This window comes from Parabacteroides leei (assembly GCF_023369805.1).
Classification (GTDB): domain Bacteria; phylum Bacteroidota; class Bacteroidia; order Bacteroidales; family Tannerellaceae; genus Parabacteroides; species Parabacteroides leei.
The window spans coordinates 1-230,686 of record NZ_JAMBQG010000010.1 but is presented as its reverse complement, the minus strand read 5'-3'; the positions used below and the strand labels follow the sequence as shown (position 1 = coordinate 230,686).

General features: G+C 43.3%; 149 protein-coding genes, 3 tRNA genes and 3 pseudogenes (1 of these 155 cut by a window edge). 51 read left to right on the top strand and 104 right to left on the bottom strand.

Annotated features, from left to right (window positions below):
* Positions 1-69, top strand: partial view of a 3'-5' exonuclease gene (locus M1P97_RS15605; protein WP_028726123.1) — the end only. 516 nt of this gene lie to the left of the window's left edge; the window shows 69 of its 585 coding nt (coding positions 517-585); the start codon falls outside the window, past its left edge; the stop codon is at positions 67-69.
* A gap of 2 nt (positions 70-71) precedes the next feature.
* The gene (locus M1P97_RS15600; protein WP_195371839.1) at positions 72-1,256 is read left to right on the top strand and encodes a class I SAM-dependent rRNA methyltransferase; all 1,185 of its coding nucleotides are present in this window, start codon (positions 72-74) and stop codon (positions 1,254-1,256) included.
* A 115-nt stretch (positions 1,257-1,371) separates the two neighbouring features.
* Here the strand turns inward: M1P97_RS15600 and M1P97_RS15595 are convergent, their stop codons facing one another.
* The 17 genes and pseudogenes from M1P97_RS15595 to M1P97_RS15515 form a co-directional block, all read right to left on the bottom strand.
* Positions 1,372-2,703: an NADP-specific glutamate dehydrogenase gene (locus M1P97_RS15595; RefSeq protein WP_195371838.1), complete on the bottom strand. Its 1,332-nt coding sequence runs from the start codon at positions 2,701-2,703 to the stop codon at positions 1,372-1,374.
* A 161-nt stretch (positions 2,704-2,864) separates the two neighbouring features.
* Positions 2,865-3,047 (bottom strand): hypothetical protein, encoded by a 183-nt coding sequence (locus tag M1P97_RS15590; protein ID WP_046148455.1) that lies wholly within the window; start codon positions 3,045-3,047, stop codon positions 2,865-2,867.
* A 13-nt stretch (positions 3,048-3,060) separates the two neighbouring features.
* Positions 3,061-3,459: a putative signal transducing protein gene (locus M1P97_RS15585; protein WP_195371837.1), complete on the bottom strand. Its 399-nt coding sequence runs from the start codon at positions 3,457-3,459 to the stop codon at positions 3,061-3,063.
* A 35-nt stretch (positions 3,460-3,494) separates the two neighbouring features.
* Entirely contained in the window at positions 3,495-4,868 is a 1,374-nt protein-coding gene (gene hemG, locus M1P97_RS15580) for a protoporphyrinogen oxidase (protein WP_249389557.1), read from the bottom strand.
* 1 nt (position 4,869) lies between these two features.
* Positions 4,870-6,237, bottom strand: a complete 1,368-nt coding sequence (gene hemN / locus M1P97_RS15575; protein WP_249389556.1) for an oxygen-independent coproporphyrinogen III oxidase — start codon at positions 6,235-6,237, stop codon at positions 4,870-4,872.
* A 2-nt stretch (positions 6,238-6,239) separates the two neighbouring features.
* Positions 6,240-7,445: an MFS transporter gene (locus tag M1P97_RS15570; protein WP_249389555.1), complete on the bottom strand. Its 1,206-nt coding sequence runs from the start codon at positions 7,443-7,445 to the stop codon at positions 6,240-6,242.
* Between the two features lie 60 nt (positions 7,446-7,505).
* Positions 7,506-9,581, bottom strand: coding sequence for a TonB-dependent receptor (locus M1P97_RS15565; protein ID WP_195371832.1), 2,076 nt, complete (start codon positions 9,579-9,581; stop codon positions 7,506-7,508).
* A 236-nt stretch (positions 9,582-9,817) separates the two neighbouring features.
* Positions 9,818-12,160, bottom strand: coding sequence for a TonB-dependent receptor (locus tag M1P97_RS15560; RefSeq protein ID WP_249389554.1), 2,343 nt, complete (start codon positions 12,158-12,160; stop codon positions 9,818-9,820).
* A 93-nt stretch (positions 12,161-12,253) separates the two neighbouring features.
* Positions 12,254-12,838, bottom strand: coding sequence for a helix-turn-helix transcriptional regulator (locus tag M1P97_RS15555; protein WP_195371830.1), 585 nt, complete (start codon positions 12,836-12,838; stop codon positions 12,254-12,256).
* Positions 12,839-12,847: 9 nt separating this feature from the next.
* On the bottom strand, positions 12,848-13,537 hold the full coding sequence (locus tag M1P97_RS15550) for a helix-turn-helix transcriptional regulator (protein WP_195371949.1): 690 nt from the start codon (positions 13,535-13,537) through the stop codon (positions 12,848-12,850).
* Between the two features lie 24 nt (positions 13,538-13,561).
* Entirely contained in the window at positions 13,562-14,503 is a 942-nt protein-coding gene (locus tag M1P97_RS15545; protein WP_195371829.1) for a sugar phosphate isomerase/epimerase family protein, read from the bottom strand.
* 3 nt (positions 14,504-14,506) lie between these two features.
* On the bottom strand, positions 14,507-15,892 hold the full coding sequence (locus M1P97_RS15540) for a Gfo/Idh/MocA family oxidoreductase (RefSeq protein WP_195371828.1): 1,386 nt from the start codon (positions 15,890-15,892) through the stop codon (positions 14,507-14,509).
* Between the two features lie 45 nt (positions 15,893-15,937).
* Positions 15,938-17,521, bottom strand: coding sequence for an SUMF1/EgtB/PvdO family nonheme iron enzyme (locus tag M1P97_RS15535; RefSeq protein WP_249389553.1), 1,584 nt, complete (start codon positions 17,519-17,521; stop codon positions 15,938-15,940).
* Positions 17,522-17,675: 154 nt separating this feature from the next.
* Entirely contained in the window at positions 17,676-20,774 is a 3,099-nt protein-coding gene (locus M1P97_RS15530) for a glycoside hydrolase family 2 TIM barrel-domain containing protein (protein WP_249389552.1), read from the bottom strand.
* Positions 20,775-20,805: 31 nt separating this feature from the next.
* The gene (locus M1P97_RS15525) at positions 20,806-21,972 is read right to left on the bottom strand and encodes a Gfo/Idh/MocA family protein (protein ID WP_249389551.1); all 1,167 of its coding nucleotides are present in this window, start codon (positions 21,970-21,972) and stop codon (positions 20,806-20,808) included.
* 221 nt (positions 21,973-22,193) lie between these two features.
* Complete coding sequence (locus M1P97_RS15520) at positions 22,194-24,128, bottom strand: RagB/SusD family nutrient uptake outer membrane protein (protein WP_249389550.1); 1,935 nt, start codon at positions 24,126-24,128, stop codon at positions 22,194-22,196.
* A 12-nt stretch (positions 24,129-24,140) separates the two neighbouring features.
* Positions 24,141-27,188, bottom strand: a pseudogene (locus tag M1P97_RS15515) (SusC/RagA family TonB-linked outer membrane protein).
* A gap of 557 nt (positions 27,189-27,745) precedes the next feature.
* On the opposite strand from M1P97_RS15515, the gene M1P97_RS15510 reads away from it, so the two are divergent.
* Positions 27,746-28,081, top strand: a complete 336-nt coding sequence (locus tag M1P97_RS15510; protein WP_249389549.1) for a helix-turn-helix domain-containing protein — start codon at positions 27,746-27,748, stop codon at positions 28,079-28,081.
* 130 nt (positions 28,082-28,211) lie between these two features.
* On the opposite strand, the gene M1P97_RS15505 is transcribed toward M1P97_RS15510, so the two are convergent.
* On the bottom strand, positions 28,212-29,642 hold the full coding sequence (locus M1P97_RS15505) for a CCA tRNA nucleotidyltransferase (RefSeq protein WP_195371823.1): 1,431 nt from the start codon (positions 29,640-29,642) through the stop codon (positions 28,212-28,214).
* Between the two features lie 79 nt (positions 29,643-29,721).
* Here M1P97_RS15505 and M1P97_RS15500 point away from each other — a divergent pair, with 79 nt between their 5' ends.
* A complete protein-coding gene (locus M1P97_RS15500; protein WP_249389548.1) occupies positions 29,722-30,558 on the top strand; it encodes a hypothetical protein in 837 nt (278 codons plus the stop codon).
* Positions 30,559-30,665: 107 nt separating this feature from the next.
* Here the strand turns inward: M1P97_RS15500 and M1P97_RS15495 are convergent, their stop codons facing one another.
* From M1P97_RS15495 to M1P97_RS15485, 3 genes are all read right to left on the bottom strand, one after another.
* Complete coding sequence (locus M1P97_RS15495; RefSeq protein ID WP_195371821.1) at positions 30,666-32,234, bottom strand: sulfatase family protein; 1,569 nt, start codon at positions 32,232-32,234, stop codon at positions 30,666-30,668.
* 113 nt (positions 32,235-32,347) lie between these two features.
* A complete protein-coding gene (locus M1P97_RS15490; protein WP_249389547.1) occupies positions 32,348-34,135 on the bottom strand; it encodes a RagB/SusD family nutrient uptake outer membrane protein in 1,788 nt (595 codons plus the stop codon).
* Between the two features lie 20 nt (positions 34,136-34,155).
* Positions 34,156-37,380: a SusC/RagA family TonB-linked outer membrane protein gene (locus M1P97_RS15485; protein WP_195371819.1), complete on the bottom strand. Its 3,225-nt coding sequence runs from the start codon at positions 37,378-37,380 to the stop codon at positions 34,156-34,158.
* Between the two features lie 328 nt (positions 37,381-37,708).
* Between M1P97_RS15485 and M1P97_RS15480 the strand changes: the two genes are divergently transcribed.
* Positions 37,709-41,656 (top strand): hybrid sensor histidine kinase/response regulator transcription factor, encoded by a 3,948-nt coding sequence (locus M1P97_RS15480; RefSeq protein ID WP_249389546.1) that lies wholly within the window; start codon positions 37,709-37,711, stop codon positions 41,654-41,656.
* Between the two features lie 56 nt (positions 41,657-41,712).
* Here M1P97_RS15480 and M1P97_RS15475 read toward each other — a convergent pair whose 3' ends face one another.
* Positions 41,713-44,277, bottom strand: coding sequence for a DUF6383 domain-containing protein (locus M1P97_RS15475; protein ID WP_249389545.1), 2,565 nt, complete (start codon positions 44,275-44,277; stop codon positions 41,713-41,715).
* 888 nt (positions 44,278-45,165) lie between these two features.
* On the opposite strand from M1P97_RS15475, the gene M1P97_RS15470 reads away from it, so the two are divergent.
* A complete protein-coding gene (locus tag M1P97_RS15470) occupies positions 45,166-46,596 on the top strand; it encodes a RapZ C-terminal domain-containing protein (RefSeq protein WP_249389544.1) in 1,431 nt (476 codons plus the stop codon).
* Positions 46,593-47,327, top strand: a complete 735-nt coding sequence (locus M1P97_RS15465; protein WP_195371815.1) for a nucleotidyltransferase family protein — start codon at positions 46,593-46,595, stop codon at positions 47,325-47,327. The genes M1P97_RS15470 and M1P97_RS15465 overlap by 4 nt, the downstream gene beginning before the upstream one ends.
* 30 nt (positions 47,328-47,357) lie before the next feature.
* Here the strand turns inward: M1P97_RS15465 and M1P97_RS15460 are convergent, their stop codons facing one another.
* A complete protein-coding gene (locus tag M1P97_RS15460; RefSeq protein WP_195371814.1) occupies positions 47,358-47,942 on the bottom strand; it encodes an RNA polymerase sigma-70 factor in 585 nt (194 codons plus the stop codon).
* Positions 47,943-48,202: 260 nt separating this feature from the next.
* Between M1P97_RS15460 and M1P97_RS15455 the strand changes: the two genes are divergently transcribed.
* The 7 genes from M1P97_RS15455 (at position 48,203) to M1P97_RS15425 (ending at position 59,638) form a co-directional block, all read left to right on the top strand.
* The gene (locus M1P97_RS15455) at positions 48,203-49,225 is read left to right on the top strand and encodes a FecR family protein (RefSeq protein ID WP_249389543.1); all 1,023 of its coding nucleotides are present in this window, start codon (positions 48,203-48,205) and stop codon (positions 49,223-49,225) included.
* 246 nt (positions 49,226-49,471) lie between these two features.
* Positions 49,472-52,789 (top strand): SusC/RagA family TonB-linked outer membrane protein, encoded by a 3,318-nt coding sequence (locus tag M1P97_RS15450; RefSeq protein ID WP_195371812.1) that lies wholly within the window; start codon positions 49,472-49,474, stop codon positions 52,787-52,789.
* Positions 52,790-52,802: 13 nt separating this feature from the next.
* Positions 52,803-54,329 (top strand): SusD/RagB family nutrient-binding outer membrane lipoprotein, encoded by a 1,527-nt coding sequence (locus M1P97_RS15445; RefSeq protein ID WP_195371811.1) that lies wholly within the window; start codon positions 52,803-52,805, stop codon positions 54,327-54,329.
* 185 nt (positions 54,330-54,514) lie between these two features.
* Positions 54,515-56,560, top strand: coding sequence for a BNR-repeat neuraminidase N-terminal domain-containing protein (locus M1P97_RS15440; RefSeq protein ID WP_249389542.1), 2,046 nt, complete (start codon positions 54,515-54,517; stop codon positions 56,558-56,560).
* Positions 56,561-56,579: 19 nt separating this feature from the next.
* Positions 56,580-57,650 carry a metallophosphoesterase gene (locus M1P97_RS15435; RefSeq protein ID WP_249389541.1) on the top strand — a complete coding sequence of 357 codons (1,071 nt, stop codon included), beginning with the start codon at positions 56,580-56,582 and terminating at the stop codon, positions 57,648-57,650.
* An 82-nt stretch (positions 57,651-57,732) separates the two neighbouring features.
* Positions 57,733-58,635, top strand: coding sequence for an alkaline phosphatase (locus M1P97_RS15430; protein ID WP_195371808.1), 903 nt, complete (start codon positions 57,733-57,735; stop codon positions 58,633-58,635).
* A gap of 7 nt (positions 58,636-58,642) precedes the next feature.
* Positions 58,643-59,638, top strand: a complete 996-nt coding sequence (locus M1P97_RS15425) for a metallophosphoesterase family protein (protein WP_195371807.1) — start codon at positions 58,643-58,645, stop codon at positions 59,636-59,638.
* 59 nt (positions 59,639-59,697) lie between these two features.
* Here the strand turns inward: M1P97_RS15425 and M1P97_RS15420 are convergent, their stop codons facing one another.
* Together M1P97_RS15420 and M1P97_RS15415 are read right to left on the bottom strand one after the other, a co-directional pair.
* Entirely contained in the window at positions 59,698-62,022 is a 2,325-nt protein-coding gene (locus tag M1P97_RS15420; protein ID WP_249389540.1) for an ATP-binding protein, read from the bottom strand.
* A gap of 140 nt (positions 62,023-62,162) precedes the next feature.
* Positions 62,163-65,129, bottom strand: coding sequence for a PEP/pyruvate-binding domain-containing protein (locus M1P97_RS15415; protein ID WP_249389539.1), 2,967 nt, complete (start codon positions 65,127-65,129; stop codon positions 62,163-62,165).
* A 265-nt stretch (positions 65,130-65,394) separates the two neighbouring features.
* On the opposite strand from M1P97_RS15415, the gene gdhA reads away from it, so the two are divergent.
* Both gdhA and M1P97_RS15405 read left to right on the top strand, forming a co-directional pair.
* Positions 65,395-66,729, top strand: coding sequence for an NADP-specific glutamate dehydrogenase (gdhA, locus tag M1P97_RS15410; protein WP_195371804.1), 1,335 nt, complete (start codon positions 65,395-65,397; stop codon positions 66,727-66,729).
* 63 nt (positions 66,730-66,792) lie between these two features.
* Positions 66,793-67,275 carry a ferritin gene (locus M1P97_RS15405; protein WP_195371803.1) on the top strand — a complete coding sequence of 161 codons (483 nt, stop codon included), beginning with the start codon at positions 66,793-66,795 and terminating at the stop codon, positions 67,273-67,275.
* A gap of 56 nt (positions 67,276-67,331) precedes the next feature.
* Here M1P97_RS15405 and ruvC read toward each other — a convergent pair whose 3' ends face one another.
* Positions 67,332-67,892, bottom strand: coding sequence for a crossover junction endodeoxyribonuclease RuvC (gene ruvC, locus M1P97_RS15400; protein ID WP_195371802.1), 561 nt, complete (start codon positions 67,890-67,892; stop codon positions 67,332-67,334).
* Positions 67,885-68,202: a DUF4286 family protein gene (locus M1P97_RS15395; RefSeq protein WP_195371801.1), complete on the bottom strand. Its 318-nt coding sequence runs from the start codon at positions 68,200-68,202 to the stop codon at positions 67,885-67,887. The genes ruvC and M1P97_RS15395 overlap by 8 nt, the downstream gene beginning before the upstream one ends.
* 81 nt (positions 68,203-68,283) lie before the next feature.
* Between M1P97_RS15395 and M1P97_RS15390 the strand changes: the two genes are divergently transcribed.
* A tRNA-Ala gene (locus M1P97_RS15390) sits at positions 68,284-68,357 on the top strand.
* A 134-nt stretch (positions 68,358-68,491) separates the two neighbouring features.
* Here the strand turns inward: M1P97_RS15390 and M1P97_RS15385 are convergent.
* From M1P97_RS15385 to M1P97_RS15375, 3 genes are read right to left on the bottom strand one after another with little or no spacing between them, the layout of a single operon-like run.
* The gene (locus M1P97_RS15385) at positions 68,492-70,075 is read right to left on the bottom strand and encodes a sulfatase family protein (protein ID WP_195371800.1); all 1,584 of its coding nucleotides are present in this window, start codon (positions 70,073-70,075) and stop codon (positions 68,492-68,494) included.
* Positions 70,076-70,098: 23 nt separating this feature from the next.
* Positions 70,099-71,931, bottom strand: a complete 1,833-nt coding sequence (locus M1P97_RS15380; RefSeq protein ID WP_195371799.1) for a RagB/SusD family nutrient uptake outer membrane protein — start codon at positions 71,929-71,931, stop codon at positions 70,099-70,101.
* A 12-nt stretch (positions 71,932-71,943) separates the two neighbouring features.
* Entirely contained in the window at positions 71,944-75,141 is a 3,198-nt protein-coding gene (locus tag M1P97_RS15375; RefSeq protein WP_249389538.1) for a SusC/RagA family TonB-linked outer membrane protein, read from the bottom strand.
* 269 nt (positions 75,142-75,410) lie between these two features.
* Here M1P97_RS15375 and M1P97_RS15370 point away from each other — a divergent pair, with 269 nt between their 5' ends.
* Positions 75,411-79,358 (top strand): hybrid sensor histidine kinase/response regulator transcription factor, encoded by a 3,948-nt coding sequence (locus tag M1P97_RS15370; protein ID WP_249389537.1) that lies wholly within the window; start codon positions 75,411-75,413, stop codon positions 79,356-79,358.
* A gap of 465 nt (positions 79,359-79,823) precedes the next feature.
* Here the strand turns inward: M1P97_RS15370 and M1P97_RS15365 are convergent, their stop codons facing one another.
* Both M1P97_RS15365 and M1P97_RS15360 read right to left on the bottom strand, forming a co-directional pair.
* Positions 79,824-80,609: a porin family protein gene (locus tag M1P97_RS15365; protein ID WP_195371246.1), complete on the bottom strand. Its 786-nt coding sequence runs from the start codon at positions 80,607-80,609 to the stop codon at positions 79,824-79,826.
* 15 nt (positions 80,610-80,624) lie between these two features.
* A complete protein-coding gene (locus M1P97_RS15360) occupies positions 80,625-81,716 on the bottom strand; it encodes a PCMD domain-containing protein (RefSeq protein ID WP_195371244.1) in 1,092 nt (363 codons plus the stop codon).
* 193 nt (positions 81,717-81,909) lie between these two features.
* Between M1P97_RS15360 and M1P97_RS15355 the strand changes: the two genes are divergently transcribed.
* Complete coding sequence (locus tag M1P97_RS15355; protein WP_249389536.1) at positions 81,910-83,223, top strand: Gfo/Idh/MocA family protein; 1,314 nt, start codon at positions 81,910-81,912, stop codon at positions 83,221-83,223.
* Between the two features lie 72 nt (positions 83,224-83,295).
* Here the strand turns inward: M1P97_RS15355 and M1P97_RS15350 are convergent, their stop codons facing one another.
* A complete protein-coding gene (locus M1P97_RS15350; RefSeq protein ID WP_195371234.1) occupies positions 83,296-84,816 on the bottom strand; it encodes a DUF4301 family protein in 1,521 nt (506 codons plus the stop codon).
* Positions 84,817-84,990: 174 nt separating this feature from the next.
* On the opposite strand from M1P97_RS15350, the gene M1P97_RS15345 reads away from it, so the two are divergent.
* Positions 84,991-87,204 carry a RelA/SpoT family protein gene (locus M1P97_RS15345; protein WP_195371232.1) on the top strand — a complete coding sequence of 738 codons (2,214 nt, stop codon included), beginning with the start codon at positions 84,991-84,993 and terminating at the stop codon, positions 87,202-87,204.
* Between the two features lie 227 nt (positions 87,205-87,431).
* On the opposite strand, the gene M1P97_RS15340 is transcribed toward M1P97_RS15345, so the two are convergent.
* Positions 87,432-88,274, bottom strand: a complete 843-nt coding sequence (locus M1P97_RS15340; RefSeq protein WP_195371230.1) for a mechanosensitive ion channel family protein — start codon at positions 88,272-88,274, stop codon at positions 87,432-87,434.
* 357 nt (positions 88,275-88,631) lie between these two features.
* Between M1P97_RS15340 and M1P97_RS15335 the strand changes: the two genes are divergently transcribed.
* Positions 88,632-89,453: a tetratricopeptide repeat protein gene (locus tag M1P97_RS15335; protein ID WP_195371227.1), complete on the top strand. Its 822-nt coding sequence runs from the start codon at positions 88,632-88,634 to the stop codon at positions 89,451-89,453.
* A gap of 62 nt (positions 89,454-89,515) precedes the next feature.
* Here the strand turns inward: M1P97_RS15335 and leuB are convergent, their stop codons facing one another.
* The 21 genes from leuB to M1P97_RS15230 form a co-directional block, all read right to left on the bottom strand.
* Positions 89,516-90,586, bottom strand: coding sequence for a 3-isopropylmalate dehydrogenase (leuB, locus tag M1P97_RS15330; RefSeq protein ID WP_195371224.1), 1,071 nt, complete (start codon positions 90,584-90,586; stop codon positions 89,516-89,518).
* A gap of 16 nt (positions 90,587-90,602) precedes the next feature.
* Positions 90,603-91,049, bottom strand: coding sequence for a methylglyoxal synthase (locus M1P97_RS15325; protein WP_122357072.1), 447 nt, complete (start codon positions 91,047-91,049; stop codon positions 90,603-90,605).
* Positions 91,050-91,067: 18 nt separating this feature from the next.
* Entirely contained in the window at positions 91,068-92,579 is a 1,512-nt protein-coding gene (locus M1P97_RS15320; protein ID WP_195371222.1) for an alpha-isopropylmalate synthase regulatory domain-containing protein, read from the bottom strand.
* A 1-nt stretch (position 92,580) separates the two neighbouring features.
* Positions 92,581-93,171, bottom strand: coding sequence for a 3-isopropylmalate dehydratase small subunit (gene leuD, locus M1P97_RS15315; RefSeq protein ID WP_195371221.1), 591 nt, complete (start codon positions 93,169-93,171; stop codon positions 92,581-92,583).
* Between the two features lie 33 nt (positions 93,172-93,204).
* Entirely contained in the window at positions 93,205-94,602 is a 1,398-nt protein-coding gene (gene leuC / locus M1P97_RS15310; protein WP_249389535.1) for a 3-isopropylmalate dehydratase large subunit, read from the bottom strand.
* A gap of 18 nt (positions 94,603-94,620) precedes the next feature.
* Positions 94,621-96,117 carry a 2-isopropylmalate synthase gene (locus tag M1P97_RS15305; protein WP_195371217.1) on the bottom strand — a complete coding sequence of 499 codons (1,497 nt, stop codon included), beginning with the start codon at positions 96,115-96,117 and terminating at the stop codon, positions 94,621-94,623.
* Positions 96,118-96,461: 344 nt separating this feature from the next.
* Positions 96,462-97,625 carry a purple acid phosphatase family protein gene (locus M1P97_RS15300; protein WP_195371215.1) on the bottom strand — a complete coding sequence of 388 codons (1,164 nt, stop codon included), beginning with the start codon at positions 97,623-97,625 and terminating at the stop codon, positions 96,462-96,464.
* Positions 97,626-97,766: 141 nt separating this feature from the next.
* The gene (locus M1P97_RS15295) at positions 97,767-99,425 is read right to left on the bottom strand and encodes a RagB/SusD family nutrient uptake outer membrane protein (RefSeq protein WP_249389534.1); all 1,659 of its coding nucleotides are present in this window, start codon (positions 99,423-99,425) and stop codon (positions 97,767-97,769) included.
* Between the two features lie 12 nt (positions 99,426-99,437).
* On the bottom strand, positions 99,438-102,764 hold the full coding sequence (locus M1P97_RS15290) for a SusC/RagA family TonB-linked outer membrane protein (RefSeq protein WP_249389533.1): 3,327 nt from the start codon (positions 102,762-102,764) through the stop codon (positions 99,438-99,440).
* Positions 102,765-103,280: 516 nt separating this feature from the next.
* Positions 103,281-104,873: a RagB/SusD family nutrient uptake outer membrane protein gene (locus M1P97_RS15285; protein ID WP_195371208.1), complete on the bottom strand. Its 1,593-nt coding sequence runs from the start codon at positions 104,871-104,873 to the stop codon at positions 103,281-103,283.
* Positions 104,874-104,890: 17 nt separating this feature from the next.
* Entirely contained in the window at positions 104,891-108,175 is a 3,285-nt protein-coding gene (locus tag M1P97_RS15280) for a SusC/RagA family TonB-linked outer membrane protein (protein ID WP_249389532.1), read from the bottom strand.
* 907 nt (positions 108,176-109,082) lie between these two features.
* A complete protein-coding gene (gene ilvC / locus M1P97_RS15275; protein ID WP_122357104.1) occupies positions 109,083-110,129 on the bottom strand; it encodes a ketol-acid reductoisomerase in 1,047 nt (348 codons plus the stop codon).
* Positions 110,130-110,181: 52 nt separating this feature from the next.
* Complete coding sequence (locus tag M1P97_RS15270; RefSeq protein WP_249389531.1) at positions 110,182-110,913, bottom strand: acyl-[acyl-carrier-protein] thioesterase; 732 nt, start codon at positions 110,911-110,913, stop codon at positions 110,182-110,184.
* Positions 110,914-110,952: 39 nt separating this feature from the next.
* Positions 110,953-111,504 (bottom strand): acetolactate synthase small subunit, encoded by a 552-nt coding sequence (gene ilvN / locus M1P97_RS15265; protein WP_195371202.1) that lies wholly within the window; start codon positions 111,502-111,504, stop codon positions 110,953-110,955.
* 12 nt (positions 111,505-111,516) lie between these two features.
* Positions 111,517-113,217 carry a biosynthetic-type acetolactate synthase large subunit gene (gene ilvB / locus M1P97_RS15260; RefSeq protein WP_195371200.1) on the bottom strand — a complete coding sequence of 567 codons (1,701 nt, stop codon included), beginning with the start codon at positions 113,215-113,217 and terminating at the stop codon, positions 111,517-111,519.
* Between the two features lie 27 nt (positions 113,218-113,244).
* Positions 113,245-115,077: a dihydroxy-acid dehydratase gene (gene ilvD, locus M1P97_RS15255; protein WP_195371275.1), complete on the bottom strand. Its 1,833-nt coding sequence runs from the start codon at positions 115,075-115,077 to the stop codon at positions 113,245-113,247.
* A gap of 358 nt (positions 115,078-115,435) precedes the next feature.
* Positions 115,436-116,653: an enolase C-terminal domain-like protein gene (locus M1P97_RS15250; protein ID WP_249389530.1), complete on the bottom strand. Its 1,218-nt coding sequence runs from the start codon at positions 116,651-116,653 to the stop codon at positions 115,436-115,438.
* Positions 116,654-116,677: 24 nt separating this feature from the next.
* Positions 116,678-118,477, bottom strand: coding sequence for a RagB/SusD family nutrient uptake outer membrane protein (locus M1P97_RS15245; RefSeq protein ID WP_249389529.1), 1,800 nt, complete (start codon positions 118,475-118,477; stop codon positions 116,678-116,680).
* A gap of 18 nt (positions 118,478-118,495) precedes the next feature.
* The gene (locus tag M1P97_RS15240; RefSeq protein WP_249389528.1) at positions 118,496-121,798 is read right to left on the bottom strand and encodes a SusC/RagA family TonB-linked outer membrane protein; all 3,303 of its coding nucleotides are present in this window, start codon (positions 121,796-121,798) and stop codon (positions 118,496-118,498) included.
* A gap of 155 nt (positions 121,799-121,953) precedes the next feature.
* Positions 121,954-122,952, bottom strand: coding sequence for a FecR family protein (locus tag M1P97_RS15235; RefSeq protein WP_249389527.1), 999 nt, complete (start codon positions 122,950-122,952; stop codon positions 121,954-121,956).
* A gap of 185 nt (positions 122,953-123,137) precedes the next feature.
* On the bottom strand, positions 123,138-123,695 hold the full coding sequence (locus M1P97_RS15230) for an RNA polymerase sigma-70 factor (protein ID WP_249389526.1): 558 nt from the start codon (positions 123,693-123,695) through the stop codon (positions 123,138-123,140).
* 122 nt (positions 123,696-123,817) lie between these two features.
* On the opposite strand from M1P97_RS15230, the gene M1P97_RS15225 reads away from it, so the two are divergent.
* Complete coding sequence (locus tag M1P97_RS15225; RefSeq protein ID WP_249389525.1) at positions 123,818-124,993, top strand: MalY/PatB family protein; 1,176 nt, start codon at positions 123,818-123,820, stop codon at positions 124,991-124,993.
* A 37-nt stretch (positions 124,994-125,030) separates the two neighbouring features.
* Here M1P97_RS15225 and M1P97_RS15220 read toward each other — a convergent pair whose 3' ends face one another.
* Positions 125,031-126,776: an LTA synthase family protein gene (locus tag M1P97_RS15220; protein ID WP_249389524.1), complete on the bottom strand. Its 1,746-nt coding sequence runs from the start codon at positions 126,774-126,776 to the stop codon at positions 125,031-125,033.
* Positions 126,777-127,104: 328 nt separating this feature from the next.
* Here M1P97_RS15220 and M1P97_RS15215 point away from each other — a divergent pair, with 328 nt between their 5' ends.
* Positions 127,105-127,683, top strand: coding sequence for an FKBP-type peptidyl-prolyl cis-trans isomerase (locus M1P97_RS15215; protein WP_195371173.1), 579 nt, complete (start codon positions 127,105-127,107; stop codon positions 127,681-127,683).
* 109 nt (positions 127,684-127,792) lie between these two features.
* Positions 127,793-128,863, top strand: a complete 1,071-nt coding sequence (gene aroC, locus M1P97_RS15210) for a chorismate synthase (protein ID WP_195371171.1) — start codon at positions 127,793-127,795, stop codon at positions 128,861-128,863.
* A gap of 72 nt (positions 128,864-128,935) precedes the next feature.
* On the opposite strand, the gene rlmH is transcribed toward aroC, so the two are convergent.
* Complete coding sequence (gene rlmH / locus M1P97_RS15205; RefSeq protein WP_195371161.1) at positions 128,936-129,409, bottom strand: 23S rRNA (pseudouridine(1915)-N(3))-methyltransferase RlmH; 474 nt, start codon at positions 129,407-129,409, stop codon at positions 128,936-128,938.
* A gap of 89 nt (positions 129,410-129,498) precedes the next feature.
* On the opposite strand from rlmH, the gene M1P97_RS15200 reads away from it, so the two are divergent.
* Positions 129,499-129,870, top strand: a complete 372-nt coding sequence (locus tag M1P97_RS15200; protein WP_087880576.1) for a DUF4783 domain-containing protein — start codon at positions 129,499-129,501, stop codon at positions 129,868-129,870.
* Positions 129,871-129,873: 3 nt separating this feature from the next.
* A complete protein-coding gene (gene nadC, locus M1P97_RS15195; protein WP_010802146.1) occupies positions 129,874-130,713 on the top strand; it encodes a carboxylating nicotinate-nucleotide diphosphorylase in 840 nt (279 codons plus the stop codon).
* 39 nt (positions 130,714-130,752) lie between these two features.
* On the opposite strand, the gene M1P97_RS15190 is transcribed toward nadC, so the two are convergent.
* Complete coding sequence (locus M1P97_RS15190) at positions 130,753-131,328, bottom strand: acyltransferase (RefSeq protein ID WP_249389523.1); 576 nt, start codon at positions 131,326-131,328, stop codon at positions 130,753-130,755.
* A gap of 6 nt (positions 131,329-131,334) precedes the next feature.
* Complete coding sequence (locus M1P97_RS15185) at positions 131,335-132,039, bottom strand: SAM-dependent methyltransferase (RefSeq protein WP_249389522.1); 705 nt, start codon at positions 132,037-132,039, stop codon at positions 131,335-131,337.
* Between the two features lie 52 nt (positions 132,040-132,091).
* Here M1P97_RS15185 and M1P97_RS15180 point away from each other — a divergent pair, with 52 nt between their 5' ends.
* A complete protein-coding gene (locus tag M1P97_RS15180) occupies positions 132,092-133,480 on the top strand; it encodes a methyltransferase RsmF C-terminal domain-like protein (RefSeq protein WP_249389521.1) in 1,389 nt (462 codons plus the stop codon).
* A 41-nt stretch (positions 133,481-133,521) separates the two neighbouring features.
* On the opposite strand, the gene M1P97_RS15175 is transcribed toward M1P97_RS15180, so the two are convergent.
* From M1P97_RS15175 to M1P97_RS15165, 3 genes are all read right to left on the bottom strand, one after another.
* Positions 133,522-134,529 (bottom strand): DUF4837 family protein, encoded by a 1,008-nt coding sequence (locus M1P97_RS15175; RefSeq protein ID WP_195371155.1) that lies wholly within the window; start codon positions 134,527-134,529, stop codon positions 133,522-133,524.
* Between the two features lie 190 nt (positions 134,530-134,719).
* A complete protein-coding gene (locus M1P97_RS15170; protein WP_195371153.1) occupies positions 134,720-135,397 on the bottom strand; it encodes a hypothetical protein in 678 nt (225 codons plus the stop codon).
* 10 nt (positions 135,398-135,407) lie between these two features.
* Positions 135,408-137,477: an RNA degradosome polyphosphate kinase gene (locus M1P97_RS15165; RefSeq protein WP_249389520.1), complete on the bottom strand. Its 2,070-nt coding sequence runs from the start codon at positions 137,475-137,477 to the stop codon at positions 135,408-135,410.
* A 58-nt stretch (positions 137,478-137,535) separates the two neighbouring features.
* Here M1P97_RS15165 and M1P97_RS15160 point away from each other — a divergent pair, with 58 nt between their 5' ends.
* A complete protein-coding gene (locus M1P97_RS15160; RefSeq protein ID WP_195371149.1) occupies positions 137,536-138,030 on the top strand; it encodes a metallophosphoesterase family protein in 495 nt (164 codons plus the stop codon).
* Positions 138,031-138,038: 8 nt separating this feature from the next.
* Here M1P97_RS15160 and M1P97_RS15155 read toward each other — a convergent pair whose 3' ends face one another.
* The 3 genes from M1P97_RS15155 to M1P97_RS15145 form a co-directional block, all read right to left on the bottom strand.
* Positions 138,039-139,157 carry an NUDIX hydrolase gene (locus M1P97_RS15155; RefSeq protein WP_075556262.1) on the bottom strand — a complete coding sequence of 373 codons (1,119 nt, stop codon included), beginning with the start codon at positions 139,155-139,157 and terminating at the stop codon, positions 138,039-138,041.
* Positions 139,158-139,221: 64 nt separating this feature from the next.
* Positions 139,222-140,067: a lipoyl synthase gene (lipA, locus tag M1P97_RS15150; RefSeq protein WP_195371147.1), complete on the bottom strand. Its 846-nt coding sequence runs from the start codon at positions 140,065-140,067 to the stop codon at positions 139,222-139,224.
* On the bottom strand, positions 140,067-142,241 hold the full coding sequence (locus M1P97_RS15145; protein ID WP_249389519.1) for a S9 family peptidase: 2,175 nt from the start codon (positions 142,239-142,241) through the stop codon (positions 140,067-140,069). Before M1P97_RS15145 ends, lipA begins: the two co-directional genes overlap by 1 nt.
* A 168-nt stretch (positions 142,242-142,409) precedes the next feature.
* Between M1P97_RS15145 and M1P97_RS15140 the strand changes: the two genes are divergently transcribed.
* Positions 142,410-143,342 (top strand): TIGR01212 family radical SAM protein, encoded by a 933-nt coding sequence (locus M1P97_RS15140; protein WP_195371141.1) that lies wholly within the window; start codon positions 142,410-142,412, stop codon positions 143,340-143,342.
* Here M1P97_RS15140 and M1P97_RS15135 read toward each other — a convergent pair.
* Positions 143,326-143,823, bottom strand: a complete 498-nt coding sequence (locus M1P97_RS15135) for a DUF4251 domain-containing protein (protein ID WP_249389518.1) — start codon at positions 143,821-143,823, stop codon at positions 143,326-143,328. The two genes, M1P97_RS15140 and M1P97_RS15135, sit on opposite strands and share 17 nt — an antisense overlap.
* 317 nt (positions 143,824-144,140) lie before the next feature.
* Here M1P97_RS15135 and M1P97_RS15130 point away from each other — a divergent pair, with 317 nt between their 5' ends.
* From M1P97_RS15130 to M1P97_RS15105, 6 genes are all read left to right on the top strand, one after another.
* Positions 144,141-146,825, top strand: coding sequence for a calcium-translocating P-type ATPase, PMCA-type (locus M1P97_RS15130; RefSeq protein WP_249389517.1), 2,685 nt, complete (start codon positions 144,141-144,143; stop codon positions 146,823-146,825).
* Between the two features lie 82 nt (positions 146,826-146,907).
* Complete coding sequence (locus M1P97_RS15125) at positions 146,908-147,207, top strand: STAS domain-containing protein (RefSeq protein WP_249389516.1); 300 nt, start codon at positions 146,908-146,910, stop codon at positions 147,205-147,207.
* Between the two features lie 21 nt (positions 147,208-147,228).
* The gene (locus M1P97_RS15120) at positions 147,229-147,636 is read left to right on the top strand and encodes an ATP-binding protein (RefSeq protein WP_195371126.1); all 408 of its coding nucleotides are present in this window, start codon (positions 147,229-147,231) and stop codon (positions 147,634-147,636) included.
* A gap of 1 nt (position 147,637) precedes the next feature.
* On the top strand, positions 147,638-148,759 hold the full coding sequence (locus tag M1P97_RS15115) for a sensor histidine kinase (RefSeq protein WP_195371123.1): 1,122 nt from the start codon (positions 147,638-147,640) through the stop codon (positions 148,757-148,759).
* Entirely contained in the window at positions 148,752-149,588 is an 837-nt protein-coding gene (locus M1P97_RS15110; protein WP_195371121.1) for a sensor histidine kinase, read from the top strand. Before M1P97_RS15115 ends, M1P97_RS15110 begins: the two co-directional genes overlap by 8 nt.
* 14 nt (positions 149,589-149,602) lie before the next feature.
* Positions 149,603-150,766, top strand: coding sequence for a PP2C family protein-serine/threonine phosphatase (locus tag M1P97_RS15105; protein WP_249389515.1), 1,164 nt, complete (start codon positions 149,603-149,605; stop codon positions 150,764-150,766).
* Between the two features lie 78 nt (positions 150,767-150,844).
* On the opposite strand, the gene M1P97_RS15100 is transcribed toward M1P97_RS15105, so the two are convergent.
* Positions 150,845-151,672 carry a hypothetical protein gene (locus tag M1P97_RS15100; RefSeq protein WP_195371117.1) on the bottom strand — a complete coding sequence of 276 codons (828 nt, stop codon included), beginning with the start codon at positions 151,670-151,672 and terminating at the stop codon, positions 150,845-150,847.
* Positions 151,673-151,706: 34 nt separating this feature from the next.
* Positions 151,707-154,613, bottom strand: coding sequence for an ATP-binding cassette domain-containing protein (locus M1P97_RS15095; RefSeq protein ID WP_249389514.1), 2,907 nt, complete (start codon positions 154,611-154,613; stop codon positions 151,707-151,709).
* A gap of 693 nt (positions 154,614-155,306) precedes the next feature.
* Between M1P97_RS15095 and M1P97_RS15090 the strand changes: the two genes are divergently transcribed.
* Entirely contained in the window at positions 155,307-155,816 is a 510-nt protein-coding gene (locus M1P97_RS15090) for an RNA polymerase sigma factor (RefSeq protein ID WP_195371107.1), read from the top strand.
* An 83-nt stretch (positions 155,817-155,899) separates the two neighbouring features.
* A pseudogene (locus tag M1P97_RS15085) lies at positions 155,900-156,179 on the top strand (NAD(P)/FAD-dependent oxidoreductase); the annotation flags it as partial.
* Here the strand turns inward: M1P97_RS15085 and M1P97_RS15080 are convergent.
* On the bottom strand, positions 156,179-160,120 hold the full coding sequence (locus M1P97_RS15080; protein ID WP_317242996.1) for a hybrid sensor histidine kinase/response regulator transcription factor: 3,942 nt from the start codon (positions 160,118-160,120) through the stop codon (positions 156,179-156,181). The pseudogene M1P97_RS15085 and the gene M1P97_RS15080 overlap by 1 nt on opposite strands.
* A gap of 181 nt (positions 160,121-160,301) precedes the next feature.
* On the opposite strand from M1P97_RS15080, the gene M1P97_RS15075 reads away from it, so the two are divergent.
* Positions 160,302-161,135 carry a glycoside hydrolase family 20 zincin-like fold domain-containing protein gene (locus tag M1P97_RS15075; RefSeq protein ID WP_195371103.1) on the top strand — a complete coding sequence of 278 codons (834 nt, stop codon included), beginning with the start codon at positions 160,302-160,304 and terminating at the stop codon, positions 161,133-161,135.
* A gap of 74 nt (positions 161,136-161,209) precedes the next feature.
* Here M1P97_RS15075 and M1P97_RS15070 read toward each other — a convergent pair whose 3' ends face one another.
* The 13 genes from M1P97_RS15070 to M1P97_RS15010 all read right to left on the bottom strand — a co-directional run bounded on the left by M1P97_RS15070 (position 161,210) and on the right by M1P97_RS15010 (position 184,745).
* The gene (locus tag M1P97_RS15070; RefSeq protein WP_249389512.1) at positions 161,210-163,234 is read right to left on the bottom strand and encodes a RagB/SusD family nutrient uptake outer membrane protein; all 2,025 of its coding nucleotides are present in this window, start codon (positions 163,232-163,234) and stop codon (positions 161,210-161,212) included.
* A 12-nt stretch (positions 163,235-163,246) separates the two neighbouring features.
* The gene (locus tag M1P97_RS15065; protein WP_249389511.1) at positions 163,247-166,447 is read right to left on the bottom strand and encodes a SusC/RagA family TonB-linked outer membrane protein; all 3,201 of its coding nucleotides are present in this window, start codon (positions 166,445-166,447) and stop codon (positions 163,247-163,249) included.
* A 569-nt stretch (positions 166,448-167,016) separates the two neighbouring features.
* A tRNA-Thr gene (locus tag M1P97_RS15060) sits at positions 167,017-167,089 on the bottom strand.
* A 56-nt stretch (positions 167,090-167,145) separates the two neighbouring features.
* Positions 167,146-167,607 carry a hypothetical protein gene (locus M1P97_RS15055; protein ID WP_195371097.1) on the bottom strand — a complete coding sequence of 154 codons (462 nt, stop codon included), beginning with the start codon at positions 167,605-167,607 and terminating at the stop codon, positions 167,146-167,148.
* Between the two features lie 65 nt (positions 167,608-167,672).
* Positions 167,673-168,704, bottom strand: coding sequence for a DUF6340 family protein (locus M1P97_RS15050; RefSeq protein ID WP_195371095.1), 1,032 nt, complete (start codon positions 168,702-168,704; stop codon positions 167,673-167,675).
* A gap of 44 nt (positions 168,705-168,748) precedes the next feature.
* The gene (locus M1P97_RS15045) at positions 168,749-169,600 is read right to left on the bottom strand and encodes a sugar phosphate isomerase/epimerase family protein (RefSeq protein ID WP_075556245.1); all 852 of its coding nucleotides are present in this window, start codon (positions 169,598-169,600) and stop codon (positions 168,749-168,751) included.
* Positions 169,601-169,622: 22 nt separating this feature from the next.
* The gene (locus M1P97_RS15040) at positions 169,623-171,590 is read right to left on the bottom strand and encodes a tetratricopeptide repeat-containing sensor histidine kinase (RefSeq protein ID WP_249389510.1); all 1,968 of its coding nucleotides are present in this window, start codon (positions 171,588-171,590) and stop codon (positions 169,623-169,625) included.
* Between the two features lie 714 nt (positions 171,591-172,304).
* Entirely contained in the window at positions 172,305-174,920 is a 2,616-nt protein-coding gene (locus M1P97_RS15035; protein WP_249389509.1) for a valine--tRNA ligase, read from the bottom strand.
* A 119-nt stretch (positions 174,921-175,039) separates the two neighbouring features.
* Positions 175,040-177,697 (bottom strand): sugar-binding domain-containing protein, encoded by a 2,658-nt coding sequence (locus M1P97_RS15030; protein ID WP_249389508.1) that lies wholly within the window; start codon positions 177,695-177,697, stop codon positions 175,040-175,042.
* A gap of 107 nt (positions 177,698-177,804) precedes the next feature.
* Positions 177,805-179,412, bottom strand: a complete 1,608-nt coding sequence (locus M1P97_RS15025) for a RagB/SusD family nutrient uptake outer membrane protein (RefSeq protein ID WP_249389507.1) — start codon at positions 179,410-179,412, stop codon at positions 177,805-177,807.
* 12 nt (positions 179,413-179,424) lie between these two features.
* Positions 179,425-182,715 (bottom strand): TonB-dependent receptor, encoded by a 3,291-nt coding sequence (locus M1P97_RS15020; RefSeq protein WP_249389506.1) that lies wholly within the window; start codon positions 182,713-182,715, stop codon positions 179,425-179,427.
* A 450-nt stretch (positions 182,716-183,165) separates the two neighbouring features.
* Positions 183,166-184,131: a FecR family protein gene (locus tag M1P97_RS15015; RefSeq protein WP_249389505.1), complete on the bottom strand. Its 966-nt coding sequence runs from the start codon at positions 184,129-184,131 to the stop codon at positions 183,166-183,168.
* Between the two features lie 71 nt (positions 184,132-184,202).
* A complete protein-coding gene (locus tag M1P97_RS15010; protein WP_195371075.1) occupies positions 184,203-184,745 on the bottom strand; it encodes an RNA polymerase sigma-70 factor in 543 nt (180 codons plus the stop codon).
* A gap of 290 nt (positions 184,746-185,035) precedes the next feature.
* Between M1P97_RS15010 and M1P97_RS15005 the strand changes: the two genes are divergently transcribed.
* The 3 genes from M1P97_RS15005 (at position 185,036) to mazG (ending at position 188,942) form a co-directional block, all read left to right on the top strand.
* On the top strand, positions 185,036-185,947 hold the full coding sequence (locus M1P97_RS15005) for an RluA family pseudouridine synthase (protein WP_195371073.1): 912 nt from the start codon (positions 185,036-185,038) through the stop codon (positions 185,945-185,947).
* Positions 185,948-185,972: 25 nt separating this feature from the next.
* Positions 185,973-188,048, top strand: a complete 2,076-nt coding sequence (locus M1P97_RS15000) for a protein-disulfide reductase DsbD family protein (protein ID WP_195371071.1) — start codon at positions 185,973-185,975, stop codon at positions 188,046-188,048.
* Between the two features lie 108 nt (positions 188,049-188,156).
* Positions 188,157-188,942 carry a nucleoside triphosphate pyrophosphohydrolase gene (gene mazG / locus M1P97_RS14995; RefSeq protein ID WP_195371069.1) on the top strand — a complete coding sequence of 262 codons (786 nt, stop codon included), beginning with the start codon at positions 188,157-188,159 and terminating at the stop codon, positions 188,940-188,942.
* A gap of 95 nt (positions 188,943-189,037) precedes the next feature.
* On the opposite strand, the gene M1P97_RS14990 is transcribed toward mazG, so the two are convergent.
* The 19 genes and pseudogenes from M1P97_RS14990 to M1P97_RS14900 all read right to left on the bottom strand — a co-directional run bounded on the left by M1P97_RS14990 (position 189,038) and on the right by M1P97_RS14900 (position 215,589).
* Positions 189,038-189,508 carry a hypothetical protein gene (locus tag M1P97_RS14990; RefSeq protein ID WP_195371067.1) on the bottom strand — a complete coding sequence of 157 codons (471 nt, stop codon included), beginning with the start codon at positions 189,506-189,508 and terminating at the stop codon, positions 189,038-189,040.
* A gap of 48 nt (positions 189,509-189,556) precedes the next feature.
* Positions 189,557-189,943, bottom strand: coding sequence for a hypothetical protein (locus M1P97_RS14985; protein ID WP_249389504.1), 387 nt, complete (start codon positions 189,941-189,943; stop codon positions 189,557-189,559).
* 46 nt (positions 189,944-189,989) lie between these two features.
* Positions 189,990-190,541, bottom strand: a complete 552-nt coding sequence (locus tag M1P97_RS14980; RefSeq protein WP_195371063.1) for an RNA polymerase sigma factor — start codon at positions 190,539-190,541, stop codon at positions 189,990-189,992.
* Positions 190,542-190,621: 80 nt separating this feature from the next.
* A tRNA-Leu gene (locus M1P97_RS14975) sits at positions 190,622-190,703 on the bottom strand.
* 193 nt (positions 190,704-190,896) lie between these two features.
* Complete coding sequence (locus M1P97_RS14970) at positions 190,897-191,823, bottom strand: LamG domain-containing protein (RefSeq protein ID WP_195371061.1); 927 nt, start codon at positions 191,821-191,823, stop codon at positions 190,897-190,899.
* 11 nt (positions 191,824-191,834) lie between these two features.
* Positions 191,835-193,469, bottom strand: a complete 1,635-nt coding sequence (locus M1P97_RS14965; protein ID WP_249389503.1) for a RagB/SusD family nutrient uptake outer membrane protein — start codon at positions 193,467-193,469, stop codon at positions 191,835-191,837.
* 16 nt (positions 193,470-193,485) lie between these two features.
* Positions 193,486-196,326 (bottom strand): annotated as a pseudogene (locus M1P97_RS14960) (SusC/RagA family TonB-linked outer membrane protein); the annotation flags it as partial.
* A gap of 477 nt (positions 196,327-196,803) precedes the next feature.
* Entirely contained in the window at positions 196,804-199,950 is a 3,147-nt protein-coding gene (locus M1P97_RS14955) for a GH92 family glycosyl hydrolase (protein ID WP_249389501.1), read from the bottom strand.
* Positions 199,951-200,136: 186 nt separating this feature from the next.
* Complete coding sequence (locus M1P97_RS14950) at positions 200,137-203,595, bottom strand: DUF6383 domain-containing protein (protein WP_195371055.1); 3,459 nt, start codon at positions 203,593-203,595, stop codon at positions 200,137-200,139.
* 250 nt (positions 203,596-203,845) lie between these two features.
* Entirely contained in the window at positions 203,846-204,754 is a 909-nt protein-coding gene (locus M1P97_RS14945) for an AraC family transcriptional regulator (protein WP_195371053.1), read from the bottom strand.
* Positions 204,755-204,853: 99 nt separating this feature from the next.
* The gene (groL, locus tag M1P97_RS14940; protein WP_195371051.1) at positions 204,854-206,494 is read right to left on the bottom strand and encodes a chaperonin GroEL; all 1,641 of its coding nucleotides are present in this window, start codon (positions 206,492-206,494) and stop codon (positions 204,854-204,856) included.
* Between the two features lie 32 nt (positions 206,495-206,526).
* Positions 206,527-206,796 (bottom strand): co-chaperone GroES, encoded by a 270-nt coding sequence (locus M1P97_RS14935; protein ID WP_195371049.1) that lies wholly within the window; start codon positions 206,794-206,796, stop codon positions 206,527-206,529.
* 272 nt (positions 206,797-207,068) lie between these two features.
* Entirely contained in the window at positions 207,069-208,499 is a 1,431-nt protein-coding gene (locus M1P97_RS14930; RefSeq protein ID WP_249389500.1) for a glycoside hydrolase family 30 protein, read from the bottom strand.
* A 76-nt stretch (positions 208,500-208,575) separates the two neighbouring features.
* The gene (gene hisS / locus M1P97_RS14925) at positions 208,576-209,931 is read right to left on the bottom strand and encodes a histidine--tRNA ligase (protein ID WP_249389564.1); all 1,356 of its coding nucleotides are present in this window, start codon (positions 209,929-209,931) and stop codon (positions 208,576-208,578) included.
* A gap of 279 nt (positions 209,932-210,210) precedes the next feature.
* Entirely contained in the window at positions 210,211-210,897 is a 687-nt protein-coding gene (locus M1P97_RS14920; protein WP_195371045.1) for a zinc metallopeptidase, read from the bottom strand.
* A 124-nt stretch (positions 210,898-211,021) separates the two neighbouring features.
* The gene (locus M1P97_RS14915; protein ID WP_195371043.1) at positions 211,022-212,293 is read right to left on the bottom strand and encodes an adenylosuccinate synthase; all 1,272 of its coding nucleotides are present in this window, start codon (positions 212,291-212,293) and stop codon (positions 211,022-211,024) included.
* Positions 212,294-212,322: 29 nt separating this feature from the next.
* Positions 212,323-212,787 (bottom strand): Fur family transcriptional regulator, encoded by a 465-nt coding sequence (locus M1P97_RS14910; protein WP_249389499.1) that lies wholly within the window; start codon positions 212,785-212,787, stop codon positions 212,323-212,325.
* Between the two features lie 57 nt (positions 212,788-212,844).
* Positions 212,845-213,528, bottom strand: coding sequence for a DNA alkylation repair protein (locus tag M1P97_RS14905; RefSeq protein ID WP_249389498.1), 684 nt, complete (start codon positions 213,526-213,528; stop codon positions 212,845-212,847).
* 3 nt (positions 213,529-213,531) lie between these two features.
* Positions 213,532-215,589, bottom strand: coding sequence for a dipeptidyl peptidase 3 (locus M1P97_RS14900; protein ID WP_249389497.1), 2,058 nt, complete (start codon positions 215,587-215,589; stop codon positions 213,532-213,534).
* Positions 215,590-216,043: 454 nt separating this feature from the next.
* Here M1P97_RS14900 and mnmA point away from each other — a divergent pair, with 454 nt between their 5' ends.
* The 8 genes from mnmA to M1P97_RS14860 all read left to right on the top strand — a co-directional run bounded on the left by mnmA (position 216,044) and on the right by M1P97_RS14860 (position 221,971).
* Positions 216,044-217,120 (top strand): tRNA 2-thiouridine(34) synthase MnmA, encoded by a 1,077-nt coding sequence (mnmA, locus tag M1P97_RS14895; RefSeq protein WP_195371035.1) that lies wholly within the window; start codon positions 216,044-216,046, stop codon positions 217,118-217,120.
* A 53-nt stretch (positions 217,121-217,173) separates the two neighbouring features.
* Positions 217,174-217,383, top strand: coding sequence for a hypothetical protein (locus M1P97_RS14890; protein WP_195371033.1), 210 nt, complete (start codon positions 217,174-217,176; stop codon positions 217,381-217,383).
* Entirely contained in the window at positions 217,380-217,655 is a 276-nt protein-coding gene (locus tag M1P97_RS14885) for a type II toxin-antitoxin system RelE/ParE family toxin (RefSeq protein WP_195371031.1), read from the top strand. Before M1P97_RS14890 ends, M1P97_RS14885 begins: the two co-directional genes overlap by 4 nt.
* Before the next feature lie 363 nt (positions 217,656-218,018).
* Positions 218,019-218,243, top strand: a complete 225-nt coding sequence (locus M1P97_RS14880) for a 2TM domain-containing protein (RefSeq protein WP_195371029.1) — start codon at positions 218,019-218,021, stop codon at positions 218,241-218,243.
* Positions 218,240-218,614, top strand: coding sequence for a DUF2141 domain-containing protein (locus M1P97_RS14875; RefSeq protein ID WP_195371027.1), 375 nt, complete (start codon positions 218,240-218,242; stop codon positions 218,612-218,614). The genes M1P97_RS14880 and M1P97_RS14875 overlap by 4 nt, the downstream gene beginning before the upstream one ends.
* A gap of 4 nt (positions 218,615-218,618) precedes the next feature.
* The gene (locus M1P97_RS14870) at positions 218,619-220,991 is read left to right on the top strand and encodes an outer membrane beta-barrel family protein (RefSeq protein ID WP_249389496.1); all 2,373 of its coding nucleotides are present in this window, start codon (positions 218,619-218,621) and stop codon (positions 220,989-220,991) included.
* An 81-nt stretch (positions 220,992-221,072) separates the two neighbouring features.
* Complete coding sequence (locus M1P97_RS14865; RefSeq protein ID WP_249389495.1) at positions 221,073-221,702, top strand: hypothetical protein; 630 nt, start codon at positions 221,073-221,075, stop codon at positions 221,700-221,702.
* Positions 221,687-221,971 carry a winged helix-turn-helix domain-containing protein gene (locus M1P97_RS14860; RefSeq protein ID WP_075556209.1) on the top strand — a complete coding sequence of 95 codons (285 nt, stop codon included), beginning with the start codon at positions 221,687-221,689 and terminating at the stop codon, positions 221,969-221,971. The genes M1P97_RS14865 and M1P97_RS14860 overlap by 16 nt, the downstream gene beginning before the upstream one ends.
* A gap of 69 nt (positions 221,972-222,040) precedes the next feature.
* On the opposite strand, the gene M1P97_RS14855 is transcribed toward M1P97_RS14860, so the two are convergent.
* From M1P97_RS14855 to M1P97_RS14845, 3 genes are all read right to left on the bottom strand, one after another.
* The gene (locus tag M1P97_RS14855) at positions 222,041-222,982 is read right to left on the bottom strand and encodes a ribose-phosphate pyrophosphokinase (protein WP_195371023.1); all 942 of its coding nucleotides are present in this window, start codon (positions 222,980-222,982) and stop codon (positions 222,041-222,043) included.
* A 151-nt stretch (positions 222,983-223,133) separates the two neighbouring features.
* On the bottom strand, positions 223,134-224,831 hold the full coding sequence (locus tag M1P97_RS14850) for an alpha-amylase family glycosyl hydrolase (protein WP_195371021.1): 1,698 nt from the start codon (positions 224,829-224,831) through the stop codon (positions 223,134-223,136).
* Between the two features lie 58 nt (positions 224,832-224,889).
* Complete coding sequence (locus tag M1P97_RS14845; RefSeq protein WP_075556206.1) at positions 224,890-225,732, bottom strand: patatin-like phospholipase family protein; 843 nt, start codon at positions 225,730-225,732, stop codon at positions 224,890-224,892.
* A 166-nt stretch (positions 225,733-225,898) separates the two neighbouring features.
* Between M1P97_RS14845 and M1P97_RS14840 the strand changes: the two genes are divergently transcribed.
* Positions 225,899-228,103, top strand: a complete 2,205-nt coding sequence (locus M1P97_RS14840; protein ID WP_195371019.1) for a sodium-translocating pyrophosphatase — start codon at positions 225,899-225,901, stop codon at positions 228,101-228,103.
* Between the two features lie 239 nt (positions 228,104-228,342).
* Positions 228,343-230,532 (top strand): glutamine synthetase III family protein, encoded by a 2,190-nt coding sequence (locus M1P97_RS14835; RefSeq protein WP_249389494.1) that lies wholly within the window; start codon positions 228,343-228,345, stop codon positions 230,530-230,532.
* Positions 230,533-230,686: the final 154 nt, after the last annotated feature.

Sequence of the window (230,686 nt, the reverse complement as noted above, 5' to 3'; positions counted from 1 at the left end):
AAGAAATATGCAGCCCTCGACGCCTGGGCCTGCCTGAAGATATACAACCAATTGAATCAAGATAAATAATAATGAACTATTGTAAAGTCTTTCTCAAACCTAAAAAGGAAGAATCGTTGCTGCGCTTCCATCCGTGGGTGTTCTCCGGAGCTATCCAAAGCATTGAAGGTAACCCGGAAGAGGGCGACCTGGTAGAAGTGTACGGAACAAACCAGCGTTTCCTGGCTATCGGCCACTATCAGATCGGTAGTATTGCCGTACGCATTTTATCGTTCAAGCCGGTCACTATCGACGCAAAATTCTGGGAAGAACGTATACGCGTTGCTTACACTCTCCGCAAGGAGCTGGATCTGGCAGAAGTAGAAAACAATGATACATATCGTCTGATTCATGGTGAAGGGGATAATCTTCCCGGTCTGGTGATCGATATCTATTCTCATACGGCTGTTATGCAGGCTCACTCGGTTGGTATGCATTATGCCCGTCATGATGTAGCCGAAGCATTAAAGACTGTCTTGGGAGACACTTTACAGAATATTTATTACAAATCGGAAGCAACTCTTCCCTACAAAGCCAACCTCGGGAGTGAAGATGGCTATTTATATGGTGGAGAGGTAGAAGATATTGCCACAGAGAACGGCTTGAAATTCTGCGTAGACTGGCAAAAAGGACAAAAGACAGGTTTCTTTGTAGACCAGCGTGAGAATCGTTCGTTACTGGAAAAGTATGCGAAAGGTCATTCGGTATTAAATATGTTTTGCTATACGGGTGGTTTTTCTTTCTATGCCATGCGTGGCGGTGCCGAAGTGGTTCACTCGGTAGATAGTTCAGCCAAAGCGATTTCGCTGACGAATAAAAATGTGGAACTGAATTTCCCAGGAGATTCGCGTCATAAAGCATTTGCTGAAGATGCCTTCAAATACCTGGAAAAGATGGGAAGCAATTACGACCTTATCATTCTCGATCCTCCTGCATTTGCCAAGCATAAGAATGTATTACGCAACGCTTTGCAAGGATATCGCAAACTGAATGCGATCGCTTTTGAAAAGATCAAACCGGGAGGTATCCTGTTTACCTTCTCTTGCTCACAGGTGGTCAGCAAAGAGAATTTCCGCCTGGCAGTGTTCAGTGCTGCCGCACAATCAGGACGTAGCGTACGTATCCTGCATCAATTGACGCAGCCGGCCGATCATCCGGTTAACATTTACCATCCGGAAGGGGAATATCTGAAAGGATTAGTTTTATACGTAGAATAAAAAAATCACTCTCGTTTACAACCGATAACTAAAAAAGGGAACCTTCCGGTTCCCTTTTTTACATGACCAAATAACTACAGAATGTTTATTTGGCAAACAACTCCTTATTTATAATTTACAGGATACCCTGTGCCATCATTCCTTTTGCAACTTTCATGAAACCTGCTACGTTTGCACCTTTCACGTAGTTGATATAACCATCCTCAGAACCGTATTTTACACATTGTTCGTGGATAGATTTCATGATACCTTTCAGCTTTTCGTCTACTTCTTCTCTTGTCCAGCTCAGTTTCATTGCATTCTGAGTCATTTCCAGACCTGATACAGAAACACCACCGGCGTTAGCGGCTTTACCCGGAGCATACAGTATCTTAGCTTCCAGGAAGGCATCGATAGCATCCGGAGTAGAAGGCATGTTTGCTCCTTCAGAAACGGCGAAGCAACCGTTAGCTAACAATGTCTTGGCATCGTCTCCCGTTAATTCATTCTGGGTTGCACTCGGCATAGCGATATCGCATTTTTCACCCCAGGGACGAGCACCCTGTACATATTTGCAGCCATATTTTTCTGCATATTCACGAATACGTCCGCGGTACAGATTCTTCAGCTCCATGATATAATCCAGTTTTTCACGGTCGATACCTTCCGGATCATAGATGTAACCGTCAGAGTCTGACATTGTAACCGGCTTAGCTCCCAGTTCGATCAGTTTTTCAACTGTATACTGAGCTACATTACCTGAACCGGACACAGCTACCACTTTACCTTTGATGTCGATATTACGAGTCTTCAGCATTTCCAGCAGGAAGTAAACGTTACCGTAACCGGTTGCTTCCGGACGGATCAACGAACCACCGAACTCGATACCTTTACCTGTCAGTGTGCCTGTATTCTCACGAGCCAGCTTCTTATACATACCGTACATATAAGCGACTTCACGACCACCCACACCGATATCACCGGCAGGCACATCAGTGTCAGGACCGATATGACGCCACAATTCCATCATGAATGCCTGGCAGAAACGCATGATTTCAGCATTTGACTTACCACGCGGGCTGAAGTCGGCACCACCTTTACCACCACCCATCGGAAGTGTCGTCAGTGAGTTCTTGAAAGTTTGTTCGAAAGCTAAGAACTTAAGGATAGATTGATTTACCGAAGCATGGAAACGGATACCGCCTTTGTACGGACCGATCGTGTTATTATGCTGGATACGATAACCCATATTTGTCTGTACCTGTCCTTTATCGTCTGTCCATGTTACACGGAAAGAGAAAATACGATCGGGGATACAAAGACGTTCGATCAGGTTGCTTTTTTCGAATTCAGGATGTTCGTTATAAGCTTCTTCGATAGTGCCTAAAACTTCGGCAACTGCTTGATGATACTCGGGTTCGTTAGGAAATCTTCTTTTTAAGTTGTCTAAAACTTCATTTGCCTTCATAGAACTGTTTATTTAGAATGTTATACCACTTTGCTATTTTACGCTGTTCTTTTAACAACGTCGCAAAGGTAAGCCATTTTTTCATACCAGCAAATATTTGAAAGAAAAAATGATAAAAAAATATCATTTCGATATTTTAAGAAGACAAATGTGACTAAATGCTATTCATTCCTACGCTTTATGTTCTTATAGACAGGAACGAACACAATGATAGCTGATGCAACCAGGGCAAATATCACATCAAAGGTTATCTTTTCACTGTATGTAAGCAGCATGTAGGCCAAAACGCCCCATAATAAAGTAAGACATACCGCCTGACTATTTGTTATCTTTCTACGCGCCATTTATTACATTTGTTTAGTTGGAAGAGTATTCTGATCCAAAAAAGATTAATAATGCCAAAAACACAGCTATAATCAGAAATAAGATGACAATTTGCTTTTCAAACGCAAGGTTTCGCAAAAAAGGGATATGACGAGTCCAGCCTACAACCACACGGATCTGCTCGGGCTGCTCTTCTTCGGCCGGGATATCATAACCTCCTTCTTTCATTATTTCCAAGGCCTGAGGGACATCGCTCTCCAGTATCTCCACACGGGCACCACCGACGTCTACGTAGCCAGCCATTACCTGACTGCTATATTCATTACGAAGATAACACCCGACACCTTCCGACTTGAGTAATGCCATCAATGTCTGAGCCTCTGCCGGATATTGAAACCGGGCTATTTCTACCATCTTATCCTTATTATCCATAAGCTTGTCTTTTCTGCAAAGGAAGTGATTTTGACTTACATGAGCAAGTTTTCTGCGATACCTGTTGCCTGCCGGATACGATCGGCCATACCGATGCCGCCTTTTATATTGCCGGCCAGGATCAATCCCGGATATCGCGCTTCGAGCCTGTCGATCGTAGCAAAACGTTCGCCGCTACTCAACTCATACTGAGGGATGGCACGGGGATGGCGGAAAATACGGATCATATCCGGTTGCACATCGGCCGGGAATTTCAGCATAGCATGAAATTCGTGAGTGATCAATGCCTTCAATTCGTCATCCTCCAGACGGGTCAGTTCCACATGCTTCACTCCTCCGATAAAGAAAGAAAAGAGAGCGCCTCCTTTCGGGGCACGGTTATCGAAGCAGGCAGCCGGGAAAAGGATACCCAAAACATCTTTTTTCTCGCAGGAAGGAACCAGTCCTCCAAAAGCATTGAAACGAAGTTTTCCGGTATTACGCACACCGACACTGGCCTGTACCACCGGTGCGTATTTCAAATTACTTATCTTACTCATTTCTTCTTCCGGAATAAAAGGAAGAAGCTCCGGCAACGCATAGGCACCGGTGGTCGTTACGACCTTATCAGCCAGGATGGTTTGCTTACCTTCCTGAGTCGTATAGCTGGCCAGCCAGCCCTTTTCTGCCGGGCAGATGGTTATGCCGGAAGCCGACAGGGTGATATTCTTTTCACCGATAGCTACGGCCATCGTCCGGGTCAGGTTATCCAACCCTCCGGCAGCGGAAAAGACTTTCTTGGAGGCCAGGCGGTCACGGTCCGTCTTCGGTTGACGGGCTTTCGCGATAGTTCCTTTAATGAAACCGCCGTATTGCTGCTCCAGGTTATAGAGCTTGGGCAAGGCATAACGGGTGATCAGGGTCATCGGATTACCGGCATACACTCCGGAGAGGAACGGGTCGACGGCATAATTCAAGAATGACTTGCCTAACCGCCGGGCGGCCAACTCTCCTACCGATTCGTCAGGGTTCGTACCTTTTGCGCGAAAAGGTTCTCCCAGGATACGGAACTTATCGCCGAGGGTAAACAAAGGAGTGGTAACCGCACTGAATAGACCCGAAGGGAGTTCACGGAATGAGTTTCCTTTCCAGATCAGACGGCGCTTCGCCTCTTCGTGAGCAGTTTCCAGCTTGCAGTCGGGAGATAAAGCCATGAACAGTTCCGCTACTTCGGGATAAGAAACTACACCGGTATTCGGTCCGCTCTCAAAGATAAAACCCTCTTCACGAAAGGTATGGATCTGCCCTCCAACACGGTCGCTACATTCCAGTATATGCACTTGTTTTCCTCCACGTACCAGATGAAAAGCGGTAGTCAGACCGGTTAGCCCGGCTCCGATTATCAGAATATCCGTAGTATGCTGTTCCATATCAGACTGGTTTAGAAAATGATTTATTAGAATGAAGCATCAGCTTATCCAGCGATGCAGCCACGTTACGAACAAAAAGAGCACCTTCGGAAGTCATGCGGATATGGTCATCGTCGTATTCGACCAGGCCGTCTGCGGCAAAGTCCCGCATACGTTTTTCATCATAAGCAGTTGCTGCTTTTACCTCATCTACGGGGCAAGACAGGCGGGTAGCCACATCCTGCCAGTTCAAGGTATAGTTACACATCAGCGTTTCGATCACTTCACGGGTGATCTGTTCGTCGCGGCTTAATGTATATCCTTTGGCTATGGCAAACGCCCCCCCCTCGATCTGTTCGATATATTGGTGAATATCTTTACTGTTCTGTGTATAAGCGGAACTCAGCTGGCTTATGCCCGTCACACCGAAAGCATACACCTGTCCTGTGGTACGACGGGTACAATAGCCTTGGAAGTTACGGTGCAGCTGTCCGTTTTGCCGGGCGGTATAGAGTTCGTCGTCTTTTAAAACGAAATGATCCAGACCGATGGTTTTATAACCGGCATCGCCCAATATTTCTTTCGCAGCTTCAAACATACGACTCTTTTCCTCACTGGCGGGAAGGCCGGCTTTTTCCAGGATCAACTGTTGCCGGTTGACCCAGGGGACATGCGCATAAGAAAAAGTAACCAAACGGTCCGGTCGTAAAACGGCTGCCCGGGTAATGGTCTCGGAAAAGCTCTCGGCTGTCTGGAAAGGCAATCCGTAAATAAAATCCATATTGATACGTGCTCCTTTGCTGCGAAGGATCCGGAAGATCATTTCGACCGGCAGTAAGGAGGGACGACGGTTTACCGTCTTCAATACCTTTTCATTGAAATCCTGAACACCCAGGCTAAAGCGGTTAAAACCGGCTTCGGTCAGGTACTGCCAATATTCTTCATCCAGGTATCCGGGATGGCATTCCACGGCTATTTCCGGCTGATCGATCGTTTCAAAACCGGCTAACAGATGTTCGTTCAGTTCTTTTAAAATATATACCGGCATGGCTGTAGGGCTTCCTCCGCCATAATGTATCTGGGATATTTTTCGTCCCGGAGCCAGCTGCTCTTTCACTCTATCGATCTCCACATGTACGGCTTCTATATAACGTTCCACCACATTCCGGTTCATCATCGCAAACGAATTACATCCGCAATAATGACAAAGATGACGGCAGAAAGGAATATGTACATAGAAAGAGATATGTCCGGGACCTGCGGCATTAGAGGCTTCTATGGCAGTTTCATAATCTGCATTTGTAAATGTATCCGTAAAATAATTGGCCGGCGGATAACTGGTATACCTCGGAACCGGCACATTGTATTTCTGTAATAAGTTTTGTATCATAACTATGCTGTTTCTTTCTCTTTTCCGAACACGATCAATATATACACAAGCGACAAGAGGGCGAGGCCGGCCTCAAAGAAAAACAATCCGTGATAGCCGGTATAATCGGCTATCTTCCCGCTCAGTATGGCCATCAGCATTCCGCTCAAATGCGTAATCACAGTCTGTATCGTAAAATCCGTTCCTTCCCGTCCGGGGCGTACGCAATCCATAGCGGTAGTATATACCACAATGGTAGCCATCCCATAGCTTCCCCAAAGCAGGGCTATACCGGCATACAAGAGTTCGGTTGTCGGTGTCGTATAAGAGAGAGCCAGAAAATAGAGCGTCGCTAGCAAGACAAAGAGGGAGAACAACAGCCGTCCGCGATGCCGTCCGATGCGGCGGACGATAAAGCCTCCGGCAAAGGAAGACAGGAAGCCGCAGGCAGTCCCCACCACCCCACTCATTACGCCAATCTCTTTCATCGAATAGCCCAGGTCGACCAGGTAAGGCTTCAACATTGCCAGTGTCCCGATCAATCCCGAATAATAGAGGAACAGGAAACCGATCTGTTTCCATATTTTCTTTTGAGTGAAAAAGTAGAAGACATCGGCTTTCTTTGCCCGTTCGTGGGTATCTTTCGGCTGAATAACAATTCCTTTATTAAAAAACAAGGGGAGCAGAGCCACTATAACAAACAAAGCCACGCAAGGCAGGAGACTGTTCCATCCCAACTGTTTAAACAACAACAGCAGCACCCCGCCACCGATCAGCGAACCACCGAAGCTGCCCATCGACTGCATACTGTTCGCCAGGCTTTTATCTTTCCGGCTGAACGAGAGAACGGCCAGGGCATCGGTCGCTATATCCTGCGTGGCAGAAGCAATGAACGAGACGATGATTAAGCCTATGATGGTATAAAAATCTGTTTTGAAATCAAGGAAAGCAACCGCAAAGATCAGTACGGCATAAATAAGTTCGGAAGAGAATATCCAACGCTTATAGTCGCCCGTCGTCCGGGCATGACGGTCTACCATCGGCGACCAGAGGAATTTCAGTATCCAGGGCAGCTTGATCAGTTGCAGTAATCCTATGGCTGATAAAGAGAAGTTCTCCTGCCGCATCATGACCGGGATGACGGTGGAAAAAAAGCTCATCGGTATCGTCTGTGCGATGTACAGACAAAAAAAGGTTCCGAGATTGAATATTTTGTTTTCTTGTTTCATGTTTTTCTTTATATATCATTGTCGGCTACCACCGAGAGCGATACTTTTCTGTCAGGCAAGCTAAAGGGAAATCGCCACACTTCCTCCGATCGTGAATGGCCGGCCCCGTTGTGCCAGGCCTTTCCCTCCCGATTCAAAATAGAAAGCGTTATATTGGGTATCCGTTATGTTTTTAGCCCAGATTGCAAAGGTAGCAAATCCTTTGGTTGCAGAAACTTTTCCGTTCAATTGTCCGTAATAAGACTGAGAAACTTTATTGTCTTCCTTCCAATAGATCCGGCCCGTCCCGGTATAGTTCAGACTGACGAGGAAACGGTCGATATGGGAGCATGGATTCGATATCGTGTAGTCGGCTCCGACGGCAAAGGTATGCGAAGGAACCATCGGCAGCCGATTGCCGGAGTAATCGATATTTTTCTTTTCATCGACATATTCCTTAAATGTGGCATGAGTAAAGCCATAATTCACCTGCACCATCAGGCCGTTCACCGGGTTTCCCTGTAAAGTGACTTCCACGCCTTTACTAACGCTGCGTCCGGCATTCGTCAACATCGATCCCCTGCCGGAAGGAAGCGTCTGGCTGATCTGCTGATTCTTCCAGTCGATCCAGAAAAGGGCGATCTCGGCACGCAACCGGTTATCGAGAAAAGGGTGTTTCCCTCCCAACTCATAGTTCCAGCTACTTTCGGGATTGAAAGAGCGGTCTTCCTCACGTTCGAAAGAGGTATTAAAGCCACCAGTCTTGTACCCCTTCGTCACGGTAGCATACAACAGACCGGTAGAGGGAAACATATATTGCAAAGCAATCTTGGGCGTCACCTGGCTAAATTTCAGTTTACTGTAAAAATCATCTGTCCGGCTACTGCTACCGCCGGCATCTTTAAAAGCCAGATAATCGGTAGAAGCCCGTTCGTAATCGTATCGGACCCCGAGGGTCAGGGACAGACCGTCCACCAGCAGGCTATCCAACGTAGACTGGTGATAAAGGGCAAAACCGTAAGTGGGAGTATCATATAATTTCCGCGTACTGTATTGGGCAGACAGATAATCCAGCGTCACCGTATTATCGATCCCCTGCCAGAAACCGAAAGCACCGAACAGCCACTTATAACGGCCGGCCGTTGTCGATTTGATATTAAATTCTTCCGACAGCATCTTCTGTTTCTGATCCTGCCTGGCAAAATAGATGCTCTGTACAGAAAAATCCTGGTCGATCCCCTGGTGATCCGAGAGATATTGGAAAGCGGTTTTACTGCTCAGGCTGTAACCCGTTCCCCGATACTCGACCGTCAGCCCGGTAGTAGACATGGCCCGTTTATAAAAACTATAATCGTTATAATCGACATCGCCCGGCCGATGCGTCAGGGAGTCGCAAACGGCGTAAGGATAGCCACCCTGTTTGGAATAATCATACGAACTCATCAGGCCCAGCGACAATCGGTCTGTCGGTTTCCATTCGAGACGGATACGTCCTGAACCGGTTTTCTGATCGTCAGCTTTCTTATCGGTATACAGGTTGGTGAAATATCCGTCACTCCGGTTATAATTGGCGGAAAGGGCATAACCGAAAGTTTCCCCGATCTTTGCATACCTGGAAAGGGCATAATCGCGATTACCATAGGTACCGTTAGAGATAAAGGCGTTCGTTCCCTGATATTTCAATGGCGATTTAGTATATACGTTAATGATACCTCCCATCGTGTTACGTCCGTACAGGGTCCCCTGCGGGCCACGCAATACTTCCATCCGGTCTATCTCGGTGAAGTTGAAATCGAAAGCCGACTTTTCAAAGTAAGGTATGCCGTCTACGTAAAGCCCGACCGAAGGGGCATTGATCTTCGAACCGATCCCACGGATATAAACGGGTGAAGTCAGCTTCGAACCGTAATCCGGCATAAACAGGTTCGGGATAAAGGAACTGAATTCCTTGATATCGGTGATATTTTTATTTTGTATCGCTGTCCCTGTTACGGACGAAGCCGATAATGGCTCCAACCGCAGATCCCTGTTCTGCTTGAATGATTGTACGACCACCTCGTTCAGATCGACCTGACGAACTTTTACGGTATCCCGGTCTTCCGCCTTAACAGATAATACGGAGAGGAAGAAACAACAAGATAAGAGTACTATTTTCATATAATTTATTTATAAAAAAAGGTGAACCAAAATGACAGGTTTTGTAGGGGTGGGGTTTGCCCACCCTTTGCGACAATAATATAACAACCGGTGAAGAAGGGCGGGCAGACCCCGCCCCTACGGCCGAACCTGCCTGTTCCATTGTGACGGCGCCTGTAAGGGCGGTTCGCGAACCGCCCCTACCAACGCACTACATTCAAATCTGTCAAATAATGAAACATTCAAAACTGATAAATTTAAAATGTTACAGCAACCTCCGCTCCTATCTGGAACGGTTTGCCTTTTTGTATGAATGAGTTATTGAATGATTCGAAATAGAAAGCCTGATAATCCGTATTCGTGATGTTACGACTCCAGACGTTGAGGTTAACGGCACCTTTGCGAACACCTGCTTTGCCGTTTAACACACCATAAAAGCTCTGGCTGATATCATTCTCTTCCGTCCAGAAAATCTTACCGGCTCCGGTGTACTGGGCGGAGACAGTGAACTGGTCGAGCCAGCAATTACGTAGCAACTTGGTGTATTGCAATCCCAGACTGACGGTATGACGCGGGGTATACGGGATAAAATTATTTTTATAGTTCGTCTCCTCCTCGTTCTTATCCAAGGTAGCATAATCACGGAAAGTGGCACGGGTAAAGCCATAATTCAAGTCGGCGGTCAGACCTGTTGTGATAAGGCTGCGGAGACTGACCTCCACACCATAACTATCGGCTTTGCCTCCGTTTGTTATCATACGACCGCTACCATTCGTGGCAAATGTAGTCAACTGCAGATCGCTAATATCCATATAAAATAACGTCAGTTCCATATTCAAACGATCTTTAAGCAATTCACTACGAACACCGATCTCATAATTCCAGCTATGCTCCGGTTTGTAAGAAGCAACATCGGATACAGGCGGCAATTCCGGATTTTCAAACATCCCTCCCATTCCCGACGGCATTATCTGTTTTATTTCTTCCTTCAAGTCGTACTGTGCCTGAGCCTGCACCAAATCACCAAACATCTGCACATTATATCCTCCCGTTTTATATCCTTTGGCAACAGAGATATAAGTAAATGTTCCCGGTGAACACTGATAACGCAGGGATGCTTTAGGTAGTAGTTGCAAAAAATCCTGTGACTCTTCTCCCGTCAGGCGGGAAGTTACAGGAAAGTCCTGATTAATGGTCGGCATACCCGGAGCCATACTGGGTAAAAACATATTAATCGTCATGCCTTCCACCGATGAATCATAATTCATCTTCGCCTTTTCATAATCCAGACGCAGACCGGCCGTCAGGGATAGTCCGGGAATAAACAAATCATTATATGTCGATTGGTGAAACAGGGCCAAACCATAAGTAGGCGTTTCAAAATAGCCGGGAAAATATATCTGATCATTTTCTCCTTTAACGGTAAACTTTGGAAAAGGAATCTTGTCGAAAGCTGCCTGTAGAACCTCTTTTATACCATCCTTCTTAAACATCACCGGCCCATCCGTCTTCAGGCTATTGTAAAAGCCGTAAGCCCCGAAACTCCACTGGTAATTCTTCTTATCGTTCGAACGGATCGCCACTTCTTCGCTCCAGGCATATTGTTTCTGTTTCTGGTTGAGGGTGAAGATAGACTTTTCGGTATAGTCCTGGTCCATTTTCATGTCATCCTTCAGATACTGGTAAGCAGTGGTCGAAGAAAGCAGGAACTTATCGGTTTTCCATTCCAGGTAAAGGCTATTGTTCAACATATTACGTTCATAAGAACTAGGGTCGTTGATACGGATCGGTTCTACGACTCCCGTCTCCTTATTGTAAAGTCCGTACGGGAAAGCCCGTTGATTAACATAATCGTAGTTGAATGTATATTGCGCCTTCAGGTTCGGAGTGATCAGCCAGTCCAGTTTGAAACGTCCGCCTGCCGACTCTTCCTTATCCGCCCGTGTGTTCTTCAGTTCATTGACGAAAAATCCGTCGTTCCGATCGTAATAGCCACTAAGGGAAATACCTACATTATCGCTCAACTTCCGGTAATGTGCTCCCTTTGCCTTGAACGCACCATAATTTCCACCGGATAAGGACAGTTTCGTTCCCTGGTAATTGAAAGGTGACAGGGTATAAATATTCACGATACCTCCCATCGCATTACGGCCGTACAACGTTCCCTGCGGACCACGTAACACTTCGATACGCTGGATATCATTCAGTTCGAAATCAAATGTGCTCTTATCGAGATACGGTACATTATCTACATATAGCCCGATCGACTGCCCGCTGCTTCGTGCACCGATACCACGAATATAAATGGCCGAAGTCATCTTGGAACCATAGTCCGGCATATACAGGTTAGGGACAAAGGAACTGATATCTTTCAACGCATCGATCTGGCGTCCGGAAATTGCTTGCGGGGAGAGGATAGACACGGAACCGGGCAACAAACGCAAGTCATTCGTCTCCTTTGTCGAAGAAGTTATGATAACTTCATCGATGTTATATGTCTTAATAGTATCATTTTTGTTTACATTCACCTCATCGGCTTTCAACGATTGCAAACCGAATAAAGAGCTTGCAGCCAGGACATACAGGTAGCATTGTTTCATCGTATTCGAACTATTAGTATTTTCTGATTGCAAAGGAACAGGAAAGATACAAGGCCATCAATCACTACATGTAGTGATTTTAACATGCTATTTCTACAATTCTATATCATCACCCGAAATAATCCCGTTCATGATAGCGTAGAAGGTAAGGCCGGAGACGGTTTTAATGCCTAGTTTGGCGGTAATATTTTTGCGGTGGGTCAGAACAGTGTTCAGACTGATGCTCAGTTTATCGGCAATCTCTTTGTTGGTGATACCTTTTACGATCAATTGAAGGACATCGGTTTCACGGGTGGAAAGGTCTTTGTTCGTATCCCCGGATAAATTACCGGAATTATCGTTGGCCAACAATTGCTGCAACTGCTCGATGATAATCTCCTGGGAAGCTTTTATCGTGATATGATTCGTTGTAGAGATACCACCGTCGCCTTCTCCCCCATTGATTAACACCACCGTCTTACTACGGCGGGGAAGGAAAAAATCACCGTTCATGACCTGTGTCTCAGGTGAGGTAAAATAATAATCGAACGTATCGTTACAACCGTCAACATTGAAAGCATCGAACGTAGGAAACCAACACACTTCCACAGGAGGGAAATAGTCGGTAAGCAAGCTCTGAAGGCCAATGCTCTGCAAAGTATCGGATAAAATGATCGCTATTTGCCTGGTTCTATGCATCAACAAGGGTTATTTACAAAGTTTCTCCATCGCGGAAACCATCGGAGTAAGAATACGGTAACGGATGCGGTTGTGCTGCTTGATATCTTTCGCGAGACTGCTGATCCCGAAGATCACGGCATAACATAAATTCTCGTTATAATCGCCCGAAAGATGTTTAACCATGATACCTTTCAGGTCGGAAAGCAGGGCTTCAATAGGATCTTCCAACCGTTGCTCGCCACCGAGCTGAAGCACTTCGGCTCCGTCCGAGGCCTGGCAGCCGTTAATCTTTTCACTTAAAGACAGGCAATAGGGAAACCATAGCTGATCGTCTTTCTCTATGCGTGATGTCAACTCCTCCTTAAAAGAAGAGAAGAACTTGCCGATCAGGTTCAACGTATTGTTGCCCGGTGTACTCATAGAGATAAAAGAGGTAAGATGCCGCTCTATATTCGGCAGTTGATAACGTAAATAATACTGGTTGGTCTTGGTCAGGTAATCGATGATCTGCGAAGTATGGAATGTTTGCAGTTTCCTTTCCGGAAAGTACTCTTCATTCAGGAACGTGTTGATCACTATCAGTAGAAAGTCGGTATCCAACTGATATTCGTCACAGATCTCTTTCACCGATTTGTCGCCTAATCCAAGACGGATACCAAACCGGTTGATTACAGGAATGAGCGAGGGATGTTCCTCCACCACCTCGCTCATTTGCATATTAGGATATACTAAAGGCATAATTTATGCTTCTTCCCATTGTTTGCGTAATAATTCCACTGCGGCAGGAAGAACCGTGTTACGATCACCCTGACATCCGCATTCGAAACTTACATATTTATCATAACCCAACATCTTCAGGCCTTTGAAGCCATTCACATAGTTATCTGCATCACCATCCTCACCCGGCATGCTGCGTCGTTTACGGCTTGCCACGTGTACGTGTTGCAGATAGTCGCCCGCCGAGAGGAACGCTCCCATATCGGAAGTTTCTTCCCAGGTCATATGCCAGAAGTCGCCCATGCAACGAACGCCCGGATTGTTGATATCCCTGCATACGGAAGCCGCATCGGCTACCTGACGCATATAGAAACATTCTTTGCGGTTCAATGGTTCAAAAATAACGGTGGTTCCGTTCTGAGCCGCATGGTTACCCATTTCGTTGAACTGTTCGCAAAGGAAGTCGCGGGTTTCCTGGTTATGAGGAAGTGCCGGCACCTGTCCGTTGAACGCCGGAACGATGATAACACCCGTCGAACCCAGCTCACCGGCTGCCGTGATGATCTCTTTCATCGTATCCATACATTGCTTACGGATAGCCGGATCGGTAGAGAGGATAAAACCTTCGAAGCCTGCACAGATGGCACTGACTTTGATGTTACGTCCGTTCAGGGCTTGTTTGATCTCACCCACACGGTCTTTCAACCCGCGTCCGCCCGGCTCAAAACCGACGATACCCATCTTCTCCATGTAATCGAACTTCTCGTTCAGGCTTTCACCCGGAGGAGTCCCTTCCTGGAAAGAAAGGTTCAACTTCGCCTTACTGTTGCAGCAGGATTTAGTTTCCGGACATGTTTCCGGAGAAGAAGCCTTGCCGGCACAGGAGGCCAATGCACCGGTGCTTACAGCAGCAACTGCGGCACCGGACAATGTTGTTCTTAAAAAGTTTCTTCTATTCAGAGTCATATCTTATTTCTTTTGTTCAAGAGGTTTACCCGGAACCGGAACAGTAAACGTACTCATATCCATCTTACCCAGATTCAGGTCTTTCGGAGTATAATCCAGCGGAGAAGCAGTCATTGCATCCCAGGTTGTTTCAGCACCGGTATAAGCCGATTCGCGTCCCATGATGGCAGCCATATTGGCAACGGCTGTTTCGGATGCCTGCTGAAGCGGTTTGTTACCACGGATACTGTTGATCCAGTTCACATGTTCCAATGTATACGGGTCAGTCTGTTTGAAGTTCGCTTTCTCTGCTTCATAATCGTATTTCCATACTACATTACCGGCAAGATCTTTGATCTCCATAGTAGAGCTATCCCATGAACCTTTTGTTCCCTGGATAAATTCACTTACATTGCTTACGCAACCGTCAATCTGACGACACATACTATGCATATGGATACCGTTCTCCATAGTGAAGTCGATACTGAAGTTATCATATTGGTCACCTGTAACACGACGATGACGAGAACCGAAACCTACTGCTTTTACCGGTTTCAGACCACTGAACCAAGTGAATACGTCGATATTATGTACATGCTGTTCAACGATATGGTCACCGGATAACCATTTCCAGTTCACCCAGTCCTTGATCATATATTCGCAATCGTTCCATTCTTTCTGACGTTCACGGAACCACAACATACTCTGGTTCCAGTAAACAGTACCGCCTGTAATCTCACCGATCATGCCTTCCATAATCTTCTTATAAGATTCTACATAAGGACGCTGGTGATGACGTTGTGTACCTGTGATCACGCGTAAATTCTTAGCATCAGCCTGTTTAGCTGTAGCCATTATCGTACGATAACCTACCGGGTCTACACAAATCGGTTTTTCAAGGAATGAATGTTTTCCTTTTTCTGTTGCATATTGGAAATGTACCGGACGGAATACAGGAGGAGTTGCAATAATAACTACATCTACTCCACTGTCTATTACTTGCTTATAAGCATCCAGACCTACGAAGCGCTTGTCGGCCGGTATGTCGATATTCTTATCTTTTTTCAGCTTTCCAGCCAGATCATCTACTCTTTCCTGGAAAGTGTCACCCAATGCAACGATTGTTACACCATTAGCGGCATTCAGGAAGTTGAAAGCTGCACCGGAACCGCGTCCGCCACAACCGATAACACCGGCTTTCAGTTCCTGTCCATCTGTTGCCAGGTCAGGCAATTCGGGTATGTAATATGTTCCGGGTTCTTTCAACGGCTTCAAAGCATTCGCTTTGCTTCCACCGTCACAAGATGTTAAAACACTAGCCGCACTACCTGTACCGATTGCACCCAGTGCACCAGCCATAGCCGAGCTTTTTAAAAACGATCTTCTACTGATACAGTTTTCCTTTTTCATGATATAGCAAATTTAAAGAATTGATATAATTTTTACACTAGTCTACTACTTAATTGAGGCATCCGGCTCACATACTACACGGAAACCAATACCGCGTATATCTGAGTACCACCAGATACTCTTAGGTTGCTGCGGGTCTGTCTTCAACCACGCATCATGTTTGGTATAGTCGCGGGCTGCCGAACGAACATCTGCAGCGTCCGAAGTATAATTACCTCCGCGTACTACCCATTCTGTTCCTTCAGTCACCAACGGATTTGTTACAGCATTACCTCCCTTGCTGTAAGCTTCGGGATCGTACTTGTCTGCACAATATTCCATGACATTACCCAACATATTCTTTAATCCGAACGGATTGGCTTTCACCAGATCCGGTTCTTGTGTCTTATTCTTACTGTTCTTACCGTAAATAACGAACGAACTGATGCTGTCGGTCTTTGCATCGAAGAACTTACGCCAGAAACCCTGATCCGAGAAATCTTTCGGGCTACCGGAGAAGAAGTAAGGAGTTTCCGTACCGCCACGGGCTGCATATTCCCATTCGGCTTCGGTCGGCAGGCGGTATTTCTTGCCTGTCTTCTTTGACAACCACTGGCAGAATGTTTCAGCTGCATAATGTGTCATCGTGATAGCCGGACGATCGCCGCCACCCCATCCCTGATCCGGGAAACCGAACGGAGGAGTCGGACCGGAAATAGCATCTACATCCGGGTTACTGTTGTTTGCATATACAGTTTCGGGAGGTGTACGCCCTTCACTCATCGTGCTACCGTAGAATGCCCAGTACTGATCCCAGGTTACTTCCAGTTCAGCCATAAAGAACGGGCTGACAGTTACCTCACGTACAGGAGCTTCATCCGGTTTGTGGAACGGTTCTTTCGGAGTACTACCCATCTTGAATGTTCCGCCGGGGACAGCCACCATATTAAACGACACCGGAGTGCCGGGGATCTGTTCCTTGAAATCGGCAAAGGCTGTTACCGCTGCCGGTTCTTTAAAATAGAGACTTGTATCGATTGCACCGGCACCGGAAGCCATACCCGGTACACCCGCCATCTTCGAATGGTTATAGTTCGGGTTATAGTGTCCCGCATCCAGGTGGCAACTGATACATTGCAAGTCCAGTTTCTTTTCATTCTCATCATAATAAAGATGCGCTGTGATACCATCGTTCGTAATCCCTTCGGGGAATAGATTCTGGTGACACTCTTTACATGATTCGTTAGGGATATATTTTACGGCATGCTCCAGTTCAGACTTTGCATTCCAGTCGAAATCGGCACTGTCTTTCGTCATGAAAGACCAGACATCTTTCAAGCCCAGTTTCGCTTTTGCCGTATAATGGTTCCATGTATCGTTTTTAGGCGGGAGGTGACAGTCCACACAATGTACTTTCACTCCACTTCCGTTATTTACGTGTTTGGATAGTTTCCAGCTATTCTCCACATGCGGGTGCACATGGCACATCATACAAGATTCGTCGGAAGAAAAATAGACTGAAGTATTGTAGGCCAGGATCATAACCCCGGCACCGAAGACTACTCCAAGAAGGAGCATAAAAGTCTTTCCTCTAAAGAAAGACTTCTTTGGATCTGATGAATATCGGTTAGAATTTTTGTTAGTAGCCATCTGTTTTTATGGTATTCAATATTTTACACTTAGTCTGAGAATTAGATTTAAAAATCGGCAATAAAAGTAGTATTTTCCTTAATATAAAGAAAGCACAACCGGCCTATTTAACGTTAATCGTAAGCCGATTATGCTTTTTTTAATAATTTTCAGTTTATAAATTCGACTGAACCGGAGTCATAATAAAAGTAAACTCATAATCTCCATAAGGCAGGCGATATTTTTTCAGAGGAAGTGCTCCCCAGCTATTCACACAGCCTAATCCCATCTGCGCCTTATCGATACACAAATTAGTATAGTCTACCTTCTGAACCAGTTCCGAATGTCTCTGGTCTTTCTGTACACCGTCGTCAAGCGATTCGATCGAATAATTCAATGCAGAAGCAGAGAACGGAGCCTCAGCTACAAACATCAAACCATTGCCACCCTTGTTCGTTTGTTTCCACCAACGAATATCAGTCTTTGTCCCGGTTTCCTGCGGACGGATATAAGAATAGAACTGCTCGTCCACTGTCTGACAGAACTGACCCAGGTCGGTTACATTATTACGATCCGAATAATTTTCCCACGGGCCGCGTCCGTAGTATTTAATGCGCGCCATCTCTTCCGGCATCTGCATCTGCATACCGAAACGGAACATATCCGATACTTTTGCCGACTTATCGGCAACCATCTTCTGCGAAACCTTCACAGCACCTTCGTTGTTGATCGTATAGGTGATATACAGTTTGGCAGAAACTGCCTCCATTGTATATTCCGCATTTACGACAGCCTGACCATTTTCAATCTTATTGGTCATAGAAGTCAGTTTCAAACCGGGTTGTTTCCAGGCTGCATATTTATTCTGCAGACCGGCACCCATGTCGTTGTCGGTCGGAGCACGCCAGAAATTCGGTGTCAATTTACCGCCTTCATCGATCATAGCTTGTCCTTTCACATCATATTTACAAAGGAAACCGTCGTGTTTATTGAATTCGATACGGAAGTTTTCGCCTGAAACGATCAGGTAATTATAATCGTTTTCTTTGATAACAGGAATAACTGTTGCGATATTTACCTTTTCAACATTAGCCAGCTTCAATTCCTGAGCTTCATACGGACGGATCACCAATTGATTCTTAGCTACTGTATACCCGGCGGGAAGCATTGTTTCAGCCTTTTTCAGTTTGAACGCTACATTCAACAGCAGTTCCTTGCATTTACAAATACCTTCTGTATTGTAATTCAATTTGACTGACTTGGTTTGTTGCGGAGCAACTTCCAGGTCTTTGATCATTCCGGTCTGGACAACTTCACCGTTTGCCAGCAATTCCCATTCTGCATAGTAACCGCTCAAATCACGGAAGAAGTTTTCATTATACACATTCACTACGCCGTTGGCCAGATCAGAAGGTGTAACCCAGATTGACTGATAGATATGGCCTACTTCATGCATATGTGGATTCGGTTTACGATCAGGGCTGATCAAACCATTATCAAGGAAGTTGTTGTCTGTTGCATCATAACGGTTGAAGTCACCGCCATAACCATAAAACTCTACGCCATCCTTATTCTTCATACGCAATGACTGATCTACGAAGTCCCAGATGAAACCACCCTGGTATTTCGGATACTTGCGTACAAGATCCCAATACTCTTTAAATCCGCCTTGCGAGTTACCCATCGCATGTGCATATTCACATTGGATAAGCGGCTTGTCGATATTACCTTTGCAATATTCTTCGCATCTGTCATATCCCAGGTACATCGGGCAATAGATATCTGTAAACTCATTCGTACGGGCTTGTTCGTACTGAACGGCACGGCTCTTGTCTTCGTTCTTGATCCAGGTATAACAAGCTTCGAAGTTCGGTCCGAAACCGGCTTCATTACCCAACGACCAGAAGATGATAGCCGGATGGTTGAACCCACGCTGTACATTACGCTGGTTACGCTCCATATGTGCTTTGGCATACAGCGGATTCTTAGCCAGTGTTTCTTCACCATATCCCATACCGTGAGATTCCACATTGGCTTCAGCCACTACATAGATACCGTATTCATCACACAAGTCATACCACAGGTTTGCATCCGGATAGTGACAAGTACGAACGGCATTCAGATTATATTCTTTCATTATTTTGATATCCTGCAACATGCGTTCGCGTGATACCACATAACCGCCGTCCGGATCCATTTCGTGACGGTCTGCTCCCTTAAACAAGACAGGTTGTCCGTTTACCAGGATCTGACCACCTTTCAGTTCGATTTTACGGAAACCGACTTTTACAGGTATTGTTTCCAGTTCTTTACTACCATCTTTTAATGTAGCAACCAAAGTGTACAGGTTCGGTGTCTCAGCCGTCCACTTCAACGGATTGGCAACAGCCATATCGGCAGAAACTTTACCAGATCCTTTCAGTGTAGTTGTTGCAACCGAATTACCTTGTTTATCCAACAGTTTCACATCGACAACGCCGCTACCTTTCAGATTCAATGCAATATTCAATGTAGCATCTTTATACTGTGCATCCAGATCCGGAGTTACACGGATATCCTGGATATACTTCGGATTACGGGTATATAGATAACAATCGCGTCCTACTCCCGACAGACGCAGGAAGTCCTGGTCTTCCAGGTAAGTCCCGTCGCACCAGCGAAAAACCTGAAATGCGATCAGGTTCTTTCCGGGTTTCAAGTATTTGGTCAGATCGAATTCGGCTTCCAGTTTGCTGTCTTCACTATATCCTACATATTGTCCGTTCACCCACAGATACATATTGGAGGTCACAGAACCGAAGTGAGCGAAGATTTCTTTTCCTTTCCAGTCTGCCGGAATAATTATTTCCTTCCGGTATGAACCGACATGGTTATTTTCTACAGGAACTTCGGGAGGGTTGTTCTTAAACTGGTTTCTCCATGGATATCCTACATTTACATAGATCGGATCACCGAAACCGTTCAGTTCCCATACCCCCGGAACGGGCATATTCGCCCAACCTTTGTCGTTAAAGTTCACCTGGTAGAAATCAGTCGGACGGGCATCCGCATTCTGTACCCAGTTAAATTTCCAGGTTCCGTTCAAGGTCATAAAATTCCCTGATGATTCTTTGCATCCCTTCAACGCGGCATCCTCTGTCTCATACGCAAAATAATTGGTATGCATCGGAACACGGTTTACCTCATTAACGTTTGGATCCTTCCACTCATTCTTCTGAGCGAATGCTGTCATTCCGATTAAGGAACAACAGCAAGCTAGCATTTTTAATTTCATTTGATATTAGGTTTTCAATATATGTGTCTGATCAATCGACCCACTTCTGCCATTTTTGATTGTCATTGTAACCGGCTTCTACCATTGTTTCAATGAATTGCATACCTCTTACGCCATCGTATACAGTCGGGAAATCCAGGCATTCTTCACAAGGCTGTTCTCCTTTCTTAATACTCATTACAGTATGGGCGAAGTTTCTGTATATATTGGCAAATGCTTCGATGAAACCTTCCGGATGACCGCCCGGTGTACGGGTATTCATCTTGGCCGTATCGCTTATAAATCCGTTGTTTCCCATTCGGATCACTTCGGTCGGCTTGTCGGTCCATTTGGCAAACAAGGTGTTCGGTTCCTGTTGCTGCCACTCCAGACCACCTTTGTCTCCATAGATACGGATACGGATATTATTTTCTTCTCCGGCTGCAACCTGTGAAGCGGTCAGCGTACCTACTACCCCGTTCTCATAGCGCATGAAAGCGGCACCATCATCATCGATCGGACGTCCGGGCACAAAAGCATTCAGGTCGGCACAGACTTCCTGTACCTTAAGACCGGTTATATATTCACTCAAATGCCAGGCATGTGTACCGATATCCCCGATACAGCCGGCTTTGCCCGAGCGTTTAGGGTCCGTACGCCATCCGGCATTGTTCCCCCCCTGCAGTTCGATCCGGTCGGAAAGCCATCCTTGCAGGTATTCCACATACACACGGCGTAGTTTACCCAGGTCACCTCTGGCGATACGGGCTTTCGCTTCTTTCACGGCAGGATAAGCGGAATACACATGGGTAAGAGCCAGCACCAGCCCGGTTTCTTCTACTTTTTTCTGTAGTTGCTTCGCTTCTTCCAATGAGAAGGTCATCGGCTTGTCCACCACAACATGGAAGCCTCTTTCCAGAGCCATCATAGCCGGTTCGAAATGCCAGCGGTTAGGCGTTACGATCGTAACAAAATCCATCCGTTCGCCTTCCGGCAAAGTCATTTCGTGTTCGAACATTTCCTGATAAGTACTGTAAATACGATCTTCCGGGAGGAAATAAGAGAGTCCGGAACTTTTAGAAATTTCAGGGTCTACGCTGAAACATCCGCAAACTAATTCAATCTGATTGTCCATAAAGGCCGCACGACGATGGATAGCTCCAATAAAAGCATCGCTTCCACCACCTACCATACCCATTCTTAGCTTTCTGTTTTTCATGATAATACTATTTTACAAATTACGAATTGAGAGATTGCCCAAAGTTACAAAATGCTGTAATATGTACAATAAATTTCGTAATATTAATATTTGATATTGATCTATAAACAGCTATACCCCCACATCCTTTACCTATTCAATTGTATAATACATGGCACGCTGATACCACAGAGAACCTGCGCGATCAACGTGCCATAATAATTCAATACACCTCTATACCCTTATTTGAAACCCGGATTCTGCTCCAATGCCGGATTTCGTAATGTCTCCTCCAATTTGATAGGAGCAAAATACATTTTGTTATCCCATTTACGTTTCTCGATGTAGTTCAGATTGAGAACAGTCCAGGTATAGTTATAAACGTCTTCATCGTGTACATAAGGTAACGTTGCAGTCTTGCCTGGTTTCAGACGGCCTACAATAGTGACACCTGTCAATTTTTTACTGCCTGCTTCCGGAGCGATCATCCAACGACGCACATCATAATAACGGGATTCTTCATAAGCCAGTTCAACACGACGTTCCCGACGTAAAAACTCACGTAAGTCGTTCTGATTGAAAGTCTGTCCACGAACGGATAAAGTAGCCTTTGTATCCGGACGTCCGATACGTCCACGGAGTGCATCCAGATAAGTAGACGCTTCATCCAGCTTATTCAGTTCAATGCAGGCTTCAGCTGCAACCAAGTACATTTCGGCCAAACGAATATACGGCATCGGATTGGTCTGGAAATTATGTTCAGTCGCAGAAACAGTACCATCAATCAATTTCTTTTCCAAATAGCCCGTATACGTACCGTTCCAGTTTTCTATCTGCGACATACGGGTATCTACACCAACCATTCCGTTAAATGACTGTGTTTTGATCGGACTATTCTCGTCATCCACAGATTGTATGGCATCGATTTTTGAACCACCGCTACTTAATTCATAATAACCGAACTGCAAATTACCCAGCGGAGTGGCATCAAACACAGCACCATCGGCAGCTCTGGGACGCCCCCATTCTGCTCCGTCATAACCGATTGTCGCATAAAAACGAGGTTCACGGTTTGTATACGGATTTACAGTCGTTTCATCTCCTTCTTTTAGCAAAGTGTTTGGAAACGTTCCGTCTTCTGTTTCAAACGCCATGACCAAATCATGTGTAGGAGCAGTTCCAGCCCAGTTGTGGTAACCGTTCGGACCATGTAATAAGGCAACACGGTTGCGAACCCAGTTGTCAGCATTCTGATCTTTATTTACATACTGTTTTGCCCAGATCGTTTCATCATTGTTTGTGATAATGATTTTGTGGAAATTGTCTGCAATTTCCTTGATTGTACCTGCATTACAGTCAATCAACGAATAAGTGCCATGATTGATCACTTCTTTTGCCGCATCCAGAGCCTGTTGATACAAAGCTTGGCGATCGCCTTTATACTGGTTGCATTCCAACGTATTGACAGAGCGGTCCGCAAACAACGGGCTGGCGACGTGCAACAATACACGAGCCTTTAAAGCTTTGGCAGCCCCCTTCGTTGCACGCCCCAAGTTTGCACCGGTTTGTTCTTCCGGAAGCAAACTAACAGCCAGCTCTATATCCTTTAGGATAAAATCCATAACCTCAGCGACATTCGCACGCGACAAGCTCAGATCGGCAGCTTCTTCGATAGAGTACACCTTATCTACAATAGGTACCCCACCGAAGCCACGGAGAAGCTCCGTATAAATATATGCCCGGAGAAAATAAGTTTCCCCTTTCAAAACATTTAGGTCTACACCTGTTTTTTCAGGCACATTGTCGATATTCTCCAGTACCAGATTGGCCCGATAGATACCTTTGTATTGTTTACTCCATTTGAATGGACAGTCATCACGATCATAAGCAGCCAGATTACTGGGGGAAACGGTAGCTTCGTTTATATCACGACATCCATATACATGCGTAAAGAAAGCATCATCCGACCAGGCAGAAGTATTCACTTCTTGTGCGATGTCACATACATACGAGTAGACATCATTCACAACGCTTTTAGTCAAATCCGCATCCGCCCAAACGGCTGTTTCGTCATATTGGTCTTCCGGTGTCAGTTCCATAAAGTCCGAACATGAAGTGAGTGAAAATGTCAGTCCGGCTACTGCCGAAAGACAAATATATTTTAGTTTCGTCTTCATAATAATTACGTTTTAAAATGTTGCTTGAACTCCGAAGTTGATAATTTTTCTTAAGGGATAGCCACCGATACTACCATCACGTTGTTCCGGGTCGGCGTCCTTTACACCATCAATAGTAAACAAGTTACTACCATTCGCATAGAGGCGTAAATTTGAAATACCCGCTTTCTTCAATCCCTCGAAACGGAAAGTATAACCGAGTTCAGCATTTTTCAGGCGCAAATAATCAGCGTTTCTCAGGAAATATGTATTATCATTGTTAATCCAGTATTGGTTTTCACGATCCCATGCACGCGGACCTTCCGAGTTCGGATTCTCCGGTGTCCAACGCTTTTCGTAATCACTCTTTAGATAGTTTCCGACCAGACCAGACCAGGTTTCGATATAAACCTGAGCACCTGTTGCCCCTTGGAACAACAACATCACATCCCAACCTTTCCATTTAGCCGTCAGCGTCAGACCGGCTACGAATCGCGGCTCCTGGTTCTTGTCCGGACGAACACGATCCAAACCGTCGATTTTACCATCCCCGTTCATATCTTTAAAACGAATATCACCCGGAACTGTATTATCAGAGTATAATAGTCCCTTAGCCCTCGCCTCATCTATTTCAGCCTGGTTGCGGAAAATGCCATCCGCTACATAGTACAGCAAATTACGACTACCTACGGGTCTACCCGTCGAGAACTGATATTCAGGCACGTTCTGTACTTCATCCCAGAAAGTGATCTTGTTTTTTGCATAAGTCATATTCAAAGCAACCCCATATTCTACCTGACCGATCTTATCCTGCCAGCTGACTAAAGATTCGAAACCACGATTCTTCATTTCACCCAAGTTTTCACGAGGTAGAGTAATACCTGTGATTTCCGACAGGGATGCATTACGTGATATCAACATATTCGTACGTTTGTGATAGAAGATATCCGTTTCCCAACTTAAACGATTCTGCAAGAATTTAAGATCCAGCCCAACGTTGTAAGTTGTTCCTACCTCCCATGTGATATTCGGGTTTGGAGTACGGCTTGGATATAGACGTTTATTCTCAATTCCCCCAAATGTCGTACCGGCATTATTGAACGCATATGTCGTCAAATATTGAATAGAATGATCATAATTACCATCTGAGTCCACAAGAGCGTCATTACCGGTCTGCGAAACAGAACCACGTAACTTGAAGTAGTCTATGAAACGAATATTCTCCTTCCACCATCCCTCTTCAGAAGCACGCCATGCCAACGATACTCCAGGAAAGAAACCGTAACGTTCATCTTTAGGGAAACGGTAAGAACCGTCGACACGCCAAACGAACTCAAATAAATAACGTTCCAAATAGTTGTAAGACACACGACCGAAATAGTTCAAACGAGTTTCTTTCCAGGAGTAACCGTTTGCCATTTGTCCTTCTTCACCGCCAAGATTCAGTTCAGGTTTACTATCAGAGATAAAACCCTGGCGATAAGCTAAAGTCTCCTCATATTGTTTTTTTTACCCTTCCATACCGAACGTTACACCGAGAGTATGCTGTCCAAATGTGCGATTGTAGTCGATCAAACCGTTTAGCATCCAACCCAGTTGCTCGGTATGCTTACGCTCTAATGTCGGTGCATCGATCCACTGCTTGGAGGCATTCAATCCTTCACTGCTTTCGTTCACTCCGTCCCAAGAATACAAGTAAACCGGTTTTTGCATTTTTCTACGATTCATAAAATGGATATCATAAGAAGCATTACCACGTAACGTCAAGCCTTCAACCCAGGGTATTTTGACATTTACAGCCAAGTTGTTCTGGATATACTGGTTTTTATAATGGTCGAAACCTGCCAGATCCGTACTTGTTACGGCAGGATTATCACCACGTTCGATAGCCGGGCCGGGCTCGCCTGTCGGCCACCAGGCCGGTTGATCCGGACGGGTACGACGTGCACTACCGAAGATATCACCAGCTCCCTTGGCCGGATATTTGGTATCTTCCAAACGGGCAGTAGCTCCAATCTGGAAATCAACATACTGACTGGTTTTAACATCCAGGTTTGTACGCAAGCTATACTGGTCATAACGGTTAGCGGAGTTTTTATACAGACCGTCTTCGCCATTGGCTCCAAAGTTGACATAATACTTAACTTTATCCGTACCTCCGGATACACCTATATCAGCCCGATACAGAGGAGAAGCAGGTTTAACAATTTCACCAAACCAATCTGTATCCGGATATTTCCATGGATCAGCGTGTGTACGGAAGCCTTCGATTTGTTCATCAGAGAAAGAACCCGGAAGCACTTCGTTCAGCATTGTAGCATATTCATAGGAGTTCGTCATCTTTGGTAAGCGAGTCGGTTTCGAGAAACCGGCACTTGCATTGAATGAAACAACCGGCTTACCTTCCTTTCCACGCTTTGTCGTAATCAAAACGACCCCATTAGCAGCACGAGCACCATAAATAGCGGCAGCGGCATCTTTCAAAACTGAAATAGATTCGATTTCAGTCGGATTCAAACGGTTCATACCTCCATCACGATCAGGCACACCATCGATTACAACTAACGGATCATTACTACCAAGAGAGTTAGTACCACGTATACGGATTGTTGTTCCACCACCGCCCGGTTCATCTGCTGTTTGAAAGCCGATGACCCCAGGCATACGACCGACCATACCGTTTGACAAGTTGGTCGTCGGAGACGCTTTCAGCTCCTCCCCCGATACACTGGCGACAGCACCTGTAACCGTTACCTTTTTCTGTACTCCATAACCTACTACTACAACCTCGTCCAGTTTCTGAGTGTCCTCTTTTAATGTTACATTGATCGATGATTGAGTACCTACCGCAATCTCCTGCGTCTGGTAGCCGATATAAGAAAAGACAAGTGTAGCATTAGCCGGTACTTCCAGTTGATATTTACCATCCATATCGGTTATAATACCGATCGTAGTTCCTTTTACAGAAACATTTACACCAATAAGGGGATCACCTGAGGCGTCGATAACAGTTCCCCTGATATTTTTCTGTTGAGCAAATACAGTCGTCGTACATAATGCAAAAAGCAATAAGGTTAACATTCTGAGTAAATTGCTTTTAGCACGACATTTTTCTAAATGTACATCTAAAATAGATTCTTTCATTTTTGTCTGTTATTAAATGAATATAAGGTTAAAAAACACAATGGATACTATTACATATCCGATTCTAAACATTGGATTTAAAAATTCATAATCATAGGCAATCAATATTAAAATGAATAGTAGTGAATTATAAAAACTTAGATTTTGTCTTCCCCATAACTTAACAAAGTGCAATCTTTATTACGGAGATACCACAAGAACAATTTTAACAAGCTATACAATCAAAGATAATTGGCCCGTTCATTCCAATATCGGAAAATCTATTTTTCCGATAATCACAACACATTATATATCAATATCATATTCAAATAAATTTGGTTAACAATTAGACTTAATAGCGAAATGTTTCAAAAAGGGAACAAACAGTCTATTAAGAGAATTAAGAATATCACAACGGCAAAGATATTGCATTTTGTTATATTAGCAAATAAAAGTGCAATTTTTTATTACAGAGATCGCTTATTTATTCAAACCACAAATGTTAAATTGCCCACATGAACGATATATTAAGAAATATAGACGCAATTCGCAGGAATAAAGGGTATTCCCAAGAATATCTAGCCAGTCAGATTGGAATAAAACAGGCTGGCTTCAGTCTTATCATGTCCGGTGAACGGGAGTTAAAGTATAATACATTATTACAAATTGCAAATGCTTTGCAAGAATCAGTAATAGATATTATTGCATATCATGAAAAATACGTCTTGAGTAGAGACAATAATATATCAGCAAAAACTGTCTTACAAATCAAGTTAGACAACGACAAAAAAGAGCAAGTATTAAAAATCGTCTTCGGAGATCAAGCGACAGAGTTATTAAAAGGAAAGTAGTCTTTATTCTTCCGGAAAATAAAAATAGTCAGAATCGACCTCTCGAATAAGAAAGCCGACTCTGACTATTTATAGATCACATTTCGTAATCCTTTATATAAAAGTAGAACAATTAAGTTACGGATATTAATTATTTTACCGGAGTTAATCCCATCTTTGCCGCCCGTTCCAACATAAACTGTTTGGCTGCCTCGTATTCATTGGGTATTACACCATCCAGGATTGCATTTTTGATGGCTTCTTTTAACACTCCTACAGGTTGAGAAGGAGGAAGGGCAAATGTTTCCATAATCTCCTCACCGGAAACAGGAGGCTGAAAATTCCGCACCCGGTCTTTTTCTTCTATTTCAGCCAGCTTTTCACGAACCAAACGGAAGTTATTGAGAAAACGACGCACTTTCTCCGGGTTCTTACTGGTTATATCTGCTTCGCATAGCTTCATCAAATCGTCTATGTCGTCTCCGGCATCGAAAAGAAGACGGCGGATAGCCGAGTCCGTCACCTCGTCATCAGCCAACGCAATGGGACGCATATGCAGAGTCACCATTTTCTGGACATATTTCATCTTTTCGTTCATCGGTAGCTTCATACGACGGAAAATTCCCGGCAGCATACGCTCACCGATAAAATTATGGTTATGGAACGTCCAGCCCAAACGAGGATCAAAACGTTTGGTGGCCGGCTTCCCTATATCATGAAAGATTGCACTCCAACGAAGCCACAAATTATCTGTTGTTTTGCTCAGACGGTCTAATACCATTAATGTATGAGCAAAATTATCCTTATGTCCGATCCCTTCTTTCGTTTCTGCGCCTTTCAGTGCACATAATTCAGGGAATATCAGTTGTAGTAATCCGCTTTTATCCAAAAGTTCAAAACCGACAGAAGGCTTGGGGGAAAGTACAATCTTATTCAACTCATCCACAATCCGTTCCTTAGATATAATGGAGATTCGTTCCTTGTTACGCTCGATCGCATCGAACGTGTCGGGATGGATAAAGAAGCCTAGTTGAGATGCAAAACGGACAGCACGCATCATACGCAGCGGATCATCGCTGAAGGTTATATCCGGATCGAGCGGCGTACGGATAATCAGATTATCCATATCATCCAAACCTCCGAAAGGATCCACCAGTTCTCCATAACGGTCTTTATTCAGGCACAAAGCCAACGCATTGATCGTAAAATCGCGCCGGTTCTGGTCGTCTTCAAGCGTACCGTCTTCCACGATTGGTTTCCGACTGTCATGGCTGTAAGATTCTTTCCGGGCACCGACAAACTCAATCTCCAGGTCACCGGATTTTACCTGTGCCGTTCCAAAGTTTTTGAACACGGATAAATGTGTCTTTTTACCCAACTTATTAGCTACTGCTTTTGCTAATTCTATTCCGCTGCCTACTGCAACTACATCTATATCTTTTGAAGGACGGTATAAAAAAATATCCCTGACGTAACCACCAATCACGTAAGCTTCAACACCTAACTCGTCTGCAGCCTCTGATATTATGTGGAACGGCTTAGCCGATATATGATTTAAAATATCTTCCTGATCTATATACATTCGCTTTATTTATCTCACTGATTGAGACTGCAAAGATAAAAAATATATCTTTGCAGACAGAACGAATAAGCTAAACAACATGAAGAAGTCAGCAATATGTATCGCATTTGCCGCCATTACCCTGGCTGCATGCAACCAAACGGAGAAAGAGGCACAAGCCCGACTGGATAATGCGAGAAGCATGTACGAAAGAAATGAATTCTTCGCTGCAAAAAGCGAAATAGACAGTCTGCGTGCTCTCTACCCAAAAGAATACAAGGTTTTGAAAGAAGGTCTGGCCCTGATGCGCCAGGTTGAATTAAAAGAGGCGGAACGGACTATTGCATTTTGTGACAGCTTGCTCCCTATTAAAATAGAAGAAGCCGAGACTTTGAAAAAAGGATTCGCTTTCGAAAAAGATAGTGTCTACGAAGAAATCGGGAATTATATCTGGAAACAACAGACGATAGAACGGAACGTTCAACGTTGTTATATCCGTAGCGGAGTTAATGAAAAAGGCGAAATCTATCTTGCCAGCGTTTTCTATGGCGGTACACCGATCAATCATACAGGATTAAAAGTCAGTACGCCGGACGGTCAGTTTGCCGAAACTGCTTCGATTGCTTACGACGGTGGAGTAAATTACCGTTTCAAGGATCTGGGAAAGACAACCGAGGTTGTTACTTATAAAGGTGAAAAAGGTCTTGATGCTGCCAAGTTTATCGCCACAAACGTAAAAGAACGTATCAAAGCAGAATATACAGGTGGTAAACCTTATACATTATATATTGCAGATGGCGACAAAAAAGCGATCGCAGCAACTTATGATCTGGCAATAGTATTAAGCGATCTGGAAAATCTGATAAAAGAAAAGGATAAATCGACAAACAGAATCGCTTATCTGAAGAATAAACTGGAGAGTAACACGGAAAATTAAAGATTTATCATAATCCCATAAAAAGGGGCTGTCTAAAAAGTATTTTTGACTCTTCTCCAGGACAAATGAGTGACTTTTTAGACAACCCCTTTAGCTTAATCTCGTCATTATCGATTTTGCGTCAATCGGATCGGATCGTCATATTTCTCCTGCAATCGGAGCAATTCCTGTTTCATATCCTTTACAACCTGTTCATATTCCTTTTGACTATACACATTATTCATTTCATGAGGATCATTCTGTAAATCGAACAACTCCCAGCTATCGATATCATTATAGAAATGGATCAGCTTATAACGGTCGGTACGCACACCATAATGCCGTTTAACCATATGTTCCGCCGGATATTCATAGAAATGATAATACATGGAAGTCCGCCAATCCTCCGGATTCTCCCCTTTCAGCAAAGGCAACAGCGATTCGCCCTGTATGTCAGCAGGAATTTCAGCACCGGCCAATTCCAGGAATGTAGGAGCATAATCGATATTCTGAACCATTTGCGAAATATCTCCCCGCTTATCAAAACCGGCAGGTAAACACATTATCAGAGGGGTATGCATAGACTCCTCGTACATAAAACGTTTATCGAACCAACCATGTTCGCCCATATAGAACCCCTGATCGGAAGTATAGACCACCAGCGTATTCTCCAACAGGTTATTTTCTTTCAGATAATCCAGTACGCGGCCAACGTTATCATCCAACGACTTAACGGTCTTGGCATAATCACGCATATACCGCTGATATTTCCATTCAGCCAGCTCCTTGCCTTTCAGATTCCTGGCATAAAAGTCTTTTATGATCGGATCGTAGAAATTATCCCAAACGGCTTTCTGTTCCGCATCCATACGTCCGTAAAACTTTTCATATAAGCTTTTCAGGCGGCTATCCTTATCCGTACGCAGCATTTTCAGATCGTAGATAAGATCCATATCCTTGATTACGCTCATTTCCTGTGTAGCCGCAGCCAGACGCCCTTCATAGGTATCGTAATAATTATCAGGCAACTGGAAAGTCTTGTCCTCATACAGACCCAAGTTGCAGGTATCAGCCATCCAGTTACGATGGATCGCCTTATGATGAATAAACAGGCAGAATGGTTTGCCCGTATCCCGTTTGTTCTGCATCCAGTCGATGCTCATATCCGTGATGATATTCGTCACATATCCCTGTTTACGAATCGTATCGTTATCAGAGGTTATAAAATCCGGATTATAATAATCCCCCTGTCCCGGCAGAATTTCCCAAAAATCAAATCCGGTCGGCAGGCTTTCCAGGTGCCACTTTCCTACGATCGCCGTCTGATAGCCGGCTTTCTGCAGCAGTTTGGGCATAGTCTGCTGCGAACTGTCAAAAACACAATTCGTATTATCGGTAAAACCATTTTTATGACTGAATTTTCCTGTCACCATACATGCACGGCTCGGACCGCTTAACGAATTGGTGACAAAACTGTTGGTAAACCTTACGCCATCCTGAGCGATCCTGTCCAGGTTCGGTGTGCGGATATAACGGGTATCATAGCAACTCATCATCTGTGCCGTATGATCATCCGTCATAATATAGACAATATTATAAGGCTTTTTTACATCTTCCTTTTCTTTTTTCTGGGAACAGGAAGTCACAGATAGCAAAGCCGCAGTACCCGTTAATGAATAGAGTAAACCTGATTTCATATCGCTGACGTTTGAAAAATTAATAATTCGAATAAGCAAAGCGAGGCACAGACTTACTGCGCCTCACTTTTTTAATACAATTCCTGGTAAACGGACTAATACCTATGCGTTATTTAATACCCGAAATTGTTATCTGAGAAATTTATAGCTGAGTTTGTGTCGATCTCATTTTTTGGTATAGGCAACAATAGATTCTTTTTCAGGAAATCTTCACTCAAATCACCATTGTTGAAAATACGATCCCTGAAATTATTCACTCCTGTCGATGTATTTGAGACATGCAATAATACCAATTCATGGTGATTATTCAGTTCCAATGCCTTTTTAAGCATTTCCGTTCCGCGTGCTCGTACGATCTGATACATCCCCGGTTCGCCGGCAAACTCCATAATACGTTCAAAATAGATTTTTTCCTTAACCTGTTCTTTCGTCAGAGAAGCACTCCAACGTGCCGGTTGATCGGAAGGCTCACTACCCGACTGACGTGCACGTGCCAATACTTCATCTGCCAGGTCGATCGCTTTATTTTTATCTCCCAGTTCATTATAGACATCAGCCATCATCAGCAGCATATCGGCATAACGATATACAAAAATATTTTTATGGCTGTTTTGAGCTGAAACAACCAGATCGATAGGCTTTTTGAAATAAGGCCATCCCTGATTATCAGCCGTATTCTCCATATATTTTTTGATCAGTTCATCCATTCCCGCATACTTGCCGGAGCCTAATACGGATGCGCTCGGGTTCGTCGGATCAGGCAATTGGTCGTAAGGAATTTCAGCAACCAACAACTTCGATTTATTCCATCCTTCCGGAGTTTCTTTTGAATCGTACGTTACCAACGGATAAGCATAAGTTGTGTCGCGAGCAGAAGAAACAGGTTCTACCTGGGTCGCCACCTGTCCGTTAGCCGTATAATTTCTCCACTTTGACTGGAAAGTAGCATCTAAACGGGGATCACCGGGATAAGTACCTCTGAAATAATCGTATAAAACCTTCGAAGCACGTATACGGCTCCATGACTTACCGGCAGTCGAGTTGGTCGGCGCAAAAAGCCAGCTACCACGATTACGACTGGTTGCCCCCGCACTTGAATAATTCAACTGAAAAATAGACTCTTTCGAACCCGTTACATTGTTAACGAATAAATCAGCGAATTTAGGTTGCAAACCATACACACCTTTATTATATACCTCGTCGAAACAAGCCTTCGCCTTTTCCCAACTGGCTTGGTCGCCCTGGCAAGCCTGCGTATAATACAATTTACCTAAAAAAGCTTTGGCTGCCCATTTGGAAGCAAACCCATCATTGGCTTTCTCCGGCAGATCGTTAAAAGCATCCACCCAATCCTGTTCCACCTGTGCCAGGATAGTCGCTTTTTCCACACGCGGCAATGCTACCGCGTCGGATGCAGAAGGAGTTGTTTTAAAAGGCGCATCTCCCCAGATAGTTACGACATTGAAATAAGCCAATGCACGCAGAAATTTAGCTTCTGCAACCATCGTCTGTTTGACGCTCTCCTCCAAAGGGCTCCCTTCGATATTGGCAATAAAAGCATTCGCTTCACCGATCACCTTGTACATACCCGACCAAGCCATATTGATAAGGGTCGAGGCCGGAATAGCACGCAAAGAGGTATAATCATCCTGGTCGTTACCGTTTGTCTGGAACCATCCAAAGCCGGAAGCCGACACCATCAACTCCTGCCAGGCTTGTCCGTATCCATTGTCATTCGCCATATAGCCATAACATCCTTGCAAGGCCATTTGTGCGCTTTCCTTTGTTTCAAAAGCAGTCTTTGTGTTGATACTGTATTGAGGATCTTCATCCAGCCAGGAATTACATGCTGAAAAAGAAAGAGTACCCGCACATAACAATATATATTTTAACGTTTTCATTTTATAGCAGATTATTAAAATTAGAATGTGACATTTAAACCGAATACATAAGAGCGGGCATTGGGATACGGGCTCATATCGATACCCGGACGCAAACCGTCGAAAGCAAAGCTATTCACTTCGGGATCGTATCCGCTATAACTTGTAATTACAAATGCATTCTTTAAAGAAGCGAATACACTGATATTTTCAAAACCGATCTTATTGGTCCAGAGTTTCGGAAGGATATAGTTTACCGTAATGTCAGAGCAACGCAAATAGCTGGCATCTTCTACATAACGGTCCATTACTACACCATTCGGCATCAGATAAGTGGAGCTCGGGTAAAGATTTGAATGATTCTCAGCAGTCCAGGCATTCAGGAAAGCCTCCTTTGTAATATTTCCTGAATTTGTGGACGGTGTCATATTATAACGAATATTCGTATTCAAACGATCAGCGCCATATACCCCATTAAATGAAGCAGAGAAAGAAAGACTTTTCCAGGTAACACGTGTCTGGAAACCATAAGTAAAATCAGGATTCGGATCACCGATAATTGTCTTATCGTTTTCATCGATCACGCCATCGCCATTCATATCCACATATTTTACAGCGCCGGCATGAGGGAATGTACTTCCTGAACTGGGATCTTTAGTATAATATTTTGCACTTCCGTCAGTAGCCGTATATTTCACCCCTTTACCATCAGCCAGATCTGCTTCTTGTACGATACCATCTGTTTTATATCCAAAGAAAAGTCCGGGAGCCCGATCGACCAGGAAGATGTTTGCAACACCGAAATGGTCGCCAATCGTATTTCCTAAATATCCTCTAACCTGTTTCAGGTCACCAAAATCAGCAGGATCGAAACCTAAATCACCGATGGTCGACTTGTTGAATCCAATATTTGCACCGATATTCCAACTCCAGTCTTTCATATGGATAATTTCACCATTCAAAGAAACTTCAAGCCCCTTATTCGATAATGACCCCTGATTCAACATCACGCTGCCAAAACCGCTGGAAGCCGGCAAAGTTCTGGAAATCAACAAATCGCTTGTTTTCTTATGATACAAGTCAACCGTACCGGTCAGGCGTGAACGGAAGAAACCGAAATCAATACCGGCATTCCATGAAGTAGTCCGCTCCCATTGTAAACCGTCATTTTGCAGCTTGTCTACCCCCAAGGCCAACAGGCGGTCGCCTTTTGCTGTCGCATATTCAATCAGACGTCCATAATCCGAGAAAGTAGAATAAGGATCGATACTTTGGTTACCGGTTTGTCCGTAACCAACACGAAGCTTCATTTGATCCAGCCATTCCGAATTTTTCAAAAAATCTTCCTGTTCCATTCTCCAGGCTAATGATGCAGAAGGGAAATAGGACCAACGTTTGCCTTCACGGAATTTACTAGAGCCATCCGCACGGATAGATGCCGTCAACAAATATTTTTCGTAGAAATTGAAGTTCACACGCCCTAGATAAGACAATAACTGAAAGTCATTTTGAATAGGCTGCTGATTATCCACTTTCGAAGCCAGTTGCAATCCTTTTGTACGTAAACTTTTAATTTCGAAGTCTGTTGCTTTTGTATTCTTAACTACGTTCCCGTAATCATCGTATGTAATACCGACTGTAGCCCCGAAAGTTATATCTTTACCTATATTCGAATTCCAGTTTAACAGGTTTTCGATCGAATAGTTATTTTTATCCGTATTGCTCAAAGACAAGATACCATTGTCGTTTGCACCCAACGTCAATTGAGTACCCCACCAACGTGAACGGTCATTCATATTCAGGTTACCTCCTAAGCGAAGATTATAACTCAAATGTTCGATAATATTCCAGGATAGATCCAATCCCATCTTAAAGGTCTTATCGTTTGTGATATCATCATAATCGTCTCTCCAACTGAATACCGTTGTTTTCAGGTCAGGGCTAGTCAACATATTCGGATCGTCATCCGGTACCTGATAAGGAGAATAGTCTAATGCAGTACGTGAAATAGAACTGGTCGCACCACCGATCGTGTTACCGCCGGCCATCATGTCATTCTGCCGCAAAGAACCGTTCAACGTCAGATTCAGCTTAACCGTTTTCGAAAGGTCGGCTGTCAGGTTCGTGCGCAAGTCACCTTGTTTGACTCCGGTTCCGACTGTGATACCATTAATATCCTTAAAACTGGCAGAAACATAATATTGAATCTTATCGGAACCACCACTCACCGATGCGGAATAATTCTGGGAGAAAGCAGACTGGTAAATTTCCTTCTGCCAGTTACGATACTCCAGCACCCGGTAGTTCTCAGGATTGTTAGGATCTGCCAGATAAGTACTTACATTATCCCCGAACACATACCGTACCTGTCCGTCTACCAGATAGAACTGACGTGATTTTTCATCTTTCTTGGAGTTTTGATACAACGCGTTTTGCTCTAATGACATCATATCATACAAGTTGCGGGCATTCGCTACCGTAAAGTTTGCCGTCACATTTACCTTCGGTTTTCCCATCGAACCTTTCTTCGTTGTAATAAGAATAACACCATTGGCACCACGTGAACCGTAGATTGCCGTTGCCGAAGCATCTTTTAAAACAGTGATGTTTTCGATATCGGCCGGATTCAAAGAAGACAACGGATCTTGTGCAATCTGAAAATCACCACCTACAGCAGAAGATGCAAAATCACCGGTAGAAGCTTGCGGCACATTGTCTATCACATACAACGGCTGGTTATCTCCACGCAGAGAGTTTGCACCACGGATCGTTACAGAAGCTGCCGCTCCCGGAGCAGAAACAGACGAAGTCACATTCAAACCTGCCACCTTGCCTTGTAACAAATTGTCAAGCGAACTGGCCTTGGCAGCATCGTTGGCATCCGGACGTAAAGTAGTCAACGCACCTGTTAAATCACTTTTACGTGTACTACCGTAAGCTACGACTACAACTTCGTCCAGATTTTGAGTGTCGTCTTTCAGTTTTACAGTAAGTTTAGTCTGATTGCCCACAGGGACTTCCTGTGTTGCATAACCGATAAAAGAAAAAATCAGTATTGATTTTGCATTCGGAACAGTAATATTAAAATTACCATCTGCATCCGTCACGGTTCCCGACATAGTACCTTTGATTTGCACATTTACTCCGGGAACACTTTCGTTAAAGTCATCCAGAACTTTACCGCTTATATTCTTTTCCTGCCCCATTGCAGATAATGAGAAAAAGAAAAGAAAGCATGCGAGAAAAACTTTCCATAGGTTTTTCATAAAACTAAATTTAAATTGATACTAAAAATTAATTATTCTTTTTGTTTTCAAAGTATGGTCACAAATGTATGGAACAAAGGATATTACCCACGTTCGATAATTCTTTTGATTCATCCAAAAATTTCCATTTCGTATACAATCAGCATATATTGGACATTTTCAGACCTTTTGTGGACAATATTGGATTCGTAATATATCCTGTTTATTAACAAACCGGTTAAGATTTCATGATTACAGCGAATGTTAACAACCGATTTTAACGGTCTTATTGCTTGCTTATTATTGTATAAGAAACTAAATTTGTATCTGATCAGAAAAAATCTAACAAATGAAAACACCATTGTCTTTCACACTAGTAAATATACTTCTGCTCTCTTTTATTTTTTGCCTGCCGGTAAAGGCCAGCCATTATTATTTCAAACAGATCTCGTTGAAAGAGGGACTTCCTTCCACTGTTAAAAACATTTTCACAGACTCTAACGGGATTGTGTGGATAGGGACAAAAAACGGGTTGGCCAGATTCGACGGATATGAACTGCAAAAATACCGGCACGAACAAAACAACCCGCTATCACTTCCTGACGACCCTATCGTACGTATCGTCGAAGATAAACTGTATAATATCTGGATACTCACCGAAAAAGGGATGGCGCTTTATATGCCGGACACAGACAATTTCGTCACAATGAAAGACAAAAACGGAAGCAATATTATTGCACATTCCGTCTGCGAACAACCAGACGGAATGCTATTTGGTTGCCGCAACCAAATATATAAATATGATTATCAAACCCGGGAATTGTCCTTATCGCTGAATTTCAACTACCGGGATGGCTATCCTATATTGTCGCTCTATGTATGGGATAAAAACACATATCTATGCTCCAATCGGTGGAAAGGACTTGTCTTGGTAGACAGACACACCGGCAAAACCTCTCCCACCCCTTTCAATTGCGGAGACGAGATTATATCCATGCTCATCGACTCCCGGGAAAGAATATGGATATCCCCTTATAATCAGGGGATACGCTGCTTCGACCGCAGCGGCAAGCTACTAGAAGAATATACAACTGCCAATTCCGGTCTGAACAACAATGTCATCTTATGCATGAGTGAAAGAGATTCGCAAATATGGGCCGGAACAGACGGAGGAGGTATCAACATCATCGATCCCGAAAAAAAAGAGATCCATATCCTGGAGCATATTTCCGGAGATAATTATTCATTGCCAGTCAATTCGGTTCTTAGCCTTTACAAAGACAACTATAATAATATGTGGGCTGGAACTATCCGCGACGGTCTGATCAATATCCGCGAAGTGTATATGAAAACCTATACACACTCCCTTTTGGGAAATGAGAACGGGATAAGTGACAATACGGTACTGAGTCTCCATCAGGAACCTTCAGGCATCGTTTGGGTAGGAACAGATGGCGGAGGAATTAATAAATTCAATCCATCCACCGAGAAGTTCAAACATTTCTCCAATACATGGGGAGATAAAATAGCCTCTATTACCGGTTTTTCAGACAGCGAACTATTAATTACCATATTCAACCGGGGAGTATTCCGCTTCAACAAACAAACATCCGCCCTTAATCGGGTCTTGATCGTCAACGACAGCATCGATCATTCACTGTGCCATACCGGAAAGGCGGTCAACGTATACCGGAACACACCTGAAACCATCCTGTTTCTGGGAAATCCCAATATCTATACCTATACGGTCTCATCCGGCCATTTCGAAGAGGTAGAAAAAGAGTTTGATGAACAAATTACCGGGGCGCTCCTCCCCATCCACCATAATCCTTATCTAACTTATATGAATGACTTCTACAGCATTTATGAGTTCAACCACCGGACCAACAAGCTCTCCCGGATTTACAAATGCCCGGAGGATAATCATATCAATGTCGTTTCGCGCGACCAGTACGGTACTTTCTGGATCGGCACCAACTACGGACTGATCAGCCACAACCCGATCATCCAACAATCACAAAATATAAAAACAAGCCTGTTCAGCGGTATCAACTCCATCATCTGCGACCAGCAGGACAAAGTATGGATAGGGGCCGACGGAATGGTATTCACTTATTTGATTAAGGAACAGAAATTTATCCTTTTCGGAGAATCGGATGGCATACAACCCAATGAATACCTGAACAAACCCCGGTTAATCGGACAAGACGGTTCGGTTTATATGGGCGGGATCAAAGGGTTGCTGGCAATTGACAAAGACATTCCTCTCGGTACGGACGAAATACCGGAATTACGTCTAAAAGATATCATTATCAATGGGGAACCGGCTAACGCAGAGATTAATGAGCGACAAGCAGGAATCTCCGTCCCCTGGAATAATAAATCGATCGTGATAAAGGTTCAATCGCAGGAAAAAGATATTTTCCGTAAGAAGATATACCGTTATACAATCAAAGGAGCGAACGACCAACAGATAGACTCATACAAACCGGAACTGATCATACGCTCTTTACCTCCCGGCAACTACAATCTATCCGCTTCGTGCAGTAAGAAAGACGGGGACTGGACTTCTCCCCAAAGCCTGCTTTCCATCAGGGTAATGCCTCCCTGGTATAAAACCTGGTGGTTCATCCTATCCTGCCTGATCGCAATATCCGGCCTTCTGGCGTGGCTTTTCTTTTCAGCAATCCGAAAGAAGGAATACGAACTGAAATGGGCGATGAAGGAACACGAGCAAAAAGTGTATGAAGAAAAAGTCCGTTTCCTTATCAATATCAGTCACGAACTACGTACGCCGCTGACTTTGATACATGCGCCGCTGAAACGTATCTTGCAGGCATTACCCGAAACCGACGTTCATTTCCAGCCGCTGAAAAGTGTTTATCACCAGGCGCAACGAATGAAGAACCTGATCAATACCGTACTAGATGTCCGGAAAATGGAGGTCGGGGAAAATAAATTACAGATAAAAAAGCATCCGCTTAATAAATGGATACATTCTGTTTCAGAAGACTTTATTACAGAATGTAATGAAAAACAGATCCGATTGGTTTATCTGCTGGATGAAGAAGTCGGGGAAGTGCCTTTCGACGAACATAAATGTGAGATCATCCTCACCAATTTATTAATAAATGCCGTAAAATATAGTCCGGATAATACGGAAATTATCGTTTCGTCCGGGCGATGTGACGATAACAGGAAAGTGAGGATCACTGTAACCGACCAGGGATGCGGACTGAAAAATGTGGATATGACCAAATTATTCACCCGCTTCTACCAGGTGAACAACGAGCAAGGAGGTTCCGGTATCGGACTGTCTTATTCCAGAATCCTGGCGGAACTTCATGGTGGCCGCCTAGAAGCGAAAGACAGAGACGACCAAAGCGGAGCTATCTTTTTCTTCGAACTGCCGGTAGAGCAGGATGTCATAAGCGAAACCTACCAACCCAAACCGTACCTAAACGAGCTTATCGCCGGTTATGAAGAGAATGATAACAGCGAAAAACCGGTGAGCATCCGGACGACGGACAATTACACGCTGCTTCTGGCAGAGGACAACACGGAACTAATCAATTTCCTGAAAGAGACTTTACGCGATCAATTCAAACAGATCTATACTGCAACGAACGGGAAGAATGCTCTTCAGATCGTCAAAGACAAGCAACCGGATATCCTGGTCAGCGACATTATGATGCCCCAGATGGATGGTTATGAGTTGTGTAAAGCGATCAAAGAAGATATAGAGATCAGCCATATTCCGGTTATACTTCTTACAGCTCGTGACGATGAGAAAAGCCGTTCGCTGGGTTATAAGAATGGAGCCGACGGTTATTTAGTCAAACCTTTCGACATGGATACGCTTCAGGAACGCATCCGCAGTTTGTTGATTAATCGGGAACACATAAAGAACAGGTATCTGAAAGCCGGATTTATTCCTCAACCGCAAGAAACGACTTTCAGTAATACGGATGAACAGTTCCTGCTTAAACTCAATAGGGTGATCACCGACAACCTGACGAATCCTTCCCTTGACGTGCCTTTGCTTTGCAAAGAAATCGGTATGAGCCGTTCTTCGCTGTACAATAAAATGAAAGCGATAACCAATATGGGCATAGCGGATTATATCAATAAACTAAGGATGGAAAAGGCAATCAACTTGCTGGCTACAACGGAGATGAATATAACAGAGATAACAACAGAGGTTGGATTCTCTACAGCCCGTTATTTCAGTACGGCTTTCAAGCAGTACACAGGCAGTACACCTACACAATATAAAGAGAATATCAAAAACGAATAAATAAAAAAATAGCGGATGAAAAATCATCCGCTATTTTTTTATTTATCAGGTAATTCTTACTTAACAATTACTTTATAAGCCTGGTCACCTTCTACAGATACAATCACAACACCTCTTGTTGTCGGAACTGTAACATAGTCAGATGAAACAACACGTGTAGCGATTGTCTGGCCCAGGATGTTCGACACTGTGATCTTCTTTCCATGTGCATTACGGATACTGAATTCACCAACACCACCAATTACCTTAACTGTATTAGGAGCTTCGATTTCTTCGTTGGCAACAGGAGCAGGAGCAGTTTCAACAGAGAACTCAACACCGTCTTTTGTCATAACTACAACGTTATTTATGATACCTACATATGGTGCACTTTTTTCAGTACTATTTAACTCCTTCTGATTTTCTAGCAGATAGTTACCGCTTTCTGTCACTTTTAATGCAAACAAAGCAGGATTGTTAGCATTATCCTTCATTGTTTCAATTGTATCGTTTTTAATAAAGTGAACACGATAATTCTTATCTGCAGATGTATCAACTAATGAAGAATCGCGGCCAGAAACCATATAAAAATAATGTCTACTAGCATTCGGATCACCATCAACAGCCAATGAAGTCATAATAAAATACAACGGTTTCTCAGCAGTAGAAGCCTTTGATTTACTCAACCACAAGCTAAAGTTGTCCTTTTCATAAGTTGATTTCAAGATATCCTGTCCTTCCTGCTTTGCTTCTGCAAAACGGCTGAACGGATTCATTGTTAATGACTTCAGATCTGAAGTAAATCGTTTGTTACCAGAATCAAATGTGCCGTATTCAGGTGCATCCATTTCAACGAAATTGAAATACGCCGGAGTTTCTGACAGAACCATGTTTGAAGAAGCTAAATCAGCTGAAATATATTTATTTGCTGTAACATTTTCACCAGATACAACTTTCATATCATATTTACCACCATTCGTACTTGTATTAAAACGGAACACAATGGCATCCTTAGGCTCTGTAGAAATCTTCAAGCATTTTTTATCTTTATCATATGCTACATATTTATTGCTAAACTGAGATTTCAATTTGTAAGTAACTACAGAAACAGTATCATTTAATTTTTGTGCTCCTTCCTTCAAACTAACTCCTACAGAATCTAATTTAAAGAGAACAGCATCTTTAGCATCACCTGTTGTAACCTTCAGTAAAGAATCAGAAGTAAAAGTATATGAATTACTTGTTTCTGCACCTGCAGGAAGCAAATTCAAAACATAACCATTATTTGCTAAATCTTCTTTTGAAAAATGAAGAGAACCCAAATACTTATCATCTAAATTTACTTTCTGAGGTTCAACGGTAATAGAATCTGCACTGCCACCGAATGTAAAAGTATTAGCTATTCCCTGAACAGCGAAAACTTCACCTTTCAGCAATATAGATGTATTACTTTTACGATCTACAATGCTATACATTCCATTATCTTCTTTTATATACCACTGTCCTTCAAGCTGATTGACAGAAGGAGTACCGGCCATTACCTTTATTTTCCGTTCGCTTTCATCATAAGACGATATATATTTTCCACCCATAGCTCCCTTACTGGCGCTCTTCAGAAAATAGACACCCGTACCACCGGAAATTTCTGCCGGAACACCCCGGCTAGCCGTAATGAATGGGTGAATATCATCTACGCCTCCAATTGTCAACACTTTCTTTGTCCCCAACTGAGCATAAACAACATGCTTTGCAGCTTCTGCTTCCTTCGCATTCTCCATTGCAGGAACACTCTTAACGATCATTGTCAACGAATCATTCTTCAAATCTGCCGTAAACTTAAATAGTTTAGCATCTTTGTTCGGCTTAATTGTCGTGCGTATGGAATCTAATGAAAAACTATTCCCGGCTCCTTCTACTGTCAATGTGTCTACACCTAAGAATTTCTTTACCCCATCGGCATACGCTTCATCTCCTTTTTCCTGCAACATGAAGTAGTCATCGTCAATGTCTTTACCGTCATACTTCGTTACGGCAATCAAATCCTTTCCACTGAAAATATCACCTTCAAACTCTTCGCCGAAAGAAAGTTGGAATGTAGTAAAGCCGTCTCCTAATTCAGATGGTTTTACCGAATAAGATACCTCAGGAGCCACAACAGAAAAAGTCATTTGCGTACCACCTTTAAATACGATTTTCTCTTTATCATCTCTACTCAGCGTCATCGTCTCCGAACTATTCACCTTTGCAGAAATAAACCCTTTTCCATCCTCTGAAAAAGACCATTTATCAATACCTTCTGCTAAAATAGGATCACCATCCAAATCTTTTGCAAAAGACAACACTTGTTTAGTCTTTTTATTAACAAACTGATATACATTAGACGATGTTTCCGTTCCAGCATAAACAATTTTCCAAAGAGTCAAATCAATAGCCTCTTTGGTTGTACCCAGCTTTTCTTCCAGCACAACCGAATCTCGGTTCTCCGGAGATATAGCCAGATAAGATTTTGTTCCAATCTGCAGATGATAATAATTGTTCCCTGCCCATTCCGTCGAAGGAACCGGCTTAGCGTCCTCTGCACTAACCGTCAACGAACTTACCGCCATCAAAGCAGCGGCTATTAAAGTAGATTTTTTATTCATATATTTTCCCTTTTGGTTTATACATATTATTAATACTAACTACAAAGATATGATTTTTTAAATTCGCAGATGCAATAAGAAACGCTAAAGATACTTATAATCATGCATATTGTACAAAACTAGTCTTTTTAATGCCAAGATGTTACATGCGTTATTAAAGATTGCCTTTTCAAAGAAAAACATAGTAATAATGAATGAAGCTTTCACTATATGGGCAATCACAAACGGAAGCTATTTATAACAAAACGATTCGAATAATCACCCTAAAACAACAATATGACACACATTTCAAAGAAACAAAAACACAGTAATCTTTCCTAAGAACGTTTATAGAAGACTCACCATTACAATAATTAACAAATATCCCCCCAGAATCATTTTCAAAACCTCGTTTTAAAGGAATTACAAGTTCGTTTAAAACGAGATTTTTTTTGTTTTAAACAAAATGGAGGTTCATTTAAAACGGGAATACAGTTAAAATGTGTTGCAAGAAGGATTAACAAAGGCTTTTTCCCACTCAAACGGCATGTTTTTCGGCAGTTTTTTATCACAGAGCGCCTTTAAAACACATCAGAAACAAAATATCATAAACATCTTAAATATCAATTTCACAAAACAAAACAAGCACAACAAGCCAACAAACAACATCTATTTATCATATTTCCATATTAAAACCGCACTATTTAACAACAATATCCTCCCGGAGAATCTCACAGAATCCACCCACGCTGTCCTTTTGTCCGTATAGCTCTCCTATATACCAGTATAAATAACATTTTGATACTTGAACTACAAAGGCACTAAATCCAAATACGAAAGTGAATGTTTTTGATTAAGTTTCCTCTCCTGACAAAAAACTATTACCTTAGTGCCGTAATTAAACAAAGTATGGTAACAGAAGAATTAAAAAGACTCTACTACGAATATACCGGTTCACAGGCCGAAAACATCACAGAACTACCCTCATCCGGATCAAACCGCAGGTATTTCAGAATATCGGGACCTGAAACGTTGATCGGAGTCAGCGGATCTTCACAGGAAGAAAACAAGGCTTTTATTTATATGTCCGGATTTTTCAGAGAGAAAGGTATTTCCGTCCCGGAAGTACGTTTTCATTCTGAAGACTATTCTTTCTACCTACAGGAAGACCTGGGAGACACAATGCTTTTCAACGCCATTGAAAAAGGACGTAAAAGTTGTGTATTCGATGAACAGGAACGTGAGTTATTACATAAAACAATTACCATGCTTCCTTCCATCCAGTATGCAGGAGCCGATGGGTTTAATTACAACGAATGTTATCCACAGCCGGAATTCAACCAGCGTTCAATCCTCTGGGACCTGAATTACTTCAAATACTGTTTTCTGAAAGCAACAGGCATGGAATTTCAGGAAGACCGCCTGGAAGATGACTTCCAGAAGATGAGCGATGTCTTATTGCGCGACACTACTCCTACTTTCCTGTACAGGGATTTCCAGTCGCGTAATGTGATGGTGAAGGATGGCGAACCCTGGTTCATTGATTTTCAGGGTGGACGGAAAGGGCCGGTTTATTACGATGTCGCCTCTTTCCTCTGGCAGGCCAAAGCCAATTATCCGGAAGATTTAAGAAACGAACTGCTTGCCGATTATTTGCAGGCACTACGAAAATATACAGATGTAGATGAAGAACATTTCTTCAGTCAGCTACGTCATTTCGTCCTGTTCAGGACTTTACAGGTATTGGGCGCCTACGGTTTCCGGGGGTATTTTGAAAAGAAACCACATTTCATCCAAAGTGTTCCTTTTGCGATCAATAACCTGCGCCAGCTATTGAAGAACGATTATTCCGAATATCCCTATCTCTGTTCCGTATTAAGGGAGTTGACCGGACTGACACAGTTCAGGGACGATATAAAAAAGCGGATGCTGGAAGTTAAGATCGTCAGTTTCTCTTATAAAAAGGGCATCCCCAACGATCCGAGCGGAAACGGCGGAGGCTTTGTTTTCGACTGCCGTGCTATTAATAACCCCGGTAAATATGAGCGATACAATCACTTTACAGGGCTTGACGAGCCGGTTATCCGTTTTCTGGAAGAAGACGGTGAAATTACGCAATTCCTCGAGCATGTATATAATATTGTAGATGCTTCAGTGAAACGATACCTGGATCGTGGCTTTACGAATCTGATGGTTTCCTTCGGTTGTACCGGCGGACAACATCGTTCCGTTTATTCGGCACAGCATCTGGCAGAGCATCTGCATGCCAAATTCGGAGTAAAAGTAGACTTGACCCACAGGGAACAAAATATAGAACAAATCTTTGACGCAATATTATGAAAGCTATGATTTTCGCAGCCGGTATGGGGACTCGCCTCAAACCGATGACCGACAATACCCCAAAAGCATTGATACCAATCAATGGAAGACCAATGTTGGAACATGTGATCCTTAAACTGAAGGATGCAGGGTTTCACCAGATCGTTATTAACATTCACCACCTGGGAGACCAGATCATTGATTTCCTGGCAGCTAATAACAATTTCGGCATCCAGATCCATATATCCGACGAACGTGGATATCTTCTCGACACCGGAGGCGGCATAAAAAATGCGGCTAAATTCCTTCAGGGAAACGAACCTTTCCTAGTGCACAACGTCGACATCATGTCGAATGTCGACCTGAAAAAGTTATACGACTGTCACCTGGAAACAAAACCGTTAGCCACCTTACTGGTTAGCAAACGGAACACATCGCGTTACCTTCTTTTCAACAACGAGAACCGTCTGTGCGGATGGAGAAACCATGAGACAGGAGAAGTAAAATCTTATTATCCCGATTTCGATCCCAAATTATATAATGAATACGCCTTCAGTGGTGTTCATGTATTATCTCCGCAGATATTTGACTGGATGGAAGAGTGGACAGGTAAATTCCCGATTATCAATTTCTACCTGTCGATCTGCGCAAAGGCCAATATTCATGCTTATGCAGCCGAAAATCTGCGACTGCTCGATATTGGCAAACCGGAAGCTTTGGCAAAAGCGGAAGAATGGGTAAAAAGTTTGTAATAAAATAAGATGGCTTTAGCCGGAAGTGTTTCAGACAATTCTGACTAAGGCCATTAACAAGGGTAAATAGTCTTTTAGTTCCACACGCAATAGTTTTAATGCCTGCTGAATACGATAATCGACCGTTTTAGACGAGACATTCAATTTTTCGGCGATCTCATGGTAAGTCATATTTTGGAAACGGTTCATCTCAAAGGCCTCTCGATACGTTTCCGGTAAGCGAGCCAAGGCTGCTTCTATATTCCGGGTTAATTCTTCCACCACATAAAAATCAGGATCTTCATACTGCGATTGCATATTGACAGACATAGAATCCACAATCCGCTGTTTTAATTCATTCCTATTTATCAGGGTAAGACATCTGTTTTTCACAGCTCTAAACAGATAATTCTTCGGAGAGGACTCGATCACCTGCATAGAACTATTCTCCCAGAACCAGACCATAACATCCTGTACAATCTCCTGACCATCGTCAAAATCTACAAATTGTTTTGCGTAGGCACATAATAAAGGATAATAACGCATAAACAAGACATCAAATGCTTTCACATCACCAGACTGGATCTTTTCAAAAAGAACCTCGTCTATTGTTTTATCTGTGATTTTAGAAAGCATATAGCAAGCTATGGATTAAGTTCTAGTAAGACTAATTCGATTATCTCTGCAAAAATAACATTTTTCAACACATTGGCTATTACAATGCGATTAAGTTTATCGAATATTAAACAAATGCAAGCCTTCGAATGGCTAAACAAGCCAAATAAGCAATCATTTTCACCATAGTCTTACTAGAACTCTTTCACAAATCAAAAAAAATACATCTTTCCATTTAGGAGGTTCTTCCGTTCATTAGTCTTTAATATAAAAGAGACAAAATGGACATGCAAAAACATATAGACGAACATATACTTCTGAACTATTATACAGGGACACTACCCGCTGATCAAAAGCAGGAAGTGGAGCAATGGCTGCAAGAATCCGAAGAAAACCGAAAAATTGGACGGGACATTCAGTATATCTATGCTGCTAGCGACACACTTTATACGATTAAAAAAGTAAATTCGGCGGAAGCGTTGGAACAGGTAAAGAAAAGATTTCACAAATCAAACAAAACGAATTTCCTCATCTGGTTCCAAAGAGTGGCAGCCATACTTATTCTTCCTTTATTGATCAGTATGATTTACTTTGTAACGGAAAAAGAACCGGTCGAATACATTGAAGTAAAAACAAATCCCGGCATGGTTGCGGCCCTCGACCTTCCCGACGGAAGTAAGGTTTGGCTGAACTCCGGATCTTATCTAAAGCATCCTAAACATTTCACTGGCGACATCCGAGAAGTCGAACTGAATGGGGAAGCATATTTCTCCGTACAGAAAGATAAATCAAAGAGATTTATCGTGAATACGCCTTTCGACCTGAAAGCAGAAGTTCTGGGAACAGAATTTAATATGGAAGCATATAGAGAAAGCAACCAAGTTACCACTTCTCTGATTTCGGGCTCGGTCAGGCTATCTTTCCGTAACAGGGAGAATAAGGAAGAATCGTTTATCATGAAACCTGATGATGAAATATCCTATAATATAAAGACCAAGGGGATTAAAACTAATACGTCTTATTTACCTACCCAAATAGCTTGGAAAGACGGTCTGGTTATTTTCAGAAACACCTCTTTTGAAGAGGCTCTAAAGGTACTAAGCAAACGTTTCAATACCGAATTTATCGTAAAAAATGATCTATTGTACGAAAACTCTTTCACCGGAACTTTCAGTGGACAGCATCTTACGCTTATTCTCGAGCACTTCCGGTTATCATCCGGCATTCAATATAAGTTTATAGATCCGGAAGTCAATCAGGACAAAGGAAAAATTTCAGAAAAAACAATTGTTGAACTATATTAATTTTTTGTGTAACCTAAGTAAATACAGTATGAAAGAGACAGTACCTCCTTAAAACAAAACATACGGAAAAATATTGGCGTATTTTCCCGTATGAAAACCAACTGCAGGCTTGTTTGGCGACAAGCATAAGCAAATGAATTTTTTAACTCTAAAATCACTTACAAATCTATGACAAATTATTTTAGCATCCAACATTTCAGGATGGTGAATCCATCGTTTATTGTCCTGAAAAAAATACCATTATGTATGAGACTCACTGCAATAATGCTATTTGTATGCATAGGATTGGCATACGCATCCGAAAGTTACAGTCAATCGGCAACATTAACCCTGAACGTTAATAATAAAACAGTTCAGGATGTTTTAGACGAAATAGAAAAACAATCGGAATTCCATTTCTTCTACAACAACAAACAGGTAAATACAAATCGTGTCGTTTCCATAAAAAGTAACCGGAAAAATGTATTCAATGTATTGGAGCAATTGTTCAACGGAACAGATATCAGCTACAAAGTACTGGATAAGAGCATCATTCTTTCTCCGAAAGAAGTTCTAAGCGAAGCAATAGTGCAACAGTCCATTAAAAATATCTCCGGAACGATTACTGATGCCAAAGGTGAGCCGATTATTGGAGCTAATGTGGTAGAGAAAGGTTCTACCAACGGAACCATTACAGATATAGATGGAAAATTTAATTTGTCTGTACCCAACAAAGCCATATTGATTATTTCCTACATCGGATATGCCAGCAAGGAAATTCCAGTAGGCGAACAATCGATGATAAAAATCACATTATCGGAAGATACAGAACTACTGGAAGAAGTGGTAGTAACAGCGTTAGGTATCAAACGTTCGGAAAAAGCATTGGGTTATTCGGTTCAGAAAGTCGGAGGAGATGAATTCACAACAGTAAAAGGAGCCGACATAGCAACTTCCCTTTCCGGAAAAATCGCCGGTGTTTCTGTCATCAACACAAACGCATTTAATGAAAGTTCAACAATCTTGTTGCGTGGAGAAAAACCTCTTATCGTAATTGATGGTATTCCGTTTGAAAACACAGGATTAAGCGATGTGGCCGCCGACGATATCGAATCGATGAGTGTATTGAAAGGTGCGACAGCTTCTGCCCTTTACGGCGAAAAAGGAGCTTCAGGAGCTATTATGATAACAACAAAGCGTGGAACAAAAGAAGGTCTGGCAGTCAGTGTGAACAGTAATACGATGTTCAACGCCGGCTATCTGGTATTGCCCGAAGTACAATCATCCTATAGTAGCGGTTCAGGAGGCAAGTACCTGCAAGAGTTGAGTGAATATATTTGGGGTGACAAACTGGATATAGGAAGAACTGCTGTCCAATACGACCCCAAAACATATGAATGGAGAGAAATGCCTTTGGTATCAAAAGGGAAGGATAATTTCAACAATTTACTGGAAACATCTTTTGTTACCAACAACAACGTGAATGTCACGTATAAAGGTAAAAACGGTAGTTTCAGAACCTCACTGACACATGTATACAACAAAGGGCAATTTCCTGGAAATAAATTAAACGATTTCACTTATACCGTTGCCGGAGATATGAAGTTCGGCAAGTTTTCCCTGGATGCCTCTATCACTTACAATGGTAGCTACAGCCCGCAATTCAGAGGAGAAGGATATGGTTGGGACGGATACCTCTACAATATGATCGTATGGACAGGTACCGAATTCGATATTCGCGAATTCAAAAACTATTGGAAAGAAGGCAAAGAAGATATCGAACAAAACTGGTTATACAAATACGATTATAACAATCCTTATTTCCTGGCAAACGAAGCGACAAAATCGCAATTGGAAAACCGTGCCAATGCACAAGCTACGCTCAACTACGAAATTTTGGATTGGTTGAAAGCAACGGCACGTGTAGGTTCTGATACTTACTCTAGAAAATTTGAATACAAGATACCTCTGAGCGCCCGTAACAGCCAGACTGGTAAATTTGAGAAATATGAACGTAGAGGATATGGTATCATAGGCGACGTTCTGTTGATTGCAGATAAAAAAGTTGGCGACTTCAATGTTGGCGGAATGTTAGGTATGGGATTAAACTATTACCAAAAAGACGAGTTTGATGCCAATACAAACGGAGGACTGACCGTTCCCGGATTTTATTCGTTAAAAGCATCGAAGGATCTTCCATCTGTATCAACCACTGTAAAAACGAAACAGACAAACAGTGTTTATGGTAAAATCGACTTATCCTGGAAAAATGCAATTTTCATCGAAGCCACAGGCCGTAACGACTGGGTTTCAACACTGGCTAAATCAGAACAGTCATACTTCTATCCATCCGTATCCGGTAGTATTATCCTTTCAGAATTGGTCGACATGTCTGACTACCTGAGCTTTTTGAAATTAAGAAGTTCATGGACCATAACTAAAACGGCTGCCGATATATATGATATCAATAAAGTATACAAAATCACACAAAATGTATGGGACAGCAAATCTACTGCCGCATACCCGGCTATGCTCCGTGACGCCACACTGGTTCCTCAAAAATCAACATCATTTGAAGTGGGTGCTGCCGCTCATTTCTTAAGCAATCGTTTACGTTTCGATGTAGCTTACTATACAAAGTTAATGACTGATATCCAGCACGAATCACCTTTAAGCTATACTTCCGGTTTTGAGAAAACTTTAAATAATTATGATGAAGAGCGTATCAAAAAAGGATGGGAAATTACCGTATCCGGTGATATTATCAAAACGAAAGATTGGAACTGGACCTCTTCCTTCAACTGGGGACGCGACCGTTACTATTATCATAAGATAGATGAGACTTATTCAACCGACAGACCCTGGGTTAAAGCTGGCGAACGCTGGGACTGGTTCGAAGTGTATGATTGGGAAAGAGATCCACAAGGCAACATTGTACATAGTGGAGGTATGCCTGTATTAAGCGACTATCCAACAAAAGCCGGTTTCGAACGCCCTAACTGGGTATGGGGGTTCACCAATCATCTGAGCTATAAAAACTTTACTCTTGATGTATCTTTTGACGGACGTGTCGGAGGTAAAGCTTACAATCGTCTGGAACAAGCTATGTGGAATTCCGGAACACATATTGACAGCGATAATCAATGGCGTTACGACGAAGTTGTAAACGGAAAAACAAATTATGTAGGCCAGGGTGTAAAAGTCGTTTCCGGTTCTGTAAAATATGACTCTTACGGAAATATTCTGGAAGACACACGTGTATTCGCTCCAAACGACGTCGCCACATCTTACGAAGCCTATACCAAAAATTACCAGCCATGGAATGGTAGTAAAAGAATTCAGAACATTCATGACCTGACATTTCTTAAACTGCGCGAATTGTCTATCGGATACAAATTGCCGGGAGAAGCAGCTCAAAAGATCGGTTTCGATAATATCCACCTCTCTTTAGTAGGACAAAACCTGTTCATCTGGAGCAAAGATTTCAAATATTCGGATCCGGATGCTATCACGGAAGATCACGCTGAGTTACTAAACGCTCCTTCTATGCGCTATGTTGGTTTGAATATTAAACTTGATTTTTAAAAACTGAGTTATTATGAAACATATAAATAAATTACTGTTATTATTCACATCGCTATCTATATTTACAGGTTGTGATAATTTTGAAAAACTAAATACAGATCCGGACACCGCAACGACAGTTCCATCTTCCATGCTGGCAACCAAAGTTATTTATGAAGTTGTTCGTAAAGACCGTACCGTGAAGGAATATGTAAACGACGGTGTATTAGCTAAACAAATCGTATGGAACGAAGGTGTTTCTGACTTGCAATATAACAATATCGGACGTGGCGATTTCGATGGTTTCCTACAAGTGGTCAACTGCAACGATATGGTAACTAAGTCACCCGGACAAAAAGGTTACGAAGGATTAGCCCTTTTCTCAAAAGCATATTTGCTTTATTATATTTCATTAAATATAGGAGATATACCATATAGCAATGCCGGCCAAGGAGAAGAAGGTAATCCCCGTCCGAAATACGAAACTCAGAAAGAAGTCATGCAAGGCATTCTCAACGATCTGGAAAAAGCTTATCAATGCTTCTCCGATGCTGATGATATGGCTTTCGAAGGAGATATTATTTTCAATGGGAATAAAGACAACTGGAAAAAAACAGTCACTGCGTTCCAACTGAAAGTATTAATGAATCTTTCAAAAAAGGAAAATGAATCTGATTTGAACTTAAAATCACGTTTTGCCGGAATCATTCAGAATGGCTCCTTAATGACATCCAATGCAGATAACTTTCAATTGGTTTACAAAGATCAGCAAGGAATGAAATATCCTTTCAACGATTTGACTTCTAACCAGACAAAATATGCAATGATGTCATCTGTATTGGTTGACCAAATGACTGAATATGGAGATTATCGTTTGTTTTACTATGGAGAACCTTCCATTGCCAAAATAAACGAAGGCAAAGAGGAAAGCGATTTTGAAGCTTATGTTGGTGTTGACCCGTCTCTTCCTTATGGAGAGGTATCGAAAGCACATGGTGCCAATTTATTTTGCAGGCCAAACCTCCGTTACATCTCTGAAAGTCATGTAGAAGGTGAACCGCTGATACGCTTGGGATACAGTGAACAGCAATTCCTGCTGGCAGAAGCTTGCCTGCGCGGCTGGATCAGTGGTAACGCTAGTGATTACTATAAAAAAGGTATTGAAGCTCATATGAAATTTGTCAGAGATTATACTCCAGACGAATATGCACACGGGCGTGTTATAACTAATGATTATATCACATCTTACCTGGCTAATGACAAAATACAACTGACAGGTTCTTTTGAAAAGGATCTGGAAAAGATCATCACCCAGAAATATATTTCATATTATCTGCAACACACTTATGAGGCTTATTACGATTATAGAAGAACCGGTTACCCTGTATTACCAATCAATCCAGAATCAAGTAAAAATGTAACAGCCCCGGATCGTATACCGGTTCGTTATATGTACCCTGAAAGAGAATATAACTACAATCGTGAAAATCTGGAAGAAGCACTGAGTCGTCAGTTTAGTGGAAATGATAATATCAATGATGTAATGTGGATATTGAAATAAAACGGAGAATGTTATATTCTACTTAGAATATAAATACTAACAGTCTTTGTTTTATGTCATGAATAATTATGAGGGATAGGAGAAATCCTATCCCTTTTCCATATAAAACAATTACCTTTGGAAACATAAAAACACATTACGCTAATATCATGAAATATCTGAAGCAAAAGGAATCATTCTTTAGGATGAGACATTTATTTATCTTTTTCTTTCTCTATTCTGTTGTTATCACATCAGTAGCTCAATCCCCCACCCTCAACCTCGCCTTGCATCTCGACGGGAAAGACAATAACGTACGAACCGGCATCCGAATACTCAACGCCCCCTGGACACTTGAAACCTGGATAAAAGGAGATGACAAATCCTGGAAAGATCAGGAAATCATTTTCGGAGGCGGAGAATACAGCCAACTGAATATAACCGATTATCTTCCTCTTGTTATTGAAAAAGGAAAACTTCACAGTACTCAGGCAGACCTATGGTCGGAAAATGTATTGGATGATCAATGGCATCATATAGCCCTTAGTTGTGATGGCACTGCCACCAAACTGTATCTGGATGGTGAAGTGATAGACAGCAAGCCTGTTGCCGTTTCCGTTTTACCGGGAGCTTTGGGTATCAATGAAAGTGACTCCACCTCTTTCGGAGGCCTTATGGATGAAGTCCGTGTTTGGAATTCAGCCTTGCCGACCGAAACGATACAGGCATGGATGAATAAGCCTCTTGCCCCGACCCATCCGCAGTTCAAAACATTAATTGCTTATTACAACTTTGATGACGGGATAGACGATGTTTCCGTTAACTGGGTTGGAAAAGGAGATCAGGCCTATCACATACGAAACGGACGGGTCGATTACAAAGGGACAATCCCTATGGCTTATACCGTTGTCAATGACAATCCTAAATTTATTCATACACCCGATAAGCCGCAGGAATTATTTAATGCCGTCGTCATAGACAGCGAATGGGATGCCGACCAGGGAACACAGGACGATCAGATACTGAAACTGAGGATAGCTGTCACAGGTACTCAATCCCCTCTATCATTGACAGAACTGTCGTTAGATCTGTCTGAGATGACTTCTTTTGCTGATATTTCTCGCGTACATATATATTATACCGGCAAAAACGCCCGTTCAGACACACGCACGGAATTATTCGGAAATGGGAAAGCTCCCAAAGGAAAGATGACATTCAAAGCATCTAAAGGGGCGATTGAGCTGACACCCGGTATCAATTATCTGCTCGTTACCGCCGATATATCCGACAAAGCGACTTTTGGCAATAAGATTAAAATCAATGTCCCCTCCTTTAAACTGGATAAAACGAACTATATCCCTGAGACAAGTGAAGGACAAATAGAAAAAAGAATAACCTGCAACAGCAGCAGCAATCCCAATATCGTCAAAGTCCTGCAATGGAATATCTGGCACGGAGGCCAGCATGTAGGAAATGACGGACGGAGCCGGATCATCGACCTGTTAAAGGCATCCAATGCAGATATCATTACCATGCAGGAAGGCTATGGCGGACAACAACGTTTTAAAGACTCGCTCGGCTATAACATGCAGACACCCTCTTTGAAAGATAACCTTGTACTCTTCAGCCGGTATCCGCTAACCAGCATTCCGACAGAGAAGACTTTCAATTCCAATCCGGCGAAGATCACATTTCCCAACGGACGCCAACTATTGGTAAATGCCTGTTGGCTACGATATGCCTACCGGCCGGAATACTCCTGTAACTACCCGAACAGCGGACATGATCCGCGTATCTGGGTAGCAGAAGACTCTATCCTTGCATTGGTCGACATGAAACATATCCTCGAAAAAGACACGAAACCCTATCTGACAGACGATGACACCCCCGTTATTATCGGAGGTGATTTCAATTCCTGCAGCCATCTGGACTGGACTGCTGCCGCAGCACCCATCCACTACGGATACGGCCCTGTCCCCCTCCCCACTACAATTTATATGCAGGAAGAAGGTTATAAGGACAGTTTCCGCGAGATCAATCCGGATGAAATACGCCGCCCGGAAGGTACCTTTGCCGTTATCTACGGACAACTGCAAGTCAGCCGGATCGATTTTCTTTTCTACAAAGGAAAAGGCATAAAGGCTGTCGCTTCCAAAATCATTAAAACAACACCGGAGATAGACGACGTATGGGCTTCCGATCATGCGGCAGTCCTGACTACATTTGAACTGACGCCTCCTTCCGACAAATAATACATTAAACGAAATACAAATGAAAAAAGGATTATTCTTATCCGTCATCGCCTTACTGAACCTGATGACAATGAATGCACAGGTACAACCTGTACAACCTAAATTAACGAACGGGCAGTCGTTCTCCATGATTTTGTTGCCCGATCCCCAGAGCTACACCAAGTTCGATGTCAACCAGCCGTTGTTCGAACTGATGACGGCATGGACAGCCAATAACAAAGAAAGACTGAATATCGAAGCCGTGTTATGTACCGGCGACCTGGTTGAACAGAACGAGATCCGTATTCCGGACGGAGTGAACGGCAACCAGACCAGCGAAGAACAATGGAAAGCAGCCTCGCAGGCCTTTGCCCGCTTGGACAATAAATTACCATACGTTATCTGTACCGGGAATCATGACTACGGATACGAAAAGTCTGAAAACCGTTTATGCCGCTTCCCGGCCTATTTCCCATCGGAAAGAAACTCCTGTTGGAGAAAATCGCTGGTAGAAGTAGGAAACAACTATCAGGATATCCCTACGCTTGAAAATGCGGCATACGAATTCGACACGAAGACCTGGGGCAAAATACTTGTCATCTCCCTGGAATTCGCACCACGCGATGAAGCCATCGAATGGGCAAAGACAGTCACTGAAAAACCTAAGTACAAAGATCATAAGGTTATTCTCCTGACCCACTCATTCCTGGCATGGAACGGTAAACGCCACATAAAAGAGAACTACAAAGTATCTCCGGCAAATTACGGGGAAGCCATCTGGCAGAAACTCGTGTATCCCTCTTCCAACATCTGCATGGTGATCTGCGGTCACGAATGCGAGATAGCTCCTTTCAAGGATAACGTCGCTTTCCGTATAGATAAGAATGCTGACGGCAAAGAGATACCACAGATGATGTTCAACGCACAGACAGCTGACGGCTTCTGGCATGGCAACGGTGGCGACGGCTGGTTGCGTATCATGGAATTTATGCCTGACGGTCAGACAATCAAGATAAAAACGTTCTCCCCGCTTTTCGCAATTTCGCCGACAACAGCCGATAAATCCTGGAGAACCGAGTCGTACGATCAATTCGATATTACTATAAAATAATGATAAAAGAAGCTATGGGAATTGGGTATTCGTCCCTATTTTACATACCTTTGATGTACTAATACAAAAATAAACACATATCATGAAAAAAAGAAACTTATTGCTTATTCTGGTTTTAACCATTTTCACCGTCAGCTCGGCTTTTGCCGCCAAACCCAAAGCAAAACATGTAGTCTGGATCGGCCTTGACGGCTGGGGAGCTTACAGTGTAGAAAAGGCGGAGATGCCTGTCACCAAACAATTTATGAAAGACGGTTCTTATACATTGAAGAAACGTTCCGTACTGCCATCTTCCAGTGCAGTGAACTGGGCTTCCATGTTCATGGGTGCGGGCCCGGAGATCCACGGATACACAGAATGGGGATCAAAAACACCTGAACTACCTTCACGCGAACTGAATAAACATGGTATTTTCCCGACGGTTTTCCAATTGCTTCGTGATGCCCAGCCGGATGCGGAGATCGGTTGCCTTTACGACTGGGACGGTATTAAATATCTCGTCGATACCCTGTCTATGAGCTATCATGCACAAGGCCCTGACTATAACAAACAGCCGACCGCATTATGCGAAATGGCCGTTAAATACATCACCGAGAAAAAACCGACTCTTGCCTTGATCGTTTTTGACAATCCCGACCATGTAGGACATGCAGACGGACACGACACTCCTGCTTATTATGCAAATATAAAAGAACTGGACACTTATATCGGCCGGATCGTCGATGCCGTGAAAAAAGCCGGTATGTACGACGATACGATTTTCATCATCACAGCCGATCACGGTGGCATCAACAAAGGACATGGCGGTAAGACTATGCAGGAAATGGAGACTCCTTTTATCATCGCCGGTAAAAATATCAAAAAAGGATATTGCTTCGATGACATCAGCATGATGCAGTTCGACTGCGCTTCTACCGTTGCTGAAATTTTCAACCTGAAACAACCGCAAGTTTGGATCGGACGTCCGATGCCGGTATTTAAATAAATAGATGATGAAACAGATATTATTTAGCATGTTATTCCTGTTGGGCGGCTTACTGAACGGTAACGCCCAACAACCGTCACTGAAATTCAATAAAGACGGAAAATTCAAGATCGTACAGTTTACGGACGTACATTATATCCACAACAATCCGAAATCGGCAATCTCTATTGAGAGGATCAACGAAGTATTGGATGCGGAGAAGCCGGATCTGGTACTCTTCACCGGTGACGTTATCTACGGAAAACCTGCCGAAGAAGGTATGCGCACTATACTCAACCTGGCAGCCAAGCGCAAAATACCTTTCGGTATGACATTCGGCAACCATGACAACGAACAGGGACTGACGCGTACACAGTTGTTTGATATTATCCGAACAATCCCGTACAACCTGACAGACTCGGTGAAAGGGGTATCCGGAGCCAGCAACTACATCCTGCCGATCAAATCGTCGAATGGAAATAAAGATGCAGTCGTGCTTTATTGTATGGACTCTCATTCGTATTCACAGATCGAAGGGATCGGCGGATACGATTACATCAAGTTCGACCAGGTTCAATGGTATCGCGACAACAGTACCAAATTCACAAAGCAGAACGGTGGAACACCAGTTCCTTCATTGGCTTTCTTCCATATCGCTTTACCGGAATACAATCAGGCTGCTTCAGACGAAACTGCTATAATGGTAGGAACACGTAAGGAAAAGGCTTGTGCACCGCAACTGAACTCCGGTCTGTTTGCTTCCATGAAAGAGATGGGAGACATTGAAGGCATATTTGTCGGTCACGACCATGATGACGATTATGCCGTTTACTGGAAAGGCATCTTATTGGCTTACGGTCGTTATACCGGTGGCGACACTGTTTATAATAACCTGACCAACGGTGCCCGTGTGATCGAAATGACAGAAGGTGAAAAGGGCTTCAAAACTTGGATACGTCTGAAAAACAACGAGATCATTAACAAGGTGAACTACCCTTCAGACTTTATTAAGAAAAAAGACTGATTCTATTCTTACATAAAAATAAAGCCCTCTCCGCTTAAAACGAAGAGGGCTCTATTTTTTTATTGTTCAACCAATTCTGAGGAACAAGGGAACCAGGCCCAGAATGTAGATCCAACACCTGGAGTCGAAGTAAATCCGACCTCTCCTCCAGCCGATTCTACAATCGCTTTGGAAATAGTTAACCCTAACCCTGTACCTTGCGCAAACTCATTCAGTTTCTCGAACCGGGCAAAAACCTTATCGTGCTTTTCTTCCGGAATACCGACTCCTGTATCTTCTACATATATCCGAAGACCTTCGCCTTCAATCGAGTATCCCATTTTTATATATCCGGTTTTAGTACATTTCACGGCATTGGTTAGGAAATTCATCCATACCTGCTTAAGCCGGCTTCTATCCAGAACGACCCAACAATTAGGTACGGAATCATCCTGCCACAATTCAACAGCAGAGTTGTCAGCCACCTTCGGTAGGATGGTTGTATATAATTCATCGTAAACTTTTACCAGATTAAACTGTTCTTCTCTACGTTCAATTATACCCGATTCAATTTTGGATAGATCCAGAATATCGTTAATTAACCGGAGCAATAACTCATTATTAGATTGAATGATACTTACATATTCTTCCTTCTCCTCCGGATCATCGCAAGTCGTTAATAGTTCGGAGAAGCCAACAATCGCATTTAAGGGCGTGCGTATCTCATGACTCATATTGGCAAGAAAAGCAGATTTGAGCCGATCGGAAAGTTCCGCCTTCTCTTTCATTTCCTTTAGTTCCCGGATCATCTTCTCCCATTTCGTATTGTTGATCGTTATCCCGGTGTAACGGGTGACATGCCCATCCGGGCTTCTGTCGACCTGGATACCGGTAATGAGCAAGGTCTGCCACTCATCATCCCACTTAGTCTTGGAGCGATACTTCAGGCTGAAATCTTTGTCAATCCCCTGTTGCATATGACTGATAAACCCACGGACAAAATCGAGATCATCCGGACAGGCCGCTTTCAGATATTCTTCAGGCATAATTGTCTTCCCCGAATGATAATCGTTTACCGGATCATTGAAAGCCCTGAACAGGTTGCTCTTCACATCAAAATCCCAGTAAGACATACCTACCGTCTTAAAAGAAAGCTCTATCCTGCTATTCCTTTCCCTGAGTTCCCTATTCAGTTTCTGCAACTTAGGAATATTCTGCCGGAATCCAGTAAAACGTATGATATTATTATTTTCATCCATTTCGAAAGGAACCCCCATAAAGTCACAATACTGCCATTCCTCATCATACTTCGTTTGTATCCGGCAGGTAAAGTTGATCGTACTGTTTTCGCCTGCCAACATAGACTGCATGGCATCATAAAAAGAAGAGCGATCGTCCGGATGAATAACCTCCAGATATTCGTTTACTCCCAGCAACCTGCTACTCTCGTAATCATTGACGGGATCATTATAGGATTCAAATTTCCCCGTCTGCACATCAAAATCCCAATGAACGATGTTGCTGACCTTCATCGCAAGTTCACGCTTGGCTATCAGGTCCTGTGTCTTCTTCGCCATCTGAATCTTTTCCGTTACATCCAGTTGCGTTCCGATAATCAGCAATTTACCAAAATGCTCGGATGATAGCCGCATTCTACTCTCATAAAAATGATACTGCTTCTCCTGATCATTGTAAAAACGCAATGTTATTTGTCCGGTTTCGATTTCTTTATTTATCAATCGGGAAAAAAGCTGATCCAATGGAGCATGATCCAGTGGATGCAACATCTTCATTACCTCATCCGCCGTCATATTTACTTTTGCAATGGCATTTCCATATAACGGACTATAGGTTTTCTTATGCACATCATACACCCAGGACGACATATTGGCGGCATCCATAGCCATTTCCAGGTTCTTCTTGGTCTCTTCCGTACGAAATTCTTCTTCTTTTACTGCTGTTACATCGTTTGTCAGCAATATATGTCCGATAATGTTCCCCTTTTTACTTTTTATTGCTACAATCTGAGCATCGTAAATTATTGTATTTTTATTGCTGGAAGAAAAGTATTCATCACTATTTATCCGGTCGAAGTCATATTCAAACTCCAAGTCGATCTTCTCCTTCCCTGATCTTATTCTCGCTTCAAGCAAATCGTCGACATAAGGACTATTGAAGAGGTTGACAATGCCAACGACCATAGCCTGGTCCTTAACACCGTACATGCGCAGTGCATGATCATTTATACTGCGCAACACACCGTTTGCATCATAAATTTCAATACCCACAGGCAGGTAAGCATAAATACTTTCCGTAAACAGGTATTGCTCTTTTATCAATCTGGATATTTCCTCTTCTAGAGAGTCATTATCATTGTCTTTCGAATCTACTTCATTCTCTTCCATCCATCTCTTATTCTTGTCGTTCAAATACTAGAAACACCCAAAAACGGGAATAATCTATACAACGTTTAGTTTTCATGCGTTACCACCCATTTGCAAATGTAAAACAAAAATTAATACAGAAAAGAATTAAAGGGTATAAATCACGAAAGATTGTCCGGCTTAAGCACTACCCCTAGACTCTTCTTTCCGTCCATCTTTATAACTATCGGCTTGTCGAAATGGACATGTCGAAGATATTCCGTATCCTCGACAGCCGGTAAAGTATTCAGATACGCTTCATCGAACCAGCCGTCGCCTTTGAAAGGATTGATTGTGAAGTAACCTACACCGAAAGAGGTCAGGTTCTGGAAGAAATGCGTTCCCTGGCTCGGGTCGACACGATAGTTCTCCAGACCACATTCCACAATCACACGGGCATTACTGATATGCGGCCACTTCACCGGGATACCTAACCAGTGGTCACTGCTACCCCAACGTCCGGGGCCGACCAATACATAGTTCTTTTCCTCTTCCGTGAAGCGGCGGTTCAGCTTTTCTATCTCGTAAGCGATCAACTGGTTGTTTGAAGAATTGAAAGCACCGCTCTTTACATAGATAATATCCTGTACGTCCGTTACGATACCATGCCCCAGTACACTGGTTGAAGAAAGGATTGTCTCTTCCTTCTTAACCAAGGTCAAGTCTTCATCCATAATCTCCTTGTTATCGACGATCGGACGGATCTGAAGCAGATAGAAAGTCGCCTTATCATGATTGTTGGGGTCGACATTTACAGCAAACTCGATCTCAACCGGACGCCCCATTTCCTCCTGCCCGATACGAAGCAATTCATCCAAGGTCTTTGCCAACGGGAATACATCATGTTGCAGGATATTGACGAAAGAGAGGATTTTCCGCCCTCCGGAATAATAACCGTCACGAATGATCTGATCGTACGGGTCGTAAGTAGAAACGATATATTTCAAAGAGCCGTCGGCATCGGCATCCTTAAGGTTCAGGCGCAACAGATTGAAAGAGTCGTCGATAGAGAACTGCTGCGCCAGGTTCTCCAAGTCGAGCGCATAGAAACGGGTCTGCGTCTCACGAAGGGCGAAATCCATCGTACTCATCTGCAAAATATTATGCGGATGGCGCGGGGAGAAACGCAAAGTTTGACCGCCGTCAACGATATATTTTCCCAGTCCGAGGGCAATATTGGCTATACCGTCTTCCGCCTTCTCGTTACCGATCGGGTAGAAATTCAGTGATCGGGCCACCCCGGAGATGGTCGGGTAGAAATGATCGTTGTAACGGTTGCCGACCACTTCCTGCAATACGATCGCCATCTTCTCCTGATCGATCAGGTTGGAAGTTGCCGTCATATATGCTTTACTGTCACGATAGAACACGGAAGCATACACCGCCTTGATCGCATCGCTCAAAATACGCAACATCTCATATTTATCCTCCATCCGGGGAATCATATAAGTAGAATAAATACCGGCGAAAGGTTGATAATGCGAATCTTCAAGCAAACTGGACGAGCGGACGGCTATCGGACTCTTCACTACATCGAAGAAAGCCATCAAGTCATCGATCAGGCTGGCTGGCAGACTGGCACGAAGGAAATATTTAAGGATCGTCTCATCGTCGGCATCCCCCAAAGCGATAGGTAACAACTCGTTCGTCTCCATAAATTCGTCGAAGATATCGGTACATATTACTACCGTCTTCGGTATGTTGGTATTGAAGTTTTCCGTCTCCAATTTTGGATAACGTTTCACCATCGCTCCCATAAAAGCAAGGCCTCTCCCCTTTCCTCCCAGCGAACCGTCGCCGATACGGGCAAAGTTACTGTACTCGTCGAAACGATCTTTCTGATAAATAGCCACCACCCCGGAGTTCTTCATCCGGCGATATTGTACAATCAGGTCGAATATCAGTTTACGAGCCTCGTCCATATCTTTATAATCGCTCACGTCCACCCGCTTCAGGACCTCAGCCGGCGGAAACATGGCACGCGAGTAGAAGAAGCGTGAGAAATGATTGCGCGAAAGATGATAAACCAGCGAGTCGTCCGGGATCTGGAAGACTTTCTTCTGCAAGTCCTTCAAATCCTTGATACGCATGATCTCTTCTTTGGTCTGCGGATTCAGGATCACGAAATCGCCAAACCCGAAACGCTGCATAATCTTCTTACGGAGATCCTGCGGATAACTCTTCGAATTCTTATCGATGAACGACGCACCCAACTCTTTCGCATATACTTTATTGCACGACTCCGACGACTCCAGGACAAAAGGAATAATCAATCCCGTCTTACGAACATACTGCCCGAACTTATAACCGGCATAAGGATCTTTCACTCCATTATGCATAAAACTCATATCCGAAACGATACCGAGCATATTATCCCGGTACTGGTCGAAAATACGGACAGCCTCCTCATAGGTTCGTGCCAATTTGATTTTAGGACGGCCACGCATACGAAGCGTCTGCTGGTGACCGTTAAGCGCCTCCTTAGCAAACATCTGGCTCTGCTCCAATACAAACTTATACAAATGCGGCAAAGCGGAAGAGTAGAAACGGATCGAATCTTCCACCAACAGAATGATCTGCACGCCTACACTTTTCGTATCGTCGGGCGCATTCCACTTATCTTCAATAAGTTTAATAATAGCCAGCAACAGTTCGGCATTCCCCAGCCAACTGAACACATAGTCGATCGCACTCAGGTCTTCATTTGCAATACGTTTGGAAACTTCTTTGGAGAAAGGCGTCAACACCACGATAGGAATATTAGGATAATGCACCTTGATCTCCTTTGCCGCCGCAAAAATATCACGATCGTCCATATTAGGCATACAGATGATCAATTCAAAATTACGGTCTTCCAGTTCAGCCAGTGCTTCTTCTTCCGTTGTCACCTGGGTAAAACGGGGAGGATAACGAAGGCTCAGCGAAGTATATTCGTTAAATATCTGTTCATCGACCCGCCCGTCGTCTTCCAACATAAAGGCATCATATTTTGTAGCAATAAGCAATACATTATATATACGCTTATTCATTAGATTGGCGAATGATGTGTCTTTAAACACAAGGTTCTTAAAATCCGGTATTCCGCTCATAACGATTTCATAGAATTATATGCGCCCAAATGTAAGGAAAAAAAAGAAAAAAGAAGTCATGACCTGAATATTAAAAGACGCTTATCTGTACACTAAATATTAGGTATATTGAAGATAGAAGGACGGCAAGTAAGAAGAATCAGTCCAAAGATATGCATCAAAAACATATAATTTACTATCAAAAAGAAAGCAAAATACTTGGTCAATCCATAGGATTCGCTACATTTGCCTACACATTGTTATTCCTAAAAAAGCAAGAAACGCTATGAAGACAGAAGTTATTTTATCTGCACTGGAAGCAAAGCACCCGGGTGAAAAAGAGTACTTGCAAGCCGTGAAAGAAGTTCTTTTATCAATAGAAGAGGTTTATAACCAACATCCGGAGTTCGAGAAAGCCAAGATCATCGAACGGCTGGTAGAACCGGAACGTATCTTTACTTTCCGTGTACCCTGGGTAGACGACAAAGGTGAAGTACAAGTCAATTTAGGATACCGCGTACAATTTAATAATGCGATCGGCCCGTATAAAGGAGGAATCCGTTTCCATCCGTCTGTAAACCTTTCTATCCTTAAGTTCCTCGGATTTGAACAAACATTCAAAAATGCACTGACAACATTGCCAATGGGTGGCGGTAAAGGCGGTTCAGACTTTGCACCCCGTGGAAAGAGTGATGCGGAAATCATGCGTTTCTGCCAGGCTTTCATACTGGAATTATGGCGTAACCTGGGTCCGGACCGGGATGTTCCGGCAGGTGATATCGGCGTAGGTGGACGCGAAGTAGGTTATATGTATGGAATGTATAAGAAACTGGCTCGTGAAAACACGGGGACTTTCACCGGTAAAGGCATGGAGTTCGGAGGTTCTATCCTTCGTCCGGAAGCAACCGGCTACGGTGCACTTTATTTTGTACACCAGATGCTCGAAACACATGGAATCGATATAAAAGGAAAAACAGTCGCCGTTTCCGGTTTCGGAAATGTGGCTTGGGGAGCGACAAAGAAAGCTACCGAACTGGGTGCTAAAGTCGTAACGATCTCCGGTCCGGACGGATATGTGTATGATCCGGACGGTATCTCGGGCGATAAGATCGAGTACATGCTGGAATTGCGTAACAGCGGCAACGATATCGTGGCACCTTATGCCGACGAATATCCTAACGCTACTTTCTATCCTGGCAAGAAGCCTTGGGAACAGAAAGTGGATATTGCCCTGCCTTGTGCTACTCAGAACGAGCTGGATGCCGACGATGCCCGCAAGCTGATCGAGAACAAGACCTTATGCGTTGCCGAAGTCTCCAACATGGGATGTACGGCGGAAGCTGTCGATCTGTTCATCGAACACAAACAGTTGTTTGCTCCGGGTAAAGCCGTTAACGCGGGTGGTGTAGCAACTTCGGGACTTGAAATGACGCAGAATGCCATGCATATCTCCTGGACTGCTGAAGAAGTGGATGCCAGACTGCATCAGATCATGGGCGCCATCCACGAGCAATGCCTTGCTCACGGTAAGGAGGGCAATTATGTGAACTATGTGAAAGGTGCCAACATTGCCGGCTTCATGAAAGTAGCCAAAGCTATGATGGCGCAAGGTATTGTATAATAAAGTATGGCACACTTTTTGTAATTACTTTTATACAAATACAACTCAATAAAAGTAAACATTATGATCTTAAGTAAGAACTTATCAAAAGCTTTCAATGAACAGGTAGAAGCTGAAATGTGGTCTTCAAACCTGTACCTGTCAATGTCAATCTATTTCCAGAAAGCAGGCCTGAACGGCTGTGCACACTGGATGAGAAAACAGGCAGAAGAAGAAATGGAACATGCCCACAAAATGATCGATTTTGCTATCGACCGCGGGGGTGACATCACTATAAATCAGATTAATGTCGTTCCGACTGCATGGGGTACTCCGCTGGAAGTATTCGAACATGTCTACAAACACGAAGTACATGTATCAGAGTTGATCGACAAGATGGTTGACATCGCCGAAGCCGACAACGATCATGCTGCCAAAGACTTTTTATATGGTTTCGTTCGCGAACAGGTAGAAGAAGAATCATCGGCAAAGGCTATTGTAGACCAACTGAAAATGTATGGAGAACATCATGCAATTCTTCTGGATCACAAGCTTGGCAAAAGATAATTTCTTTCCATAATTAAGAAACTCCGATCCTTGGTTTAACAGGGACCGGAGTTTTTTTATTTCCTCACCTTACCGGGATTCTTTGCCATAAAGTCTTTCCAGCCGGAATACTTCTTCTCCGAAATCGGATTATTCGTCTGAAAATAATGACATACAGCGGCTGCCAATCCGTCGGTCGCATCCAATTGGGGCAACATCGACTCTTCGGGAATATGCAGGAAACGTTGTAGCATTCCTGCCACCTGTTCCTTCGCAGCATTCCCGTTACCGGTAATAGACATTTTGATCTTCAAAGGTGCGTATTCGAAGATCGGGATTTCCCGTTCCAAAGCTGCCGCCATGGCAACGCCCTGGGCTCTTCCCAGCTTCAGCATACTCTGCACATTCTTTCCAAAGAACGGCGCCTCGATTGCCAATTCGTCAGGATGATACTGGTCGATAAGCGCCAGTACACGTTCAAATATCTTCTTTAAGCGCAGGTAATGATCTTCGTACTTGTTCAGTTGCAGTACGCCCATAGCCTCAAGTTTCGGTTTATTCCCTTCGATCTTCAGGACACCGTATCCCATCACGATCGTTCCGGGGTCTATACCCAATATGATACGGTCCTTAGTCATTCTCCCAGTCTATTTCTTCCAGTAAGGTACTGAAACCTACGATCTTGGTTCCGAAACGTGTAATCAACTCTTGCTGCAGGGCACGGCCTTCCGATTGCATCCAGTATTCCAGAGTCTCCGGATTCTTTACATGGAACTGCACGGAGTAACTGCTCGCATCTTCCGACTCATCCTGTAAGATACGGCGTAAGTAAGGTGTTCTTAAAAATCCGCTGGCTGCTGCACGGGGTATATAACTCTTTTTCAGATATTCTATGCACTCGGTAAGGATATCATTCTCTATATTGAATGTTGTATTATAAATAATCATATTCTTTTTCTCCAAATTTCTTACACAAAGATAGCGAATATATCAGGAAAACCTCTATATTTGCACTCGAAAACCAAACCCGGGGCATTAGCTCATCTGGCTAGAGCGTCAGACTGGCAGTCTGAAGGTGATCGGTTCGAGTCCGATATGCTCCACGGAAAAGCACACACGCAAAGGTTCACTGATAAAGTGAACCTTTTTTTGTATTTAATCCTAGTAATAGATAAGAAAGTAAAAAGAGGATGCCCGACTAAGGACATCCTCTCACATCTATTTTACAGTTATAAAATCAGCTCTTCTTTGCCAGTTCCGATTCGATCGGGTCGTCGTACTGTTTCTGCAGCTTGTGAAGTTCGTCCATTAACTGCTTGGTCACTTCTTCCGTACCCGGTTTATTATAGAGGTTATTCATCTCCATCGGGTCGTTTTGCAGATCATACAATTCCCATACATCGATATCGTCGTAGAAATGCATTAATTTATAACGATCCGTACGTACTCCATAATGACGTTTTACCATATGTTCGGCAGGGAATTCGTAATAATGGTAATACAAAGAAGTACGCCAGTCCTTCGGATGTTCTCCTTTCAACAGCGGCAAATAAGAATCTCCCTGGATATCTTCCGGTATCGGTGCACCGGCCAGTTCCAGGAATGTCGCAGCATGGTCGATATTCTGAACCATTTCAGGGATATCACCCTTTATACCACCCGGATAGCGAACCAGCATCGGTGTACGGAAAGATTCTTCATACATGAAACGTTTGTCGAACCAGCCATGTTCACCCATATAGAAGCCCTGATCTGAAGTATAAACAATGATCGTATTATCCAGCATGTCGTTCTTTTCCAGATAATCCAGTACACGACCCACATTGCGGTCTACAGAATGGATCACACGGATATAATCGAGCATATATTGCTGGTATTTCCACTCTGCCAACGCTTTACCGGAAAGTTTCTTTTCCTTGAACTCCTTGATGATAGGATCGTAATGTTTATCCCAGGCAGCCTTTTGTTCAGCATTGAGCTTGTTGTACATTGCACGGCCGGCCTTTTCCAGTCCCGGATTGGAATGGATCTCGTTCTCTTTATCGGCCAGCTTCAAGTCATAGACGAGGTCCATATCCTTGATGATGCTCATTTCCTGTTGAGAAGCAGCGATTCTGCCTTCATACTTGTCATAGAATGTTTCCGGAATAGGGAAAACAACGTCCTTGTACAACTCCAGATCGCAAGTATCGGGCATCCAGGTACGGTGCGGAGCCTTGTGATGCAGGAGCAGGCAGAACGGTTTCTCCTTATCCCTCTTTTGATCCAGCCAGTCGATTGCCAGATCGGTCGTTATATTGGTGGCGTATCCTTCAATTTGTTTCTTCTCACCGTTGTCGATAAAATACGGATTGTAATAGTCTCCCTGTCCGGTCAGGATATTCCAGTAGTCAAATCCGGTCGGATCGGAAGTAAGGTGCCATTTACCTACGATAGCAGTCTGGTAGCCAGCCTGCCTCAACAGTTTAGGGAACGTCTGCTGTGCACCGTCAAAAGTATGTGTGTTGTCGGTAAAGCCATTTTTATGGCTATGCTTACCGGTCAGCAAACAAGCACGGCTCGGGCCGCTTAACGAGTTGGCGACAAAACTGTTTGTAAAACGGACTCCTTCTTTGGCGATACGGTCAATATTAGGTGTCTCAATGAACCGGTTATCGTACGCACTGATTGTCTGGTACGAATGGTCATCACACATGATGTAGAGGATATTCATCGGCTTCTTTGCCTCCTCTGCCACTTTTTTCTCCTTGCAGGAGGGCAGCGATGCCAACATCGCTGCTCCTGTTAAAGAAAATAATACTGTAGATCTAACGTTTTTCATATATCTTGCTTATATAAATGAGTTTACCACCCTGGGTTCTGCTCCCATTTACCTCCTGTCAGCGACAGCATACGAGGTTGAATAGGCGACAGATAGTCGCGACCGACATTAAACTTCCATCCTTGTTCGTAACCGGCCGGATTGCTGGGCACTATATAGCGCAAGGCATCTCCCGGCTTTCCTGTCAGATAAAGATTATTTCCGGAAGGCTGGTCATACACCAGCTTACCGCCAAACTCCGGATGATCCTGCAAGTTGCTTCCTACAAAAAGAGCACCTTTCGCCCACTTACCGACAATCAGTTCATCGGCAGCAGCCCAACGCAGGATATCTTCCAGACGACGGCCTTCACAAGCTTTTTCAATACGGCGTTCACGGCGTACGACCTGAATATACTTATCCAGATGACGGAAAGGATAATCGGATTCCTGATTATACTCCCGATCAAAGTCAACGGCAGGCATACCGACACGATCACGCAACGGTTGCAAAGCTACGATAATATTTTGAGAATTAGCAGCTCCATCCAATTCAGCCATTGCTTCTGCGTAATTTAACAGGATATCGGCATAACGGAACTGAATAGCAGGCGTTGCTCCCTTGAATTCTGCATCCAGACTACCGGTATAATCGATCTGTACATGCTTCAATAAAGAATAACCGGTCATGTTCTGGTTATAAGCAGAGGAACCTATCAGCGGCGGAACCACGTAATAAGGAGGTGCATCGTCCGGACGGAGTTGCTGTCCCGGTGCACAAATGGTTTGTACCAGACGCGGGTCGCGAACTGTTGGCAATAGTTCGTTTCCGAATACCTTCTTGGCTTCTATCAGTGCATTGCCTACAAAAGGCTTTCCGTCGATAGTCAGGTAATCGTCTACCAATGAAGCTGTCACGCCGACACCTCCGCCACCCTGGTTCAGGTAACGGTTCACGTTGTTTCCGATCTGGTCGCCGTCATACATCTTAAACCAGAGGACTTCTGAGTTTCCGGATAAATCTGTTGTCTGGAACATCTGACGGTAATCGTTCGTTGTATTTCCGGTTGTATAAATCTTCCATACACCACGGTCCATCACCTCTTTGGCAGCAGCAATAGCCTGTGTGAAATAACTTTTTATCTTTTCGTCTGTCACCGAAGGATCATAAAACTTATCACCTTTTGCCTTGTGATATTTCTCCCAGGTTCCTTCAAACAGGGCGACTTCGCTCTTCAGGGCACGGGCAACGTCTCTGTGCACACGCATAGAGCCACTATTATTCTGTTCGTTCAAATAAAAGATCGCCTTATCCAGATCCGCCAGGATACTGTCGGCTACGACCGTACGACTGTCGCGGGGAAGTTGCATGGCACCTTCGTCCGGATCGAGCGGCGTACTGACCCATGTCAGGGGACCATAATTCACAAACATCTGATAATAATACCAGGCACGGAAATAGTAGGCTTCACCTACATACTGGTTATAATCCGAACTTCCCTCTTCTGCGCAGTTACCTAAGTTATTAAGTAAAAAATTCAGATTGCGGATACCTGTATAGTTCGACAGTTTGGAAGCTCCACTCAATGTGGTCTCTCCAGCCAGACGAGAACTCACCGAGCTGGACGACATATTATCACTGTGTGTATCATACCCGGCAATATTACCACCTCCACCGGCACCGAAATCCTGTGCACGCAGGCCGCTACCATAAGCTGCACCTGTCTGATAGAACTGGTCCAGGTAGTTTCTCATTTCGCCGGTACTGTTGAAAGGCTGTGCAGTAGAAAGCACACCTTCCGGCATTTTATCTAAATCAAAGCAAGATGTAAGGCAGAAAGCCAGGATCAAGCCTAAAAATATATTTCTTTTTTTCATAAGATCTCTAAATTATAAGTTAACTACTAAACCCACAGATATCACCCGGTTCATCGGATAGTTCTTACCACCTTCACTGGTATAATCATTCTTTGTATAGATCGCTTCCGGGTCATACATACCTTTTAACTTTGTAAAAGTCAATAAGTTCTCACCGGAGAAGAATACCTGTGCCTTCTGCAAACCGACTTTGTTTGTCCAGATTGTAGGAAGGTCATAGCTTACTGTCAGGTTTTTCAGACGGCAATACGCACCGCTCTGAATATACCGGTCGCTGGTCGTCATCGTTTTATCACGGAACGGGACAACGCCACCTGCCGTATGGATATAGGGTTTCGGATAGTAAGCACCCGGATTCGATTCACTCCAGTAATCCAGATGTTCCTTGAACACAGTCACCTGTGCATACGGACCGCTTCCCCAGAAATAAGCACCTGTTCCCGGATTCCAGTCACGTTTGCCTACTCCTTGGAACATCATGCTCAGGCTTATGCCCTTCCAACTGATGGAACCGTTCACTGTATATTGATAACGCGGGGTCGTATTACCGATCACCGTCATATCGCCCATATCATCCAATGTATTGGTTCCGTTATTAACTTTATTGTCGCCATTCAGGTCGCGGTACTTCACATCGCCCGGTGTCCAGGGACGTCCGCTGATAAACGACATATCATATTTTTCATTATAAGCATCCGCTTCTTCCTGTGTCTGTATCAGACCGTCGGCACGATAGCCCCAGATTTCACCCACTTTCTTACCTGTATACCAATTGTCATTCGGGTTCGTTCCGGTCGGGTTGGCATACTCAGTTACTTCTGAAGTGGCATCGGAGATTGAACCACCGATCGTATATTGAATATCACCGTTGATTTGTCCGCGATAATTCAAAGCCAACTCCCATCCCCGGTTACGCATACGTGCATTATTTGTTTTAGGTGCATCGGCTCCGAAAAAATCAGGGAAATCGACACCAGGGCCTAACATATCTTTCGTATCGCGCTGGAAGATGTCGAACGTACCGGTCAAAGAGTTTCCTAGGAAACCGAAATCGATACCGATATTCTTACTTTCCACTTTTTCCCAAGTCGTATTCGGATTTACTACACCCGGCGCTTTTGTAAAGATATGACGTCCGTCGGAGAAGATATAGTTACCTAAACCGTTGTTCAACTCCATCGTTGCAGCAAAAGTATACAGGGCAGCACCTGCCTGGTTACCCAACAATCCATAAGAACCACGGAGCTTAAGGTTTGAGAGTACGTCTGTCACAGAGCTCATAAACTCTTCACGGGTGATATTCCATCCCAGTGATACGGAAGGGAAGAACCCCCAGCGGTTGCCGGAAGCGAAACGGGAAGAACCGTCGTAACGCCCGTTCACTTCAACCAGATAACGACCATCGTAATCATAATTGATACGTCCGAAGAAGCCGCGGGTAGCCCAGCCGTTACGGGTATCGACAACGGTCTTGTCTCCTGTACCCATTCCCACGTTCGGATTGCTGGTTGAATATAATCCTGTAATGGAGTTCTTCATCAGGCTGTAGTTATAATCTTCTTCCTGAAAACCTGCCATTACTGTAAAGTTATGCTTTTCAGCAATACTGAAAAGGTAATTTGTATACAAATTGATCGACTGATAACGTGAGCGGTCATAGCTACGGGTAAATTTACCATCAGGCGACATGCCCAACTCCGAGCGTACCCCTTTGGAAGTACTTACACCGTCGGCTCCATAAATAAGCGGGCTGACGTTCAAGGCTTCATATTCCTTGTTACCCATTTTATACGTATAGTCGAAAAAGATGAACCAGTTCTTCATCGGCTGGATTTCCAAACCGGCGGTAAGGTTCATATTATCACGCTGTGTATTCGTATAAGTACCGCTCTGCAGGTACGGGATCATTGTTAACTCCGTAAAGTTTCCGTTCGGGTCGATCGGCGAAACCGTCGGGCGGAAACGTGCCAGCGAATGATAGAAACCTTCGCTGATACCACCGTCACCGAATGGGGTATTCTGATCAGAGTGCATGAATTTAGAATTCACTTTCAACTTCATCCAGCTGGTCAGCTGTGAAGTGATATTTGCCGCAAAATTATAACGTTTATAATCCATGTCGGCATAACGAAGGATACCGTCTTCTGAATAATATCCTCCTGAGATATAATATTGTGCCGCTTTACCGCCACCGCTCAGGCTGATGTTATGGTTCTGCTTAAAAGCCCAGTTCTTATAATGCAAATCAAAATAGTTCACATTACCTACTCCAGACTCCGAGTTTTCGAAAGCCGGGTTCATATTGGCATTGGCAGGTAGTTCGAACCACGGATTTACGCTGCTCGGATCATTAATATACTGTTGTAGCAGACCTAGTTTCTCGTCACTGTACAAACGCGGTGAGCCGGCATTCGTAACACCCGCATTCCAGTATTGAGCAAAGTCGTACGAATTAACCATATCCGGCAATACAGTCGGCGAACTCCAACCTACCGTTCCCTGGTAATTGATACGCATTTTACCTTCTTCCCCTTTCTTGGTAGTCACCAGGATCACACCATAAGCAGCACGCGCACCGTAGATAGCACAGGCCGCTGCATCCTTCAATACCGATATGTTTTCAATATCGCTGGGATTTACATCCGAAAGGCTCATTTCCACACCGTCCACCAGGATATAAGGTGTAGCGTTATTGTCAAGGTTTCCTTGTCCACGCAATGTCAAAGTACCGGTACCTCCGGGACGACCGCCACTGGAGTTGCTAACCAGCAACCCCGGCACCATCCCCTGCAGACTCTGCACGGCATCAGCTACCGGACGAAGCTCCAGCGCCTCGCCTTTCACCGAAGAAACCGAACCGGTCAGATTCACTTTCTTCTGTACACCATAGCCTACCACTACTACTTCGTTTATATCCACTGCGTCACTAAGCATTTTAATAGTTAGATTAGTCATGCCTTCCTTCACGAGTATCTCCTGAGGGATCATGCCAATATAAGAAATCAATAAAGTTTGTCCGGGCGATACGCTAATGGAAAACTTTCCATCCGCATCGGCAATCGTTCCGCTCTGTGAGTTTTTCACCTGAACGGCTGCTCCGGCCAAGGGTTCCGACGTAGCCTCTTCTATGACAACGCCATTCACATTTTGCTGTGCAAAAACAGCACAACAGAATAACATCAGTAACAATGTTACAAGAGATTTTTTCATAAAATCGAATTTTAAATGATAATAAAATAAAGTTCTCAAGACGGGTAACTACCCAGTGGTTCACTACCTCATGTAAAAAATCAACTCTTAACTATACCATAAGCGTTTATAATTAGTTAACTATTCACAACGCAAAGTTGCATTTTCCGCCACAAACGGATGTCAACCTGCGTACTTTTCATGTCAAAATTCATCCCGAAGTTCTAATTAAGTCAGCTATTTTCAACTTCAGATTGGTTTTATTAAATTTGCGGTAATTAGAATGAGATATGATGGTAAGAAGCTCTGTTACACGAATTTTATATTTTTTAATCCTGCTGTTTTCCTGCAACGGATTTATAAAGGGGAACAATCCCAGTTATTATTTCCAGCAACTGAGTCTTGACAAAGGGCTCTCGCAAACAACAGTTAATTGTATCCTTGCCGACAACAAAGGACTGATCTGGATCGGGACTGCTTCGGGACTGAACTGTTTCGACCGTTACGATATGAAAAGCTATTTCCATGAAAAAGATAATCCCTTTTCTTTACCGGGAAATACGATCTACTTCCTGGCAGAAGACTCCCTGAACAATATCTGGATATCGACCAATAACGGCTTGACCCTGTTCGACAAGAGCAGCAACTCATTCCATCCGATCCTGTTCGAAGATAAAGCGATCCTGACAAACTCTTTTTATACCTGCCCCGGCGCCATCCTCTTCTCAGCAAACGATGGCCTGTACATATATGATTATAAAAAGCAGGCATTCAGTAAAAGATCGATCATCCAAAAGGACTCATCCAACTTCAGGCCGTATTACATAAAACCCTGGGAGAATGGAGAGCTTTTGCTTATCTCCCACTGGAACGGCATTCTCAGATATAATCCGGTTTCCGGTCAGATCTCCCCCACAGATTATCCGGTGCAGACTAATCTGAACGCCGCCTATCTGGATAGTAAAAAAAGACTTTATCTGTCTTCCTATAATAAAGGATTCGTTTGCTATGCCCCTAACGGTGAGAAACTCTATCATATCCATACAGGAAATTCAAAACTGAATAACAACCTGGTTCTCGACTTTATGGAGATAGATAATAAACTCTGGATAACCACCGATGGCGGAGGTATCAATATCATGGACCTGGATAACCCTTCGGATATCACTGCCATTATGCATACACCGGGAGACATGAGTTCCCTTCCTGTTAATTCCGTCAAATGTCTTTACAAGGATAAACAGGATAATATCTGGGGCGGAACGGTTAGAGGCGGCATGATCGGTATAAAGGAGGTCTTTATGAAAACATATAAGGATGTACCTCTCAACAATACAAACGGATTAAGCGACATATCAGTCATCAGCATCCATGAAGATAAACGAGGACGCTTATGGTTGGGGACGGACGGAGGAGGGATCAACCAATACAATCCCTATACCGATACATTCAAGCATTACCCTTCCACATACGGGGACAAGGTCGTATCTATTACCGATTATTCAGACTCGGAACTACTTGTATCCCTATATACGAAAGGTCTTTACCTGTTCAATAAGGAGACAGGACGTTACAGCCGCCCTTTCTATGTGATCGATGAAGCGACGACAATCGACCAGTTTCACGGTGGTAATGCGTCTATGGCTTACAGGATCACGGATGAGTGGTCTTACTTCCTGGGCAAAAATGCTCTCAGCCATAATCTTAAGACCGGGAAATTCTCATTCCTGAAAGTCGATGGAAAAGAATTAGCCGTCGGTCCGATGAAGATGGTATGCACCGACGACCGGTCCGCTTATATCATTCAGAGCAATAAGCTTTATGAAGTACATCATGGCAACGACACAATACATGTCCTGCTCAGTATCGGGGAACACGAAACGATCAAAGCCGTTGCCCGCGATAAAAACGGCATCTTCTGGATCGGAACAGAGTATGGTTTCGGTTACTTCAATTCGAACACAAAAGAGTTTACCAAAATAGAGACCAAACTATTCAACAGCGTATCCACCCTTCTTCTTGACGAACAGGAGCGGCTTTGGATCGGTGCACGCAATATGTTATTCTCTTACGACCTGAAAAAGAAACGCTTTGCCTCATGGGGAGAGTCGGATGGATATACCACTAACGAGTTCATTTATAAGTACCAGGTATCTTCCATCTCGGATTATATTTATCTGGGAGGAGCTTCCGGCTTATTGCGTATCAATAAAAATATATCTACCAAGGAAGAAGACCTGCCCGAAATCAGGCTGATGGACGTATTACTCGACGGAAACTCTTGCATCGACAAGCTACAACCGAGGAATAATAATATCACCATTCCCCATACCCATAGCTCGGTGGAAATAAAAGTGATCGCAATGGAGAAAGATGTATTCAGAAACAAGTTGTACCGCTACACGATCACCGGACTCGACAAGCAGTATACCGAAACATACAGTCACATCCTCTCCCTTCGCATGCTGGCTCCCGGTAGTTACTCGATCCTGGTATCTTGTAATTCAAAGAGCGGCGAATGGAGCGAACCGGCCGATGTGCTTCATATCACGGTGACACCGCCCTGGTATCAGCGCCCTTATGTCTTCGCGATCTTTATTATTCTGTTTATTCTGATATTGCTATGGATAGATTATGTATCCCGCCGACGCAGAGACAGGAAAATGCAATGGAAGATAAAGGAACATACCAATAAGATTAATGAAGAGAAAGTACATTTCCTGATCAATATCAGCCATGAGTTGCGTACTCCACTGACGCTGATCTATGCCCCGTTGAAAAGGATACTCGACAAAAACAGTTGGAACGATCCGGAGAAACTGAAAGGACAACTGGGTGGTATCTATAAACAGGTACTCGATATGCGTAACATTATCAATATGGTACTGGATATGAACAGCCTGAAAGAAACGAAGAGTTCCCTGCATAAAACACCTCATCCGCTCAATGAATGGATCAGTTCGATCGCGAAGGATTTTGAAAGTGAGCTCGAAGCCCGGCATATCCGCATAGATTACCGGTTGGACGACAGGATCGGCCAGGTTAGTTTCGATGGACAGAAATGTACGACGGTCCTTTCGAACTTATTAATGAATGCACTGAAATTCAGTTCGCCGGATACGACCATTACTGTATCCAGTCAGCTGATGGATAGCAAAGTATATGTCAGCGTTGCCGACCAGGGGATCGGTCTGGGTAACCTGGATATAGATAAACTCTTTACCCGTTACTATCAGGGGAACCATGAGCAATCGGGAAGTGGTATCGGACTATCGTTCGCCAAAGTCCTGATCGAACGGCATGGAGGAACGATCGGGGCAATGAACAATACCGATGGTGGGGCCACTTTCTTCTTCGAACTGCCACTCGATACCGAGAGCGATAACCCGGAAAATGAAGAAAGCCGATACGACACTTGGCAGCCTGTCGAGATGCCGTCCGAACCGGAAGCTTTCTCCACCAATAACTATTCTGTGATTATCGTCGAAGACAAGAAAGAATTGAGTTCTTTCCTGAAAGAAGCATTACAGGAGTCCTTTAAGAATGTATATCTGGCGGCTAACGGGGAGGAAGCCGTGCAGATCATCCGGCAGAAGCACCCCGACATCATCGTCAGCGACATCATGATGCCAAAGATGAACGGATATGAATTATGCAAGAAGACCAAGGAAGATATCGCGACAAGTCATATTCCGGTGATCCTTCTTACAGCCAGGGGCGATCTCGATAGTACTACAATGGGTTACAAGCTCGGAGCAGATGCTTATCTGGCTAAACCTTTCGATATGGAACTATTAATGACGGTCATCAGCAACCAGTTGAAGAACCGGGAAGCTGTCAAACAGAAATACAAGGAAAGCCATCTGCATCTGACAGAAGCGATCCCCACTGCCCCGACAAACAACCTGGATGAAGAATTCATGCTGAAGTTAAACAAGCTGATCTATGATAATCTATCGTCCCGCGAACTCGACGTCAAGTTCCTGACTACCCAGCTGGGAATGAGCCGTACGCCGCTTTACGCCAAGTTGAAGGCACTAACCAATATGGGGGTAAACGATTACATCAATATGATCCGTATCGAGAAGGCTTCTCAGCTGCTGACAGGCTCCACCATGAATATAACAGAGATATCCGAAACCGTCGGCTTTGAATATCCCCGTCATTTCAGTACCTTGTTCAAACAGATCAAAGGTATTACCCCTTCGCAGTTCAGGCAGCAGGAGAAAAAAGGATAAACCTTTTTCAGTTGACAGTTGACAAGTGACAGTTGGGCTTCGCGATCGAATATAGAAATAACTGAGTCAATAATATAGGAAAATGCCCCTGTCTGTCCATCAGCTATCAGTCATAAATAAGACAAACCCAGTTACAGGTTTATTTGCCGTCAGTTTTAACTGACGGATCAGTAAATGATCTATTTCTCTGGACTTTAGTCCCATTTTAAACAGTCTCTTTATTTACAGAGAAATGTGGCTAAAGCCAAAGAAGGAGAAACAACTTGTAATCCGTCAGCTAAAGCAGACGGCAAATGAACCTGTAATGGCGGAGTCTCTTTGATAAGGGGATAGCTTCAATGATTGCTCAAAACTGTCAAATAATGAAACATTCAAAACTGATAATAATAGAAACATTAAACCTAAAAAATAAGCCAAAAGAGAAATCTCTTTTGGCTTATTCTATTGATTAACTATCCTATATTTTTAAAAGGCATAGCCAAAACCCAGATTCAGATAAATCGGATACATGGCGAAAGAAACCGTATCGAAATCCTTCTTGAAGATATCATTCAATCCCCAGGTCAGATCGGCATATACGTTCAGGTGTTTGAATGCTTTCCATTCACCACCGAGCTGCACACCCCACTGGAACTTACGTAAGTCTTTCGAGAAGTCGTACGGTGCACTTGCTCCGTCATTAAACTCTACCTTATTTCCAGTCGGATCATTTTCACGTAAATAACCGTTATATACATCTCCTGAAAAATCTCCCTCAAGCACATAAGAAACAAAAGGACCGGCTTTCAGCCTCCAACGCGGAGCTACCTGATAAGCAACAAGCACTGGTACTGTCAAATATGAATTTTTCACCTTCGTTTTTACATTTCCAGTCCAGTAACCTTTTAGCTTCTCACCACCATCACCAATAATTTCCATACTATAGTTTTTCACGGTAGCATCAGTCTTCATTCCTTTATTCTCTAAACGAAGAGCTATATTTATTCCCCATCTATGTGCTGTATCAAACCATTTAGTTACATTCCCTTCAATAGCGATCTGCATTGTCGGATTATAACTATCAATAGCCCGGATCTCTTCCGGTAATGGAATCGGGGCCGTACCACCTATACTGAAACCCGCTTTCACTTCATACTCTAAACCAATTACAGCAGACTTTATAATGCCGGAATTACGATCTTTTTGTGCATGGATAGATACAGACACCAGTAAACTCAAACAAAAAAATAGTATTGATATATTCTTTTTCATAATATTTATCTCTTATTATTCAGCAGTATAAATTAATTCTACCTCATCAATATATAATGTACTACCAATTGCACCATTAAAACGATCCCCCTCTAAACTCGATGAAAACACAATCGCAATATTATATCCACCGGCCTTTAATTTTTCTTTATCGATTAATCTCCCAGAGATATTTTCAAATGGAAGATAGAACTGTGTCCACTCATCCGTTTCTTTTTGATCATTAATCCGGGCTATGGAAACTAAATTGGGATGAGTAAAAGCATTTGTTCCATCCAACATTTTTACCTTATCATCCGTTTCATAAAAAATTGCATATATATCACATCTATCAACCTTACCTTCTACAGGTTTACCTGCTGACTCAAAAACATCCCCAGCTTTATATTTATAATAACCTGTCAAATAAGTAGGAATATGTTCAAAGGGGAAACCGAACTGAGTTGCTTTTAAAGCACCTTCGCTACCGGATAATGCGCTTCCCAAATCGAAAGTTCCCATAAATAAGTTTCCTGCTGCTATCGGCATCTTTAATGCCGAACCAAAAAATCCGGTTGACATTGTTTGAAGCTTCAGACATTTACCGGATTTTCCTGCATCTGAAGAGCTTGTAGGAAACTCCCCTGATGTATCTCCTGTAAATGCAAATCCGGGATTACCACTAGCCCAGTCGAAAAGTCTCTTATCATTAAATTCATCCATTTCGTAAAAGGTCTGATACTTACCCGTCTGCTCCACATGCTCAAAATCATAGCGGGTGCTAATACCTGCAACAGTAAAAACTACAGTATACGTTTTACTCCAATGGCCATCTTCCGATACTACCACATATTTCTGTGGAGATGTAAAATCACGTTTAGTGCCACTGGCAGGAGTTATTGTTGCTCCAGGAGTTAATACAAATTCAGGGGCTTGGTCGGTCAAATCCGTATCAGCTTTAACCATCAGAGTTACCTTGTCATTGACAATAATCGGATCTCTTTTCAAAATATCACTTGGCACAATACATTCTTCGATATCGGCCTCCGCATTTGGAGCCTCGTCCTGGATGCAGGAAAACCCTATTGTACTAAAAAAAAGACAGGTCAATAAGCGTGTCAGCTTCATTTTGTTTCTTTTTGGGTGAATACTCTATACATCGCTCTTCGCCGAGAGCAGGTGCAAATTTACTTCCCTTTTTCGGATTTGTACACTACATTATATATTTATTACATATTTTATTGGGGGATACCGGGCTTTATTCTTACTTTTGGTGTCTGACTAACAATTGTGTATCTTTACTATTAACTCATTATAGACCATGACAACACGCAGAGATTTTATCCGGCAGGCAGCTATCCTGGGAGCCGGACTTTCTATGAATCCTTTCTTTATTAAAGCTGGAGGTAATTCAGTGGGTGCCAACGACAAAATCCGTGTCGGCCTGATCGGTTGCAAAGGGATGGGCTTTTCAGATTTGCAGGCCTTCCTCCGTAATCCGGAAGTAGAATGTATCGCACTGGCCGATATTGATGAAAAAGTGTTAAACGACAGGGCTGCCGAGACGCAGAAACTGACCGGAAAGAAGGTAAAACACCTCTACAAAGACTGGCGGAAGCTGATCGACAACAAAGATGTAGATGTCGTTATCGTCGGTACGCCCGACCATTGGCACTGCCTTCAGATGGTAGCCGCCTGCGAAGTCGGAAAAGATGTGTACTGCGAGAAACCGCTGGGTAACAGTATCGAAGAATGTAACATCATGGTACGCGCTGCCGAAAAATACAACCGCGTAGTACAGGTAGGTCAATGGCAGCGTAGCGATCCGCACTGGCAGGATGCAATGGCTTTCGTACATAGCGGGCAGCTGGGTAAGATCCGTACCGTAAGGGTGTTCTCTTATCAGGGATGGTGCCCGTCGATTCCGGTCGTTGCCGACGAACCCGTTCCGGCAGGTGTCGATTACGATATGTGGCTCGGCCCGGCTCCTCAGCGTCCGTTCAACCGCAACCGCTTCCATTTTACATTCCGCTGGTTCTGGGATTATGCCGGGGGACTGATGACAGACTGGGGCGTTCACCTATTAGACTATGCACTTTACGGAATGAATGTGACGGCTCCGAATTCCATCATGGCATCGGGCGGTAAGTTCGGTTATCCGGACGATGCCTGCGAAACACCCGACCTGCTCCAAACGATTTATACTTTCGACGACTTCACCGTCATGTGGGATCATGCCATCGGAATAGACGACGGCGCTTACGGACGTAACCACGGACTCGGCTTCGTGGGTGAAAACGGCACATTAGTAATCGACCGTGGCGGCTGGGAAGTGATTCCCGAAAAAGTAAACGGTAAAGCCCGAATGGAAGCCGTAGCCCTGAAGAAAGCATATGGAGAAGGTGGTCTGAACCTGCATGTCAAAAACCATCTGGAATGTATCAAGTCGCGCAACCGCAACTGTAATGCAAGTATTGAGATCGGTGCCCATATCGCCAAGTTCTCGCAACTGGGAAATATCGCCTATCGCACCGGAAAGAAACTATCGTGGGATGGCACCAGTTTCCATGATGCCGAAGCAGACAAATACCTTTGTAAGGAATACCGCGCTCCGTGGGAACTTCCGAAAATATAAGAATAAAAGGCGGGCTCTCACGAGTCCGCCTTTCTTCTATTAAACCTTATTCTTATTATGGCATCGACCCAATCATTGATGTTCGGGACGTAATAAGTCGTTCACTGTCTTTACCGGGTTGAATGTTTCGATAGGAACTTCTACAAAGACTGTGTTCCAGTCGCTCATAGCGCCATTCCACAGGCCGGGCAATTCCAATGCTTTCAGATCGCGACCATCCTTGCTCTTGTAAGAGATAAAGCCGGTATTCTTATCTACATATTCCGGTAAATTATATTTTTCACCTTTATGGTTCTTCAGGGCACATACCAGGTCCACCGGGTTGAAATGGGTACCTTGTTCAAACATGGCTTTCTTAGCCGGATCTTTCAAGTCGATCTGCGAACTTTCCAGTATCTGCAACGAAACAGTCCCGTCCGGGTTAACCGCCAGGAACGGACCGCCACCCGGTTCACCTACATTCTTCACCATACCGCAGACACGCAGCGGACGCAATAACTTACCTTTAATATAAAGGATCAGTTCGGCATCTTCCAGCAATTTCATTTCCGGGTTCTTCACACAGAGATCGTATTGAAGGAAATGGATCATTTCTTCCACCTGGTCGTGGGTGTATTTGCCTGTCTCGATCAGGTCGAGATAATTGAAAATACGTTCCTGCAATGTTACCAGTACACCGGCAATCACTTTCTTGAAGATTACGGTCGAACATTTGAAACTGTCGGGAACCACATTGTCGATGTTCTTTACGAATACGACATCAGCATCTATATCGTTCAGGTTTTCGATCAATGCACCATGACCTCCGGGACGGAACAACAATTTGTCATTCTTGTCGCGGAAAGGATTGTTCTCCATATCGGCAGCGATCGTGTCGGTACTCGGTTTCTGAACACTGAAAGAGATATCATAAGCAACGGAGAATTTTTCTTCGTACTCGTGCTTCTTTTCATTCACCAGTTTTTCAAACAAGGCTTTATGTTCGGGAGAAACAGTGAAATGGATATTTACTTCGCCGGCATTGTTCTTGGCATACATGGCACCTTCGGCCAGATGTTCTTCCATAGAAGTGCGTACCTTATCGGCAGTCTTATGGAACAGAAGCAAGCCTTTAGGTAACTGTCCGTAGTTCAGCCCCTTGCTATCCAACAGGTTCGATACGACTGCTTTGTAGTTGCCTGATACAATGAGTGCCGGAATGTCTTTTCCGTCATTTTTCACACAAGCGGCATTCAATTCATTATAGAAAGCAAAACGGGTGATCTCGTTGAAGAACTTCTTTTCAAAGTCAGTGGTCGGCACGTCATAGGCAGCAGACAGAAATTCGTAGAGGTTCTTAAACATACGGCTGGCAGCACCCGACGCCGGAACGAACTTAAGGATTCTTTTATTTTTAGCCAGGTAAGCATCCCAGGCATCCATATAGGTGGCCTGGTCTTCCTGCGAAACAACCATTATTCCTTTTTCAACCGAAGCCGAAGCGGCAATCTCAAGGTAAGGAAAGCCTTTTACGAAACAAGCTAACTGTTCTTCAATCTGCTGTTCGCTGATCCCTTTATCCGCCAGCTGTTTTAAATCGTTTGCGTTTAACATAGCATATCTTTTTAAATTAGTATTCTTATCCATTTCGACCCCCTCCGGGCCTATGCTTCTCGCAAATGTATAAAAATACCCTTAGATTATAGTTGATATTCGGAGAAAAAAGATACTTTTACAGTATGTTTTACGGCCTGTCCTCAAATGGGCAGTAAAAAAAGAGACGCAACTATGGATATACAACCGTTCTTTACTGAGGAGGAGAGAAAAGATTTCTTCTCGAAATACAGACAATTGGTACGTAGCCTTTATTCCTTTTTACAGAAAGAGGATATACGGAAAATGAAAGAATTGATGCAGCGTGTTGTCGCCCTCGACTGTTACGGAAGAGACAAGAACGGCATCAACGGTCTGATCCGCAATATAAATACCGCCCTGATCGCAACAACGGAAATCGGCCTGAAACGGACTTCCGTGATCGCACTCCTACTCTATCGCCCTGTGCTGAAAAAGGTCGTGACGCTGGAGGAAGTCGAGAAAACATTCGATGAAGATGTGACGCTGATCATCCGCCGGCTATTGAAAACATCCGACCTGTATGCACGCAATACGGCTGTCAACTCAGAGAATTTCCATCACCTGCTCTTTTCCTTTGCGGAAGATGTACGGGTGATACTGATTATGATTGCCGACCGTCTTTGCCTGATGCGCCTGGGTAAACAGCTAAAGGAAGACGACCGTTTGCGGTTGGCTACCGAAGCATCGTATCTGTATGCTCCGTTGGCCCACCGTCTGGGATTGTACAAAATCAAAAGCGAACTGGAAGACCTGTCGCTGAAATATACCGATCCGAAGCAGTTTGATTTCATCAAGAAAAAGCTGAATGAGACGAAACGTTCGCGCGATATCTATATTGCCGAATTTATCGCTCCTATCAAAAAGAAGTTGCAGGCAATGGGCCTGAAGTTCGATATCAAAGGACGTACGAAGTCAATCCATTCCATCAACAACAAGCTCAAAAAGCAAAAGATCGAGTTTGAAGGGATTTATGACTTGTTCGCTATCCGTGTCGTACTGGATACTCCTTTGGAGAAGGAGCGTTCGGACTGCTGGCAGGTCTACTCGATCATAACCGATATGTACCAGCCAAACCCGAACCGTATGAAAGACTGGATATCCATTCCGAAGACGAATGGATACGAAAGCCTCCACATCACGGTAATGGGCCCGCAAAACAAATGGGTGGAAGTACAGATCCGTACCCGCCGTATGGACGAGATTGCCGAGAGGGGACTGGCCGCCCACTGGAAATACAAAGGGGTAAAAGCCGAAAGCGGACTGGACGAGTTCCTCAACACCGTCCGTGCAGCCCTCGAAGAGAAGGAAAACAATCCGCTCGACCTGATGCAGGACTTTAAGATGGACCTGTACAAAGATGAGATATATGTCTTCACTCCTACCGGCGAACTGATCAAACTGGCCAAAGGGGCAACTGTGCTCGACTTTGCCTTTGCCATTCACTCGAAGTTGGGTAGTAAATGTGTATCGGCCAAAGTAAACGAGAAAAACGTACCTATTAAATATGTACTTCATAACGGAGATACGGTTTCGATCGTCACCTCCCCTACGCAGTCGCCGAAACGCGACTGGCTGAATATCGTCGTCACCTCCAAAGCCCGTGTAAAGATCAAGCAGGCACTGCGGGAAGAGACGGCCAAAGCGGTCGACTTCGCCAAGGAAATGCTGCAACGCCGTTTCAAGAACCGGAAGATCGAGATGGACGAACCTTACCTGATGCGTTACATCAAGAAAAAAGGGTTTAAGACCGTCACCGACTTCTATATTGAAATAGCGGAAGAACGGCTGGATGCCAACAATGTGATCGACGAATACCAGGAATATGTACGGAAGGAAACCGAAGGGAACGAACGCTCGGAAGTGCGTAGTGCCGAAGAGTACATCAAGACCACCGAAGTGGAAGAGATATCCACGAACAAGGATGTGCTTGTGATCGACAAGAACCTGACGGGTATAGAATACAAACTGGCCAAATGTTGTAATCCGATCTATGGGGATGATGTTTTCGGATTTGTTTCTACACAGGGAATTAAGATACACCGTCTGGATTGTCCGAATGCACAGGAGATGTTCAGCCGTTTCGGTTATCGTATCATCCGGGCCAAATGGAGTGGAAAAGGAGACAATGGCTACATCGTCACGTTGCGGGTGATCGGGCGTGACGACATCACGATCGTAACAAACATTACCTCGGTGATAGGGAAAGAAAACAATGTTACGCTTCGTTCGCTGAACATCGACTCGGTAGACGGTATCTTCCAGGGGAACTTCGCCGTACTGGTAAGGGATACCCATTCGTTGAATATGCTGGTCAAAAAGATAAAAGCCGTCAAAGGAGTGAAAACGGTAGACCGTCTGAACTCATAAGAAAAAAGGCTCGTCCACGAATGGCGAGCCTTTTTCATTTTTTATAACCAAATAATTAATACTAAAGTAACAAAATAAAGTTCTATATATTTTTATACAAATCAATACACTTCAATAAATTTTCTGAAAGACAAAGATAAATCTTTTTGTTCTACTTTTTTTAGAATATATCCTCACCGAACCAAATCCGGCGATTATTGAACAAAAAGATTTATTTTAAGGACAAGTTAGTCTTTTGCCTGATGTACGGTAAGTTGCGGGAATGGAAAACCGATACCTTCTGCATTAAATGTTTCATAAATAGCCTTATTGGTATCAAAATAAACGCCCCAGTAATCGGAACTTTTCACCCATACACGAACAACGACATTCACACTACTGTCGGCCAGTGCACTTAAAGCGATGAAAGGAGCCGGTTCGTTCAACACACGCGTTTCTTGTGACAGTACAGACTCGATCACACTCTTAACATGATTAAAATCGCTACCGTACTCTACACCGAAAGTCCACTCTACACGGCGGGTCGGTTCATTACCGATGTTGGTAACGACACCGCTGCTCAGCGCACCGTTAGGGATAAATATATTTTTATTGTCTGCCGTGAGCAGGATCGTATGGAAAATCTGAATTTCCCTTACCGTACCTCCCACACCTTGCGACTCGATATAATCGCCTACCTTATAAGGCTTGAAAAGCAATATGATCAGTCCACCTGCAAAGTTCGACAGGTTCCCGCTCAAAGCCATACCGATGGCAACACCGGCAGAAGCCAGCAGCGCCGCAAAAGAAGTTGTCTGTACCCCCAGCGCACCGACGACCGAAATAATCAACAGTATCATCAAGGTTACATTAACAAGACTTCCGACAAAAGTCTTCACCGACGGGTCGAAGTCACGCTTGGTTAGAATACGACGAACGAGTTTGTTTATCATCCGGATAATAAACCGCCCTACAATAAATACGATTACAGCTTTAATTATTGTCCACCCTAAATGACTGCCCTGCTCTATCAGGGAATTAATAAAACCTTCCAATCTCGGATTGGACGCCAACACATCTAATAATATCATAAATCCATCATTTTTAATTAAACACTTTTATCTTATAACAATCAAAGTCCCCAAAAGTCTTAGAAACTGTTTTGATTTTTAACAAACAGCCTTTTTTTATTCTTTTATTGTTGTTTTCGCCTATGCTTTGAGCGTCTTTTCGGCCATATCCGCCTCTCTTCTTCGTCAGATAGCCCGCTATCTTCCTCATCAGAGGGACGAATCTGCCCCGAAAAGCCTTCTCAAATCATCAGGCGAAAAAATCAAAACAGTTTCTTATAAAATGTGGCAAAGGTATAAAGTTTTTTTAATCCGGCGGCCGAACAATATATTTACGTAGCTTTGTATCCATTCCAAATAACAGATAAAAACAACAGAATGAGACTACTTTCGATATTCATTGTCTTCCTACTGGTGACGGCAAGCAGTTACGCTCAATCTTACGAAGAGTTGATTGAAAAGAGTTACGATTTCCTCGACAAGAAAGACCTGGTATCTGCCGAAGAAAGTCTGCGCTCAGCCATGCGCAAAGAACCGGGTAACCCGATGAACTACGCGTTACTGACCAACCTGGGAAGTATACAACGCCGGCAGGGAAAACTGGAAGATGCTTTGCTCTCCTATACAGCTGCACTCAGCGGACGTCCCAATAACCCGACAATCCTCGAAAACCGTGCTTCGTTATACTCCGAAATGGGTGAAACGGAAAAGGCATTGAGCGATTACAACGCCCTCCTCATCGAAGAACCGACAAACGAAGAGGCTCTCTATTGCCGGGGATTGATCTACATACAAAAGAAGAATTATATCTGGGCCGAGCAGGATTTCGACAAAATATTGGAGATCAACGAAAAGTCGGTACGTGCCCGCCTGGGACATGCCATCCTGGAAAAGATGCGTGGCAACTACGACGAGAGTGAAAAGATTTTCAATTACCTGATCAGCCAGATGCCTCGCGACTGGCTCCTGTATGAAGGACGGGCCGATGTCTACTTCATGATGGGAAAGAATGCGCGAGCCATGGCCGATATCAGCAAAATTTTTGCTGAAAGCACACCCGGTGCTTCCTTATATGTATTAAGAGGTAAAGTAAAACTGGCCCAATACGAAAAGGAGTCTGCCGCCAACGACTTTCAAAAAGCACTCGAAATGGGATACGACCCGGCAGTCATCGAGGAGTTGATGAAGATGACGAAATAAACGGGTTAAACTAAAAAGGGCGGTTTACAAACCGCCCTTATAAAAAATATCCTACTACTAAATTATTTCTTTGCAATATATTCAGCAATCCAATCCCCTACTTCACTTGTCTTATAGGCTTTACCGTTTTCAGCTATATCTTCCGTTACGACATTGGCATCCATAGAGGCGGCAACGGCTTCACGGATCAAAGCACCTTCCTCCATCAGGTTGAAAGCATATTCGAACATCAGGGCGGCACTCAGGATAGTAGCCAGCGGGTTTGCGATATTCTTTCCGGCAGCTTGCGGGTAAGAGCCGTGGATCGGTTCGAATACAGAAGTATGTACACCGATAGAGGCCGAAGGCAACATTCCGAGTGAACCTGTAATCACAGACGCTTCATCCGTCAGGATATCACCGAACATATTTTCAGTCACCATCACATCAAAACTCTTCGGCCACTGAACCAGACGCATCGCAGCATTGTCCACAAACATATATTCGGTTTCCACATCCGGATATTCTTTTTCGATTTCCTGTGCAACCTGGCGCCACAGGCGGGAAGTCGCCAATACATTCGCCTTATCGACAACTGTTACTTTCTTGCGTCGTTTCTGTGCATACTGGTAAGCCAGGCGAACGATACGTTCGATCTCCTCACGGGTATAAACGCAGGTGTCGTATGCCGTATTTCCATCTTCGCTTCTACCTTGCGGACGACCGAAATACATACCACCTGTCAATTCGCGGATACACATAAAGTCTGCTCCTTCGATCAGTTCGGCACGAAGCGGCGACTTATGCAATAACGAAGGAAACGTTGTCACCGGGCGGATATTGGCAAAAAGCCCCAGTTTCTTACGCATACCCAGCAATCCCTGTTCGGGACGTACCTTGGCAGACGGGTTATTATCGTATTTCGGAGAACCGATCGCACCAAAATAAACGGCATCACTCTGCATACAGAGCTCGTGCGTTTCGTCCGGATACGGGTTGCCTGTTTCATCGATGGCAACAGCTCCCACTAAAGCATGTTTGTAACTTAATTCATGGCCATATTTCTCACATACGGCTTTTACGGCTTTCATGCCTTGTTCTACAATCTCGGGACCGATACCGTCGCCGGGAAGGACTGCGATGTTTAATTTCATATAAATAACTGTTCTTTTAGTCTCTTTTAAATAACACATATTTGGGTTCCGTGGGGACATAACTGTCGTCATCCCACAGGGTGCTCGTAATCATCAGGTCTGCACTGTAACGGTTACAAGCGATCGGCACGTTATGAACACGACACTGGCGAAGCAACATCTGGATGTCGGCTTCGTGAGGCTGCGGATTCAAGTCGTCGATCAGAAAGATCGCCAGATCCACTTCCTTCCGTACTACCATTGCTGCAATTTCGGCATCTCCGCCTAACGGACCGGAATGCATACAAGTAATTTCAGCACCTACGCCTTTCTCGTCGAAAGCGCTGCGAATCAGTCCACCGGTGGTTCCGGTACATACCAAATGATGATGGGAAAGGAATTCTGCATTGTGTACAGCCCATTCTACCATGTCTGCTTTACGGTTATCGTGCGCTACGAGCGCAATGGTCAATCTTTTGTTCATAACTAATACCTCCTATAATTATTGTTCGATCTTATTCAGCATCTTCAGCGTTGCCTTGATGGCGGCTTCTGTCTGGTCGGCATCAAGACCGCGGGTTTTAAAGTCTACTCCGGCAAAATTCCAGCTGATGATCGTCTGTACGAAAGCGTCGGTACGACCGCCGGGAGGAATAGATACGGAATAGTTGGTCAACATCGGGAATGGACGCCCCAGATCCGAATAGATCTTACGAAGGGCGCGAACGAATGCGTCATACTGTCCGTCGCCACAAGCCGATTCCTGATAAGCCTCACCGTTGATCTCGATCTTCAGTGTTGCTACAGGCCTCAGTCCCTGTGCCAAAGATAATGAATAATTTAATATACGGATACGTTGATCTGTCATAGTATCATGGTGAAGGACATCACTGATGATATAAGGCAGGTCTTCGGTTGTCACCATTTCTTTCTTATCACCCAACTCGATAATGCGCTCGGTGATCTTACGCATGGATTCGTCGTCGACGTCTATTCCGAGCGATTCCAGGTTCATACGTATATTGGCTTTACCGGATGTTTTTCCGAGTGCATATTCGCGTACACGTCCGAAGCGTTCGGGGATCAGGTCGTTGCAATACAGATTGTTTTTACTGTCGCCATCCGCATGCACACCGGCGCATTGCGTAAAGACATGTTCTCCGATAATCGGGCGGTTCGGGGCAATATGAATGCCGGAATAGGTTTCTACCAGACGGCTCGCGGCATTGATCTTTTCTTCTTTAATAGGAGTTTCTTCTCCCAGTTGATCTTTTATTACAGCGATCACACTGCTGAGCGGTGCATTTCCTGCCCGTTCCCCCAAGCCGTTGATAGTGGTATGTATACCGTGTATTCCCGCCCGCACAGCCGAGTAGACATTGGCTACTGCCAGGTCGTAATCGTTATGGGCATGGAAATCAAAATGCAGGTCAGGATAACGATCCACCATCTGCTTACAGAAATCGTATGTATTTCCGGGATTCAGAATGCCCAATGTATCAGGCAGCATAAAACGGCGGATGGGTAGGTCTTTCAACGCATCAACCAATAGGAATACATAGTCGGGAGAATTCTTGATCCCGTTCGACCAGTCTTCCAGATAAATATTTACATCAATACCTTTTTCGGTAGCCAGCGATACAACAGAACGGATATCTGCAATATGCTGTTCAGGCAATTTGCGGAGTTGTTCGGTTACGTGTTTATACGAACCTTTACAGAGTAGGTTTACCACGCGGCAACCGGCCGATTCGATCCAGTTGAGCGAGGCGTCGCCATCTACAAAACCCAATACTTCGAGCTTATGCAGATTTCCGGTACGTTCGGCCCAGGCAGCCACACGTTTCACGGCTTCGAACTCTCCGTCCGATACGCGTGCCGAGGCTACCTCTACGCGGTTCACTCCCAAATCGCTCAACAACATTTGTGCAATGCTGAGCTTTTCATGAGCCGCAAAGGAGACACCCGATGTCTGTTCCCCGTCCCGAAGGGTTGTATCCATTATTTCTACCATCCTATTTTCTGTTTGCTTCGTACGATTCTATTTTGGACTTGTTAGCCAAGAGGTAGTCAATATCGTCAAGGCCGTTTACCAGACAGTCTTTCTTATATGCGTTGATGTCAAAGGATTCGCTTTTACCGGTTGCATTGTTGGTTATCGTCTGCGAAGGGAGATCGATCGTCAGCGTCGCTTTCGGATCGGCTTCGACAGATGCGAATATCTCTGCCAGGAACTCAGGAGAAACAACAACCGGAACGAGTCCGTTGTTCATCGAATTGTTCTTGAAGATGTCGGCGAAGAAACTGCTGACAACAGCCCGGAATCCATATCCGGCAATCGCCCAGGCAGCATGTTCGCGGCTGGAACCGCTACCGAAGTTCTTTCCGGCTACTAGGATCTCTCCTTTATACGTCTTCTGATTCAGTACAAAGTCAGGATTAGGGTTGCCCGCCTTGTCATAACGCCAGTCGCGGAAAAGATTATCGCCGAAGCCCTCGCGTGTGGTCGCTTTCAGGAAACGGGCCGGGATGATCTGGTCTGTGTCTACATTCTCCAGAGGAAGAGGTACACAGGTGGATGTTACTATCGTGAATTTTTCTTTCATTTCGTTCTTTTGATTTTTCAGTTCGTAATCTTATTACATTAAATCTCTCGGATCGGTAATCTTTCCTGTTACTGCGGCAGCCGCTGCAACCAACGGACCGGCCAGGATCGTGCGTGCACCGGGTCCCTGACGACCTTCGAAGTTACGGTTTGAGGTGGATACGGCATATTTACCGGCCGGAACCTTATCTTCGTTCATGGCCAGACAAGCAGAACAACCCGGCTGACGCAGTTCGAAACCAGCCTCATTCAAGATTTTGTCGATACCCTCGGCACGGATCTGGCGTTCTACCTGCCAGCTTCCGGGTACGAGCCATACAATTACATCATCCGCTTTTTTCTTACCTTTCACCAAAGAAGCGAAATCGCGGAAGTCTTCGATACGGCCGTTCGTACAACTACCCAGGAAGACATAATCGATCTTTTTGCCCAATACCGGCTCTCCGGCAGTGACCCCCATATAATCAAGTGATTTTTTATAAGAGATACGGCCGGCTTCGTCCACACTCTCCATTGTCGGGATGCTTTCACGTATGCCCATTCCCATACCCGGATTGGTACCGTAGGTGATCATCGGGTCGATATCTTCGGCATGGAAAACAATCTCTTTGTCGAATTTTGCATCGGGATCGCTATATAGTTCGCGCCATTCAGCCAGGCTCTTTTCCCAGGCTTCGGCACGGGGGGCGAATTCGCGGTCTTTCAGATAGTCGAAAGTCACCTGGTCGGGAGCGATCATACCGCCACGGGCACCCATTTCGATGGACAAGTTACAGATAGTAAGGCGTTCTTCCATTGTTGTATTGCGAATGGCTTCGCCGGCATACTCAACGAAATAACCGGTGGCACCGCCTGTTGTCATCTTACTTATAATGTACAGGGCAAAGTCCTTGGCTGTTACGCCCGGTCTACGTTTGCCGTCGATAGTGATACGCATCGTCTTCGGCTTGCGCTGCATGATACATTGGGTAGCCAGAGTCATTTCCACTTCGCTGGTACCGATACCGAAAGCGATAGCGCCCATAGCACCGTGGGTAGATGTGTGGGAGTCACCACAAACAATCGTCATACCCGGCTGGGTCATACCTGTTTCCGGCCCTACCACATGGATGATACCATTCTTCGGATGTTGCAGACCGTAATAAGTCAGGTTGAAATCTTTAGCATTCTGCTCCAACGTATCTACCTGGTTTTTCGATACCGGATCTTCGATCGGTTTCTCCTGGTTCAATGTCGGAATATTATGATCCGGCATACAAGTGATCTGTTCCGGACGGAAAGGCTTCAGGCCACGGGCACGTAACCCGGCGAAAGCCTGCGGACTGGTCACTTCATGGCAATACAGACGGTCGATATAAAATTGTATTGTTCCGTCGGGAAGGGTATCCACCACATGCTTCTCCCAAATCTTCTCAAATAATGTCTTGCTCATTGCTAATTATGTATTATGTTATTTTACGAACTTATTGATTGCATCGATAAAGGCTTCCACTGAAGCTGCGATAATATCGGTGTTGGCAGCAAACCCATAATAGTTATTCCCATCGTATTCAACCTGCATATGTACTTTACCCATATCGTCGCTACCCTTATTAATCGCCTGAATGAGAAACTCCTGGATAGTCATCGTGCGGTGAATGATCGATTTGACGGCTTTAATGGCTGCATCGACAGGACCGTTTCCGGATGCGGCAGCTTCAAACTTCTCACCGGCAATATCCAGACAGACACTGGCTACCGACTGTAAACCGACACCGGAAGTAACCTGCAGGTAATCCAGTTTAATACGATGCATGGCGGTACGGTCTTTGCCGGCCAGCATCAGTACGTCGTCGTCGTTGATATCTTTCTTACGGTCGGCCAGTTTCAGGAACTCTTCATATACCTTATCCAGCTTTTCCTGGCTCAGTTCCACACCCAATACACTCAGACGATGTTTCAAGGCGGCACGTCCGCTACGGGCTGTCAGTACGATTGCGTTATCGTCGATACCGACATCTTTCGGGTCGATGATCTCATAGCTTTCGCGGTTCTTCAATACGCCATCCTGGTGGATACCGGAAGAGTGAGCAAACGCATTACGTCCGACAATGGCTTTATTCGGCTGGATAGGCATATTCATCAGGCTTGAAACCATACGACTAATACCATAGATCTTAGTTGTATTGATATTTGTTTCGATAGCACGTTCTTTATGGCTGCGGAAGATCATGGCAACTTCTTCCAAGGAAGTATTTCCGGCACGTTCGCCGATACCGTTGATGGTTACTTCCACCTGGCGTGCACCATTCAAAACACCCTGTACGGTATTAGCGGTAGCCATTCCCAAGTCATTATGGCAGTGGGTAGAAATGATTGCATTCTGTATACCGTCTACGTGTTCCATCAGATATTTGATCTTTGCACCATATTCGTCAGGCAGACAATAACCGGTCGTATCAGGGATATTTACAACTGTGGCACCGGCTTTGATCACGGCCTCGACGACACGGGCCAGATAAGCATTGTCCGTACGTCCGGCATCTTCGCAATAAAATTCAATATCTTCCACATATCGTTTAGCATATTTCGTAGCTGCGATAGCACGTTCCAGAATTTCATCCTGGTTGGAATTGAATTTATAACGGATATGATAATCGGAAGTACCGATACCGGTGTGGATACGTCCGCGTTTAGCGTACTTCAAAGCTTCGGCAGCCACGTCGATATCTTTTTCGACGGCACGAGTCAACGCACAGATGGTCGGCCAGGTGACAGCTTTCGATATCTCGACAACACTATTGAAGTCCCCCGGGCTCGATACCGGAAATCCTGCTTCAATCACATCTACGCCAAGTTCTTCAAGCGCTCTTGCCACCTGAATCTTTTCAATACTGTTTAACTGGCATCCCGGAACTTGCTCACCATCTCTCAACGTGGTGTCAAAAATAAATAATCTGTCTGACATAATCTTATACTCTTAAATTTGTTTATATTCTTGTTTGTATCCATAAAAAAAGCCCTTCTCACAAGGAAGTGAGAAAGGCTCTTTAATATCTTCATGCATCAGAAAAGCACGTACAGTCTCACTTCCTATCCCGTTCCCAGAGTAGAATAATGTTTAGAGAAATAATGAGACTATTTGCTATGTTCTGTTTCATTGTCTTTTCTTATTTAACGCTGCAAAGATACAGCCTTTTTTTAAACCGCCAAATATAAAACGATATTTTTTATACGCTTTTTCTTATAATCTGAAAGAGGAAATACAATTGAATCTATAATTCATTAGTTCAAGAATGATAAAATGTACCGTTATTTGGTTATCCTCAGCTTGTCGATCTCCTTCCCTTCCGTATCCAGTATTTTTATGTTCAACACCCTGGAATCAACTTCCGCCTTCAATACGGTATTATTGGAATTTACAATAATGGGAAACCGAACGTCCTCTTTCGCATCATTCCGTATATAACGGTGAAGATGAGCACAAAGCATAATATCGACACCTGCATTATTCAGTAATGGCATAAACTTTTCAGCCACTTCCTCATTGCCATGCCATCCGCCAAAAGGAGGAATATGACAAACAACCACTTTGAATGGTGCTTCCTTATATTCTTTGCTTTCAAGTACGCCTTTCAACCATTCAGCCTGCTCCGTACGATATTGGTCATAGACAGTTATTCCGGCATACTCCAGGTCTGAATCCGGCTTATCTTCACCGCTATCCAAAATAACGAAACAGACAGGTCCCTGGCGAAACATATAATAGATATGTTCCTGTTTGGGAGAAAAATAGTCCTGGAAAGCCGTTGCGAAAGATCCGCGTGTTTCATGATTACCACGGGTATAATACATCGGTATTTCAGAAGCAAAAAGTTCTGTTGCCTTATCCATAAAGCCTTCGAATATTTCTTTTTCACTATTGAAGATAGATACCATATCTCCATTGAACAGGAACATATCGGTTGTTTTCAGGTCACAATGTGATACAAGCTTTTCCAAAAGATCACTCTTGCCATGAATATCATTAACCATCGCAAAGTTAACCGCTTGCCTGCCATGATCGCTGGTCTGAAACTCTAATGGTTGTTTCCCGTAAACAGAGGTGGCAGCCACATTCCCATATATCACTCGCCAACCGACATGACTCAGGACCTCCTGTGAATATACCCGATACCGATAACGTGTACCCCCCTTCAATCCTTTCAGATGAACTGCATGAACGGTAGATGTCTGCTTTATTCCGTTCTTTGCATTGAAGAACTTCGGACGTTCCGTCTGATAAAAATGTGTCCCGTCATCCGGTGCCAGCTCCACCCAACCTACCGATGGTTTATTGACCGTCCAGACGATTGTCACTTCATTCTCACCCAGATTTTGCAGATAAGGGGCATGGGTGATTTGGATGTCATCCTGTGAAAAGGCAGGAAGAATAGCCAATAACAAAAAGAAAAAGAAAAGATTGATCTTATTCATGGTATTATTTTAAGTTATTAATGATTTGAATTTTACAAAGATATTCAGTTCATCGCTCCTTTACAAGAAAATAAGTAGTATAAAAAAGAGGCATATCCATCGCGGACACGCCTCTCGTCTTTACTGACTATAATTTACAAATTAATTTCCTTTAAACGGATTCTGTTCAGATTCACTGATAACAGTATTCTGTGTGAATTCCAATTGTGGAATCTGATACAGGAAGCGGTAGTCATTAGACGGCAAATAACCGTAAGGAGCTTTATCGGTCGGATTATAGTTATCCAGGAAATTCAAGCCCAAAGAGAAATGACCTGCCGGATCTTCCGTGGTTGCAGCATAACGATAAAGCGGTTTCTGCAAACGCATCAAATCATACATACCTGTTACACCTTCTCCTAATAATTCCTTACGGCGTTCTACATAAATAGCTTCCAAAAGTACATCTTTATCAACTGCCGTGGTCGGTTTAGCCACTTCACGAGCGTTTTGCAACGTATTCAGATGAGACAAAGCTGCTCCCAGGTTGTTCAGGTTAGCTTCAGCTTCCGCCATGATCAATAACATTTCAGCACTACGCATGTAGCAAAATTCAGGATAGGTATGTCCCTGAGGAGAACCATTGGCATCACCATAATATTTGAATTTGTTATATGCCCATTTAGCCCTTGTTTCCTCATTACCATTAGCTGTACGATGCCAGAACATAACGGGTTTCACATCAGCATCTGTCACACCTTCGGTTTTTGTACATTTACTGCCACGGAAATCAGTTTCGTCAAACAATTGTACATACCTGGAATCAACAAATAAGTTGATGAAGCTATAAATCGGACCATCAGTCATACCTTCACCATAACTCGGATCCTGATTATACCAATAGTTAAACTCTGTATTGGAACTAATATTAGACAAGTTTGTAAACTTAATTCCCCAGATAACTTCCTTACATCCGTCTGAGATTAGATTATCAAATCCACTACACCATTCCGTTTTAGTCATCAATGAAGAATGATTGTCATACAACTTCTTTGCTTCCGTCAGTGCATTATTCCAGTCACCCATCACCTGATATACACGAGCCAGATAACCGGCAGCAACTTCAGCATTCACACGCCATTCTTCGATACGTTCAAAAGAAGCCAGCAGAGATTCTGCATCTTTAAGATCCTTGATCACCTGCTGATAACCTTGTTCTACAGTAGAAAAAGGCATGGAATCAGGATCATCGGAAGACAAACGAAGAATAACACCACGTTTATCTTTAGCAATAGCATAAGTCTGCTGATAATTCAAAAGTAGATTGAAATAAGCGATACCACGCATGGCCAGGCACTGTCCTTTCAATTCAGCTTTCTCAGCTTCACTACCTGTCGCTTCGGGAAGTGCATCAATAATGACATTTACCTGGTTGATAATTTTATACATATTTGTCCAGATTCGTTTTGCATAGTCACCAGCAGATTGCGTACGACCTTCGCTAAAACGATAGTGATCTTCTACCGAACCACCGTAATTCTTTGTACTCAGGATATCTGCACCCAGCAAATCATATCCCATGCACAGCCCGGTAACACCAGCATAACAAGCATCGTTCTGACTGCTGGCACCGGATTCACCTAATAATAAATATTTATAAGTACCGGTCAACGACATATTCAATCCCGTCGTACTGGAGAGGATGGTTGATTCATCTACATCCGTTGATGAATTGGTAGTCAATTCCCCCGTACAATTGCTCAGAGAGATCGCCAATAAAGCAATTGCTGTAAATTTAAATGTTCTATATAATCTTTTCATACTTCGACTTAATTAAAATGTTACCTGAATACCTGCCATATAAACTCTTCTTGATCCCTGAACACCATTATCGGTTTCGGTATTACCATTGTAGTTATTACCTAACACACCGGTTTCCGGTTCGCTGTGACGTTTAGCAGCCGGTCCGAATGTACACAGGTTGTCACCTGTCAGGTAAACACGAGCATTGGCAATACCCAGTTTCTGAGTCAACATTTTCGGAATCGTATAGCCCAATGTAACGTTTCTCAAACGCAGAAAGTCGTTGTTGAACAAGAAGAAATCCGTACGTTTCACATTCAAGCTGGCATTAGCGGAAGACAGACGGGAGAACTCAGCCTGATCACCCGGTTTTTCCCAACGTTTTCCTTCCACCAGGTCCTGAATCATGCCTACGCCATCCAAACCTGCTGTACGTTCCAACCAGGTATAATCGTACATAGTAGCTCCAAACGAAGCATAGAACATGAATGACAAGTCAAATCCTTTATAATTAAATGTATTGGTAATAGATCCGAAAGCAGTCGGAATAGCTGATCCGCACCATTGGTAATCATTCATGGTCACATCCGAATAGTTTTCAGTTGTTTTCCATCCGCCATTACCATCCTTGATCAGATAAAGACGATTACCATTGTCCGGATTTACACCGGCATGTTTCGGCATGTAAAATTCATACAATGAATGTCCTTCTTCCAGTTTATAGGTTGCACCACGATTTGCATAAGTATAAGCACCACCAGGCAAATAAGTTACTTCATTGTCCAAAGTAGAGAAGTTTAAGTCAATATTCCACTGGAACTCCTTATTCTTAATAGCGGCAGCGCTTAAAGTAATTTCAAAACCACTGTTACGGACATTACCTAAGTTCGTATTGTAACCGGCAGCATCCCCAACCTGTGCTGACAACGGCAGGTCACGATAATACAACAAATCTTTTGAACTGCGTGAATAATATTCGATTGTTCCACTCAGACGATTCAGGAAAGAAAAGTCTACTGCAATGTTATATTGTTCGTTTCGTTCCCATTTCAGGTTTGGAGTGGCAATAGTCATCGGCTTGTAACCAGCTGCACCAAACAGGTTTTCTTTTGTATAATAAGCCTGGTAAGCATACAGAATTTCATCTCCAGCCTGCCCGTTACCTGCATTACGAGGATATAACTTATCATTACCCGACGTACCATAGCTACCACGAAGAGAAAGATTATCCAACCAACTGCTTGTATTTTCCATGAATTTTTCTTTCGAGATTCTCCAGGATGCACCTACAGAGAAGAAGTTACCCCAGCGACTATCTTTGCTGAAACGGGAAGATCCGTCACGACGGAAAGAAGCCGACAAGTAATATTTGTTCTGGAAATTATAATCCGCCTTACCAAAGAACGACAGCAAAGAATAACGATTGCGCCAGGAGTTAATTTCCCAATTAGTTGTTGTTGAAGCCGTTTCAAATTGACCTATCTGCATGATACCTTCACCATAACTATAGTCATACTGTTGGTTATAGTGATAAAACTCATGACCTAACATAAGATCCAGATTATGTTCACCAAAAGATTTATTCCAGGTCAACAAATTATTCCAGGTTACAGACTGAGTCTTGTAATTAGTACGGGAAGCCCAACCACCATTTGTAAGCACTGTAACACCGTATGGCTGCTGTTGTCCTTGTCCGTGAACAGCTGAACCATATTGATATTGCGTTTCCGTAATATCATCCAGGTTTACATTCGTCTTGAATTTTATATCGAAAGGCAGATTCAGACCTGCAAAATAGTGAGCTGTCAGCATGCCACCTTCTTTATTGTTAAAGTCGTCATCATTAGGGTTATTCCAATAGTCACCGGAATTAGCCAAACTGTGTATACCAAAGAAGTTTGCTGTATTTTCACCAAAATCATAGATACGCTTTCCTGTCTTTTCGGAAGTATACCAAGCAGTGTTATCTTCGTTACGCAACCAAGGTGAATTCAATGTATTTGTATATACAGTAGCACGGGTTGCACCGGAGATATTCTGACGTGAATAGCTATAAGCCAGGCTTCCACCCATATTCAACCAATTCGTCAACTCGGTAGTAACACTGGCACGGAATGAATAACGTTTATAATACTGGTTATTAGCATACCCCTTATCATTCAAATAAGATAAAGATGTGAAATAATTGGTTTTGCCATCTTGTGTAGCACCACTGACATCAATGCCGTAATCCTGACGCAATTTTCGTGAGAACAAAGCACCATACCAGTCATAATCGCTTTCATCCCACACCATTTCCAGGTCCGGGTTAGTCCAGCAATTACCATCGCCATCATGCAGTACATAATTGGAAGCATCGCCTGTCCATTTAAACGGAGTGACATATACAGTTTCTCCCTTTGAGTTTACACGCGGATTGACAGCACGTGACAATAGATTAGCAGAAGCATAATCACCGGCCGTCTTTGAATCCAGACCTTCTACATAGTGTTTGTCATTATAAATACCACGCCACAAATTAGTTAATTGCTGGTAGGGATCTGCCTTTTTAGGATTTGCTACCGCATTGTCGGAAGTACCCCAAGCACCACGGAAATTTATAACCGGCTTACCGACTTTACCTTTTTTAGTTGTAATTACCACGACTCCGTTTGCTGCACGTGAACCGTACAGTGAAGAAGCGGCAGCATCCTTCAAAACAGTCATTGACTCAATGTCTGAAGGTGAAATAGAATTTATACTACCGTCATAAGGCATACCATCCACCACATATAACGGAGTTGTCTTACCGGACATAGAACTGATACCACGAATCTGGATACGAGTTTCACCACCCGGGTTACCTTCATTATTGGAAACATTCACACCGGCACTCATACCTTGTAAGGCTTCCGTAAAGCTAGTAGCAGAAATTTTTTCCAGTTGATCAGACTTTACCACAGAAGCAGAACCTGTAAAAGAGGACTTTTTTGCTGTACCATAAGCAACAACTACGACCTCATCCAAATCCTGAGTATCGCTTGTCAGCTTTACTTTTATTGAACTTTGTCCATTCCAAACAACCTCCTGTGTCTGTAATCCGACAAAAGAAACAACAAGAACATTTCCTTTTTGAATACCATCCAATACAAAATTACCATCCATATCCGTAATTGTACCATAGGAAGTACCTTTGATAGAGATAGAGGCACCGGCAACCGGCCCCATTTCATCCTCTACGAAACCTGTAACTTTGTTTTTCTGCTGCGTGATCGTAGCACCTAATGAGGTCGGAATCACAACGGCATTAATAGTCCCGGCTGAACCAAATACAGTAGCCAGAAGTAATGCCTTAACCAGTCTCGAGTTTGTCAACATAAGCTAAAATTACAATTAAACGATTAAACCTATTTTAACTACGCGATAGCGTTCACAAATACTCTGATTTGATTTAAAATAAGAGACTGACTTTCTGAACTTTAATACTATCGAGGAAATACCTGATCTCCAGAAAAGCATTTAAATACTTAAATTAAATGCCATAGTCTCTATAGAACTATTGTCTTGTTTTTTAGAATAAAGTAGGTTTTGTTAAATTCTTGAAGCATGCATAAATATACAAGAATACTTATTTTATCTCTACTAATATCGATATACCAATGGCAATAAACAACTTAAGGTTGTTTTTATATAATACACACCTTGCATCTCTTTGGGATTACTTATGTTAAAATTCTTAACCAATAACATTTTAACGGTATAATTAAACTCAAATTAAATAATATTACTATATTTGTCTCCTGGAATATATGAGTTCTATAGAAACTATGGTATTCAAGACATAAAAAAGGAGCCCCTAAAAGTTCCTTCTTACTATTAATAGTAATCTAGTTTTTACTGCCCGCTCCAGGGATTCTGATCAGCCTCTGAGATTGCATCGTTATTAAGGATTTCCATTTGAGGAATCTGACAGAAGAAACGGTAATCATTCGATTCAAGAATCCCCACAGGTTGAAGATCACTGACATTATATCCATTCAAGTATTGCATACCCCATACATAATGCCCGGCAGGATTTGCTGTCGTTTCACCATAACGCACCAATCGCTTCTGCAAACGAACCAGATCATAAAAACCTGCCTGTCCTTCACAAATCAGTTCTTTACGACGTTCTTTGTAGATATCTTCTAATAATGAATCCCCACCACTATTGGTAGTCGGAGTCGCATTACGTGCAACCTGCAAACGATTCAATAAAGTAAGAGCCTCTCCTGTACTACCTTTCTGTGCAGCAGCCTCCGCCATAATCAGCAACATTTCAGCACCACGCATCAAGCACACTTCAGGACGGGTAGCACTTTGGATCACACTTCCTCCATCTTCTCCATAATGTTTATACTTATCGAACGCCCATTTTGTATTGATTTCTTTGTTTGCATTCTTTGTTCGTTTCCAGAACTGATAGCGGTCTTCCTTTTCTTCAAATAATTTCACAAACTGCTCATCCACAAAGTAATCCAGGAAAGAATAGATCGGCCCATCCGCATAACCTTCACCATAACTTTCGTCCTGATTGTACCAGAAGTTAAACTGCGTACTACCTCCCAGGTTGTTATCGGCTGTATACTTCATCGCCCAAACCACTTCCGGATAATTGCCGCTGATCATATCGTCGAATCCCGAACGATACTGTTCACGCGTCATCAACTGACTATGGTTGTCATAAACGATCTTCGCTTCATTGTAAGCCCCTTCCCAGTTCTGCATCACCAGATATACACGAGCCAGAATACCGGAACAGATCTCCGAATTAATTAACCATAAGTCTGTCGGATGATAATCAGCAAGCAACGACTTTGCAGTGGTAAGGTCAGATACGATCTGAGTATATATTTCCTCCACAGTTGAAAAGCCTTTATGAGCCTCATCAGTGGAAGATGTACGCAAAATCACACCCCGTTTGTTTTTTGCAATAACATACGTCTGCTGGTAATTCTGAATCAAATGGAAGTATTGGATTCCACGCATAGCCAGTGCCTGCCCTTTAATATGCTTCTTTTGCGTTTCATCACCGCTGGCATTATCTACATTGGTCAGGATGATGTTAGCACGGTTGATCACGTTATAGCACATCGACCATATCTTGGATGCATTCCCATCCGCCTGAGTCTTTGAGTTCGAATATTGATAAGCCGTTACCTGGTCGCCACCCATATTAGTATGGCTCACGATATCCGCACCTCCTGCATCGACATACATTTGGAAACCCGGAAGCCCGGCATATACACGATCGCCTTTATCCGTATTAAAATACAACTGTTTATAAGCCGAGGTCAATACTTTTTCCAGCTGGGATATATTCTCGAGCACATCCGTATCATTCACTTTCACATACGAACTGGTTGTCAGATCGTCATCACATCCTGTCAGGGTAAAACCTACAAAAACGAGGGACAGGAAGGATATGTTTATAAATAATCTTTTCATAAATATCTTTTTTGCATTTATAATGTGATTTGAATACCGACCATATACAGTCTTCTTGAACCCTGAATACCGTTATCCGTTTCAGCGTTACCATTATAACTGTTACCCATTACACCTGTTTCGGGATCTGTAAAGCGCTTCTTTGCCGGTCCGAAAGTCAACAGGTTATTACCTGTCACATACACACGCAGGTTTTCCACCAATGCCTTACGGCTGATATTCTTTGGCAAAGTATAACCTAAAGTCAGGTTTCTCAGACGCCAGTAATGGTTGTCAAACACAAAATTATCGGCATATTTAACTGTTGCGCCATATTGAGTATACGACCAACGGGGGATAAGTGTTCCCGCATCACCCGGCTGCCTCCAGCGGTCTTCCACCAATTCTTGTACGACACCTACACCCGGACGGTTCATAATACGTTCTTTATAGGTATAGTCAGAAATCTTTGATCCATAAGAATAATAGAACATAAACGACAGGTCGATCCCTTTAAACTGGAAGTTGTTGGTGATAGAACCAAATACTTTAGGAATAGCGGAACCACAATATACAAAATCATCAGTAGTTACTTTCGCCTGATCTTCCGTACGCACCCAACCGCCATTACCATCACGGATCAACCAACCCGGCAGACCTGTTTCAGGATTCACACCGTCATATTGAGGAGCGATAAATTCGTAGATAGACTTACCTTCTTCCATTTTATAGGTACAAGCCGTACCGGCATAGGTATAAGCACCAGTCGGCAGATAAGTAACCTCATTCTTTAAGGTACTCATATTAGCATCGATATCCCATCTGAAATCTTTTGAAGTAAAGATGTTGGCATTGACAGTTATTTCAACACCACTATTACGAAGGTCACCGATATTCATATTATATCCGGAAGTAGCACCTACCTGGGCCGACAGAGGCAATTCTTTATAATACAACAGGTCATGGGATGTACGGGAATAATATTCCACCGTACCGCTCAGACGACTGAGGAAAGAAAAGTCCAAACCTACGTTCCATTGCTTATTGCTCTCCCATTTCAGATCCGGAGTCGGAGTTGTGGAAGGCTTCAAACCTGATTTCAGGTAAAGGTCGTCACTTTCGTAAGTTCCCTGATAACCATATAATACTTCATCACCTGCTTTACCGTTACTAGCGTTACGTACGATCAATTTATCGTTACCGGTCGTACCATAACTGGCGCGAAGTACCAGATTGTCAATCCATTTTGCATCTTCCAGGAAACCCTCTTTCGATATTCTCCAGGAAGCACCGGTCGACCAGAATGTACCCCAACGGTTATCGGAACTGAAGCGGGAAGAACCATCCTCACGAATAGAGGCAGAGAGATAATACTTATTCAGGAAATTATAATCCAACTTTCCAAAGAATGATAACAAAGAATACTTATCACGGCCTCCCCATACACCAAAATTTTTGGTTGTATTCGATAACTCGTATTTACCTAATTCCATGATTCCTTCACCCCAACCTTGCTCATAGTGGGAATCCCAGGTATACCACTCGTGACCAGCCATAGCGGAGATATTATGATCACCGATCGACCAGTCGCCCGACAACACATTATTCCAGGTAGTAGAGCGCTTATTGAAATCATAACGGCTGGCATAACCTCCATCCGCCAGGATAGAAATTCCATAAGGAGCAGTCTGACCACTACCATGCACAGCAGATGTATACACCATTGAACGACTCCAATAATCGTCGATATTCAAAGCAGAACGGAACTTTAGGTTATACGGCAATTTAAACTCTGTGTTAAACTGAGCCGAAAGAATATGCCCCATATTATTATCAAAACTATCATCATTCCCATTATCCCAATAGTCACCCGAATTGTTCAGGACATGCGCTCCAAAGAAGTTGTTGGTATATTTACCATAGTCGTACATTCTTTTTCCGGTCTTTTCCGAAACCACCCATCCTGTATTATCCTCGTTACGCAACCAGGGAGACGACAGTGTTGTCGTAAAGTTTGCAGCACGGCTGGCACCTCCCGATACATTTTGGCGATGACGGGAATATGACAAGCTACCTGCAACTTTCCACCAGTCGAACAGTTCCGTACTTAAATTCGTACGGAAAGAATACCGTTTGTAATACTGGCGATTTCCATACCCCTGATCATCCAGGTAACCACCGGAGAAGAAATATGAAGTCTTACCATTTCCGGTTTGCCCACTTATATCCACACTATAATCCTGACGTAGTTTTCGGGAGAAGATGGCCTTATAAACATCCCAGTCGTCTTCATCCCATACATATTCCAGATTAGGATTCATGTAAGGATTTCCGTTACCGTCATGCAAAACATAATCTTCGTTGATGTATCTAAACGGGGTCACATAAATAGTTTCACCCTTTGAATTTCTCGTTGCTTTTACCTGCTTGGTCAATGCCTGGGAAGATGCATAATCGCCGGCAGCCTTGGCATCCATGCCGTCGTAAAGCAATGCATCGTAATACAATGCATACCAGGTATTTTCCAACTGTTGATAAGGATTAGCCTTTTTAGGGTTCTTTACCGCATTGTCGGAAGTACCCCACGCCCCGCGGAAATTAATCTGAGGTTTAGCTGATTTCCCCCTCTTGGTAGTAATCATCACAACACCATTCGCAGCACGCGAACCATACAAAGAGGTTGCCGCAGCATCCTTCAACACCGTCATCGATTCGATATCCGTCGGATTGATCTGGTTAAGACCACCATCGTAAGGCATACCATCCACAATATACAAAGGATCAGCCTTTCCGGACATAGAAGCAATACCACGAATTTCGACACGAGCTTCAGCACCGGGGTTACCTTGTACGTTTACAACATTCACACCGGCCGACATACCTTGTAATGCTTCAGTAAAACCGGTACCCATTACCTTTTCCAGTTTCTCTGCTTTCACAACAGAGGCCGACCCGGTAAAGGTCGATTTCTTAGCTGTACCATAAGCAACAACCACAACTTCATCCAAATCCTGTGTCGCATCACTCAACTTGACATTTAAGTTGGCTTGCCCGTTCCACGTAATCTCCTGCGTAGCCAAGCCGACAAAAGATATTACAATAACCGATCCCCGCCGGACATTATCCAGGGTAAATCGACCGTCGGTATCGGTAATCGTACCGACAGAAGTTCCTTTTACTACGACAGAAGCACCGGCTATGGGCCCCATATCGTCAGAGACAAGGCCTGAGACCTTATTTCCCTGTTGCACTACCATCGTTTCGGGACTTGTTGGAATAGCTGCAACTACAGTACCCGCAGCTCCAAACAATACAGAAAACATTAGTGATTTAATTAGTTTTGAGTCTGTCCACATAGTTAAATTCAAGACTTTAATTAAATAATTTTAATCATAACAGTATTCATTTCATTAGAGGTTACACTTCTCTCCTCAAAAAGCGCCAGGTCCATACGCACTAAAATAAAGTTCACAAAATCAAGACACACAACTTTTTACCCACAAACACCAACCTATTTATCTTGACTAAACACACCGTACTTTCTTCAACAAATATAATCTATCATTAATAACCGCAAGCATAAAAATATACATTTAATACTTTATTCCTCACTATTTAACAATTCTTTGTTAAGAAAAGTAACTCCATAAAAACTCCTAACCTATCAAATACAATAAGTATATGAGATCAATAAACCCGCTCCACCAATAACGGGCTTTAACATATAAAACCGTGATGTTCCATACCGATGACAGATGACAGATTCAGTTGCAGATAAAAACAGCTATCTGCAACCGTTTACATCCTAATAACCAAACAAATACAAACAACAGTTGCAGATGACAGATAAATTCGGAAAACTTTATGATAGAAAACTTACTTAGCTAAAATTTGTCACACAGGCAACCACTATATCCCTTCCCGGCACCTTTTATTGCATAGCCAGGGAGTTTCTAAATCAAAAGTCCCCGCTACTTATTATTACCCTGTACAGGGTAGCTATCCAAAGTGTACAGGATGAATAATCAGGGTGTACAGGATAATCAGACAAGATGTACAGGGTATATTTAATAAGTAAGGACTTTGGTATTAATAAGTCATGAGGAAAGACTTAGTTAGTCATAGGTTTATGCTTAACTGGTAACGGGAAAGAAAAAGCGGCAACCCGGAACATACCGGATTACCGCTTTATATCGCAAGATGTTTAATACTTATTTATCGCACCAACTATTAGTTGTTTTCGGGACGAAGTTTACGAACAACAGCACCGGCACGCCACATTTCGCTTTCACGAAGTGCTTTCAGTTCTTTTTCAAGACCTTCACGGTAGTCAGGTTTGCTGTTAGTATCGATAGAACGCTGTGCTTCGTTACCGCATGCAACTTCGCTATACAATTTCTGGAATACAGGTTTTGTGGCATCGTGGAACGGGCCCATCCAGTCCAAAGCACCGCGCTGTGCAGTAGTTGAACAGTTTGCATACATCCAGTCCATACCATTTTCTGCGAACAAAGGCATCAACGACTGTGTCAATTCTTCTACTGTTTCATTGAATGCTTCAGAAGGTTCGTGACCATTTTCACGCAGTGTTTCGTACTGAGCAAGCAGCAATCCCTGGATTGCACCCATCAAAGTACCACGTTCGCCGGTCAGGTCGGAATATACTTCTTTCTTGAAAGTTGTTTCGAACAAGTAACCTGAACCCACACCGATACCCAGTGCAATTACACGATCCCATGCTTTGCCTGTTGCATCCTGGAAGATTGCGTAGCTTGAGTTCAAACCACGGCCCTGCAGGAACATACGACGAAGTGAAGTACCCGATCCTTTCGGAGCAACCAGGATTACGTCTACATCGGCAGGAGGGATGATGTTTGTACGTTCTTTATAAGTAATACCGAAACCGTGAGAGAAATACAAAGCCTTACCCGGAGTCAGGTATTTTTTGATACGCGGCCATACTTCAATCTGTGCGGCATCTGAAAGCAGATACTGTATGATTGTCGCTTTTTCGCAAGCTTCTTCGATATCGAACAGTGTTTCGCCCGGTACCCAACCGTCTGCAACGGCTTTTTCCCAAGTCTTACCACCTTTACGTTGTCCTACAATTACGTTAAAACCGTTGTCGCGCAAGTTCAGGCTCTGACCCGGACCTTGTACGCCATAACCTATCACAGCGATAGTTTCGTCTTTCAATACTTCTCTTGCCTTTTCCAACGGAAATTCTTCGCGGGTTACTACATTTTCGTCAACGCCGCCAAAATTCATTACTGCCATTTTCTTTTTACTATTAAAATGTATATAAAATAATTTGTCTCTTTCTATATGGTTATTTCCAGGTAACGGCGGCACGGCTGATCGCTTTGCCGTCATTACATATTGCCATATTATATTTGTCTGCGGATACTTCCTGATGATGAAGGGTCAACTCCATACCGTATTTACCTTCAGACTGATAAGCTATTTCGAAACGGCTTATCTCTTTTTCACGGAACATGCCGATATCGAACAGGTCGAGCAGATGCTCCATATATTTGATACTGTTCAGATGACCGTTCACATCGAGATCGCTGTATTTCACACGATAGGACTCACCGGGTATGTTGTTTTCTACCGGGGCGATCTTACCGGGTTTCTCGATCGGACAGGGACGGTCGGTGACATAGACACTCAGCCCTTCTACATCGAGCAAGGTCGGACGACGGGTTTCCACATCGATAGCCGCCCAGATAGAACGGGCAAAGCCGAATGTTTTACCTTCTCCGTTCACCAGTTCGAAACAGCGGCTGGTAAATAACTTTCCGACTTCATCGACCCAGGTATATAAGGTTACGGACTCGGACATAGCCGGATAGGAAGTCATTTCGATTGCCAGACGGGAAAGCACCCATGCGGTATGCCTTTCGGTCATGTCGTTATAACCGAATCCACGGTCGGCGGCATGACAAGAAGCGGCGTGCAGCAAATAAGTTCCGATCATCGGAATAGTGATGCGGCCCCGAAAGTCCATTAGATAGGACTCGGTTACGAAATGAAATTCTCCTACTTTGTTCTTCTCCATAATCTTCTTTTTACAAGGGACGAAGTCCTTCTGTTTGTATTAATGTTTATCCTGCAACTTCTTTTCCATCGAGGACAGCATATCGCTCAGACGCTCTACCTTACTCTTCGTAATCGCAACACGACCGGAACGGATGAATTGCAACACACCGATCGTCTCACTCAGTTCTTTGAACAAGGCTTGTGTTTCATCATAATGACCACTCTTTTCGAGTACGACACAGCTCTCGTTCATTTCGAGGATACGGGCATTATACTTACGGATCAGATCTTCTACCGTACCCATCTTGATAAAGAGTTCGGTACTCAGTTTGTAAAGAGCTATTTCCTGGTAAACCAGGTCCTCATCCGTATTATAATAAGCTTTCAGAATATCCACACGTTTGTCGATCTGCTTAACGACCTTATCGATCGTATCTTCGTCGGCAAAGGTAGTAATTGTAAACTTATGTATTCCCTTTATAGCAGAGGGAGAAACAGAAAGCGTCTCAATATTCAGTTGCCGGCGCGTAAAGATAACGGTTATCTGGTTCAGAAGACCTACTGTGTTTTCTGAAAAGATAATAACGGTATATAAATTTTTCGTATTCATAATTGTTCCTCCTTACTTAGCACCTAAAATCATATTCGTAACGCTTCCTCCGGCCGGAACCATCGGATATACCATTCCACAGGTTTCCACGTTGGCAACCAACAGGTAAGCGCCGTCATGGTTAAGCATTTCTTCTATTGCACCGTCCAGTTCTTCACGGCTGTCAACAGCGCGGGAAGCAATACCGAATGCCTTGGCTATCGCGACAAAGTCCGGATTTTTCATGATGGTGTTCGAATAACGTTCCTGGAAGAACAATTCCTGCCACTGGCGTACCATACCGAGGAAATTATTATTAAGAACGATGATCTTCACATTCAGTTCTTCCTGCATGATGGTTCCCAGTTCCTGGATAGTCATCTGGATACCACCGTCGCCGGTAAAGAAACAAACCGTACGGTCGGGAGCACCCAGTTTGGCTCCGATAGCAGCGGGAAGACCGAAGCCCATCGTACCCAGACCTCCTGAAGTTACCACACTACGGGTTTGTTTATATTTGAAGTAACGGACACCCATCATCTGGTTTTGACCTACATCGGTAACCAGGATGGCATCATTGCCGGTTGCTTCGGATACTTTACGTACTACTTCACCCATCTTCAACTGACCTTCGGTAGGGAAAAGTTCCTTACGGATCACTTTTTCTTCTTCTTCCTTTTCATCCGGCTCAAACTCGGCATTCCATTCGGGACGCTTCCGTTCTTCCAATAAAGAGGTGATCATCGGAATGGTGTGTTTGGCATTACCCAATACCTTTACATCAACAGGTACATTCTTTCCGATTTCCGAGTTGTCGATATCCAGATGGATAATTTTTGCCTGCTTGGCGTATGTCTTCAAATCGCCGGTTACACGGTCGTCGAAACGCATACCGATAGCGATCAACACATCACATTCGTTTGTCTTCCGGTTAGGTCCTACATTTCCATGCATACCAAGCATACCTTTATGTAAGGGAAAGTCGGAAGGAAGTGCCGACAATCCTAATACGGTCGAACCGGCAGGTATATCGTTTTTCTCCAAAAAGGCTTTCAATTCCTCTTCTGCCCCTCCCAGGATAACCCCCTGGCCTACCAGACAGAATGGTTTCTTTGAACCATTGATCAGAGCGGCAGCGGCTTCAATACGTTCCTGCTTGATATCCGGCTCCGGCTGATAACTGCGTATATAATTTACCTTTTCGTATTCATAATCCACCAAACCTACTTGTGCATCTTTGGCCAGGTCAAGTACTACCGGACCGGGACGTCCCGTCGATGCGATATAGAAAGCACGGGATACGGCCCAGGCTATTTCTTCCGGCTTACGGATCTGATAGGCCCATTTAGTGATTGGTTGCGTAATACCGATTACGTCGACTTCCTGAAAAGCGTCGGTACCCAGCAGTGGAGACGGAACTTGTCCGGCAATTACTACCATCGGCGTACTGTCCATCAACGCATCGGCAATACCGGTAATGGTATTTGTTGCTCCTGGTCCGGAAGTAACCAACGTTACCCCCACTTTACCGGAAACGCGGGCATATCCCTGAGCCGCATGTGTTGCACCTTGTTCATGGCGTACCAGAACGTGTTTCAATTGATCTTTATAGTCATATAAACTATCATATATAGGAATTGCCTGTCCACCCGGATAACCGAAGATAGTATCTACTCCTTCAGCGATCAGCGCTTTCAGCAAAGCTTCCGAACCGGTTATCTTTTGTTTATCCATCTCTAAATTATAGTATTTGGTGTTTTATTAATCTTCTACAATTCGTACACCGCCTTTATCGGCCGAAGCAACCATCTTTGCGTATGCCTTCAGTGCTTTCGATACCGTACGCTGGCGGAAAGGAGGAGTAAAGGCTTTCGGTCCGCGGGCTTCTTCTGCCTGACGGCGCTTGGCGAGTTCTTCATCGCTAACCTTTACGTTTATGGTTCTCTCAGGTATATTAATTTCAATAATATCGCCGTCTTTCACTAAGCCAATCGCTCCACCTGCTGCTGCTTCGGGAGAAATATGTCCGATTGACAAACCTGATGTTCCACCGCTGAAGCGTCCGTCTGTGATCAATGCACATTCCTTACCCAGGTGTTTACTCTTTATATAAGAGGTAGGATACAACATTTCCTGCATACCCGGACCACCCTTCGGACCTTCATAGGTGATAACGACGACATCGCCGGAGACGACTTTGTCTTTAAGGATACCCTCGCAAGCAGCATCCTGCGAATCGAAAACTTTTGCCGGACCTGCAAAACGGAAGATACTTTCATCTACCCCTGCCGTTTTGACAACACAACCATCCTGCGCTATATTTCCGTAAAGAACAGCCAGACCACCATCTTTTACATAAGCATGTTCCACATCACGGATGCAACCGGCAGTACGGTCTGTATCCAATTCCTTATAATAGCTTTCCTGTGATCCGAGCACCAGATTGAAACGGTGTGCCGGAGCACTTTTATAAATATTGACAGCTTCTTCCGTTACGTTTACGGATGTGATACAATATTGGTCGATCGCCTGTCCCAAGGTCAGTCCGTCCACACGCTTCACCGAATCATCCACCAGACCGGCTTTTACCAATTCATTCATGATACCCATAATACCTCCTGCACGGTTCACATCTTCCACATGATAGGAACAGCTCGGAGCCACTTTACAGATAACCGGGGTTTTACGGGAAAGCATATCGATATCTTTCATGGTGAAATCGGCTTCCGCTTCATGGGCTATTGCCAGTAAGTGAAGGACTGTATTGGTAGATCCTCCCATTGCAATATCGAGTGACATCGCATTCAGGAATGCTTGGCGGGTGGCAATGCTACGGGGTAATACAGAATCATCCCCGTCACGATAATATTTAAACGCATTATCCACGATCATTTTGGCAGCCTTTTTAAACAGGCGGGTACGGTTGGCATGAGTAGCCACCACTGTACCGTTACCGGGAAGAGCCAGACCGATCGCTTCATTCAGACAATTCATCGAATTAGCAGTAAACATACCGGAACAACATCCGCAGGTCGGACAAGCCGAACGTTCAACCTTCTCTACCTGTTCATCGCTCACTGAATCATCGGCAGCTTCGATCATAGCATCGATCAGGTCGAGTGCACGACCATCCAGGTTACCGGCTTCCATTGGGCCTCCTGATACAAATATGGTTGGAATGTTCAGGCGCATACTGGCCATCAGCATACCCGGAGTGATCTTGTCGCAGTTGCTGATACATACCATAGCATCTGCCTTATGCGCATTCACCATATATTCGACGCTATCTGCAATAATGTCGCGGGAAGGAAGGGAATAAAGCATTCCGTCGTGTCCCATGGCAATACCGTCGTCGATAGCGATCGTATTGAATTCTGCGGCAAAGCAACCGAGCTTTTCAATCTCCGCTTTCACCTGCTGTCCGATCTCGTGCAGATGCACATGTCCCGGGACAAACTGGGTAAATGAATTCACAATGGCTATAATCGGTTTACCGAACTGCTCTTCTTTCATGCCGTTGGCACGCCACAAAGCACGGGCGCCGGCCATGCGTCTACCCTCTGTGCTATATGAACTTCTTAACGGATTCTTCATCATATTTGTTTTTATCTTTTAGTCAATAAAAAAGCCCTTCTCTATATGGAGAAAGGCTTAAGAAATATCATTTACGACTTCACAACTTCTTACACACCTTTCTCCTTACCTACTAATGACTAGAAGGACCACCACGAGAATAATATGTAATACATTGTTCATCATCTTTTCTTATCGTCTTTAATTTGTTTGACGCTGCAAATGTAGAACAATAATTTATATGAGCAAAGGATTTAAAAGAAAAATCTTACTTTTTCTTTCATTTATCAATAAAACAACAACCAACCCTTGCATTTTAACAGAAAAAGCATCGAAGGCCTTACAACCTCCAATGCTTTCATAACTATTTCTTAAAGATTTACGATTTTAACAATGTCATACCAAATCCCGGAGTATCAGCAGGCGTCAAAATACCATTCCTCAATATAGCATGTCCAAAGTCAATATCTGAAGAATAGCAAGTAACTCCTTCTATTGTACAAACATTACCTAAGCCCGAAGCTAAATGCATCGTATATAACGTTTTTACATATTCCCCCCAGTTATGAGGCGAAGCTAGCAATTTATGCTGTTTCAAGGTTGGAATTAACTCTCTCCATCGGCTAAACCCATACCCAATTAAATCCTCCAGATAAACATCCAACAAGCCTTTATCTCCTAGATCAAGAGCCAATGGCAAATCTGGATAAGCCTCTCCATCAGCCAATAAAGTATTCCTCCTCCTGTTATTGCCCAACCAAGTTCTCAAAATTGCATAATCTTTTTCTGTTTCGCGAAATGGTTCTTCAATCCACCATAATGGAACCTCTTCAATCCCTTCCAAATAACGAATAAAAGTATCAATATCATACCCGTCATTTGCATCAACCAAAATATCACAATCCGGGAAATAATCATGTACTAATTTCGTAACTTCAATATCTCGTTTTAATCCTGCTTCAGGTGAAAGCCATTTTTTACCACGACCGATTTTAAGTTTAAATTGCCGATAACCATGTTCATAGTCATATCGACACTCTTCAAATATCTTATCTAAACCGGAAGGATTCTCCTTGGGATCAATATCATCCATATATATCATACCACTGTAGCACTTAGTTGCTAATGGATTCTCCCTACCTAATAATTTATAAACAGGTTTTTCCAATATAACCCCCGCCAAGTCATGGAATGGTATATCAAAAATCAAAGCATCCTTATTCAATGCTCCCTTTTTCACAGAAAAAACATCAGATAATTTTACCCCTTTCAAAGTTGAAAATACCTTTTCTGCATCTTGTTTAGAACCTCTTAACATACCTATACCCTTTGCTCCTTGTCTAGTATATACTGAGCAAATGTTTATCTTCGGTCCATATCCATGAATACCTTTCTGAGCATTTCTTCCTACTAGTCTCGGATATCTTAATTGAACATCCGTAAACTCTATATGATCAAGTATATGATAATTTATGTCTGGATCTACTGGAGTAAAATTACGACTCTCCCCAAATGGCATCGCATTACCTGTAAAATTCGCTAAACCGGTAGTCGCACCAGTAAGTGCCATATAGTTTATAAAACGTCTTCTATTCATTTTTATATAAAATTTACTTGGTGATTAATAATACCCTTCATTCTGTTCTTCTTCGATATTCCCTTTCGGATCAAGTCGGTCAATATGCTTCTGTGGTATCGGCATTAATTTATGATATTCACGAATATTGACAGCCTCTGGATTATATTTCCCCACTCGTTCTACTAATTTTTCCGCACGCATAAGATCCCATTTTCTTATACATTCCCCATTTAACTCACGAGCTCTTTCATCCAGCATAAAATCTATAAAATTATCTTTTATATCATTTACAGTCAACAGCATTTCTGATTCAGTACTTTTTAGAGCATCCTCTTCCTTACCTCCTTCTATCAATAAAAATTCTGTTGGTTTCGATTCACCTTCTTTATATGCAGCTCGTTTTCTTATTACATTTAATAATTCAACAGCTTTCTCATAATTGCCCATTCTTCCATATGCTTCAGCCGCGATAAGATAAGTTTCACCTAAGCGGAATAAATACCAATCCCGACTTCCATTTTCTTCTGCAACAGAAGCTCTCTGGTTGTCATAGAACTTATAATTCTGAGGAAACTTTGCATTCGTTTGCCTATTTCTTGGATAATAATCATATGCTCTAGAAGCATATAAAGCATCCAAATTCGTATTTTCTGGATAACGCTCTACTGTTACCCAGATTGCAGTATCACCTAATTTCATTTTAGGTTTACCCAATAATTCGGGAGATGGAGTAAAAATAATATTGCCATTTTTATCCTTTACTTCTTCCCATTTCTTTATATTACTTTCATTATTACATAGCCATGCGGTTTTAAAAGTTTTATAAAAACGAGCATCATTTTTTCGATCAAATAATTGATAAAGTGTAAAATCAGTTGGTCTGACCCTACGCCAGGGTCTACCATTTTCAATATCGCGTTTCATTCCAGGACTTTCATCATACACCATTGTATAATAAAGATGTATCTTATTCCCTGCATTATTATTATTCAAAAGTAATTTAGAATATTGAACTGCAAAAATGACCTCTTTATTCAACTGGTTATCGATATCCCATAATTTTTTAAAGTCACTTTCCAATGAATAACGATTGCTATTTATTACATCTTCCGCATATTTAGCTGCATTTTCAAAATCAGTACTTTCCTGACCTCTCTGATCGGAGACAGCACTACCTCTAGTCAAGTAAACCAAAGAAAGCAAATGCTCCGCCGCATATTTTGTAGCTCTACCATAATCACTCTGGCTTTCTGGCAAATTTTCTACTGCAAAATGCAAATCTTCAAGGATAAATCTATATACATCAGCAACCGGTGAACGTTTAAAATCTGTTTTAACCTCATATTGTGCATCTTCTATTAAAGGAATCTTCCCAAAAGTCTGAACCAGATAAAAATAATACAATCCTCTTAAGAAGCGAATTTCACCGGAACGAGTCTTTTTTAGATCATCAGACATATCTGAGACATTTGGAATACTCTTCAATACAGCATTCGTCCTACTTACCCCTTTATAATAGTTTTCCCAAAATTGATACAACAAATCTAATTGGGCATTTAGGCTATTCTCATATCTATTAAGCGCCGGTTTCCAACTTCCATCCTGTCCTTCCTGATAAGTATCCGTCCCTAATTGCTGAATCGCATGTAGGTTTTCTCCAGAATAGGCCCATCTTAAAGATGCATAAGCCGCTCCCACCCCAGCTTCTATCCCTTGGGCCGTATTATAATAACTATATCCAACATCTGATATAACTTCTTCTTTCAAATAATCGGCGCAAGAAGTAAAAACACTAAAAATCCCGATTATAAGAGATATTATTATAAAATCCTGCTTTTTCATATCAATAATATTTATTTTTTAGAAACTTAGATTTAAACCGACCATGAAAGTTGTCGGACTCGGGGTATTGTAACCAGCCCCCCCCTCTGGGTCCAAACCTCTGAACTTAGTCCACAAAAAAGGATTCTGTACAGTAGCATAAACTCGTGCCTTTTCCAGAAATATATGGCTTAACAAATCCTTTGGGAATGAATATCCTAAAGTAATATACTTCACCCTAAGATAAGAAGCCTTTTCATAATAAACAGTATTTATATATGGAGGCGTTTCCCAATTGGCACTTGGCTTCGGATATGTTGTACTTGGATTTGTAGGTGTCCAGTAATCAACCTTAACTGAATTCCAACGCCCTTCCATACGTAACACCATATCATTATAGGCCATAGCGCCAACATTCGCATATAACTGGAATGATAAATCAATACCTTTATATTCCATATAGCTGGTCAAACCTCCAATCCAATCCGGTTGCCTCGTACCTAAAATAACACGATCCTCAGCATTAATCTTATAATCACCATTTTGATCTTTTGGACGGATTAATCCAAGTTCATATGACGCCCCATTTGCATTAAACTTTTCCATCTCAGCCCGATCTTCCGGTGTATCCTGCCAGATACCATCAAATTCATAGTCATAATGAATATCTATAGGTTGTCCAATAAACCACTTAGAACCTATATCATCCTGTTTTTTGCCATATAGTTCAACGATCTGTTCTTTATTGGTATAGAACATCAGATCTACATTCCACTTGAAATCCTGATTATCGATTAATTTCGCATTCAAACTAATTTCCAGACCAGTATTCTTAGTTTTTCCAATATTTTGAAGTACGGAATTAAAACCTGAAACAACAGGTAAATTACGAGGCATAAGTAAATCATACGTATGCTGACTATAAACATCAATTGCTCCACTCAAACGATAATTAAAGAATGAGAAATCCAAACCGACATTGACCTGTCCTGTCGTTTCCCAAGATAATAAAGAATTCGGCATACTATTTGGAGCATATGAAATCTGGAGACTCTCATCCCAAACATATCGATTCAACGCCAAGCTTCCTTGCGTTTGATAAGGAGAGACAGCAGAATTACCTGTTTTACCATATCCTATCCTTAATTTCAAATCATCTAAAAAGTTAACAGGTTTTAAGAATGCTTCTTCCTTCATTCTCCATGCAAAAGAAGCAGAAGGGAAAAATTGATATTTATGTCCGTCTGCCAACACTGAAGAACCATCATAACGCCCGGATAAAGTAAGTAAATATCTGTCCATCAATCCATAATTAATACGTCCCATAAATGACAACATTCTCCATGTCGTCAACTTACTGGACACACCTCTAACTTCACTTGCCGCTCCAACATTATAATATTCCTGATATTCTGCGGGTAATCCCTTCACATTAATATTATATTCTTCAAAATGAAAATCTTGAGCCTCCTGAAGTAAAGTAACGTTTAGACGATGCTTTTCTTTAAAAACATTATCATAATACAATATATTATTAAATGTATACAGGTCTAAAGAATTCCCTCCATATTCCGCTTCCGGCAAAGAACCGCCCAAAGCCATATTCGAACGAAATTTACCATCTCTAGCTGTACGGTGATCCAAACCAAAATTAAAGCGATATTTAAAATTTAATGGTAATTTTACTTCTGCATACACATTGGATAATAGACGGTTTCTCCGGTTTTCCGTTTGCCTACCAGATATTTCAGCTACAGGATTAATGGCCAAACCATCACCTCCCGGATACATAGTCAATGTCCCATCTTCATTATATGGACTAGCCAAAGGACTCATATTCCGTGCTCTTTCATACAGATTGCCGGAACTATTTTCAATCACTCTCGAATACATCGTAGAGGTTCCAAGCGTTAAAAAAGAATTTACTTCATGATCCACATTTGTTCGAATACTAAATCGTTCATAGTCCTTATCTTTCATTATACCTTCATTTGAAAAATAAGCACCTGAAAACATCACTTTAGTTTTCTCCGAACCTCCAGTCACTGTCAACTGATGATTCTGAATATTCCCTGTTCGCATAACAGCATCAACCCAGTCAAAACTTCTCACATTTGATGGATTATAATTTCCATTTTCATCATACCCCATCATGACAGACTCCATAACATAAGGATCTTTACCAAATATACCATTCTTCTGGTCCTCTGACTGATCTGGAGTTATAGATCCATACTGATTACTTGGCTTATTTCTATAAGCTTCTCTTACAAATTCTGCGAACTCCGCACCATTCATTATATCCAGATTCCGCAGTGGTTTCTGTATCCCATAATACCCATCATATTCAATCCGTGTTTTTCCGGCTTTGCCTCTTTTTGTGGTAATTAAAACGACTCCATTCGCTCCCCGAGATCCATAAATAGCAGTTGCAGAAGCATCTTTCAACACTTCAATGGATTCTATTTCACTTGGATTTATTTCATTAATCCCCCTGTCTATAGGAATACCATCAATCACATAAAGAGGGTCATTAGAAGCACTTAATGATCTTCTTCCTCGAATTTGTATACTTCCTGAAGCTCCTGGATTCCAATTATCTTGTGTTATATTTACACCAGCAATTTTACCTTGTAGCGCCTGTACAGCATTTGTTGTCGCTTGTTCTGTTATTTTTTTCGCACTAACAGAAGCAATAGCTCCTGTCAAATCTCTCTTTCTTTGCGTTCCATAACCGACAACAACTATTTCATCCAGCTTCTGAGTATCTTCCATTAATATGACATCTATCGCACTATTATCTCTGACTGTTACTGTTTTATCTAAAAAACCAATAAAAGAAATATTCAAAACAGCATTTTCTCCAACCTGTAATACAAAAGATCCATCAACTCCAGTTATTGTTCCATTTTGAGTATCTTTCTCTACTACATTTGCACCAATAACAGGTAAACCTGTTCCGTCTTTGACAATTCCTTTAATGGTTCGTTTTTGAGAAGTTCCACTCTTATTTTCTACAATAATAACATGGTTATTATTAAATGAAAATGAACAATTCAATCCTTTCAGTAATTGTTCCAAAACAATCTTCACACTTCCTTGTTTCGGAAGTTTACCAATAACCTTCGCACCATCAAGAACCGAAACATTGTAATCTACAAATAAATTTGTTTGTTGTTCAATTTGCTTGAAGGCATCCTTTAATGTCAGATTATTACCTGACAATATAACTGGTTGATGTTGAGCCGATACCCATATATTACAGATTAATAGAAGGCCAACAAAAACTACACGTGAGAATCTTTTTCTCACTTTTACATGTATTAGATCCGTTAATTTCATATATTTGTATGTTTGAAAATTGAATACTAGTTATTTACAACGCATTACGTTGAGTCAAAAAAAGCTATTTTTCGATTTCGAACGCCGGAAAGAGGGATTTTCGCACTTTCTATCTTTCCGGCTTTCTTTTATTCATAATTATTATCTCCTATAGATTAGTTTATAAAAACAACATTCCCCTTTACTTTATATCGTATTCCCACTAATTGCTGTAAAATGGTTAGAACATCCTCCAATTCTTCATCCGGTGAAAATTTAACATTATAATATTCACTTGCATATTTATGAGAATTGTAATGAATCGTAACATTAAACTTACGCTCTAAAGAAGTCATTAAATGATTGAATGAAGCGTTTTCAAAAATCAAATAACCACTTCTTTCTTTTTGATACAAAGAAATATCTACTGATTGAACTCGTACTGTATGAGCCACATGTGAATAAATCAATTGCTGATCTGGTCGCAAGATGGTCGGCTGGATATTCCCTTTCTTTACAGCAACTAATACGCTACCCTGTTCCAATGTAGCTGTAGAACATGTATCATTAGGATAAGCCTCGACTGTAAATACAGTTCCCAACGCCTGCACATCCAGATAAGTTGTCTTTACAATAAAGGGCTGTTCAGAATTCTTATGAACAGAGAAAGCTGCTTCTCCCGTAAGATAAACAGTTCGGGTATCTGTATTTGTAAAATCTTTCGGATAAACCAACAGTGAACCTGCATCTACCCAAACACTCGATCCGTCAGGTAACATAACTTGCTTACTCTCTCCATAAGGTACAAAAACTTCGGTCATTTCCAGATGACGGGTAGGTTTAAATGACTCTGTTAACCAATAGGTTGTTAGTACTGTTACTAACATCAACACAACAGCAGCTACATATTTCAACAATTTACGAGGCAATGAAGCCGAACGCTTCCAGGTAACAGAACTAACAAAAAGATGCTTCCGTAAAACTTCCCAATCATTATAAGTAGAAGCCGTTACCTCTGACCGGGATTTTTCCCATAACTCCTGCAACATCTCTTCCTTTTGTATCTTCTCGTCATCTGCCTTCAACCAACGTCCAAACAAAATACACCCATATCGGGAAAAATGTTTCCCGAAGTATAGCCGCATGAGTTGTTTTGTATTGTTGTTTTCTTTCATAAAATATCCGCCTTTATAAGAATGTAGGTTAACCGGCCGGATACACACAACCTAAAAAAAGTTTTTCTGAAAGTTTCAATCATTTTCTTTAGTTGAAACTTTTGTTCCACCTAAGTGAAACACTTGTTTCTCATATATGAAACAGTTGTTTCTCCATAGTGAAACTCTTTTCGAAATAAAGACTTTTATTCTAAACAAACGAGGAAGAAAAGATAAAGTACCTTCCGAAGAATAGCCAGTGCAGCCGTCAGATGATTTTCGACAGTTCGTTTGCTGATATTCAGGCGGGTTGCGATCTCATCATTAGATAAGCCCTGTTCACGGCTCATTTGGTAAATCAATTTACGTTGGGGAGACATCTGTTCGACTATACGGCTGATAATACCCTGCAACTCACGCGCAAACAGCGCCTCCTCTTCCGATTGGGAGATGGAAGCCTCCAACAAAAACTCATTCGTATATTTCTCAGAAACAGCAAGACGGTCGAAATAATCATAGACGGTAAAGCGTGCCATCTGAAAGAGATAGGAGGAAAAAGAACGGACATCTTTCAGTTTTTCCCGGTCTTTCCACAAAGTCAGAAACAAATCCTGGGCTATATCACGACTGACTTCCTTGTCGTGCGTCAGGCCGACAAGGAAGTATACCAACCTAGGTTGGTAGCAGAAAAAAAGCTGTTCGAAAGCTTTTATATTCCCTTTTGCGATCTCCTTCAAGATATGTTGTTCCCCTGGTAATTCCATAACTAACGCGAAGTAGCAAAAAATATCAGAAATATCAAAATAAAAAGATTCGGATAAAATAATTTGTATCTTTGACCCCAATCAATCGACAAACTAAGAAAAACTGACTGAACTAAGATAAAATGAAACAATACAACTTTGACGAAGTTATTGAACGCCGCGGAACCAATTGCGTCAAATACGATGCGATCAAAGAGCGGTACGGCAATGAGAACCTGACTCCTCTATGGGTTGCCGATATGGATTTCCGGACACCGGACTTTATTGTAAATGCCATTAAAAAGCGTTGCGAACACGAAATATTCGGCTACACTTTCGGATCTGATTCTTACTATCAAAGTATTATAGAGTGGGTAGATTATAAACAAAAATGGAAAATCAAACGGGAATGGCTCAGCTACATCCCGGGTATCGTGAAAGGTATTGGCTTTGTGATCCAATGTTTCACCAAACCTGGCGATAAAGTGATTATACAACCTCCCGTATATCATCCTTTCCGCATTGTTCCAGAAAGTATGAAACGTGAAGTCGTCAATAACCCGTTAAAACTGGTGAACGGCGTTTATGAAATGGATTTCGAACATCTTGAATCTGTCATCGACAAACAATGCAAAATATTGATCCTCTGTAATCCTCATAACCCGGGTGGTATTGTCTGGAAAAAAGACACATTAGTCAAACTTGCAGAAATCTGTGCAAAGCATAATATTCTGGTAATCTCCGATGAGATACATGCAGAAATGGCTTACCCACAATTCAGTCATCACCCGTTTGCGACCGTATCAGAAGCTGCCGCTTCCTGCAGTATCACTTTCATGGCCCCAAGTAAAACATTCAATATAGCAGGTATCGTAACTTCCTATTCTATTGTGCCTGACGAAAAAATAAGAAAGGAGTTCTATGAATTTCTGGAAGCCGGAGAGTTAGGCGACGGTACGATCTTTGCTTATACAGCAACAGAGGCCGCTTATACCTATGGTGCCGAATGGTTGCAACAAATGCGGATGTATATAATGGAAAATGTCCGTTTCGTCGACGAATTCTTCAAAGCAAAACTCCCGAAGATTAAAGTATATCCACCACAAGCATCATTCCTCGTCTGGCTGGATTGCCGTGATCTGAAATTAAGCCAGGAAGATCTGGTCAAACTCTTTCAGGAAAAAGCTGGTTTGTTGTTAAATGATGGAAGTATGTTCGGTCCCGGTGGGGAAGGTTATATGCGATTGAATATCGGCTGTCCACGCTCCATACTGGATACGGCATTAAATGCTTTGAAAAAAGCCATCGATAAAAAATAAATATAAAAAGCAGGTTCATAACGAACCTGCTTTTTTATTACTTGACAGCTGCTATTCCCGCTTTTTTATCCTGATCAAGCACATGGCCCAGATAATCGTACCGGATAATCATATCAGATATTTCCCAAGCCTTTTTTGCCACTTTAATATCCTCTTCAGGAACTCCAGTAGTATCTCCCACTATATTCAACTGAGGGTCGACCTCAAAATTCGCTTTGTGCGAATCCAGTATACTTTCTCCTATACCTCTCCACCAATAATCATTCAACCCCAATAAGTCCAGTAATGTAGGGTAAACATCGATCTGCCCCATCACTTTTCCATGATACAAGTTGAAAGGGGCATTCAGAATTATCAGCGGAACAAACGATTTATCTGAAACAATCTGTTTCCCTACCGGATCATTACAAAGCTCTTTCCTCACAGTACCTAACGCTTCGTGATCTCCCATAATCATAACCAAGGTATTATCAAAACGGCTGTCCGCACGGAGTTGTGTTACAAACTCCCCTAGTGCCCGATCCGTATAGTTCGCCATGGTCATATAATTATTAAGAACTTCCGGAACTTCGGGAGAAAAGAATACCTTTTTCAGAGAGTCAGGCAAAAGAAAAGGATTATGCCCGGAATAAGTAATGCACTGCAGAAACGTATTTCCCGATTCATTCCAGACTTCATTATTTTGTATCTTCTTCAAACACTGACGCAAAAAGGCACGATCGCCCACCTGTCCACGGGAACCTACCGGCTCCTCTTTGATAAAACAGTTCTTCGAAACCAGACTATCGTATCCCATCGCAGGAGTAATTACACACTGGTTCCAGACCATCGGCTTATCAACCGTCAGACTATAAGCCTCACTATCTTTGTGTTTCTTTTTGAAAGCTTTTGCCAGTGAAGGGTAATATGAATCCGGGAACTTTATACTATAAGGACCGGAGCTTATAGGTAAAAGTCCGGTATTGACCAATAATTGAGCATCGATAGAACGCCCGCCTTTTACCTGCGATAAGACATGGGGAGCATAGATTACAGATGAATCCTTTAATATACGGTTCAGGTTTGGAGTGATCTCCTGCCCTTCTACAGTTTTATTCAACACCCAACTTTCCAGAGATTCTGCTAAGATTATAATACAATTCTCCCTTGTATAAACTTTTGGGAGAACGGATTTATAATCCGTTCTCCTGGTTAACCAGGAGTCGATACGATTTTTTATTTCGGGAGTGTATGTGATGTTATCACATGAATAATCATAATAAAGGGAGCCGAATATCGTATACATCGGTATATTACATGTATGAAGGTAAGCATCCTGCAATCTCTCGTAGGCGGCCTTAAAACCATTTTGACTCCAAAGCTTAATGGCGGGAAATAAAGACACCAATAATATCAAACAAATATAACGTACAAATACAAAAGGTGTTTTATCCCCGTTAACAGGCTGGACTTCCTTCTTTTCGCGATAGTATCGCCACCACAAGACTCCGGAAAACAATGTTGAAAGAGGGAAAAAGGCATCTGCTATTCGCATCGAATCGGACACACTACTTGAGAAATCAGTTAAGTTTGCCGCCAACAGATAGCTGTCTAAAGGTATTGCTGTAAAATAAGTCCGGAAATACATCAGATTGGCTATGAACAGGCAATCCATCAATACGAAGATAACCAATGTCACCTTTACTGTCCGGAAACATACTAACGGCAATAATAAAAATAAGGACACCAATAGAGTACCAAGATATGTTTCAACCTTCGAGAAAGGAGTAAACGTAGATAACATGCACCAAAGCAAATTAAACCACATAAATTTCAGGACCAATAAAAAGAAAAATAAACTTATCAACCTCCTTCTTTCCTCACAACATGGAAAGAAAAAGTCTTTCAATTTAGAAAAACACATGTGTAACTATCACTTTATAACTTATCGACAAACACTACTTATTCGCTATATAATTCCGAATCCGCAAATTCTTTTATTCCGGCTGCAAAGATAGCTATATATTACAGATTAAAACATTACATATCTTTATTTTTAAAAGAATAACCTGATAAACTCGGAAATTATACGTAAATTTGTCTCGTTTTATTTATTACAAATACAATTAAAAATGAAAATTACAGCAAATAAGTTCGTTGCGGTTACATACGACCTGAACGTAGGAGAAGGTGAAGAGCGCGAGTTGATGGAAAAAGCAGTTGCAGAAGCTCCCTTAAAATTCATCTTTGGAACAGGCGCCATGCTTCCTGCTTTCGAAGATGCTTTGAAAGGTCTTGAAGTAGGTGACAAGTTCGACTTCTCTATCGCTCCTGCCGACGCATACGGAGAATATGTGGAAGATCATGTATTGGATCTGCCGAAAAACATTTTTGAAGTTGAAGGTAAATTTGACTCAGAAGTCATCAAAGAAGGTAACACAGTTCCTATGATGGATTCAAACGGTAACCGTCTGAACGGTTCTGTTCTTGAAGTAAAAGACGATGTAGTTGTTATGGACTTCAACCATCCGTTGGCTGGTGAAACTTTACACTTCAGCGGTGAAGTTATCGATGTTCACGAACCGACAGCAGAAGAAATTGCAGCATTATCAGCTCCGGCCGGTGGATGCGGTTGCGGATGCGATGACTGCGGAAGCGATTGCGGTGACCACGATCACGAAGGTGGTTGCGGATGTGGTAGCTGCCACTAATAAATAAATGAAAGATGCAGAATGGGGAATGAAGAATTAATAGAGATTCTGCATTCCTCATTTTTCATTTTCAGACTCATTTTTTAATCTCCACTTTTCATTTATTAATATGAATACATTCGGAAATATATACAGATTAACCTCGTTCGGCGAGTCACATGGTCCGGGTATCGGAGGTGTTATCGATGGATGTCCGGCTGGTATCGAGTTGGACACAGACTTTATCCAGCAAGAGTTGAATCGTCGTAAACCTGGCCAGTCAAAGATCACAACCCCCCGTAAGGAAGATGACGAAGTACAATTCCTATCCGGAGTTTATGAAGGGAAGACTACCGGTACACCGATCGGATTCATTATCTGGAATAAAAACCAGCATTCGTCTGATTACGACAATATGAAAACGGTTTATCGCCCTTCACATGCGGACTATACTTATCAAATGAAGTATGGTATCCGTGATCCTAAAGGTGGTGGACGTTCGTCGGCTCGTGAAACGATAGCCCGATGTGTTGCCGGCGCAATCGCCAAGCTTGCACTACGCCAGACAGGTATAAATATACAGGCATTCACCTCACAGGTCGGCCCTATCAAACTGGATGGTACTTATAAAGATTATGATCTGAATCTGACAGAAGAGAATGCAGTAAGATGTCCCGATCCGGAGAAAGCCGCCGAAATGGAAAAACTGATAGCAGAAGTGAAGTCGAAAGGCGACACGATCGGTGGTGTAATTACCTGTGTGGTTAAAGGTACGCCTGTCGGACTGGGAGAGCCTGTATTTGGTAAGCTGCATGCGGCTTTAGGACACGCCATGCTAACAATCAATGCAGTGAAAGGGTTCGAATACGGTGATGGGTTTAATGCCGCTCTTTACCGCGGTTCCGAACGTAACGACCGTTTCTTTAACGACAATGGGCACATCAATACCCGTACAAATAATTCAGGAGGTATACAGGGCGGTATTTCCAACGGTCAGGATATTTATTTCCGTGTTGCATTCAAATCGGTAGCAACCATCCTTATGGAACAGGAAACCGTTGATATGGAAGGAGAAGATACTATCCTGAAAGCTCGCGGACGTCATGACCCATGCGTCCTGCCTCGCGCCGTTCCCATTGTGGAATCGATGACGGCAATGACATTATTAGATTATCTGTTGCTCCAAAAGACAAGAGAGTAAAACAGTTGACCAGTGACAGTTGACAGTTTGGGACTCGAATGCGAAGCTTATCTGTCAACTGTCACTGGTCAACTATTCATGATGATAAGGCTCATTATTCAAGATTGTCATTGCCCGGTAAACCTGTTCTATAAAGATTAAACGGATCATCTGATGCGAGAAGGTCATTTTGCTTAATGAGATCTTTTCTGAAGCGGCTTTATAAACAGCCTCACTGAATCCATAAGGGCCGCCGACAACGAAAACCAGGCGCTTCGAAACCGTATGCATCTTCCTTTCAATATAAGCTGAGAATTGCATCGAAGTAAACTCTTTACCTTTATCATCGAGCAAGACCAATTGATCGCCAGCCTGTAACGCCTTTAAAATCAGTTCTCCCTCCCTTTCTTTTTGCTGTGATTCCGACAAATTCTTTACGTTCTTTATATCCGGGATAACCTCCATTTCAAATGGGATGTAATGGACTAAACGGTTTTTGTATTCATTGATTGCCTCCACAAAATAGCCGGCATCCGTTTTACCTATTACGACCAGTGCAATTTTCATTCGTTTACATTATTAGTATTGAAGGCGCTAATTTACAGGAAAAATACATACCTTTGCATCAGAAAACTCATAAAAAGAGGAGATAGCTTATGAAACGATTATTACTTACATTGGCATTGATACTCTCATTTTTGAGCGTCATGGCGGCCGATATTACTCCTATATCAAATGCCTTCAAAGGAGGAAATGCCTCTTCACTGACAGGAGCGATGGATCAGGAAGTAGACATTGCCTTGCCCGGCTCTTCCAAGAAATGCAATGGAAGCGAAGCTGTTAAGATGCTTTCTACGTTCTTTGGCAGCAATAAACCTACAGGTTTTTCCGTAGTTCACCACGCAGATAAAAAAGATGCCGGTTTCTTTGTCGGTAAACTTCCGACAGCCTCTGGCGAATATCGTGTGAACATCACTTACCGTGCCGACGGCGACAAAGCGATTATACAATCAATCAGAATAGAATAACAAATGGATCAGTTAATTGACGACTTAATTAAATTATCGTTTGCCGAAGATATCGGCGACGGCGATCATACAACTTTATGCTGTATTCCCGAAACAGCCATGGGAAAGAGCCAGCTTATCATTAAAGAAGATGGTGTTCTGGCCGGCGTAGAGATGGCAAAACGTATCTTCCATGACTTCGACCCGGAACTAAAAATGACTATCTTTATTAATGACGGTGCAGAAGTAAAGAAAGGGGACATTGCTTTTACAGTAGAAGGAAAAGTACAATCCCTATTGCAGACAGAGCGTCTGATGCTGAACGTTATGCAGCGCATGAGCGGTATCGCTACAACCACCCGTAAATATGTTAAAGCATTGGAAGGCACCAAAACCCGCGTATTGGATACCCGCAAAACAACACCGGGTATGCGTATGATGGAAAAAGATGCTGTTAAGATCGGCGGCGGCGTTAATCACCGTATCGGACTTTTCGATATGATCCTGTTGAAAGATAATCACGTAGACTTTGCCGGTGGCATCGAACAGGCCATTACCCGCGCACAGAACTACTTGAAAGAAAAAGGCAAGAACCTGAAGATCGAAATTGAAGTACGTAACTTCGACGAACTGCAACAAGCCATGAACGTAGGTGGTATCGACCGTATCATGCTCGATAACTTCAATATTGAAGATACAAAGAAGGCAGTCGAAATGATCGGCGGACGCTTCGAGACAGAGTCATCCGGCGGTATCACATTCGATACGTTGCGTGACTATGCTGAATGCGGTGTCGACTTTATCTCTGTCGGAGCACTTACCCATTCGGTTAAGAGTCTCGATATGAGTTTGAAGGCTTGCTAAGAAATATTTATAAGGCGGATGATTCCGCCTTTTCTATTTTTATCCGATACGAACAACCTTATTATCTTTCAATTGATACTTCTCCCCGCTTTCCGGACAGACAGCCAAGCCATCCCCGTCAAAATGCAGCCGATGTCCATACTCACTCACCCAGCCAACCTGCCTGGATGGATTGCCAACCACCAGGGCATAAGGCGGAATCTCTTTAGTGACCACCGCTCCGGCACCAATCAAGGCATACGCTCCGATGTTATGTCCGCAAACGATCGTGGCATTTGCTCCGATCGTGGCCCCTTTGCCGACATGTGTTTTCATATACTGGCCTTTCCGGTTGATTGCACTCCGGGGATTGATTACATTTGTAAACACACAACTCGGCCCCAGGAAAACATCATCTTCACAAGTCACACCCGTATAAACAGAAACGTTGTTCTGCACCTTTACGTTAGTACCCAGAACGACTTCCGGTGATATCACCACGTTCTGTCCGATATTACACCGTTCACCAATCGTGCAACCCGACATGATATGGGAGAAGTGCCAGATACGGGTATCGTCGCCAATCGTACAACCGGGATCGATCACTGCTGTCTCGTGTGCCTGATAAGTTGCCATAAGAGATTATTTATAGATTAAGAAAATAGTCGGTTTCTTACTCAGGTCGGGCACTTTTCCTGCCCAATCCTTTACAGGGCGGGTATGGATATATTCATCTTCACAAGTAATATCCGAAGCAATACACAGCTTGGTCGACGGGCGGCAAGTACGGATCAGCTCCTCAGCCAGTTTATTGTTGCGATAAGGCGTTTCAATAAAAAGCTGCGTCTGGTTTTCCGAATAGATACGCCCTTCCAGCTTCTTGATCGTATTGGTGCGCTCCGACGCATCGATAGGCAGATAACCATGGAAGGCAAAACTCTGTCCGTTGAAACCGGAAGCCATGACTGACATCAGGATGGAAGACGGCCCCACCAACGGCACGACCGGATAGTTCTTCCGTTGAGCAATAGCTACGACATCCGCCCCCGGATCGGCCACCGCCGGACATCCCGCTTCAGAGATAACGCCCACATGCTCCCCTTTCGCCAACGGAGCCAGATAACCCGTTACGTCTTCCGGTGAGGTGTGCTTATTCAGTTCATAAAAAGTCAGGTCGTCGATAACGATAGACGGCTCCGTCTTTTTCAGGAAACGACGGGCAGTACGTATATTTTCTACAATAAAATGTTTTATCTGAAGGATGATCTCACGGTTATATTCAGGAAGAACCCGACGATGTTCAGTCTCCCCCAATGTAACCGGTATAAGGAAAAGCGATGCTTGCATACTGTTAGTTTTCTGCAAAGTTAGTACTTTTGCACCAAACAAACAGAATAAGATGGCACTTCCTATCGATTTTATCACACGTACCCGTGCCTTGTTAGGCGACGAATATGAGAAACTGGAAGCCGCATTGCAGGCAGATGTTCCCGTAAGTATCCGTATCAACCCAAAGAAAGGGACGAAAGCACCGGAGACTTCACGGGTATCCTGGAGCGAAACAGGATATTATTTACCCGAACGCCTATCGTTCACTTTCGACCCGTTGTTCCATGCCGGAGCTTATTACGTGCAGGAAGCCTCTTCCATGTTTCTGGAACAAGCCATCCGTACCTTCGTCAGCGAGCCGGTCAAATGTCTCGACCTATGTGCCGCACCGGGAGGGAAATCCACCCATCTATTAAGTATCTTGCCCGAAGGCAGTCTATTGGTCAGCAACGAAGTGATACGCAGCCGCAGCAATATCCTGGCCGAGAATATCACCAAATGGGGTAATACAAACAATATCGTGACGAATAACGATCCCGAAGAGATAGGCCGTCTCACCCATTTGTTTGACGTAATCGTCACCGATGTACCCTGCTCCGGTGAAGGCATGTTCCGCAAAGACACCGACAGCACCGGCGAGTGGAGCGTGGCAAACGTGAACCTTTGTGCTTCACGCCAACGGCGTATCATCCATGATATATGGGACGCGCTTAAACCGGGAGGCCTATTGATATACAGCACCTGCACCTACAATACGGAAGAAGACGAGGACAACATACATTATATATTGGAAGAACTGGGGGCCGAAGCCCTGACCATCCCTGTTAAAGAAGAATGGCAGATCGCAGGCGCACTGCGTTACGATCATCCGGTCTACCGCTTCTTCCCGCATAAGACCAAAGGGGAAGGTTTCTTCCTTGCCGCCTTACGCAAAGCACCCGGTGATACGAATGAGATCCGTCCCAAAAATAAAAACAAGAAAGAAAAAGGGAAAGCCTCACCAGCCGTCCCTTCTCTGGTAAATAATTGGATAGAGGAAATAGACAAGTTCCGCTTCGAACTGATCAATGACACCATACAGGCCATTCCATCGGCTCATTATGAAACCTGGCAACTGATTGCTGCTCAACTTCGGATCGTAACTGCCGGAATACGCATCGGTGAGCTGAAAGGGAAAGACATCCTGCCTACCCATTCGCTGGCATTAAGTACGGCGTTGAACAGAGAAGCCTTCACCTCCGTTGAAATCAGTTGGGAAGATGCTGTCAAATACCTGAAAAAAGAGGTTTTGCTCCTGCCCGAAGATACGAAGAAAGGTTATGTATTGGTTTGTTACAACGGCTTCCCGCTAGGATTTGTCAAGCATCTCGGTAACCGTGCCAATAACCTTTACCCCCAGGAATGGCGTATCCGTAGCGGTTACCTGCCGGACAAGGTTATTTTATATCCCGGCCACTAAGCAGATAGCTCTTGACAACTAAGGTCTTTGCTCCCGAAGGGTCAATACGCTCGGGCTACTACCGGCTTAGGGATATTCACCGTATAAAGAGCCGCTTCAATCTTACGTATCAGATTCCGTTTCATTGTCTCCGGAGCATAAACAAGGCCTTCCGTTACGACGATACGCTGAGTTCTCTCATCCAGAAAGGCATGACTGACAAACGGCCCTCCCATCTTATCGCCCACCATCTTCCACAAACCGCGCAATACGCCGCAATACCGGTTATTCAAAGTTATCGGTTCATAAGACAGGCCGACACGTGTTTCCGTTGCCATATATGAATTGGGGAAAGCACCGGGAAGGTTCACTTTCAGGACGGAGTCGCGTTTGGCTACCAGATAGTCTTCCGTAAATGTATTCGCATCTGTGTACGGAAAAGAGTAGACCAACAGGTCTATGCGTCCCGTCTTGGCATTATTGGAGACCCAGAGAAAGTCGGTTGTGTCTTTGAAGTAGGTCATATCGTCCGGTGCACAAAGCCGGATATTGAACTTTTCCTGTACTTTATCCATGGCCAGTTGGCTGTAATTCTTCTTCAGGATTGCCACACGCCGCTCTTTCTCTATCTTCGAAAAATGATTGACTATATCGGCTTCGTTCAGGGTTAGGTAAGTGACCAACTCTTCGGATGAAGGGGAACTGAGCTTTATTACCTCCTGCCCTGTCGCCCATTCGTCTTTGCTTTTACTCAAGGATACCTGGGTATATTTCGTTGCATCGATATCGACGATCAGGATGTTACGCACATATCTCAGCAAACCATCGAACGTTTCTTTCGGGGAGTAGGTTATACGCATGGAGGCTTCCGGCTGGGGAAGTCCGGGAACCGGTGAGGTTAACTGGGCCTTCACCATGTCTCCTGCCTCACTGTTCCAGTCTGTTTTATCCATAACCACCAGGACTTCGTAAGGTAATCCGGTAGCCCGTTTCTCTACGATCGAGGTATTACAACCAGCCAATGTAAGGAGTCCCAACAGACAAAAGGCTAATAGATGTTGTGTTCTCATAAGCTTCATTTGTTTGTATATTATCAGAGTTAATTATTCACTCCGACAAATGTAGGGGAGAAAAAGGAGAAGGGAAAGGATAGATACCGGACAAATACTATAAACGATAAAAAGATAATTATCAGCGATATAAATCAAACACAAATAACATTTCCACCATTTTGCAAGACAATCCCTACCGGCAGAATGATTAATAAAGTCGAATAAACTGATCCAGATCGGTCTTTTCATCGAGTTGCAAGCGCTTCTTCAGGCGACTCTTCGATTTGGTCAGGGCTTCGGTCGTGTTGTTGAAGACAGCCATCTGGTCTTTGCGTGCAAAGTTCCATTTAATCAGGCAGCATATCTCCTCTTCATGGCGGGTGATACCCGATTTCTCTTTCAACTCAGTGAGAAAGTTGTTGAAGAGAAGATCGGTAGTGTGCAAAAGTTCCGTCCATTCCTGTTTGGTCAGGTTGGTGCGCACGGGATCTTTCTTAAGTTGCATTACAAGGGAGAAAGCATCGGACATCCCTCCTAGGACCTCCAATGCACCGGAAGAAAGGCGTTCGATGATTTGCTCGCTTTCACGCACTTTCCGCTGATAATATTCCAAGTCGGCAACGCGCTCCTTATAGAGTTCCGACTCTTCCGTCAGGTTATGCAGGTCTTCTTCCAAGCGGTTGATCTGCTCGATGTACTCGTATTTCTCTTTCTGATACTGATAAATGGCCACCTTATTCTTCCTGATCTTTTCCTTCACCAGCCGGTGACGCTCCTTGTTACGTGCCATACGGATACCGATAATGTACCCCAATACCGCACCGGCTATCAGCGCAACCCAACAGAAGCAAAAAAGGAAAAAGGTCAGGGAAGAAGGATTGTCCATATCAGTTCATTCACAATTTATTCTTCAGATACTCATAAATAGCCAGTTGCGAACGTACCTTTTCGGAGGCATCATCCCGCTTGAAATTGTTATGCAACTGTCCGTCGATCAGGCAAGCCTTTACATTATCGCGCATCTGTATCTTCAGGATATCGATGACTTCCTGTTTGATCTCGGGCACCAGTATCGGAAAGGCAGTCTCGATACGGCGGTTCAGGTTACGCCGCATCCAGTCGGCCGATGTCAGGAAGACATCTTCCCGACCGTCATTATAGAAATACCAGATACGGGAATGCTCCAGAAACATATCGACGATACGGGTTATCCGGATATTGGCACTGTACGGTTGACCGGGCACCAGGCAGCAAATACCCCGGACAATCAGATCGATCTCAACGCCGTTCTCGCTGGCCCGATAAAGCTCATTAATCATATTCTGATCATGCAGCCCGTTCATTTTCAAAACAATCCGTCCTTTGCGTCCCTCCTTTACATGATCGATTTCACGTTGAATCATACGTTTCAGTCCAGGTACCATATTGAAACGGGCCACCAACAGATGGCGGAAGGTCGGTTCGGCCATCTTCCCTTCCAATACAGCAAAAACTTTGTTTATATCGGTTATGATCTCGTCGTTGCAAGTCAGCAATGCCATATCCGAATAGATACGGGCGGTCTTCTCGTTGAAGTTGCCTGTGCTCAGGTAAGCAAAGTCACGGCGTTTGTTCCCGTCCTCAGAGTCCTTCCGGATGATAACGGCAACTTTGGCATGTACCTTCAAACCGGGGATACTATATATAATACGTATACCGGCCTGCTCCATCCGTTCAGCGGTACTCATATTGTTTTCTTCATCGAAACGCGCTTTCAGCTCTACAAAGACCGTTACCTTCTTCCCGTTTTGTGCCGCACTGACCAGTGTATTGATCACCGCCGAATTTTCCGCCACCCGGTATTGGGTAATCTTTATCTCGTCTACTTTCGGATCGAAAGCGGCTTCCATCAGGAACCGGATCAGGTAGTCGAACGACTGATAAGGGAAATGCAACATGATATCTTTCTTCTTCACGGCACGGAACACCGATCCCTTTTCATCCAGATAAGGAATACGCATAGGGGAAGGGATCTGCTGCTCCAGCTCTTTTCCTTTCGGATTAGGCAACTTGGCCAGGTCCTGCAAATTCAGATAACGACCGCCCACCACCAGATCATCCGCAGTAATACCGAACGCATCACAGATAAAAGAAAGGAAATCGTCCGGCATCGCCCTGTCGTACATAAAACGGCTCAGGTCACCGATCTTCCGTTTCTTCACTTTCTTACGGATACTCTCCACGATATTTCCCTTCTCGTTCTCGAGGTAAATATCGGCATCACGAGATATCTTGATACTGTAACAGCTATCGATAATATATCCGGGGAATATATTGGCCAGGTTGGCACGGATGATATCATCGATAAACATGATATAGAACTTCCCTTCATGCTCCGGCAACTCGATAAAACGGGGAACCTTGGCATACGGTATCTTCATCATGGCATAATGATATTCAGGAGCTTGTCCCTCTTCCGGTTTCCGCTTGCTTTTCTTTATCATACGGATCACCAGGTATAAACGGCGGTCGCGGATAAACGTACGGATATCTCCGGCCTGTATCATTACGGGCGACAGGAAAGGGAAGACCTCCTCATTAAAGAAGTTATGAACGAACTCTTCATGGAAAGGTTCCGGTTCGCTTCCCTGATACAGGTAAATGTTCTGTCGATGCAGTTCGGGCAATATCTTTTCCGAAAAGATCCGGTAATATTCCCGTTGCTGGCGGTTCACTTCATTCGTTATCTCAGTCAACACTTCTTCAGCTTCGGCACCGCTTTCTTCGGTGAAGTTCTTTTTCATGATCACTCCGCGGTGTTCGGCCACACGTATTTCATAGAATTCTTCCAGATTGGAAGAATAGATAGACAAGAACTTAATCCGCTCATAAACAGGCAGCGTATCATCTTCCGCTTCCAGCAAAACACGGTAGTTGAAAGAAAGCCAACTGATGTCGCGTTTAAAGTATTTATATGAATTCTCCATCGTATTCTATTCTTAGCTGCGTAAATATAGATACTTTTGTAGAATAAAAGAAATTGTTATGATTAAAGTTGGACTTCTCTCGGATACTCACGCCTGGTGGGATGATAAATATGCGGAATACTTCGCAGAATGCGATGAAATATGGCATGCAGGAGATATAGGATCGGACGGACTGGCGGCACGATTGGCAGCCTTGAAACCTTTCCGGGCCGTATATGGAAATATAGACGGGCAATCACTTCGGCTGGAATATCCCGAAGTGGCTCATTTCAAAGTAGAAGAAGTAAATGTGATGATGACGCATATAGGCGGCTACCCGGGACGATACAACCCGGCTATCCGTAAAGAATTGTACGATACCCGCCCGAATCTCTTCATAGCGGGTCATTCGCACATTCTCAAAGTTGCTTATGATAAATATCTTAATTGTTTATATATCAACCCAGGAGCCGCCGGAAAGAGCGGCTTTCACCAGGTCCGTACGCTTGTACGTTTTGTTATTGATGGTAAGAATATTAAAGACCTGGAAGTGATAGAACTCGGTATTCGATAGTAAGTCTATTACTTTCCGCAGCAGAAATTTTCAGCCAGCAATATCGTATTCTGAAGATAAGAGAACTCCTGCTCAAAGTATTCACTGAATACACCTGAATGCAGGTTTTCTTCTACTTGTTTGGCAGTCCACAACTTTCCGCCTGCCTTTTTACATTGACTCAGTTGCTCTTCCGTACGAAGACAGATCACATAAAGTGAAACTAAATGTTTAACCTTCTCGTTTTCGAACGTATAACGTATCAGGAAACGAGGTGTTACATCCTCCTGTTCGGCCAGTTCGCCCACCGACTCACGCACAGTACTTTCAATACTATGCCTGAATAACACATAACTATGGAAAGGATAATCGATCGTATCAGGAGACACGAAAGCATCTTTACTCCTTTTCATCAAATACAGCATTCCGTTATGAATAACGGCTATCCGGACGATCGGATGGTAGTATTTCTTTGGCAGCGTACGACTTACCGAACGTGCAATACAACCAATCACTTTTCCTCCTTCATTCAACACCGGCAACCACATTTCTTTCCGTAAACTACCTTGCATCAACGACAAACGTACCTGTTCATAAAGAATAACAAGTATACCAACCAATACCCCCAGTTCCCTGTAAAGGAAACGCTCTGTATGTACACTCTGCATTGTATCCGGCAGGATACTGTATACCAGAATGGCAAACAGGTGCAATGTATATAAATTCTGAACAAGCTGGGCAATGAAATAAAATTCATTCAATGTTGTCCGCATTAAAGTCCGTTTATAAGTCGGATGAGCTGATGTTCGTATTTTCTTTAGTACCGAGCGCCGGGTAAAACCGATAAACGCAAGTACAACAACCAACAACACTTCCGTAATCAACGGAGAATAAATAAACAAAACCGGCTCGAGTTTCAAGCAAAGAAAAATAGAATATAACACGAGCGTCATTGCCGAAGGCAACAGCAGGAATTGATACACCTTATCTTTACTTAAGACCTGATAGAGAAAAATACATACAAAGCAAAAGGTAACGCCAATGATGAAAGACAACAGATAAGAAAAGTAATTGTCCAAAAACATAAACAACAGCAATGGCAATAAGCCAATGGCTTGGTTGTCCAATCCTTTCTTAACTTTGTTCATACCCTTTCCCCCTTTCTTCGCACTTTAATTATATAACAACGCAATTTGTTAAATGTTTTCGCAATTAAACATGCTTTTCGGCGTGATAAGAGGAACGAACCAGCGGAGCACTCTCCACCATACGGAACCCTTTCTCCAAAGCGATTGATTTATAATACTTAAACTGCTCAGGGGTGACATATTCGGAAACTTGAATATTTTTTCTTGAAGGTTGTAAATATTGTCCAATTGTTAATATGGAAGCCCCTGTAGCAAGCACATCATCCATCAGGCAGCATACCTCATCCGGAGTTTCCCCCAGACCGACCATGATGCCTGTTTTCGCTGTTGCTCCCTGTCCGGCTATGCGGGACAGGACAGATAAACTGACATCGTATTTGGCAGCACTACGAACCTGCGGGCTGATACGCCGTACGGTTTCCATATTATGTGAAATAATTTCAGGACCGGCAGCAACAACCATATCCACGAGATCAAGACGTCCCTGGAAATCAGGAATCAGAACTTCAACTGTTGTTTCCGGATTAACCTCCTTGATCGCACGGATAGTATCCACCCAATGCCGGGCTCCCATATCCGGCAAATCATCCCGGTCGACCGATGTTATTACTGCATGTTTCAAATTCATCAGGCGAATGCTTTCTGCCACATTGGCCGGCTCTAGGGGATTCAATGGCAACGGCTTACCTGTAAGTGTATTACAAAAACGACAGGAACGGGTACATATCTCACCGGCAATCATAAAGGTTGCGGTACCACGACTCCAACACTCTCCCATATTCGGACATTTGCCGCTTGTACAGATCGTGTGCAGACAATGAGACTCAACAATACTTTTAGTCCGTGTGAACTGTTCGTTCCCTCCAAGCCGGATCTTCAACCAATCCGGCTTTCTCAAATGTTCTGGCATTATAAATTATCAAATAAGAAATTAGACATCCTGGTATACAAATGATAACGGGTATTACCACCGTAAATACTGTGATTACGGTCTTTATAAACCTGCATATCAAACTGCTTACCAGCTTGTACCAATGCTTCTGCATAATCCATCGTTTGCTGGAAGTGTACATTATCGTCAGCAGTACCGTGAACCAGCAATAGCTTACCTTGTAAGTCTTTTGCCAGACGGATAGGCGATGTAGCAGCATAGCCCGAGAAGTTTTCCTTTGGCGTACGCATAAAACGTTCGGTGTAAACCGAGTCATAATATTTCCAGTCTGTCGGAGGAGCCACTGCGATACCGGCCTTGAAAGTACCGTTACCTACGCTCATCGACATCAATGTGTTGTATCCACCAAAGCTCCATCCCCAGATGGCGATACGGCTGGCATCCACATACGGCAATTTACCTAATGCCTGTGCAGCTTCCACCTGGTCTCTGGATTCCAATTCACCCATCCGCAAGTATGTACATTTGCGGAAGGCTTCACCACGTGCACCGGTTCCCCGGCCATCCACACTGACTACTATATATCCGTTAGCAGCCAGATAGTGTTCCCAGTCAAAACCGTATTTATCCAATACTTGTTGTGAATTAGGACCGCTATATTGAACCATTAACACGGGATATTTCTTCGATTCATCGAAATTCACCGGTTTAACGATCCAGGCATTCAGCTCATAATCAGAAGCTGTATGTACCTTGAAGAATTCTTTTTTAGAGAACGACGTATTAGCCAGCTTTTCTTTCAAAGCGGCATTATCCTGCAATACGCGTAACTCTTTTTTACTCTTTGTTTCGTTTACCGTAATCCGGGCAGGAGTGTTCGCGTTCGACCAGGTATTTACAAAATAAGCAAAGTTATCACTGAAGTCGGCACTGTTCGTTCCTTCTGCATCTGTCAACTTCGTTTTTACCCCTTTCGCATCTATCTTATAAACAGAACGACGCAACGGACTTTCTTCCGCCGATTCGTAATAAGTGACTTTTGTCGCATCGTCGTAACCGATCAGACGGGTTACATCCCAGTTTCCTTTTGTCACCTGACGCTGCATTACACCCGTCAGCGAATACAGATAAATATGGGAATAGCCGTCCTGTTCGTTTACATAAGTAAATCCGGAAGGGAAGAAATGTATAGAAGTCAACCATTCGGAATCTACATAACATTTATTTTCATCACGAAGGATCAGGCGCGATACACCGCTCTTCGGATTTACATAATACATATTGAAGAGGTTCTGCTGACGGTTTAAAGTCATTACAGCCAACTGGTCGGAATTAGTCGTGAAAATAATCCGCGGGATATAGCTATCTGCCTCAACCGGCACTTTCAGTTCCTTGATATCTTTAGTAGCGACACTGTAAGAATGCACGGTTACTTTCGAGTTATTTTCTCCGGCTTTCGGGTATTTAAAGTTGTAATAACCCGGATATAAACCGGTACCGTACATCTGCATGGAATATTCCGGAACTTCACTCTCGTCGAAACGGACATAAGCCAGGTACTCACTGTCGGGCGACCAGGCCATCAGGTTTGTAACTGCAAATTCCTCTTCGTATACCCAATCGGTAATACCGTTCAGGATTTTATTCAGTTCACCATCTTTGGTTACCTGCACTTCAGTATCGTAATCGAACTTACGAACCCATATATTGTTATCCACAACATAAGCACACATGCGTCCGTCAGGCGAATAAGTCGGAATCATCTGTTTATTCTTCGAGTCTGACAAAGGCTTTACGTAGTTACGACGCACGTCATAATCGTAAACGGTTGCCTTGAACGAACGACGATAAATCGGTTCAGTCTCTCTCCAAACCAATATATGATGACCGGTACTGCTGATATCATATCCATCGAAGTCATCAAATGTCGATTCGCGGGCAGTGCGGGCATTAAACAAGGTATCTACCGGATTACCCGTACGATATGAATATTTAATGATCATACTCCGATCCTTGTTCATTGCTGTATAATGCTCACCATCGGGCAACGACCGCATCTCTCCAATAGCCGTTACCTGACGGAATTTACCATCTGTAATTTCTTTTAAATCTACACGTTTGCTCTCGTTCTGAGCAGATACGCTTCCAATTATCGCCAATGAAAGCAAGAAACCAACACCCAATCGTTTCATGAATACTTCTAATTTTATTTTGAATAGGCCGCAAAGTTAGCATTTTATCATGGTAAACCCTTCACCTTTAAAGGTAATTTATGTACCAGCCCAGGTAAGTCCGGGCATTTTATCGTTAAATTAACCACCGGACATTGGTGATTAACCATTATAAATTACCTTTGCCTCATGGAAAACGTAAAGCCTTATAATGATTTCGGTGATTTTCTACGGAAAAAATTCCCTTACAAAGTACAGAAAATCTCTATAAACGCCGGTTTCACCTGCCCTAACCGCGACGGCTCCAAGGGTTGGGGAGGATGTACTTATTGTAATAATCAGACATTCAGTCCGGAATATTGCCATACAGAAAAAAGCGTATCCGAACAATTGGAAGAAGGCATCCGCTTCTTCTCCCGCAAATATCCGGAAATGAAATATCTGGCCTATTTCCAGGCATATACCAATACATACGATGAACTGAATTCATTGAAAGCCAAATACGAGGAAGCCTTATCGCATCCCGAAGTGGTCGGACTGATCGTCGGAACGCGCCCGGACTGTATGCCGGAAGCCTTACTGGATTATTTCACCGCCCTCTCCAAAGAAAAGTTTGTGATGATAGAATACGGATTGGAAAGTACATTGGATAAAACATTGATCCGCATCAACCGCGGACATACTTACGAAGAATCGGAAACAGCCATCCGCCGGACAGCCGAAAGAGGCATCTACACCGGAGCCCATCTGATCCTGGGCTTACCGGGGGAAAGCCGCAAAGAGATACTGCATCATGCCGATCGATTATCCGCATTACCGATCACTACGCTAAAGCTTCATCAATTGCAACTGATCCGCAACACCCGCATGGCGAAAGAATATGCCGATCATCCGGAAGAGTTCCATCTTTATACGGCCGACGAATACATCGACCTGGTGATCGACTTTATAGAAAAATTAAACCCCTCTATTGTAGTAGAGAGGTTTGTATCGCAATCCCCGAAAGAGCTGTTGATCGCTCCCGACTGGGGACTTAAAAACTTCGAGTTTACCGCTAAAGTAAATAAGCGTATTGCCGAAAGAAATGCACGGCAGGGACGACTATTTATTCCTTTTTCTTAGGAGCCAGTTCCCCGTAGAATGTGATATTCTGTTTATTGACAGGTGTCACATTTATAGTTGCAGAACCATTAGAGAATACCTGTACATTGAATGTATATGTATCGTCGTCTGTCTGGGCACGAAACTGTATTTGAGCGGTTCCCTTTTTGTTGAAAGAGGTTTGATAATCGGTAATTGATTTTTCAAATCGCAACCCGTCACCGCCACCATAAGGAGCCGAATATGCTCTTCCGAAATAAGGAAGATAGGAAATAGCCGAGTCGCCGCGCATTTCCAGAGAATAGGGAGAGGTCAGATTGAGAGAACGCCCTCCCATGGGTATCGCACGGTCCACATCTATCGTAAACCGTTTACATTCTATTAATTCTTTTACTTCTTTTTCTTTTTGTTCTTTCTTTTCCTTCTTGGTTTGGGCACAAAGGGATTGCCCTGTTAAAACGAGGACAATCCCCAGTATCCAGAATAACCTAACGTTCTTCATAACCTTAATAACTAATACACAATTTGCCTTCTATGTATAAGACAATTATAAGATGATAAAAGTTTAAGTCAGACTCGTTAATTTAACACAACAAAAGGTTAACAAAGTTATAGGATGATAAACCGGAGACAACCAACCTCATTTATAACACAGAAAGTAGTCAACTAAAACCGTTAAACGACTCGAGAGAACAAAGATGTATCATATATTATAATAGGTTCAAATATTATCAATTAAAAACTAAAGCACTTGCGTATGTCCGTCAACTTTACGTAATTTGCTGTACATTATAATTCTGAATTGGAATAAACAAATTTATGGAGAAGAAACATCAGTATCAGGGCTTAACCAAACAAGAAGTTGAAGAAAGCAGGCGCCTTCACGGCGAAAATATCCTTACACCTCCCGAGAAAGCTTCTCTCTGGAGTCAGTTCCTCGAGAAGTTCAATGATCCGATCATTAAGATCCTGTTGGTAGCATGGCTGTTGTCGATGATCATCGCCGGTGTACATTGCTGGGGACCGGAGGCAAAGGGCTTCACCGCTTTTCTCGAACCGATCGGTATATTCTTTGCCATCATGCTGGCATCGTGTGTAGGGTTCTTTTTTGAACTGAAAGCCAACAAAGCATTCGATATACTGAACACAGTAAACGATGATACATTCGTAAAAGTAATCCGCGAAGGAAATATCTGCCAGATCACAAAAAAAGAAGTGGTAGTAGGCGACATCGTCGTACTGGAAACGGGAGAAGAAATACCAGCCGACGGTCGACTGCTGGAAGCTATTTCCTTACAGGTTAACGAGTCGACCCTGACCGGCGAACCGATCATCAGCAAAACGACCTACGAAGCTGAATTCGATAACGAAGCAACTTACCCATCCAACGCTGTGATGCGTGGAACGACCGTAGTAGACGGACACGGTGTGATGGAGGTCGAACTGGTTGGTGACGCTACCGGATACGGAAAAGTATATGAAGGCTCTCAAATAGAAAGTGACGTCGAGACCCCGTTGCAGATGCAACTGAAAGGGCTTGCCGCCGTGATCAGTAAAGGTGGATACACCGTAGCCGGGCTTACCTTTATCGCCCTATTGGTCAAACTGTTCCTCACTTCTTCCGGTATGCCGGTAATGGATTTGATCTCTCACATACTGAATATCTTTATGATAGCAGTAACCCTGATCGTTGTATCCGTCCCCGAAGGTTTGCCGATGAGCGTAACCCTGAGCCTCGCGCTCAGCATGAACCGGATGCTTAAGACGAACAATCTGGTCCGTAAGATGCATGCCTGTGAAACAATGGGAGCAACAACCGTGATCTGTACCGACAAGACCGGAACACTGACACAAAACCAGATGCAGGTCTATCAGACAAACTTTTATAACCTAAAAGACCAGAAACTGGGTGACGATGAACTAAGCAACCTGATCAAAGAAGGTATCTCGGTTAACTCTACCGCCTATCTTGACTTCTCGGAAGATAAAGTAAAGACATTGGGCAACCCCACCGAAGCAGCCCTGTTGCTCTGGCTGAACAGCCAAGGCCAGAACTATCTGACATTACGGGAGGAAGCACCGGTTCTGGCACAACTCACCTTCTCGACAGAAAGAAAGTATATGGCAACTGTCGTACAGTCCGGCTTGCTCGGTAAAAAGATATTATACGTCAAAGGCGCTCCGGAAATCGTATTGACAAACAGCCAGCGTGTAGCGACCGGCGGAGAATACAAGCCGGTAGAAGCCTGCAAGGCCGATATTGAAAAGCAACTATTGAATTATCAGAATCAGGCGATGCGTACACTCGGATTCGCTTACCAGATCATTGAAGACGGGAAAGACGAAGCTTATTTCGTAAACGGACGCTTACATGGAACCGACCTGACTTACCTGGGAATCGTTGCTATCTCCGACCCAGTCCGGGCAGATGTCCCCGCAGCCGTTCAAAGCTGTCTGAACGCAGGCATAGATGTAAAGATCGTGACAGGAGACACACCGGGAACAGCCAAAGAGATCGGCCGTCAGATCGGGACATGGAAACCGGAAGATACCGACCGCAACATCATCACCGGCCCGGGTTTCGAAGCTTTAACCGACGAAGAAGCATTGGATCGTGTACTCGACCTGAAAATTATGTGCCGTGCCCGTCCAACCGACAAGCAACGCCTGGTCCAGTTATTACAAAAGAAAGGAGCCGTTGTTGCTGTAACCGGCGACGGTACGAATGACGCTCCGGCCCTGAAAGCTGCACAAGTAGGTCTTTCGATGGGAGACGGAACATCCGTTGCTAAAGAAGCCAGCGATATTACGATCCTGGACAACTCCTTCGGAAGTATCACCCGCGCCGTTATGTGGGGACGTTCCCTGTACCGTAACATTCAGAAGTTCCTGCTCTTCCAGCTGACAATCAATGTGGCTGCCTGTCTGATCGTATTATTAGGCTCGCTGTTCGGAACCGAATCACCGCTTACCATTACTCAGATGTTGTGGGTAAACCTGATCATGGATACATTCGCAGCCGGGGCACTGGCCTCCCTTCCTCCTAACGAACGGGTTATGAAAGACAAACCTCGTCGTAGCGGAAAAGACGGCGACTTTATCATCACCCGTCCGATGGCTTACAACATCTTCGGAGTAGGTTTGGCTTTCGTCATCATCCTGATGGGAGTATTATACTACTTCCACGCACAGACCGGATTAACTCCGCACGACCTGTCCTGGTTCTTCAGCTTCTTCGTGATGCTTCAGTTCTGGAATATGTTCAATGCCAAAGCGTTCATGGAAGGCCGTTCGGCTTTCTCCAACCTGAAAGAGAGCAAAAGTTTCCTGTTTGTAGCATTGCTGATCCTTATCGGCCAGTATCTGATCGTTACTTTCGGAGGAGAAATGTTCAATGTAGTTCCTCTATCGTTGAAAGACTGGGGTATCATCATCGGTTCTTCCTCCCTGGTTCTCTGGGTAGGTGAAATTGCACGCGGAATCAGCCGGCTTACAAAGAAGTAAGCCGGAACTAACAAATCAAGATAATAACTTGCTGTGTCAGATTATAATATTTACATTTGCTTAAATTGAAAGCGAAAAGTATATGGAAATAAAAATAAAACACGGGACAGAGACAGTGATCAGTCTTTCCGGCCAACTGGATACCTTGAGTTCGCCCGATTTGGAAAAAGAGATCATGGACATCCTTGAGAAAGATGTAAAGAAAGTAATACTCGATGGCACTGACCTTAGTTATATCAGCAGTGCCGGCCTGCGTTTACTTCTCATTCTACAAAAAAAGATGAGCCTGAAAGGCGGAACTTTCGTGTTGAGGAATATCCAGAGCAGCATTATGGATATATTCAAAATAACCGGATTCAACTCTTTCCTTACCATCGAGTAATAAGATCCAAACTCCGGTAAAATGACCAGCACACTACATATTAAGAATAATCCCGACCAGCTTGCCCTCCTGTATGATTTCCTGGAGCAGCAGGCTGGACATTGCGGTATCGATGCAACATTGCTTATACAGATAAAGTTGGCGATGGACGAAGCTGTGACGAATGTTATTCAATATGCATATCCCAATTCAGAAGGCGATATACGCATTGACATGGGGTGTGAAGAGGGACTGTTGAAAATAGTCGTGACCGACAACGGCATCCGATTCAATCCGCTGGAAAATCAGGAACCGGATATTACCCTTTCAGCAGAAGAACGCCCGATCGGCGGACTGGGTATTTTCCTGGTTAAACAATTGATGACGGATGTCAGGTATGACCGTTCCGAAGGAAAGAATATATTAACAATGACCAAAGAAATTCAGTGATATGGCCGACTTCGATATTAAAGAAATAGCTTCCCTCAAAAGACAGTTGCGCATCATAGAAAAGTTGACGCTGGTTGGCTGGATACTTATTATTGCAGGCCTTTATTACGATTGGGAAACGGTTCCCGGCATCGCTATCGTTGTAGAGATTATTCTCTATATCTTAAAAGGACGTTTGCGGAAAAAGTTGAAGCAAAAAGAATACCTTGCCAAAATAGTGGAAGAACGTACCATCGAGCTCCGTATCCAGCGCGACCAGGTATTGAAAGAATCGGAAAAACTGTCGAAAGCACTGGATGCCCTGGCCGAAGCGCAGGACGAACTGGTACGGAAAGAGAAGCTGGCAACCGTAGGACAGCTTACACAGGGATTGGTAGACCGCATCCTCAATCCGGTAAACTACATCAATAACTTTGCCGGCCTATCGGCAGACCTGATCAAGGAATTGAAAGAAAACATCACGGACGAGCGAGCCGTCATGACAAAAGAGATTTATGAAGACAGTGTCGAAATACTTGATATGATAGAAGGCAACCTGCAAAAAATCAATGAGCATGGTTGTAACACTGTCCGCATCGTCAAAGCTATGGAAGAGTTGTTGAAAGACCGTCACGGCGATGTTACAGCGACCGATCTGAGCGAGTTGTGTAAGGTCAACATAGATGTTCTCAACAAATTATTCAAAAAAGAAATTGAAGAAAACCAGATACAGATAAATCTCGAATGCCCGGAAAAGCCGCTTATAGTGGAAATCGATATCGAACAGATGAATAAAGCAATAGGCAGTATTCTCAAAAACGGTATCTATGCACTGCTCCGTAAACTCCAGAAGGAAAGTTTCACTCCGTTTATTACGATCAAATTGGAGGAAAGAGCGAACAATACTGCATTTATCAGTATCTATGATAACGGAATAGGTATCGAAGACAATATCAAAGACAGGATATTCGAACCATTCTTTACAACGAAACCTTCGGCTGAAGCAGCCGGTGTCGGGTTGTATCTCTGCCGTGAAGTTATCCTTAACCATCAGGGTTCGATCCTGGCGAAAAGTGAAAAGGATAACTATACTGAATTCCTAATTACAATTCCCATCAGTCAAAAAAGGATCAACAATGAATGAGAATACCCAAAAAGAAATTGAGAATCTGCGGAAGCAGATCAGCCAGCAGGAAAAGATGGCTTCGCTCGGATTATTGAGTGCCGGTATTGCGCATGAGATACAGAATCCACTCAACTTCGTAATCAATTTCAGCAAAGTTTCGCAGAAGTTACTAAAGGATATGCAGGAAGTGCTGGACGAGCTCGGGAATGCATTACCGGAAGACTCGGTCGAAGAGATCAAAGAAATTATGTCTGACCTGGAAGGGAATATGAGTAAGATCGAAGAAAACGGCAACCGCGCTTCGAGCATTGTACGTGGTATCCTGCTCTATTCGCGTGGCAAAGACGACGAATATATCCCAACCGACCTGCAACAGCTGACCAAAGAATATATATGGCTTTCTTACCATGCTGTCAGAGCGAATAATAAAAGCTTCAACGTAGCTATACAAGAGAATTATGCCGACGACTTGCCATTGGTAAAGGTTATACCGCAAGACTTCAGCCGTGCCATTCTCAACCTGATGAACAACGCCTGTTATGCCGTATTCAGCAAGTCGAAAGAGGCAGCCGACACAGCTTACCAGCCCACTATCAAGGTTTCCCTAAAGAAAGAAGGCGACCGTATCGCCCTGGTTATAGAAGATAACGGACAGGGTATTTCCGAAGAGGTTAAGAAGAAACTTTATACTCCTTTCTTCACTACAAAGCCGATCGGAGAAGGTACCGGCCTGGGGTTATCGATCACTAAATCGATTATCGAACAAAAACACAACGGTACGATCGAGATGGAGTCCTGTCCCGGCGAATATACCCGTTTTACCATTTCTATTCCTATCCAACAATAACAGAGACAAAAGTCATGGCTATAAAAATATTAAGTGTAGATGATGAATTAGACCTGGAAAGGTTGCTTACCCAATACTTCCGTCGCAAGATAAAGAAAGGAGAATATGAATTCTATTTTGCGCATAACGGACTGGAAGCACTCCAACTCATGCTTGTCCAACCGGATTTCGATGTTATATTAAGTGACATCAACATGCCGGAAATGGACGGGTTGACATTGCTTGCCAAAATAAACGAGATGCAGAATCCAGCTCTGAAATGCATCATGGTCTCAGCCTACGGCGATATGGAGAATATCCGTAGTGCCATGAACCAGGGGGCATTCGACTTTACGACAAAGCCAATCAACCTGGAAGACCTGGAACGTACGATCGAAAAGGCAGCCGAACAGATATCCTTCATCAAGAAGGCACAACAGGAACACTCACAACTGGAGTCTATCCGTAATGACTTGCATATCGCCCAGGAAATACAACAGACCATCCTGCCGAAAACGTTTCCGCCGTTTCCGGAACTGAAGTCATTCGATATCTACGCCTATATGAATGCGGCTAAATATGTGGGAGGCGACTTTTACGATTTCTTCCGCATAGACCAGGATCGTTTGGGATTCGTAATTGCAGATGTTGCAGGAAAAGGAGTCCCGGCCGCCATCTTTATGGCGATCAGCCGGACAGTTATCCGGACAATCGCATTGAACGAAAACTCAGCAGCCATGTGTATGCAACGTTCAAATGCATTTCTTTGTCAGGAAAATATAAATGAAATGTTTGTTACCGTATTCTATGGCATACTGAACCTGAATACCGGTCTCGTGACCTACTGCAATGCGGGACATAACCCTCCTGTCCTGATGAAAGCAGATAATACAGTTGTATCCGTACCGCTGACAAACGACTTTATATTAGGAAGCATAGACGATATCACCTATCACGAAAAGACTTTACAGCTATTGCCGGGAGACAACCTGTTGCTCTACACAGACGGAATCACAGAAGCGATGAATACCCGCCACGAGCAATACAGTGAACAACGGTTACTTGAAAACTGTCAGGAGTTGATCGGAAAGAGTCCGAAAGAGATCGTTGATAAAATAACAGAGAAGGTAGGAAAGTTCGTTGTCGGAGCCGTACAATCGGACGACATCACGTTGTTGTCCATCACGTATCAAGGCTAATTTTCTTTTAGCGGATAAAAAAACGGAGATGCACCGATCGGTACATCTCCGTTTTTTATATACATTATATATATGTACTTATTTCAGCAAAGCATCACGGATACCCATGATTTCTGCATTAGCAGCTCTGGCATCCTGGATTGTTGTTACTTTTTCTTTCAGGGGACTGATGGTTGTACCCAGCTGTTGAAGATCCGGATAATAAGAAGCCAGGTCGGCAACTACTTCTTCCAGCATAGTCACACGTTTTTCCATATTGGCAGACAAACCGGCAGATGTAGCATCCCCCTTAACAACCAATGTAGGATTAGCAAGCAGACAAGCATATTCAGCAGAAGATGCACCTAAAATTTCGATCTGTACATCTATTTTATTTTCTGCAGCCATCTTATCGATGATCTTATCTTCCTGTGCATTCATGAAAGCCTGCAATTGCTCTTTAGTTGCATCTTTCGGAGCTTCTTCTTTCAGGATATCCAATACAAAAGAAACATTCAGGTCTGTAGCCAGTTTTACGATGGCGCCTTCTACCTCAGCAGTAGGCTGGCCGATAGCTTTCAATACGTTGTAATCAGCCATATACATACCAAGTGCACGTGCTTTCTGTGTAGCAGTACTCAGTTCAGCAGCTTTAGCTACCGGCAGCATATATGTCAAATCAGCCACTTTAACCTGAACTTCGCCGCTTGACAAACGATAAGGAAGCTCAGACTCCGGCATATCAGCCAGGAACTTAACAGTTTCCTGTTTTACCTCTTCTGTCAACAAATCTTTCGGAGCTTTACCGGCTATAACGGCAGCTTCTTCCGTTTTCTGGGCATCATCAGATTTCTTAGTTCCATTACAGGAAGCCATGCCTACCATTAATGCGGCTATTGCAAGCACGCTTAATACACTCTTTTTCATGTTACTTTATTTAATAATTTATATTCCAGCTTTTTTACTCTTCTCTCAGGAAACATCCCGGAAACTCTGCGAATATAGCGATAATCGCTATAAATGCAAAGAAACCTATAATCAATAAATTAAAATTATACGTAGAAATTGAAATACCACCCAAGTTTTTCTCATAAGCATAGAAAGGAGCTCTGCCATACGGGTTATCCGGCACTACATATATTTGACCTATCGCAGGATAAATACGATGGCCGTACTCTTTATAGAAATTACGTCCACCCGCTCCCATCACCAGATCTTCGATAGCAGAATTATGGTGTTCTTTCTTTTGGGCAGTTACCCACTCAACTCCTTTTTCACGTATATCTTCCTGTTGCACCTGATCCAGATAAGCAGTAAAGTTATGCGCACGTTCATGCAGAGCCGTATCCACCTTATCCAAATACGACAGATAGCTTTCGCCCTTCGCATAAGGGGCAATACGGGCAGCACGTCCCAACACAGCCAGTTCATTTTCTATCGTCAATCGTTTGTCGGAATCATCCTTTATTTCCAGTTGTTCAGCCAGCCGACGCACCTCTTTCGCATGTATATTCTCATAATACTGTGCCAGATACTTTTCTCTTTCGATTGGAAAATAAGCCTGGTTATAAGCATTATCGGCAAACTGCTCCACCATCAAGGCCTCGAAAGCCCAGCGTGAAGGGATGATTTCACCGATCAGCGGCACTTTATTTTCCTTCGATGCGCGGGTATTCAAGTCATCGAACTTGATCACCAATCCACAAAGTAATATCTGCGGAATAAGCAAAAGAGGGATCGTGATATAGATGGCTACAACAGAATTCATCGACTGCGACAAGATCAATCCCGTCAGGTTTGCCAGGAAAGAGGTAGCCCAAAGGATACTCCACCAGATACCGAACATCTCCCATCCTACTCCAATGATAAAATTCCCCACTAAAACAAAAAGCAAAGATTGTAGTCCCGATACTATCAGAAGGTAGACCATCTTGGAAGTAAGGTAACTACTGCGGCTCAAACGAAGAAAATGCTCACGCTTCAGGATAGGCTTGTCTTTTATAATCTCTTCGGCACTTATGCTTAACCCCATAAAGGTCACGACAATAACCGACATAAAGATATAAGACACAAAGTTCTTGTTGGCAAGCAGAGTATACTCGTCACCATCCACATAACGGGTAAGCAGAGCGACAATCAATGCCAATAAAGGAGCTTCCAGTAAGGTGATTGCCAGATATTGTTTATTAACCAACTTTGTTCGGATATTCCGTTCCAGGAAAATACAGAATTGCTTAAACCAGGAAGGTTTCCGCTGTTTGCTGTCAGGTAAATCTTTCTCCTCGGCAACTGTGTAAGCTGGTCGCGCCGAGACATATTTCTCATGCCATTCCTCGGGGGTAAACTTCCGGATATTCGTCTGGTTACCGCTATCGTCTATTTTCTTCGAATCTATAATGTTCAATATCAATTCAGGATTGACATTTCCGCAGGTACTGCAAACACTGATATCCGGATCGGTATATTTGGCCGCTTGCTTGAAATAGATAATCGCTTCTATCGGATTCCCATCATAGATAGGATACCCTCCCCGGTCCAACAACCAAAGACGGTCGAACAACTTATAGATTTCCGACGATGGTTGGTGAATATTCACGACAACCAGCCTTCCGCGGTGGGTCTGTTCCTTCAACAGCATGATAACTTTCTCTGAATCTGACGAAGACAAACCGGAGGTAGGCTCATCCAGATACAGAATAGCCGGCTCACGAATCAATTCGAGAGCGATATTCAACCGTTTACGTTGTCCGCCGCTGATCGTTTTACGGATAGGCGAACCGACTTCCAGATCTTTTATACCTTCCAGATCCAAATCTTTCAGGACCGTATCGACCCGTTCTTTAATCTCCGGATCCGAGAGACGGGCAAAACAAAGACGGGCCGTAAACCAGAGGTTCTGATAAACGGTAAGTTCTTCAATCAACAAATCGTCTTGCGGAACAAAACCGATCAGTTGCCGGGCTTCAGGAGCATCCAACGGATAGCCGTTCACGGTTATAGTCCCTTCGTCCGGGCGGATATTACCGTTCATGATACCCAGTAAAGTAGACTTACCGACTCCACTTCCTCCCATAATGGCAACCAGTTGTCCCGACTCCAGGTTGAATGAAAAGTTATGCAGTCCGTTGGAGCTATTTTTAAAAGTAAAATTCAAACCTCTACCAGCCAGAGAAATCGTTTCTTTCCGTTCATTCTTATTATAGACAGTCAATAAGTCACTGTAATAAACCGGAAGAAATAAAGGCCCCTTCAATACGCTACTGTGCTGCCAGGCATAAAATATTCCCGATGATAAAGGGATATCGTTCATGAAAACGACCCCTGAACCATAATAGGTAAATATCTGCTTATCGAACCGACGGATAAAGAGTACACGGATAAATCCGTCCATTCCCTTACGGGTTATATGGTTTTCAGCTTCAGTCTCTTCTCCACTGATAAGAAGTAAAGAAGAAGACGGTTTCCCGATTATAAATGCAAGTATGTCGTCAAACTCTTCCTGTGGAATGGCAAAAATATCAGCCACCAGATGAAAAAGAGACAGATGGTTCTCAAACTCTTCACTATTGGAATAAGCAAACTCCACAAAGCGGATCAGGAGAAGAAGTTGTTCTTCCGCCATCAGCTTCACCTTCATCTGCTCACAGATATTACGTACCACTCCCTCCTTATCCACTGGAAAAAGAGGATCATCGTACATACTCCGCAACTCACTGTATAACTCAATATACTCTTTATGAGAACGAACACCAAAATGACTGGACAAATAAAAATGAACCGCACGGCTTGCCTGCTGTTCCTCGATGCGCACCGCCGAAGCAAAAACAGCAAACAGATTTAATAAACCGTTCAGAATGGTTTCATTCATATATTCATATAGATAATGATGATTTACAGGACAAAGGTAAAACTTTCAAGCATACAGAAATAAAAAATTCGTTATTTCTCGGAGAAAACAATTAAAGACAAAGCATTTACAACCATTATTCATCATATTTATTCTCCCACATAGAATCATTCGAAACAATCATTATAATTGTAAATTGAAAAATAACGATAATATGCCATTATTTGAACTACTGCAACAGCAACACATCCTGTGGAAGATTAAGAGACTGATCAAATTTTACAACAATTATTAGGCATTTTATAATTATAAAAAGCTCTTTGTCCCCATAGGGTAGATATAATGGGTCCTACAGTTTTAATATATTCCGTGTTACTTATTGGATAAATTGAATCTCATACAACTTGCGAACAGACTACATCTCATCATTACTACACGAGGCAAAACTAATCATGGTTAATGATAACAGGAAAAAACAAGTGACTTTTGTACATGATTCTAATAATTTAATTTGACCAAGGAGAGTATAGTAAGTTACTTTCACATAATCATTAAAACTCATTGTTTAGAAAATGTTCAAAATCATCCGATATATAAGCCATAACGGAATAAAAAACAATATTGGAATCTTTTCGCACAAAATCGAACACAATATAATTAACTTAAAAAATAGATTTGCGACAGAAAAAAAGAATATTAACAAAAACAAGTATTATGAACAGAATACAAATTCAACAAAAATTACTCGGACTACAAAATCACATGATGAACTTCGCTATCAAACTAACTGCTAACAGGGATGATGCCCTAGATCTGTTACAAGACACTATGCTGAAAGTACTGGATAATCAAGAGAAATTTGTAGACAATGTCAATTTTACGGGCTGGGTTATGACTATAATGCGCAATCTTTTTATTAATAACTACCATAAGATTGTACGTATACAGACTAGGATTGATCAAGATACAGACCTGTACAATCTGAATATAGTCAATGATAATATTTCTGGTTCCCCTGACAAAATCTATCAAATTCAGGAAATCACAAAAGCTATTACAGAATTGAACGATGAAGTGAAAATTCCATTTTCTTTATTTTTAAATGGTTATAAATATAATGAAATTGCAGAAAAGCTCAATATACCTTTAGGAACGATAAAAAGTAGAATTTTTTTCGCACGCAAACAATTACAAGAAAAACTGAAAGATTTTCAATATACATAAATAATACATTTTCAACTTTTCTCCCAAAAACAATAGTATGGAAACAAAAAGTAAAAAATTCAACAATAAGAAAAACGTAAACTATGGACTTACATTCAGGACAACCTTACTGGATAATCAAAAATCCTCTTTTTTGATTATTACAATCCCTTGAACAAAAAAATCTGGATACAGATATAGTAATTATCGGTTCTAGCATAACAGGAGCCCTTATGGCCCATGGTAACCGCTTACCGCTCCTGTCTACAATCAATTTCAGATATCGAAACAGTTTTAAAAGAAGCGGGAATAGATGCCGACTTTGAACAATTACCAAGTATTTTCTATGCCAGTGATGATAGAGGGAGCAAACTCATCGAACGTTAATATGAAAATTTATTATTACGACGATATTCCGTAGGAGTCATACCGTAACTTTGTTTAAAAGCCGTACTAAAATAACGAGAACTGGAAAAACCAGTACGGTCTGCCACCTCCTGAATAGTCATTTCTTTATAGGAGGAAAGCAAGCGGCAAGCCTCTACCATCCGGAACCGGATTACATAGTCGCCGATAGAAATATCCGACAAGTGGCTGAACTTGCTGTAAAGTGTCGTACGGCTCATTGCCATCCCGGATGCAATAAAGGTTACATTCAAATCCGGATTGCTCAGATTTTCATGAATCAATGTATTCAATTTTTGCATGAATTGTTCATCCGCATTACTTACAGCATCCTCTTTCGGAGAAAACAGACAACCGGACTGGCGGTAACGTATGCGGAGCTGATCGCGTTGCTTTAATATATTCAGCAAGACCACCAACAGGGAATCCACATCGAATGGTTTCGCCAGATATACATCCGCACCGGATTTATACCCTTCGACCGAACTTGCCTGATCGGCCCGGGCTGTAAGCAAAACCACTGGTATATGACTGACCGTCACATCGTTTTTGATCCGGTGGCACAATTCGTAACCATCCATACGGGGCATCATGACATCGCTGACTACCAGATCAGGCTGATATTGCCCCAAGAGTTCCCAGGCTTTCTCACCGTCTTCCGCCACATAAACCTGCTTAAAGTCGGCCTGTAAAACACTAGACAAGTAGTTTCGTAAATCAGGTTCATCTTCTGCTATCAGTAATGTATATTTAGAAAGCGATTTATCGGCTTGTGCATCACATACATTTCTTTTCGTTGCTATGCCATTATCCGTTGCGCTTGCAATTACCACATCCGGCTCTTCCGACACAAGTACCTGTACCATAGGCAAGTCGAAATAGAAAGTTGCTCCACCGTCTTTATTGTTATAAGCGCCGATGCTACCCCCATGCAACTCTACTAATTTACGGGCATAAGCCAGCCCTATCCCACTGCCTTTACGATTGTGGTCGCCCTGATAGAAATGAGAAAAAAGACGGTCCATATCAACATGAGCCAATCCGATACCTTGATCGGCAAGAGAAATACGTATATTTTTTTCCACACGCTCCGTAGTGATAGCCAACAAGGTATTCGAATCACTAAACTTCATCGCATTTATCAACAAATTGGACAAAACGACACGACATTTGGCTGCATCGAAGGGGACTTTTTCTATCGTTGCATCCAACTTAAATTCCAAGCAAATTCCACGGGCTTTAAATTCGGGAGTAAAATCATCTGTTACAGCCCTTAGCCAGTCATTGAGATCGTAAAAACGGATATCCATGACATTACCATTCGTGTCCGATTTCTGAGCATCGAGTACCATATCTACGATTTCACGCATCCGGCTGGTTTGCAACAACATGCCGTCCAGTTGACGGGAGACCTCTTTGTCTGTCACTTTACCGGATTTCAACAGCCGTTTGAGGGGTGCATAAATCAAAGTCAAAGGCGTACGCAGTTCATGACTGATATTAACCATGAAACGAACTTTTTCTTCGTAAAATTTACGTTCATGTTCTTTCATTGTCAAAACGAGCTCGCGTTCCTTACGCTTCATGACCAACCAAGCTCCACATCCCACGACTCCCAAAACTATAAAAATCACTAATATCTGGAACCACACACGCAGCCATAAAGGCGGTATTACATTAACAGTCAACAATTTCAAAGGCTTACTCCAGTCTCCGTTCCTTTTACTGTATGAAACCCACAACTCGTAATTGCCGGGAACCAGGGAGGGCAATGAATATGCATGGCTGGACGTCTCCAGCAAATCCTCCCGGTCTCCTTTGATATAAAAACGGAATAGTTTTTTTCGCATCAAATCCTTTTCTTTGACGATGACACTTAGCCCCAAAGTTGAATAATCCCAAGGAATGGAGATAGCCTGCTCTCCGAATATTCCGTCGGGATGAATAGGAGAACCATCCAGGGCCAGATTTATCAGGCTGACGGAAAAATCTTCTTCCTTTTGAAATTCCTGGTTGGGGCGTATCCTTACAACGCCTTCCACGCCCGAAATATAAATATCACCGGAAGTAACTTTTAAAGCCGGCTGAGGTAAAAACTCACGTGTAAAAACCCCATCAGATTCTCCGAAAACGACTACACGTTTCTCATGAGGAACACATGCATATAATCCATCGTTGGTACTTATCCAAAGGCGATCGCTATCATCGAAAGCAAGAGACATAACTCCAATAAATAGCTTCGTATCGACCGTGTCCAATTTTTGCAGAGTAGAGTCATATACATACAATCCGGAAGAGGTTCCCAACCAAAAACGTTTATCCTTGCCTTGTTTAACAGAAGTGATTGTTCCGATATCTTTCCCTGCGACAAATATCGGATGAAGTTGTTTATGCAGAATATCAAACATATACAAAGCTGTGGAAGAACTCACATAACATGAATCGCCCGACACAAAACGAGGAGCTACTAAATTTGGAAGTGCCCCTTCAGGTAAAGCCTCGAATTGCTGTTTACGCGCGTCGTACACATACAGATAGTTATCAGATAAAAGGCAGAAACGATATTCGTCTATAGCATACAGCCGAACCGCATTTCCACGTGTAAACAAGTCTTTTTGAACATTCTCCCAATTGAGCCGGAACTCATGGCATTCACCTGTAAGCTTATTAAAACGATAAAGTCCGTCACCAAATGATGATAATAGCAAATCCGAATCATTATAAGGCATGATAGAAACAATTTTCATTCCCGATGTCTGCTGATATTCCAAAAATGTTTCTGTTTTCGGATTAAATCGATTGAGGCCTCCCCCATCCGTTCCCATCCAAATTTTACCATCCCGATCCTCATACATAGAAGTGACCGACTCAAAACTGAGTCCGTATGAAGCTCCGGGAGGCGCATCCCGATAGGTGGTCATAAAAACAGGCTTGATTCCTATCAGCCCACCCCGGATACTACCTGCCCACACATTATCTTCTTCGTCAATATACAGGCAGGCAAAAGAGTTTACCGGAAGGGAATGCCGGTCGCCGGAGAGGTGCATGATTCCTTTTACCGACTTATCCTTATAATTGTAAATATTAATACCTCCCCCATCGGTTGCCATCCAAAGTTCACCGTCCTTTTCCCGCATATCCTGCACGACATTATGACTCAACCTATCCGGAGCTTCCAGATGTTCTATCAATCGCCCCTCGTCATCATAACAAAAAACTCCTTTATTATAGACTGCCACCCAAATATGCTTGAGCGAATCTACATACAACGAAGATATATTCCCCTCAGGAACAAATGATATCCGCTCCATATCGCCTGTGTCCGGATAATACCACCAAAGACCGTTTCCCCGAAAAGAGAGTATGACCTTTCTTTCTTTTTCGTTATACAAATAAGCATAATTAGGAGAAGATACAAAGGGAACCTTTAATTCGCACCGAACAATTTCCTTTTCCTCATAGGAATAATAAAAAATACCTTTCTTTCCTAAAAAATAGATTCCTTCCGGTAGAAGAAGGCTACAAGATGCCACCACCGGCTGTCCGTCTATTTCCTGATGTAGAAATTTCCGGGCATCACGATCAAAACGCGCCAACCCACGACTGGTCCCTACCCAGATATTTTTATTGGCATCTTGTTCTAAAAAAACGACATCATTATAAGGAAGAGAATATGGGTTACCTTTCTCTTCCTGATAGACTGTGATCTTTTCCCTGTCGAAACGGTTCAAACCAAACCGGGTCCCGATCCACATAACACCCCTGTCATCTACCAATACACATTTTACGGAGGATTGCGACAGGCCGTTTTCTAATGAAATCTGTTTAAAATAATACCTGGGGGCTGCACAAAGCTTCCCTGTTAAGAATACAAAAAACAAGAATAAATATAATTGTAAATAATTTTTGAATACTTGCATAATCATATTTCACCCTTTGTCCGGCAAAAATACAAAATCATCCGAAAAGCAAGCCTTGCAGAAGACAAAAAACGATTTCTGAGTTTTTCTGAATGATATCGAACATTGAGAAATATTCTGAAAATATAGATTTGCGACATGTAAAAATTAAACAAAGTGTTTTATTAAAGGTTATTTATCAATGTTTCGCAGAATTGGTGTATTTTTTATCCTTGTGGTTGCGGTATTAATCAAATATATCCTACCCAATGAAAAGCCGGAAATTATTCCTTTTCCTCAACAAAGTGTATCAGACAAGGGTGATTTCATATTCGATGAATCGACTCTCATCAGTGTAGAAAACGAAAAACAGGCAGCAATAGCGCAAGAATTTACCAGTCTATTCAATCTTGCTGCCGGATTTACTCCTAAAGTGACTATTCAAAACAAAAAAGCAGATATCATATTCCATACAGATAAAGAGTTAGAGTCTGAGCACTACAAACTGAATATAGGTCCGTCTTGTATTTTGGTAAAAGCATCCGGACAAAAGGGTTTCTTTTATGCCATGCAAACGTTGCATTTTTTACTTCCTTCAGCCATTAACAGTCCTACGCCGGTAAAAAATATTCGATGGAGTGTGCCTGGGATGACCATATTAGACGGTCCCCGACATAAAGATCGGGTTGTAGTTTTGTATACACCATTTAATCTTATCCCCAAAGATAATCTCAAAGAACTCATTGATTGTATGGCCATGTTAAAAATAAACAGGCTGCATTTCATACAGGAGCTTTATGATGTAATTCCAACTGCAGGACAAAAAACTACGGACAACATGATCTTATATGCTCAAACCAAAAAGGTCACAATTTCAAGCGGAACAATTCCAACTAAAGGGGTTACCTCCAATCTACCGTTTCAAGTGGAAGATATTATCCGGGAATCAAATATCCAACACTCCAAAGACAACAAAAAAATATTATTCCAATGTCTGGCATCCATTGCAGAAAAAAGTTGGTCGGATCTTCCATAAAGAAAACCCTGCAAGAGTTCTCTCGAATACTTGCAGGGTAATTAAGGTTTATTTAAATTATGTTGAATGTACTATTATTCCAAAGCCGGTGAGCTTGCTGTTGTCGGCCAGTAAGGATTCTGATACAAATTAGAAGTTTCCAATTTTGAATCAGGAGAAGCCAATGTCAGTTCAAGAACAGAATATGGCGATAGGTAATAAGCTTTTCTCCACTGGTATCCGTCCCAAACTTCATTATTCTCTTTGATTACGCGGTATGGGCGAATATATTTGCTGTCGTTCCGGTTTGAGATGTTGGCATCACCTTTACCTTCAGCCTGTTCGATCAAGGCGGATTCGTTAGTCAAGTTGCCTTTCTCATCTACTTTCAAATAAGCTTCATCCTTATACATTTGCGTCCAGAAATTCACACCTTCGGGAATGTATTTACCCATATTTTCAGGGAATAAGGCATCGAATGCTCTCCAACGGATCAAGTCGCTCCACCTTCTTCCTTCGCCGATAAATTCACAACGACGTTCACGGCGAATGTTATACATAGTCGCATCTACTTTTTCGGAACCGGAATAAACAGCCCAGTCCGGTTCTTTTGAAAGATCGGTAGCAGCGATAGTCTTACTAAAATCCGGATCTATACCGGCACGTTCGCGCAACTGTCTCCAATAAGAGGCTGCCGTCGCATCGATTGATCCGTTTTTCAAATAAGAAGCCTCCAGATAGTTTAAATAAGCTTCTGCAGAACGGGCTACTACAATACCATTCGTTCCACGTACACCATTACGGATTTGCGAGAAATCATAACAATAGTGTTTACGCTGGCGGAAACCGGTACGGTCACGATGTTCGGTCAAACCTACAACCGTCGGTGCTTCAAAAAGCTCTAAAGAATCTTCATTGACTAAAACCGTTGATTCGCCAAACAAGAACAATTGCAAACGTCCGTCACGTCCTTCTTTTTGCTGGTCGATCGTTACGTCACCCTTATATCCGGAATTGGCAGCATAGATCGGTAAACCGTTTTCCATCAAGAATGCGTCTACATAACTTTTTGTCATACCATTATTACCACCTTCCATGATATAGGCCATGAAACCGTGTGTTATACTTAAGTCTGAATCAAATTGACGCCACATTAACACTTCGTCTAAAGAACTTGGATCAGGCATTGAAAACATTTCGAAGTAAGGATTCCATCCATAAATCTGGTTGATTGCCGGATTCAATACTTTTGTATTTTGTACCAGACTATGATTGTCTGCCACTTCTTTCGCTGCACTCATTGCTTCAGTCAGAAAGAAATCTATTTCTCCATCAATATTGAATGTCTTACCCGCATTGTAAGCTTTGTCTGCTCCCGGCCATCCGGCTTCACCCGGTACACGTGGCGTACCTTTGTGATATTTTTCAAATGTCGCTTCGTACAAAGCTACTCTCGATTTCACCAAAAGTGCCATTTCTTTTCCGATGCGTACTTTGTTGAATGCCGTACCCGGTTTCAACATAGAAATGGCTTTATCCAAATCTTCCAGGATAAAACGAGCGACCTCATTACGAGGGGCACGTTTACTAAGTTCCACTAACTCTTCGTTTTTATCTTCCGGTACCGTTGTTATGATCGGAAAGTCTCCATAACTGCACAAGCGGTCGAAGTAGGCGGTAGCACGCAGAAAATAAATTTCACCGATATAATGGTTGATATCTTCCGGTGCACCGGATATAGTACCGGCTTCTTTCTTTGGCAATACTTGTTCCAGGAAGTAGTTCATGGCACGAATCAGACTGAAATCGGGACCTCCTGAAGAAGGTACCAACCAGCGATCTGCAGCAAAATAGCCTGTATTGGCTTCGCCTACTACCATATTGTCTGTACTACCGTCAACATTTAAAGGCCCGGCATTATACGCAGCATCATTTGTTGCAATAAGAGAGGTATAATAATTGATAGCATAAGCTCCCAATTCTTCAGCAGAATTAAAATATTGTGCAGGCGTAATGCTAGAAACCGGTTCCCTATCCAGGAAATCGTTACATGACGATGTCAATAACCCGAAAGCTGCTGCTATGGGAAATATATATATATTTTTTAAATTCAGTTTCATAATCCTCATTATTTAGAAATTAACATTCAAACCTACAGAAATCGTTTTACACAGTGGATACAATTTTCCGTCTCCCCAATCTCCACCTAATGTTTCAGGGTCAAATACTCCGGTAATATCAGAAATAGTCAGCAAGTTATCACCCGAAATATACAATCTGACAGAAGACATACCAGCCTTAGAAATCCACTGTTGAGGCAATGTATAACCTAACTGTATGTTTTTCATACGGATATAAGCTGCATTCTGCAAGTATCCACTTTGACGTTGTTGGTTCTTGCTTCCATCGAAGCTGGCACGCGGATAATAAGCATTCAAATTAGCACCCAACGGATCATTTTCACCACGCCAGAAATCCCAGTGTTCTTTGAAACCGGCAGATTGCCACATACCACCGTTTGCCCCCCAGAAATACGGACCATCCAACCAATAGTCACGTTTACCGATACCTTGGAAGAATACAGAGAAGTCAAAACCTTTCCAAGCAGCATCAAGAGTCAAACCGAAATTGTAACGCGGAGTACTATTACCAATTACCGAACGGTCGCCCGGATTATCTACCGTATTGGCACCTGTGTTAACAACACCATCACCATTTAAATCCTTATACATTACATCACCGGGGCTCCAGCTTGATCCCCAACTCGGTTTATTGTTAGCTAAATGAGCATCCATCTGTTCCTGAGTCTGAGCAATACCCACAGTAGTATACCCCCAGATTTCATTCAACATTTTACCGCTGTAATGAGCAATATCCAATGACCTTGAGTCATTCGGGTATCTGGTGATTTTTTGTCTTGCATCTGACAATACAAATTTAGCCCCATAACTAACTTCACCGATACGGTCTCTCCATGACAGTTCCAATTCAAAACCGTATGATTTCATATCAGAGTTATTGATTTTCGGAGGAGTTGTCCCTAAAACACTTGGTAGTTCAGGAGCCGGTCCGATCATGTCATACGTATAACGTGTAAAGTAGTCAAATGATCCGGTTAAACGGTTATTCAGTAAAGCCCAATCCAAACCGACGTCCCAGGTTTCTACTGTTTCCCAAGTCTTCAAAGAACTTACGATAGATGGTAATCCGGCTACATTCGGTTTCAAACCATTTACTAACCAACGGCCACTAGCTGTTCCGACCGGCATAGTTTGGTAGAATGGATACCAAGCATCATTTGTATCCGTATTACCCAACTGTCCCCAAGAACCTCTCACTTTTAATGTACTGAAAATATCAGACAGATCACCAAAGAATTCTTCACGGGCAATGTTCCATCCGGCTGATACAGATGGGAAAAATCCCCAACGCTGATCACCTATAAAACGGGAAGATCCGTCATAACGTCCGTTTAGCTCAACCATGTAACGATCTTTGTAGTTGTAGTTGATACGTCCGAAGAAACCGGCAACTGAATTTTCAGCCTTACCGCCACCCACTTTTTGTTCAGATGTAGTTTGATTTATCGTAGGTACTTCCGAAGAGATGATTTTATCACCTTGTCCATAAAGATTATCAGTTCTCGTCAATTCGGCATTAAATCCGACCATCACTTTGAAGAAATGGTTATTGATTGTTTTCTGGTAATCCGTATAAATATTTGTTGTAAAATAATCTTCTGTATATCTGCTTTCCGAAATGCGACTCGCTCCCGGTGAATAAGAAGCTCCGCCATCCCAGCTTATGGCATAAGGTTGGTTATTGGCATCGTATGCATAAACAGGCAACACAGCCCAGTGCTGATTGTTGGTATGCGTACGCATATTCCCGTCAATATTGATTGTCCAATCTTTGATCGGTTCGAACCTTAAACCCATTTGTTGAGTGTAATAATTCTTTTGCTGTGTCTGTACACCACCTTCTTCCATCTGGGTCAACTCCATACCTTCAGTCAAATGTCCATTGTCATCATACACCGGACAGGTCGGCCAGCGACGGGCAATATTATGGAAGAACAATCCCGTCATATAAGTCGGACGATCGTAATCTTCACGTGTCCATTTACTTGTATAATTTAAAGTAACCCATTTTGCCAATTGAGCTGATATTTTAGCATCCAATGTATATCGCTGGAAATTATCCGATCCATGACGTATCAAACCATTCTGATCCAGAAAACTACCACTGACACGGTAAGTCAATTTTTCCGTACCGCCACTTACGCTCAAATTATGTTCGTGTGAAGGCGCCCAGTTACGATATACTTCAGCAAACCAATCTGTATTAGCATTAGCACCTGTATACATTTCCCACTTATTTTGAGAATTGGGAGTAGAAACAGTTTTTATTTTACCAGCCTGATAATCCTGAATACGCTGCATGACATCAGCACTAAATACCGGACTCTGACCAGCATTGGCTGCTGCTGCATTAAAATATTGTGCGAACTGATAAGAATCCATCATTTCCGGTATCTGTAAAGCATCTGTGAAACGAAGATTACCAGAATAACTTACGCTGGTTTTACCTGCTTTTCCACCTTTCGTCTTAATTAAAATTACACCGAACGACGCACGCGAACCATAAATAGAAGAAGCTGCAGCATCTTTCAAAACAGAAACCGATTCAATATCATTCGGATTGACAGTGTTCATATTACCTTCAATACCATCAATCAATACTAATGGTTTCGAACCGGAACCATCGCCAATAGTACCGGCACCACGAATATTGAAACTCATTTCATTATCAAGCGTACCACCACCTGAATTTACTGAAAAGTTCAAACCGGGAACAACACCTTGCAAAGCTTGAGATACATTCTGAACCGGACGAGATTCAAGCACTTCTGCATCCACCATACTAACCGAACCAGTTAAATTCACCTTTTTCTGTGTACCGAAACCGACAACAACCACTTCATCAAGTGTTTGTGTATCTTCCTTAAGTACAACTTTAATAGGGCTTTGTCCTGTGTATTTTACCTCCTGGGTAATATAACCGATAAAAGAGATTTGGATCAAGTCTCCTTTTTTAACATGAGACAATTCAAAGTTTCCATTCATGTCCGTAACAGTTCCATTTGTCGTCCCCTTTACGACAACAGAAGCACCTGTAACAGGTCCGAACTCATCTTCAATAGTCCCTGTAAGTTTGTCTGTTTGTTGAGTAATAGTTGTTGCTGCATTCACTTCCAGAGCATGAAGCTGTCCCCCATAAGAAAAGGCTAACGAAAGCAGCAAAACACCAACGGTTTGCATTTTTTTTAGCATAGCATTACTTTTAATTATTAAAACTAGGTTAACTATAAGGAATAACTTATGTTAATCAAAAGATTTAGTGTATTGACACAGATTATATTTATGTTTGTTTTTATATTAGTTCTGGTAGAACTTATCCCTTAATCTTCAACCTATAAACAATTACAATACAATTCATTTATATAAAATATAGAACAGGAAGATTTAATTTAATTAGCCGAATTATTTTGTCAAATATTAATTATACTCATCAAGCTATTTAAAATAATTAAATATTTAAACTGTTAAAATATTGGTTATTTAAAAATAATATGTATTTTTGCACCGAAAACAAAAATAGTTCTACCAGAACTATGGTATTTGTTTTTTTTTCTATCCTTTGAAATATCGAATGTCTCTGTTTTGCGAAATTAATAAAGAAAAGGCGTTTAATAATCTCCCTAATTTTTAACCTAATTATAAAGTACAAGCATAACCAACAATATCGTCGAGATTACATCCCTGTTTACATGACTCACGAAAACCATAGAAAAAAACATAAAAAAAGCAGTTATCTAAAAAGATAACTGCTTGATTTTGTGAGCCGAAAACGAGACTCGAACTCGTGACCTACGCATTACGAATGCGTTGCTCTACCAACTGAGCTATTTCGGCAACATTATATATTTACTTGTTACTTGTTTTTCAATTCGGGCACAAATGTAAAAACTCTATTCGACATCTGAAAGAAGTTTGGCTAAAAAATCATCTAATTCTGCATCTAAATCTTTCAACAGCGGATCGTCGGCACGTAAAACTTCATCGTCGAGGAAGAGAAGTTCCTCTATTACAACGAAATCCTCATCTGTCAGGCTAACAGAGAAAGGTTTCATGATGTGAGGACTGTCAAATATATTTTTCGCAACTAAAAGAGTCAGCACTGATTTCACGGTGTTGGCTACCTGCTTGTTGAATTTGTCTTCTTCACAGGGACAGCCTACCCAGTCGAATACGATCGTCTTGTCCAGCAACCGTTCCTCTTCGTCATAGATTTGCAGCTCCCCGCTTTCAGGGTCAGCCTGGACATATAAATCACTGTGATAGCTATTGGAATCATCGGCAGTCAGTTTTCCGATAGCGGAAGTAAAGGTTGTCTCCAGGACAGACTGAATCTTTGCATTATTTGCACTCATAACTCTTTTTTTATTCTTTTTGAATCGTCTGTCAAAAGTAGTAATAATTCGGAGAATATATGATATTATTCTCCAAATTGCATATTAAGTTTTTTATCCGAGCGTATCCGGTTTGCTAACGCTTCTACATAAAGATATAAAAGACGGGTGTTCTTACCCTGGTCGCCTTCATTCTTTTTAAACAGGTCGTATGACTTTTTAGCCCAATCGTATGCCTCCTTCAACTCACTTTTCATTTCATACCCCAAAGCGATATTGGATGCTACTTTTGCCTGAGTCTTCCAGCTATTGGAAGTATCATACAGATGTTGCCAGCGCTCAGCTGCCTTTTCCCACTTCTCTGAACGGGCATAAGCAGTGGCTTCTTTCCAGTGCGCTCCCATACCGGAATAGAACCAGCGGGTTTCACGAGTCCAATGAGGAACAAAATTAGGGCTGGCTCTCATACCGATATACTCGCCCGATGCACGTGCGGCATCATCCATAGAGGGTAATACATGATCCAAAAGCACTTGGTTATAGGCACTTTCCGAAAAGAAAAGACTATCCGTCATGTAAACAGTCGCCAAAGGATTCGGTCTGCCCGGCAGATAACCACGTATCACACCCGACATTTTCACACTGATATCACCGGCCACATACCCTTCTGCAAATGCAACCACATCTTTTTGTGTTTCGAATAACATACGATCCACTGAGATCACGGCATCCGTTCCGGTTTCATCACATAAGGCGGTTACTTCCTCCGGTGTCAGTTTCTTATCTTCGTAATACACATCATCCTTACGGGTAGCATCATGATAAAGAAGCACGTCGTTGAAAAAAGAGACATCGACCATTGCCTTCCCCAGTCCTTGACAAGTAGCAAATAAAGCACTATCGGTTTTCACATGACAGGTATCCTGTTTTGTACCGAACAGACTAAGCTGACAACCGACATCATCCGGCTGCGGCACTGCATTATTCACTACCAGTACTTTACCGACATTTTCCGGAAAAGTAATCTCTGCCGGATTGTATGTTTCAATCGCCACATAGTTGACCGAACTACAAGACGTCAACAGGCCGATTGCCAATAAATAAAACGCACTTCTCATCACTCTTCTGTTTAAAAGAGGGCGAAACTAAGTTCGCCCCTACATTATACAATATCGCTCACCGCCTTGAAATAGCCGATCGACTCTGCGATACCGAGGAAAGGATCTTTCATATCCTTCTCGTATTCCAGGCTGCACATACCAGTATAGTTCACTTCACGCATCATCTTCATTAATGCCGGAAAGTCGATCTTTCCACGACCGATCTCTATACCGACACCTGCCTTCGATGAGTCTGTTACATCCTTGATATGCATATCAAACACACGGGTATGATATTTCTTCAAGTCGGTAACCGGATTACAACCGTTACGCAGGTCATGACCGATATCCAGACACATTCCGATACGCGGATCCAGGTCTTTCGTATGCTCCCAGACATCCGTTGCATCCGGATAGGTTTTAATATCGGGACCATGCAGGTGAATCGCATAATTGAAATCGTATTCCTTCACTTTCTTGTCCACATACGGGAGCAATTCGTAGTTGGGAACGCCCACAATCAACTTTACACCTACGCGTTTCGCATACTCGAAAGCACGGTCGATCTCCTGTTCACTCTTCATATAAATAGGACCAACCGCATAACCCGTCACTTTATGTGCGGCGCATTTCTCATGAAATGCTTTAATCTGTTCGTCGGTACTATCCATCGGCAAGTGGAAATCCTTGATACAAAGATAATGAATATCCAGTCTCTCCAAAGTCTTTAGGGTTGTGTCCAAATCAAAATTAACAAATGTATAGCCAGCCATCCCTAATCGCCAGGGATTAATCGACTTGGCTGCCTTGGGAATGATCCTGTCCGGCAAACCGGCTTTTACTACACTGGCCGAACCTAATAATATAGCGCCGGCAAGTCCTTGTCTAAAAAAGTTTCTTCTAGAATTCTTCATGGTAAATTATGTAAATAATATATTACTGCTTTTTCAGAGGTAAAACGACCGTAAATGTTGAACCTTCACCGAACACGGAAGAAACGCCGATCGTCCCTCCCATCTGGGTAATAAGTCCTTTACAAATTGCTAACCCCAGGCCTACCCCTTTACTCCAGTCATCCAATTGAACGAAACGGCTGAATATCTTCTCCTGTTTATCTTCGGGGATACCTTCTCCCGAATCTTCCACCGAAAAGACGACATCTGTCTCTGTCACCTCATAACCAAAGCGGATAAAACCTTTTTCCGTATGCTTGATTGCATTGGTCAGCAAGTTAGTAAGAATTTGCGTAAGACGATTACGATCTGTATAAAAAAGTTGTGGCAGGCATTCATTAAGTTCTAATTTTACATTTTCAGGCATCCTTAGCTTTATCACATTATAGATCTCCTTCATCAGGACAGGAAGATCGTGCACTGCATAATTCAAAGCCATCGTATTCGACTCAATCTTCGATATATCAAGGACATCCGTTATCAAACGCTGAAGCAGTTCATTGTTACTTTGTATAATATTGGCATATTCCTGCCGGGTTTCCTGATCATCTTCATCTACCAACACCTGGGAAAAACCGACAATAGCATTCAGCGGAGTTCGGATCTCATGGTTCATATTAGCCAGGAAAGTCGATTTCATCCGGTCGGCTTCTTCTGCTTTCTCTTTAGCCAACTTCAACTGCAACCCGTAACGATGGCGACTATAGGATATATACCCCAACAGGCAACATAAAATAAACAGGAGAATAGCTCCCCCTCCCATTTGAAGAAGCTGAGAATGTGCCTGGGCAACTTCCAGATCCATCTGTTTGTTTTTTATTTCCAGTTTATCTACCTTATGTTGTGCATTCATTTCCGCCAGTTTATCGTAAAAGCGGACTTTCGATAATGAATCACTCAAAAAAGCATATTCTTGATAGAGTTGCGACGCTTCCCTATCCCTTCCGATCTTCAATAGAACATCTGCTTTACGATCTAACATATCGAGGTAACTCCCCATCGTATTCCGCTGGCGCCAAACTGGTAATAAAGTATCAAAAATCGCCAGGGCTTTGTTATATTGTTTACTATGTTGATAATAAGAGCCATAAATTGTCTTCAACTCTATTTCATAATTATACATCCCATATTTCATCAGAAGTGCCCGGGCTTGTTGCAAGTGAGCCAACGCCTCCTTGAGTTTATCCCTTCCTATATATTCCATGGCATAGTGCCGGTGCATGACATATTCCAGGTAATATATAGACATTTCATCATCCAACCACTCGATCCCTTTTCCCTTACAGATCTTAATGTAATCATCCAGCCGCTCAACATATTTCAATCTCGTTTCGGGATCCAAGGCTTTATTCATCAATTGCCGGATAATATTGATACGCTTGATAAGAGGTGCATTTCTCATTTCCATACTATGTACAACCTCTTCATACAGAGCGACACCTTCTTCACCTAGATTATTGGACAAATAAAAGTCGGCAAGTGCCTGATTTGCCATCTCTACTCCTTCGGGATAATTCAGACTGGTCGCTTCTTCCTTTAAATCGTCAACATATTTCAGGGCTTCTTCATTTTGCATCGAACGATTCAAAATATAAATATACCATGCTTTCATCCGGAAATACTCTACAAACCTCTTTTGATCCCTAAAGAGAGGTAATGCCTTTTGCATCCAGAAATACATACTGTCGGTATTTTTGGAATAATAATAACGGACATAACAGAACATGGCATTCGCTTCCTGATAGCGATCCTTCCGACGTAGGGCTTCTTCCAGCAATTGTGTGGCATACTCAAAACCCTTTTGTTGCTGTACATTTGCCTGTGCTATCGCAAAAAGCGAATCGAGAGATAGCGCATCTGAAATGTCATTAGCACCACATAAAGTAACAGGAAGACAAAAGCTTCCTAAAAAACAAAAGATGATGAACAGCCTTTTTCTTATTTCCCTCATTTTTTATACACCTTGTAAATAACAAGGCCTGCAAGTTAGTAAAAATTAAAGATATATAAGCTTTATCTCGAAAAATAAAACAAGGGCAACTCAAAACCAGGAAGAATTGATCTTATATACGAACGGATATTGTCCAATAGAACTGTCATACTATCATTCTTGACTTTCCGCGTATTGAAATCCAATACTTACAGGCGATGATAGTTCGTATGATAGTTCCATTTTTAACCATCATACTATCATAAAACAGCCTAACAAAACCGGCTGGGTATATGACTTATTTTCAGCAAAGTAGGGACTTTTCTTTCCTGAGACCCGGGTGTAAAGGGTACTGGGATCCGGGTCTCAGCATCATTCAAACCCGGGTGTAAAAGGGCCTGAAAAAGGGATCTCAAGGAGAAGAATAAGTAGTTTTCGTGAAAATAACAGCCATATTTGAGCGAAAGATGTAGGGTACTATCGGAAAACAGCAGGCATCTGATCGTTTTTAATCCTCTTTTTTGCGATGCCTACACCTCAAACAGGTCGTTATGATAGTTTATGATAGTTGAATGATAGTTAAAACGCGCAACTATCATAAACACAATCATTGATATTCAAATGACATACTGAAATCATGATAGTATGATAGTTGATTTTGAAAACACTTGAATGATGAATACAAAAGAAAAAAACGGCGGGAACGATTATCTTCCCGCCGTCCTTTGTTAACTATTATTTCGTCAATGCAGCAATGCTCTCCTCTATCGATTTGATCTTGCTTTCGGCATCGGCTTGTTTCTTACGTTCCATATCGATTACCTTGGCCGGAGCTTTGCTTACAAAGCTTTCGTTGCTCAGTTTCTTTGTAACGGAAGCAAGGAAGCCTTGCTGATATTTCAGTTCTTCACGCAATTTAGCCAACTCTTCCTCCACATTGATCATACTGCCCAGAGGAACAGCATATTCCGTGGTACGAACCAGGAAGGATACGGCACCGGCAGCCTTATCGCCGGTCTTTGCAATCTCAGACAGGTTACACATCTTAGCGATTACCGGGTTAAAAGCATCGTTATGATCTCCCAATACCTGCAAAGTCAATTCTTCCTTATTCGGAATATTTTTCTGCAAACGGATCGTACGAACACCGCTCACGATCTCTTTCACGATCTCGAATGATTCCAGATAAGCGGCATCTACCGGTGTAACTTCAGGCATCAATGCAACCATCAGACTTTCACCTTCCTTACGCGGTTCGAGAGCCTGCCATAATTCTTCCGTAATGAACGGCATGAACGGATGGAGCAGACGAAGCAACGCGTCGAAGAAACCGAGTGTTGCCTGATAAGTTTCCTTATCGATCGGCAGCTGATAACCTGGCTTGATCATTTCCAGATACCAGGAAGAGAATTCATCCCAGAACAGTTTATAGATAACCATCATCGCTTCGCTCAGACGGTATTTACTAAACAAATCGTCTACCTCGGCAATAGTTTTATCCAACTGCATCTTAAACCATTTAACTGCAGTAGCCGATGCTTCCGGTTGTGTAATCGTATCGTCGACCGTCCAACCTTTGATCAGACGGAAGGCATTCCATATCTTGTTATTGAAATTACGTCCCTGTTCGCACAAAGCTTCGTCGAAAGGAATATCGTTTCCGGCAGGAGCTGCCATCATCAATCCCATACGGACACCGTCGGCTCCGTACTGTTCGATCAGCAATAACGGGTCGGGAGAGTTTCCTAATGACTTCGACATCTTACGTCCCAGTTTATCACGAACGATACCTGTAAAGTAAACATTCTTGAACGGCATGTCGCCCCTGTATTCGTAACCTGCCATAATCATACGGGCTACCCAGAAGAAGATGATATCCGGTCCTGTTACCAGGTCGCTGGTCGGATAGTAATAGTTGATTTCTTCGTTATCCGGGTTATTGATGCCGTCGAACAGAGAGATCGGCCACAACCAGGAAGAGAACCAGGTATCCAGACAGTCGTCGTCCTGACGAAGATCGGCCATTGTCAGTGCCGGATTCTTTTGTTTCGCCAGTTCCAATGCCTTTTCAGGTGTTTCGGCTACCACATAACCACCTTCCGGCAGATAATAAGCCGGGATACGATGTCCCCACCACAACTGACGGCTGATACACCAGTCTTTGATATTTTCCATCCAGTGACGGTATGTGTTCTTGAACTTAGGCGGATAGAATTTCAGGTCGTCATTCATAACCGGTGTCAAAGCGATCTGTGCCAGGTGTTCCATTTTCAGGAACCATTGCATAGACAGCTTCGGTTCGATAGGCACATTGGTACGTTCCGAATAACCGACCTTATTTTCGTATGCTTCCACCTTTTCCAACAGGCCGGCAGCTTCCAAGTCTTTTTCGATCTGTGCACGAACATCGAAACGATCCATGCCGATATACAAACCGGCAGCTTCGCTCAGTGTCCCGTTATCGTTGAAGATATCGATGGAAGGCAAGTTATATTTCTCGCCCAGCATATAGTCGTTTACGTCATGAGCCGGAGTTACTTTCAGGCAACCTGTACCGAATTCTATATCAACATAATCGTCCTCGATAACCGGGATCACACGGTTTACAAGCGGAACGATCACCTTCTTACCTTTCAGGTGCTGGTTCTTCGGGTCGTTCGGATTGATACACATGGCAGTATCCCCCATGATCGTTTCCGGACGGGTAGTCGCGACAACGGCGTAACCGTCTTCCCCTTCGATTTTATAACGGAGGTAAAACAGTTTGCTATGTTCTTCTTTATAAATTACTTCTTCATCGGAAAGAGCGGTCAGAGCTTTCGGGTCCCAGTTCACCATACGCACGCCACGATAGATCAGACCTTTGTCGAACAGGTCGACAAAAACTTTCAATACGCTTTCCGAACGTTTTTCGTCCATCGTAAAAGCCGTACGGTCCCAATCGCAGGATGCACCCAGTTTACGTAACTGTTTCAGGATGATACCTCCGTGTTCTTCTTTCCATTCCCAGGCATGTTTCAGGAACTCATCGCGGGTCAGGTCAGTCTTTTTGATTCCCTGCTGTGCCAGTCTGTTCACCACCTTCGCCTCGGTAGCGATAGATGCATGGTCGGTACCCGGTACCCAGCAAGCATTCTTACCCAACATACGGGCACGGCGGATCAGGATATCCTGAATGGTATTGTTAAGCATGTGTCCCATATGAAGTACGCCGGTGACGTTAGGGGGCGGAATGACGATTGTATACGGTTCACGACCGTCCGGTTTCGACTTGAAAAAGCCGTTATCCAACCAATACTGATACCACTTCCCCTCTACTTCTGCGGGATTGTACTTACTTGCAATTTCCATATTGTTTTGTTCTTATTATATCCTTATTAAACATAGGCCAGCTTGCCTGTTATTTTTGATCTGCAAAGGTACAAAAAATATTATCATATAGCATGTTCCGCTCATAAAATCAGGATACGTCAGTCATTGATGCCAACACCGAACTGCGTCTGTTGTTTTTCCACTTCTTTCACTTTCAACTGATTTAATTCCTTACGTAAACGTTCGTTCTCTCTTTCCAGATCGCTTTTGTTTACAGAACGATCCGTTACGACAAACGACTGTCCGGAGGAAGCCAGCTCTTTTTCCGAATAGATTTCCTTTTGGTCATTAACTACACTTTCAAACTCCAGAACTCCTTCCAACGGACGGGATTCACCCGGGTTTTGCATAGAGGCTATGATTTTAATTTTACCGGGTTTTGCTGTCGATTGTACTAAAACCGGAGCCGTCCCCCAGATCAACGGACACGGGTTAGTGCCCACAGAAGCATCTCCAAGTATATGTCCTTCTCCTTCTATCTGGAAACGGATACAAGAGTTATTTAAACGCTTTACCGTTCCCCGCTTATCAACAACCTCAGCAATCACTGTCACTACATCCGAACCGTCGGCTTTCAACGAAACTTGTTCATGATCCAAACGAAGTGCTATATGATCGGCTTGGCCGGACGGATAACGCTTATGACTTACAACCACCTTACCATCGATCAGCCCTTCCGCCAGTAAATAGGCATCATTCTGTTTGCCGGAACGAGCCATCGTTTTCCACTCCATAAAATGAAATACATCTTTAAATGTAATAATAGGTGAAGGCATTCCTTTATGGTTAGGGTCTTTTTTATACTTATACTCTTTTCCATCTTTAAATACTGTCAGACGAACTTCGTCACAATTAGAATACACAGTCACATCTTCAGGAGAAAAAGGAGTAATTTCATGAGCAATATAAATCATCGGACCATTATCTGCGATCAAATCACTTTTTTCAGGAGAACGTTGTGCCATAAACATATAATAAGAGGACTTCGGTTGACGAAAAGCATCCATAATTCCCCCGTAGAAAGGATCGGCATGATATCCGCGTTGATGGTCGAACGAATGCCAGAAACAGGCGCCGACTATCTGGCTGGGTTTGTTGCAGATCGTTTCATAGCATAAAACCGGATATTCCTTTACGTAGGACGGATTCGCATAATGTTCCGCCTGAAGTAGCATCGGTACTTCTCCCCATCCGCGTGCCACGCGGCTATCCGAATTTTGAGCATTCCAGTCGTCTACATTATCTCCCCATTCACGGATAAAATAGGTTTTATCCGTTCGTAACTTCGATTCGATAGGACGTAACAACAAGGAATAATAATGATCTCCCGCCGCACCGTCGTCACAAGCAGCGATACTATAAGGATATGGATATTCTTCCTGACAAATATCCAATGCCTTCTTGGCGAATTCTTCCGGATAATGCGTTTCGTTCAGAATCGGTTCCCAAAAGAATAAAGAAGCATGATTACGGTGTATGCGGATCATATTCCGTATATCCGAATAAACACGTTCACTAAAAACCGGTTCTTTATTCCAAAATTGCCAACCCGGAACTTCAACCAATGCAAACAAACCCAATTCGTCACAGGCATCCATGAAAGCAGCATCAATCACGTAGTGGGTACGAATTACTTTCATGCCAGCATCACGAAGTTTCTTAGCATCCCTCCATTGCATAGAATTAGGTAAAGCATTCCCCAAAACTGCAAAATCCTGATGCCGGTTTGTTCCCATTAGCTTGCCTTCATAAGGTTTACCGTTGATCCACAATCCTTCCGTCTGCTTAAATTCAATACTTCTTATACCCACTCGCTGACGATAGCCGTCCAGCACCTGGCCATTGGCACCTCTGACCATCACTTCCAGATCATATAAATAAGGATGATCGGGACTCCATAAAGAAGGTGTATTAATTTTCATCGAACCAACAGCATACGAGGCATCTTCCCTCTTCACTGCCAACCTCGTTGAAACGCGCCTGACAATTTCACCCGATTTCTTTTTCAACTCAAAAGTAACCGTAACCTTTTTATCACTTGCCGAATTATTGCGGATATGGGCTTTCAGGTTTACAAGGGCACTTTTTTCAGATACATCGGCATAGGAGACAAACAAGCCTCCTCCCGCAACTTCATCTTCATAATTCGAATCGGTTATAAACACGTCATTATGTGCAACCAGCCAGCAATCACGGTAAATACCACCGAAATAGGTAAAGTCCAAAAGATTTTGCGGTTTGCCGACAGGATAAGAAGGATCATCACTATTATCTGCTTTTACAGCTATCACATTCTCTTCATCCCATTTCAGGAGATTCGTTACATCCAGGATAACAGGCAGATATCCGCCATAATGCGTTTTTAACAACTGTCCGTTTACATAGACCTCACTTTTCCCCATGATCGCCTCAAAATGTACGAACAATTGTTTTCCCTTCAAACGATCATCCGGTGTGAAACGTTTACGATACCAAGCTACACCCTGATAGTTTGCACAACCACTGGCTTCCACCGGCAGATACTCCAATCCGTGCGGGAGCGAAACAACTTCCCAACCGGAATCATCAAAGTCGGCAGCATAGGGAGTTCCCGACACATCTCCTTTTATAAACCTCCATGCCAGATTCATGGAATAGACCTCACGGCCGGTATTGGGTAATTCATAAAAACCGGCAGTCGAGAATTCCGGCGAACCTGAGGCGGACAGATTAAATGTCAATACCCAAAATAGCAACACTAAAATATTCTTTTTCATAAAATAGTCTGTTATTAAAATCAATCACTTTTATATTCAGAAAGGAAACCCCGAATCTTCTTCCGTAAATGCAGATCCGGGGTTTTCAATCTAATTATTAACCATTATTACCAATCTTTATTCTGTACCAAATTCGGATTGTTATCTATTGCTTCCTGAGGAACCGGGAACAAATACATTTTATCATTCCAGAAACGTTCTTCCACAAATTTATTGTCCATCGCATCACTGATCGCCTTCAAACGGGCACCATACACTTTACCCGATTTCACCTTATCAGCAATATGCCAACGAATGATATCGAAATAACGCAAACCTTCAAAGGCAGTCTCTATACGTCTTTCATGGCGTAGCTTTTCACGCAAAACGGATTGAGAAGCGACTGCGATATCAGGCATCCCCGCCCGTTGACGGATCTGATTAATCAGAGCGACAGCTCCACCCAAATCCTGCCCCAGTTCAATCAAGGCTTCTGCCCGCATCAAAAGGACATCCCCATAACGCAAGACTGTCATATTCTTTTGACCGCGGGTACGGTCTGCATATTCCCCCTGCAAATCCACCCATTTGGTAACAAGAAAACCGGTCATATGTGTTTCTTTCTTTACATAATCCTTGCTATCCGGATCATCCACACCATAACGGGAAACAACTTTTTCCCCTACTTTCCATTCCCAGTACGGCCACATGATGGTAGCAGCCAGACGGGGATCACGGAAATCATATTCTCCGCGATGCGTATCAGCTTCCGCATCTTTCCTTTTCTGGAAATATTCACAGCCCAGAGATTCGCATTCGGAAACCGGATGACCGTTCACACATTCATAATCGTCTACCAATTCCTGCAACCCCAACACGTGCGACCAACCGGCATAAACGGAAGAAGCCGGAGACAAGTTACGATTCAGCTCATGCACAACCAGCGGAGAACTGTATTGACGTTCAAAAATCACCTCTTTATTACTTGCGTCAGCCTGTGGGCGGAATAATTCTTCATAATTGGGATGAAGCTCATATTCTCCGGACCCGATAACCTCGTTCGTATAATAAAGTACTTTTTCATAATTTTTTTCGTACAGATAAATACGTGAAAGGAATGCATTCACTACCTGTTTGTTAACACGACCTCTTTCTGTCACAGAAACTTTATCGATATTCGGCAGCACACCTTCTTCCAATTCTTTCAATACAAAATCCAATACCTCCTGGCGAGGCTGGCGAGACGTTTCTCGGGCTTCCGCCACACTCAACGTCTTAGTGATCAGAGGCACATCTCCGAAAAAGAAAACCATATTGTAGTAAACAAAGGCACGAATAAAACGTACTTCCGCGTTAAAACGGAGATATTCTTCTTCCGATATCTGGCCTTTTGCCTTCTCGATCCCTTCCAATATGTAATTCAGTTTGGCAATGGATGCATAGCGCCATTCATCCTTAACGGCATCACTCTGTGTCGTATAAGTACCATTTCCCACTTCCTTGTATTTGGCATCACGGTGTGTCGCATTATCACTGATACAATCGCGAAGCACCACTTCATTCGGACCAGGTACATACTCGTAAGCTCCTTTCACCATCATTTCTGTCTGGGCTTTATCGTTCCACCATTGATCTTCGGAAATCTGATCCAAAGGAGGTGTGGTCAGAAAACTATCGCACGAAGAAACGCCTAGCGCCATCAAGGCTGCACATATATATATTTTTATTGATTTCATTTTTTCAGCTTTTTAAAATTGAACATTTAAACCAAATGAATATGTCCGGGCAAACGGATAAGATACGGACTTATCAGATTCCGGATCCATACCCGGCACAAAATCGGATACAGTAAACAAGTTATTAGCAGAGAAATAGACCCGTACTCTGTCAAAACCTGCCGATCTTAATATTTCACGCGGAATAGTATATCCGATCTGCAAATTCTTCATACGGAAATATCCGGCATTGATCATCCAGTAATCAGACTGCTGATAATTATGTGTTCCATCGTCCTTATTCAGGATACGCGGATATCTGGCACCTGTATTTTCCGGAGTCCAGTAATCCAAATGATGTTCAAAAATAGAAGAATCATAAAACGGTCTGACAAAATTATCCATTATAACCCGGTCTTTCTGCCCGATCCCCTGGAAGAACATATTCAAATCGAAGTTCTTGTAATCAAAGCCCAGATTCACGCCATACAGGAAGTGAGGGTTCGGATCACCTATCACAACACGGTCGTTAGCATCGATCTTATCATCGCCATTCTGGTTTTTATAACGTATATCACCGGCAGCCGTATTTGAATTCTGGAAAGGAGCATTGGCTACCTCTTCATCAGACTGGAATAATCCCATCGATTCATATCCGTAAATAGAGTTATAAGGCAACCCTACTTCCGTATAGGTGTTGGAACCTTTCCACGGACCTGTATCTCCCAGGTCGATCACTTCATTCCGGTTATCCGACAAGTTACCCGAGATACTGTAACCAAAATCATTTATACGGTCATTCCAGCTTAAAGTCAACTCCCAACCTTTGTTACGCACCTCGCCGATATTCATATTCGGTTTGCCAAAACCATATTCCAGCGGCACGGGCATTTCCAATAAAATATCTTTCGTATTTTTAATATAATAGTCTCCCGTAAAGTTCAAACGACTGTTCAGCATTTTCACATCCAGACCGAAGTTCAACATATCCGTATGTTCCCAGGTTAAATCCGTATTTCCGATCGTTTTCAAAGAAGCAGTCTGCTGATAAACGTTATTCAGGATCAAACCGCCTGTAGATATCAATGTATAACTCGGATAAAGGCCTAATCCCGTCGCGCTACCGGTCTGTCCCCAGGAAACTCTGACCTTCAGGTCATCCAGGAAACTACGCGTACCTTCCATAAACGGCTCTTGGGAAAGTCTCCATGCACCGGCTACAGATGGGAAAGTCGACCAACGGCTTCCTTTCGCAAAACGGGAAGAAGCATCCGAACGCATGCTCACCGATAAAATATATTTATTGTCGTAATCATAATTGATACGGCCGATAAAAGAGGCCAGCGCCCAATGTTCGCCGTTACCGTCATTACTCCAGTTATCCTTCGGTCCCGGGTTCAACTCCCAGAGAATATCGGTCGGATAGCCGGAACGGGCCCCTTTCAGCCAGTCTGTATTTTCACTTTCCTGCTGGTAACCGGCCAGAATATCCAGGGTATGAACGCCAAAACTTTTCTTATAGTTCAGCAAAGCCTGTAAATTGTAGTAAGCGTTGTAATCGCGGCGGTCGGTGAAAGTATTCTGTCCGTTTTCAAACTCTTCCCCTGTGAAATAGTTTTTATAGAACGTCTTACGAGCTCTGGATTCTTCATTCTGGAATGTATATCTCACATTGGCAATACCGGTAAATTTCAATCCTTCGATAAATTCATAATCAAACTTGAAAATACCCGATGCTTCATGTCTGTTAGTCAGCTTCCGGCCCCCTTCATACAAAGGCACCAGCGGATTGGTGAAAAATCCCGGATTATAGCCATAGGAACCATCCGTATAATAAGCCACCATAGTCGGATCGGCAACAATCAATTGTTTATACAGGTCTTCCTGACTATTCAAAGCCTCCATATCCCTCAACTGGTAACGCATATCAAAAGAGATACCGAACTTTTTAGTAATGGTAATATCCGTGCTGGAACGTACGTTGAACACATTCTGCTGTGTATTCGGGAAAACACCGGTCTGGTGGTCGACACCGGCACTTACCAGATATCTTACCTTTTCCGTTCCCCCGGAAGCCTCCAGGCCATGACGTGTGGTGACGCTGTTCTGTATCGCCAGGTCCAGCCAGTTTGTATTCGGATAACGGTTCAGATCCGTTCCATTGGCAAACATGGCAATATCTTCATCCGAATAAACCGGAGCACGTCCCATATTCCTTTCCGCTTCATTCTTTATTCTTGCATATTCGGCTGAACTGATCGATTTAGGCATATACATCGGCGTATTGACTCCGACAGATCCATTATAACGGAAAGTAGGCTTGCCCATCTTTCCACGTTTAGTCGTGATCAGAAGGACTCCGTTTGCGGCACGCGAACCATAGATCGCTGCAGAAGCCGCATCTTTCAGGACATTGATACTTTCAATATCTTCCGGATTCAGGAAGTTGAAGTCCGCGGGCACACCATCCACCAATACCAACGGCCCGCTGGTTTCGGATCTCAGCCTGGGTAACGTTTCTTTGTCCGTTTCTGCCGTACTGGATTTCAGCATGGAAGAACCACGCAATTGAAGTGAAGGCGACTCGCCCGGCGCACCTTTTGACGTAACGCTCAAACCCGGAATTTGCCCTTGCAAGGCTTCACCTATCGTCTGGACCGGACGATTTTGCAGAGCTTCCGCCTTAATTGTCGTCACGGCTGTAGCAATATTGCCTTTGCGCTGTGTACCATAACCTACAACCACAACCTCATCCAGGTTCTGCGCATCCTCCTTTAATATGATTGCCCAGTTTTTTCTGTTTTTCACCGGAATCTGCTGTTCGACATAACCGATATAGGAAACCACCAAAATATCATTATCCGAGGGTACTTCCAGACTAAAATTACCCTCCATATCAGTAATCGTTCCCAAATTAGTTCCTTTAACAAAGATATTAGCACCAATTACCGACAAACCTGTCTCATCGGTAACAATGCCTTTTACCACTTTACCGGCCTGCTGCGATATGGCAGTCTCCTGTGCATGTTTCGTCAGGACTACATAGCCGTCATCAAAAACAAATGAAACGCCGGAACCATCAAAAATGGTATTCAGGCAATCGACAACCGTGTTTTTCCCTTTCTTTAAAGAAATTGTCTTATTTGCATCAATCTCCTCTTTATTATAAACGAACATATAACCGGTTTCCTTTTCAACTTGCCTGATAAAAGTTCCGATCGTCATGCGGGCACTCGTAATATTCACTTTTGCAGTCTGTGAATTTACATTTGAAGCATAAGATGCTAAAATGCTGACAAACAGAAATAGGATTGAAATTCTCATAATATTAAAAAACTTCTTAAAGTGTTTTCTTTGAAATAAAAAGATTGACAAAGCATATTTTTCCATACCTTTGTAAAATTAAATGTTTAATACTTTTTTCGACTAAGAGTGTTAGATGTATGGCAGACAGGTGTTCGAGCACCTGTCTGCTTTTTACATAAAAAGGTTTTTCTCATTTTTCAGATCATAGGCATTTTATTTTTAAGGTTATACATATTATTATCCTGTTTTCTATAAGTTAAACCCTTCATGCCGGAAAGACCACCACACAGAAAATGAAATTAAATATAATTTAACACACCTGTGATATTGTAAGGTTTCCCATACCAATATTCGGCAACCTTGTTTCCGCCATCTTCCCGCTTTACATATAGGATTATAGAAGCCATACGAATGGCTGTCATAGACAATGCTACGACTCTACAAGGGTATATTCGAACCAGGGTTTATCTACTGTAAAACAATCAAATTAAGCTCATCGTCCTTTGTATAAGTGAACGGATATACAATTTGCAATTTCCGCAAAACGCTTTCCACTCCATCCCTTTGTCTGAATTTTCCGGTATAACGGTAATTACTCAGTTTCGTGTTTTTCACTACAATTGATATATCATAGAACAACTCCAGTTTTTTAATGATATCGGTTAACGACATATCATCAAATACAAATACGCCATCTCTCCACGACAGAAAATCGGTATTCTCAAACAAAGTGACTTCTGATAAAGAATCCGATACTATAATTTGCTGTTGCGGACGTAGTGCAAAAGTACGGCTCCGGTCGTTTGAGCAAGAAACAGAAACCGCCCCTTCGACCAAAGAAGTTACAAAATACTTTTCCGCTTCATAAGCGCTTACATTAAATTTTGTACCGGTCACCTTTATATCCATTTTACTTGTCTTGACAACAAAAGGTTTCTCCTTGTTTTTTTCTACTTCAAAAAAAGCTTCACCATGCAATTCTACCTCCCGTTGCTTCAAATCAAAACGTTCCGGATAACGTAATGTCGAATTGGCATTCAGCCAAACCTCAGTACCGTCCACGAGTACTACCCTGGCCCGTTGCCCGGGTGGTGTCGAGAACTCCTGATAACGGACAAGCTCGCCTCCGCCCCCTCCGGCATAAGTCATCAATAGAAAAGTTGACAACACTGAAAAGACCATAATCGCTGCATAACCGGCTATTTTTCTCAGATTGAACAATAAGGTATGTTTTTTCTGCAAATGAACAAACGACCGGTATTGCATATCAGAAGCAGAGCGCCTCTCTCCGGCCATAGAAACAAGAGCCGATAAATTTTGCATATCGGCTGCTTCCTTCTTCAAACCAACATCTTCTTTCAATTCGCGGAAAAGAGTCTGCTTTTCTTCCGGTGAAATATCTCCTGCTAAATATTTTGATAACAGATCATACATATCTTTCTTCTATTTATAAAGTTAAACCCTTATCCCGAAACAGACCACTATACCTCTCCAACAAATAAACATTAATTAACCAGAAATAAAAGCAAAGGCAAATAGTCTTTCAACGCTACACGCAACTTCTTCAACGCAGTAACAATATGGTTCTCAACCGTATTAACCGATATGCCAAGTTCTTCTGAAATTTCCTTGTATTTTAATCCTTCGATACGACTTTTGATAAATACCTCCCGGCAACGTTCAGGCAAAGCATCGAGAGCCCGTTGAATAACGGCTTGCAATTCTTTTTCAGACGGATACGAATACTCCAATGATTCCAAAGCATATAGCTTAAAACCTAGTTCTTCTTTCATTTGAGTATTAAATTCCTCTTCGATTAGTTTATGCCGCAGATAATTCAGACATCTGTTCTTAACGAGGGTAAACAGATAGGTAGTAAGTGTACAGGATAATTCCAGTTCATCCTTTTTCTCCCAAAGCACCACAAAGACATCCTGCACTACATTCTCCGCATCTTCATTTGCCTGTATATAGTTCTTAGCGAACGCAAACATCTTCGGATAGTACAGCTTATATATTTTTTCAAAACTACTTTGGGTATAAACCATCTCTATTGTGCCAATTCTATTTTAGCAAAAGTAGCATTTTATTCTAACTTTTAAACAATCGAACAACATTTATCATCTACGAAGCATAATCAACAAATCCGTTCTTATATTTTTCTACCACTCTGAACTTAAAATCAAGGACTCAATTTCGACATACGAATTCAAACAAAAACCATTCACTTAAAAGAAAAAATAACGAAAGCTTCGCTGATTAATAACTAAGATTACGAAACATGGCTTGCAACATTCCGCAAATGCCAGTATCTTTGTAAATTATTTATAATAATAAAATGAGAAGACGCTCAGGTTACAAAGACACAAATCTCAAAAAGGCCCCTCGCGGACGCAAAGTTGCGGTAAAGGAAGAGAATACACTTCTTCCCTTCCTTTTGCAGTTACTCAACGAACAGAGCAAAAGTTCCGTCAAGGCCTTACTTGCCCACGGACAAATCTTGATAAACGGGAAAGTCACTTCCCAGTTCAACGCTCCTTTAGTGCCGGGAGACGAAGTCGAGATCAGTTACGAACGAGGAAAGGTGGAGTTCAGCAATCCTCTATTACACATCGTGTGGGAAGATGACGACCTCATCGTTGTCAACAAGAAAGAAGGACTTATGTCCGTCTCGAGCGACCGGGTAAAAGAGCGGACCGCCTATCACCTGTTGAGCGACTATGTAAAAAAGACAGACCCGAAAAACAAAATATTTGTTTTGCACCGGTTGGACCGCGATACTTCCGGGCTGATGATGTTTGCCAAGAATCAACGCGTACAAAAAGCGCTTCAATCAAACTGGAACTCGGCTATCACCGCTCGTAGTTATGTCGCTGTCGTAGAAGGACGTCCGGAGAAAGATACCGACCTGATTGTCTCAAACCTGACTGAAAATGCAAAAATGCAAGTATACGTAACAGCTATAGGCGGTGGAAAAGAAGCTATTACCCGCTATCACCTGCTACACAGCAACGGTCATTATTCTTTACTGGAACTAGACCTGGAGACAGGCCGCAAAAACCAGATACGTGTCCAGATGGAGTCTATCGGACACCCAATTGCCGGCGATAATAAGTACGGCGCCGAAACTGATCCTGCCGGACGGCTGATGCTTCATGCCCGACGACTCTTCTTTATCCATCCGACAACGGGTGAAGAGATGCGTTTTGAAACACGTATCCCTACTACATTCACATCATTAGCTAAATAATAACTAAGACAGAAATAAATATCGTATGAAGAAACTCTTTAGTGTTTTTTTGCTGGTGTTCGTAACACTGGCCGTGCAGGCACAGATACACCAACCTGTAAAGTGGAAAATAAAACTGGAAGACTCCAAAACTGCCGAAAAAGAAGTTGTGTTTACCGCAACCTCCGAGAAAGGATGGCACCTGTACGACATGAACCTGCCTGAAGGCGGACCTGTATCAACCTCTTTTACATTTGAGACTCTAAAAGGAGCTGAATTGATCGGGCAACCGGTCTCCTCCGTCAAACCGACGGTAGTATACGACGAATTGTTCGCCATGGACCTTCGCTGGTATCCGGGAACCGTATCGTTCACTCAAAAGGTAAAGATAACCGATCCGAAGAAATTCAAAATAGAAGGTGAAGTTGAATTTATGGCCTGTAACGACGAGACATGCCTGCCTCCCGACCGGGTAAGCTTCGCTTTCGATGCAAAAAACACAAAACTGACATTACCGGCCGATGCACCTGTCGTAGACAAAGACGATGTAACCGCCGAACAACCGGATACCAACCTGGTTCTTGAAGAAGCAGCAACACTTACAACTCCTGACCCGGCAGCAGAAACTGAAAAAGTAATCACCAGTCCGGCTAAAATAGCTAACGCACTGACTGACGACGCAGCCCTCTGGACTCCCGTTGTCGATGACTTGAAAGCTTTTGGCGACACTACAGTTACAGCAACCGATACCTCCTGGCTATTCATTTTCTTCGCCGGTTTCCTCGGAGGATTGATCGCCCTGCTTACTCCTTGTGTATGGCCAATGATCCCGATGACAGTCAGCTTCTTCCTGAAACGAACCAAGGATCGTAAAAAAGCAATACGCGACGCGTTAACTTATGGGCTTTCCATTATCGTGATATACCTGGTTATGGGATTACTGATTACCGGTATTTTCGGAGCCAGTGCCTTGAATGACTTATCTACCAACGCAATCTTCAATATCATATTCTTCCTGCTGCTGGTAGTATTTGCCATCTCATTCTTCGGAGCATTTGAAATGGTATTGCCGGCTTCATGGACAACCAAGCTGGATAGTAAAGCGGATTCTACTACCGGAATATTAAGTATATTCTTTATGTCGTTTACGTTGGTATTGGTATCCTTCTCATGTACCGGTCCGATTATCGGCACATTATTGGTACAGGCAGCTTCGATGGGTACAGCAGTTGGCCCGGCTATCGGAATGTTCGGGTTTGCACTGGCTTTATCGATTCCGTTCAGCTTGTTCGCAATCTTCCCGAATATGCTGCAAAGTATGCCGAAATCAGGTGGATGGCTGAACTCCGTAAAGGTAGTTTTAGGCTTCCTCGAACTGGCATTGGCATTGAAGTTCCTTTCTGTTGCCGACCTGGCATACGGATGGCGCTTACTTGACCGTGAAGTATTTATCGTATTGTGGATTGTGATTTTCGTATTGCTCGGCCTTTACCTGCTTGGCAAGATCAAATTCAGCCACGACAGCGATGTCAAATATGTATCTGTCCCCCGCCTGTTTATGGCAATTATCTCGTTTGCATTCGCCATGTATATGGTTCCGGGACTTTGGGGTGCACCTCTGAAATCGATCAGCGCCTTCGCTCCTCCTTTGTATACACAGGATTTCAGCTTATATGATGACGAAGTACATGCCGCTTTCGATGACTATGAAGCCGGTATGGCCTATGCCAAACGAGTGAACAAACCTGTCATGATCGACTTCTCCGGTTTCGGTTGCGTAAACTGCCGTAAGATGGAAGCATCCGTATGGACAGACCCGAAAGTAAAGCAACTATTGGAGAAAGATTATGTACTGATCACATTGATGGTAGATGATAAGACTAAACTGCCTCATCCGATTGAAATAGAAGAACATGGTAAAGTGCGTAAGTTGAAAACGATCGGAGACAAATGGAGTTACCTCCAGAGAAGCAAGTTCGGAGCAAATGCCCAGCCATTCTATATTCTTTTGAATGACGAAGGCAAGCCGCTCGGCCCGTCGTATGCATTCAACGAAGATGTATCAAAATACATCCAGTTCCTGCAAAACGGACTGACACAATTCAAGAAAGAAGAAAAGTAATTGAATAATAAATTCAACACGCCAATATGCCAATTGAAATACCCTCCGGATAAATAGGAGGAGTTTCATTGGCATATTGTCATATTATAAAACCAGTACATTATTATAATGGCAACAAGACAAGAAAAAATGGAAGCCTTCGGGCAACTGCTAGACATCCTGGACGAGCTCCGGGTAAAATGCCCCTGGGATAAAAAGCAAACAAACGAAAGCCTTCGTACGAACACCATCGAAGAGACTTACGAATTGTGTGAAGCAATCATGCAAAATGACAACAACAACATCAAGAAAGAATTAGGGGATTTGCTTCTGCATGTCGTATTTTACGCTAAAATCGGTGAAGAAAAAGAGGCCTTCGATATTAAAGATGTATGCGACAGCCTCTGCCAGAAACTGATTTACCGTCATCCGCATGTATTCGGCGATGCAACTGCCGATACGGCTAAAAAGGTAGAACAGAGTTGGGAACAACTAAAACTAAAAGAAAAAGGAGGTAATAAAACGGTTTTAGAAGGTGTACCCGCTTCTCTCCCATCTGTCGTTAAAGCACACCGTATCCAGGATAAAGCACGTAACGTAGGTTTCGACTGGGAACAGCGCGACCAGGTATGGGATAAAGTACATGAAGAGTTCACCGAGCTAAAAGAGGAAATCGACAAGATGGATGCAGATAAAATGGAAGGAGAATTCGGAGATCTGTTCTTCAGCCTTATCAATGCTGCCCGCCTGTATAAAATCAATCCGGACAATGCATTGGAACGCACGAACCAAAAGTTCATCCGCCGTTTTAATTACCTGGAAGATCATACCATCAAAGAAGGACGCTCACTAAAAGATATGTCGTTGGAAGAAATGGATAAAATCTGGGACGAAGCCAAATCGAAAGGGTTATAAAAAACAAAAGGGGAACCGACATCACGTCGCCACCCCTCCCTTAACTTAAACGCCAAAACTAAATCTAAACAAAAAACACAAATAATGATAATATTTTATTTTTTCTTGTTTTCATCTTTCTTATCATCCGGCCCTCTCATAAAACTACGTGCAAACTTATATTCGGCACGCCTGTACTTATAGAGCTTTTCGGGCGATAATATCTTTTTGAATTTCTCGTAATATTCTTTTTCTAAAGCAGCCTCCTTCATTTTTACTCCGAGACATTCATCATTTATTTTTGAATAATCGGATTCTGTTGGAGACTTCTTATGCTTTATTTCTTTTGAAAGCTTCCGGCATTCGCGACCAACCTCAAACATCTTCTGTTGCAACTCATCACACAATGGAATAAAAGCAGCTGCCTCTTCCGGGGTTAACCCCACTTCTGCTGTAATGAATGCATTTCTCTTTGCCTGAAAGGCCTCTCTGTCAAAATGCCGATGTTGTTTATCTCCCTGCGCCAACACTTTCGAAGAGAATAAAACTGAAATCGCCACAAATGTAATAAAAAATATTTTATTCATACAAGTATTATTACAAAAATATGCTAATAACTTCTTTTTTTCATCAAATTATTCATAATTGCCCAATTCTTCTGCTAAAAGATAATCTGTGTACTGTGCCTCCAGATACTCCAGATATTCCTCATTCTCAGCATCCTGTATAGCAGATATCGCAGCAGAAGCATCATTAGACTGAACTAATAATGTATCCGTCTTACTCTGATCACCATCGATACCGACAATAGCTTTAAAGAACAGTCCCAGTCCGGCAAATACAGCTGCCATATACAACCACGGACGCATACGATCCATCATAGAGATCTTCTTCACCTCTACTTGCGGTTTCTCAGGTAACCGGCTCATTATATCAGCCGTCAAATCCTCCATATACCCCTCAGGCACGGTAAAAGGATTCTTTCCTTTAAAACGATCCAGATTATTTTGTTCTTTTTCCATACTCCTGCGTTTTAATATTCTTTTGACGAGCGTTCGTCCAAAAGGTTTAAATGTCTTTTGTTAAAAACTCCTCTACTTTTTTTACGGCATGATGATAAGAGGCTTTTAAGGCTCCCACGGAAGTCCCCAAGATCTCCGACATATCCTCATACTTCATCTCGTCAAAATATTTCATGGTAAACACTAAACGTTGCTTCTCGGGCAAAGTCAGGATAGCATTCTGTAATTTCAACTGTGCTTCATCACCGTCAAAATACTCATCCCCTTTCAGACGTTCCAGCAGGAAAACATCAGTGTCGTCGATCGACACGTTATTCATATTCCGCTGCCGGTTCAAAAAGGTTATACATTCATTGATAGCAATCTTATACAGCCAGGTAGATAATTTTGCTTCCCCCCGGAAGTAATCAATATTTGTCCAGGCTTTCAGGAATGTGTTCTGCAAAAGATCGTTTGCGTCATCATGGCTTAAAACCATCTTCCGTATTTGCCAGTACAACTTTTCCCCATAAAGATTTACCACCCGGGCAAAAGCATCCCTTTGCCTGGCCGAATCTCGTAGCTGTTCCACTAGTTCATCTTCTGTATACTGCTGCATCCTCTCCATTTTGGCGTAAATATATAAAAAAATACGGATATAAAAAAAGCGGGCAACTTTACAGTTGTCCGCTTTAGAAGTGCCCAGAACAGGACTCGAACCTGCACGCCTCGCGACACACGCACCTGAAACGTGCGCGTCTACCAATTCCGCCACCTGGGCATTTCATTATTTTCAGGTAAGCAATCTCTCGTGATTGCGGTGCAAAGGTAGCGTTTTTTTTTATAAAACAAAATATCCTGTAATTATTTTTCGAGAATATTTAATCAGGTATTCTTTCAAGTGAAAGACCTCCCTGAAAAATATCCTTCCAACGCCGGTTAAGACATTGAAAGGATACTATTTTCATTTTCTTTTATTCATTACTCTCCCAGACAACATCGACGAGACTGGCTACACGTGTGCCCGTTTCATCAGTAATCTCCGTACCCAGATTAAGAGACAATGGCCAGTAGGCATTCAGCCCTTCTTCCGTTCCGGAGAAATTACAGTTCACATCTGTTACCACTTCTTCCGCAATTCTTACATCTTTCCACAGACTCAGATCCTGGATATATCCTCTCATATAACGATTGGAATAAGAAGGTGCCGTGCCGGCCTGTAAATCGGTTACTGAATTAACGACCAATGCTCCACAAGAAGAACTTCCTACTTTCTGTCCGTCCAGATATAATACAAGCCCTTTACCTTTTTCATAGCTTGCGGCAATATGATACCAACGATTCAATTCCAATGCCGGTGTCTGGCAACCTGCCCACCCTCCGTCATTGATATAGAACTGTACGACATTTCCACTACTTCTAAGCATCCATCCGGAATTTCCGTTTTCGCAGGAAATCACATTCTGATCGCCTCCTGCAAACTCAGTATATTTCACCCGGCATTCTATGGTAAAACATTCTTCAAATCCCCACTCACCCACAGTTCCCAGTTTCATTTTGGATCCTATGCCAAATAATGGAGTTCCGGATTTAACGACATTAGCATAAAAAGCATCAATTGCATCATTCAATATGGATAACGCATTCGTATATGCCTCATCCGACGGAGAGTTCTGAAGAATAAAATACGCCCAGTCTATCCGTGTCTGCAAAATAGCTTTCGAACCAGGAGCGATACAACCCTCTTCATTTGCTTCCACAGATTCGGCAATCGAAGTTTCCGCTTTCTGGATGCATTCTACTAAATTATTCCTGGCGGAAGAGTTGTCATCGTCTGTGCATGACTGGCAAATCCACATAAGGCTTGCCAACATTATTATTGTTATAAAGTTTGTTCTCATATAATTTCATTTTAATAACCTTCATTCTGACCAAGGGTAGTCCAATCCGGCATACCATCAAATTGCGTTTGCGGTATCGGACATACTTTATGGTATTCTTTTATGTTAGCCGCAGCATCCGGATTATAAAGCTTAACATGCTCGACCAGTTTGCCCAGACGTTTAAGATCAAGTCTGCGCTGAAATTCTCCTGCTAATTCACGTCCGCGTTCATCCAAAATAAATTCAGGAGTCATATCTTTTTCCGTAACTGTCATCTCTTTCTCATATCCGCTTTTTATAGCACGCTGCCGAATAGTCATTATATCCTGAACGGCTCCCTTCAGGTCCTGCTTATTAGTACTTCTGATTTTTGCTTCTGCCCGGATCAGATACATTTCAGCAAGACGTAATACCGGATAGTTCCGATCGGAATTGGTAGACATATCACCCGGGCGGGTATTGTCATCAAATTTTGTCATTCCTATAAATGTCTTTCGATCAGTCGGCACACCTTTTGAATCATACAGATCATTTACGTCAAACGCGGTATAACAAGAAGCCATCCTGGCTTTTTCTTCAGTAGAGATAGGATCGATGCTCAGATATAAAGCCGTATCCGCATACAACTCCTGCATATTCGGGAAACCCGATGTATCATCAGACGGATCATTATAATACCATACCCACTGATGCAAATCAGACCAACGCAAATCAGCATCGTGATCAAACAATGATATATAATATAAGGAAGGTACTGCACCGCAACCACCATAGCCGGTCCATCCACATTCTGTTTTTACACCGGCAAAGCGGTCTATAAACATTGCAAAATGTTGCCAATAGTAACTACTCTGCCTGAAAGATTCATCTTCAACAAATTCCGTAGTCCAGATAAATTCTTTATTCCGCTTACTGTCGTTCCACAAATCTTTCAGTGATGTGGAAAGTTCCAAGCCATAAGAACCGTCAATAACCTGAGAAGCCATATCCATCGCTTCGTCAAACTGTTCATTATATAAGTACATTCTGGCTAGAAAAGCTTTTGCCGAAGGCATATCTATACGACCAAACTCCGAAGTTCTCTTATCCGGCAACATAGTTATAGCTTCTTCCAATCCTCCGATAATCTCTTTGTAAAAGTCAGCACGAGTAGAGCGGCGAGCTTCCATACCTTCAACCTCATCGGTTGTACGAGGTAAATAGGTATCTCCCCACATTTCGGTAATGATCCAAAGAAAGAGAGAACGCATCACTTTCATCTCCGCCTTATATTGATCTTTTTCTTCTTCTTTGGCAAAAGGCGTATCATCGATGGTTTCAAAAAATGTATTGATATTCGCCAAAGCCTTGTAGCAGTGGTTCCACAGCCAACTGACATTTCCGTTAGAGGCATCCAATCCATAATAATCGCATACTCCCATGTCTGTAAAATTACCACCTCTCAGGAATAAATCGGCTCCATGTTCTGTAAAAGCAGGCCATTGTCCCCCACCTCCATAAAGATTATTTACTTTTGTATACGACTGGTATACGAGCGCTTTAATACCATTTTCTTCTCCAAAAATGGCAGTCGTCGAACCATATGATTCCTCTTTCAAAAAATCCGAGCAGCCCGATACAGATATACCAAGAGCGATCATGCCCGTTATAATTATCTTTTTCATATTTTTCCGATTATAATTAGAACTGAAGATTCACACCGAAAATGTAAAATGTTTCCCACCATGAAATACCGCCCGAATTCTGAAACTTACTAAACCGGACAGGATCGTTTGCGGTTACATAAAGACGAACTTTTTTAACGACTTTATTCGTCAGTGTCTGAGGCAACGTATAACCTACAGTTACATTCCTGAGATTCACGTAATTATTCTTATGATATCCTGTAGAGCTCAAATACTTGATACTCTGACCGGCCACAGGACGAGGATGATGGTTTGATGGGTTCTCCGGTGTCCAGTAGTCAATCTTTACAGTATTCCAGCGTCCCATTTCAGAAGCCCAGAAATTCGTACTGTAATCATCACTACCCATAGCACCGAACTCACCATAACAATCAACGGAGAAATCCAGATCTTTCCAGCGTCCGCTGATCTGCAAGCCACCTACCCAGTCAGGCCTGTTGGTTCCAATGATCGTACGATCGTTGCCATCTATCTTTCCATTACCATCCAAGTCAGCCACTTTCACTTCGCCAGGCTTCTGTCCGTAGAGAGAGGCCAGGTCTGCCTCGTCTGTTTGCCAGATACCGACTTGTTTATAATCATAGATCACACCACTAACAGGATAGCCAACGAAAAGTCCGTTATTAATATCCTCTTTCATTTTTGGGTCCTGCAAACGCACCAACTCTTCTTTATTCCTATAGTAAGAAAGAGTCACACCCAGATCCAGGTCTTTTTTCTTTATTATTGTTCCGGATAAAGAAGCTTCTATACCTCTGTTACGCGTATCTCCCACATTATCCCAGGCGCGATTAAACCCGGTAGTATACGGAAGTGTTTTCAAATAAAGCAGATCGTAACTTTTGGAATCGTACCAGTCGACAGAACCGTAAATAAGACCGTCAAGGAATCCGAAGTCCAATCCGATATCGAGCATTTTATTCTTTTCCCATTCCAGATTCGGTGTCGGTCGGGTATCCGGCTCCAAACCCGGATAATGAATTTCTCCAGACTCTGTTTTAAAGTTCGCATAGGTACCATACAAATTACCAGTAGTTGCATATGCGGCAATAGCATAATTACCTGTTAAACCATAACTTGCTCTTAGCTTCAGGTTGGTAATCCAACCTAACGATTTTATGAATTCTTCTTCTGAAGCACGCCAGGCAATCGCTCCTGAGGGGAATGTTGCCCATTTATGTCCCTGAGAAAGCTGGGAAGCCCCATCCTCTCTGAAAGAAGCTGTAAAGATATACCGGTCATTATAATCGTATTGTACACGTCCGATGTAAGAAACCATTTGTGAACGGGTAAAACTGGAAGAAAGAGTTTTAGAATCTACCAGTCTTCCCATATTATACCACAGATAAGCCGGTGATTCCTGTTCTTTTCCCGACATACCGGTATTTACCAACTGACGGTTCTGCATTTCAAATACCCCCGACAGGTTAAAGGTATGTTTCTTAAAACTCAGCTTATAATTCAATACATTATTCCACACCCAGTCCGCCTGACGGTTATTATGCATACCTGCTACATTACGATCGTCCTGATAAGATACACTTCTGTTGTCATAGTAATACCCTCTGGAAGAAAAAGAAGGGCTATAAGCAAAGTTTGTATTATAAGTCAGGTTCTTAGCCAGGTTAACTTCTGCAAATAGGCGAAGAAATATCTTCCATTCTTCCGTCTTGTCTTTATAAACCTCATCACTCTCATTCAGATAAGGGTTTTTCACAAAAGGATCACCAAACGGATACGTATTATAAGAGCCGTCCCCATTCCTTACCGGAGTCAGAGGAGACATGTGTATCACTGTCTGAAAAACATCCGGTTTATCATTTTTTATTGTATAATAAGCACGGTTTGAAACTCCGACTTTCAGAAAAGGAAGTACCTGGTGCGAAAGATCGGTAGTCAAATAAAAATTATCATAGTGATTGTTTTCATAGCGGCTATCATCATTCCGGTAGTTAAAAGAGACTTTATACTGGGTTTTATCATTCCCGGAAGCAATCGTAACTACATGATTTGTCCAAAAACGCTTACGTCTAAAATATTCACCGGCCCAATCAGTATTCATAGTACCCAGATTTGAGATCTCTGCTCCGGCAAAGGCTTTGGCATCATCCGCCTCACTGTTCCATGTTCCTGCCGCCCGGTAAGCTTCACGTTTAAAAGCGGTGTATTCATCGGCATCCATTACGTCAAAAGAGCCCCGGTTATTGACTCCGATACCGGCAAAACCATCATAAGAAACCAACGTTTTTCCCTTTTTTGCCTGTTTGGTAGTGACCAATATAACTCCGTTCGCTCCTTTGGCCCCATATATGGCGGTGGACGACGCGTCTTTCAAGACATCTATCGATTCAATATCACCCGGATTGATGGAAGATAATGTTTCATTATAAGGAATTCCATCTAATACGATAAGAGGATCGTTGCTGGCATTTCTAGAGCGTGTTCCACGAATACGTATAGAACTACCATCCATTCTTATACCCGGAACTCCAACCAGGCTGGTAGTAATATCGTTGGCAGGGATTCTGCTGATCTTTTCAGCGCTTATTGAAGCGACAGAACCTGTTATATCTTTACGCTTCATCGAAGTATAGCCCGTTACGACCACATCTTCAAGCCCGATAACGTCCTCTGTCATTACAACATCTATCTGAGAACGATTTCCGACTGTCACTTCCTGAGATAACATTCCCAAGAATGAAAAAATTAGTACATCTTTAGAGGTAACATTTGTAAGAGAATAAGAACCATCCATATCCGTCACCGTACCAACAGAGGTTCCTTTTACCATAACATTGACTCCTAACAGAGGCTCTCCGTTAACATCTTTTACTTCCCCTGTTACATTATTATCTGTTTTTAACTGGGGGGGGGGGGTGTTAACACTTCTTTAGACTCCAGATAGCCTGGAAAGACTAAAAACGACAAAATCAGGATCATTGGAATTTTCATCCTTCGACTCAAGTCCCGAACGAAAAGTTTAGACATTTGATTAACTTGTTTCATACTATTATTATTAGTTAGTAATTAGTATTTATGATACTATACCATAATTATCCCATTAATTCTACTTTGTAATTCTTACTTAACTCTACAACAAAGTAATGGGTTATATTTTACAGAATTATAATAAAATTATCCGATATACTTACACTATCTTACTATTCCAAAAACGACATAACACACTTGTAATCAACAATAAAACAACATATATATTCTATCACAAAGAATATAACACATCCTTGTGATAGAAAATTTAAACATAAATATCCTGTGAAATACAGATTATAATCCAGACAAAACAAAGAGTGTCTTATTCATCAGCTTTCACTCCCCACGAATAATTAGGTTCTGAGGACATTTCAAGAATCAGAGAGCCTCCTTTTAATAGTTCAGATGCCGGGAAACGGAAAGACTGTAAAGGCTTGCCATTCAATACGGCACTTTGTACATATTTATTGGCTCGGGATGCATTACGAGCCTCGATCGTAAAGGTCTTACCTCTGCCGAAACGTTCTCCCAAATCAATCACAACCTTTTCGTACAAAGGGCTTGCTATTTCGTACATAGGCTCTATACTACAACCTCCGTCCGTTTGGAAAAGCCCCAAAGAAGCCATGACCAGCCAGGCACTCATCTGTCCCTGATCTTCATCCCCCAAATAGGCATTAGCCATACCCGTTCCATAATAACGTTCTACGATAGAACGACTCCAACGCTGGGTAAGCCACGGTTTACCGACCCAATTGAACAGGAATGCAAAATGCATGGATTGCTGATTACCCTGAACCACAGGATAATCCCAATACTGGTCGTTCGGCGCATTATACCGCCAGGGCTCACTGGCCTCAAATCCCCATTGCAGACGTTCCACAAAACGATCTTTCCCTATGACTTCCGCTAGTGCGGGGACATCCTGAGGAACAAAATAAGTCAGCTGCCACGCATTCCCTTCTACATAATGATGATTGGCTCCCGAATGGAACGGATCGAAATCTTTGGCCCAACGACCATCGCTACTACGCATCTGAGCATATCCCGTTTCCGGATTAATGGCATTCCGCCACCATGAACCCCGTTCTGTAAAATAGGTATAGTCATCTTCCTTATTCAATGCTTTTGCAAACTGAGAGACGGTCCAGTCATCATATGCATATTCGAGTGTATTAGAGAAACGTCCCTGATCGGTCGGCACATATCGATGTTTCAGATAAGGAGCCAGATCACGGTTTCCGGCATAACCACCACAAACCTTCTGACTGGGTGTTGTCTGCATCTTCTTCACAGCCTCAAAAGCTTTCTCTCCGTCAAAACCGCGGATACCCATTTGCCAGGCGCTGACAATCAGCGGTATTTCATGTTCCGCCACCATAACGGGAATATACTCCATACCGGCAGGACCTTTTGCCAGCCATCCGTTTGCATCATACATTCCTAACTGAGACTTTACCCAGCGGTTACTCCACTCCGGGGTTACCAGATTCCAGAACTGATTCAGATTCCAAAACGTATTCCAGAAAGCATCACACCCCAAAGCCACATCATCCGGATCCGTAAAACGACGTACTTTTTCATCGGCGGAGACCCATTCTCCGTTTACATCACTCCATATATTACGGCTACACAACGCCCTGTACATATTTGTATAAAAACGAACTTTCTCCAACCGGTTATTTGTCGTGATCTGTACCCGGTCAAACAAATCGTTCCACACATTCTGCTGATTAGTACGCACCTCATCAAACTTCCACCCGAAAGGAGTACTGATCTCCTTTTCCAAATTGTCAGCCGCATTAGCTATGCTTACCAGAGACAGGCCGGAACGTGCCTGTACAACCGGCGACTTCCCGGCATCAAACTGCAACCAGACTCCGGCATCTTTTATATCACGGGCCGCCAGACGATCTGTCAGCTGTTGCTTTTCATTTATCCAACCTCCCATAGACAAGATCGGTTGGTCAAATTCAATTACGAAATGAATCGTATATTCCTGGTCTGCATCAGAACTCCATACATTTTTAGATAACTGATGGCTAAACCCTTCGATACGGGTATCGCTCACTTTCTTAATCTCAATATCTTTCAATTGATAATCATACTCTGCCGGTATATGTAAATCAACCAGAACACGGGCACTGTCTTTATCCGACGGGAAAGTATAGCGTTGGAAACCGCAATGAGTGGTTGCGGTTAGCTCCGCCCGGATACCATAATCGGTAAGATCGACTTTATAATATCCCAACGGTGCTTCTTCACTTAATTTATTGATCCGCGAACGATAGCCGGAATCCGGATCAGACTCGTCACCGATAACAGTCCTCAAAGGACCGTTTGCCGGCATCATCCCTAAACCACCCATTGTCCACTCATGGATATGACTGAAACAGCCTACGCTTTCAAAGGTCGGCTGATAACCGGCCTGCCATCCTGCATTCTGATTATCGGGACTCAGTTTTACCATCCCGAAAGGCATCCAAGGTCCAGGGGCTATCATCCAGCGGGAATGAGCTGTTCCAATCCTTGTATCGACATATTCCGCCAGAGACTGAAGCGGTTGATGCTGGCGCTGCACCTCGCCTTTTTGAATCACTTTACCATCTGCACGAACCTCAAAGACACTTGTCACTCCCTCCGTAACGGAAGGCATCGGAGCTTCAAGGCAATAACGGGCTGTATCCAGACGGGTAGACAGGATCTCTTTTCCATCAAGTCTGACAGAAAGAAGCGGCTGCCCTTCAAGATGTTCCACATCGACAAGCAGCGGTTGCACTTTCTTTCCTTCTACTTCTATTTCATAATTAGCTGCTTCAACGGAACGGACAAAGGCTTTTTCCGGAGCGATCGCCCGGACACTTCCCGGACCTTCCAACCCTACATGGTCGAATACAAGCCATGATCCCTCCAAGACGGATAGTGTAATACAGTTTCCTCCTTTCCGCAAAGATTCTCTTTTTACTGGAATAATTAAGTGGACGGGGTTAGCCTGGCTCATGTCACCGGTAATAGAGGCATCGCTCCCACCCGGAGCCAGTTGTATCTTCTCTTCCTGACAATTATTGATCATCACTTTTAATAGAGGAGGAATATGAGGTGAGTTGTCGGCCAGATCTACTATCAGATTCCATTCTCCTTCCACCGGAAGTTTATCCAACTCAAAGAGAATATTAGTGTCATGCGTTCGCAGACCGGCAGTAGACCAAGTTCCTCCCCATTGGTCGGCAGGTCCGGGCAAAACATAAGGGAAAGACTCTTTGGCATCACTTTTTCCAACCAGATAATACCGGTCTTCAAAGCCAAAGTCATTGGCAAGAAATTCTTTATAGCGGTCAGGCCCCAAAGCCAGATCGACGGCCGAACTGTCAGCCACACCTATATTCCACACCAATTGTCGTTCAGGCGTTGAACATGATGTAATTGCCAAAATGCAAAGACAACTAAAGGATAGTATTCTTTTTCTCATAATTGCAAAGATTATTTTCTTGACAAAAGAAGCAATCTTCAGCAATTCCGGCAAGTCATATTATTCCGATTGAGTTGTACAATATTCCGATTCTGCTCCCTGATACGCAAAAAGCCCCGCCGGATAACCAGCGGGGCTTTGTTGTATGTAACCTGTCAACCTAACGGTTTACCAGGAGTTTCCTATTTATTTAACGATAGCTTTAACAGCGCTTTCACCGTCAACAGCTACAACTACGATACCTGCAGGAGCAGTGATAGTTGCATTGTCAGAAGTGATATTCTGAACTGTTACAGTCTGGCCAAGGATGTTGCTTACAGTAACTGTCTTACCTGTTGCATTCAGGATAGTGATCGAACCTTCACCAGCAATTACGCTAACACCTGATGTAGAAACACCTTCGTTAGAGGTTGCAAAGTCGCTAGTATCTTCTAAGTTGAAGATCTGAGCCTGGTTGATCAGTTCCTGCATCTTCTTGTCGTCATCTTCGTGGTTACCGTTATCTACAGTGTATTCAGCCAATACAGGTACACCATTGTGGATTTTCACCCATGCACCCTTGAATGAAGCAATGTGAGATACGCCATCCAGGTTAGATTCCAGTAAGAAGTCCTTATGATCGTCGTCTGTGAAACGCAGAGAGAATGCATAATTCTTATGTAAACCGTCTACCGGTTTCTTTTCGAAGATTTCAGTATTGTACAGGTCACGAGGATCAAGAACGCCGTCCTTAGTTCTCAGGTCTGCCAATTTCTTACCATTCTTCAAGATATACAGATATTCGCCTGTTGCATCTACCTGGTGAACACCTTCTACGAAACCAAGGCGAGTGTAAGACTGCCATTTGTAAACGTCAGGATTGTTCAACATGTTAGTGCTACCTTTCACCGAGTCAGTCAGGTTGATCAGGAAGCTACCGGCCAGGTAACCGTTGTAATCAACTTCGTGTTCGCAGTTCGGGTTGTAACCGTGAGTGTTACACCATTTGCCGTCTTTCACTGAATCCGGACGTACAACAAACAGATACTGAGGCATACGGTCAGTTGAGCTTACTACATAGTCAGCATAGATAGCAGTTTTGCTTTCTTTACCGATCGGCTGAATCTTTTCAGCTGTCATACCCAGGTAACCGAAGTCTTTTACAACCTGCGGAGCGTTGCTCTGGTTGTTAGAATCTTCGAACAGGAATTCAGAGCCTGTACCTCTTGCACGGAACATATTGATATGTTTACCAACTTCACCCAGATCCATATACAACGGACGGTTGTCTGTGATAATAGCAAATGCTGTAGCTCTTTCGGTTGCAACGTTATCCAAAGGCAGGTAGCTCATTTCGCCAACACCGTCTTCGCAATGTGCCTGCATCCAACCATTGCTGATTCTCAAAACATTACCACTGTTGATATCTACTAATACATAGCAGATTTCGTCACCCTTCACCTGATCAGCTTTCAGATAGAATACACCTAACTTAGGTTGATCTGCAGCAGAAGCAGCAGCTTCTTCTTTAGTCATAGCCTTATAATAAGGAGTCTTACCCTGCGGGCTTACCAGATATACATAGATCTTATCGTTGTCGATCAGGTTCTTGTCGCTTACTTTCAGAACATAAGCTGTTCTTGCAAGCTGCGGCAAACCGATTTCAGCACCGTAACCGAACGGTACGTCGATAGCCTTGTCACCATCAACCAGAATATTCTGAGCTTCTGTCAATTCATAAGTTGTTGCCTGACCTGGAGTCGGAGCAAAGCTCTTTTCTTCAGATACGTTCAGATACAGTTCCTGATTTGCAAACAAGTTGTAGTTCATGTAATACTTAGTATAAAGCAAATCTTCAGTCTTGAAGTGCTTGTAACCATGACGAGGACTTGTTTTAGCTTCGTTATCTTCTACAGCTGCAAATGTATATGTATCTGCATGCTGAAGTTCTTTATCTCTGAAACTACGATAGTTTCTATTGATGAAATAAACACCCTTTTCATCTTTATAAAGCTGACCTTCGAATACTTCGTCTGCATATTCACGGTTGTAGATAGCAACTGTAGGAACAGCACCGCAACCCGTAGTTTTAACAACCCACATAGTAGCAGGCATATCATTGTAATCCTGAGCAGTTGTAGCAGCATCCAGCATCAAACGACCGATGAAGTTGTCAACCACATTCTTACCAGTTGCTACATCTGTGATGAAATACAAGCCCTGGTCTACATTTACGCGAGACAGATACTTAAAGTCTCTATCTTTGAATGTAAATTTAGTCTGCAGAGAGCCCGGAAGTGCGATACCGCCATCTGTTTCAGTATTCTTTGCAGTAATAACAGCCTTACCTTCTGTTAGATAAGCGATTCGAACAGCTACCTGACCATTTTCATCAGAGTGAAGAGCAGCACCAGGAGTAGCAGCTGTATTTGTATGAAGCTTCGTCAAGTCATTGTAAACAGAGTTGAATGCAAAATCAGGATTCTGCCACAAACTGCTAGCCGGATTCTTCGGCAGAGCATTCATAGGCTCGATGAATAAACTATCATTTGAAGGATAGTAAGTAAATCTAAACAAGCTACGAGCTTCCCAAGTACCCGGAGTCAGGTTTGTTCCCTCAGGAATAGCCACTCTTGTAGGAGCATCTTCCAACAAAACCAACGGCAACTCCTTACTCAGACTTGAATAAAATTCTGTACCTACAGACAGAACTTCACCTTTAGCATTCTTAAGATATACGAACTCTTCTGCTACTAAAGCATCAGCACCAGAAGTGGCGCTAAGACCTAACTTCTCTCTAACTGATTCTGTAGCAGTAGCAGTTGAAACAACCGGGAAGTCTGTATCATTAAGTTCCACAGCAGTGAACTTATTAGTCAGTAACGGACTTTCAGTGTTCGGAGTCACAGCAGAACTGATAGTGAATGTACCATCATACTGGAAGTCAACCATTCTGTTCAAATCATCAGCAGTAAGGATGATACCACCAGCCAGAACCGGTTTCAATTTCACAGCATCAGTGATAGCCTGAACGTTAGTTTCAGCTTCTACATGAGAATATTTCGCTGCAATGATTTCGCTACTTGAGTTCTTCTGAAGAACAACTACCGAGTCACGGTTTGCAAAATAAGAATAGATAGGTTTGTAATCAAAATTTGTATTCTGAGAAATTGTAGAATACCAGGTCCAGTTAGTCAGACATCCTTCCAGGATAGAAGCATCCAGGTTAGTTGTAGAAGTAACTGTCGGTTCATCAAACAGAGTTGCATTAACATGAGCATAAACCAACTCCAGGTTTGTTTCTTTGTTTGTCATTGTATAGCTAACACCACTTACGTTATCGTTAGTTACCTTAATAGACCATAAAGAAGCATTGATAGGAGCGTCGGCCACATCAACCAACTTCAAATTCAATTCACCTGTCCGGTAATTACGAGTCTGGATCAATACTTTCCCATCTGCGTCTGTCAATTGATACAATTTATCTGCATCGAAATGATTAATGCCATCACCAATTGTAGCGCTGGCTGTTGCAGTTGGACGAAGAGTAATACCATGACCGATCTTATTTTCATCGGTATGTACATGTGTAGTACCTTGCGCGAAAGCTCCAAGACTTGTTGTCAGCAGGGCGCCGACAAGAAGAGTAGAAAACTTTTTGTTCATAATCAAATAATTTAATTAGTAATAAAATATAAAGTTCAAATAAAATCTATACTGTAATAAAATATAAAGCTCACGATCCTTCTATGATCGTTTTATTTGTGCATGCTTTGCACCTAAATCGTAGGACAAAGATACATATCTTTTTTAGTTGCACTATTTTTTTGTTATATTTTTTTCCCTTTAACCCTGCTTTCTTATCCGGTTAATGGTTTAAAACGTACAAATAATGCGGTTTTAAGGACATATCAGATCATTCATCCTGACTCCTATTATGCTCCGACTCTTTCTTACGATAGTCGGATGGGGAAATACCCATTATCTTCGTAAAAGTACGCGAAAAGTAAGCCGGCTCTTCAAAACCAAGCTTTGTGGATATCTCATTCAGTTTCAGGTTTGTCAATACAATATACTGGCAGGCCTTCTGTATCTTCAGCCGGATAAAATAGTTTATCGGCGAGACCCCTGTTTCTTTTTGGAAAAGCATGGAGAAATGGGATGGAGAATATTTAAAATAAGCCGCCAATTGGTCCAAAGTCAGGTTACGTTCCAGATGTTCGTTCATGTAATGGATCACACGGGAAGCAAAAGAGTATTCCTTGTGATTAGGTAAATTAATATAACGATATTGCTCCAAATACAAAAAAGAGGTAAGGAACATATACAGACACATCGACGAATAAACCATATATTCTTTAATATATCCCATCGAGAAGCAACTGTATATCTCTTCGAATAATTGCACCCGGTCTTGCAGTCGGGAATATTCGCCGGGCAGGATTGTACCCGGCACCGGTGTAGACGGCAAAAACTCCCGGCCAAGTCTCCCCATGAAATGAACCCAGTATATCGTCCAGGGATCATGTTCGGAAGAGCCAAAGGAATAGGGTACATTCGGAGGTATAATGATGTACTGGTTCTGCTTCACCGGATAAGTCTTCCCATGAATGGTATACCAGCCCTCCCCTTCTATACAATAGATAAGCATAGCATAACTACATCCCTGGTCTTTCTGTACATAATGGTACTTCACCCGGGGAAAGAAACCGATCTTACGGACATATAAGTTACCGATAAGCGGTTCCCGGCTATAAGCCTCCAGCAATTCGTCCGGCAAAGAGACAAAACGTTCTCCTTTAAATCCTTCTTTAATCTTTATCACTATACATTATTATATATGTAAACCGCGACAAATATAATAAAAAAACGGCCACTTCCTTTTTCGGAAGCAGCCGTTTATAATTTATCTTATGGGAAGAGATTACATCATGCCGCCCATTCCGCCACCCATACCCGGGTTCATCGGAGGCATAGCAGGACCTTCTTCTTTCTTTTCAGCGATTACGCATTCTGTTGTCAGGAACATACCAGCGATAGAAGCTGCATTTTCCAAAGCGACACGAGTAACCTTAGCAGGGTCGATTACACCTACTGCACACAGGTTTTCATATTTGTCTGTACGTGCATTGTAACCGAAGTCACCTTTACCTTCTTTTACTTTCTGAACGATAACGGCACCTTCTTTACCAGCGTTGGCAACGATCTGGCGAAGCGGTTCTTCGATAGCACGTTTAACGATTTCGATACCGGTTGTTTCGTCTTCGTTTTCGCCCTTCATTCCTTCCAATGCTTCGATAGCACGGATATAAGCTACACCACCACCAGGAACTGTTCCTTCTTCGATAGCAGCGCGGGTTGCATGCAAAGCATCGTCCACACGGTCTTTCTTTTCTTTCATTTCCACTTCAGAAGGAGCACCTACGTAAAGAACAGCTACACCACCTGCCATCTTAGCCAGACGTTCCTGCAGTTTTTCTTTATCGTAATCGGAAGTAGTGTTTTCGATCTGAGTCTTGATCTGACCGATACGAGCCTGGATAGCAGCTTTGTCGCCTGCACCGTTAACAATGATAGTAGTATCTTTGTCTACAGTGATCTTTTCGGCAGTACCCAACATATCCATTGTAGCACCTTCCAGCTTCAAACCTTTTTCTTCGGAGATAACAACACCACCTGTCAGGACAGCGATATCTTCCAACATAGCTTTACGACGGTCGCCGAAGCCCGGAGCCTTCACTGCACAGATCTTCAGAGAACCACGCAGACGGTTCACTACCAATGTAGCCAATGCTTCACTGTCGATATCTTCAGCGATGATCAACAGAGGACGTCCGCTCTGAACAGCCGGTTCGAGGATAGGAAGCAGGTCTTTCAATACAGAGATCTTCTTGTCGTAGATCAGGATATACGGATTTTCCATCTCGCATTCCATCTTTTCTGTATTTGTTACGAAGTACGGAGAGATGTAACCACGGTCGAACTGCATACCTTCAACTACGTCTACCGTAGTTTCAGTACCTTTAGCTTCTTCCACAGTGATAACGCCTTCTTTCTTCACTCTCTGCATAGCTTCAGCAATCAGTTTACCGATTGTTTCGTCACCGTTGGCAGAGATCTTAGCTACGTGTTCGATCTTTTCGAACTGGTCGCCTACTTCTTCAGCCTGTTCAGCGATCTTTTCAACCACTTTGGCAACGGCTTTGTCGATACCGCGTTTCAGGTCCATTGGGTTAGCACCTGCTGTAACGTTCTTCAAACCAACACCGATAATGGATTGTGCCAATACAGTAGCAGTAGTAGTACCGTCACCTGCATTGTCGTTTGTCTTTGAAGCCACTTCTTTAACCAACTGTGCACCCATGTTTTCGAACGGGCAAGCCAATTCAACTTCTTTAGCAACCGTTACACCGTCTTTTGTAATGTGAGGGGCACCGAATTTCTTTTCGATGATCACGTTACGGCCTTTCGGGCCTAATGTTACTTTTACTGCATTTGCCAGTTCGTCCACACCTTTCTTCAAAAGGTCGCGGGCATCCATATCGTACTTAATTTCTTTTGCCATGATTATATTATTTTTTATTGTCCGTTAATGAATTAGATAATAGCCAAGATATCAGACTGACGCATGATCAAAAACTTTTCACCGTCCAGTTCGATTTCTGTTCCTGCATACTTTCCGTACAGTACAGTATCGCCACTCTTCACAACCATTTCTTCATCCTTTGTTCCGTTACCTACGGCAACAACTTCACCTTTTAAAGGTTTTTCTTTTGCTGAATCAGGGATAATGATTCCGCCAAGTGTCTTTTCTTCTGCTGCAGCCGGCTTGATAAGCACTCTGTCTGCTAATGGTCTAATGTTCATCTTTGATATATTTTTTAATTGTTAATAATGTTATGTTTATTATGTGTATTTCTAATTCACGTTTACTTCTATACGAAATCTGTGCCAAAATAATTGGCAGGGAAAAGACTGACAAATTTGCATAACACGACAGTTAGATAGACTGACCTGACTGACAGGATGACTATCTTTATCACCTTTTTTGTTTCGAGACTAGAACAAAACTACCGGAGAAGTAGTTCACAAGTGGCTACATTTTAACTCAAAAGTAAAGTATATTACTATCTTATCGATTAATCTATCAGGAGAGTCGATACGGATCGTGCCGGAAGCAGGGGTTGATATACGCGACCGTCTATCTGAACGGAGACGGTGCGGGGCTCGTTCCCTTCGTTCGCCAGGGCTACAACGATGCTTTTATCGGGATTGATAAAAGCCATCAGATTGGCATACAGACCTGATGTTTCCAGTTTACGGGCACCGGGTTGCACATAATGGCTCAAATGTTTCATTATATAATATTCGGGAGTGAAGCGGAAAGTCTTCGTATCGGCATCCACCACCACCAACGAATTCTGCGCCCATCCCCACCGGCTGATACCGCCTTTTTCGAGGGAAATATTCCAATACATATAGGCCGAAGCACCGCTATCCAGGTAATGACGCATCAGGTTCCAAGAGTAAACGGCACCGCTCCAATCATTCTTCCCGTCGCCGCATTCCTGCTCGGTCTGATAGAGTTTCATATCGGGGTAACGTTCGTGTATACCTTTGATCGCTCCTTTTCCCGCCCATTGAAAACCGACACCTTTGACATATTCAGCACTTGCCGGATCTGTCAGGATAGTGTCGACCAGGGCTTCATTGGCACGTTCCATCGTTCCGAACATGACATTTACACCTTGTTCCTTCATAGCCGGGCCGAGATAGTTACCGATAAAGTTAGCTAAAGAAGTAGCCGTCCAGCAACAGCTGGGGAATATCTGGGCCGAGTTGAATTCGTTTTGAGGCATGACGGCAAAGATATCGATGCCTTGTTCCCGGTAGGCCTCGATGAATTTTGAGAAATACAAGGCATAAGCCTGAAGATAGAGTGAGTCCTGAATAAACATATCCGTACCTTCGTAGCCGACTTTATCGGCCGCCAGTCCGTTACGGTATTTCTCATTGAAATTCTCTCCCGTATAGGCTGATGCATAATGTTTATTGTATTTCATCCAGGAAGGCGGACACCAAGGGGAAGCCCAGATACTCAGGTCCGAATTGTATTTCTGTGCATTCCTGATAAAAGGAATCAGTGTTTGCTGATCGTTGGCGATGGTGAAATACGCCATATCGAAGTCGCCGTCTATCTCATTATAAGAATACCAGTCGCGGGAGAAATCGTTGGCACCGATCGGCATACGGCAGATAGTGAAGTTTGCTCCTATCTCGGGGAAAAAGAGTTCTTCCATAATTTCCTCCCTTACGATCGGATCGAGTTTACTCAAAGAGATCCATCCCAACTCGTTGAAGCAGGCTCCGAAACCGTCTATCTTCTGTTGCTTTTTATGGGTATGGATAATCGCATCGATCTCCGGAATGGTATCCGGGGATGCCGAGATCAGGTCATCCTGTTCCTGCCACGGTTCGTTTTCGGTAGTCGTCACCCACGAGGCTCTGGGTTGGAAAGAGCAGGAAGAAAGGCATAAAGCGATTGTGAGAATTAAACTGTATATTTTCATAAGCGGCAAATATAAAGGACAACGACTTCTCCCGTTCAAAGAGAAGTCGTTGTATTCGTTAGTTTCCTTAAGCAAATCAAAACTGTGCGATCAGCTCTTCCACTGTTACAGGCTTTTGTTCGCCTGTGATCATATTCTTCAAGTTGATCTTTCCTTCGTTCATTTCCGTTTCGCCGACGATGGCTACAAACGGGATCTTCTTCGTATCGGCATATCCCATCTGTTTCTTCATTTTGGCTGCTTCCGGGAAGAGCTCGGTACGGATACCGGCAGCACGTACCTTGGCGATAATAGGCAGCAGATAACTTTCTTCTTTCTCGCCGAAGTTGACAAACAAGAGCTGTGTTGTCTTCAATGAATCGGCCGGATACAGCTCCATCTGGTTCAGTACGTCGAAGATACGGTCTGCTCCGAAAGAGATACCGACACCTGACACACCGTCCATGCCAAATACGCCGGTCAAGTTGTCATACCGCCCGCCTCCGGTGATACTTCCGATCTGGACGTCGAGTGCTTTTACTTCGAAGATAGCGCCGGTATAATAATTCAGTCCGCGTGCCAGAGTCAGGTCGAGTTCCAGTTCGGAGTTCATAGGCAGCTGATCGATACGGTCGAGGATGAAGGTCATTTCTTCCACCCCTTTCATGGCGATCTCGGAGGCAGCCAGTTGTTCTTTCAATACGGCCAGCTTTTCGCGGTTGGTTCCTGCCAGCATGATGATCGGTTGCAGGCGGGCAATGGCTTCTTCGGTAAGGCCTTTCGAGCGAAGTTCCTCGTTTACATTATCCAGGCCGATCTTATCCAACTTGTCGATAGCGACGGTTATGTCGACAATCTTATCTGCTTCACCAATGATCTCGGCGATACCTGATAAGATTTTACGGTTGTTCATCTTGATGCAAACGCGGATACCGAAACGATGGAATACCTCATCCATGATCTGGATCAGTTCCACTTCATTGATCAGCGAGTCGGAGCCGACCACATCGCCATCGCACTGATAGAATTCGCGGTAACGTCCTTTCTGCGGACGGTCGGCACGCCATACGGGCTGTATCTGATAGCGTTTGAAAGGGAATGTTATATCATTGCGGTGCTGCACCACGTAACGGGCAAAAGGTACGGTCAGGTCGTAACGCAGACCTTTCTCGCAGGCTTTCACACCGAAACGTACAGGATTACGTTCCAGCAGCTCCTCATCGGTAATACCGGAGAAGCAATCGCCTGAGTTTAATATCTTGAAAAGCAGCTTATCACCTTCATCACCATATTTGCCCATCAAAGTAGACAGGTTCTCCATGGCCGGCGTTTCGATTTGCTGAAATCCGTACAGATGATATACATCGCGAATAGTGTTGAATATATAATTACGTTTCGCCATTTCTTCGGGCGAAAAATCTCTTGTACCTTTTGGTATAGATGGCTTCTGCATATATCGTTTGCTCTTCTTTATCGTCGGAGCTAACCGACTTTTATCTATTAAATTATTATTCGGAATGCAAAGGTAGGTATTTTGTTTCAATTTCGTAGTTTCCAAGTCAAGTTCATTGTTTTATCTGTTTCTTTTTGCGATGTTTGTAACATAATCAAAATATAACGAGACTATGAAAGAAGAAATAAAAATAGCTGCCCGAGTCATTTTGAATGGCTCGGGCAGCTATTTTTAGTGGGTGCAGCAGCCGGTTTTATCCGCAGCCGCAGTCATTTTCGTTTAGTCGCGGCTTCTTCCGCCCAGGAAAATCATTACATAATATAACAAGGTAGCCAGCGATCCCAAAGCAGCAACCACATAGGTATAAGCAGCAGAACGCAAAGCATCTTCCGCCTTATCATGTGTATAGGCATTCGTTATTCCGGCATTACTCAACCACGCCAAAGCACGCTGGCTGGCATTGATCTCGACCGGCAGTGTTATGAAACTGAACAGCGTAGTCATTGCAAACAGGATGATACCGATCAGCATCAACTGCGGAAATGTATGCAACATCAACATACCACCCAGTAATACCCAGGTCATAATGTTAGAAGAGAAACTTACGATCGGAACCAAAGCCGAACGCATCTTCAGCGGACCATAAGCCGTTGCATGCTGTACCGCATGTCCACATTCATGGGCTGCCACAGCCGCAGCAGCAATACTGTTACTATAATATACCGACTCGCTCAGGTTTACCGTTTGATTGGCTGGATTGTAATGGTCTGTCAAATGTCCGGGAGTGGAAATCACCTTCACATCATAGATGCCGTTATCGTGCAACATCTTTTCAGCTATATCCTTTCCGGTCATCCCGTTAGGCATAGGAATTTTAGAATACTTCTCAAACTTGTTCTTCAGTCGGGAAGACACCAGCCAGCTTAACAAGGCAAAACCAATAAATATAATCCAATACATGCTCATAATGCTCTAATTAATTAAGTGTTATATAAGAAATGTCTTACAAAAAGTCTGCCAGAAACAAAAATGGCAGAAGATAGGCCTGCTTAGAGGTGGTCTTCTGCCATTTTGTAATAGTATTTTATGATTATTCTTCGGTATAGCGGATAATTGTCTGTTCACGGTCAGGTCCCACTGACACGATCTTAACAGGAACACCCAGCTCTTCTTCAAGGAAAGCAAGGTATGCGTTGAATTCTTCAGGGAATTCGTCTTCGCTCTGCATCTTTGTCATGTCTGTCTTCCAACCCGGCAGTTCAACGTATACAGGTTCGATCGTATCGTCGATCTCAAACGGGAATTCAGTTACTTCTTCACCGTTGATCTTGTAAGCGACGCAAGCCTTGATCGTATCGAAACTGTCGAGAACATCGCTCTTCATCATGATAAGCTGGCTTACACCATTGATCATGACTGCATATTTCAAAGCAACCAGGTCGATCCAGCCGCAACGACGTTTACGTCCTGTTACAGAACCGAACTCATGTCCCAGTGTACAAAGCTGATCGCCTGTTTCGTCGAACAATTCTGTCGGGAACGGACCGCTACCAACACGTGTACAGTAAGCTTTGAAAATACCGTATACTTCACCGATATTACGCGGAGATACTCCTAGGCCGGTACAGCATCCTGCACAGATCGTATTCGAAGAAGTTACGAACGGATAAGAACCGAAGTCGATATCCAGCATAGTACCTTGTGCGCCTTCTGCCAAAACAGACTTACCTTCTTTCAGGTAGTTGTTTACAACATGTTCGCTATCGATCAGGTTGAACTTCTTCAGGTATTCCAATGCTTCAAACCATTGAGCTTCCAGTTCTTTGATATCGTAAGAATAATTCAGTGATTTCAGGATTGCTTCGTGGCGTGCTTTAGCGGCAGCATACTTTTCATCGAAATTATGCAACAAATCACCGACACGAAGGCCGTTACGGCTGATCTTGTCTGTATATGTCGGACCGATACCTTTACCAGTCGTACCGATTTTGCCGGAACCCTTAGCAGCTTCGTAAGCAGCATCCAGCATACGGTGAGTAGGAAGGATCAGGTGTGCCTTCTTGGAAATACAAAGTTGTTTGGTCAGGTCGTGACCACTAGCTGCAAGCGCTTCGGCTTCCTGCTTGAACAATAACGGGTCGAGAACGACACCATTACCGATTACATTCACCTTCCCCCCCTGGAAAATACCTGACGGAATAGAACGAAGGATATACTTTTCTCCGTTAAATTCCAATGTGTGTCCTGCATTGGGACCTCCCTGAAAACGAGTGATTACATCGTAGTTAGGAGTCAATACGTCGACAACTTTACCTTTGCCTTCGTCACCCCATTGCAATCCTAATAAAACATCTACTTTCATTTTGTCTTTATAATAGGCTGTTAATATTCTTATTTGCCAATTCTCTGTTGAAGCTTAAACTTGCATTTACTGCATATCCCGTAAATGTATAACGAATGAAACTCGGGTGTGAAACGGGATATCTTCAAATTGCCGACATCCTTTTTCAACACGCTGTCCTTCATTTCCCTGATTGTCCCGCACTTCATACAGATCAAATGCAAATGCGTTTCTGCCAGGGCCCGCAGTTCATATTGAACCGACTGGGCATTTAGTTGATGCCTCACAATTATTCCGCCGTCTTCCAACACATCCATTGTATTGTAAAGCGTTGCCTTACTCACATGAAAATGTGTTTCTTCCAGCTTTTCCTGAAGTGAGTACATGTCGAAATGACCAGAGAAACGGCATATGCATTCAAAGATGGCATATCTTTCCTCGGTCTTTCGTAGTTTTTTCTCAGTCAGATACTCCGTAAATGACTGTTTCAGTTCTATGTACTTCTTTTCATCCATTCTGTTGCGACACCACGCGACCGACAAAGTTAGCGCATTTATTTTAAACGCAAAGCCTTAGCTATAATATTCAAATTCAAATTTTAAATCATTATAGATTTCTTGCTTTTCCGGAGAGGTCGCCAGCTCCGGAAAATCTTCGAAACTACTTAATATCTGCCTGGCATGGCGGTCGGACTGACGGCCGTAAAATTTCATTGCTTTTACAGCGGCCTGTATCTCTTTCCACGATGCACCGAAGTCTGTCCACAACACCGTACGCAAAGATTCAGCCAAAAAAGCGGCCTTTACAGGCGGGGTTATATCTTTTCCCTGTCGGAACAGTTCGCCCCATATCAGGTAAGCCACTGTCCGGGCATATTCGTCTTTCGTATTGAAGACAAGTCCGAGCGTCAGGTTTTCGACATACGGAAGTTTGCTAAAAAGGGTACGGCTGCATTGCTCGGCAATTTCCAGATAAGGAATTTCCTTCACCCACTGCTCCGCCTGTTTGAACGAAAACTCTCCGACCGGTTGCAGTAAAGGAGCCAGCAATTTAAACTCACGGATATCCTCTTTCCATAAAGCGGCTGCCAGTTCGGAATTGGATTCGTGCCTGGCCGCAATCTGCTTGACTTCGGGCAGAGGAACACCGAAGTTCAGTTTATAAACTACGCCCTTCTCGCGCATACTGGTGGAGATCACCCCATTCATAGCCATGCGGAGTTGAGTACGTATTTCTCTTAATTGGTCTTGCAGCATAGCTTAGTCGTTGTAAGATGGGAGGAATGAATAATCTTTGCTGTAACGGAGCATCTGTTCGGTATAGCCTTCCGTATAGTCGAGTACGATATCGGTTACTTCGCCTTTATCGTTCTTCACTTCTTTCATTACCGGGTTCACGAAACCTTTGTACGGGGCCAGGTTCAGTTTAGCATAACGGGCAAGCACCTCGTCATGTAATGTCTGATCTACCTTTACGGCATAATCTTCCACCAGCTGCTTACCGGCGGCAAAGTCTCCTTCGCTCTTGATACGCTGTACTTCGGCCAAAAGAGTTCCGAACAGTTTACGTAACTTTTCATAATCGTTGACCACAACATACGTCTTACCGTCACGCTTCTTGTATTCAATCACGTTGTCGGCTTTACCGTTCTCATAAGCCCACTTGGCTATCAGCTGACGGTTACGCATATGGGCTTCTTCTACATCTTTGCCTGCTTCGATACGGACAAGCTGGGTCATCAGACCGTTCATGATGTATTTGTAATACTCGGCTTTATAGGCTTCGCCATCCGGAACCAATCCCAGTTCTACCAGCTTCGGGTCCCCCAGGTAATAAAGCCCGAACAAGTCGGCACGCGCTTCCTCCAGAGTAGAATCATAGGCTTTCAGCGCACCCGATTCAGTGTCAGGCAAAAGCTTGCCGGAGCCGTGTCCCAGACATTCGTGCAGGTCGGTATGCAGATTATCGGTCAGGAAACCGTATTTATTGAGAGCTTCGCGCTCCGTATCACTCCAGATAAATTCTTCATTGAAACCGTTACCTTGCGATGCCTTATCGTAAGCCTCGGTTATATTCTCAATAGTAACGGATTTAGAACCGTGATCACGACGTATCCAGTCTGCATTCGGCAGGTTGATACCGATTGGAGTAGCCGGGTAACAATCACCACCCAGCATCGATATGGTAATTACTTTAGCACTTACCCCTTTTACCTTTTCTTTTTTAAAGCGGCTGTCTACCGGAGAGTGATCCTCAAACCATTGGGCGTTATCACTGATCACCTTTGTCCGTTTAGTCGCTTCTTTATTGATAAAATTGACAGTCGACTCCCAACTGGCTTTCATACCCAGCGGATCGCCATACGTTTCGATAAAACCGTTAACGAAGTCCACATCCGAAACTGTATCTTCTACCCAAAGAATAGAATAAGCATCGAATGTCTTCAAATCTCCCGTTTGATAATAGGCGATCAACTTTTCGATAATTGCTTTCTGCGCTTCATTTTCGGCAAAAGGGACAGCCTTCTGAAGTTCTTTAACAATCTGCTCGATCGCAGCAGAGTAAAGACCGCCTACTTTCCAAACTTTCTCTACCACCTTACCGTTTTCTTTTACCAAACGGCTATTCAGCCCGTAAGAGATCGGAGTGATGGTATCCTGACCGACCTTCATCGCTGCATAAAAATCTTCCACCTCTTTCTGAGTGATACCTCCGCCATAATAATTGTTGGCTGATGCTTGTATCCAATCCCGATCTCCGCTCTGAACGGTACGTTTGGGCAAAACTGTCGGATCAAAGATTACCGGGGAGATTTCTGCGATGAATTGTTCGAGCGTTTGTCCCTCACGTAAAGGTAATTCTGCTGCATTCACCTGCTCCAGGCAACTCTTGAAAAACTCAGGAGTGAAGCCGGGAGTAAACTTATCCTCTGCATAATGATGATGGATACCGCTCGAGAACCATACCCGTTTCAGATAAGTTTCCAACGCCTTGAACTGCGCATCCTCACGGTTACCCTTATATTCCTTATAGATAGTTTCCAATGTACGGCGGATCGGCAAGTTGTAACGACAGTTCTGATCGAAGAATATGTCGCGTCCCATCTGTGCCGCTTCTGCCAGATGATATAATAACTGTTTTTGTTTTAACGAAAGAGACTCGAATCCGGGAACCTGGTAACGAAGGATCTGCAGGTCGGCGAACTGGTCTACCACATAATTAAATTTTCCCTGCGGTGCCTGTCCTTTATTTTCTTTCGGACCGGCACAAGCAGTCATTGCCATTGCTGTCATAAGCGATACAAATATATTTTTCATACTATTACAATTTCTTTTTATTCGTCGACTCCACCAGTGCGATGGTCCTTTTGCAAAGGTAATAAACAAATCTCCGATATCCTATTTTCCACATCTCCTTTCGCGCAAAAAACAGCAACAACCGTTACCATTACAATTACAATTATTACAATTATTTTTTTGCACTATTGCCGCTCTTTATAGAAGTTAATAATATATATTATTAAAATTAACATACCACATTTTCCAAAGAGCATTACGGAAAAATTAATTGTAATAATTGTAATGGCGTAAGCAAGGGATGCACAAAAACATAGTTTTCTTCAGTGAAAAACCCTGTTTTACGAGGCGAGAAACCCTGTTCACTGTTTTTCACACTTTAGGTACTCTCCTCGTTGTGCAACTGACGCAAGGAGACGTATCTTTGCATCAAATCAAAATTGTAGTACCTTTGTCATCAATATGTTCTAAGAATATGGAAATAGCAGCATTAGTATCAGGAGGTGTGGACAGCTCTGTAGTTGTCCATCAGTTGAAGGAGGCAGGATACGATCCTACCATCTTCTATATCCGCATCGGTATGGAAGATAAAGACGGATATATCGACTGTCCTGCCGAAGAAGACATAGAAATAACATCTTATATAGCACGCAAATACGGTTGCCGCTTCGAAGTGGTATCTCTGCATGACGAATATTGGGACAAAGTGGTCAGCTACACGATCGACTCGGTGAAACGCGGCCTCACTCCCAACCCGGACATGATGTGCAACAAATTTATCAAGTTCGGTTGCTTCGAAGAGAAATGGGGAAAAGACTTCGACAAGATCGCAACCGGCCATTATGCCACAACGACCGAGATAGACGGCAAAGTATGGCTTTCTACCGCCAAAGACCCGGTAAAGGATCAGACCGACTTCCTCGGACAGATCACCCGTCTTCAAATCCGGAAGCTGATGTTTCCGATCGGCCACCTGATGAAATCCGAAGTACGCGCCATCGCCGCCGAACAGAAGCTACCCAGTGCCATGCGTAAGGACAGCCAGGGCATCTGCTTCCTAGGCAAGATCAACTATAATGACTTTATCGAACGTTACCTGGGAAAACGTGTCGGCAAGATCGTCGAACTGGAAACAGGTAAAGTTTTAGGTAAACACAACGGTTACTGGTTCCATACGATCGGGCAGCGCAAAGGTCTCGGATTGAGCGGCGGTCCCTGGTTTGTTATCAAGAAAGATATCAAACGCAATATCATCTACGTCTCCAACGGCTACGACCCGGAAACACAATACGGCAAAACGATCAACCTGCACGGTTTCGACTTCATCACTGAAGACCCGTGGGGAGAGTTCACCGACGAGAAGGAGATCACCTTCAAAATCCGCCATACCCCGGACTTTACCCCGGGACGTATCCGCCGTATCGGAGATTTGTATCGTATCGAGTCCGAGAACAAAATACAGGGTATCGCCCCCGGCCAGTACGGTGTTGTCTACGACAAAGACCATCATCTCTGCCTGGGTAGCGGTATGATAATCGACGAAGAAAAATAAACCTTTGTCAATAATTATACTTATCTTTGTATCAGACTATAATATAAACAACTATGGAAACAACAACTTTAAAAACATTCGAAATCTCCATTCCCGAAAAATACGTATCTGCTATACGTAAACTGGTAAAAAGTATGGGAGGAAGCATCACGGTTCGCAAAGAAAAGAAATGTGGATTGGACGAGGCTTTGGAAGATGTAAAAGCCGGAAGAGTATATTCTTATTCTAATGTAGACGAAATGTGGAAGGATCTTATAAAATGAGATACAGACCTGATACGACTCACAAATTCAACAAAGACTTCAAACGTTGTAAGAAAAGAGGCTATAACATGAACCTTTTACGTAACGTGATTGATATCCTTTGTGAAACAGGTACACTCCCTCCTTCGTTTCGCCCACACAAATTAAGCGGCAAATACGAAGGCCTGTGGGAATGCCATATCCAATCGGACTGGCTGTTAGTCTGGGACCAAAACGATACGGAATTAATACTTTTATTTACAGATACCGGTTCTCATGCCGATCTATTTTAGATAAAAAAAGAGTACATTCACATATTATGTACTCTTTTTTTATTTAAAGCACTTACAAAATAAGTTTATCCTAAACTTTCCTCATTATCCCTGGTAGTTTTTAATGGCTGACAATTATCAACCACTAATTTCCCGCCATAGTAAATCCATTTAGTATGCTATATAAATCTAATCAGATAGGATAGAAAAATAAATTTATACCTAATCGGTTCATTTTTCCTTACTTTCATTTGGTTTATAATATAAACCATTTTATATTTGCAGTGTGTAAGTGAGAAATGCGCAGCTCCTTGCACTTTTTTAATCCATACATAGTTTATGATATAAACTATTTTACAAACAACAATTAAAGAGAAAACGACAATGGAAGCAACAGTAAACTCAAACAAGAAAAACAATTCATTTCCAGCGCAGCTGAAGATGAACATCCTCCGCTATATCGTTATATGCTGCTTTTTGGCAGTAGTAAATTATGTCACAAGTCCATATTACTGGTGGGTTTTGTGGGTAATTGCCGGTTGGGGCATCAATCTGGGATTAGAGATCGCGAGTCATTATATGATTAAAGAAGAGGAGGAAGAAAAATGAAACGAACAATATTACTAATTATCATGGCAGTGTTTTTTACCGGCAGCATGGCCTGGTCGCGGACCATTACAGTAAAAATCAGTAATATCCGAGGAGATAACGGCATGATCCTCGTCATGGCCCAGTCAGGAAAAGAAAGCAAACCCGTATACGGTATGGCTAAACCCGAAAAAGGAGAAGCCACCGTCACACTCGAAAACGTAGAATGGGAACAGTTCGACCTCTCAGTCTTCCACGATGAGAACGGCAATCATAAAATGGATTTCACAGACGACCATAAACCGGCCGAAGGATATGTCATGAAAAATTGCAAAACCCCAAAAGAAGAAGAGACAGTCAAGCTTAAATTATATTATCCTTCAAGCGAATAATATCATGAAAAGTATTTTATTCATCCTGTTCTTTTTCGCTGCCAGCTTTTCGGGGATAGCCCAAAAGCCGGCAGGAACGACGGTTTACTCCGGACATATAACGGATGGACCGGGAAAAAGGATTGAATATGCCACCATTGTTCTGTTGAAAGATGATATGCAGAAAGCCGGGGCTACGACCAATGATGAAGGTGACTTCAAACTGGAAGTAAAAAACGGAACTTATACTGTCGTCACCCAATGTCTCGGATACGATCCGGTGCGGAAAACTGTCCGGTTACCGCTCTCCCATCCCGATACCATTTCACTGAAACAATCCTCCTATGCCTTGAAAGAGGTTGTGATACAAGCTAAAAACATTGAACGGAAAGCCGACCGCTTCATATTATCCGTTTCCCCTTCCAGCGGGAAAGACGGAACCGAGTTACTCTCGCAGGCTCCCGGCGTATGGCTGACGGACGAAAACATATCCATCAATGGTGCGCAAGGCACAAAAGTTTTTGTCGACAACCGGGAGATCAAACTCACCGGCGAAGAACTTCTCTCCTACTTGCGTTCCATGAAATCGGAAGAGATCAAACGGATAGAAGTCATCCCCATTGCCGGGGCAGAATATGAGGCGAGTACCCGTGGCGGGATCATTTCGATCACACTCCGGCAGCGACAGAACAACGGCGTGCAAGGAAATATAACGATGGGGACGGCTTTATCATCTTCCCTGAACCGTTATCTGCCTTCCGCGACATTGAACGCCCGTATGGGAAAATGGACGGTAAATGCAGCGGCATCAGGCTCTTTCACTCCTAAAAACAATAGTGCAATGACTTCCTCCAGAGAATACACAAACGATAGCGACCATTTTTCGAGTTTTTCCGAATTCGATACCCGTTCGAACTACGGAACCGGACGTATCAGTTCCATTTTTGAAATCGACACACTCAACAGTATCGGTGCAGAAATAGAATATATCGGACAAGTTTCCAAAAGTAGTTCTTACAGCGAAACAGAATTAACGAAACAAGGTTTTCTATTGAACAGTACAGGTGATTATTATCAGAAAGACGACTATAATACGTTATCCGCCACGGTAAACTACCTGCATAAACTCGATAATAAAGGTTCCGTCCTTAAACTGATCACGGATTACGCCAATAAAAAGTCGACCGGAAAGAACAACTATTACACCATGCAGAAAGAATGGCATAGAGACAGTACATACAGGAGCAATTCGAATGCAACCTACCAGATCGTCACTTCGGACATCTCGCTCAGGAAATATGTCGAAAAGGGAATGTCACTGAACACCGGCCTGAAGTACACCTTTACATTCATGGACGATAACGCATGCTACGAAGGTTTGTCGGAAAACCAACAATGGAACGTAAACCCGGGATATGGATACGCGCTCAAATATAAAGAGAACATCTTCGGAGCATACGCTTCCTTTTCTGCCGATGTCAACCGCTGGTCGTTCATCGCAGGCGTAAGGGGAGAATATACCCGGACATCCAATAAAAGCGACCACATCGACCGGGATTATTTCGACCTTTTCCCGAACCTGAATATCACATATGCTTTCAACAACCTGAAAACATGGATGCTTGTCGGACAATATGCCCGCAATATCGAACGTCCGGCGTTCTACACCCTGAATCCGAACCGCCTTCAGACATCCGATTACAGCTATAACATCGGTAATCCTTATCTGAGGCCGACGTATATCCACCGTTTCAGTGCCACCGTAGTCTACAACTACCGTTATACACTGACTATCGGCGGTAACCTGCACCACGACCTGATCCGCGAATTCTGTAAACAGGATGCAACCGATCCGGATGTATCTTATATCACCTATGAGAACCATAACATCGAAAACCATTGGTTCGTCGCAGCCAACATACCGTTGCAACCTACCCCGTGGCTCGACCTGACGGTTAATTTCGTAGGCGTAAAGCAAGATATCCGCATGACGGAAGAAGCCGCTTTCGCAGATCATTATCTGGCCTTTGTCAACATGAATACGTCTTTCCGATTGCCGGAAGACATCACATTGGAAGCTCAGTACAACGGAACAAGCCGCCTGTATTCCGGAAACAGCGAAATCGCCTCCCGCCATATATTCAGCCTGTCCGCGCGAAAAAAATTCGCAGGCAACCGCTTCCTGTTAACAGCATCGGTCAACAACATCTTCAACCGCTACAATTATTTCGTGAGCCATATCGATGCATATACGACACGGAGCCATTACGAAAGCGGCAGCCTGGGACGTACATTCAAAGTCTCCCTGACCTGGAACTTCAACAGCGGTCGGAAGATTAAAAAGAAAACGGTAGAGCGAAGTCCCGACTCGGAAAGAAACCGGTTAAACGAAAAATAAACCGGAATGATTGACTGTTAAAAACAATGACATTATCTTTGAACAAACATATTAAGAACAAAATAAAAAACATATAAAATCATGGAAGAAAGAACACTAAACGAGAAAGAGAGCCTGGCGCTCATCACTCAAATGATAAACTCCAGTAAAAAGAACATGGAGATTGGGCAAGGGAATATCATGCTAATATATGGCTATTTCACAACGGTCCTATCAATCGTTTTATTTGCACTGATTAGTCTGACACACAACTTTATATGGAGTTGGGGATGGATGCTGATGTTCGTTATATGGCCGATAATGTCTTACAGACAAAGACAAAAACCTCCGAAAGTAGTGACTTACACCGACAAAGTCATCTCAAAGGTATGGCAGGTAATGGGATGGATGTTCATCGTTACTTTTCTGACGATCGGTATCATCGAATTTAGTTTCGCCCGGTATATCGACTTTATCCTGATGCTGCCGCTCTCTTTGATTTATTGCGGAATCGGCGTTTCCATTACCGGCATTATCATACAGGAGCGCTGGATGACTTATACACCTCTGATTGCTTTTATTATCGCAATTTATATGCTCACCATGCTGACGATTGGCGAAAAAGCGACAACTTTATGGTATCTTTACTTCGGTTTATCGTTCGTGTTTATGATGATCATACCCGGACATATCGTCAACAATAAAGCCCAAAAGCAATGTTTAAAGAACTAGATCCGCTACTTCACTCACAATTACGGCTCGCCGTGATGTCTATACTTCTTTCGGTCGAGGAGGCGGATTTTGTCTACCTGAAAGAAAAGACACAGGCAACGGCCGGCAATCTGAGTGTGCAGATAGATAAACTGAGCGAAGCCGGCTATATAGAAGTTGAAAAGAGTTTTGTCGGAAAGAAGCCTCGCACCACTTGCCGCATAGCACCTCCCGGCAGGCAGGCATTCGAAAACTACGTCAATGCCCTGAAAGGATATATCGGGGAATAAGCATAAAAAAACAGGCACGGAACCACCAGTAAATGTGTAATCCGTGCCTGTTTATTATTTTGTATAAAATCAAATAGCATACAAAGAACTGATAGACTCGCCACTGCAAACACGACGGATTGCTTCGGCAAACATATCAGCAACAGACAATACCTTCACCTTTTCGCATTTCTTAGCGTAAGGAATAGAGTCTGTAAAGATCATTTCAGTCAGCGCCGACTGGTCAACACGTGTTGAAGCCGGATCAGACATAACAGCGTGGCTGGCAATAGCACGAACCGACTTCGCACCGTTCTCCAACATCAGGTTGGCAGCCTTCGTGATTGTACCGGCTGTATCCACCATATCGTCTATTAAAAGGACATCCAAGCCTTCCACATCACCAATGATACGCATTTCTGCCACCTCATTGGCACGTAAACGTGACTTATGACAGATAACCATCGGTAATCCCAGATACTTGGAATAGCTGCTGGCACGTTTCGTACCACCCACATCCGGAGTAGCGATACACAAGTTATCGAGAGGCAGTTCGCTTTTAATATAATCAAGGAAGATGGAAGAAGCATACAAGTGATCCACCGGAACATTAAAGAATCCCTGAATCTGGTCAGCATGTAAGTCCATCGTAATCAAACGGTCGATACCGGCTGTACTCAACATATCAGCGATCAGTTTCGCACCGATAGACACACGGGGTTTATCCTTTCTGTCCTGACGGGCCCAACCAAAATAAGGAACGACAGCAATTACAGAGTGTGCAGAAGCACGTTTAGCAGCATCAATCATCAGGAGAAGTTCCATCAGATTGTCCGAATTAGGAAATGTTGATTGAACCAGGAACACATCGCGGCCGCGGATAGACTCTTCGTAAGAAACTGAAAATTCACCGTCAGCAAAGTGTTGAATGTTCATCTGTCCCAGAGGACAACCAAGACTATTGCAAATTTTCTCTGCAAGATACCGGGAGTTGGTTCCCGAAAACACCAAGAAAGGAGTTTGTGCACTCATTATTCCGAATATTTATCTTAAGTAAATAGATTTGAATTGTGGTGCAAAAGTACAAAACTTATTTGCAATAATCTCCTTATCTTCAGAAAACTTTCAACAAGAAGGGCGAGTCACCCCCGCCCCTCTTATCAGTATTTCGTATGTAAACCCATTATTTCTTATACGTAAACTTCAGTAGCTTACCGGAATAGGCAGGAAGAGTCAACTGAAACGGACAAGCCGCCGTCAGTGTACTGATACTCGTTTCTCCCGTCAGCAAATCGGTCAGGACAGCTGCCTTATTATCGTCAAATCCAAGCGAATGAAATGCTTCCGATGGAATTTTCACCCGTACGGTCTGCTCGCTCTTATCGAAATTGACAACAACCAGCAACACTTCGTTCTGGTATTTACGCATAAACACATACTGGCGATTCGCGTTAAAATACGGATTACGTGAGTTGGCATACATCAGGTCGTAGAACGCCCCCGAGGTAATAACCTGTTCTGTTTTAGCGATGTTCAGTATTTTTGCATACTTCGTACGAAGAAGACGCTGCTCGGACGTCAGTTTGCCGCCATCGAAAGTGCCATCGTTGATCCAGTTACGCAGGCTTTCCACACTCCAATAATCGAATATCGTGGTACGGCCGTCGCACCCGCTGAAACCTTCTTCATCCATACCCGGCTCACCCAGTTCCTGACCGCTATAAATCATCACCGGATTGGTATTCATGGTGGCCGACAGGATCATACCCGGAATACCCGGACGCGGATCACCGGCAAAGAAGTAAGACGCCACCCGCTGCTCGTCATGGTTTTCAAGAAAATTCAGCATGTGTGGCTGTATACCTTCCAGGGCTTGCCAACAGCCGGAAATATTAGTTGCCGGAGCCTGGTTGCACATCACGGCACGTATGGTATCATACAGGCCTACCTTATCATACAGATAATCGAAATGGCCGTTGAAGATATAATTGCGGTATTCGTTCGGGTTATACACTTCGGCGATAAAACAAACATTATATTTCTCTTTCACCTTCGGAATCACCCAATTCCAAAACTCTACCGGGACCATTTCCGCCATATCGCAACGGAAACCGTCGATACCCTTTCCAGCCCAGAACAGAAGGATGTCAAGCATCTTCGTCCAGGTATTCGGTATCGGGTCGAAATGGCAGATGCCGCCATTCACATAATCCACTCCATAATTCAACTTCACGGTTTCATACCAGTCGTTCCGGCCGGGGGCTGCATCGAAATGGTTGTTACCCGTTACTTTAGCCGGAAACTCGCTGTATTCAAAATCTTCCTGGTTGGCGCCGAAATGCAGCTGCAAAGGCTGTCCGGGAATATAATAGAAGTTGTTGTTTATGTCGAAAGCTTTCGTTGTATTGTCATGCTGTCCCAGGTCTTCCACAAACGAAAGACGCGCATCCGAATGATATTCGCGTGCCACATGGTTCGGAACAAAGTCGATAATCACTTTCATTCCTGCATCGTGCGTCCGTTTCACCAATGCCTCAAACTCCTTCATACGGTCGGGCACCCGGTCGGCCAGGTCAGGATCGATATCGTAATAATCTTTTATGGCATAAGGAGAACCTGCCTTCCCTTTTACAACAGCGGAATGATCCTTGCGTATCTGGTAAGCAGTATAATCCGTTTGGGTAGCATGTTCGATCACACCGGTATACCAAACATGCGTAATACCCAGCTCCTTGATCTTTGCCAACGCCGTAGGAGTAAAGGCTGAAAATTTGCCTACTCCGTTTTCCGCAATACTACCGTTTTTCACCAATGGAAAGGTTGAATTTCCAAACCAGCGGGGAAAGACCTGATATATAATCATTTTGTCCTTTTGTTTCATCGCTTTTATCAACTTTTAAGTTATCGGTAAAAGTTACTCCGACGCAAGCCGGGTCCAATCACGGCATAAGGATATTCGTCTTATGGGATGTAATTGCTTTTACCAGAGTTTCATATTTATTTTCTTGTATCACCAGTTCGAATGCCCGGACAGCGGCAGAATAACCGATTTTGGAAATCTGATCCACATTCTCCAGATCGAAGGTTTTATACATGCCGAATTCTTCCGCCTCGATCAATACGTCGCACATTTCGCGGTCTTCTATCGTATTGGCGCGGAACATATAATGATACGAACGCTCGGCAATATGGAAGATCGTCTGTTTGTATTTCTGTGAAACAAGCGGACTCACGTTCACCCCGATCACCCTTTCGCACGAATCGCGGATAATGGAAACCGGGAAGTTATGGAACAGACCGCCGTCTACATAATGCACCCCATTGATAACCACCGGGCTAAAAATAATAGGTATACTGCACGAAGCAGTAACAGCTTCCACAATCGGCCCGCTACGGAACTCATGGCTTTCACCATTATCGAGGTCGGTAGCCATTACAATCAGAGGGGTCTTCAGTTCTTCAAACGTTTTTGCTCTCAAATGGCGTCGTAAGAAATGACGGAAACGTTTGCTGTCAAACAATCCCGACTTGGGAAGTTGAAGCTGTGCAAACTCGGAGAATTCACGGCCGCTAAAAAGTTCTTTTATCTCGTCTGCCGAATAACCGTCGGCAAACAAAGCACCCATCAACGCACCGACACTCGTTCCCACGATTACATCAGGCATCAATCCACACTCTTCCAATAATTTAAATACACCTATATGTGCAAATCCCTTTGCGCCTCCTCCACTCAGGGCCAGGCCCAACTTATAGGTTGTCGTATGGTTTGAATCTTGCGTCATTGTATGTCTCATCTTTTTAACGGTAACAAATATGCTGTTTTTTTTAGAATGAAACAGTATTATTTCCAAAAAAGTTTCTCTACGTCTTTATTTTTGTTACATTTACGGTGACTGAAACAAGGCTTTGAAAGCCTTCTTCCGAAAGAAACTTTTAAATCGAACTGCTATGATAACAAGTATTTTTTGGATTATTCCCGTTGCGTCGATCCTGGCGCTGGTATTTGCCTGGTTCTTCTTCCGGCAAATGATGAAAGAGAGTGAAGGAACGGAAACGATGGCAAAAATCGCCTCGTACGTACGTGAAGGTGCGATGTCGTACCTGAAACAACAATACAAGGTAGTAGCTTCGGTTTTCCTTGTATTGGTCATCCTGTTTTCCATTATGGCCTATGGTTTCGGCGTGCAGAACGAATGGGTTCCCATCGCCTTCCTGACCGGCGGTTTCTTTTCGGGGCTGGCCGGATTTCTGGGAATGAAAACAGCCACGTACGCTTCCGCCCGTACCGCCAACGCTGCCCGTAGCTCCCTAAACAAGGGTTTGCAGGTAGCCTTCCGCAGCGGGGCCGTGATGGGACTGGTAGTAGTCGGACTCGGACTGCTCGATATCTCTTTCTGGTATTTCCTGTTGAATGCCCTTATCCCCGACGAAGCATTGAATCCTACACATAAACTGACCATAATCACTACCACCATGCTGACCTTCGGTATGGGAGCCTCCACCCAGGCCCTCTTTGCCCGTGTGGGAGGTGGTATCTATACAAAAGCTGCCGACGTGGGTGCCGACCTGGTAGGTAAGGTTGAAGCCGGCATCCCGGAAGACGATCCGAGAAACCCGGCAACCATTGCCGACAATGTAGGCGATAATGTAGGCGACGTTGCCGGTATGGGCGCCGACCTCTATGAGTCGTACTGCGGTTCTATCCTGGCCACGGCTGCCCTGGGTGCTGCCGCTTTCGTTTCTTCCGGTAATGTGGAAATGCAATACAAGGCAGTTATCGCCCCGATGCTGATCGCCGCTGTAGGTATCATTCTTTCCATCATCGGAATATTTGCCGTACGTACGAACGAGAATGCCACGATCCGGCAATTACTGAAAGCGCTGGCCGTCGGCACCAACCTGAGTTCGGCTTTGATCGCCATTTCCACCTTCGGCATCCTGTATCTGCTGGGACTCGACAACTGGTTCTGGATCAGCTGCTCGGTTATTATTGGTTTGCTGGTCGGCATCGTGATCGGGCAGGCTACGGAATATTACACTTCACAATCGTATAAACCGACACAACGGGTATCCGAATCCGGATTGACAGGACCGGCCACCGTTATTATCTCGGGGCTCGGGCTGGGAATGATGTCTACCGCCATTCCGGTATTGGCAGTTGTCGTAGGTATCATCTGCTCCTTCCTCTTTGCTTCCGGTTTTGATTTCAATAATACCGGAATGGGACTTTACGGTATCGGTATAGCTGCTGTCGGAATGCTATCCACCCTGGGTATAACATTGGCTACGGATGCTTACGGGCCGATAGCCGACAATGCCGGGGGAAATGCCGAAATGTCCGGCCTGGGAAAAGAAGTACGCAAACGCACCGACGCCCTCGACTCGCTGGGGAATACCACGGCTGCCACAGGTAAAGGTTTCGCCATCGGTTCGGCTGCCCTGACGGGACTGGCATTACTGGCTTCCTATATTGAAGAGATAAAAATCGGCCTCCTGCGACTGGGCGAGACCGTTCTTTCGTTTGCCGACGGACGCACGATAGAGATTTCAAAAGCCTCTTTCTCCGACTTCATGGTTTATTATGATGTCACATTGATGAACCCGAAAGTGCTGTCTGGCATGTTCCTCGGATCGATGATGGCTTTTATGTTCTGCGGATTGACAATGAATGCCGTCGGCCGTGCAGCCGGACATATGGTGGAAGAAGTACGCCGTCAGTTCCGTGAAATACCGGGTATCCTGACCGGAAAAGCGGAACCCGATTATGCCCGTTGCGTAGAGATTTCCACCAAAGGGGCACAGCATGAAATGGTCGTACCTTCACTGCTGGCTATCATTGCCCCGATATTAACCGGACTGATATTCGGTGTGACCGGAGTGATCGGCCTGTTGATAGGCGGTCTGAGTACAGGATTTGTACTGGCCATCTTCATGGCAAACGCCGGTGGAGCCTGGGACAACGCCAAGAAGCATGTAGAAGAAGGCAACCACGGCGGCAAAGGCAGCGAAGCCCATAAAGCAACAGTTGTAGGCGACACGGTAGGCGATCCGTTCAAAGATACCTCCGGCCCCAGCCTGAATATCCTGATCAAACTGATGAGTATGGTAGCCATTGTGATGGCGGGGTTGACAGTGGCGTGGAGTTTGTTTTAAAGACAAATAGGATAGAACAGTTCACATTCTTAACAACGAAAACCCAGGGAGACGAATCCCCCACTTTGCACCATGATAGTGCCCTTGCTAGCTCAGTCCTAACATACTGCACTCTAAAAAAGGATAATCGAAGCTCATCCCAAGTCGGATGGGCTTTGTTTCTTTTTAACTACCCATTGAAAGCACAAACCAAGATTTGCCCGTATCTTTGCAGCCGGTAAAACAAAAAAATAATCCGTATGTCAATCTCACGCTTTAATGCAGTGGAGAAAGCTTCCAACCGTAAGGCCGTAGAAGCCATCACTCCCAAACAGAAAGTATCCGAGTACTATGGCGAGAACGTATTTAACCGTAAGGCTATGCAAAAGTATCTCTCCAAGGAAACGTACAAAGCCCTGACCCACGCCATTGATAATGGAACACCTATCGACCGGGAAATAGCCAACCATGTAGCTGCCGGTATGCGTATGTGGGCACTGGAAAAAGGAGTAACCCATTACACACACTGGTTCCAACCGCTTACCGACGGAACTGCCGAAAAGCACGACGCTTTTGTAGAACACGACGGCAATGGCGGTATGATCGAAGAATTCAGCGGCAAACTGCTCGCCCAGCAGGAACCGGACGCATCCAGTTTCCCTAACGGCGGATTGCGCAACACGTTCGAAGCCCGCGGATATTCTGCCTGGGACCCCTCCTCTCCCGCATTTATTGTAGACGACACCTTGTGTATCCCGACTGTATTTATCGCTTATACCGGTGAAGCGCTCGACTACAAAACACCGCTTATCCGCTCGGTTGAAGCTCTGAACAAAGCAGCCAAAGAGGTCTGCAACTACTTTAACGAAGATGTTCATAAAGTGATCACCTACCTGGGCTGGGAACAGGAATATTTCCTGGTAGACGAAGAATTGTATTCGGCCCGTCCCGACCTGTCACTGACAGAACGCACGCTTCTCGGACACGAAAGTGCCAAGAATCAGCAGTTGGACGACCATTATTTCGGTGCTATCCCTTCACGCGTACAGGAATTCATGAAAGACCTGGAAGTGGAATGTTACAAGCTGGGTATCCCGGTGAAAACCCGTCATAACGAGGTTGCCCCGAACCAGTTCGAGTTGGCACCGATCTATGAAGAATGTAACCTGGCGAACGACCATAACCAACTGTTGATGTCGGTCATGAAACGTGTTTCGCGCCGTCATAATTTCCGCGTACTGCTTCACGAAAAGCCTTTTATGGGTGTGAACGGTTCGGGTAAGCATTGTAACTGGTCGATGGGGACCGATACGGGCATCAACCTCTTCTCGCCGGGTAAAGACCGCGAAGACAACCTGCGTTTCATCACGTTCATCGTTAATACGCTGATGGCCGTTTATAAATATAATGCCTTATTGAAAGCAAGTATCGCTTCTGCGACCAACGCACACCGTCTGGGAGCCAACGAAGCGCCTCCCGCTATCATATCTTCTTTCCTGGGAACGCAGATCAGCGAAGTACTGGATAAATTCGAGAACAGTTCGATCGAGGATGCGATCGAGGTAGATGACAAGAAACGTCTGAGCCTGGGCTTCGGACAGATACCGGAATTACTATTGGATAATACCGACCGCAATCGTACCTCTCCGTTCGCTTTCACGGGAAACCGTTTCGAGTTCCGTGCACCGGGTTCTTCCGTAAACTGCGGCTCGGCTATGCTGGCTGTCAACTCGGCAGTCGCTCATCAGCTTCAACAGTTCAAGAAAGATGTAGAAACACTTCAGGCTGCCGGAAAGAGCAAAGAAGTGGCTATCTTCGAAACACTGAAAGCATATATCAAAGAATCCAAACCGATCCGTTTCGACGGCAACGGTTACTGCGACGAATGGAAGAAAGAAGCTGCCCGTCGCGGACTGGATTGCGAAAACAGCGTTCCACTACAATACGATGCTTACCTGAAACCGGAAGTGATCCGCATGTTCAAGGAAACTGGCGTATTGAATGAAAAGGAACTGGAAGCCCGTAACGAAGTGAAATGGGAAATTTATATTAAAAAGGTACAGATCGAAGCCCGCGTATTGGGCGACCTGTCGATGAACCATATTATTCCGGTCGTATTGCATTACCAGTCTTTACTGCTCAGCAATATCACCAAGCTGAAAGAGACATTCAGTCCGGAAGAATACGAAGACTTGTCAGCCGAACCGCGCCGCCTGGTACGTAAAATTTCCAAACACGTAAATGCCGTAACACGCATGACGGACGAAATGATCGAAGCCCGTAAGAAAGCAAACGTCATAACCGACCTTCGTAGCAAGGCGATCGCTTATCATGATACGGTTGTTCCGTTCCTGGACGATATCCGCGAGCATATCGACGAACTGGAACTGATGGTGGATAACCAGATGTGGCCGTTGCCGAAATACCGGGAACTGTTATTTATCCGGTAAGAAACAGATAAATACGATTCTAAATACAAGAGGTTGTGTCAAAACTCTGGCACAACCTTTTTTTATGCACAAAGCCCAGACTTTCACAAGCCCGGGCTTTGTTATTACCCAAAGTTTTTGTATCTTTAGGCATAAAGTTTTTCGTTATGGCAAA

What these genes read in the sequence shown, in the direction of transcription:
- M1P97_RS15285 (WP_195371208.1), bottom strand. Translation starts at nt 104,873, where the DNA reads ATGAAAAGATTATTTATAAACATATCCTTCCTGTCCCTCGTTTTTGTA.
- M1P97_RS15020 (WP_249389506.1), bottom strand. Translation starts at nt 182,715, where the DNA reads ATGAGAATTTCAATCCTATTTCTGTTTGTCAGCATTTTAGCATCTTAT.
- ilvB (WP_195371200.1), bottom strand. Translation starts at nt 113,217, where the DNA reads ATGGATAAACAAAAGATAACCGGTTCGGAAGCTTTGCTGAAAGCGCTG.
- M1P97_RS14850 (WP_195371021.1), bottom strand. Translation starts at nt 224,831, where the DNA reads ATGAAACAAAAGGACAAAATGATTATATATCAGGTCTTTCCCCGCTGG.
- M1P97_RS15405 (WP_195371803.1), top strand. Translation starts at nt 66,793, where the DNA reads ATGATCTTAAGTAAGAACTTATCAAAAGCTTTCAATGAACAGGTAGAA.
- M1P97_RS15475 (WP_249389545.1), bottom strand. Translation starts at nt 44,277, where the DNA reads ATGAATAAAAAATCTACTTTAATAGCCGCTGCTTTGATGGCGGTAAGT.
- M1P97_RS15135 (WP_249389518.1), bottom strand. Translation starts at nt 143,823, where the DNA reads ATGAAGAACGTTAGGTTATTCTGGATACTGGGGATTGTCCTCGTTTTA.
- M1P97_RS15450 (WP_195371812.1), top strand. Translation starts at nt 49,472, where the DNA reads ATGAGACTCACTGCAATAATGCTATTTGTATGCATAGGATTGGCATAC.
- M1P97_RS14865 (WP_249389495.1), top strand. Translation starts at nt 221,073, where the DNA reads ATGGAAGAAAGAACACTAAACGAGAAAGAGAGCCTGGCGCTCATCACT.
- ilvC (WP_122357104.1), bottom strand. Translation starts at nt 110,129, where the DNA reads ATGGCAGTAATGAATTTTGGCGGCGTTGACGAAAATGTAGTAACCCGC.
- M1P97_RS15120 (WP_195371126.1), top strand. Translation starts at nt 147,229, where the DNA reads ATGACCAGCACACTACATATTAAGAATAATCCCGACCAGCTTGCCCTC.
- M1P97_RS15245 (WP_249389529.1), bottom strand. Translation starts at nt 118,477, where the DNA reads ATGAAAAAGCAGGATTTTATAATAATATCTCTTATAATCGGGATTTTT.
- M1P97_RS15170 (WP_195371153.1), bottom strand. Translation starts at nt 135,397, where the DNA reads ATGGACAATCCTTCTTCCCTGACCTTTTTCCTTTTTTGCTTCTGTTGG.
- M1P97_RS15505 (WP_195371823.1), bottom strand. Translation starts at nt 29,642, where the DNA reads ATGTATATAGATCAGGAAGATATTTTAAATCATATATCGGCTAAGCCG.
- M1P97_RS14965 (WP_249389503.1), bottom strand. Translation starts at nt 193,469, where the DNA reads ATGAAAAAGATAATTATAACGGGCATGATCGCTCTTGGTATATCTGTA.
- M1P97_RS15280 (WP_249389532.1), bottom strand. Translation starts at nt 108,175, where the DNA reads ATGTTTTCTGTATTGTTTGGAGCTGCGGGTACTGTAGTTGCAGCTATT.
- M1P97_RS15045 (WP_075556245.1), bottom strand. Translation starts at nt 169,600, where the DNA reads ATGAAGAATTCTAGAAGAAACTTTTTTAGACAAGGACTTGCCGGCGCT.
- M1P97_RS15425 (WP_195371807.1), top strand. Translation starts at nt 58,643, where the DNA reads ATGAAACAGATATTATTTAGCATGTTATTCCTGTTGGGCGGCTTACTG.
- M1P97_RS15550 (WP_195371949.1), bottom strand. Translation starts at nt 13,537, where the DNA reads ATGCAAATGAGCGAGGTGGTGGAGGAACATCCCTCGCTCATTCCTGTA.
- M1P97_RS14915 (WP_195371043.1), bottom strand. Translation starts at nt 212,293, where the DNA reads ATGAAAGTAGATGTTTTATTAGGATTGCAATGGGGTGACGAAGGCAAA.
- M1P97_RS15005 (WP_195371073.1), top strand. Translation starts at nt 185,036, where the DNA reads ATGAGAAGACGCTCAGGTTACAAAGACACAAATCTCAAAAAGGCCCCT.
- M1P97_RS15490 (WP_249389547.1), bottom strand. Translation starts at nt 34,135, where the DNA reads ATGAAAACGTTAAAATATATATTGTTATGTGCGGGTACTCTTTCTTTT.
- M1P97_RS15125 (WP_249389516.1), top strand. Translation starts at nt 146,908, where the DNA reads ATGGAAATAAAAATAAAACACGGGACAGAGACAGTGATCAGTCTTTCC.
- M1P97_RS15160 (WP_195371149.1), top strand. Translation starts at nt 137,536, where the DNA reads ATGATTAAAGTTGGACTTCTCTCGGATACTCACGCCTGGTGGGATGAT.
- M1P97_RS15325 (WP_122357072.1), bottom strand. Translation starts at nt 91,049, where the DNA reads ATGAACAAAAGATTGACCATTGCGCTCGTAGCGCACGATAACCGTAAA.
- M1P97_RS15165 (WP_249389520.1), bottom strand. Translation starts at nt 137,477, where the DNA reads ATGGAGAATTCATATAAATACTTTAAACGCGACATCAGTTGGCTTTCT.
- M1P97_RS15065 (WP_249389511.1), bottom strand. Translation starts at nt 166,447, where the DNA reads ATGCTAAAAAAAATGCAAACCGTTGGTGTTTTGCTGCTTTCGTTAGCC.
- M1P97_RS15430 (WP_195371808.1), top strand. Translation starts at nt 57,733, where the DNA reads ATGAAAAAAAGAAACTTATTGCTTATTCTGGTTTTAACCATTTTCACC.
- M1P97_RS15360 (WP_195371244.1), bottom strand. Translation starts at nt 81,716, where the DNA reads ATGAAGCTGACACGCTTATTGACCTGTCTTTTTTTTAGTACAATAGGG.
- M1P97_RS15080 (WP_317242996.1), bottom strand. Translation starts at nt 160,120, where the DNA reads ATGCAAGTATTCAAAAATTATTTACAATTATATTTATTCTTGTTTTTT.
- M1P97_RS14970 (WP_195371061.1), bottom strand. Translation starts at nt 191,823, where the DNA reads ATGAGAACAAACTTTATAACAATAATAATGTTGGCAAGCCTTATGTGG.
- M1P97_RS14845 (WP_075556206.1), bottom strand. Translation starts at nt 225,732, where the DNA reads ATGACGCAAGATTCAAACCATACGACAACCTATAAGTTGGGCCTGGCC.
- M1P97_RS15175 (WP_195371155.1), bottom strand. Translation starts at nt 134,529, where the DNA reads ATGAGAACACAACATCTATTAGCCTTTTGTCTGTTGGGACTCCTTACA.
- M1P97_RS15365 (WP_195371246.1), bottom strand. Translation starts at nt 80,609, where the DNA reads ATGAAAAAGAATATATCAATACTATTTTTTTGTTTGAGTTTACTGGTG.
- M1P97_RS15355 (WP_249389536.1), top strand. Translation starts at nt 81,910, where the DNA reads ATGACAACACGCAGAGATTTTATCCGGCAGGCAGCTATCCTGGGAGCC.
- M1P97_RS15140 (WP_195371141.1), top strand. Translation starts at nt 142,410, where the DNA reads ATGGAAAACGTAAAGCCTTATAATGATTTCGGTGATTTTCTACGGAAA.
- M1P97_RS15115 (WP_195371123.1), top strand. Translation starts at nt 147,638, where the DNA reads ATGGCCGACTTCGATATTAAAGAAATAGCTTCCCTCAAAAGACAGTTG.
- M1P97_RS15015 (WP_249389505.1), bottom strand. Translation starts at nt 184,131, where the DNA reads ATGTATGATCTGTTATCAAAATATTTAGCAGGAGATATTTCACCGGAA.
- M1P97_RS15380 (WP_195371799.1), bottom strand. Translation starts at nt 71,931, where the DNA reads ATGAAAAAAAGAAATATATTTTTAGGCTTGATCCTGGCTTTCTGCCTT.
- mnmA (WP_195371035.1), top strand. Translation starts at nt 216,044, where the DNA reads ATGGAAATAGCAGCATTAGTATCAGGAGGTGTGGACAGCTCTGTAGTT.
- M1P97_RS14870 (WP_249389496.1), top strand. Translation starts at nt 218,619, where the DNA reads ATGAAAAGTATTTTATTCATCCTGTTCTTTTTCGCTGCCAGCTTTTCG.
- aroC (WP_195371171.1), top strand. Translation starts at nt 127,793, where the DNA reads ATGAATACATTCGGAAATATATACAGATTAACCTCGTTCGGCGAGTCA.
- M1P97_RS15190 (WP_249389523.1), bottom strand. Translation starts at nt 131,328, where the DNA reads ATGGCAACTTATCAGGCACACGAGACAGCAGTGATCGATCCCGGTTGT.
- M1P97_RS15300 (WP_195371215.1), bottom strand. Translation starts at nt 97,625, where the DNA reads ATGAATAAGATCAATCTTTTCTTTTTCTTTTTGTTATTGGCTATTCTT.
- M1P97_RS14930 (WP_249389500.1), bottom strand. Translation starts at nt 208,499, where the DNA reads ATGAAAATATACAGTTTAATTCTCACAATCGCTTTATGCCTTTCTTCC.
- M1P97_RS14860 (WP_075556209.1), top strand. Translation starts at nt 221,687, where the DNA reads ATGTTTAAAGAACTAGATCCGCTACTTCACTCACAATTACGGCTCGCC.
- M1P97_RS15105 (WP_249389515.1), top strand. Translation starts at nt 149,603, where the DNA reads ATGGCTATAAAAATATTAAGTGTAGATGATGAATTAGACCTGGAAAGG.
- leuB (WP_195371224.1), bottom strand. Translation starts at nt 90,586, where the DNA reads ATGAAATTAAACATCGCAGTCCTTCCCGGCGACGGTATCGGTCCCGAG.
- M1P97_RS14880 (WP_195371029.1), top strand. Translation starts at nt 218,019, where the DNA reads ATGGAAGCAACAGTAAACTCAAACAAGAAAAACAATTCATTTCCAGCG.
- groL (WP_195371051.1), bottom strand. Translation starts at nt 206,494, where the DNA reads ATGGCAAAAGAAATTAAGTACGATATGGATGCCCGCGACCTTTTGAAG.
- M1P97_RS15220 (WP_249389524.1), bottom strand. Translation starts at nt 126,776, where the DNA reads ATGTTATCTACGTTTACTCCTTTCTCGAAGGTTGAAACATATCTTGGT.
- M1P97_RS15340 (WP_195371230.1), bottom strand. Translation starts at nt 88,274, where the DNA reads ATGATATTATTAGATGTGTTGGCGTCCAATCCGAGATTGGAAGGTTTT.
- M1P97_RS14835 (WP_249389494.1), top strand. Translation starts at nt 228,343, where the DNA reads ATGTCAATCTCACGCTTTAATGCAGTGGAGAAAGCTTCCAACCGTAAG.
- M1P97_RS15420 (WP_249389540.1), bottom strand. Translation starts at nt 62,022, where the DNA reads ATGGAAGAGAATGAAGTAGATTCGAAAGACAATGATAATGACTCTCTA.
- M1P97_RS15025 (WP_249389507.1), bottom strand. Translation starts at nt 179,412, where the DNA reads ATGAAATCAATAAAAATATATATATGTGCAGCCTTGATGGCGCTAGGC.
- M1P97_RS15485 (WP_195371819.1), bottom strand. Translation starts at nt 37,380, where the DNA reads ATGAAAAACCTATGGAAAGTTTTTCTCGCATGCTTTCTTTTCTTTTTC.
- M1P97_RS15270 (WP_249389531.1), bottom strand. Translation starts at nt 110,913, where the DNA reads ATGGAGAAGAACAAAGTAGGAGAATTTCATTTCGTAACCGAGTCCTAT.
- M1P97_RS15000 (WP_195371071.1), top strand. Translation starts at nt 185,973, where the DNA reads ATGAAGAAACTCTTTAGTGTTTTTTTGCTGGTGTTCGTAACACTGGCC.
- M1P97_RS15155 (WP_075556262.1), bottom strand. Translation starts at nt 139,157, where the DNA reads ATGAACAAAGTTAAGAAAGGATTGGACAACCAAGCCATTGGCTTATTG.
- M1P97_RS15545 (WP_195371829.1), bottom strand. Translation starts at nt 14,503, where the DNA reads ATGACTCTGAATAGAAGAAACTTTTTAAGAACAACATTGTCCGGTGCC.
- M1P97_RS15590 (WP_046148455.1), bottom strand. Translation starts at nt 3,047, where the DNA reads ATGGCGCGTAGAAAGATAACAAATAGTCAGGCGGTATGTCTTACTTTA.
- M1P97_RS15250 (WP_249389530.1), bottom strand. Translation starts at nt 116,653, where the DNA reads ATGAATAGAAGACGTTTTATAAACTATATGGCACTTACTGGTGCGACT.
- M1P97_RS14890 (WP_195371033.1), top strand. Translation starts at nt 217,174, where the DNA reads ATGGAAACAACAACTTTAAAAACATTCGAAATCTCCATTCCCGAAAAA.
- M1P97_RS15595 (WP_195371838.1), bottom strand. Translation starts at nt 2,703, where the DNA reads ATGAAGGCAAATGAAGTTTTAGACAACTTAAAAAGAAGATTTCCTAAC.
- M1P97_RS15465 (WP_195371815.1), top strand. Translation starts at nt 46,593, where the DNA reads ATGAAAGCTATGATTTTCGCAGCCGGTATGGGGACTCGCCTCAAACCG.
- M1P97_RS15295 (WP_249389534.1), bottom strand. Translation starts at nt 99,425, where the DNA reads ATGAAAAGATTATATAGAACATTTAAATTTACAGCAATTGCTTTATTG.
- M1P97_RS15225 (WP_249389525.1), top strand. Translation starts at nt 123,818, where the DNA reads ATGAAACAATACAACTTTGACGAAGTTATTGAACGCCGCGGAACCAAT.
- M1P97_RS14840 (WP_195371019.1), top strand. Translation starts at nt 225,899, where the DNA reads ATGATAACAAGTATTTTTTGGATTATTCCCGTTGCGTCGATCCTGGCG.
- M1P97_RS15185 (WP_249389522.1), bottom strand. Translation starts at nt 132,039, where the DNA reads ATGCAAGCATCGCTTTTCCTTATACCGGTTACATTGGGGGAGACTGAA.
- M1P97_RS15070 (WP_249389512.1), bottom strand. Translation starts at nt 163,234, where the DNA reads ATGAAACTGAATTTAAAAAATATATATATATTTCCCATAGCAGCAGCT.
- M1P97_RS15180 (WP_249389521.1), top strand. Translation starts at nt 132,092, where the DNA reads ATGGCACTTCCTATCGATTTTATCACACGTACCCGTGCCTTGTTAGGC.
- M1P97_RS15075 (WP_195371103.1), top strand. Translation starts at nt 160,302, where the DNA reads ATGTTTCGCAGAATTGGTGTATTTTTTATCCTTGTGGTTGCGGTATTA.
- ilvN (WP_195371202.1), bottom strand. Translation starts at nt 111,504, where the DNA reads ATGAATACGAAAAATTTATATACCGTTATTATCTTTTCAGAAAACACA.
- M1P97_RS15495 (WP_195371821.1), bottom strand. Translation starts at nt 32,234, where the DNA reads ATGAAATCAGGTTTACTCTATTCATTAACGGGTACTGCGGCTTTGCTA.
- nadC (WP_010802146.1), top strand. Translation starts at nt 129,874, where the DNA reads ATGGATCAGTTAATTGACGACTTAATTAAATTATCGTTTGCCGAAGAT.
- M1P97_RS15440 (WP_249389542.1), top strand. Translation starts at nt 54,515, where the DNA reads ATGAGACATTTATTTATCTTTTTCTTTCTCTATTCTGTTGTTATCACA.
- M1P97_RS15095 (WP_249389514.1), bottom strand. Translation starts at nt 154,613, where the DNA reads ATGAATGAAACCATTCTGAACGGTTTATTAAATCTGTTTGCTGTTTTT.
- mazG (WP_195371069.1), top strand. Translation starts at nt 188,157, where the DNA reads ATGGCAACAAGACAAGAAAAAATGGAAGCCTTCGGGCAACTGCTAGAC.
- M1P97_RS15470 (WP_249389544.1), top strand. Translation starts at nt 45,166, where the DNA reads ATGGTAACAGAAGAATTAAAAAGACTCTACTACGAATATACCGGTTCA.
- M1P97_RS14920 (WP_195371045.1), bottom strand. Translation starts at nt 210,897, where the DNA reads ATGAGCATGTATTGGATTATATTTATTGGTTTTGCCTTGTTAAGCTGG.
- M1P97_RS15110 (WP_195371121.1), top strand. Translation starts at nt 148,752, where the DNA reads ATGAATGAGAATACCCAAAAAGAAATTGAGAATCTGCGGAAGCAGATC.
- M1P97_RS15530 (WP_249389552.1), bottom strand. Translation starts at nt 20,774, where the DNA reads ATGAAATTAAAAATGCTAGCTTGCTGTTGTTCCTTAATCGGAATGACA.
- M1P97_RS14855 (WP_195371023.1), bottom strand. Translation starts at nt 222,982, where the DNA reads ATGAGTGCACAAACTCCTTTCTTGGTGTTTTCGGGAACCAACTCCCGG.
- M1P97_RS15215 (WP_195371173.1), top strand. Translation starts at nt 127,105, where the DNA reads ATGAAAATTACAGCAAATAAGTTCGTTGCGGTTACATACGACCTGAAC.
- M1P97_RS14935 (WP_195371049.1), bottom strand. Translation starts at nt 206,796, where the DNA reads ATGAACATTAGACCATTAGCAGACAGAGTGCTTATCAAGCCGGCTGCA.
- M1P97_RS15200 (WP_087880576.1), top strand. Translation starts at nt 129,499, where the DNA reads ATGAAACGATTATTACTTACATTGGCATTGATACTCTCATTTTTGAGC.
- leuC (WP_249389535.1), bottom strand. Translation starts at nt 94,602, where the DNA reads ATGAGCAAGACATTATTTGAGAAGATTTGGGAGAAGCATGTGGTGGAT.
- M1P97_RS15525 (WP_249389551.1), bottom strand. Translation starts at nt 21,972, where the DNA reads ATGAAAAACAGAAAGCTAAGAATGGGTATGGTAGGTGGTGGAAGCGAT.
- M1P97_RS15385 (WP_195371800.1), bottom strand. Translation starts at nt 70,075, where the DNA reads ATGAAAAACGTTAGATCTACAGTATTATTTTCTTTAACAGGAGCAGCG.
- M1P97_RS15435 (WP_249389541.1), top strand. Translation starts at nt 56,580, where the DNA reads ATGAAAAAAGGATTATTCTTATCCGTCATCGCCTTACTGAACCTGATG.
- M1P97_RS14985 (WP_249389504.1), bottom strand. Translation starts at nt 189,943, where the DNA reads ATGGAAAAAGAACAAAATAATCTGGATCGTTTTAAAGGAAAGAATCCT.
- M1P97_RS14955 (WP_249389501.1), bottom strand. Translation starts at nt 199,950, where the DNA reads ATGAGAAAAAGAATACTATCCTTTAGTTGTCTTTGCATTTTGGCAATT.
- M1P97_RS15395 (WP_195371801.1), bottom strand. Translation starts at nt 68,202, where the DNA reads ATGATTATTTATAATACAACATTCAATATAGAGAATGATATCCTTACC.
- M1P97_RS15050 (WP_195371095.1), bottom strand. Translation starts at nt 168,704, where the DNA reads ATGAGAAGTGCGTTTTATTTATTGGCAATCGGCCTGTTGACGTCTTGT.
- ruvC (WP_195371802.1), bottom strand. Translation starts at nt 67,892, where the DNA reads ATGACTAAGGACCGTATCATATTGGGTATAGACCCCGGAACGATCGTG.
- ilvD (WP_195371275.1), bottom strand. Translation starts at nt 115,077, where the DNA reads ATGAAGAATCCGTTAAGAAGTTCATATAGCACAGAGGGTAGACGCATG.
- M1P97_RS15375 (WP_249389538.1), bottom strand. Translation starts at nt 75,141, where the DNA reads ATGAAAAAATCTCTTGTAACATTGTTACTGATGTTATTCTGTTGTGCT.
- M1P97_RS15500 (WP_249389548.1), top strand. Translation starts at nt 29,722, where the DNA reads ATGAAGAAGTCAGCAATATGTATCGCATTTGCCGCCATTACCCTGGCT.
- M1P97_RS15540 (WP_195371828.1), bottom strand. Translation starts at nt 15,892, where the DNA reads ATGAAAAAGGAAAACTGTATCAGTAGAAGATCGTTTTTAAAAAGCTCG.
- M1P97_RS15510 (WP_249389549.1), top strand. Translation starts at nt 27,746, where the DNA reads ATGAACGATATATTAAGAAATATAGACGCAATTCGCAGGAATAAAGGG.
- M1P97_RS15235 (WP_249389527.1), bottom strand. Translation starts at nt 122,952, where the DNA reads ATGAAAGAAAACAACAATACAAAACAACTCATGCGGCTATACTTCGGG.
- M1P97_RS15520 (WP_249389550.1), bottom strand. Translation starts at nt 24,128, where the DNA reads ATGAAGACGAAACTAAAATATATTTGTCTTTCGGCAGTAGCCGGACTG.
- M1P97_RS14910 (WP_249389499.1), bottom strand. Translation starts at nt 212,787, where the DNA reads ATGGATGAAAAGAAGTACATAGAACTGAAACAGTCATTTACGGAGTAT.
- M1P97_RS15350 (WP_195371234.1), bottom strand. Translation starts at nt 84,816, where the DNA reads ATGTTAAACGCAAACGATTTAAAACAGCTGGCGGATAAAGGGATCAGC.
- gdhA (WP_195371804.1), top strand. Translation starts at nt 65,395, where the DNA reads ATGAAGACAGAAGTTATTTTATCTGCACTGGAAGCAAAGCACCCGGGT.
- M1P97_RS15320 (WP_195371222.1), bottom strand. Translation starts at nt 92,579, where the DNA reads ATGGTAGAAATAATGGATACAACCCTTCGGGACGGGGAACAGACATCG.
- M1P97_RS15560 (WP_249389554.1), bottom strand. Translation starts at nt 12,160, where the DNA reads ATGAAACAATGCTACCTGTATGTCCTGGCTGCAAGCTCTTTATTCGGT.
- lipA (WP_195371147.1), bottom strand. Translation starts at nt 140,067, where the DNA reads ATGCCAGAACATTTGAGAAAGCCGGATTGGTTGAAGATCCGGCTTGGA.
- M1P97_RS15290 (WP_249389533.1), bottom strand. Translation starts at nt 102,764, where the DNA reads ATGTTGACAAACTCGAGACTGGTTAAGGCATTACTTCTGGCTACTGTA.
- M1P97_RS15460 (WP_195371814.1), bottom strand. Translation starts at nt 47,942, where the DNA reads ATGCTTTCTAAAATCACAGATAAAACAATAGACGAGGTTCTTTTTGAA.
- M1P97_RS15370 (WP_249389537.1), top strand. Translation starts at nt 75,411, where the DNA reads ATGATGGTAAGAAGCTCTGTTACACGAATTTTATATTTTTTAATCCTG.
- M1P97_RS15570 (WP_249389555.1), bottom strand. Translation starts at nt 7,445, where the DNA reads ATGAAACAAGAAAACAAAATATTCAATCTCGGAACCTTTTTTTGTCTG.
- M1P97_RS15445 (WP_195371811.1), top strand. Translation starts at nt 52,803, where the DNA reads ATGAAACATATAAATAAATTACTGTTATTATTCACATCGCTATCTATA.
- M1P97_RS14905 (WP_249389498.1), bottom strand. Translation starts at nt 213,528, where the DNA reads ATGCTGCAAGACCAATTAAGAGAAATACGTACTCAACTCCGCATGGCT.
- leuD (WP_195371221.1), bottom strand. Translation starts at nt 93,171, where the DNA reads ATGAAAGAAAAATTCACGATAGTAACATCCACCTGTGTACCTCTTCCT.
- M1P97_RS15415 (WP_249389539.1), bottom strand. Translation starts at nt 65,129, where the DNA reads ATGAGCGGAATACCGGATTTTAAGAACCTTGTGTTTAAAGACACATCA.
- M1P97_RS15480 (WP_249389546.1), top strand. Translation starts at nt 37,709, where the DNA reads ATGAAAACACCATTGTCTTTCACACTAGTAAATATACTTCTGCTCTCT.
- M1P97_RS15455 (WP_249389543.1), top strand. Translation starts at nt 48,203, where the DNA reads ATGGACATGCAAAAACATATAGACGAACATATACTTCTGAACTATTAT.
- hemG (WP_249389557.1), bottom strand. Translation starts at nt 4,868, where the DNA reads ATGGAACAGCATACTACGGATATTCTGATAATCGGAGCCGGGCTAACC.
- M1P97_RS15600 (WP_195371839.1), top strand. Translation starts at nt 72, where the DNA reads ATGAACTATTGTAAAGTCTTTCTCAAACCTAAAAAGGAAGAATCGTTG.
- M1P97_RS15565 (WP_195371832.1), bottom strand. Translation starts at nt 9,581, where the DNA reads ATGAAAATAGTACTCTTATCTTGTTGTTTCTTCCTCTCCGTATTATCT.
- M1P97_RS15345 (WP_195371232.1), top strand. Translation starts at nt 84,991, where the DNA reads ATGGATATACAACCGTTCTTTACTGAGGAGGAGAGAAAAGATTTCTTC.
- M1P97_RS15040 (WP_249389510.1), bottom strand. Translation starts at nt 171,590, where the DNA reads ATGAGGGAAATAAGAAAAAGGCTGTTCATCATCTTTTGTTTTTTAGGA.
- M1P97_RS15240 (WP_249389528.1), bottom strand. Translation starts at nt 121,798, where the DNA reads ATGAAATTAACGGATCTAATACATGTAAAAGTGAGAAAAAGATTCTCA.
- M1P97_RS14990 (WP_195371067.1), bottom strand. Translation starts at nt 189,508, where the DNA reads ATGAATAAAATATTTTTTATTACATTTGTGGCGATTTCAGTTTTATTC.
- M1P97_RS15585 (WP_195371837.1), bottom strand. Translation starts at nt 3,459, where the DNA reads ATGGATAATAAGGATAAGATGGTAGAAATAGCCCGGTTTCAATATCCG.
- M1P97_RS15100 (WP_195371117.1), bottom strand. Translation starts at nt 151,672, where the DNA reads ATGAAAAAGAGTGTATTAAGCGTGCTTGCAATAGCCGCATTAATGGTA.
- M1P97_RS15555 (WP_195371830.1), bottom strand. Translation starts at nt 12,838, where the DNA reads ATGCATAGAACCAGGCAAATAGCGATCATTTTATCCGATACTTTGCAG.
- M1P97_RS15130 (WP_249389517.1), top strand. Translation starts at nt 144,141, where the DNA reads ATGGAGAAGAAACATCAGTATCAGGGCTTAACCAAACAAGAAGTTGAA.
- M1P97_RS15335 (WP_195371227.1), top strand. Translation starts at nt 88,632, where the DNA reads ATGAGACTACTTTCGATATTCATTGTCTTCCTACTGGTGACGGCAAGC.
- M1P97_RS15230 (WP_249389526.1), bottom strand. Translation starts at nt 123,695, where the DNA reads ATGGAATTACCAGGGGAACAACATATCTTGAAGGAGATCGCAAAAGGG.
- M1P97_RS15035 (WP_249389509.1), bottom strand. Translation starts at nt 174,920, where the DNA reads ATGGAAATTGCAAGTAAGTACAATCCCGCAGAAGTAGAGGGGAAGTGG.
- M1P97_RS14885 (WP_195371031.1), top strand. Translation starts at nt 217,380, where the DNA reads ATGAGATACAGACCTGATACGACTCACAAATTCAACAAAGACTTCAAA.
- M1P97_RS14875 (WP_195371027.1), top strand. Translation starts at nt 218,240, where the DNA reads ATGAAACGAACAATATTACTAATTATCATGGCAGTGTTTTTTACCGGC.
- M1P97_RS14980 (WP_195371063.1), bottom strand. Translation starts at nt 190,541, where the DNA reads ATGCAGCAGTATACAGAAGATGAACTAGTGGAACAGCTACGAGATTCG.
- M1P97_RS14900 (WP_249389497.1), bottom strand. Translation starts at nt 215,589, where the DNA reads ATGAAAAATATATTTGTATCGCTTATGACAGCAATGGCAATGACTGCT.
- M1P97_RS15055 (WP_195371097.1), bottom strand. Translation starts at nt 167,607, where the DNA reads ATGAGTGCAAATAATGCAAAGATTCAGTCTGTCCTGGAGACAACCTTT.
- M1P97_RS15145 (WP_249389519.1), bottom strand. Translation starts at nt 142,241, where the DNA reads ATGAAACGATTGGGTGTTGGTTTCTTGCTTTCATTGGCGATAATTGGA.
- M1P97_RS15305 (WP_195371217.1), bottom strand. Translation starts at nt 96,117, where the DNA reads ATGTCAGACAGATTATTTATTTTTGACACCACGTTGAGAGATGGTGAG.
- hemN (WP_249389556.1), bottom strand. Translation starts at nt 6,237, where the DNA reads ATGATACAAAACTTATTACAGAAATACAATGTGCCGGTTCCGAGGTAT.
- M1P97_RS15535 (WP_249389553.1), bottom strand. Translation starts at nt 17,521, where the DNA reads ATGGCTACTAACAAAAATTCTAACCGATATTCATCAGATCCAAAGAAG.
- rlmH (WP_195371161.1), bottom strand. Translation starts at nt 129,409, where the DNA reads ATGAAAATTGCACTGGTCGTAATAGGTAAAACGGATGCCGGCTATTTT.
- M1P97_RS15090 (WP_195371107.1), top strand. Translation starts at nt 155,307, where the DNA reads ATGAACAGAATACAAATTCAACAAAAATTACTCGGACTACAAAATCAC.
- M1P97_RS14950 (WP_195371055.1), bottom strand. Translation starts at nt 203,595, where the DNA reads ATGAACAAAAAGTTTTCTACTCTTCTTGTCGGCGCCCTGCTGACAACA.
- hisS (WP_249389564.1), bottom strand. Translation starts at nt 209,931, where the DNA reads ATGCAGAAGCCATCTATACCAAAAGGTACAAGAGATTTTTCGCCCGAA.
- M1P97_RS15010 (WP_195371075.1), bottom strand. Translation starts at nt 184,745, where the DNA reads ATGGTTTATACCCAAAGTAGTTTTGAAAAAATATATAAGCTGTACTAT.
- M1P97_RS15030 (WP_249389508.1), bottom strand. Translation starts at nt 177,697, where the DNA reads ATGAAAAAGAATATTTTAGTGTTGCTATTTTGGGTATTGACATTTAAT.